Here is a 189,853-nt window from a genome sequence, read left to right as displayed (position 1 = left end):
GGCTTGGCCCCTCCCGCGACCGGACTTTCACCGGCTAGAAAAAGAGTGCTTGGCTGGGCACGCTGCTTCCGATGTGACTTTCTTCGAAAGTCTGTAGCTCCTACACTGAATTTCTCCCTCCGCTGCTTCGCTTTTTTTAAACCCTAGTATTTTTAATACTACTCTGACTTTCTACGAAAGTCTCCAAACATTTATTTACGAAGTGATTTTATTCGAAAGCCTTTGTTTAGGCTATCCAAGCGACTTTCTCTCAAAGTCTTTGCTTCGCTAAACTTCTCGCTCCGCCCCTTCGCTTCGCGCTTTAATCTTGTCCGGATTCCAGTCTTCGCCGAAAATGCTTGCGTTGTCCCATCCTTTCGGGATTTCGGTTTGGCAGAGGGTCCAGGCGGCGCGGTCGGCGGAGTGCTTGGCGGCTTCCTGGCCGTATTCGCGGTAATCGGCGGTGCGTTCGTTGTCGGCGTTATTCCAATTATGCCAGCCTGCCGGATGGATATGGTCGCCGATCCGGCAGTCGATCAGGCAGGTTTGCGCGTACGGGCGCCAGGGGCGGCCGAGGTAGACGGACGCGGCAGGTACGCCGGGATCGGCGGTCAGGTCGCAGCTGCGGAATACGTAGCCGTATTCCCGCTCCTGCGGTGTGGAAGCGGCGGTAATATAGCCGCTTCGCTTGCGGTCGGGAACTACGCTGTGCAGACGGCAGCGGTCGAAGACAGTGGTTGCTCCGCCGAAGATATAATCGACGGTGCCTTCGATCCGGCAGCGGTCGTACAGCTGGCGGTACTGCGCGTGATGTTCGCGGATCGGGATGCCGCCGAACGCGCCGCCGGTCTTGGTGGACGGCGGAAGCGGGCCGGTAAACAGCGTGTCCTGGTGCCCGCGCAGTATGCAGTTTCGGAACACGGCCCGGTCGCAGTGCGCGGCCAGCGCCACCGCCTGGCCAATCGACTCGCCCTGGCCGGCGTCGTTGACGATCGTCAGGTTCTCCAGTTCGAGATCGGCTCCGCCCAGGAACAAAGTCGGCGTCGCGAACGTGCCGATCTCTTCGCCGTCTGCGCCGCGTTCGCGCGCGCAGCGGTTCATGACGATCGTTACTGCTCCAATCCCGACCATCCGCAAATTTGAACGGTAGATTCGGACCTGCTCGCGGTAAGTGCCGGAAAGTATATACAGAGCGGCCGGTTTCTCCCGCAGGCCTTCCCGCTCCAGCGCATCCACAGCGGATTGGATCGTGACGTAATCGCAGCCGGGCTCAAGGCCGACCCGCTTTGCAACCGTCACGGCGAGAAAGGTTCCTGCGTCCGCTGCGCCGCTATGGACGCCTCTGCTCCGTTTTCCCGCTGATCTTCCCGCGGCTCCGCAAAGCCCCGCAGCTGCTCGTATGCCGCGCAGGCGAGCAGGAACGCGCCCAGTCCTTTCTGATCGTTGGTCACGATCGGTTCGCTGAGATAATACGCATAGCTGCCGTCGCGTTTGTCCGCGCCGCCGAGGCCGGCCACCTGGCAGTTCTTGTTCAGATTGAGCAGTCCTTCGCGCGTTTCCAGCACGAATTCGTCGATCAGCCCGCGGAATGCGCGGTCCAGCGTTTCGCCCCACTCGTCTTCCGGCAGCACGCCGAGCGAGATGCTTTTGGCGATGGCGTAGACGATCATGGACGAAGCCGAAGCTTCCAGGTAATTGCCTTTGCGCTCGCCGCAGTCGACGACCTGATACCACACGCCGGACTCCGCATCCTGATAGTTTCTCAGCGCCGCCAGCGTTTCCGCGAGCATGCGGCGCAGTTCCGGCGCGTCTTCATGCTCCTGCGGCAGCGCCGCCAGCAGCTCCAGCACATCGGCCAGCGCCATCACGAACCAACCGAGCGAACGTCCCCAGTAATGCTCCGACAGCCCGGTGGCCGGGTCGCACCACGGCTGGACTTTACGCTCGTCCCAGGCGTGATGCAGCAGTCCTGTATCCGAATCGCGGGTATGCCGCTCGCACAGTTGAAACTGCCGGATTACGTCTTCGACGCCTTCCCCGTTCCGGTAAATGAGCTGATACTGGAGATAGAACGGCGCTCCCATATACAGCCCGTCCAGCCAGATCTGGTACGGGTAAATCTGTTTGTGCCAGAACGCGCCTTCCGATGTGCGGGGGTGGCGGTCCAGCTGGCTGCGCAGCAGATCGGCCGCCAGGCGGTACTTGTTGTCTCCCGTTTGCTCGTGCAGCAGGAACAGCAGTTTGCCGTTGTTGATATGATCGATATTGTATTCCTCCGGCTCATAACCGATAATACCGCCGCCGTCTTGGATGAAGCGGTCCATCTGCCGGCGGATATAGCGCAGGTAACGATCATCTCCGCTGCGCCGCCACAGCGCCTCGAAGCCTTTGAGCACCACGCCGTAATCGTAAGACCATTTGCCGCCGTAGCCTTTGTCTTCGCATAGAAGCGGCGTGCGCCGCATGATCGATTCAGCCATGCGTTCGCTCCAGTTTAACGTTGTCATTTCGACCTCCCGTGTGACCATTTTTGCGACATCCAGGGTTAAAAGAACTCTGTCGATTTACGATTGATTCGCTTTGTACGCCGCTTCGTATTCGGAGATGATGCTGTCGCCGCCGGATTTGCGCCAGTTCTTGACCGCCGATTTGAAGCCCGCTTCGTCGATCTCGCCCAGGATATACTTATAGGTGGCGTCGACGACAATTTTTTGCAGCTCCGAGCCCTGGGTATTGTACGTTTCCGATTCCAGCGAGTAAGCCGGATTAAGCACCGCATAGTTGGCGTTCTCGGCAATCAGCTTGTCGGATTCCTGCTTCAGCGGGTCGGCGTCGTGGATCGGATAGCCGCTTTCTTTCGGACGGCTGGCCGCGAACGGCTGCACTTCCTGCTGCCAGAGATCGGTGTTGGTAATCGTGGCCGCGTCCTGGTCGTCGACCGTGTAGTGCGTGCCTTCGATGCCGTAAGTCATCAGCGCATACGCATCTTCGTCCATCAGGTCGTTGACGAATTTCAGCACCCGCTTGAGTTCGGCTTCGTCTTTCACTTCGGATCTCGGAAAAGCCAGCAGTCCGCCGATCCCGTTGTTGGCCGCCCAGATGGCGCGTTCGCTTTCGTCGCCGTTTTGCGTAATATCGTTGACCAGCGCAAGTTCCATGTTATCCTGGATGCCTTTGGCCATATTGAGGAGATTTTTGCTGTCGAAGATCGCGCCTACATAGATGCCGGCTTTGCCCTGCGCGAATTTCTGCTGCTGGTCCGTTTTGGCGGTGACGGCGAAGTCTTTGTTGATATAGCCGTTCTCGTACAGTTCCTTCATATAATTCATGGTGGAGATATACGAATCGGTCATAAACTCGGGCGTCATCTTGCCGTCGTCGCTTACCGCCCAGTTGTTCGGGGTGCCGAAGTACGAACTCAGCGTTTTGAACGCGCCGTAGATCAGATCGCTGCGGTCCACGAAGCCGGTCGTATCCCGCTTGCCGTTGCCGTCCGGATCGTCTTCGGTAAACGCCCGCGCCACTTCCATGAGTTCGTCCGTCGTATGCGGCGTTTCGAGCCCCAGCTTGTCGAGCCAGTCTTTACGGATCGTTATGCCGTTGCGGGCCAGGTCTTTTTGAAAAGGAACGCCGTACAGCTTGCCGTCGATCGAAGCCGATCTGCGGGTGTCTTCGGAAATCTTCGCCAGGTTCGGATAATCGTTCAGATACGGTTCCACTTCCCAGAACAGTCCGGACTTGAGCGAGTTGCGTACCGACGAGTTGTCGAGCAGCGTCAGCGTGACGATATCGGCGAGCGAATCGGACGCCAGCGCCGTGTTGATCCGTTCTTCTTTGGACGCGTCCGGAATCCAGGAGAACTGGATATCGGCGTTGGTTTTCTCTTCGAGTTTGTTCAGTACGGTATCGGTCGGCGGTGACGCGGTGTGCAGAATATTCAGCCAGGTAATATTGGCTTTGGCGTTCTCGTCGTACGGCTGATCCGAAGCGGCCTGCTTGCCGCTGTTGCCGCAGGCGCCCAGCAGCAGGAACGTGGTGCAGAGCAGAGCGGCCGCGGCTTTACGGGCGTTTCTCGAAACCGATTGGTTCATGTGATTACCCCTTTTCTATTCGTAATGGGCGAAGCTCGATACAATGCCAAACGCTCAATACACGCCGTCTTCCCCGAATTTCTTGGCGAGCCGGTTGGACAGCATGACCAGGATCAGCCCAACCACGCCTTTAAACAGGCCGACCGTGGTACTGTAGCTGAGCTGGCCGTTCTTGAGCCCGGCGGTATAGATATAGGTATCGAAAATCTCCGCGACTTCGCGGTTCAAGGAATTGAGCAGCAGATACATATGCTCGAAGCCCAGGTCCAGCGTGCTGCCGATCTTCAGGATCAGCAGCGTAATAATGACCGGGCGGATCGCCGGCAGCGTCACGTGCCAGGTCTTGCGCAGCCGGCTCGCTCCGTCCATCTCGGCCGCTTCGTACAGCTGGGTATCGACGACCGTGATCGCGGCCAGGTAGATGATGGTGGACCAGCCGAGTTCTTTCCAGATAATCTGCCCGATATAGACGGTGCGCAGCCACTCCGACGAAGTGAGGAAGCCGATCTTGGACAGTCCCAGCGCCGCCAGCAGCTCGTTGACCACGCCCCCGTCGACCGTCAGGAAGACGTAGGTGATCGATACGATAATGACCCAAGACATGAAATGCGGAATATAAATGAGGGTCTGGATCGAATTTTTGAAAAACTTGTGCCGCACTTCGTTCAGCATCAGCGCAAGGATGATCGGCAGCGGGAAAAAGAACACGATATTCATCCCGAACAGGATCAGCGTATTGCGCAGCAGCATAAAAAAAGTCGGCTCCGTGAACAATCGGACGAAATGCTTGAGCCCGACCCACGGACTGCCCATGATGCCCTGGTACGGCTGATAATCCTGGAACGCGATCACCAGTCCGCCCATCGGAAAATACTTGAATACGACGAAGTACAAAAAGCCCGGCAGGATCATTAAATAAAGCAGCTTGTGTTTGCGTATCCCGTGGCGCCGCTTGCGCACCGCCTGACGATCGAGCTTCACCAGATACGCGTCGGACACGTTCACCGGCTTGGCCATCCTGGACCACCCCCGCTCTCCCTATGAATTCCGATTACGTTCCCAGCGTAACCGCGAGGCGGCATTCCGTATATAATCATCACATGATAACGCTTGCAAAACCGCGTTGTTACGGCGGTTTCACGCTTCGAACCGCGTCTGATGATTACCGCCTCAGCTGATGATTATCCCGTAAACCGCCTCTTCGGCAGCCATCATCTCAGCCGGGGATTATATACGGAACGAGCAGCCGCTGGTATCGTGAAAGTAGAGCCCCGCGCGCCCCGGAACGCTTTTCAAACGGGATGCGCACAGCCTATTTTCTCAAGGAGGTCCAGAACTATGGTCCAGGTCACGGAACGTTCACCCGCCCGCCGCAGGCAGTCCGCAGGCAGCCTCGTGTTCAATATCGTCAACTATTCACTGCTGACCCTGATCGCGCTGATCTGCGTGGTTCCGTTCGTCAACGTTATCGCCAGCTCGTTCGCTTCGACCCAGGAAGTCGTTTCCAAGAGTTTTATCCTTTTCCCGAGCACCTTCTCGCTGGACGCTTACCGCTACATTCTGTCCACGCCGACGATCTTCAAAGGACTGGGCGTATCGGTTGGCGTCACGCTCATGGGCACGTTCGTCAGCATGGCGCTCACTTCGCTGATGGCGTACGGGCTGTCGCGCAAATATTTGTACGGGCGCAACTTCATCAACTTTATCGTGGTGTTCTCGATGCTGTTCAGCGGCGGGATGATCCCGACGTTCCTTGTGGTCAAAAGCGTCGGCCTGATCGATTCCTACTGGTCGCTGATCCTGCCGGTAGCCGTAAACGCGTTCAACCTCATTATTATGCGCAACTTCTTCCAGGCGCTGCCCGACGAGCTGGAGGAATCGGCCAAGATCGACGGCAGCAACGACCTGGGCATCTTTTTCAAAATTATGCTGCCGCTCGCGCTGCCTTCGATCGCGACCATCTCGCTGTTCTACGCCGTTACCTACTGGAACACGTATATGACCGCGATCCTGTATCTGAACGACTCCGTCAAATGGCCGATCCAGGTGCTGCTGCGTCAGATCGTCATCGTCTCGAGCGGCATGCAGGCGGAAGGCACCTCGGTCGACGTCATCCCGCCGGCCCAGACGATCAAGATGGCCGTTATCGTCGTCGCCACCGTCCCGATGCTGATCGCGTATCCGTTCGTGCAGAAGCACTTTACCAAAGGCGCGCTGCTGGGAGCGGTCAAAGGCTGAACGTTCGAATCCGTTTTCGAAAAAGCGGTTTGCCGCTCCGCTTCCGGTCCGCAGAAAGCCCCGTTCTCCGCTCGTTTGCGGAAGACGGGGCTTTCTGCCGCCTTATTTCGATCCGCGAACCGCGGGCCTCTTATTACATCTGCTGACGCAGCTTGCGGTACACGCCCGGCGTCACCTGCTCTTTTTTGCGGAAGGAACGGATAAAGTTTTGCGGGTTATGGTACTGCAGGCGTTCGGCGATTTCTTTGACGGTCTGGTCGGTCTCGGTCAGCCACTTTTTTGCCATCTCCAGCCGATAGCCCATCAGATAGTCGCTGAACGTCACGCCGAATTCTTTTTTGAAAATGCTGCTCAGATAATTCGGATTGTAGTGCAAACGCTCGCCGATCGACTCCAGCGACAGCTCGCGGTCGTATTCGCTGCGCACGATCTCGGCGACGGTCTGCGACAAACAGCGGAACTGCTGGTTGGTCTTCTCTTTCATGCTGCGCACCATCGGGAAAATGACCTGTTCCACCAGAATCCGCTCCACTTCCTCGGGATTGCGGATGCCGAGCAGACGATGGTACAGTTCGTGATTGTGCGCTGTCAGCAGCACTTCGATGCCGAGCATCTGCTCCAGCTGGATCAAATTGTTCACCAGACGAATCAGCATGACTTCCAGATTCATCGAACTGCGGCTTTTCTTCATAAACTCGGCCAGCAGCGGATACAGCGCGGCCGACACCTGCTCTTCGTCGCCCAGCCTTATGGCATCGAACAGCCGGGATTCCAGTTCCGCCGGATAGCGAAGCGTGAGCGCGCCCGAGACCACGTCCGCGATGTCCTCGTAGAAAATAATCGATTCTTTGCCGAGATTCAGCCGCTGATGCAGCGCCTGCTTGCCCATTTCGCACGCTTCCTTGCTTTTGAGCAGTTCGGAGTAGCCGGGGCTGAGCCCGACGCTGACGGACAGCTGCAGGTATTCTTTGACCGTACGGATCATGGTTTTGGCGTATTCCAGCGTTTGCCTGCGGATCTCCGGCTCGTCGGCCGCGCTGTCGAACGTCAGGATGACGGCCTGCGTATCGTCGTTCAGGATCACGGGCAGCATGCGCCGCTTCGCCGGCACGATCTCTTCGGCGATCTTGTTCACGGCGAGCAGCAGCACGTCGCGGTCGGCCGGCTCCCGCTTGCCCACATTGTCGAGCTGGACGAGCATCGTGACATAATGCTGCGGCTGCCGGTCCGAATAGCCGAGCCGTTCGAGCTGCCGCCCCAGCTCCGAGGCCGAGATCCGGTTGCGGAACAGATTGAGCACGAACTGCGTTTCCAACTGCGGCTGCTCCGCTTCGATCAGGCTTTCCAGGCTGCGCTTTTCGCTCAGGATGCGGTTGATCGACGAGAGAATCCATTCGATCTCGTTCTTGGCGTTCAGCGAGGCGGAAGCCGGCAGGCTGCGGGTGATCTGGCGGATCGGCTTGGTAAAATGGGCGGCGGTCACGTACGCGACGATGCCGATCAGCAGAATCAGCGCCAGTTCCATCGCAACCAGGCCGAACCGCGTCGTGTTCAAAGCGCCGGCGATCTCCCGCTGGTCCAGCACCGTAAAGTACGTCCAGTTGTTATAGGCCGACCGCGAATAGATCAGCTGCACGCCGGAGCGGCCTTCCGGCCGGACCGTAATCATCCCTGCGCTTCGCCCGTCGCCCGCCGACTCCACCGCCTGCTTGAGCTGCGCCGCGCTCAGCAGCGCGCTTCCGGCCTGCGTGTCGTACATCAGATCGCCCTGCTTGTTGGCGATAAACACGCGGGTCCGGCCGTCGCTGCGGATCGTCCGGTCCAGCGTGCCGAGCGAAATATCCGACAGCGCGATCGCCTGCTTGCGCGAAGAAAAAGCCGGCAGCGTGTTGACGAAGCGGATGCCGTTGTCCGTTTTGATCCAGAACAGCCCTTTGTCCTGGCCTTCGACATACTGCTTATGCAGACTTTCGCGCTCGTCGTCGCTCAAGTAAGACAGCGTTCCGCTTGCGATCCGCCAGTTCTGATTCAGGCTGATCAGGGTATATTCGGCGCCTTCGAGCCCCATCGTCGCGATATAATTCAGCTGCGAATTAACGTCCCGGTAGGCGACAAAGTCCCGCTCGGTAATCGGATGGTTCACTACGTCGGTAAAAGAGCTGGTCGTGCTGTATGTATTGAAAGCGTATTCAATAGTGCGTATTTTCTGCTCCAGGTTATTCTTGATCTGGGTGATATAATTCTGCTTCTCGCCCGATACGCTGCCGATTACGGAGTGCACGGTTTGAACATAGATGTAGACCCCGAAACTGACGGCCAGCCCCATGCCCAGCAGCAGGATCGGGATAAACGTTTTGTAAAACATCTTTCCTTTTCTCATTATGCTCCTCCAGCCCATATGTCTTTACGGCTCATTATAACGCTTTCGGAGTCTTTCTGTTAAGACTTGTTTTCAAATTATCCACATAAAGTAAATAAATTTACAGGACGGATTCGGGGATGTCGGAGCTCGCGGAACCCGGCTGGCGCAAAATAAAAAGCTTTAGTCTTCATCCGGGATGAAGACCAAAGCCGCGGAATTGACCCGGTAATGCAGCCGGTCTTCGCCCGGGCCGTCGTAGAGCAGATAGCCGAGCCGGATGCCGGTCAGGCGGCTGATCAGCGCGGTCCGCACTTCCCCGCCGTTCAGGTCGGCTTCGCGGCGCACCAGGCGGGTACGGGCAATGCGCGAGAAAGCGGGCCAGCCGTCTCCGGCATCGTACTTGTCCGCGGAATCGAACAGCGTATCGCCGCTCAACCGGTCCGTATAGATCCCGGAGCGCTGTTCGTTCCACAGGGCATTGTCGTAAGCGGGCTCCATCTCGCCCCCGAACATCGCCGCAAATTCGGTTTCGGTCAGTTCGCGGCGCAGCCGCTCCCGGTCCGCGTCGGTATCCCAGTGCCGGCCGAGAAACTGCTCCCGGCCAGAGTGCTGCCGGTACAGGCGGTAATGGCCGTAGCTGCGCTTGTAGTAATCCTGATGTTCGTCTTCCGCCGGATAGAACGGGCCCGCGTCGACGATCTCCGTGACGATCTTTTGCTTGAAGCGCCCGCTGCGTTCCAACTCCCGTCTGGAAGCTTCCGCTTCCCGCCGCTGACGCTCGTTATGCACGAAGATCGCCGGCCGGTAAGAAGCGCCGCGGTCCCGGAACTGCCCTTCCGCGTCGGTCGGGTCGATCTGGCGCCAGAACAGTTCGAGCAGCCGGCTGTACGGGAACACGGACGGATCGAATGTAATCCGCACCGCTTCCGCGTGCCCCGTCGTCTCGCGGCCCACTTCTTCGTAAGTCGGATTCTCGGTATGTCCGCCGGTATAGCCCGACACGATCGAGAGAATGCCCGGCAGTTCGTCGAACGGGGACACCATGCACCAGAAGCAGCCTCCGGCGAACGTCGCCGTCTCGAAAGCCGGACCGGGAGACGGCTGACGCGAAGAAGCTTCCGCATCCGGTTTGGGCGCGCGGATTGCGGTATCGGAAGACGGGGGCATACCCGCACCGGACTGCGCGCGATCACGGCCGTGTCCTATTTTCCCGACCTTTATTTTCTTGAATAAGTCTCTGCCGATCCGCATCCGGTTCCTCCTTGTGCTGCTTGTTCGATCCCTGCGCTTCGTTATCTCCCTATTTAACCGATTACGACGCATTTGGCGTCTTCGCCGTGTCCGATCCGCCCCGATTTGACGATCGGAATGCCTCGCTCGCGGGTCAGTTCCAGCAGATAGTCCCGCACGATTTCGAACTCGCCGCTGCTTTCCAGCTCCGTGAAAGTGCCGAGCAGCAGCCCGGAGCAGCGTTCCAGCACCCCGGTCTGCGCAAGCTGCGCCAGCAGCGAAACGATCCGGTTCGCGCGGCCGCCCAGCGACTCCAGTAGCAGCACTTTGCCGGCTGCGTCCGGCCAGTAAGGCGTGCCCGCAAGCTTGAGAAAGCAGCGCAGATTGCCGCCGATCACATCGCCGTCCAGGTCTTCGCCCCGGAGAAATTCGAAATCGAAATTGTACAGATCCGGCAGCCCTTCGAAGAAGGTCCGGTAAAATTCCTCCCGCTGCCTCTCGCCGTAAGAGCCGTCCAGGTTCATGGCGCGATAATGATAGGTGCGGATTCGGCTGCGCAGCGACACCGCGTTCAGCACCGCCGACAGATCGCTGAGCCCAAACAGCGGCTTGGACGATGAAGCGATCGCCGCATAGTCGAGCAGCGGCAGAATCTGGTTCGCCGAGTCTCCGCCCGAAATATCGAAGATCGCCCGAATAGCGGGATCGGCAAACAAACGATTCAATTCGCCGGCTCTTTCCCGCGGCGTTCCGCTGAACGGGCCGGTTTGACACATCAGCGTGCGGGCTTCCGCCACGTTCAGCCCGAAGCCGCGCAGATGTCCGGACAGCGCGTCGATCCGGGAACGGTCCTGCGGCGGGACTCCGTCCGAACAGGCGATCAGGGCGACGGAATCGCCCGGTTGGAAAATGAATGTATTCATGGGGCCCCTCCTTTTTCTTTATTATGGCATACTCTGCTCCGATTTCGTATGATCGTGCGATAGCCGATGTTTTCTATTATGAATTTTTCATTATATTAATTTATTTTTATATATGGTTTATTGAGGCTGTCCGCTTAAAATACGCCGCAAAAAAAAGCTTCGATGCCGCCTTCTGGCGGACACCGAAGCTCCAATCGAACGAATCTTACATACTGCTTTCCGCGCGGCGCGTCTGCAGCGGAGTATGGTGGATCTTGCTCACCTGTTCCGGCGGGAGCGGACGGCTGTAGTAGAAGCCCTGCACATTGTAGCATTGAAGCTCCTGCAGCAGCGCAACCTGCTCTTTCGTCTCGACGCCTTCCGCGATGATCTTGAGTCCCAGCTGCTTGGCCATCGAGATAATCATCTCGGCGATCGCTTTGCTGTCTTTGTCCGTCGTGATCTTGTTGATGAACGAACGGTCGATCTTCAGGCAGTTGATCGGCAGGCTGTGCAGATAACTGAGCGAGCTGTAGCCGGTGCCGAAGTCGTCCATCGAAACGGAAATGCCCGCTCCTTTGAGCTTGTCCAGAATTTCGATAACGTGCTCTTCGTTGTGCATCATGGCGCTTTCCGTAATTTCCAGTTCCAGCAGCGCGGGATCGAACCCGGTTTCTTCGAGGGTCTGGATAATCGATTCGTAAATATCCGGCTTCATCAGATGCACCTGCGAGATATTGACCGCCATCGGCAGCGGACGGCCGCCGTCTTCGTCCTGCCACCGTTTGGCCTGCAAGCACGCGGTGCGCAGCACCCACTGCTCGACCTGGACGATCATGCCCGTCTTCTCCGCCAGCGGGATAAACTTGAGCGGCGAAATCTCGCCGTGCGCCGGATGATTCCAGCGGATCAGCGCCTCGTACCCGATGCGTTCTCCGCTGCGGATATCGAATTTGGGCTGGTACAGCAGCCGCAGCTGATCCAGCTCGATCGCGTGTTCCAGATCCTGCTCCAGCTGGATCTCCTCCATGCTGGTGCGGTCGCTGGCCGCGTCGTAGAAGCGGTACTGCGAGCTGCCGTTCTGCTTGGCGTCGTACATGGCGGCGTCGGCGTGCTTGGTCAGCAGGTCGCTCGACAGCCCGTCTTCGGGAAAGCGCGCCACGCCCACGGAAGCCGAGAGCTTCACCGTATGCTTGTCGATCGGAAAAGGATGCGTAAAGCGTTCCACGATCCGTCCGGCCAGTTCTTCCACATCCGGTTTATGATGCACGCCCGGCAGGATAACCGTAAATTCGTCGCCGCCCATCCGCGCAAGGAACGAGGTCGGCGGCAGACATTCCTTGATCATGCGTCCCGCCTGCTTGATGACCAGATCGCCGAACGCATGGCCGAAAAAGTCGTTGACGCGCTTGAAGCGGTCCATATCGACGAACAGCAGCGTGAACGGCTCCGGTTTCTTGTCCCCGTAATTGGCGAACCGTTCCAGCGTGACTTCGAACGAACGGCGGTTGGCCAGTCCGGTCAGCTCGTCGTGATAAGCCAGATGGCGGATCGTTTCCTGGTCGCGTTTGCGCTTGGTGATATTCTTGGCGATGCTGTAAGCGCCGACGACCCGGCGGTTAACCACGATCGGCAGCGAAGTCAGCCCGTAGGATACGGTCAGACCGTCGGGGCTTTTGATATCGAGTTCGGTGACGCTCGGTCTGCCTTCCAGCACGATACGGATATGCTCGCTCACGATGCGCCGCTGCTCTCCGGAAAACAGATCGCCGAAGCGCGAGCCGATGATTTTTTTGCCGAATTTCTTCGCGATATTCTCCGCCTGCACGTTCATGCCCGTCACGACCCCGCGCGTATCGAATTCCAGCACGCCGTCCGGATTGTGTTCGTACAGCGAAATATAGTGCTGCTCGCGCTCCTGCATCTTGCGGCTTTGCAGCTTGTCGCGCACATGCACGAAATTGTCGGGCACCGCGATCATGCCGGCCACGATAAGCAGCATCGCGATATACGGAATCAGATACGCATAGCCTCTTCCGATCTCGCCCACGGCGTCGTACAGTTCAAGCGGCATCACGGACAGCACGCACAGGATCGGAATGCCGAACAGCGCAAGACCGCACAGAACAAGGCCCGGGATCGTCATTTTCGAATGCAGCCCCTGTTCGCGATTGCGGTTGGACAGCGCGAACAGGCGGATCAGGGCGAAGCCGGCACAAAAAACAAGCGCGGTCGTCATCAGCACCAGTTCCGGGTTCCAGACGACCTGATCGCGGAACAGGAACACAATATTGGCGTAATCGAAGATCAGAACGGTGAACGAAACGGCAAAGCCGGCCAGGAAAAACTTCGTCGGATCGTTCCACGGAACAACGGCGTAATGCAGCGATACGTAGATGGCGGCAAAACACCCGGCTACCATCAGAATCAGATAAATCGCATAGTAATCGTTGTTCACCGGAATCTCCAGCGAAAGCGGAGCCAGAATATGGTCGGCGGCGAAAGCGATCGTGCCGATCAGCACGACGATCCGCTGCCTGCGCTTGACGCGATCGGTGCGCAGCGACGATTCGGACCACGAAGCGCCGTATAGAATCGCCGCGCAGCCCAGAATCGCCCCCAGCAGCGCTATCGCCAGATAGATGCCGTTTAAAGAAAGTATTTCTAAGATGTCCTTCATTGTTTTCTCTCCCGCCTGTATATCCTGGGATTGAAACGCGCGTTTGCCGCGCCGCTTCAAACCGACTCGATTATGCTTGCCGCTTTTTACAAATTCAGCCGCTATTTTTTAGTTAGTCTTCATTTTGGTCAATCTTTATTCTAGCAGGTGTAAGCCTTTCTTCATACAAGTTACCCAGCAATATGAGACCTGAAACTCATTTTATTTGCGCAAAAAAAGCATGAAAAAGCAAGTTAAATCCTGCTCATCCATGCTATTTACAATTAAAGTTTTTATTTGCCAGAAGTGTTTTCTAACAACCGAGACTTTTATACCGGTCGCTTGGCGTCAGTCCGTGCGGCCGGCAAACACGGCGGCCAGCTCCGCTTGCGTACGCGCCCAGAGCTGCGTATCCGGCGCGTCCGACAGCGACAGCCGGGTGCCTTCGGCCAGTTCTTCCGCGCGGCGCAGCAGCGCTTCCGTCTTCTGACGCAGCTTGTCCGCAAGCTGCCGGCCGTAGGCCGCTTCGAATTCCGGCAAACGGCCTTCCGTCACGCTCTGCAGCGCTTCGCGGAAAGAAACCAGCGCCGCTTCCCGTACCCGGTCTCTTCCTTTTTGCTCGAAGAAAGCTTTCGGGTTCTTGAACATCGGCCACAAGGAATTCCAGTCCACCGCTCCGCCGAGCTGCACCTCGGACACTTCGGGCGTTTGCCAGGTTCCGGCGTCTTCCCGCTCCAGCGCGTCGAACGGAGCGCCGAGCTCCGCCAGCGCGCTCAGCAGCCCGTTTACTTCTTCCGTCAGCATTCGTTCGCCGGCGCGTTCGATCCGAAGACCGGTGGCCAGCAGTTCGTTCTCGGTCTCGCGCGCGATCATGCGGGACAGCTCGCGCCCGCAGGCCAGGAAAGAAGCTTTGAGGTCGCCGCCGCCCGTATGCAGCAGCGCCGGATTGAAACTTTCCGCAAACCAGACGCTGAAGCGAAGCTCGATCCGCTGCCGCACATGGAACAGCAGCTCGCGGATCTCGCGAATCAGTTCCGGCATCTTGTCGGCTCCGCCCGCTTCGCGCAGCAGACCGGCGGCTTTCGCCAGCGAACGTTCGAGTTCTTCCCGGCGCAGGGCGCGCGCTTCTTCGCCCCGGTCGGCTTCCTCGATCCATTCGCGCAGACGCTGCGCCGCCGCCTCGATCTCGCGGTCGGCCGACTGGGCGGCAAGCCCGGCCAGCTCCTCGGCCGCGAAGTGCATCAGTTCGCGCTCGAAATCCGCGAACCGGTCGAGTCCCGCCGCAATCGGCGCCGGGCCTCCGTTATGGAGAGCGGCGGCGGAACCGGCCGGGTTCGAACCAGCCGGCGCGACGGCTGCGCCGCCGGACAAAGCGGCCTGCCGCTTGTCCCGCAGCGCCTGGAGACTGGACACGGGATAAATACGCGGATTCAGGATGCCTTCGCCGCGCAGCCGCTCTTCCAGATGCCCGGTTACGCCGCCGCATTCTTCCGGCGAATCGGCCAGATCGGCGGCATTGACGATAAAGAACGTCTTGTCGACCGTATCGCTGCCTTTGACGCGGCCGAGCTGCGCCAGAAACTGGCGGTCGGCGCGCGAAAACGCGTGATTGTAATACGTCACGAACACCAGCGCGTCGGCGTTCTTCATATAATCGAACGTGACGCCCGTATGCCGGGCGTGCACGGAATCCGCTCCCGGCGTATCGACCAGCACGATCCCCTGCCGCGTCAGCGGCGAATCGATATACAGGTCGATCCGTTTGACGAAGCAGGCTCGGGTCTCGTCCGCGGCGTACAGCCGGAACTCGTCCGGCCCGGCTGTCAGCTCCGCGCCGAGCAGCGGTTCGGCGCCGTCGTATCCGGCGTCCGCCGCGCGCAGAAAGCCGTAATGCGCGCGGCCGGACGGGTGCACGCGCTCGGGCGTGAGCGCGCGGACTTCTTCCCGCCAGCGGCCGGACGCCGGATCGCCCAGGCCCAGCAGTTCGCAGGCGTCGGCCAGATCGCCGAGCAGCTCTTCCCTCGTCTTCATGACGACGAGGGCCTGGCCGTGCGCGGCGCCGCCTTCGGGCGCCATGATGCGGCTGATCGCCGCGGTCGTCGGATGCGGCGACACCGGCAGGTAATGATCGCCAAGCAGAGCGTTGGCGAACGAAGACTTGCCTGCGCTGAACGCGCCGAACAGCGCCAGCGTAAAGCGCCCGCCGCGCAGCGAGGCTTCGCGCCCGCGCATCGCGCGCACGGCGGAGCCGAACGCCGGCAGCGGCGCAAGCAGCGCGGCGGCGGCCTGCAGCCGGTCCGCCGCCGCGTGCAGAATGCGCAGCCGCCCGGTATCGGCGGCCGGGGCGGCTTCGCCGGCGAGTTCCGCCGGCGCTTCGGCGCTGCCGCTTTCCGGCGCGTCGACGCCGGAAGAATGCCCGGCGGCCGCCAAGCCGCCTTCGCCGCGCGGCGCGCCCGCAGCGGCAGCGGCTGCATCGGCCGCGCCGGCATTCCGCGGCGATTCGGACGCCGCCGGGACGCCGCTTCGCCCGGCGCTGTCCGCTTCGCCCGATTCTGCCCGGCTGCTTCGCGGCGTTTCCGCCGCCGAAATACCGGCAGCCGGCACTTCGCCTCCGGCGTCCGCCGAATACGCCTCTTCCCCGGCGTACAGTTCCGGCAGCCGCAGCTCCGGCAGAGTATCCGCCGGGCCGGCCGCTTCTCTCAGCCGGGCTTCGCGCAGGTCCAGTTCTTCGCGCACTTCGCGCCGGATGCGCGCTTTGGAAGCCAGCGCTTCCGCGGAGCCGATCTCGCGCTCCAACTGCTCCAGCCGCTGCGCGCCTTCCGGTGAGCGGCGCTCAAGCAGGCGGTCGGCGAATTCCAGCGCCGCCCGGCGAAAGCGCGCCAGCGCGTCGGCGCGCAGATCGCCGGAGAAGTTCATGACATATTCCGGCGACAGCCGCGCGCCTTCTTTCAAGCGCGACGAGATCCAGCCGCTTTCCACGCGCGGCAGCGCCTGCTCCAGCTCCCGTTCCGCCGAGGCGTCCCAGCCGCCCAGTTCTCGCCCGAACGCGCGCAGCCGTTCGCGCACATGCACGTCGAGCCCGGCTTCGACCCGCTCGGCGAAATCGCCCGTTACCGTTTCGAGCCGACCGGAACGCTCCTGTTCGGTTTTGCGCTTCGAACCGAACAGCCCGCCGGCTTTAAAGCCCGGCGCCGATGCTTCCAGATAGCCGGCGACGAGATCGCGCAGGGAAGCCGGCATGATCGGAGCGTTGTCCAGCGTTCGATTCAGATCGGACGCCAGCGCTTCGCGCATGATCGCGCCACGGTCGGCGATCTCGCTCCGCTCCCGCTGAAGCGCTTGCAAACTGTCTTCCGCGCCGTGCTCCAGCGCTTCTTCTTCCTCGGACATCGGCGCGGCTTCCGCCGGACGATCCTCCCGTTCGCGCGCGATATGCCGATCGATCAGGTCGGACGCCGCCAGCCGGATGCCGCGCTCCAGCAGTTCTTCCCGGTCGCCCAGCAGGCTGCCGATCAGATTCGTGAGCCGGTTCCAGCCGCCGAGCGGATGCCGCGGATATTTGACGGACAGATACAGTACGCCCGCCGCCCCGATGCGCCAGTCGGCGAAGGTGCGCTCCACGCTTTCCCGATAATCCGCAAAAGACAGTTCTTCTTCGCGATGCTTGTCCACCTGATTGATAATCAGATACAGCGGCTTGCCCAGGTCCGACAAACTTTTGGCGAATGCCAGATTGGTCTCGGATTGAACGTGGTTGTAATCCATCACATAGAACACGATATCCGCCAGATGCAGCGCCGCGTCCGTCGCCGAAGCGTGCGCCGCGTCCGTCGAATCGACGCCCGGCGTATCGAGAAACGCGCCTCCGCCGTCCAGCAGGGGAATTTCGTCCCAGATCTCCACCGTCGCGTACGCTTCGCCGTCTTTGCAGTACACGGCCAGCGTTTCCTGCATGTCTTCCGGATCGAGCACGATCTTGCGTCCGTCCGTATGCGAGGGCGCTTCCGCGGTTCCCGCTTCTTCGTTCGCATGCAGCGTGATTTCCGCGCGCCGCTCTCCGCTGCGGATCACAGCGGCGTTTGCCGTCGTCGGCAGCGGTCCCGACGGCAGGATCGGTCCGCCGCAGAGCGCGTTGATCAGACTCGATTTGCCCGCCGAAAAGTGTCCGAGGAACGCGAGCGTCAATTCCCGGTCGCGCCATTTCTGTTCCAGTTGGCCGATCTTGGCCACGTTTTCCGGATCTCCATATGAAATTAGAGCGGCATTCAGCCGCTCCAATGTCGTGTGCAGATCCCGGGGTGTCATCGTCGTTTCCGCCATATGCTCCTCCAGGTTCGATGCCGATTTATGCTGTCCGCCGCGGCCGAGCTTCGGCCCGGCGGCAGACGATTAAACGGATGGAATAAAGATTTCGAAGATTTTGCCGTGCTGCAGAATCGTAATTCCGCGTTTTTTGTCCCGCATAACCACGACTTCCGGCTTTACTCGCATTTGCTCGATATACTCTTCCGGAATATCGCTGACGGAGCCGACGGTTACGCCTTCGACTTCGGTGTCTTCGTTTTCGGGAATATCGCTGATCAGTACCTGCTCGAAAATATCCGAAAATTTTTCAAACTCGTTGGTGTATACCGTTACGCATCTCATGTTTTCCATTCTGTCCATCCTCTTTTTCATTGAATTTTCAAGCCGCCTCGCGGCGATTCGGCTTTTATCCCGATTTGCGGCTTCTGCGCACCGTCGACGTCTTCATTCTTTTTTTGCCTTCTTTGCAGACGTCGAGCAGCGGACAAACCTGGCAGTTCGGGGACTGCGCCTTGCAGTGATACCGGCCGAAGAAAATCAGACGGTGATGCGTGATCGTCCATTCTTCCTTCGGCACTTTTTTCATCAGCTTTTTCTCGACTTCGAGTACGGAATCGGTTTCCGCAGCCAGCGACAGCCGCTTCGATACCCGCTCCACATGGGTATCGACCGCGATCGCGGGCACGTCGAATGCGTTCGACACGACCACATTCGCCGTTTTGCGTCCGACGCCGGGCAGTTTGACCAGCTCGTCGTGCGCGCTCGGGATCTCGCCTCCGTACTGCTCGAGCAGCAGATGGCAAAGATTTTGAATATGCTTCGCCTTGTTGCGGTACAGTCCGATTCGCCGGATATCCTGTTCCAGTTCCTCGCGCGAAACGGCAACGTAATCGGCCGGCGCATGATACTTTTGAAACAGGTCCTGCGTGACTTTATTGACCGTGGCATCCGTACACTGGGCCGACAGCAGAACCGCAATCGTCAGCTCGAACGCGCTGCGGTGATTCAGTTCGCAGTGCGCGTCCGGGTACATGCCGGCAATCGTATCCAGAATATGTCTGACTTTCGGATTCGTCATGGCTCCAATCCTTTTCCGCGCTTCCGAGGGAGAGAACAAAGTTCCGATTCCAAAGACAAACCGGCCGGCGCGAACGGTAGCGTTCGCGCCGAGCCGGCCTGGCCGTACCTGGCAGCCTGTGGAGACGGATCTATGGTTTCTCGAGCTCGTATACGACGTTGTTGTTCAAATACAATACAATTTTATCATCTCCGGCGAGCGATTGCACGTTGATATTCGTCGTTCCTTGATGAATCCAGGCTTCCGGAGACACCTGGAACATATAATTTTCCGACGAACCCGCCGCGCGCTTGACGTAGAGCGTTTGCGAAGAAGCATCGTATTTCCAGAAATTCCGGCTCAGCGTCGTAAATAAAGTCAGGGAAGCGCCGCCGTCCGGCTGCACGACCGCCTGGACGTGGTCGCCGGCTCTCAGGACGGAGAACCCGGACAGGGTTGAACCGTTTTGGACCACGTTCAGCGCCGCGTTCGCGCCGGAATACATGCGGGTCGCTCCCGCGGACGTTTGGATCGTGACTGTTTTGCCGGTCGTATCGACATTCAGGACCGTTCCCTTCACGCTGTCGGACAGCCGGACTTTCGATGCGTCGGCTCCGCCAAACGTAACGTCGACCAGATTGCCGACTGCAAGTCCCGCGTATCCGATCGCCGCTCCCTGCGCGTTGACGATCGCGGAATTCTCGACGTACAGGCTGGACGAGGTTCCGTTCAGCTCCACCGTCAAACGATTGGTCGACGGAGACAGATTCGTCACTTTGAACTGCTTCGTGGTTTGCACCGCCACCGATTGCAGCAGCATGCGGTCCGTGTACAGCGAAGCCGTTACCCGATCGCCGGCTTTGACGTCGGACAAAACGGCGGTATTGATGCCGTACACCTGGACGTACACTCCGGTATAGCTGAACGGCAGTTTGACGAGCGAACCGTCGTCCAGCTTCAATGTCAGCACCGAAGTCGCGTTGTTGATCGAATCGACCGTGCCTTCGTATTTGTAGACGACTTCGAGCGACAGCAGCCGGCTGCCCACGCCCGTCAGGTTGACCTGACGGCCTTTGATCAGCTGCGACTCCAGGCCTTTAAGCGTCGTCGATGCCGCATTGTAGACAAGGCGGGTACTGCCGTCGACGGTGAACGCGTACGGTTTGCCGCTCGCGTCGATCACGGCCAGCACGCCGGTCGCCGCGTCGTAAGAGCTGACCGTCACATGGGACAGCTGGGTCGCTTCGCGGTTCTTGACGACGATTCGCGTAACTTCGCCGCTTGCGTTCAGCGTCAGTTCCACCCGGTCGCCCTGGGCTTTGTCCGCAATCAGATCGGACAGCGCCGCGTTCTTGCCCGCCACCACGACGATCGCTTTATCCGACAGCAGCTTGACCTCCAGCGCGCCCGAATCGGTCTTGTACGTAACGGTGGAGCCGTCGGCCGCTTTTTGATACAGCGAAGCCGTGATCGTGCGCTCTACGCTCTCCGTCACTTCGATCGTGCGGACCGTATTGTTTTCAATCGTATAACGGACTTTGCTGCCCGCTTTGAGATCCGCCGCCGACAGGATTTCGCTCTGATATCGGATGATCGAGGAGGAATCGAGCTTGTACTGTTCGCTTTGTCCCGTCGATCCGACGAATGTCACGGTGCCGGAAGCCGCGTCCGTGCCCGTTACCGTTCCGGTGTCGGTCTTGCTCACGTTGCCGGACATGACCTGAACGGCCAGGATCTTATGCTGGCCCGAATACGTTTCTCGCAGCAGCGACAGCCGGCTTCCGGCCGCAAGCTTCAGGGGGTCGATTGTACCGCCGTTTTGGTCCGTGAACGAAACCGATGCGTCGTACGCGTACGGGTCGTAGCCGTTGTCGGTCGCCAGCCACAGCGTGTTTCCGCCCGTCGTGCGCGCAAATTCCCCGCCGATCGTTTCGACCTGCGCCTGCGGATCGACGATTTCGATATAGCCGGCTCTGCCGCCCGCTCCCGCCGCCATCACTTTGGTATACAGCTTGAGCTCCGAAGCCGAGGTTCTTTTGTCGGAAGCGGAAGTAAAGTATCCCGTCCCCGCGTCGAGCGAGTAAGACAGGCTGCGCCCGTCCGCGTACAGCGTAACGGAGTTCGGCGTCAGCGCCGTTACGATCCCGGTCGCCGCTCCGTCGTATGCAGGCGTGATATAGCTTTCGGCCTGGCTGAAAAAGGTCGCCATCTGGGCGCGCGTTACAAGACCGACGGGATTGAACTTGTTGTTCGCCATCCCGTGAGCGATTCCGAGCTTGACCGCCGTGCTGACATAGCCCAGATTGCTTTTGGAGATCGAATCATTATCCGCAAAAGACGTGGCCGACGAGCTCAGCAGCGCTTCGCTTTCTTTGCCGATCGCCCGCACGATCAGCTTGGTCACCCATTCGCGGCTCGCCGGCTGCGCGCCCCACGATTTGCCGTCGACGTCGCTCTCCTCCGTGGATTTGATCAGTCCTTTATCCAGCGCCAGATCGACATACGGTTTAAAATAAGCGCTGACGGTCAACCCGTCCGGCAGAACGGCCGTATCGGCGCTGCCTAATTCTTTCTCCGCGCCGCTGAACCGGATCGCCATCGTGATCGCTTCCTGGCGGGTGATATTGTCCGAGGGTTTGAATTTGCCGCTTTGCCCCAGCACGATTCCCTGCGAAGCCAGCTTATAGATATGTTTCTCCGCCCAGTGGCCGGCAGCCACGTCGCCGAACGCCGAAGCGCCGGCTGCCGTTACAGCCGCCGTTGTCGTTCCCGCCGGTTCGGCCGCCAGAGCAAACGAGCCCCCGCTCGCGCCCATGACAACGGCCAGCACGGCCGGCACCACCGGATTCACCTTGCGTTTATCGGATTGGCCGGACGACTGCCGACGGTTGGTTTTGAACTTCTTCATGCTTTTTCCCCTTCCCCACATTAAACAGCGATTTAGCTTAAAACAATAAATTCGCCGCCGGCGTATAACTTTCCTGCCGGCGGCGAATGTATGAAAGAATTGTAATGTTTGATGCGTATGCTGCTTACAGTCCGAGATATTCGAGCAGTCCTTTGGCCAGCGCTTCCGCGACTTTCTGCTGGAAAGCGTCCGTTCTGATCTGCGCCGCTTCCGCCGCGTTGCTGACGAATCCGACTTCGACCAGCGAGGCCGGCATCGTCGTTTCGCGAATCACGTGGAAGTTGCCGTACTGGACTTTGCGGTCTTTGAAGCCGGTCGCCGCTACCAGATACTTATGCAGCGTGGTCGCCAGCGATTTGCTGTCGGCGCGCTGATAATACGTTTCGGTGCCGCTCGCCGAAGACGATCCGCTGTTGTGGTGAATCGACAGGAATACGTCGGCTTTGACGTTCTCGGCGACTTTTACCCGCTCCTTGAGTTCGAGGAACGTGTCGTCGCTGCGCGTCATCACCACGTCGATCTTCGAATTCTGCTTGAGGATTTTTTCCAGTTTGAGCGCGATAGCCAGATTGACGTCTTTTTCCCTTACGCCCGTCGGGCCGACTGCGCCCGGGTCCTGGTCGCCGTGTCCGGCGTCGATCACGATTACTTTCTTGCCGTTGCCGCCCACGCTGGTGTTCGGCGTTCCCGCCACTTTGTCCAGCGCGACGAAGATAGCCGTGCCTTCGGTCGTCAGCTTGTACGCATTCGCGCTCTTGAGGTCGATCACGACACGCACCGTCGAAGGCGAACTGCTGTACAGCGAGTAACGAACCTGCGAAACGTTCGCCGCATCCGTTACTTTAAGCGTCGAAACGTCGCCCAGCTTCATGCCGCCGCCGAAAGCCGCGCCGAACTTGGCATTCGGCAGATCGACGACGATACGGTCGCTGCCCGTCAGCACCGAATCCTGCGGCGTTACGGCTTTGCTCAGCGAGATCATCAGACGATTGTCGCTGAAGCTGATTGCGTTCACTTCCGCCGCGCCCGAAGCGGGATCGGCCGGAGTCGTCGTAACCGGCGTGGTCGTGCCCGGCACCGTTACCCCGACCGAACCCCCGCCCGCTCCGGCCGCAGAAGTCAAATACACGGTTTTGGCCGCGTTGTTCCACTTGATCTGAAGGCCCATCTGCGTACTCACGAACCGCAGCGGCACATAGGTCGTCGAATTCTGGACGATCGCCGGTTGGTCGAGCGTCACGGATTGAGCGTTTACCTGAGCCGTTTTCTGGTTAATGGTGAGTACGGTTTGACCCGCTTCTCCGATAATCGCGACCTGCTGCGCTTTCTGATCCCAGATCACCTGGTAGCCGAGTTCTTCGGACAAAACCCGAATCGGGACCATTGTCGATCCGCCGACCAGAACTGCTTCCGCGTTCGTCAGCTGCCGGTTGTCAAGATACACTTTGGTTCCCGAGGATGCCGCTTGTCCCGTATGCGGGAGCAAGAACATCAGCATCAGGACCGCCATCATTGCCGCTAAACCGTACTTTTTCATTGTCCACCTCTACCATTTTTCGCTTTTTTCGCCGGAATACCCGCTTGTCTCGTTTAAAAATAGAGACAAACGGCTACGATCCTACTCGCGCTTGCTCCCAAACGCCTTTTGGACCGCTTCCGAACCCTTGCCATCCCGACAGTTGCTCACGTTACCTTAGACGCGGACTTTTTTGGAAAGTTGCGGCGTTTTTTTTCGCATGTCCGAAATTCGGAGTTTTCCCTTTATTTCATATCGGCGTGGAGGCCTTGCAGAGATTAGCTTTCTCACAAAAAAGCCTTCTTCGCGGAGCGGCTTTTTTTAATTTTTATATGAACCTTCTCAACGCCTTAAAGCCCGCAGCGGAAGCTGCGGGCTTTCGAATGTGCGGAAGTCTCCTGCCCTACTTGGTCAGGCGTAAACCCGCTCGCTGCGTTTGGCTTCGAAGGCGGAGATCGCGTCTTCGTGCTGGAGCGTCAGGCCGATGTCGTCCAGGCCTTGCAGCAGGAACTGGCGGCGGTGTTCGTCCAGGTCGAAATCGATCTTGAGGTCGAATTCGTCGGTGAGCGTTTTGTCTTCAAGGTTTACATTCAGGCGGTAGCCTTCGTGCTCGGCGGTGCGGCTGAACAGATCTTGAACCTGCTCTTCGGACAACTTGATCGGCAGGATGCCGTTTTTGAAACAGTTGTTGTAGAAAATATCGGCGAACGAAGGCGCGATGACGCAGCGGAATCCGTAGTCCATGATCGCCCACGGCGCGTGTTCGCGGGACGAACCGCAGCCGAAGTTGGCGCGGGAGATCAGCACTTCCGCTCCCTGATAGCGCGGTTTGTTCATTTCGAACGAAGGGATTTCGCTGCCCGCTTCGTCGAAGCGCCATTCGAAGAACAGGAACTGGCCGAAGCCGGTCCGTTCGATCCGTTTCAGAAACTGCTTGGGGATGATCGCGTCCGTATCGACATTGACCCGGTCCACCGGAGCGACGAGCCCGTTTAATTGTTTGAATGCTTCCATAGATTAGTCTCCTCTTTTCGGGAATAGTCGGGTCAGCTGACGACTTCGGTCTTGAACGTCCAGTCGCGAACATCGGTAAATCGTCCGCGGATCGCGGCTGCGGCGGCCATAGCCGGCGAGACCAGATGGGTGCGTCCTCCGCGGCCCTGGCGGCCTTCGAAGTTGCGGTTCGACGTCGATGCGCAGCGCTGTCCCGGCTGCAGCACGTCCGGGTTCATCGCCAGGCACATGCTGCATCCCGCCTCGCGCCATTCGAAACCGGCTTCGCGGAATACGACGTCCAATCCTTCCTGTTCGGCCTGCAGCTTGACGCGGCCCGATCCCGGAACGACGATCGCGGTCACGTTCGCCGATACCTGATAGCCTTTGGCCACTTCGGCCGCGGCGCGCAGATCTTCGATCCGTCCGTTGGTACAGGAACCGATAAAGACGTAGTCGACCGGAATGTCGGACATTCTCGTGCCCGGCGCCAGATCCATATACTCCAGCGCTTTCTCGGCCGCGCGGCGTTCGTTCTCCGTCGTAAAGTTGGCCGGGTTCGGCACGACGGAATCGATATCCGTGCCCATGCCCGGGCTGGTGCCCCAGGTGACCTGCGGAATCAGCGAGTCGACGTCGAATTCGACGACGCGGTCGTACCCGGCGCCTTCGTCGGTAACGAGATTTTTCCAATCGGCCACCGCCGCTTCGAATGCCGCGCCCTGCGGCGCGTGTTCGCGGCCCTTGATGTAAGCGAACGTCGTTTCGTCCGGCGCGATCAGTCCCGCTCTCGCTCCGCCTTCGATCGACATATTGCAGACCGTCATGCGTTCTTCCATCGTCAGCTCGCGGATCGACTCGCCCGTGTACTCCAATACGTAGCCGGTCGCGAAGTCGGTGCCGTATTTGGCGATGACGCCCAGAATCATGTCCTTGGCGGTTACGCCCGGTTTGCGTTTGCCGACGAAGCGGACTTCCATCGTTTTGGACTTGCCCTGCTGGAGACACTGGGTCGCCAGCACGTGCTCCACTTCGCTCGTGCCGATCCCGAACGACAGCGCGCCGAACGCGCCGTGCGTGGAGGTATGGCTGTCGCCGCAGACGATCGTTTTGCCCGGATGGGTCAAGCCCAGTTCCGGTCCCATAACGTGCACGACGCCCTGGTCGATCGTGTCGAGGTCGAACAGCTTGACGCCGAAGTCTTTGCAGTTCTGCGTCAGCGTATCGATCTGCTGTTTGGAGATCGGGTCTTTGATATTGAAGCGGTCGGTCGTCGGCACGTTGTGGTCCATCGTGGCGAACGTGCGGTCCGGACGGCGGACCTGGCGGCCGCCGAGGCGCAGACCTTCGAACGCCTGCGGCGAAGTCACTTCGTGCACCAGGTGCAGGTCGATATAGATGATGCTCGGTTCGCCTTCTTTTTGATAGATGACGTGATTGTCCCAGATTTTCTCGTACAATGTCTTTTTGCTCATGTTTGTTCCCCCCGCGCTGGATTGGTACCGACCCGGACGCCTGCGCGCCGCCGGCTTTTTAGATTGGATTAAATATAACATGGTCATGACTCATTGTTCCAAGATATAATAACTATAATCGCGATAGGTTGTGCCTATAAAGTTAACGGTGCAGCAAAAAGCAATCCGAAACAATCGACGGAAGGAAGACCCATCATGGAACTTAGACAACTGCAATACGCGCTGATGATCGCCGCCGAACGCAATTTCTCGCGGGCCGCGGAGAAGCTCCATATTGCCCAGCCGTCGCTCAGCCAACAGCTTTCCAAGCTGGAAAAAGAGCTGGGCGTGCTGCTGTTCCAGCGCAATACGAGTACCGTCGAGCTGACGCACGCCGGCATGGAATTCATGAAGCGGGCGCAGCGGATCGTGGACGAAATGGAAATTCTGCGCGTCGAAATGGAAGACATCTCGCAGCTGCGCAAAGGACGGATTACCGTGGGCAGCATGCCGATCACCGGCTCGCATCTGCTGCCGCATGTGCTGCCCGCGTTCCGCACGGACTATCCCGGCATCGACGTGACGCTGCTAGAAGACACCTCTCACAATCTGGAACGGCTGACGGCGAGCGGCAAATCGGATATCAGCCTGCTGTCGCTCCCGCTAAACGAGCCGACGCTCGATTACGAGCCGATCGCCGACGAGCCGATCGATCTCGCCGTTCCGCCCGGCCACCGCCTCGCGCTGAGATCGGGCTCTTATCCGCTGGCCGGGGTCAGCATGCGCGAGCTGGAGCACGAGCCGTTTATTATTCTCAAGCAGGGGCAGGGGTTCCGCAAGATCGTACTGGATCTGTGCCGGGAAGCGGGCTACGAACCTCATGTGGTATTCGAAAGCAGCAATATGGAGACGCTTCAGTCTCTGGTGGCCGCGGGCATGGGCGTGACGCTCGTCCCCCGCTTCGTCGCCCGGGCCAAGCGCAGCGAGCTGCTTCCCGTTTATCTGCCGCTGGCCGATCCGGTGCCGAGCCGCACGCTTGTAATCGCCTACCGGCGCGGACGCTCGCTGTCCAAAGCGGCCGAAGCGTTCACCGATACGCTGCGTCGCACGATGGAGCAGCGGCTTTCGCTTCCTTGAGGCATCTTGCCTAACGGCGGCCTGCGTGCTATTCTAGGAAAAACCAAACGTTACACCGCAATGACGGGACCAGTACGAACGTATTCGCCTTTACAGAGAGTAAATTCCAATCGGACGAAAATTTCAACCTTTGAACAGAGTTAGTCTTCTATCGGAACGCAGTTCGCACTTTATCCGGTGCTTCTCTGCGTTCCCGAGCCGAAGATTCTAACCTCATCGGTTTCAATCTTCGTCTTTGGCTGAAAGAATTTACGGTGCGGATCGTTCCGAAACCTACCCCCGAGCGCTCCGGGCGAACAAGTCCGGACGGTCTCCCTCCGTTAACGGGGAAGCGAGCCGGACGGCGCAAGCCGTCAAACAAGGTGGTACCGCGGAAGCGCATTTCACAGCTTTCGTCCTTCGCGCAGATTATTTCTGCGCCCGGACGAAAGCTTTTTATGCTGCGCCGCTTGTTCTTCCCGGCTGACAGCGACACACGGAAAGAAGGAACGCATTATGCAAAAACGCATCGTAGTCAAAATCGGCAGCAGCTCGCTGACCGGCCCGCGCGGCGGACTGGACCATGCGGCGGTCGCCTACTTCGCGGGCGAGCTGGCGCAGCTCGCGGAGCGCGGCTATCATCCGCTACTGGTGACCTCGGGCGCCGTCGCCGCGGGATTTCGGGCGATCGGCTACAGGGAACGGCCCAAAAAGCTGCACGAAAAGCAGGCTTCGGCGGCCGTCGGACAGGCGCTGCTGATGAGAGCCTATCAGGAAGCGCTGGCGAAATACGACCGGGTCGCGGCGCAGATCCTGCTGACGCGGACGGACTTCCACAGCCGCAAACGCATCGGCAGCGCGGTCATGACGATCGAGGAACTGCTGGAGCGCGGCATTCTGCCGATCTTCAACGAGAACGATACGGTCTCGGTCGACGAACTTAAATTCGGCGACAACGATACGCTGTCCGCGCTTGTCGCGAATCTGGTCAAAGCGGACCGGCTGGTGATCCTGACCGATATGGACGGTCTGTACAGCGCGGACCCGCGGCACGATCCGGACGCGTTCAAATACGAAACGGTAGACGAGATCGACGACGAGATTTACCGGATGGCCGGCGGCGCCGGCTCGGGCGTCGGCACGGGCGGCATGCGCTCCAAGCTCGACGCGGCGCGCATCGCAACAAGAGGCGGCGTGCCGGTCTTTATCGGCCGTGCGGGCGAAAGCGGCGATCTGGCCGCGGCGGCCCAAGGCGCGGGACGCGGCACGCACTTTACGACGACGCTCTCGTCGATGCCGGTCAAAAAGCAGTGGCTCGGCTATCTGTCGCGCCCGCTCGGCGCGCTGATTGTCGATGCCGGCGCGCAGCGGGCGCTGACCGGAGAAGGACGCAGCCTGCTGCCGGTCGGCATCACCGGCGTCGAAGGACAGTTCCACGCCGGCGACGTGGTGGAGGTGCTGGGTCCGGACGGCGGTATCGTCGGCCGAGGCGTCGTCAATTACGACATGGAAGATTTGCAGAGCGTCTGCGGCTTGTCCGGCCCCGAAGTGCTGGACAAGCTCCAGGGACTGCACCGGCTGGAAGCCATCCACCGGGACGAATGGATTTCGCTGGGCCGATAACCCCGCACAGCGGGGATATATGAAGATCGATAAGGAGGAAAAGGATATGAGCGAACTGCGCATTAACGAAACATCGGCCGATCACTCGACTGAACGCCAAACCAGCGAGGTGCGAAGCAAAGCGCTGCTGGCGCAAACGGCCGCCCGCAAGCTGGCGTCGGTCTCCACGGACAAGAAAAACGCGGCGCTGCTGAAAATGGCCGACGTGCTCGTATCGGAGCGGGATTCGCTGATCGAAGCGAACCGCGAAGATCTGGAACGCGGACGCTCGCAGGGCACAAGCGAATCGCTGCTCGATCGCCTGATGCTGAGCGGGGAGCGGATCGCTTCGATCGCGGACGCGCTCAGACTGGTCGCGGATCTTCCCGACCCGACGGGACGGACGCTGGAGCGGTTCGAACGCCCGAACGGACTGCGTATCGAGAAGATCAGCGTGCCGCTCGGCGTGATCGGCATCGTATACGAAGCGCGCCCGAACGTCACGGTCGACGCGGCGGCGCTCTGCCTCAAGACCGGCAACGCCGTAGTGCTGCGCGGCGGCTCGGCCGCCCTTTCCACCAACCGGCGGATCGCGCAGGTGCTGCGCGAAGCTCTGGCCGGCACGGAGGTGCCGCCCGATGCGCTCCAGCTGATCGAAGACGCTTCGCGCTCTTCCGTCGACGAGATGCTGAAGCTGAACGGGCTGTTGGATGTGATTATTCCGCGCGGCGGACGCTCGCTGATCCAAAATGTCGTGCTGAATTCGACCGTGCCGGTCATCGAAACGGGCGCCGGCGTCTGCCATACGTATATCGACGAATCGGCGCGGCCGGACATGGCCGCTTCGATCGCGCTGAATGCGAAAGTGCAGCGTCCTTCGGTGTGCAACTCGATGGAAACGCTGATCGTGCACGCCGATTACGCGCGGCGCGAACTGCGCGGCCTCGCGGACGCGCTGCTGGAGCGCGGCGTCGAGCTGCGGGGAGACGAGCAAACGCGCAGTCTGGTTGCGGAAGCCAAGCCGGCGTCGGAAGAAGACTACGCCACGGAGTACAACGACTATATTTTGAATATCCGCATTGTGAACGATCTGGACGAAGCGCTGGCGCATGTCTCCCGATACGGCACCAAACATTCCGAAGCTATCGTCACCGAAAGCGACGTGAACGCGGTCCGCTTTCTGAACGAGATCGACGCCGCCGCCGTTTACCACAACGCCTCCACCCGCTTTACGGACGGCTTCGAATTCGGCTTCGGCGCGGAGATCGGCATCAGCACGCAGAAGCTGCACGCCCGCGGCCCGATGGGACTGCCGGCGCTCACTTCGTCCAAATATGTGGTGCGGGGAACCGGACAGATCCGGCCTTGAGTTTCGGATAAACGATTTATCCAGTCTCTATGCAGTCCCTATTCTTTTATTTCGCTTATCGGAAAGGATGAATTTCAACATGACCCAGACCCGCATGCTGATCGAAGACCGCATTTGCTTCTACGGGGCCGGTTCGATGGCCGAAGCCGTCGCCCGCGGCCTGATCGCCCGGGCGGTGATTGCGCCCACGCAAATTACGTTCCTGAACCGGAGCGACAGCGGACGGCTTGAAGACCTCAAGCAGCGCTACGGAACCGCCGCCACAAACGATCCCTCCGAGAAGCTCGACGCGCTGCGCTCCTCGCCGATCGTCATTCTGGCGATGAAGCCCAAAGACGCGGCCGAAGCGCTGAATCAGCTCGGCGCGCTGATCGGTCCACGCACGCTGGTCGTCTCGATGATCGCGGGCTTGTCGATCGCCACGATGCGCAAACTGCTCGGCCGCGAAGATCAGCCGATCGTGCGCACGATGCCGAATACGTCGAGCACGATCGGGCTGGGCGTTACCGGCCTTTCTTATTCCGAAGGCCTGTCCGACGAGCATCGCCGCACGGCCCGTTTGCTGTTCGAAGCAGTCGGCACGATCGTTGAAACGGACGAAGATAAGATCGATCCCCTGACGGGCATCTCCGGCAGCGGCCCGGCTTACGTCTATTATCTTATGGAAGCGCTGATCGAAGCGGCCGAGCTTGGAGGACTGACGCGCGAGCAGGCGCGCGAGATGACGGTCCAGACCGTGCTCGGCGCGGCCCAGATGGTCCGCCAAACCGGCGAAGAACCGGCCGAACTGCGGCGCAAAGTCACCTCGCCCAACGGAGCCACCCAGGCCGCGATCGCCAAGCTCGACGAGAGCGACTTCCGCGGAGCGGTGATCCGCGCCGCGCAGCGCTGCTCCGAACGCTCCGCGGAAATGGGCCGGGAGCTTGAAGACAAGCTCGGAAATTAAAGCAGAACCGGGATTCGCCGCGCGCAGCGGCCCGATCCGCCGCCGCTCTTTTTTACGCTTCGTCTAAAAAACCGCCCGCTCCGGAGATCGCTCTCCGGCCTGCGGGCGGTTTTTTGCCGTTCTTTTTGTCGCTTATGCGTTCTTCCGGCTTCGAATCAGCACAATGCCGCCGATCATCAGCAGAACCGGGACAATCGCCGGTTCGGCGTAATCGTAGATCACCCGAAGCTGCGCCAGTTTCCAGTGCATAAAAGCTTCCATCAGCACCAGCACCACGCGGTCGAAGATATAGTACACACCCAGCAGTACCAGGGCAATGCCGATCCAGCGGCGGTTCAACAGCAGGCTCTGGATCAGCGGTTTGTCAAACAGCGGCTCGCGCCCGTACCGTCCGATCTGCTGCAAAGCGTCGAAGAACGAATAGAACCAGATCAGCGGAACCAGGAATAGGAACAGCGAAAATCCCAGCACATCCAGCACGTAAATACTGCCGAAGAACAGCAGCATGAACTGCGCGCCGCGCTGCATCAATCCCATGTACATTTGACCGGCGCCCGGCACGACGGAAAGCACGAGCGCCAGCGTCCGGCTTTTATGCCCGCCTTCGCGGTCCATGTCCCATTGTTCGACCAGCGAGAAGTCCCGCACTTTTTCGCCGCGGCTTTTGCGCTCGGCCAACTGCACCGCGTCGAACATCCCATAGATCCAAACGATCGGCAGCACGCCCATGAACAGCAGAAACGCATGATTGTGCGTAATGCCGGTCAGGAACACAAGCGCGGTCGCCAGGCCGAAGAACGCCACCAGGAACGATACGCCCCGCTGAAGCAGCCCCATGTACAGATGGCCGAGTCCCGGCACAAAGCTCAGGATCACCGTATAGAAGCGCTCCGAATCGGAAAAAGACTCCGCGCCGCTCAGCATGCGCCCTTCGCCGATCGGCGGATAGGGCGGCCGGTCGGATTCTTCCGCTGCGAATTCCATATGCGCGTCCCGATCTTCGTCTCCCGCTTCGTTCCCGCGTTCGCGGTCGGGGTAAGACCGGTAATCGCGGCCGAGGCCGTAGTCCTCCGGCGGCACGTTGGAGGCCGGAGGACTGTTCAGCAGCACGATGACGATATCCAACATGCTGATGCACCAGACGATAAACACGCCGGCCAATCCCACCAGAATCCACTCGTTGTCGCCGGAGAGCACCGACAGCGCTATGCTCCCCAGCATTCCTGTACCGATCAGCAGGAAGTAAATAAAGATCCGGCCTTTGTTGCCCCAGTACAAATGTCCGAGCCCCGGGATGATATTCAGCAGCAGCGCCGCCACTTTACTTCGTTGTTGATTCATGCTCGTCTCCTTTCGCTTTCAACCCGCTCAGCCAGGACGAAGCACTCTCAGCCAGCTTTTCGGTATACGATACTTTGCCCGCTTCGCCCGCCGCGTGTCCAGCGCCTTCGCTCAAGCGATCGAACGCGCCGGTAAAGGTCAGCAGCAGCGCGGCGGCGGCGGCCATCGTGTAGAGCACGATCGGCTCGGTCCATTTTCCGCCGAAACGCCCCCGCTGCTCCCTCGTTTCTTCCGGAATGGCGTCCATGATCCGTTCGCTGAACGAATCTTCCGCCCGTAGCTCCGGCAGCAGCGCCCCGCAGCGTTCCAGCGCCGACAGATAGTGCCCGAATACGTCTTCGTCCCCGCTTTGCAGCAGCCGTTCCAATTGTTCCCGCTTCGCCTCCGGCAGCGTGCCGCGGATATAAGCTTCCCACGGTACCCGCAAGTCTTCTCTCCGATCGTTCACAGCCATTCCTCCTCCCGCCAGTGCTGCCGAATCCACATTCGGGCTCGGTATAATTTCGATTCGACGGTCTTGACCGTCACATGCAGCTCCGCCGAAATTTGTTCGTAGTTCTTGCCTTGAAAATAAAAAGCTTCGATTACCTCGCGGTGTCCGCCCGGCATCTCCATCATGCGCCGCTTGATCTCTTCCGCTCGCTCCTGCCGCAGTATCCGGGTCAGGGGAGCTTCTTCGCCCGAAGGCGCTTGAAGCAGCGCCGGTTCGGAATCGTACAGATCTTCGCGGCGGCGGTTCTGCTTGCGCTTGAAGTCGATCGCCTTGTTCAGCGCAATGCGGGAGATCCACGTCTTAAATCCCTGGGAACGGTAATCGGGGAGCGATTTATGAATCTGGATAAACACTTCCTGCGCTGCGTCTTCGGCATCCTTCTCGCTGCGCAGTACCGAGAAAGCAATCCGGAATACCGGCTGCCGATACGCATCGACCAGTTCGCGGAACGCGTCCCGGTCGCCGCGCAGAATGCGGCGAATCAATTCCTGTTCGTCAATCGGTGTCTCCCCCTTTCCCGCCTGTATAGACGCGCCTGCCGGATCAACCCCTGCACATAAGCGGCACAAAATTCGATTTTTGTTCGGTCCGCCGCTTTTATTGTACACATCCGCCCCGTCCCACAGCGTTAGAGCGCGCAAAAAAGACCGAAATCGCGGCGGCGATTTCGGTCTTCGACGGTTGGTCTTTAACGATTGCGATGATACTGCGGCCGGCTCCGCCCGTTTACTGCTGCCCGGATACCGACTTGTACCATTCATTGACTTCCTGCGTGATTTGTTCGCCCCCGTTGGCTTTCCAATTGGCGACGAACTCGTCGAACGCGTCGATCGGCAGCTGGCCGTAAATGATCTTGTTGAACGTCTCCATCTCCGACTGCCGCAGCAGATTCCACTTCGAGATCATGGTCGGCGTCGCCGCTCCCGTAAAGTAGTTTTGTCTGCGCACGTCCTGCTGGGACATAACCACTTTTGCCGCGTGCCAGTTCTCCGGCTTGCGGAACTCGGCCATCTGGCGCTCGAACGGCGTTGCCGGCTCTTCGCCGTCCGCCAGCTTGACCAGCGTTTTCATATACAGATCCGGAATGCGCGCCGGACCCGTCAGGAACGGGAACTCGTTGGAGAATTCCTTGATCTTGTCTTTGTCGCTGGTCGGTTTGCCGTCGATCGTATCCCAGTCGTAGCCTTTGGCGAAGCCGTATTCGTAGTCGCTTCCTTCGGCCGGGTTCGCCAGGTTGTCCAGCAGGTAGTTGTAATACAGGAAAATGGCTTCCGGATGCTCGGCGTCTTTGTTGATCATAATACTCGAGTTGACGCCGGAATTCTGCCACTTCGTGCCGATCAGCCCGTCCGGTCCTTCCGGTACCGGGTAAGCTTTGATCTTGGAGCCGGGAACCGTGCTCAGCAGATCGGGAGCCGGCCAGTCCGGTACCCAGTTGGCGCCGGGCAGAATGCCCGCCGTGCCTTTGGTCCAGCTCTCCGCCGCTTTCGATTCGCTCCACAGCGCGGAATCGGCGTGGATATAGCCTTTGTCCATCCATTCCCGCAGCTTGGCGAGCGCTTGCTTGGAACCGGGATTGATCGAGCCGTATTCCAGATTGCCGTCCGCGTCTTTGTTCCACTGCTCTTCGATCGTGCCGTACGCCCCGAACAGCCAGTCGAGCGAACCCATCCAGGTGTTGGTGTTGCTTTTGAGCGAGATGGCCAGCGGATATACTTTGTCGGGCGACAGCCCGTCCGGGTTTTCGTTTTTGAACTTGTCCATGATATTTTCCAGATCGGCGATCGTTTTCGGCGCTTGCAGATTCAGCTTCTCCATCCAGTCCTCGCGCAGCCACAGCTCGGTATCGTCGTTGTCCGTGTATTCGAGAATCGGCATATTGTATTTCTTGCCGTCCTTGGTAAACGGATACCACAGCTCGGGATGCTCGGCGGCATGGTCTTTGAGAATCCGGTTGGCGTATTTGTCGAACAGCTCGTCAATCGGCATAAACTGTCCGGATTCGATCAGCTGGTTCGTGAGCACGGCGTTGGTCGGCACCGGCACGAAATCGGGCAGTTTTTCCCCGGAAGCGACAGCGAGCTGCAATTTTTGTTTGTACTGGTCGTCGTTGGCCGGGTACCAGGTATCTTTGTGTTTGAGGCCCAGCGTATCCAGCATCCAGCGGTCGTGCACGTTGTTTTCTTTCGTATCGCCCTGAACGTATTTTTTGGGCATCAGCACGGTGCTGATCTCGATCGGCGGGTCGTATTTGCCGGCGGCGAACGCCGCTTCGGCCGCAGACGATCCGACGTCCGCGCTGTCCGCGCTTTTTCCGTCCGACGCTCCGCTGCAGGCCGTTACGGCAAGCAGTCCGGCTGCCGCAAGGAGTTTCCAGGTACTGCGTGATTTTTTCATTGCTCGATCCCCCCGTTTACTTGTCGACCTCTCTTACACTGGTTACTGTACCAACTTTTGCGGGAAGGCATCTATATGAGTTTGTTAGGCCCGATAGGACTTTGTCACGCTATTTCCCTCCGTCCCTGTATTCCTGCGGCGTCATGCCGAAATGGCGTTTGAACACTTTGATAAAATAAGCCGGGTCCATATACCCGATCTCCAACCCGACTTCGTACACTTTTTTATCCGTCGACTTCAGTTTCTGGCAGGCCCGCTCCATCCGCAAATTGACCACGTAATCGCTGATGCCTTCGCCCGTCTCGATCTTGTAGATCTTGGACAAATGCGTCGGGTGCAGATTCACATGATCGGCCAGCGCGCGCAGCGAGACGTCCAGATGCAGATTTTTGTCGGCAAAAGCCTGGACTTTGCGCACATAAGACGAGCGATTGTCGCGCACTTCGTTCGACGTGCCTTCTTTGAGCCGATGCAGCGCTTCGATCGACCATTTCCGCAGCCTGGCGATCGAAGCGAAAGCTTCTCCGCGCTGAAGAGGCTCGATCCCGCTTCCGAGCAGACTTTCCAGCTTATGTCCGCCGCGGTGCGCGAGATTGGTATAGGAAGCGGCGATCAGGAACCCGGCTTCCATGCAGTGTTCCCAGGATTCCGACCAGCTGTCGTCCAGCTCGTCGCAGACCTTCCGCAGCTTTTCTTCCGCCTCGTCCCAGCGCCCCGCTTCCAGCAGCGTTTCCAGCGAAGGCGACAAATACAGCGAACGCAGCGCGCCCTGCTCGGCCGGGCCGGCCGGCTCGCTCAGGCGCATCACGAACTCCCGCTCGTCTCCGACGATCTGGCGGAAATACGCGATCGCCCGTCCGAACGCATCCGGCAGCTCCTCGGGAAATCCGAACGGCTCGGTCATCACGATCGACAGCGAGCCTTTGAGGAACTGTTTGACTTTGACCTGGAGCTGAATCGCCAGCTTCTCCAGCAGAACCTCGCGTCCCTGCGGCGCGCAGGGCTTGAATTGAAGCAGAAACGCCAGGTAACCGTGCTCTTCTTTGACGCCCCAGACCTCCAGGAATTCGCCCATCACTTCTTCGGCCATATTGATAATCGCGTATTCGATCAGCGGCTGTCCGTTGTTGCGGTATTTGCCGAATTCTTCTTCCATCCGCACAAGCAGCAGCGCGCAGGCACCGACTTTGAACGGCAGCCCGTAGTTGTCCAGCCGGCGCGCCCATTCCTCGGCGGACATGCGCTGGCCGTCCAGCGCGTCCAGCAGCAGCCGTCCTCTGAGCAGCGGCAGATTCTCCCGCAGCGTATGGCTTGTCCGCTCCAGCGAACCGACCATTTCCCACTCCGCGTTCAACTGCCGGATCGCCGAACCGACCGCGTCCAGCAGCTCGCCGTCGGTCGGCGGTTTGAGCAGATAATCGACCGCGTTATGGCGGATCGCCTGCTTGGCAAACTCGAAGTCCGAATGTCCCGACAGCATAATACATTTGATCTTGCGGTCGCGGACTTGAATTTGTTCGATCAATTCGATTCCGCTCATCTCGGGCATCAGGATGTCCGAAATCACGATATCGATCGGATGGTTGTCGATCAGCTCCAGCGCTTCGTGCGCGGAATAAGCTTTGTGTACCTGCCCGATGCCGAGCGTATGCCAAGGTTTGTTCATCGCCAGGTTGTCGACCCAGTGGATTTCGTCGTCGACGATCATTAACTGCATATTCATTCGCTCCTTTTCCGGTTCAATGGCGTAAAGCCCGCATTTCCAGATACGTTTCTTCTTCGACCGCCTGCTCGTTTTGCGTATTTTCCGGGCTCTCCCAGAAAATCTCGGTACGGAAGCCGCCCGCCGGCGATGGGCCGAAGCGCAGCCCCGACCGGGTTCCGAACTGATGGACGATACGCTGATGCGTATTCCAGAGTCCGCAGCCCATTTCTTCCCGCAGCTCTTCCGTCATTTTTAGATTCAGCGCGGCATACTGCTCCGGCGTCATTCCCGGTCCGTCGTCGTCGATACGGATCAGGCAAAAACCGTTTTCCGCTTCGCCGGTAATCCGGATTTCGCCCGCCGTATACGTTTTGGCGACGCCGTGGATCACCGCGTTTTCAACGACCGGCTGCAGCATCAATCTCGGAATCTCCGCTTCCAGCAGCGGCTCCGGCAGTTCGATCCGGTAATCGATCCTCCCGTTCCTCAGCTTCTGGATACCGAGATAGTTGACGAGCAGCTTCACTTCTTCTTTGAGCGGGGCGATTTCTTTTTCCATCCGGGTCGTATAGCGGTAATACGCGCTCAAGTTGAACGCCATCGATACTACGGCTTCTTCGTCTTTCATCTGCGCCATATTGATAATGTAGCCGAGGCAGTTGTACAGAAAATGCGGATTGATCTGGGCTTGCAGCTGTTTGAGCGTCGCTTCGCGCGCGCGAAGCTTCTCGTTGAATACATTTTCGATCAGCTCTTGAATCCGGCGCGACATTTCGTTGAAGCTGTCGAATACGAACGAGAACTCGTTTCGGCTTCGCGCGTGCAGCCGTACCGAATAATCGCCGCTTTGCACCCGCAGCAGCCCGTCCATCAGCTTGCGGATCGGACGCTGGACGTTGCGGTACAGCAGAATCGAAGCCGAAATGCCCAGCACGAACAGCAGCGCGATCGACAAATAAAACAAATTGCGGCTGAACGCGATCGGACCCAGCACCTGGCCGAGCGGAACGAAGTCGATCAGTTGACCGTCGAGATACGAAGAAGCGGCCGAACTGACCAGGTAATCCTGTCCACGGAGCGCGACGACCCGCTGGGCGGTCCGTTCGAGCGGCCGGGCGTCGAGTTCCCCAATCAGCTCGTCCGTCAGTTCCCGGTCCGCGCTGCGGTTCAAGATCGGCAGTTCGTCTTTGCGATAATAAAAAGGATCTCCCTGTCCGTCCGCTTTGTACGTGTCGAGCATATTGCGGATATTGTCCGTGCTGAAGCTCGCTTCCACCACCGCGCTGCTGCCCGTCAGCACGCCCGGCAGGCCGAGCGAATCGGCATAGAGCCAGTGAAACGAAGAAGCGCCGCCGTTTGCCGCGTCTTCGCTTCGGCCGTCGTCGTAGTTCCACTGGCCGGTCATATTGCGTTTGAGATAGCCTTCGTCGTATTCGCCGCTGTGCGCATAGTTCGAGATTACCTCCCGATTCTGCTGCGAATACAAGGCGTACCGGGCGGGCCAAATATCCGATACGCCGGATTGCAGCACCATTTTCTCCCGCACCGCGTAGCGGGTCTGCATCCGGTCGTAGCGGTCGCCCCACAGATTCAATCCGTTGAAGTCCTGCACATTGGGATCTCTGGAGAAGGCCAGGCTGAAGTCCATCATCTGGCTGATTCTGGAGTCGATCTGTCCCGACAGAAACGTCAGCTGCCGGGCGCTCGACGTTTGCAGTTCGCGGCTTACGACATGGAAAGTGGCATCGTTCGAATACGTATACGCGAGCACGATCGGCAGAAACAAGATCGCGATCAAACTGTTCATTTTGGCGAATAGGCTGAACCGTCCGCGGGTCTTTCCCCGGCTTCCGGCTGTTACGGCTGTTGGCTGCATACGCTGCTCCCTCCGGATCGGCGTCCTAATAAAACCATATCGATCCTAACATTGTTATATATCAGCCCGCAGGGGCCCTTGATACTATTTATATATAGCAGAGAAGTTAGAGAGACACCACACACTTTGAAACGGGGGAACGCAATGGAAGCGAATATCAACGAGCGGGCGGCCGACACGGCGGCGCGGCGCAAACGCAGAAAAAAAGGCGGCAAACAGCCGTGGATTCTGCATCTTATGGTGCTTCCGGCAGCCGTACTGGTCTTTATTTTCTCCTATATTCCCATGACCGGCATCGTAATGGCTTTCCAGGATTACAAGCCCGCGCTCGGATTTGCCGAATCGCCGTGGGCCGGCCTGAAGCATTTCCAATACATGTGGGAAAACGACTACTTCCTCAAGATTACCGGCAACACGCTGTTTTTTGCCTGTACAAAGATCGTCATGAACCTGATCGTGCCGTTCGTGTTCGCGCTGCTGCTGAACGAAGTGCGAAAAATGGCGCTGAAACGCTCGATCCAAACGCTTGTTTATCTGCCGCACTTCCTGTCCTGGGTCACGCTGTCCGGCATCCTGATCGATATGCTGGCGCAGACCGGCCTGATCAACCAGTTTCTCGTGCACCTGTTCGGAATCAAACCGATCTTTTTCCTGGGCGACGGCGGCTGGTTCCGGTTCACGATTATTTTCAGCGACGTGTGGAAAGAATTCGGCTTCAATACGATCATTTTTCTGGCCGCTTTGTCGGGTATCAATCCCGCGCTGTACGAAGCGGCGGAAGTCGACGGAGCGACGCGCTGGAAGCAGACGCTGCATATCACGATGCCTTCGCTTGTGCCGATCACGATCGTAATCGCGACGCTTGCGCTGGGCAATGTGCTCAACGCCAACTTCGACCAGATCTTCAATCTATACAGTCCGCTGATCTATCAGCAGGGCGACATCATCGACACATTCGTTTATCGGGAAGGTCTGCTCAGCGGACAGTTCAGTTTCGCCACGGCGGTGAATTTGTTCAAGTCGTTGATCAGCCTGATCCTGATCGCCGTTTCGTACCGCCTGGCGTACCGGTTCGCCGGATACCGCATATTTTAGAAAGGAGACCGCCCCATGTATCACAAAACGCTGCCTTATCGCATTTTCTCGGTGTGCAACAATATCTTCCTGACCCTCGTCTCCATCGCCTGCCTGCTGCCGCTGCTGCATCTGCTGATGGTCTCGCTCAGTTCGACCGCTCCCGCCAACGCGGGGCTGGTCACGTTCTGGCCGATCGGCTTTACGTTCGAAGCTTATGCCAAAACGTTCGACAACGCCAATTTCCTTTCCTCGCTCTGGGTATCGGTGCAGCGTACGGTGCTCGGCACGGCGCTGGCGCTGGTCGTCAATACGACCGCCGCTTATGCGCTGTCCAAAGAAACCCGCGTCTTCGGCGCGCGCAATCTGTATCTGTGGTATTTCGTGGTCACGATGCTGTTCAGCGGCGGATTGATTCCGGGCTATATCCTGATCCTCAAACTGGGACTGATGAACTCGCTCTGGGCGCTCATCCTGCCGGGGCTGGTCGCCGTGTTCAATATCATTTTGCTGCTCAACTTCTTCCGGGGCGTTCCGAAAGATCTGGAGGAAGCCGCGTTTATCGACGGAGCCGGCCATCTGCGCACGTTCTTCAATGTCTATCTGCCGCTGTCGCTGCCGGTAATCGCGACGGTCTCGCTGTTTATGATGGTCGGGCACTGGAACGCTTACTTCGACGGGATTATCTACATCCGCGATTCGGAAAAACTGCCGCTGGCGAGCTTTATGCAAACGATCATCGTGCAGGCGGATATGTCGAAGCTCGATCCGGAAGCGGTCGCCAATCTGTCCCAGCGCACGATCCGCGCGTCGCAAATCTTCATCAGCGCGCTGCCGATCCTGCTGGTGTATCCGTTCTTGCAGCGGTATTTTGTGACGGGGATTGTGGTGGGAGCCGTTAAAGAATAAAAATCAAAGAAAAAGACGCTCTCCAAATTTACGGAGAGCGTCTTTCTTATCGTTGTCCGCGGAACTTCTGAGAATAAGCGCGGACGTCTTCGGGCGTACGGACGCGGTTGCGGCTCCATTCGAGCAGGATACGGTCGATGTAGCGGAAATGAAGCTTACCCGCGAACACGGCTTCTTTCAGAGCCAGTTGGATCAGCTCTTCGGGATAGCGGTCCTGGTCGATCCAGACGGAGATAGTTTCGCATTCCATCGGCGACAGCGGACGGGCGAATTCCTGTTCGAACAAACGGAACAGGTTGTCGACCGTTTCCGCTTCTTCCTCGCGGACGGCCGGGCGTTCGGCCCGGCGCTGGCTGCGGCGCTCTTCCGCCAGGCAGCCGCCCAATCTCTCGTACAGGCCGGCGAGATTGTAGCGTTCGTAGCGGATGCCGGACGGCGTATCCTCGTCTTCGTGAATCGCGAGGAAGCCGTCCTTGATCAGCCGCTGAAGCTTCGAGGCGAGTTCGCCCGGCTCCAGTCCGGTACGTTCCTGAAGTTCTTCGAGCGTCGGGAAATCGTTCAGTTCGGCTTGACGGTAAGCGATGAGCTGGATCAGCAGCATCGTTTCCTCCAGGCTGAGGTCCAGCTTGCGGTAAAAACGCAGCAGGGCGTGAGGAAGATGAACCTGCGGCGATTCCATCGCATGGGAGACTCCCATGGCCCAGGTCTTCCAGGCTTCGTCGTTCACCCGCTTGTTCCTCCTTCCGCCTGCGATATCGGCTCTGCGCAGCATGCGTAAAGCGCCTTACGGATAAAGACGGTACAGCATGCGCGGGAACGGAATCGTCTCGCGAACATGATCGAGGCCGCAGATCCAGGCTACGGTGCGTTCCAGGCCGAGGCCGAAGCCGGAGTGCGGAACGGTACCGTACTTGCGCAGGTCCATATACCATTTATACGCGTCGGAAGTCAGGTTGTGCTGCTCGAAGCGTTCTTCCATCAGCTTCGGATCGTCGATGCGCTGCGAGCCGCCGATAATTTCGCCGTAACCTTCCGGCGCGATCATATCCGCGCACAGCACGACTTCCGGACGATTCGGATCGGGCTTCATATAGAAAGCTTTGATCTCCGCCGGATAGTGCGTGATGAAGACCGGTTTGTCGTAATGATTCGCGATCGCCGTTTCGTGCGGCGCGCCGAAGTCTTCGCCCCACGGCACCTCGAAGCCGTTCTCGTTCAGGAATTTGATCGCTTCGTCGTAGGTGATGCGCGGGAACGAGCCCGTAATCTGCTCCAGCTTCGTTACGTCGCGCTCCAGCGTTTCCAGCTCGGCTTTGCAGTTCGCAAGAACGGACTGCACCACATGGCTGACGAACTGCTCTTGAATTTCCAGACTTTCTTCCAGCTCGACAAACGCCATTTCCGGCTCGATCATCCAGAACTCGATCAGGTGGCGGCGGGTCTTGGACTTCTCGGCGCGGAACGTCGGTCCGAACGAGTACACTTTGCCCAGCGCCATCGCCGAAGCTTCCATGTACAGCTGTCCGCTCTGCGTAAGGTACGCGTCTTCGTCGAAGTATTTGATATGGAACAGTTCGGTCGTGCCTTCGGCCGACGACGGCGTCAGGATCGGCGGGTCCATCAGCGTAAAGCCGCGGGTATCGAAGAATTCGCGTACCGCGCGGACGATCTGGGCGCGAACGACCATCACCGCGCGCTGTTTCGTCGAACGCAGCCACAGATGACGATGGTCCATCAGGAAGTCGACCCCGTGCTCTTTCGGCGTAATCGGGTAGTCTTCGGTGATATGCAGCACTTCGATGCCCGTTACGGTCATTTCGTAGCCGGATTTGCTGCGCGGCTCCTCGCGGATAACGCCGGTGACGTAGAGCGAGCTTTCCTGCGTCAGGCTTTTGGCGTCGTTCCAGATTTCTTCCGATACTTCGTTTTTGACGACGACTCCCTGGATATAGCCGGTACCGTCGCGAAGCTGCAGAAATTGAATCTTGCCGCTCGAGCGTTTGTTGTTCACCCAGCAGCCGATCCGGACGGTTTCGCCGACGTGGCCGCTGACGCCGCGGATGTCTGTTTTGATGGACATGACAGTCATTCCTCTCCGTATGTTAAACTTGGTCGATTAATCTTGGTTCGATTCCACGATCCGGTACGTATCGCGCGCGATGACGAGTTCTTCGTTCGTCGGCACGACCAGCACGTCCACTTTGGAGTTCGGCGTGGAGATGCGGCGCGGATCGCCGGAGCGGATCTTGTTCAGTTCTTCGTCGATCTCGATGCCGAGGTACGACAGATTTTCGCAAACGGCTTTGCGCACGATCGCGGAGTTTTCGCCCACGCCCGCCGTGAATACCAGCACGTCGACGCCGTTCATGGCCGCCGCGTACGAACCGATATATTTGCGCAGACGGTATTCGTACATTTCGAACGCCAGCGTCGCGTTCGCTTCGCCTTTTTCCCAGCCGTCCGTAATATCGCGCATATCGCTGCTCACGCCCGAGATGGCCAGCAGGCCGCTGTGCTTGTTCAGCATGGAGTTCATTTCGCCGACGCTAAGCTCTTCTTTGTTCATGACGTAAGGCACGATCGCCGGGTCGAGGTCGCCGGAACGGGTCCCCATCATCAGGCCTTCGAGCGGGGTCATGCCCATCGACGTATCGACGGATACGCCGCCCTGGATAGCCGTCAGGCTGCCGCCGTTGCCGATATGCGCGGTGATGATCTTGAGGTCTTCGATCGGTTTGCCGAGGAATTCGGCCGCAGCCAGGCTGACGTAATAGTGCGATGTGCCGTGGAAACCGTAGCGGCGCACTTTGTATTTGTTGTACAGCACGCGCGGAATCGCGTACAAGTACGATCTTTCCGGCATGGTCTGGTGGAACGCGGTGTCGAATACGACAACCTGCGGCACGCCCGGCATGTTGATCTCGGACGCTTCGATGCCCATGATCGCGGCCGGATTGTGCAGCGGAGCCAGATCGATCAGCGCGCGGATATTTTTCTTCGCTTCTTTGTCCACCAGCGCGGATTCGTTGAAGAATTCGCCGCCGTGCACGACGCGGTGTCCGACCGCGTTGATTTCTTCGACGCTTTCGAGCACGCCGTGCGTTTTGTCGGTCAGCTTGTCGATAACTTTGCGGATCGCGGTGTTATGCTCCAGAATTTCGCTGACTTCCACCACTTCTTCTTTGCCGGCCGCCTTGTGGGTCAGAATGGAGGAATCCATCCCGATGCGTTCCACCAGGCCTTTGGCCAGCACCGATTCGTCGGTCATGTCGTACAGCTGATATTTAAGCGAGGAGCTCCCCGAGTTGATTACGAGTACTTTCACAGTCTGTCACCGTCCTTGTCGTACTTGAAAAAGCCTTCGCCGGTCTTCGTGCCGAGATGTCCCGCGCGCACCATCTTCTTGAGGATGATCGCCGGACGGTATTTGAGATCGCCGTATTCGCGGAACATGCCGTCGAGCGCGGCCAGCACCGAATCCAGACCGAAACGGTCGCACATTTCGAGCGGTCCGCGGTTGAACTGGTAGCCGATTCTCATCGCGTCGTCGATATCTTCGGCGGAAGCGACGCCTTCTTCAAGCACGTGCAGCGCCTCGTTGATCAGCGTGCAAATCAGGCGGGTGGACACGAAGCCCGGGGACTCGTACACCATGACGCCTTTTTTGTCGAGCGTTTCTTCGACGAAATATTTCGTCGATTCGAACGTCGTGTCCGACGTTTTCAGACCGCGGATGATTTCGACCAGATTGATCGACGCCACCGGGTAAATAAAGTGCATGCCAATAACGCGCTCCGGATGCAGGGTGGAGCTGCCGACCTCCGTCAGGCTGAGCGCCGAGGTGTTGCTGGCGAGAATAATATGAGCCGGACAGACCTGGTCGAGCTGGGCGAAGATCGCTTTTTTCGCTTCAAGGTCTTCCGTAATCGTCTCGATGACCATATCGCAGCTGCCGAGATCCGCCAGGTGCGTCACTTTTTGAATGCGCGACAGCGTCAGCTTTTTCTCCGCGGGCGTGATCCCCCACTTTTCAAGCTTCTTGTCCAGGCTGGTCTCGATCATGCCGTACGAATAGTCCAGCTTCGCGCTGTCTTTCTCCACGAGCAGCACATCGAGTCCGCGGGACGCGAGCATCTCCGCGATCCCCTGTCCCATTACCCCGCCGCCGACGACGCCTATTTTTTTGAAATTCATCTCTATATTCATCCTTTCTGGTCTCTCCTGCAAGATTGTCCACTCCTACAGCCGACAAGAGCATCTTGCAATCCCAACATCTAATCATATCTTAGCATATCCGAAATGTAAAAAAGAAATTACCGCTTAAAAAGTTTCGGAGCGCTTCCGATTTATGTGAATGCAAGCGGACAGTTTGTGCTCGGAGGACATATACTTCTATCATAAGCCTTCGGGCTTGCACAATGGTAAAAAAGTTGCGGATATTTTGTGAAGTCGGGACAGAAAAAGGCCCGGTAAAAGGAAACGAAATCCGGCTACACAGGCCGGATTCGGACGGAGCGAATACGCTCAAAAAAAGTCGAAAAACATAAAAGCGCGAGAGCCGCCGGTGCGGTTCTCGCGCTTTGGAATCATTCGATCGAACGACGGTCAGGCGGGCAGCTGCGCCAGTTCGCGAAACTGCGCCCGGAATTGATCGCCGGACAGCACTTCCTCGCGCAGCAGGATATCGAGCGAACCTTCGAACACCTGGCGGTAGCGGTCCAGCTCCCGGCGGGTGTCTTCGGTCAGCGCGCGCAGAATCTTGTCGTTGTGCTTCATCAATTCTTCCTGGGTCAGCATCTTCAGGCTGACGATGCCGAGATCGGTCAACCCGGAGACGATCATGTTCTCGACCAGATCGAGCGCCTGCTCGAAGTCCCCGCGCGATCCCGTGCTGCGTCCGCCGTAATACAGTTCTTCGGCGGCGGAGCCGGCCAGCGCGATCATGATCTGCTCTTCCAGGAACTGCTTCGTATACAGATACTGCTCTTTCTGCGGGTTGTGGCGCACATAGCCGAGCGCCTGTCCGCGCGGGCTGAGCGCCACCTGGCTGACGCTGCCCGGACGCAGCGTTTCGGCCATAATCGCATGGCCCAGCTCGTGGATCGCCACGCGGCGCTTCTCGTCGGCGCTCGATTCGCGGTCGGTCTTCTCCCCGAGCATGACTTTATCGATGGCGCGCGACAAATGCTGCTGGCCGATCTGCGCCTGCTGCTCGCGCATCGCGTAAATCGCCGCTTCGTTCATCACGCTCTCCAGCTGCGCACCGGAGAAGCCGTACGCTTCTTCCGCGATGCGATCCAGATCGGCTTCCTGCGAGACCGGACGGCTTTTCGCGTGCAGTTCGAGAATATGCTTGCGGCCTTTCTTGTCCGGCAGGTCGACCTGGATATGACGGTCGAACCGGCCCGGGCGCAGCAGGGCGCTGTCGAGCATTTCTTTGCGGTTGGTCGCCGCAATCAGCAGAATGCGCGGTTCTTCGTTATTGTAGATGCCGTCCATTTCAGTCAGCAGCTGGTTCAGCGTCTGGTCGTACTCGCGCTGCTGGCCGCCTTCGCGCTTGCCGCCGATCACGTCGATTTCGTCGATAAAAATAATCGCGCTCTGCTTTTTCTCCTGCGCGGCGCGATTGCGCGCGTCGCGGAACAAATCGCGGATGCGTCCGGCGCCGACGCCGACGTACATTTCGACGAAGTCGCTGCCCGACGCGGCCACAAACACGGAATCCGTATAATGCGCGGCGGCTTTGGCCATCAGCGTTTTGCCCGTTCCCGGAGGCCCGGTCAGCAGAATGCCCTTCAGCGGACGGATGCCCAGCTGCTTGATTTCTTCGTGCTTGATCAGGAAATCGAGCGCTTCGCGCAGTTCCTGCTTGGAGTTGTCCTGTCCGCCGATCTGCTCGAACGTGAATTTCTCCGGCTTCTGCTTCTTGCGCTTGCGGTCCTGGGCCGCGCCGACGGCCAGCCCGCCGCGCATCTGAAGCACGGTAAAAATGCCGACGCCGATCAGTCCGAGAATTGCGATCGGCATCACATTGACACCGATAAGGGCCAGGAACAGTACAGACGCGATTGCAATTCCGATCAAGATTTCTTTGCTCCATCTAGGCATTGGTTTGTCCTCCCGTTCCCTGCGACGCGGTCAGCGGCAGAATCACGTATTTGTTGGCCTGCTTGTCCGCGGAGGAACTCAGAACCACATAAATATAATGATCGTCCATATCGCTCGAAATGGTATAAGCGACATTTTCGTCTTGAATTTTGGACAGCGTGTTCGGAATCAGCGTGTAGCGTTTATTGGCCATTGCTTCCGCGACGGAGAACGAAGCCTCTTTCCAGAGCGCGTCGATTTCGGGAGTGGAATGGTCGGCGATATCGAATACGACGGTTCTGTTCTTGAGCAGCTTGCCTTCTTCTTTGCGAAGCTGGGCGACCATTCCGCGCAAATCGACATTCGATTCCAGATCGAGTTTCAATACCGCTTGCTTCTGGGTAATATCCACTTGAGCGCTGGTCACGCCCGGATACTGGCTCAGCATGCGTTCGATCGGACGTTCGAGTGCGGTCTGACGGTACAGAAACCAGCCCCCGAACAACAAAAGCAGGGACACCGCGGCGGTGACGGCAATGGGCAGAATCCGGATCTTCAATGGGCATTTCTCCTCTTCGTGCTGTGTGGTCGATCATGGGAGAGTATCTGACATCCATAAGAAAGAACTCAAAAGAATTCACGCCTTTTTTGAAGCATTTGGAACAAATGCTTATTTGGCGTTTTTTTGCATTTTCGCCTGACTCAAGCTTTCTTCTATCCAATTTAACGCTTCGTTGAGAATAAGTATATCACACCCTTTTCCCATTTTCTAATCCGGCTTTGCTTTCAAACATGCTTGCTTGGCACGATTCGGACCGGGAAAAGCCTCCCTCTGCGCGAAAAATCCGTTCCTATTCTTGCCGTCCGGATCGCAAAAAAGAACGGCTTTCCCATCGCAAAAGCGACGGAAAACCGTTCTTTTTTGAAATCCGTAATCGCTCTACCATTTCGGCAGATCGAAAGCCTCTCCGATCGCGCTGCCGTCTTTCATGCTGTAGAAGCGGTAATAATGCGTGTCCTGCTGTTCGTAAAATACCTGCCAGACATGCCGATTGTCGTAAAATCCCGGCAGCATGCGAATAATCTTCGCTTCGGGCAGTTCCGTTTCGACGCGCCGCTCCATATCGCTCCGTGCAATCGTTCCGGCCAGGGGCAGCACATGCGCCTTGCTCCCGCCCTGCGCCGGCTGTCCTTCGGCTGTATACGGCAGCCAGACGTACATTTCTTCGCCGGCCGCATTCTTGCCCAATACGACCCAGTAGATCGAGTCTTTGCCCCAGACCCACTTGTCCGCCCGCTCCACTTCGGTCAGATTCTGCTGCGAACGCGCCGAAGCGATTGCCGCGTCTTTTTCGCTGTTTCTGCCCTGCAGCGAAAGCGTGTAGTACAGATAAGCGCCGAGCAGCAGGATCAAGGCGATCACTACGATCAGCAGGATTGTTTTTTTGCGCTTGCTCACGTTCGCTTTCCTCCCGATCTTCCGGTTATCGGGCCAGCAGCCCTTCGAACGCGGACTGCGCCTCGAACCGGATTCTTTCTTCGTCGAGCGTCAGGCACTCGCGGTTCTTGACGACCTGCACCCCGTCCACCCACACGTGGCGCACATCCTGCGCCGCGGCCGAATACACGATATGCGATACATAATCCGTACGCGGCAGGAAATGCGCCTGCTCGGCGTCGAGCGCGATAAAGTCCGCTTTCATGCCTGCCGCCAGCGTGCCGAGGTTGTCGATATACAGCGACTGCGCGCCGTACAGCGTGCCCATCCGCAGCGCTTCGAGCGCCGGGACGGCCGTCGGATCGCCCGATACGCCTTTGTGAATCAAAGCGGCCAGCCGCATCTCCTCGAACATATCCAGGTTGTTGTTGCTGGCCGGTCCGTCCGTTCCCAGCGACACGACGACGCCCGCGCGCAGCAGTTCCGGCACCCGGGCCACGCCGCTCGCCAATTTGAGGTTGCTGCCCGGGTTGTGCGATACCGCTACGCGGTTAGCCGCCAGCAGTTCGATTTCTTCGTCCGTCAGATGTACGCCGTGCGCCACCATCGACGGACGGGAGAAAAAGCCGAGCTTTTCCAGATGGGCGACCGGACGCAGACCGTAGTCGTCGACGTTCTGCTGCACTTCCGCCGCCGTTTCCGACATATGCGTATGCAGCGGCAGATCCAGATCGTGCGCCGCCTGTACAAAGCGCTCGATATAATCCGGCGGACAGGTGTACGGCGCATGCGGCGACATCATGACCGTAATCCGGCCGTCGGCTCCGCCGTGCCAGTCTTTCGCGAAGCGGATCGCTTCCGCCAGCTTATGCTCCTGCTCCTCGGCCGAGCACAGCCCGATTACGCCGCGGGTCAGCGAAGCGCGGATGCCCGACTCCTGCACGGCCTGCGCCACGCGGTCCATATGGTCGTACATATCGAGGAACGTCGTCGTTCCGCCTTTGAGCATCTCCATAATGGACAGCGAACTGCCCCAGTAGACGTCGCCTGACGTAAACTTGGCTTCCATCGGCCACATTTTTTCCTGCAGCCAGGATTGGAGCACCATATCGTCGCCGTAGCCGCGCAGCAGGGACATGGCGGTATGACCGTGGCTGTTGACGAGACCCGGCATAAACAGCAGTCCTTTGCCGTCCACGGACGGCAGATCGCGCGCGTCTTCCGGTTCTTCTTCGCCGATGTAGGCGATTACGCCGTCTTCGACCACCATGCAGCCGCGGACGACGCCGCCGGCTTCCGCAGTGGCGAATACGCCGTTTCTAACGATCCACTTTTTCGGGCTGTTTGTCGTTGTCATGGACTTCCGTTTCCTTTCCGTTATCAAGATAGTAAGCCAGGCTGAGCAGATCGGTCGTAAAGTCGGCCGCGTGAATCCGCACCTGCTGCGGAACGCGCAGCACGGTCGGCGCAAAGTTCAGGATCGCTTCGATCCCGGCGTCGACGAGCTGGTCGGCGACCCGCTGCGCTTCCGAATCCGGAACGGTGATAATGCCGACACGGATACTTTTGTCGATTACGGTTTCTTTCAATTCTTCGATCGGCTGCACGGTCAGCATGTTGATCTTGGTTCCGATCTTCGGCGTATACGAGTCGAACACGGCTACGATCTTCATGCTTTCCTTGAGATACATATTGTAGTTGGACAGCGCGTGTCCCAGATTGCCGGCGCCGATGAGAGCGACGTTGATCTGGCGGTCCAGCTTCAGGATATGGCGAATCTTCTCGATCAGGTAAGACACGTCGTAACCGATGCCTTTGCGTCCGAAATCGCCGAAGTAGGCCAGATCCTTCCGGATTTGAGCCGGATTAAGATCGAGCTTCAGCCCGAGTTCCTGCGAGGATACGGTCATCACTTCGCGCTTGTGCAGTTCGGTCAGGTGGCGCAGGTAAACGGGAAGTCTGCGAACGACGGCTTCCGAAATTTTTTCCGCTTTCATTACAAGGTCCCTCCCAGGGAAAAAAATTAATCCGTCTTCTCCTCCGGCCCCAGCCATTCGGCGACTCTCGGAACGATTTGTTCCAAAGCCATATGCTCCATTTTCGGACCCGGCAGGGAATATAAAAAGTATTTGCCGTAATACGATTCGATGACGCGCGTATCGTACACGATCACGATGCCCCGGTCGCGGCGCGTCCGCACCAGCCGGCCGAAGCCCTGCTTGAAGCGGATCACGGCCTGCGGCACGGACAATTTCATAAACGGGTTGAGATTCTGGCGCTTGAGCAGTTCGCTTTTGGCTTCCAGCAGCGGATGGCTCGGCGGCTGGAACGGCAGCCGGACGATCGCCAGGCACGTCAGCGCGTCTCCCGGAATATCGACGCCTTCCCAGAAGCTGCTCGTCCCGAGCAGCACCGAACGCGGACTGTCCTGGAAGCGCCGGGTCAACCGGCTGCGGCTGCCGCTGTCCACGCCCTGCCCGATCAGCGAAATGCCCGAAGCGGCCAGCATTTCTTTGAGCGGGTCGTAGACCTGGCGCAGCATCCGGTACGAAGTGAACAGCACGAGCATCCGCCCCTGCGTCGCTTCGGCCGTGCTCGCCAGCGAGTCGGTCAGCGCCGCCAGGAAGCGGGCGTCGGCCGTTTGGCCTTTGACGCTCGGAAAATCTCTCGGAACGATCAGCAGCGCCTGCTCTCTATAATTGAACGGCGAAGGAAGCACTTCCGTCAGCAGTCTTTTTTGCGACGCCGCGTCCCTCAGGCCGAGCTGGTCGATCATATAATCGAACTTCTTGTCCACCGCCAGCGTGGCCGACGTGAGCACGATACTTTTCTTTTTGTCGAAAAAGTGCTGCTGAAGCTGCCCGCTGACGTCGATCGGCACCGCGTACAGCTGAATGGACTTGCTTTTGAACTGCGTGCTGCCTTCCAGCCAGTATACCGTGCTTCCGTCGTCGAGCCGCATAAAGAAGCGCAGCGATTCCCGCGCTTCGGACAGGTCCTTGATCAGCCCGGCGATATCGGTCGCGATGCCTTCGGCCGTATAATCGCCGCTGTCTTCCTTGACGGAAGCCGCCATCCGTTCGGCGCGGCGAATCACTTCGCCGAGACCGACATAGATCTGGTTCTCCACGCCGGACAGCGTATCCCAGCCGCCCGGATACTCGCCCGCCGTCAGGCGCAGCGTGTGCTGTCCGGCTTCCGGGGCCGAAGCGTCCGTCCGGTCGGGCAGCAGCGTATACAGCAGCTCGGTCAGCTTGTCCCAGCTTTCCTTGGCGTCGATCAGCTCCGGCACGATCTCGTCGATCGCCCGCACCCAGTCGCCCGCTTTCTCGCCGCCCGCGCGGCTCAGCAGCTGGCGCAGCGCCGGCAGTTGGCCGTTCTTGCCGTCTTTGTACAGCCGGGTCATCGCATGGACGAACGAAAAGTAGTTCAGGCGCAGGCCCAGATGCTTGCCCGCCACGTCTTCCAGATGATGCGCTTCGTCGATGACGAGCCGTTCGTAGGCCGGCAGCAGCTGATCGTCGGCCTTGACGTCGGAGAACAGCTTGGAGTGGTTGGTAACCACCACGTCGGCCATCGTCGCTTCGTGCTTGGCGCGATAATAATAACAGCTGCGGAACCAGGGGCAGGCGCGTCCCAGGCACGAATCGGTTTCGCTCGCGATCGTGTCCCAGAAATCCTGGCCGCGCCCGATGCCGAGATTCAGTTCCTCGTCGTCGCCGCTTTCCGTTTTCGTCAGCCAGACCACGAGCTGGGCGGCGGTCAGCGCGTCGTCCGCCGGGTGGGCGAATTCGCGCCGTTCTATTTTCTGTTCCAGCTTGCGCAGACACAAATAATGCCGCCGTCCTTTGAATACGGAGGCGCGAAATTCGAACGGCACGACCCGGCTGAGCAGCGGAACGTCGCGTTCGCGCAGCTGTTCCTGCAAGTTGATCGTGTGCGTGCTGACCATGACTTTGCGGTCGTGCTTGACGCTTTCGTAAATGGCCGGGATCAGGTAGCCGAGCGATTTGCCCGTGCCGGTCCCCGCTTCGATCAGCAGATGCTTGTCGGCGCTGAACGCTTCTTCGACTTTGGCGAACATCATATTTTGCGCTTCGCGTTCTTCGTAACCGGGCAGCTCGGCGCGCAGATTGTCCTGCACCTGCTGCAGAAAATCTTCGAACGGCACGTTCTCCAGCGGATTGCCGTCGCGGATTTCCCGGGCCGGCGGAACCTCGCTCCATTCGCCGGTTTTCAGCGCGAACTGCCGGTAATATTTGAACTCGCCGCTTTCGTGCAGCGGTTCGAGTTCTTTTTCCTCGACCAGCGTATGAAAAAACCAGCCCAGATCGTCGTCGCCCGCCAGCAGCTCGGCCACGCGCTGAAGCGTGACCAGCGGCAGCGAGCGCGCTTCTTCCAGGCAGTGCAAAAACACATGCGCCGTCGCCAGCGCGTCGCTATCCGCCTGATGCGGCCGCTCGTGCTCGATCCCGAACTGCGCCGCCACCGCGCCGAGCTGGTAGCCGGTGATCGACGGGTACAAAATGCGCAGCAGATCGATGGTATCGAGAATGCGGCCGGTAAACGGCAGATAGCCCGTCTGATCGAGCGCCCGCTGCAAAAAGCCGAAATCGAACGCCACATTGTGTCCGATCAGGACGGCGTCGTCCAGCAGCGGGATCATGCCGATAATCGCTTCGTCCAATACCGGAGCCTGCTCCAGCTGCTCCGCGACGATTCCCGTCAGTTCAGAAATGAACGGAGGCAGCGGAACGCCGGGATTGACCAGCGATTGATACGTTTCCACGATCTCCAGATCGTGGTCGATAACGCTCAGTCCGATCTGGATGATGGCATCGGAGGACTGAGTGCCCGTCGTTTCAAAATCCAGTACGGCAAATTTCATGGGATCGGTAAATCCTTTCAGTCAGATTCTTTACCAGCATAACAGAGAAACGGCGGTTTGGGAAACCGTTCACGACTTCGCGGGCGATAAAAAAAGCGAGGCCTTCGCGCCGCTGACTGCGGCGGAAGGCACATCGCTCCCGGAGGGTCCGGATCTTGATCGGGGCGCCGCGAATCTGCGCGGCCGCCAAATACTTCGCCTGCCGGAACGCAGAAAATTAACGGATCGTCGCGTGAACTTCCTTGGCTGCCGTCTCGATCGCGCGGTTGCCTTCGTCCACGAACACGACGGTCGGCTTGTGCAGATGCGCTTCTTCGTTCGAAAGCGAAGCGTACGAGATAATGATGACCGTATCGCCCGGCTGAACGCGGCGCGCCGCCGCGCCGTTCAGGCAGATTACGCCGCTGCCGCGCAGACCCGGAATCACGTACGTTTCCAGGCGTTCGCCGTTATTGTTGTCGACGATTTGGACTTTCTCGTTCTCCAGCAGGTCGGCGGCGTCCATCAGGTCTTCGTCGATCGTGATGCTGCCGACGTAGTTCAGGTTCGCTTCCGTGACGGTCGCGCGGTGAATCTTGGATTTCATCATCGTTCTATACATGCAAAGGGGCCTCCTTGAGATTCAAAATCGCGTTGTCGATCAGTCTTGTCGAACCGAACTTGACGGCCAGCGCCAGAATGACGGAACCGCCGGAATCGCGAAGATCGGACAGATCCCGCTTCGGATCGAGCGGCTGCAGTTCCGGGAACGTCAGCAGTTCCACATAGTCGATCTGTGCGAGCGGCGATGCCTGGATACTGCCGGTTACGCCTGCAACGATCTGCTCCGGCGTAACCTCCGCTTCGGATTCGATTCGCGCCGACGCTTCGCGCAGCGAACGCGATAGCACGAGCGCCTCGCGGCGCTGTTCTTCGCTCAGATATACGTTGCGGGAGCTGAGCGCCAGTCCGTCGGCTTCGCGCACGATCGGGCACGGCACGATCCGCACATCCATGTTGAGATCGGACACCATTTTTTGCAGCACCGCCACCTGCTGGGCATCTTTGGCGCCGAAGTAGGCTTTATCCGGCTTGACGATGTTGAACAGCTTGGAGACAACCGTCGCCACGCCGTCGAAATGTCCGGGACGCGAAGCGCCGCAGAGCCGTTCGGTCACGCCGGTTACGGCAACGGTCGTTCTGCGCTGTGCGGGATACATTTCTTGCGCCGAAGGCAGGAAGACCACATCGACGCCTTCGCGCGCCGCAAGCTCCAGATCCGCTTCCTCGCTGCGCGGATAACGTTCCAGATCTTCGTTCGGTCCGAACTGGATCGGATTGACGAAAATGCTCAGCGCCGTAATTCCGTTTTCCCGCCGCGCCCGGCGCAGCAGGCTGGCATGGCCTTCGTGCAGATAACCCATCGTCGGCACGAAGCCGACTTCGTTTCCGGATTCGCCGCCGGCGCGTTCGGCGCGCAGCCGTTCAATCAAGCCGCGGACTTCGGCGATCGTACGCGCAATTTGGGGAGACGCGTTCATCCGCGCGCACCCACTTTTTCTTTATCGGCCGCCGCATCCGGCGATTGTACCGTCGTTTGCGGCTCCGTCCGCTCCGAAGATTCTTCGGTTTTGCCTCCGCCGTACAGCGAGTCCAGCGATTCGGTCACGCCGGCATCGGCGCGGAATACATGCTGCTCGGCCGGGAAAGCGCCGCTTTTGACTTCGCTCACGTAATCCTCGATACCGCCGCGGATCTGCGCGCCGACGTCGGCGAACGTTTTGACGAATTTCTTCTCCATATAAGGCGAAGCGTATTTGACCACGTCGTGGAACACCAGCACCTGTCCGTCGCATTCCCGGCCGGCGCCGATGCCGATTGTCGGGATCGACAGTTCGCGCGTGATGGCCGCCGCCGTTTCTTCGGCCACCAGCTCCAGCACGACCGCGAACGCGCCGGCCGCTTCGAGCGCTTTGGCTTCTTCCATCAGCCGCTTGGCATCCGCTTCGTCTTTGCCCTGCACGCGGTAGCCGCCGATCGTATTGACCGACTGCGGCGTCAGGCCGATATGTCCCAGCACCGGCACGCCGGCCTGCACGATCGACTTGACCGCCGCCGCGATCTCCAGGCCGCCTTCCATCTTGACCGCGTGCGCGCGGCCTTCCTGCATCAGCCGGCGCACGCCTTTGAGCGTTTCGTCCGTGCCGCCGTGATACGTCATAAACGGCATGTCGGCGACGATAAACGTATTCTGCGCGCCGCGCGCGGTCGCTCTTGTATGATAAACCATGTCGTCCAGCGTAACGGGAATCGTCGAATCGTAACCGAGGACGACGTTGCCCAGCGAATCGCCGACCAGGATCAGATCGACGCCCGCTTCCTCCGCCAGTTTCGCGGACGGATAATCGTAAGCGGTAATCATCGTCAGACGCTCGCTTTGCTGTTTCATTTTCCGGATTTTCACAACGTTCAACGCTTTTTTTGCTGCCATTTTTAATCAGGCTCCTTTTGTGGATAGTCGAGGTTGTTTGCAAAGGATTTACAAATCCGTCCAACGCAAAAAACCTTTTAGCTGTCACCAAAAGGGCCGAAAAGTTCAGAAGAAACGCGCTCGAATATTCGCTTCTCCCTTCTGTCTCGGTCCTCATACGGCTCAGAGCAGAACTGCAGGGCCTTGCTTCAGTCCGGAACGGATCGTCCGGCTGCCTGTTCTTGATGCTTGCCCGGCTTTGCGCCGGCTTTCGGTTTGCTGCACGTTTGCTGTTTGCGGCAGTGCGGTTCGCCGTCGTTCGCCGATACCGCCTCCACACCGCAAGTATAACAAAGTTTCAAAAATAAATCATCTTTCTTTTGGATCGTCCCCGGACGCCCTGCCCGGATACAGCTCGATATCGCCGGAATAGACCGGCAGTACCTCGCCGTCCTCCGTCTCAAGCCGAAGTTCTCCTTGTTCCCCGAGTCCCGCGGCCCGTCCGCGGCGTTCGCCGCGCGCGTCGCGGACGACGATCTCGCGGCCCAGCGTCACGCTGAGCGATTCCCACAGCAGTCGAATCGGTTGAAAACCGTGCTCGGCATGCAGCGACAGCAGCGATTCGAACTCGTTCATCACGGCGGCGATCAGCGCCGAACGGTCGACTTCCTTTCCGGATTCGCGGCGCAGCGAAGTGACCTTTTGACGCAGTTCTTCCGGGTAATCGGCTTCTTCCAGATTGGCGTCGATTCCGATTCCCATGATACAGTGCCGCACCCGGCCGTCTTCGACGACGGCTTCCAGCAGAATGCCGCACAGCTTGCGGCCGTCCGCCAGCAGGTCGTTCGGCCATTTGATGCCGGCCTGCACGCCGGTCTCGGCGCGGATGGCGCGGCACACGGCCACGGCCGCCAGCAGCGTCAGCTGCGGCACGGCGGTCAGCGGCCCTTCCGGGCGCAGCACCGCGCTCATCCAGACGCCGCGTCCGGGCGGCGAATGCCAAACGCGGCCCTGCCGGCCGCGGCCGCTCGTCTGCTCCTCGGCGACGACGAGCGTGCCTTCCGGCGCCCCGGCGCGCGCCAGGTTCTCCGCTTCGGTCTGCGTGGAGTCCGTCCGCGCCAGCACGGTCAGACTGCGGCCGAAGCGCCGCGTTCGCAGCGAAGCTTCGATCCGGCGCGCGTCCAGCGCCGCGGCGGAAGCCGCTAGGCGATAGCCGAGCTTGGGCGCGGCGTCGAATACGTATCCGGCGTCCTTGAGGCGCCGGATTTGTTTCCATACCGCCGTGCGGCTCACGCCGAGCCGGCGGCTGATCTCTTCGCCGGACAGATATTGTCCGGCGGCGGCTTCGAACATGTCCAACAGCCGGTCGCGGCTGCCGGCCGCTTCTTCGCGCGGAACTTCGCGATCGCTCATTGCGGCTTCGCCTCCTTCGGCCGATTCGGCGGCGCGGAATCGGCGGCGGTGCCCGGCTCGCTTTCAAGCCGGGCGATCTCTTGCAGCAGCGCGGCCCGCTCGTTGGCCGCGCGGCCCAGGGCGGCGGCTTCGAGCAGCCGCCGGATCAGCGCGCCGAGCCACGGGCCGGGCGCGCGGCTTAAATGCTCGGCGATCTCCGTGCCGCCGAGCGCCAGCTCCCGCGGCGATTCCGCGGGTATCGCCGCAAGCCAGCCGGCCGCCTGCGAGCGCGCGGCGGCCCGTTCTTCGTCCGCTCCGTCCGCCGCGGAGCGGTAAAGCAGCCAGCTTTCGGCCGCGGTCCGGCCGAAATCGAGCACCGCGCGCACGAACGCGAGCCTCCGCTCGGCTTGCGCGCCGCCGGCTTCATCCTCCGGTGCGGCGCCTGGCCGCACCGCCTGCGGCCCGCGGTTTGCGCCGGAATCGGCCGCTCCGCCGCCGATTTTCTCCTCCGGCGGGCTGCTGCGCCGCCCAGCCTGCGGCGCTGCGCTTTGCTCCGCCGCGGCCGCCTCGCCGCTTTCCGCGTCTCCCCCGGCTTTGCCGTTGCCGCCGCTTTCCGCTTCCTCCGCGCCCATCCGCGCGTCGATCCGCAGCACCGCCGCGGCGGCTTTGGCGAAGCCGCCGGAGAACGTCCAGCTCTTCAGCGTCCGCTCCGCTTCTTCGCCGGTCACGCCCAGCCGCGCCAGCAGCGCGGCCCAGCGCAGCTCGGCCGGCTGCGCCGGCACTTCGCCGAGCGAAGCGAAGCCCCGCTCCTGCGCCTCCGCCAACCGCTCCGGCGGCAGCGGAATCTTCGCTTCCGCCAGCAGCGCGCTGCGCTCAAGCAGCCGGAGTCCTTCCTCCGGCCGGGGGCCGCCGAGCATTTTCTCCAGCTCGGCGCGAATGCGCTCCGCGGCGATATGGACCATATTGCCGCGCAGTTCGAGCAGCGCTTCCCAGGTGTCCGGCTCAAGCCCGAAGCCGAACACGGAAGCGAAGCGCACGCCGCGCAGCATGCGCAGCGCGTCTTCGCGGAACCGCTCGCGCGCGTCGCCCACGCAGCGAATAATTCCGCGCGCGAGATCTCCGCGCCCGTCGTACGGATCGATATATCGCCCGTCGAGGCCGCGGGCGATCGCGTTCATCGTAAAGTCGCGCCGGCGCAGGTCCTCTTCCAGCGACCGCACGAAGACGACCTCCTCGGGCCGACGGAAGTCTTTGTACTCCGACTCCGTCCGGAAGGTCGTCACTTCAAACGGTCTTTTCTCCAGCACGACCGTCACGGTGCCGTGCTCGATCCCGGTCGGCACCGTGCGTTCGAACAGCGCGGTCACTTCTTCCGGACGCGCCGAAGTCGCGATATCCATATCGTTGACCGGCCGGCCGATCAGCTCGTCGCGGACGCATCCGCCCACCCAGCAGGCTTCGTGCCCCGCTTGTTCGAGCGTACGCAGAATCTCCGCGCTCAATCGCACTTCTTCCGGGTGTGCATGTTTCCACTGCGTCAAGGATTTCAACTCCGTTTCCGTCGTCGCGCGCAGGATGCGCGTTCAGCCCTGCGCAATCGCGCACGGCTGCTTGCGTCCCAGCACGCGGTAATAAATTTCTTCGTATTCCCGGGTAATCTTTTTGTCGCAGAATTTCGTATGCGCCCGCTCCAGGCAGGCTTCGCGCATCCGCGCCCGCTTGCTTCCGTCGCGCAGCAGCTCCGCCGCATAGCGCGCCATCGCTTCCGTATCGCCGATCGGGGCCAGATAGCCCGTGACGCCGTGCTCCACCAGCTCCGGAATACCGCCCGCTTCCGAACCGACCGTCGGCACGCCGCACGCCATCGCTTCCAGCGCGACCAGGCCGAAGCTTTCTTTTTCAGACGGCAGCAGCAGAATATCCGCCAGCGAAATCACCTGCGCGATCTCGTCTTGTTTGCCGAGAAAATGAATCTTGTCTTCCAGTCCCAGCTCCCTGATCTTGCTCTGCACCTTCGGCATATCCGGCCCCTCGCCGACCAGCAGCAGCTTCGCCGGCATCTCCCGGTTCACGCGGTGAAACACGTCGATCACGTCGGGCACCCGTTTGACCGGCCGAAAGTTCGAGATATGCATCAGGATCTTCTCGTCCGGCGCCGCGAAGTCGCCGCGAAGTCCGGCGACTTCGCGCGGATAATACACCCTTTTGTCGATAAAGTTGTACGTCAGGTCGATATCGCGGGTGATGTCCAGCGCTTCGCGCGTTTGACGGATCAGGTCCGCCGACACCGCCGTCACCGCGTCGCTGCGGTTGATGGCAAGACCGATCAGGTCTTTAAGCGTCACGTCCTGCCCCAGCACCGTAATATCGGTCCCGTGCAGCGTGGTCACGATCTTCAAATCTTCGCCGACCATTTGCTTCGCCAGATACGCGCAGACCGCGTGCGGCACCGCGTAGTGGACGTGCAGAATATCGAGCTTTTCGCGTTTGACCACCTGCGCCATTTTGGAAGCGAGCGACAGATCGTACGGCGGATAGCGGAACACGTAATAGTCGCTGACTTCCACTTCGTGATAATGAATATTTTTATGAAAGGCACCCAGCCGGAAAGGAATGCTGTGCGTAATAAAATGGACTTCATGTCCTTTTTCCGCCAGCAGCTTGCCCAGTTCCGTCGCCACGACTCCCGATCCGCCGAGGGAGGGGTAGCAGGTGATGCCGATTTTGAGTGTGTCGTTCATTAAGCCCGGAACTCCTTTCTCGCTGCGATCCCTTTTTGACGTTCGAACCTAACTTGAGCGCGTTTTAAAACAGATTAACCGCGTACGGCAGACGGGACGCAAAGCCTTCCGCGTAGCCGACGCCCCTTTTTTGTCCGAGCAGCGAATCGCGCGCTTTCACCCGTTCCACATACTGCGCGGTCAGCGGCGTCGCCACGGCATCCAATCCCTGCTTCGGTCCCGTAAACTGCGATTCGTAGCAGCGCAGCGCGGTTTCCTTCGCCTCGTATACGTCCGTCACGTCGACCATCAGGTCGGAGCGCCCCGGATCGTTAATGAAGTAAAAATACAGCTGGCCCACCGTTACCGGCGCAAGCTCGGGCATATACCGGCGCAGCTTGGCGTTGAACACCGCTTCCTCGACCAGTCCGCTGCAGGCGATATGGTCGGGATGACGGTCTTCCCAGTAGGGAGCGAAAACGATTTTCGGCGCCCGGCGCCGAACCTCGGCCGCGATCGCCCGGATATGCTCGTCGGTGCGCGCAAGTCCGCGGTCCGGCAGGCCGAGATTGCCGCGCGCGGAGAGGCCGAGCACGGCGGACGCCGCCTCGGCTTCTTGTTTGCGCAGCTCCACCGTGCCGTTGGACGACATCTCCGCGAACGTCAGATCGCAGATGCCGACGCGATAACCCGCGCGCGTATGCTTGACGATCGTCCCGCCCATCCCGATCTCCGCGTCGTCGGCGTGGGCGCCGAACACGAGAATATCGAGCGTCTGGCCGCGATCACTCATTGCCTTCGATTCCCGGTTTGTATTTGTGCACCAGCTCGCGCCAGCCGAAATCGCCGCGCATCAGCGCTTTGACGAGAATTTCGGCGGTCGCCACGTTGGTCGCCACCGGAATGCCCTGCACGTCGCAGATGCGAAGCAGCGCGGTAATATCCGGCTCGTGCGGCTGGGCCATCAGCGGGTCGCGCAGGAAAATAATCAGATCCAGCTCGTTTTCCGCCACCAGCGCGCCGATCTGCTGGTCGCCGCCGAGCGGTCCGGACAGAAAGCGGTGAATGTTCAGACTCGTCGCTTCCATGATGCGCTGCCCCGTCGTGCCCGTGGAATACAGCCGGCAGCCTTCGAAAGCCTGCTCGTAAGCGGTCACGAAATTGACCATCTCGTCTTTTTTGCGGTCGTGCGCGATAAATGCGATCTTCATCGAATTCCCTCTTTCCGATTTATCGATAAACTGCGGGCTTGTCTCGCTTGGCAAGCCGCTGCGCCTACATCAAATGCTCGAAACCGTAGATCATGCCGCTATATTCCATCACTTTTTTGATCCCGATATTGACGCCCGGCATATAGCCCGCGCGCTCGTAGGAGTCGTGGCGGATCTTGAGGCTCTGCCCGTAGCCGCCGAATACCACTTCCTGCTGCGCGAACACGCCCGGCAGACGCAGGCTGTGGATGCGGAAACCTTCGTATTCGCCGCCTCTTGCGCCCGGCAGAATCTCTTCTTCGTTCGGGTTGCCCTGCTTGATCTTCTCGCGTCCTTTGGCGATCAGCTCCGCCGTTTTGATTGCGGTGCCCGAAGGCGCGTCGAGCTTCTGGTCGCCGTGAGTCTCGATAATCTCCACGTGGGGCAGGTACTCGGCCGCTTTGGCCGCGAACTGCATCATCAGGATCGCGCCGATCGAGAAGTTCGGCGCGATCAGCCCGCCGATCCCCGCTTCGCGGCACAGTCCGTCCAATTCTTCGATCTGCTGCGGCGTAAAGCCGGTCGCGCCCACTACGGGGCGAACGCCGTGCTTGATCGCCGTTACGGTATTGCCGTAGACGACGGACGGGACGGTGAAGTCCACCAGCACGTCCGGTTGGCTCTGCGCAAGCGCCGCGTCCAGATCGTCCGCCGTGACGATGCCGCACGCTTTGCCGCCGGCTAATTCGCCCGCGTCGCTGCCCGCGCCCGAACGGTCCACCGCGGCGACCAGTTCGAGACTTTCGTCCGCCAGCACCATTTTGACGACTTCGCGTCCCATCCGTCCGCCGGCTCCGGCAACGGCCACTTTGATTGTTTCGCTCATGCTTGTTCTCCCTCCCGCGCTCCGTCTTCGGCGTCGATGCGCGTCCAGCGGTCTTTGTCGCGCGTCGCAAATTTATGCATCACCCGGTCGTGCGCTTCGGTCAGATCGATATTCAGCGAATTGGCGAAGCAGAGCGTGATAAACAAAATATCGCCCAGCTCCAATTCGATCGAATTGTCGTCCTCGCTGTTCTTTTTCGGCTTCTCGCCGAAGCTGTGGTTCACTTCCCGCGCCAGCTCGCCGACCTCTTCGCTCATGCGGGCCAGCATCGACAGCGGACTGAAATATCCTTCCTTGAACTGCGAGATGTAGCGGTCGACTTCGCGCTGCATCTCCGCCAGGCTCTTCTCCATAACGGGTCCGCCTCCTTTGCGGTGTAAGGTCTGATTCACTCTTTCATATGTTATCGCAAAGGGAATTTGAAAACAAACCTTTTATTGCCGTCTTATCGGTTCGCCGATCTTGCGCCGCGCCCCGCCGCGCGAACGGCGATCCAGGCGGCCAGCACGCTGGCGGCGGTCAAAGCGAACGTAAAATTGCGCACCTGATTCAGCCGTTCCATGTGCTGCAGCGACAGGTACGGATAGATGCCGTATGTATAATCCATCGTATCGTTCGCAAACGTCCAGATCGCCGCCGGAATCAGCCAGAGCGTGCCCAGCGTGAAAAAGCGCACGTACAGCAGCGCTTCGACCGCCATAATGCCGTGCGACGCGATCAGCATCCAGCTCAAGCCTTCGATCGGCTGGCCGAGCGCCGCGTCCCAGACAATGATCGAGATCGCCCAGACGCCGTATTTGACCGAGGTGACCACCGCCAGCGCTTCGATTAGATGCTTCACGCCGCGCATCAAGCGCGAAGACGGAGGAAAGAGCAGGCCGAGCAGCGCCAGCGTAAAAAACAAACTGCCGGTCGGGCTGTCGGGCACAAATACGATCTGCCACGCGGGATGCGTATCCCAGATATCGATCAGCTGGCCTCCGTACCAGTAGTACCCATATACCGTGCCGATCAAATTGCAGACGAACAGCAGCCAGAGTATTCTGCGATCGGTCAGCAGCGCGCGACTCCAAATCCATGAAAGCGACATCGTTTTCCTCCCGGATATCAAGTTAAGCTTGTTTCGAACGTCTTATCCCATAAAAAGCCTGACCGCACAGGGCGGTCAGGCTTTTTATGAACCCGCTTTTATTTTAACTTTCACGTCTCCAAGTTGGCAAGCATTAAGATGCGGTCGTAGGTTCCGTCCCGCGTTCCAAAGTTTTCAATTCGCTGGTCAAAGCCAGAAAGGCCAATTCGTCTCCTCTGGCAAGCGCCGCGTCGATATCCTGCTGCAGCGTTTCACAGCGCCGTTTGCGCAGTGCTTCGTCCCAAACCATCTCGGCGGCCAGACCCAACATCACTTCGTAAGCAGCTTTCATCTTGTCCAAAGGACGCACCTCCCGAGTTATCGTTGTACAACCGGCATGCTTTTGTTTCGACGACTGTTTGATAAAGAAATTCCGGAACCGGGTTTCCCCTGAACCCCTGCTGGTTTGTCTGTGAGCGCCCTCATGATTGTCCGGCTCAAAAAGCTTCCGGCAAAGCCGAGGGCTTCTCCTTTCTCTGCTTTTAACCAGAAACAGTCACCGTGCACCAAAAAAAGGCATAAAACAAATAATTTTTATTCAGCGAGCACTTCCCGGCGCCGGATAACGCGAAAAAGCCTTCCGCCGCGGCGGAAGGCCCGATATGAGGTTGAAATCGCGAATTTTCGTTGTTACAGCGTTCGCCGATCGCCCGAAGGTTCTTCCAGCAGATGCTTCGTGCAGTTGTAAAGCAGCGGCTCCCAGAGCTCGCCTTCTTTCTCCAGCACGGTCAGCGCCAGATTGCCGATTCGTTCGGTATAGCGGCCTTCGTACAGCGCCAGGTACAGCTGCGCGAGCAGTCCGCCGTGGCTGATTACGAGCACGTTGCGATCCGGATGCTTGGTTTCGATATCGTCCATAAACGCCAGCGCCCGCTCTTCGAGCGCTTCAAGCTTCTCCTGGCCGATATCGAGCGAATTCCAATCGGTTCCGAAGCGTTCTTCGCGTTCGGCCTGCGTCATGCCTTCCACCTGCCCGAATCCCCGCTCCGCCAGCCGCTCGTCGGCTTCAAGCAGCGGAATATCGAGCGCCGACGCGATAATCTGCGCAGTCTCCCGCGCGCGCAGAAGGCCGCTGGAGATTGCGAAGTCCCAGCGGTAAGGCTCGCCTTTCAAGCGCTTCGCCAGCCGGTGCGCCTGTCTGCGTCCTTCTTCGTTCAACGGTATATCGCTGCGTCCCTGAATGCGGCCCGCGGCGTTCCAGTCGGTAAGCCCGTGTCTGATCAGTCCGATTAACATCCGAATCCATTCAGCTCCTCTGCGTGTGTTCTTTATTTGCGCATTGTGGCGATGCGAGTCAGCGACAGCAGCGCGAGGCCCATTCCGGTCAGCGACAGGAACATCCAGTACTGCGGGTGGGTCGGTCCGATCTGAGCGACCAGAGGTTCGACGATCCCGCGTCCCGACGCCGGTTCTTCGTCCGCCGCGATCGTATCGGAAGTTCCGGCTTCGACCGTCAGCGGCTGAACGATCACGCCCGCGGGCACGGAACCCGCCGCGGACTGTTCCCGATCGGGAATGCCCCATCCGGCCAGATAAATGAAGCTGACGAGAAAAACGGCCAGCAGCGCGGCGATCCAGACCGCGGCGCGGCTGCGGAACCGGTGCTGCGAAGCATAAGTCTTCGCTTCTCCGGGCAGCAGCCACGGCGACTCGGCGTAAATCCGGTCCATGACCTTGCGGTTCATGCGTTCCGCGTCCAGATCGGGCGCGTCCAGGCTCGCTTCTCTGAGCAGCTTGTCCAGATCCGGCAGCTCTTCCGCTCCGAACGTTTCGATCTCCCGTTCTTCCGGGCGAAATCCGGGGTCTTTGGCGTCTTGCTGCCGCTGCGCATGCGGACTCCAGCGAAAACCGCTGCGGTTTCCGCCTTCTTCTCTACCCTTCATTCGGTCTCATCCCCTTGTAAACCTCTTCTTCGTAGACCGGGCCGTAATAATAGGGTTCCAATTGGTTTTTGATGCTCAGCCGCGCCCGGAACAGCAGCGATTTGACCGAGCTGATGCTCTGCCCCAGAATCGTGGCGATTTCCTGGTAATCCATCTGGTCGTATTCGCGCAGAATCAGCGCCGCGCGCTGTTTCTCCGGCAGATTGTCGATCGCCGAGCGCACCATGCCGACCTGTTCGCTGCGCAGCAGCGCCTGTTCGGGCGCCGCGTCCGTCGACGAATCCATCACCAGCTCGCCGTCTTCCAGCGGAACGCTCGCCGCGCGGTGCCTGCGCAGTTCGCTGAGCGCGGTATTTCTTGCAATCGTATACAGCCACGTGGAGAAAGAAGCTTCCACCTCGCGAAACGATTGAAGACTTTTGAATGCTTTATAAAAAGTTTCGGAACTGACGTCTTCGGCGATATGACCGAGGCCCGCGCCCTTCAACATGTAGTACGTAAATGCCAGGATTTTGCGCTGGTAGCGCCGCATGAGAACCGAGTAAAGTTCGACATTCCCCGCCTTAATCTCCCGAATCAACTGGGAATCTTCCATCGAAAACGTGCCCCTCCCTCGCTCGCCGCAAAAAATCTACAGCCCATTTTATCATAAAGCGCGCGCTTTGCCAAAAAAGATGAAAGCGTGCTGTCGACCCATAGACGCGCGAGGCCGCGATAAAGTTGCAGCGGGCGGCAAAATTTTCTATCTTTATTGTATCTTTACCCGCTTTTCGCTTTCGTTACCGCGGCTTGGACGTTTATTGCCGGACCGGCCAGACATTCCGGTCTTCTCCGTCGAGCACCGCCTCCACGTTTTCTCCGTCCAGCACGGCCGCATAACCTTTGGGCAGCGACAGCATTTTCAGCACGCCCGGTCGAAGTTCGAGCAGCTGGAAGATATAGTACAGCTTCAGCTCGCCTTGCTCGGGCTTTCCCTCCGCCGGCCCCAGATACCAGCCGGAGCGGCTGTCCTCCCGGTGATCGGTGCGCTCCAGGTAGACGCGCCCGGCTTCGAGCGCCCGCTGTGAAGCGATCAGGGTGTCTTGAAACAGCGCCGTTTCTCCCGAGGCGCCCGTCAGCTTCAGCACCTGATTCTGGGAAAGCTGGACGGATAGCGTCTCGGACAAGTCGTCGCTCGTGCGGGAGAACGGGTCCGTGCCGTAATCCGGCGCGAGAATCTCCACTGCCGCATCGTCCAGCTCGTGCACGAACAGGATACTCCAGCCGACCTGGATTTTCATGCCGTTTTCCAGAAATCCCGCTTCGGCTTCCGTCCGTTCGAACAGATCCAGCAGGAACTCTCCCTGCGCTTCGAGCGCCGAGTCGCATTTCAAAAAGAAATCGCGGCTTCCGATCCGTTTGGTTTTCGTAATCTGCATATTCGATCGACTCCTTCGGCATAATCTGCGAGCGCGCATCGGGCAAAACGTTCAGGAGAGCTCCCCGCCTTCTGTCCGTTCCCGCTCTTTTACATACTCCCGGTAGCCCCAGAACGCTTCTTCGCGCCCTCCCCCTTCAAGCAGCGTCGATACGGCGTAAGACAGAATATCCACCCACTGCGCCATGAGTCGGAGCTGTTCGTCGGAGATCAGGTCGCTCTTGCGCAGCATGCCGTCCGGCTCGACGGCCCAGGCGCGCGCGTACTGGCAGATGCTCCATAATCCCGATACGATCGTGCGGTCCAGCGCTTCTTTCTCCAGCTCTTCCGAGAGCGTATCGACGATTTGCATCAGCTCGCGGAAATTTTCTTCGATCAATATTCCTTGAAAAGGACGCAGCATGCCGAGAAACCCGCGCTGCATCCCTACATGCTCCGGATCGTCGTGCATAAAAGCGTGGATGCGCAGCTTTTCGATCGCTTGTTCTTTATCCATGTTCATTCCTCCGTCCAAGCTGTTGTCAGGGGTTCTCTGCCGCCGGTATCCGGCGCCGAACGGCGCCTGAACACAAACGCCCTGCCGTCCGCGTTCAGCACCTGAACGCCGCCGATCTCGACAAGCGGCTCCTCCCAGTGCACGTGTCCGCAGCAGACGAGCGCGCAGGTCCGCGCCGCTTCCAGTATTCCGCGCACCCGGGAATCTCCCCGACACCCGGCTTCGGGCGCATCCGGCCCCTGGTGCAGCAGCAGGATTTCCGGCTCTGTCCGAAGCAGTCGTTCCAGCTGCTCCATAAATTCTCGCTCCGGCATACGATTCGGCCTTCCCGGACGCCCGGTGATGCCGCCCAGACCGGCCAGCTCGACGCCGGCGAACGTCTTGACGCCCGGCGCGGCGAAAAAAGCGGTCCGGTCCGCTTCGGCAAGTTCATTTGCGCTCTGCGGCGCGAAGCGGTCGTGATTGCCCGCCACCCCCGCCACCCAACCGAAGCTGCGGCCCAAAGAACGCCAGACCGGCAGCGGATCGCCGCTCGATCCCCGCACGGCGGGGTCCGCGTACAAATCGCCGCACAGCAGAGCAAGCACGCGCCGGGGATCGATCTCCGGCAGCTCGACCTCCAGCAGCAGTTCCAGACGCGCGGAAAGTTCTTCTCCGAGCAGGACCGGCGCTTGTGCGGCGGTCATCGCTCCCTGCAGGTCCGACGCGACGATCAGGCCGTCCAGACTGTCCGGCAGGCCGGCGACTTCCCCGATATGCACCGGCAGAAGCGCGGGCTCCGCGCCGCCGCCCGGAGCGGCCGACCAGTAAGGCACGTTATCCGCCGGCTGCGGGGAAATTGAAACGATTCTCATGCTCATCCCTCTCTTCCCGGTCCGGTCGCGGAATGCAATCTATTGCCGCCGCAGCGGCCGCCGCATATTCCGGGCGCATGTCACGAGCCGCCGTTGGTCTGTTTTGAACAAGACAATCGATTCGGTTCCGCGTATTCGAACATTTTCCGGTAAAACAAATCGGGATCATGCAGCGCGGACAGCCGCCGCTCCGCTTCCGACAATGCGTTCCAGAACGATTCGGAGTAGTCGATCCGGTCGCCTTTCTCTTCTGTGTCGCGCCGCTTCGACAGCTCCGCGATCAAACGCGAGTCCTCGTCCAGTCCGAGCGCCGCGAACATCCCGGCCAGCAGTCCCGGTCCGCGGCCCGAGCGGCTTCTGAGCGCGCCGAGCAGGCCGTTCATTTGCAGTTCGGTATCGAAGTCGATCGCGGCCAGCAGATTGCGAATTTGCAGCGGAATCCGTCTCCAGTCCTTTTCGATGCGCTCCGGACTGCCTTCCTCGTACATCACGCGCGTCAGATGCTGGACCAGCGCTTCGCCGGAATAGATTTTTTCCGCGGGCAGCAGGAAATTCCATTCTTCGCCCGGATGCTCCAGCTCGGCGGTCGGATGCGGATACAAACAAGCCGCCGCGCCCAGCTCCAGCAGTTCGGGCTCCAGTTCGCCGTTTTCTTCGTCTTCCGTCCGCGCGATCCGACCGCGCACAAAGATTTCGGCGGTCGGATTCGGCTGCGCGAACACTTCGCGCTCCCGGGCGCTTTCGTCCGCGGCGTCGATCATCGCGTCCAGCAGCCGGTTGAGCGCGTCGCTGCCGGCATAAGGCAGACACTCCGGCTCCCCGCACGAAAATTTCAGGTAGCGCATCGTCCGGATAAAAGCGGCGATCTCGGACTGCGACACCTCGATCGTTTTTTTGCCGCCGTCGCTGCGTTCGTTATAGGGTTTGGGCTTGTACATAAACTTCGTTCCCCTTTCCGGATCAGAACGGCTGCTGTCCTTTGAACGGGGCAAAGCGCGAGAACTCCGCTCCCCGGCTTTGCAGGCTGCCCAGCGCTTCCTGCAGCCGATCGAATTCCAGCAGCGATTCTTCCGCCGCATCTTCGGCGCGATCCATCTCGTTTGTATCGACGGCAAAGAAATAAGCCTGATACCGGCCGCCGCGTTTTCGTAACGCATACTGGACAATCCGTTCGCCCGATTTGCATTTCGCGCAGGCTTCGACTTGTTCGTACCCCCGGGTTTTTCCGCGTTCGATGTGTTCGATCCATTCCCCGAAAGCGGGGTTCATCGAAAGTTTTCCGGCAGCGACGATTCCAATCTGTCCCGCAGGCGCTTGGCCAGCTCCCGGTAGCGGACTCCTTCTTCGGAATCCGCATAGTCTTCGGGATGCGCCTGAAGCCAGTAATCCCCGTCGGCCAGATCGTACATATCCAGCAGCGTGATCTCCGCGCAGGCCGGGTGCTCCAGCACGTCGAACATGATCTCCGGTCCGTCGTCCCAGTTGTACGCGTTGACGAAAGCATGCAGCAGCACGGACGAATCCAGGTTACGCAGGCCTTCGCGCAGCTTTTGTCCGTTTTCTTCGTACAGCAGCGCGTTCAGCGTTTGTTCTTCCTCGCTTGTCAGCGTCAGCCGCACCGCGCCGTGCGTATCCAGCAGCAGATCGGCCAGCGTCCGGTCCGCGCGGGCCGCATTCCACGGCGTCGAGCGAATGCCGGCCGGCGAATCGATCTGGGCGCCGTATTTCAGCAGCAGCTTGACCGAACCCACCTGATGGAATTTGATCGCTTTGAGCAGCGCCGTCTCGCCCAGCTTGTCCGTCACTTCCAGCTCCGCGCCGCGCTCCAGCAGAATCTCGATCGCTTCCGTCGGCAGCTTGTACGTCATAAACAGCATCAGCGGCGTGCGGCCGCGCTCGTCTTTTTCGTTGACGTCCAGTTCGCCGGCGGCGGTACGGACGGCGTGCACGTTTTTGGTTCTGGCGATTTCCGCCCAGTTCATCATCGTGTGATCCCCTTTGCAGCTTGATTCGTATTCGTTCGGTTTATCGTTCGTCCTTATGCGTCTGCATGAAAAGTCTTATTCTACAGTATCCTATGCCGGCTCCGACAGTTCAAGTCGGAATTAGCCATTGCAGCGAGCGGTATTCCTGCTGCGTCAGCTTCCGGCGGCCCGCCTCCAGCGCGCCGAGCAGTTCCCCGCGCTCGGCTTCCGAGGGGAAATCCGCATAACTGCGGTTCGGCTGCTTGATCCAGCCGGACAGCTGACGGCGCACCAGGCTCTCTTCGTCCTCGTCGTCCGCTGACGGCAGGCGGCGCAGCAGCACAAGCAGCTGCTTCCATCGGCCCAGCCGGGGCAGGAGACGCAGCGCATTGCGCCTTACATGCGGATTCGCTTCGTCCGACAGAATCTCCAGCAGTTCCTCCGCCGTAATCCAGTGCGGATGCCGCAGCAGCGCTTCCGCCGCGGCGCGCGAAACGCCGGGCTGCGGACTGCGCAGCTCAAGCGCGATCCGCCGCGCGTACTCGTCAGCGCCGAGCAGGGTCCAGGCGCGCAGCACGGCTTTGCGCACCGCCGGCCGCAAATGGCCGGCGTAATCGAGCAGCACCTCGGCGTCGGCTGCCGAACCCGTCTCCCCCAGACCCGCTACAGCCTGCGGCAGCCTCCGCTCGTCCCCGTTCCAGATCGCGTCGAGATACAGCAGCGCATAATCGTTCCCGCCGGGATCGAGCCGGTCCAACTGCCGGCGCGCGGTCTCCCGCACCGCCGGACTGCGGTCCAGCAGCGCGGCTTGCAGAACCGTTTCGGCGAGGCCGGCGTCGTGCCCGGGCAGCTCATCCAGCGCTTCGCGGCGCACGGCCGGCAGCGGATCGCGCAGCATGGTTTCCAAAGCGGCGGTTCGCTCGCTTCCGAACAGCCGTTTCGCGGCCAGACGGGCCGCCCACAGGCGCAGCCAAGGATCGGCTGCCGACAGCGCGCGGCCGAGCACTTCCGCGGGAGAAGCCGCTTCCGCTTCCAGCGCGCAGCGGAACGCGAAGCGCCGCTCCGGCGCCCGCGGCGAGCCCATCGCCCGGTTCAGCGCCGGCGCGCACTCCGCGCGCCGCAGCAGCACGGCCACGGCTTCGACGAAAGGGCCGAACGAATCGCGGCTGCATTGAAGCAGGCGCAAAACCAATTCGGTCGAAGCCAGCCAGTCGTCCGCGAATTCCGGCAGGAGCCTGCTTTCGAGCGAACGCTGCGACTGCCGGCGGATCTGGCGCACCCAGTCGTTCATGCGCAGCAGCAGAAACGGCAGCCCTTTTCCTCCGGGGAGGCTTCCCAGACGCAGCACCGCCTGTTCGCGCACGAAGCCGCTCCGGTGAAAGCTCGCCAGCGCAAGGCGCGTAAAGCCCGCGCCGTCCAGCGCGGACAAAACCGCTGCCTGCGCTTCCCGCCAGGGCGGCGTATCGACCTGCCACAGCCGGCCGCTTCCCAAGCGCGATTGTTCGTCGAGCCGGACCAGCCCATCCGGCGGACAGCTTTCGAGCAGCCGTCCCAGCGCCGATTCGGCGGCCGCCGCGATATCCGGCTCTTCGTCGTACAGAAACGGCAGCAGCGCAGCGGCGGCTTCGCATTGGTCCGAACGGCCAATTTGACCCAGCAGCCGGACAGCTTGCGCCGTATCGCCGGACTTTTTTCGCTCAAGCAGCTCTTCCATATTTCGTTTGACGGAGTCCGAAAGTCGTTCCATGCCGGTTACTCGCTCCTTTCGCTCTCGATCAGGTCTTGATAGATCAGCCTGCGGCGGCGGGGCAGCTTCGCCTCGGCGTGATAATGTCCGAAGAACCAGCGGCCGTAATCCAGTTTGTCTTCGATCGACTGAAAATAATCGTGCATCTCGTCGGGCTTCGCTTCGGTGCCGAGATTTGTGCCGATCCAGTCCAGCGCCGAACGCGAGCAGGTATGGGTCAGCGCAAAATCCGTTTTCCAGCAGCTCGAAATTCTCGTGATTCCCGTCGATAAACAATGTGGTGAACGGCTTGGTCCGATCCAGCCACTTCAGCCAGAACCGGTCTTCGGCATCCCCGTTCCAGAGCAGACCGAAATCGCCGGCGACGATCACGAAATCTTTTTTGCCCAGCTTCTTCTGCGCGGGAAACACCCGGCTGTTCAGCCGGCTGCCGATTCGACCCGCGCCGTGCACATCGCCCGTTATGTAAATCATGGAATTCCCTCCGCGCCCTGCAGTTTCTCGCTATCTTTCCAGTATACCCTTCGGGGCGCGCAAAACAAAAGGCGGCGGAACCGGAAGCCTCCGGTTATCCGCCGCCTGCCGCCCGTCAACCGGCGGTGCGCTACATCCATGTCGTTTGCAGCATATGCTCTTCGAGCCGTTCGACCAGCCGCTTCCGCGACTTGATGCGCTGCTCGTCGATCAGATACGCTTCGAGCACCTCGCCGCCCGCGGGGCCGAATTTGATAAAATACCGATGCAGCAAAAAGCAGCCGGCCGGATCGCCTTCCGGTTCCCAGCGGACATACAGCTCGTACCCGAGCTGCCGGTGAACCGCGCTGAACAGGATCGAGCCGTAGAACCAGTCCAGCGTTTCGGGGGAAGGGTCCAGCTCGTACAGCCCGTTCACTTCAAGCTTCCAGCCGGATGCGACGCGCAAAGGCTGCAGCATCGGCTTGGCGTCGGCCATATTCTCCCCTCCTTCGCTTGTTCCGCGGATCTTCGCCGTACGGAAAAAGCCGGCTCCGGATAAGAAGCGGCCTGCCGCGCGTCGCAGTTCGCGAAACAAAACGGTCTCTGTCTACTGATTCTTTACCCATTCGGAACGTCCTGATTTGCGGTTGGAAGCAATTTTTCGTCAAAAAACGAGGATTTAAGCGGATCGCGGCAAATTCCGATCCTTTGCGCCGCCTGTTTGAAAAAGCGCAAAAAAAAGACCGCTCACTGTGAGCGGCCCGTACACTACGTAAAGTGCACTAAGTTAATAGGAGTGGAGAGAAACCATACTGTACTTTTATTATATGAATCCGCTTCCATTTTGTCAACGCTTTCTTTTCCTTTTTTGTCGGAAAATTTTCTATTGCTCCGCATGTAATGCGTACGCCGATAACAAAGGACGCAGGCCGGAGCCGTGCGTCCTTCTCGCGCTTTTATCGCACGTTCATGTGTAAACGGTAAATTCCAGACTGCCGAGCGCTTCGCGCGCCCGTTCCATATGCACGCCGTCGCGAAACGACAGCCGCATCAGTCCCGGTACATCCTCGCGGCTCTCGATAATCTGCAGGTTGCTCAAGTTGATGCCGCGCGAACCGAGCTCGGTCGTGATTCGCCCGATGATGCCCGGATGGTCGGGCACGTCGAGATACAGGTCGTACGTCCGCGCGATTGCGCCTTTGCGCCGTTCCGGCAGCTCGCTGCGGAATTCGCCGGCGTCGTGGAACCGTCTGGCGATTCCTTCGCCGTCTTCCCGCTCCAACTGGCCGATAAAGCCTTCGACCTGGGAATTCCAGTCGCGTAGAAGCTTTAAAAGGATGAAGCGGTTGTTCAGCAAAATATCGCGCCAGACCACGGGGTCGCTCGACGCGATCCGGGTGATATCGCGGAAGCCGCCGGCCGCCAGCGTCCGGTACAGGGAGTTGTTTTCGTCGTAGCCGCTGATCTGATTGACGAGCGCCACGGCAATGATATGCGGCAGATGGCTGATCGCGCCGACGATCTCGTCGTGCTGATCCGGCTCCATGCAAATGACTTTCGCCCGCGTGAGCGCCAGCAGTCTCGTCAGCGCGTCGATCGCGTCCGGATCGGTTTCCGGCGGCGGAGTCAGCACGTAATACGCGTTCTCGAACAGCAGCGACGTCGCCGCCTGCACGCCCGAACGCTCCGAACCGGCCATCGGGTGTCCGCCGATAAAGCAGGCTTTTCCCCAGTCCAGCTCGCGCGCCCGCGCCGCAATCGACGCTTTGGTGCTGCCTACGTCCGTTACGATACAGCCGTTTTTTAACGGTAGCGCGTTAATTTTCTCCAAATACGTTTCGAGCAGTCCGACAGGGGTGCTCAAAAAAATAAAATCGGCGTCCGCCGCGGCTTCTTCCAGCGACAGGGTCGCGGAATCCACAACGCCGAGCTGTACGCTGAGGTCGGCCAGATCCTGCCGGTGGGAGTAGCCCACCAGCTCGATTTCCGGTTTGCCCCGGAAGCACAGCGCCAGCGAGCCGCCGATCAGTCCTGCGCCGATAACGGCAATTTTCATAAGAGGTCAGCCTCGCTTCGTCAGGTGTGGGTTGTCGAGTCGTTACGGGAAACGGCCGCCGGTTCAGACGGTCGCGCCCCGCTCGCTCAGCGTTTCTTCGAAAATGCGGATAAAAATCTCGTTCTCGCGCGGAGAACCGACGGTGACCCGCAGATAAGTCGGATAACGCTTGAACCCCGAACGGGCGATGACGCCTTTGCGCAGCATGCGCTGGAACAGGTCCGCCGCGGACTGCCGGGTATCCACCATGATAAAGTTGCCGTTGGCCGGGAAACTTTCCAGGCCGAGACGGCCGAATTCGCGTTCCAGATATTGAATGCCTTCCGCGTTCTTCTCCCGGCAGGACTGGACGAAAGATTGATCCGCCAGCGCGGCTTTGGCCGCGGCCTGCGCGATTCTCGTGGTGTTAAACGGCTCGCGCACCTGGTTGATCGAACGGATCACTTCGGCGCTGCCGACTCCGTAGCCGATACGCAGCGCGGCGAGGCCGTAAATTTTGGAAAAGGTGCGCAGCACGACCACGTTCGGATAGTCGGCGAGCAGTGTCAGACCGTCCGGGTAGCCGGAATCGGTGACGTATTCGAAATACGCTTCGTCGAGCACGACCATAACGGAAGAAGGCACACGGTCCAAGAAGCTTCGCAGCTCGCCGCGGTTTACAATCGTGCCGGTCGGATTGTTCGGGTTGCAGATCCAGACGATCTTGGTCCGGTCGCTTACCGCCGCCAGCATGGCGTCGAGATCGTGCTTGCCGTCCTTGAGCGGAACTTCGATGCTGACCGCCTGCTCGATATCCGCATTGCTTTTGTACACGGAGAACGTGCAGTCGGCCATGATCGTTTCGTCGCCTTCCATCAGGAACGCGCGGGCGATCAGGGCGATCACTTCGTCCGAGCCGCAACCGAAAATAATCCGGTCGGGCTGCACGGACAGATGTTCCGCCAGTGCGGCCGTCAGCTCGACGGACGCCCCGTCCGGATATAAATAAAATTTGGATAATTCGCTTTCGATCGCGTCTCTTACCCGCGGGGAAAATCCATACGGATTTTCGTTCGAGGCCAGTTTGACGACTTCGTCCAGGCCGTATTCTTTTTGAACTTCTTCGATCGGTTTGCCGGGCTGGTAAACCGGAAGATCGACGATATGCGGTTTAGGCTGCATGGAATCCCCCTACTTTCCTGATTTGGCGTGTTGCAGCGCGACAGTGTCGGGCGGCGTCACGCTCAAAAAGTTATGCTTTTAATTCTGCCACAAATTCGCGAATTTGCAAGAGCGCATTCTCGCGTTTGGCGGCATTCATCAGGTCGGGGATGCAGGATTCGATTTTTCGCACGATCGCGCTGCCCACCACGACGCCGTCGCAGCGCTCGGAGAAACGCAGCACCTGCTCCCGGCTGGAGATGCCGAAACCGACCGCCACCGGCAGGGTCGTGCGGGATTTGACGTCTTCGATAAAAGCGTCAACGCCTTCGTGGAACGAAGCGCGCTCGCCCGTCACGCCGAGGGAAGAAACGCAGTAAACGAAGCCGCGGCCGTTTTGCAAAATTTTCTCGATCCGTTCGCTGGACGTCGGCGCGACGAGCGGAATCAGCGCGATATTCGCCCGGTCCGCGCGTTCCAGCATCTCGGAAGCTTCTTCGTGCGGCAGATCGGGAATAATCAGGCCGCTGATCCCGTGCTCCGCCGCCAGTTCGAAGAAAGATTCCAGGCCCGTTTGCAGCACCGGATTATAGTAAGTGAACAGTACGAACGGCATTGTCACGCCGCGCTCGCGGGCTTTTTGTGCTACTTCCAGACAGGTGCGGACCGTAATCAGCTGCTGAAGCGCCCGCGAAGACGCGCGCTGGATCACCGGACCGTCGGCGAGCGGATCGGAGTACGGCACGCCGAGCTCCAGCACGTCCGCGCCCGCTGCTTCCAGGTGCTGCACGATTTCGATGGTCGTTTCGATATCGGGATCGCCCACGGTCAGAAAAGGAATCAGCGCCGTGCCGTTTTGTTCGCGGATGCGGCGGAACGTCTCCGCCAGCAGGTCGGCCCGCTCGCCGCTGCCCGACGCGGAGCCTCCAGCCGAAAGTCCGCCGGCGGCGGCATGGCTCATCCGGGTCCGATTGTTCGTGATCTGCTGCGAATTCATTGCGCTTCTCCTCCTTCGTTCTCGTAGGCCATAATCGATTCGACGTCTTTGTCGCCGCGTCCGGACAAACAAACGACCAGCAGTTTATCTTTGCCGAGTTCCGGCGCGATCTTGCCGGCCTGCGCCAGCGCATGCGCCGATTCCAGCGCCGGAATAATGCCTTCCGTGCGGCAGAGCAGTTTGAGCGCCGCCAGCGCTTCGTCGTCGGTAATCGGCACGTATTTGGCCCGGCCGACGTCTTTCAGATACGAATGCTCCGGACCCACGCCGGGATAATCGAGTCCCGCCGAGATGGAGTGCGCCGGCTGCACCTGGCCGTATTCGTCCTGGAGCAGATAACTCATCGAGCCCTGGAATACGCCTTTGGTGCCCAGGCTCATCGTCGCCGCGTGCAGCGGCGTATCGATGCCTTTGCCGGCCGCTTCCACGCCGACAAACTCCACGCCTTTGTCGCGCACGAACGGATAGAACATGCCGATCGCATTGCTGCCGCCGCCGACGGCGGCCACGATCGTATCCGGCAGCCTTCCTTCGCTCTCCAGAATCTGGCGCCGCGTTTCGTCGCCGATCACCCGCTGGAAGTTGCGTACGATCAACGGATACGGATGCGGGCCGACGGCCGAACCGAGAATATAGAACGTATCGTGGACGTGGCTGACCCAATAGCGCAGCGCTTCGTTGCCTGCGTCTTTGAGCGTTTTGGTGCCGGACAGCACGGGCACGACTTCCGCTCCGAGCAGACGCATGCGGAATACGTTAAGCTGCTGGCGGTGCATGTCTTCTTCGCCCATGAATACTTTGCATTCCAGACCGAGCAGCGCCGCGACGGTCGCCGTCGCCACGCCGTGCTGGCCGGCGCCGGTTTCGGCAATCACTTTCTTTTTGCCCATGCGTACGGCGAGCAGCCCCTGTCCGAGCGCGTTGTTGATCTTGTGCGCGCCGGTATGGTTCAGGTCTTCGCGCTTCAGATAAATCTTTGCGCCGCCGAAATGCTCCGTCAGCCGCTGCGCGTAATACAGCGGCGTTTCCCGGCCGGAATACTGCTTCAGCAGATCGTTCAGTTCGGCGTTGAACTCTTCGTCCTCCGCGTATTTCAAATAAGATTGTTCCAGTTCGATCAAAGCGTTCATCAGCGTTTCGGGCACGAAGCGTCCTCCGAAATCGCCGTAGCGTCCTTTTGCGTCCGGTACCTGCTGAATCATGAGATAGCCACCCTTTCCACGAATGAAATGATTTTTGCGATATCTTTGTGTCCGTCCGTTTCCACGCCGCTCGATACGTCCACGCCGCCCGGCGCGTAATCGCGCACCAGTTCTCCCGCGTTGTCCGGCGTCAGACCGCCTGCCACAAACAGCGGCAGTCCGTGCGCGGCGGCCGACTTTTTATACAAAGGAATCAGTTCCCAGTTGAAGGTGCGTCCCGATCCTCCGCCATGCAGCGGATCGTAGGTGTCCACCAGCAGCGCGTCGACGGCGCCCGCGTAAGCCGAAGCCGCTTCTTCGGCGCGTCGGGCGGCTTCTTCCCGGACAAGAGCGGCATGTTGTTGGAGCGCCGCATCGCTTTTGACCGACAGCGCTTTGAATACCTGCACGCCGAACGTTTCGCGCACTTCGCGGCAGTACTCGGGCGTTTCCGCGCCGTGCAGCTGCACCACGTCGAGTTTCACGATTTCCAGCGTCCGGCGAAGCTCGGGCAGCGCCGGATCGACGAATACGCCCGCGATTTTCGGCCGGGTCCGCTCGGATGCGGCCGCCGGACTTCCCTTTTCCGCCGTATCTTCCGCCGCCGGCGCGCCGAACGCTTCGCTCAGCATAGCCGCCGCCGCTTCCGGTTCCACCCGGCGTTTGCTCGGCGCGAACACGATCCCGATATAATCGACCGGCAGACCTGCCACAGATTTTAACACTTCAGCGGACTGAATTCCACAGATTTTGATCAGCGTGCGGCGGAGCGGCTCCTCCGTTTTTCCCGGCCGCGGCGGCCGCGAATCGGCCTCGCGAATCTCGTCCGGCCTCATAACGAAGCTCCGCCGCGGCGCGAAGCGGAACGGGGTTGAGCCGCTTCGGGCAGCGCCGGTCCCATCAGTTCTTCCACGGCCCGCCGCACATCCGGACGGCGCATGAACGTTTCGCCGATCAGCACGCCCCGCGCTCCGTTCTCGCCTACGTAAGCGATATCCTCGGCTGTGCGGATGGCGCTTTCGCTGATAAGCAGCGCGTCTGCCGGCACGAGGGCCGACAGTTCGGCCGTTACTTCCAGACTCGTCTCGAACGTATGCAGATTGCGGTTGTTGACGCCGATCAATCCGCGGTCGGTTACTTCTAGCACCGCTTCCAGCTCCTGCGCGTTATGCACTTCGATCAGCGTATCGAGGCCGAGCGCTTCCGCCGCCGCTTTCAGCTCGCGCAGCCGGGCGGCCGGCAGGATCGCCGCGATCAGCAGCACCGCATCCGCGCCGATCAGCCGGGCTTCGTAAATTTGGCTTTCGTCGATCACGAAATCTTTGCGCAGAATCGGCAGCTTCACCGCGGCGCGAATCTGCGTCAGATATTCCGGGCTGCCCTGGAAATAATCCCGGTCGGTCAGTACGGACAGGCAGTCCGCTCCGCCTTGTTCGTACGCGAACGCAAGCTGCACCGGATGAAAATCTTCCCGGATCAGCCCTTTGGACGGCGACGCCTTTTTGACTTCGGCGATCAGCGCCATGTCCGGACGGTTGGGACTGCGCAGCGCGCGTTCGAATCCGAGCGTATCCGGCATGCCCGATATCGTCCGTTCGGCTTCTTTTATGGACAAAGAGCGCTTGAGCGCTTCGACTTCTTTTTTCTTCGTTTCGACGATTCGATCAAGATACATAGCTGCATTCCCCCGTTATCCGTATCAACTGCTCCAACTTGTCCGACGCCAACCCCGAATCCACGATATCCGCCGCCATCCGTACGCCGTCAACCAGACTGCCGGCCCGGCCGGCGGTATAAATGCACGCTCCCGCGTTGGCGAGCACGATATCGCGGCGGGCGCCGCGCTTGCCGCTCAGCACTTCGCGCACGATCCGCGCGTTGTCCGCCGCGTCCCCGCCCAGGATATCCTCCAGCGCATGGCGCGACAATCCCAGTTCTTCCGGCGTGATCTCGTACGTGCGGACGACGCCGTCTTTCAATTCCGACACGCGGGTCGGGCCCGAGACGCTGATTTCGTCCAGGCCGTCGAGCCCCGCGACGACGAGCGCGCGGCGCGTACCCAGATTGCCAAGCACCGAGGCGATCTGTTCGGTGCGGCCGGCGTCGTACAGACCGAGCAGCTGCCGGTCGGCGCCGGCCGGATTGGTCAGCGGGCCCAGCAGGTTGAATACCGTGCGCACGCCCAGTTCGCGGCGCGGGGCCGCCGCGTGCTTCATCGACGGATGGTAGGTCTGCGCGAACAGGAAGCAGATGCCGATCCGATCCAGGCAGTCGGCGGCCTGAGCGCCGTTCAAGCCGATATTGACGCCGAGCGCTTCCAGCACGTCTGCGCTGCCGGCCCGGCCGCTTGCCGAGCGGTTGCCGTGCTTGGCGACGCGCACCGAAGCGGAAGCGGCGATCAGCGCCGAAGCGGTCGAGATATTGAACTTGTGGATGCCCGATCCGCCGGTTCCGCAGGTGTCGAGCAGATCTTCGCGGCGCGTTCCGACGCGGCCCGCAAAGCCTCTCATCGCTTCCGCGAAGCCGGTGATTTCTTCCGTCGTTTCGCCTTTCATGCGCAGCGCCAGCAGAAATCCGCCGATCTGCGCCGGAGTCGCCGCTCCGCCCATGATGCCTTCCATCGCCAGACGGGCCTGCTCGCGCGACAGCGAATGTCCTTCGGCGGCCCTTGCCAGCCCTTCTTTTACAAAGTCGCCCGCCGGAGTCTGTACGGCCTGGAATTCTGCAGCCTGGATGGGTTCGTTGGTTTGCATATCGATCTCTCCTTCGAGGGGATTTGTTCAATCGGGAGCCTCGAGGCCGTTCCCGCCGGAATCCGCCGCTGCGCGGATACAAAAAGACCTCCGCTGTGCAGCAGAGGCCTGTAGGATGCGACCGGCGGTTCCGCCTGTGGACGGGAACGCCGGAATTCGCTTCCGGGGGATCGCATTCGTTTATGTACAGCCGAAACCGGAAAGCTCTTCGCCTTCTTCTCGAAGCGATTCGGATCGCCGCAACTCCCGGCGTCCTCCTGTTATCCAATAATGGAAAAGGAGAAACCGGGGAACCGTCGATCGGAAGCCGCACTTTCCGAAGCGTTCCGTTTCTTTCGCTATACGTTCACTCAGCTCAGCCTGACTCTGCTCATCTGGCGGCTCTGCGGCCGCCCGGCCCCTGCGGGCCTCACGATTCTTCACCATTACCCGGAAACACTCCTGTTCCCGGCGCAAAAGCGCGAATCCGTTTGGTTTTCAATTACTATACCCGATTCCAGGCCCGATAGCAAGCGCGCGACTTTACTTTGCCAGATCCGGGCGCAGCACGACCGCGCCGCGCTGATACACATGCTGGATCTCGCGCTGCCCTTTACCCGTATTCACCTGAATCATCAAGCGAATGCAGCGCGGCAGGCTGCCTTCGACCGGAATTTCCATCGCGCACATCAGCGGCACGAAGTCCCAGCCCGGCTGCTTGCGGATCGCCACCGCCGGAAAAGCGGCGTCCAGATCGTGCGTCACCGTGATCCAGACGTTGCTGACAAGTTCGGGATCGACAGCGTTGCGCCGGATCATCTCCGCCGCCAGTTCTTCGGTCGCCACGTAAATTTCTTCCCTGTCGTTTTGCTCCACCGTCGTCGCTCCGCGAATACCTCGATTGTAGATCACGATGGTTCCTCCTTCTCTTTCAGCCGTTCGATGATGTCCCGAACGACGTCCGCTTCCACGTCGTCCGCTATTTCCACGCGGCCGAGTCCGGTCGGCACGATATAGACCATCCTGCCTTCCCGAAATTTTTTATCATGCTGCATAGCGGCCATCAACGCCCCGGTGTCCAGGTCTTCCGGCAGCGTGACGGGCAGTTCGAGCGCCCGCAGCATGAGCATCGTTTCGGCATACAGCCCGGTTTCCCCGCCGCGTTCTTCGCCGAGCAGCGCCGCGGCGGCCATGCCGACGGCGATGGCTTCGCCGTGCAGGAACCGTCCGTAACCCGCTACGGCTTCGATCGCATGACCCAGCGTATGCCCAAGGTTCAGGATCGCCCGCAGATCGTTCTCGCGCTCGTCGCGCGAGACGATCTGCGCTTTGATCGCGCAGCCCCGTTCCAATCCGTAGATCAACGCTTCCGGCTCGAGATTCAGCAGGCGCGGCGCAGCGTCCCAGCACCATTGGGCAAACTCGCGGTCCCAGATCAGGCCGTGCTTGACCATCTCCGACAGCCCGGCGCGTACTTCCCGCGGAGGCAGCGTCGCAAGCGTGCCGACGTCGTAAAGGACAAGCTCGGGCTGATGGAACACGCCGATCATATTTTTGGCGAGCGGGTGATTGACCGCCACTTTGCCGCCGACGCTGCTGTCGTGCGCCAGAATGGTCGTCGGCACCTGCACGAAGCGGATGCCGCGCATATACGTCCCGGCGACAAAGCCGGCCAGATCGCCGACCACGCCGCCGCCGAGCGCCAGGATCGCCGACGAACGGTCCAAACCGGCTTCGATCGCCCGCGTAATCAGCGATTCGTAGACGTCCAGCGATTTGGATTTCTCGCCCGCGGCCACCACGGCGCTGACTACGCGGTACCCTCCGGAGCGGAGCGCCTGCTCCAGGCGCTCCAGATACAGCGGCGCCGTATTGTCGTCGCTCACGATCATCAGCGGGCTTTTGTCCGGCACGCCGGCGTCCCGAAGATGCTTCGCCGCTTCGTCCAGCAGCCCTTCGCCGATCAGGATCGGATACGAGCGTTCGCCGAGTTCCACCGTCAGCGTTCGAACTTCGCCCGTCATATCAGTAGTTCTCCAGCTGGCGTTTGTAGCTGTCGTAATTCGCGCGGATCTCTTCCATCGAATCGCCGCCGAATTTCTCCAGGAAAGCTTTTGCCACTTCCCAGGCGACTACGCTTTCCAGCACGACGCTGGCCGCCGGAACGGCGCAGGCGTCGGAACGCTCCACCTGGGCGTTGAACGCTTCTTTTGTATCGATATCCACGCTGCGCAGCGGCTTGTAGAGCGTCGGGATCGGCTTCATCACGCCGCGCACGACGATCGGCATGCCGTTGGTCACGCCGCCTTCGAAGCCGCCGAGGCGATTGGAGGCGCGGGTATACCCCTGCCCTTCCGCATGCAGAATCTCGTCATGCACCTGCGATCCTCGCAGCTGTCCGGCTTCGAAGCCGATGCCGATCTCCACGCCTTTGAACGCGTTGATCGACATGACCGCCTGCGCGATCTTTCCGTCGAGTTTGCGGTCGTACTGCACATAGCTGCCCAGACCGACGGGAAGCCCTTCGACGATACATTCCACGATGCCGCCGACGGAGTCGCCGTCTTTTTTGATCTGGTCGATATAGGCTTCCATCTTCTTCTCGGTTTCTTCGTCCGCCACGCGCACCGAAGAAGCCTCCGTGCGCGCAACCAGTTCATCCAGCGGCAGGTCGTTTGCGGGCGCCGCAATCTCGCCGATGCGCAGCACCTGGCCGCCGATGCGGACGCCGAAGTTTTCGAGGAACTGGCGGGCCAGCGCGCCGACGGCGACGCGGACGGCCGTTTCGCGGGCGCTCGAGCGTTCGAGCACGTTGCGCAGGTCCGTCTGGTTATATTTCAATCCGCCGTTCAGGTCGGCGTGGCCGGGACGCGGACGGTGGATGCGCCGCTTCTCTTCGTCCGTGCCTTCGATCGGCTCGACGTTCATGATCTTGGTCCAGTGCTTCCAGTCGTTGTTGGCGACGACAAGCGCAATCGGCGCGCCCGTGGTCTGCCCGTGGCGAACGCCGCCGACGATATCGGCGCGATCCTGCTCGATCTGCATGCGCCGGCCGCGGCCGTATCCTTTTTGTCTGCGCAGCAGCTGGAAATTCAAAGCCTCGAAATCGATCCGCAGATTGCTGGGCATCCCCTCGACGATCGCGGTCAGCTGCGGACCGTGGGTCTCCCCGGCGGTCAAGTAACGTAAACTCATGATGCGTTCCCCCTTTAAACTTTTAAACTGTAAACGGCTAAAATCCGTAAATGTCTTCGCCCATTATACCATCTGCTTGCTGCTTCTCCAAGCCGCCTTCTTATTTTGGTTCGGGTCTCCGTTTTCTTGCCCTGTTTTACGTCCGCGCAAAAAGCCGCCGTCTCCGCAGGAATGCGGACGACGGCGGCTTTTGCGAATCGGCAGATTCGGATTTGTTTCAGGCTTTGCGATAGAAAAAGGTGTCGCACGGCTCCAGGCCGTACTGCCCCGGAGAAAAGATCTGCTCGGTGCTCCCGACGAACAGGATGCCGCCTTTGCGCAGGCTTGCCGCAAACTTGTGGTACAGCGCCGACTTGGCTTCTTCAGTAAAGTAGATCATGACGTTCCGGCACACGATCAGATCGTAGCCGTCTTCGAACTTGTCCGTCAGCAGGTTCAGTTTGTGGAAATTGACCGCCCTCTTGAGCTTGTCGTCCACTTTGTACATCAGGCCGTCGGCTTTGAAATACTTCTCCGCCACCTGCGGCGGCACGTCCTTGAGCGAGCGCTCCAGGTACTGGCCCTGTTTGGCTTTCGCCAGCGCGCCTTCGTCCAGATCGGCCGCGTTCAGCTTGGAGTCGCCGAGAATGCCGTGACCGTCGAGAATCATGGCGATCGTATACGGTTCTTCGCCCGTCGAGCAGGCCGCGCTCCATACTTTCAGGCCTTTTTTGCCGCCGGAACGCAGTTCCGGAACAATGCTGTCGCGCAGCACTTCCCAGCGGTTCGGGTTGCGCCAGAATTCCGATACGTTGATCGTCATCCGGTCGAGGAATTCGTAAAACAGGTTTTTGTCTTTTTTCATCGCTTCGAAAAATTGCGCAAACGTGTTGTAGCCGTGTTTGCTGCGCAGCGTCGTCAAACGGCGCTTCATCTGCGCTTCCTTATATTGGGCCAGATCGATTCCCGTACTTGCATTTACACTTTTGATAAACCCGCTGTAATCCGGGTCGCTTCCCGGAGCCGAAACTTCTTCGCGCCCCGCGCCGCTTCTGGTCAGATCCACCTCGTCACCGCCTTATCGTAATCAAGCTGTTCCGCTTCGGTGAAAAAATTGGCGATTTCGCGCTGAGCGCTTTCCGGACCGTCCGACCCGTGAATCAGATTAAACGGCGTGTGCGCCGCGAAATCTCCTCGGATCGTACCCGGAAGCGCCTCGTTCACTCTGGTTTTGCCCATCAGGGTGCGGGACAGCGCGATCACGTCGTCGCCTTCCCAGACCATCGCGAAGACCGGTCCCGACGTAATAAAGTCGACCAGTTCCCCGAAAAAAGGTTTGCCTTCGTGCTCGGCGTAATGGCGTTTGGCTTGTTCTTCGGAAATCCGCATAAACTTGCCGCCCACCAGCTTGAACCCTTTGTCTTCGAATCGGCTGACGATCCGTCCGATCAATCCGCGCTGCACTCCATCGGGTTTTACCATCAGAAAAGTACGTTCCATCGCAATCTCCCACTTTCGGCTATGATTTATTATCGGCTAAGGCGTTCGTTTTTGAGAGGGTCAAACGTCGAGCTGCAATAAATGAGGCGCTTCCGGCTTGTTTCCGGTCAATACATTCGTCTCGAAACGAAATGGGCGATGTCGCGCAGATGGCGGCGGGCCCGGATATCGGGCAGCCTGTCCAGCGCGGCCAGCGCTTTTTGCGTGTAGCGTTCGGCCAGTTCTTCGGCGCGCGCGATTCCCGCGCTGCCGGTAATCATTCCGACCGCGCGGCTGACGTCCGTACGTCCGTCCGCGGCATGGATGCGCGAAATTTCTTCCAGCAGCGGACCGCGAAGGGCTTCGTCCTGCAGGGCGTACAGCACGGGGATCGTGATATTGCCCTGGCGGATATCGCTGCCCGGAGGCTTGCCGATCTGCTTCTCCGTTCCGCACAGATCAAGCAGATCGTCGCGGATCTGAAACGCCATGCCCACGTTGTACCCGTAGTTGTACAGCTCGCGCGCCGCGGAAGCCGAAGCTCCCGCCGCCAGCGCGCCGAGCTGACAGCTGACCGCGATCAGCAGCGCCGTTTTGCGGCGGATGCGCAGCATATAGCGGCGAATGCTTTGACCCGCGTTGAAAAAGTCGCGGATCTGCTCCATTTCGCCGATCGACATCTCGACCATAGCTTTCGCCAGAATGCGATGAATCTGCGGATTTTCCAGCACCGTGATCATTTCCAGCGCTTTGGCATAAATGTAATCGCCCGTATACATGGCGATGCGGTTGTCCCACTGCGCTTTGACCGTCAGCTGGCCGCGGCGCGTCTGCGCGTTGTCGATCACGTCGTCGTGCACCAGCGAAGCCATATGGATCAGCTCCAGCGGCACGGCGACGCTCTGCAGGCGCTCCAGTTCATATGTACCGAACTTGCCTCCCAGCAGAACGAACGCCGGGCGCAGCCGCTTGCCTCCCGCTTTGAGCAGATGCATCGCCGCTTCGCCGAGCGCTTCGCTTTCGTTTTCGATGCTGGCGTACAGCGAACGTTCGACGGCGTCCATGTCTTTTTTTAACGTTCCGAAGATCTCCATTCGTTTCATTCGTTCACCCGTATCTGCGTAGTGTCGGTCCAAATCTGTATCTCCGCGTCCCGCGGCAGCAGTCCCATCTCCCGGGCGTAACGGAAGTACAGGCCGAGGCCTTCCAGCCGTTCCCGGGTCAAATCGTAATTCAGGTTTTCGAAATACTCTTTCCAATAAGACAGCTTTCCGCCCAGTTCGGCTTCGGCTTTGCGGGCCACGGGCAGCAGGTCTTCCAGGCTGCGCCGCTTGCTCGCCGACAGCGCTTCCGACAATTCGCCGATCCGCTCCGGATAACGGCTCGCCGCGTCCTTCGATACGGCCCAGATCGCAAAAGTCATGCTTTTGCCCGTCCAGCGCTTCCATTCTTCGCCGAGATCGGTGACGACATAGCCGGCATCCGCCCAATCCGCGCGGATCGCGTGATCGCCGATCAGCAGAGCGGCGTCCGCCCGCTCCAGCATCGGTTCGAGCTCCGGTTCGCACGTGACGTACTCCGGCTTGGCGCCGTAGGCTTTTTCCGCGATGATCTTCAGCAGGTTGATCGAGGTCGCGGAGGTGTTGGTCAGCGCGATCTTTCCCCGTATCGCTTCCGCAAACGGCATTTTCGAAAAGCACAGAATCGACTTGACCGGACCGTCGGCGCTGACCGACAGATCCGGCAGCAGCAGAAAGCGATCCGAAGCTGTGCCGTAAGCGAACGAGGAAACCGGACTCATGTCCAGCTCCCCGCTTAGCAGCAGGCGGTTCAATACGGCCGGCACTTCGGTCGTCGTCCGCGCGTCAAAGCTCAGCGCCGACGGGTCGAAGTAATGGTAGACCGGCCAAACGTTGGTGTAGAGGATGCGCCCAAGGCGCAGCGGTTCGCTCTCCCTCACGTTTCCTCCCCCCATCTTTTAAACAAATTATGCTCGATTCCAATCGTGTCCAGCACCTTGCCGGCCAGGAAGTTCACTAGATCGTCGAGCGTTTGCGGACGCTGATAAAAAGCCGGCATGGCCGGCACCAGCTTCACGCCCAGACGCGACAGCTTCAGCATGTTCTCCAGATGGATCGCATGCAGCGGCGTTTCCCGCGGCACGAGCACCAGCGGACGCCCTTCCTTGAGCATCACGTCGGCGGCCCGGGTCATCAGGTTGTCCGACGAGCCGTGAGCGATCGCAGATAACGTCCCCATGGAACAAGGCGCGACGATCATGCCTTCCGCCCGGAACGAACCGCTGGCGATCGACGCGCCGATATCGGCGACCGGATGATAAACAAGCCGTCCGGTCCGGCCGCCGAAAAAGCGGTCCAGTTCGGCTTCCCGGTTCGAAGCGTCGACGCCCATTTCTTCTTTCAGCACCCGCCATCCGGCGTTCGATACGACCAGATGAACGGTAAAGCCCGACTGCAGCAAGACTTCCGCCAGCCGGACACCGTAAACGCTGCCGCTGGCCCCGGTGATGCCGAGTACCCAGTGTCTGCCGGCGCCCGCGAGTTCGTTTACCAATATTTCACCGCCAAATCGATCAGGGTAAAAACAAATACAATGCCGCTGAGCGTACTGTTCATCGTGAAGAACGCCGTTTGTACGCGGCTCAGGTCGCTCGGCTTGACGAGCATATGCTGATAGAACAGAATCGAGCAGGCGATCACGACGCCGGCGGCGTACCACCAGCCGAGCGGCGTCACGAACGCCAACGCGATAAAACCGATCGCCGTCACGACGTGGAAGTAGCGGGCGATCTTGAGCGCTCCTTCAAGACCGAACCGGCTCGGGATGGAATAAATACCTTCCCGGCGGTCGAAGTCGATATCGTCGCAGGCGTAGATCACGTCGAAGCCCGCGGTCCAGAACGCGATCGTCAGATAGAATACGAGCGACGACCAGCTGAAGCTGTGCGTCACGGCGGCCCAGCCGCCGAGCGGCGCCAGCGCAAGCGTAAGTCCCAGCACGACGTGGCACAGCCAGGTGAAGCGCTTCGTATATGAATAGAACACGATCATAAAGGCCGCGATCGGGAACAGCCGCAGCGCGAACGAAGACAATTCGAACGTCGCCCACAGGAACAGCGCGAACGAAATCGCGACAAACACGGCGACTTCGCCCGACTTCAGCAGCCCGGCCGGAATGGCGCGTTTGGCCGTACGCGGATTTTTGGCGTCGATATAGCGGTCGGCCAGACGGTTGACGCCCATCGCGGCGCTGCGCGCGCCGAACATCGCCAGCAGAATCCATCCCGCCTGCGCCCAGGAGGGCAGATGACCGTTGATGACGACGGAGCCGAGCAGCATGCCCATAAAGGCGAACGGCAACGCGAATAAAGTATGTTCAATCTTGATCATTTCCAGGTAGACGCCGATTTTCCTAAACATTTTATTTCTCCTTCGTTCCGATATGCAGCGCGGCGACCCCGCCGGTCAGCGGATAATCCTCGACCCGCTGAAGACCCACCTCGCGAAAAATATTCGCCAGTTCTTTGCGGCCGGGGAACGGCTTCAGCGATTCCGGCAGCCATTTGTACTGCTCGTAGCTTTTGGCGAATACTTTGCCGAACACCGGCAGCACCCGATCGAAGTAAAAGTAATACAGGCCTTTGAACGGCTGGGCGGTCGGCTTGGAGACTTCCAGGCAGACGACCATGCCGCCGGGCTTGACGACGCGGCGCATTTCCTTGAGCACCTGCACCAGATCCGGCACATTGCGCAGGCCGAAGCCGATCGTCGCGTAGTCGAAGGAATTGTCGGCAAACGGCAGTTCCATCGCATTGCCCTGAACCAGCGTAATGTCTTTCCCGTGCGGCGCGCGGGATACTTTCTCCCGGCCCACGTCCAGCATGGCTTCGCTGAAATCCAGTCCCGTAATCGGGCCGCCCTTGCTCGCTTCCGCCAGGCTGATCGTCCAATCGCAGGTGCCGCAGCACAGATCGATCGCGCTGTCGCCCGGCGAGACCGCCATTTTGCGCATGGCGAATTTGCGCCACGATTTATGGCGGTTAAAGCTTATGATATTGTTCATCCGGTCGTATTTCGGCGCAATCTGCTGAAAGACGTCGTGAACGAACTCCTCTTTCGGTTTGGTCGAATCCGCCATTATTCTTTCACCTCGCCTTTCGCTTCGTCCGCCCCGCCGGCCGACGCCGCAAACCGCTCCGTCAGAAGACGCAGCGCTTGAACGTCGATCCCGCCGGGCAGTTCCGAGACCGCGGCTTCGAAGTCCGCGGCCGTCCGCCGCAGCTGCCTCGAGAGCCGCTCGCGCAGCGCTTCCGCGTCTTCCGGCGATCCCGCGGCGCTGCCGCCGCGGAAAGTAAGCCCCTCGTAAGCCTGCCGGTCGCCGGCCGCCTGCAGTTCCTCGGCCGCCGCTTCATGCAGCGAGACCAGCGTAAGCAGTCTGTTCCAGTGCGGCAGCAGCGGCCCGTCCAGCAGACCGTCGAAGCCCTCGAACAGCCGGGCTTTGAGCCCGGCCATTTCGTTCAGATAATCGTCCAGGCCGAGCTGCGGCTCCCGCTGCATGCGCAGGTAAAGCTCCATCTTGCGGCGGTTGACGTCGGCAATCGCCCGGCTGAGCTCGGCCACCATGCCGATCTCGCCCGCTCCGGCCAGCAGTTCGTAGAAACGGCTGCTGTAATAATCGCCCGCCAGGACTTTCAGCTGTCTGGAACGCATTGCGCGCTCTTCTTCGCTGTCGTCCCCCGGCGCGACCCGGTCGTGAATATCGAGCCCGACCTGCAGCAGCGCGGTTACGGTTCCGTACACTTCGCTCTTGGCCGCCGCGGGGGAAGCTTCGAGAAAGGCGTGCAGAAGACGCAGCCGGGCGTCAGGCAGAGCCGGGATGTCCGTATGGTTCTGAATCATGTCATACCCGATATACTTCTCGGTTTTCTCCGGTACGCAGTAGGGTTTCATCAATAAGCCTCCGACCTTTTCCAACGTTCAACGCTAATTTTGTCACAATCTTTTCTATTATAGCATAAGCTTTTCGCAAGAACTACGAAAGGCGTACGCTCACAAATCCCCGTCTATTCTTTCGGAAACGCGGTTCAGACGTCCGTATCGATGCTTCCGTGCTTGGTAAAAACGGTCGCTTTGCCGCGCACTTTGATCGCCGACGTATGGTCGGTGAACTGCGCAATCAGCACTTCGCCTTTGTCGAGCTTTTCCGTATGATGAAACCGGGTATCCTGCCCCCGGGTCAAACCGATGACGTGTACGCCGTTTTCGTGCGCTTTGACTACAATGTAATCCGCTTTTTCCGATTGTTCCATATTCATGCCGCTCCCTTCTTCGATCGTTCTCTGGTCTATTTATGATGGCAAATGCCGGGAGCGCTTGTCAACCGGCGGGCTTGAGCAAAAAAAAGAAAAGCCGTGAATGAATATTCACGGGCTTTTCCCCAGCGTTCCGGTATCCAGCGGGCCGAAACGTTCGAAAATCTTCAATCCCCGAAAGGATTATGTAGATTTTATTTAATTCCGTCTTTGAGGGCTTTGCCCGGTTTGAAAGCAGGAATCTTGCTAGCCGGGATTTCGATCTCGTCGCCGGTTTGCGGGTTGCGTCCTTTACGGGCGGAACGTTCGCGAATCTCGAAGTTTCCGAATCCGACGAGCTGGACTTTTTCACCGTTCTGAAGAGCGGTGGAGATTGCTTCGAAAACGGCGTCAACCGCTTTGGTCGCTTCTTTCTTGCCAAGCTCCGATGCGTCGGCAACCTGGTTGATCAGATCAGATTTGTTCATGCGTTTCACCTCCCGTTACAATCATACCCGGCACTCGTCCGAGTGCCCGCCGATACGGCGTATTTGGTCTTTCCGATTACCCTGAAAACCAACCGCAGCGCGGAGTAAAGGCCGGAAGTCTCAAACTGCCCAGAACTTGCGTTCCTAAAAGGCAACACACATATAGTAATACACCGGCCTTATAATTTCAAGCGTTTCGTAAGCAAGTCGGCAGATTTAACATGCGGCTCAGAAATTGAAGCCGAAAAAATCGTCTTCTTCCTGCGGCTTACGCTCCAGCTGCAGCCGGACCGCCCGTTTGAGCGGGTCTTCCGGAACCTCCGCCGATACGCTGCCGCAGACCCGGGCCTGGCAGGCCAGACGCGTTCCGCCGTTTATCGAGGCGCCCAGTTTGCGCCGCTCGCCTTCGGCGGGCGGAAGTACGCCGGGCGGATCGGACACGATCTGCAGCTTGCACATCAAACAGCCCATCTTCCCTTCGCAGCGCACCGGCAGATGCACCTTCGCCCGGCGCGCGGCCGCCAGCAGAGTCGTCCCGGCCTGCACTTCGACCGTAATTCCCGCCGGCAGAAACAGTACGGTGTGTTTGCCCGTTACCGGCGCATTCGCCCGATCCGTATTCATAGCAAGCGACGCCCCTTCCGATTCCGTCCGTTTCCGGACCGAAAATGCCGGAAACCGCGTTTTACGTATGCCACTGCTCCCACGTTTCCTGGGACATCATTTCCATCTCGGTTTTGGGTCCGCGTCCCATCAGCGCTTCGACAGCCGTTTTGGGATCGAGACCTTCGAACAAAACGTGATACAGCTGTTCCGCGATCGGCATCTGGACTTTGTACTTTTGCGAAATGCTGTGCGCGGCTTCTGTCGTGCGAATGCCTTCCACGACCATGCCCATCGATTCGAGCACCTCTTCGAGCGGCTTGCCCTGACCCAGCATATAGCCCGCGCGCCAGTTCCGGCTGTGCTTGCTTGTGGCCGTGACGACCAGATCGCCTACGCCGGCCAGGCCCGCGAAAGTAAGCGGATTCGCGCCCATTTCCGTGCCGACGCGGGTAATCTCCGCCAGCCCCCGGGTGAGCAGCGCCGCTTTGGCGTTGTCGCCGTTCTCCAGACCGTCCGACAATCCCGCGCCGAGCGCAATAATATTTTTGAACGCGCCGGCCAGTTCCGCTCCCAGTACGTCCCGGTTCGTATAAACGCGGAAATAAGCGTTCATCAGCAGATTCTGCGCACGCTGCGCTTCGTCTTCTTCCGCCGAGGCGACGACGATCGTCGTCGGACGCCGGCGCGCCACTTCTTCCGCGTGGCTCGGACCGCAGATAACGCCGATCTTCCGCTCTTCGCAGCCCAGTTCCTCCGCGATCACGGTCGACATCCGCTTCAGCGATTCCAGTTCCATGCCTTTGGTTGCGTGCACGCAGAGCATGTCTGCGTGCCAAAAAGGCTTGAGCGTCCGCGCCACTTCGCGCATTGCTTTGGACGGCGAAGCGATCACGACCGCTTCCGCGCCCCGCACCGCTTCTTCCATATCCGTTGTAGCGCGAAGCCCCTGCGGAAGCTTCACCCCGGGCAGAAAACGTGAATTTTCGCGCTGCTCGTTGATCTCCCGCACCTGCTCTTCTCCGCGCGCCCACATCCAAACGTCGTGGCCGTTGTCGGCCAGCACCATCGCCAGGGCCGTTCCCCAGCTGCCGGCTACGAGTACGCATACTTTTTTAGCCAAGGCTGCGCTCCTTCCCGCCGGACTTGGAGCCCAGCTTGTTCTCGGTTCCGTTTTTCAGCTTGACCAGATTGCCGCGGTGTCTCCATACGGCCAGCGCCCAGATCAGGATGCCGACGATCAGCACCGCGTTCGAATAATCATGCCAGCCCGCAAGCCGGTACACGACCAGAAAAACGGGCGTCAGCGTCACAAACAGCAGCGAGCCGAGCGAAACGTAGCGCGTCAGCACGATCGACAGGATCGCAATCGCGCCTGCGCAAAGAGCCGGGGGAAAACACAGCGTCGACAGCATGCCGATCGTCGTCGCAATACCTTTGCCGCCTCTAAAATGGAAATACAGCGGCCAGTTATGGCCGACGACCGCGGCCAGACCGGCAAGCGCCGGCGTCCACTCGTAATCCGGCGCCAGCCAGCGTCCGAGCCAGACGGCCAGGATGCCTTTGCAGATATCGAGCGCAAGTACCAGAATGGCCGGTCCTTTGCCCAGCACCCGCAGCGTATTGGTCGCCCCCGCGTTGCCGCTGCCGTGCTGGCGAATATCGATGCCTTTAAACAGCCGCGCAAACAGCACGCTGAAGCTGACCGAGCCGAGCAGATAGGCGGCTGCGATCGCGATTACCGATAATATCATGGTTCGCTCCCCTTCGCGAAAATGGACTTTTCGGTTGCTTATCCTTCTTTATCTTCGGATTTGCGTCTGGTGAAGATGCGGATCGGCGTCCCTTCGAAGTCGAAAGCGGCCCGGATCTTGTTCTCCAAATAACGCTCGTAAGAAAAGTGCATCAGTTCCGGCGCGTTGACGAATACAACGATCGTTGGAGGCTTGACGGCGACCTGGGTCGCATAGTTGATCCGCATGCGGCGGCCTTTGTCCGTCGGCGGCGGATTGATCGCGACGGCGTCGGAGATGACGTCGTTGAGCAGCCCGGTAGGGATGCGGCGGGAGTGCTGTTCCGCGGCCCGGTCGACGACCGGAAGCAGCTTGTGCACGCGCTGACCCGTCAACGCCGACAAGAACACCACCGGCGCATACGTCATAAACAGAAAATGATTGCGGATGCTTTGCTCGAAATGATGCATCGTTTTGTCGTCTTTTTCGACGACGTCCCATTTGTTCACGACAAAGACCGAAGCCTTGCCGGCTTCGAGCGCATAACCCGCGATATGTTTGTCCTGCTCGATGATGCCTTCTTCGCCGTTGATCACGACGGCAACGACGTCCGCGCGCTCGATCGCGCGCATGGCGCGCATCACGCTGTACTTCTCCAGGTTCTCGTACACTTTACCGCGTTTGCGCATGCCGGCCGTATCGATCAGCACATAGCGCTGTCCGTCGCGCTCGAATTCCGTATCGATCGCGTCGCGCGTCGTGCCGGCCACATCGCTGACAATGACGCGCTGCTCGCCAAGCAGCGCATTGACGAGCGAGGACTTGCCGACATTCGGCCGTCCGATCAGAGCGACGCGAATCACATCTTCGTCGTATTCTTCTTCTTCGGTATCCGGCAGGTTCTCCACGATCGCGTCAAGCAGATCGCCCACGCCGCTGCCGTGCGCGCCCGATACACCGATCGGATCGCCGAGCCCCAGATTGTAGAACTCGTACGTATCGTCCATCCGGCTCATATTGTCGACTTTGTTGACTGCCAGCACAATTGGCTTTTTGGACCGGTACAACAGCTCGGCCACTTCCGAATCCGACTGGGTAAGTCCCGCTTTCGCGTCGCACATCAGAACGATGACATCCGCTTCCTCGATCGCCAGCTCCGCCTGGGCTTTGATCGATTTGAGAATCTGGTCTTCGTTAAGCTCGATTCCCCCGGTATCGATAATACTGAACGACCTGCCGTTCCATTCGCCGACACCGTAGATCCGGTCGCGCGTGACGCCCGGCTTGTCTTCGACGATAGAGAGGCGGTCGCCGATAATGCGATTGAAGATCGTGGATTTGCCGACGTTCGGCCGTCCGACGATCGCCACTACCGCTCTTGCCATGAGTATTCCTCCTTAATGACTTGCCCGAACTTTCCGTTTACATAACAAGAAACGGATGCACCAGTCCCCCAGGGAGCGGCGCCCGTTTCTCGTCGGCATATAAAGACGCCGGTCTGCTGAGCCGATCCATCCTTATACTGCACAAACGGCGAACCCGCAGCGGGTTCGCCGTTTGCTCGAAACTATTACCTTGTCAACCCTTAATCAGAGGTTTACGTTCAACTGAAACGCACACGTTTTAGGTGCGATTCAGGGAGGCGTAACCTTACTTTTAGCGTTGACAAGGTACTATGCTATGCGTTCATAAAATGCGCGAGATTACTCTTCGGATTGACCCAGTTTTTCTTTGAGCGCGCTCAGGTCGCCGAAACGTTCGCCCAGCGATACGTTCATGCCCTGATTGCTCAGCGAAACGTTAGGATTGTCGATTTTCTCGACGCGAGGACCTTTATCGCCGCGACCGCCTTTGTTCGATCTTTCCGGTCTGTCGGTTCTTTCCGGTCTTTCGGCGCGAGCTTCGCCCACAGGAGCTTCTTCGGTTTCTTTGATGCTCAGGCTGATGCGTTTTTCCGAAGGATTAACGTCCAGTACTTTAACTTGAACGGTTTGTCCTTCTTGAAGAACTTCCTGAGGCGTACCGATGTGCTTGTGCGAAATTTGCGAGATGTGAACCAGGCCTTCTACGCCAGGAGCGATTTCCACGAATGCGCCGAAAGGCACGAGACGTTTGACTTCGCCGCTGATGACATCACCTTGGCTGAACTTCTCGGAAGCCGATTCCCAAGGTCCCGGAGTCGCCGCTTTGATGCTCAGGCTGATTTTGCCTTTTTCCGGATCCACTTTGAGGACTTTAACCTTAACGGTTTCGCCTTCGGATACCGCATCGGCAGGCTTGTCGACATGATGCCAAGCCATTTCGGAAACGTGAACCAGGCCGTCAACGCCGCCTACGTCCACGAATGCGCCGAATTGGGTCAGACGCTGCACTTTGCCTTCGATGACTTGTCCTTCTTGAAGATCGGCCATCACCTGCTGCTTGTTGGCTTCGAATTCTTCTTCCAGAACGTCCTTCGCGGACAGAATGACTTTGTTGTTTTCACGATCGAGTTCTTTGACGCGAACGCGGATTGTGCGGCCTTTGTAGTCTTTGAAGTCTTCGACGAAATGACGCTCGACCATCGAGGCAGGGATGAATGCGCGAACGCCTACGTCAGCCACGATGCCGCCTTTTACGACGTCCGTGATCTTGACTTCGAAGATTTCTTTGCTCGCGAATTTCTCTTCGAGCTGATCCCAGGCTTTGTCGCCGTCGATCGCTTTTTTGGACAGGATAAGCTGTTCTTTATTGTCGTTGATGCTGACAACTTTGGCCGTTACTTCTTGGCCGACAGCCGCATCTTCGTCCAATTCGCGCGACGAGATTGTACCGTCATATTTATAACCGATGCTGACGTACGCCTGGTCATCGTCCAATTTGACGATTGTACCTGTAACCGTGTCGCCCTTTTTGACAGCGACGGCTTGGTCCAGCTGATCCTGCGTAACCGTTTCTTCGTTTACTTCCTGGCTTACTACTTCTTCTTGATTTTCATTTCTTGTCTCTTCCGACATGTTCAATACCCTCCTCGATTCAAAACCCTCATATTTAAACCCGCTTAGCGCAGGGTTCAAAACTGTTTCCGTTTGATTCATTCCGAACTTCGCGCCTCAGTTAACCCGGGCGAGAATCCGCTCGGCCTCGCTTGCGATCGCGTCCGCCACTTCTTCGATGGACATCAGCGTCGTATCGAGGACAATGGCGTCTTCCGCGCATACAAGCGGAGACACTTCGCGATTGCGGTCCAATTCGTCCCGTTCCGCGATCTCGCGTTCAAGCTGTTGCAGCGTGATGGCTTCCGATTCCGGCAGTTCGCGGAATCTGCGCAGCGCGCGCTCTTCGACGGTTGCCGTCATAAAGATCTTGACTTCGGCATCGGGAAGCACGGTGGTTCCGATATCGCGTCCGTCCATCACGACGCCTTTGCGTAAAGCCATTTGCCGCTGTGCGGCGGATAGTTCCGCACGCAGCCCCTCGATTTGCGCATATCGGGAAACCGTCCGGCTGACGGCAAGCGACCGGATTTCGTCGGTCACGTCACGGCCGGAAAGCCGTACTCTCTGCCCGTCTTCTCCCGGAACGAGTTCCACGTCCAGCAAACCCATGCGTTCGAGAACCGCGGCTTCGTCGTCCGCTTCTATGCCCGCGTTCAGCATATCCCACGTTACGGCCCGGTACATAGCGCCGGTATCGACATAAACATAGGACAGGCGCTTGGCCACCTTGCGCGCAACCGTACTTTTCCCCGCTCCCGCGGGTCCGTCGATTGCGATGTTGATTCTGAACTCCCGTTCCCCGTTCAAACTGGACAAGGGGGCATTCCTCCTCGAAACCGCCCGCCGAGTAGAAAGTCGGACAGGCTTGTCAATCAATAAAAAAGCAGGCTGGGCCTGCGATAATAAAATTATAACATAACGAAAGCCGATTTGCAAAACGTCAACGAATGAAAGCGCAAAAAAACCTCACCTTCATCCGCGAAACGTTCGGAACCTAGCGGTTGCGAAAGTCCAGCTGCCGTTCGAAGCAGTAGCGGATCAATTTTTGCCGTTCCGTGTCGGCCACGCGCGTAAAACGTATGCTGACCGTATTGCGGCCGCTGCCCGGTTCCTTGATCCGCAGCACTTCCCCGGCAAAAGCAACGTGGTCGACGCTTCCGCTTTTGTAAGCCAGCAGAATCCAGCCGCTGATCTCCTGGTTGACCTGGACCGGATGTCCGGCATCCGCCACGAACGACAATCCTCCGCCGCTGAGATCCGACGTGAGCGCCGTAAAATGGAACTCCGGCGCCTGCAGGGCGATTTCGACCCGGGCGGGAACGCGCAGATAGTGCCGGCGCTGCACTTTGGAAATGTCTTCCGGCAGCGGCTTGCTGATTCTCATCAGCGGAACCGAATCGTCCTGATAGCCCAGCACGTGCGAAGTGAAATAGTATTTGATGCCGTCTTCCGTCATATGGTAGACCGAAAGTTCTTCGCCGAGGCGAAGTCTGCTCATCCGGCCGGCGCGGATCGGAAGCTCGACGAGCATGGCGTTTTCTTCGATTTCGGAAATGCGGGAACGGTGTTCGTTCTCCTCGTTGGCTTCCATGGATACGGGCAGCATAAACAGCATTTCATTGGTTTTCGGATACATCTTGTGATCGCCCGCCTTCAATTAGACCTTTAATCCCGAACGCGCGGAAGAAGTCCGGGCGGACGCATTCCCCGGTTCGGTTTTCCCAGTATAGCACGAAGCCGGAAGGTTGTGAGCTTGCCGCGGCGAAAATGAACACAAAAAAAGGTCCGGAGCCCGGACCTTTCGATTGCGCGCGGCGGAGCGAAACTCAGGCTTCTTTTTTCTCCCGCGCGGCGGCGGGAGGAACGGCGGCTCCGCCGGATACGATGCCGTCCCGGTGATCGTCTTTTCGCAAAAAACGGAAAGGCGAGCGGTTGTTGGCTTTGACCACTTTGTCCATGCCGCCGTACCACATCAGGACCATGAACGGAATGATGTACCACAGCCAGTAATGGCCGGACGTATTGAGGATCGTATCGTAGATGCCGTGCCACATAAACGGCAGCAGCAGCGACAGGGCGAGGAATTTCCGGGTCTGCGCGGAGCCGGCGAATTTGGCGCGTCCCATATAATAGCCCATTACGACGCCGAACATCGCATGTCCCGATACCGGCAGCAGTCCGCGGATCAGCAGCGCCCCGAAAGAAGCTTTCAGCGTAAATGCGTAGAGAATGTTTTCGAACGTGGCGAAGCCGAGCGATACGGCCACCGCGTACAAAATGCCGTCGTACGGTTCGTCGAACTCGGTATGGTTATAGATGAAGTGCAGCAGCACAAACCATTTGAACGCTTCTTCGACGGCGGACGAAATGCCGAAAGCAAACAGATAGGGGTTGTCCCCGAACGCCTGCATCAGCCCCTGCTGCACGATGGTAATCGGCAGCACGATCAAGAAGCCGAGCAGAAAAACGCGCACCACCAAATGCAGCGGCTCCGCGTCGTATTTGTCTTTCAGATAGAAATAAAAGAGCAGCGCCACTCCCGGCGTGACGGCGGCTACAAGCACAGATAAAGCGAGCAAAGCGTTCCCCCTTTCCCGCATGCCTGCGGCGAAGTCCCCGTGTCAGGCAAAAGGCGTGACCAAACGGAAACGGCCGCCCCGGGTACGAGGCGGCGTCGTTTCCGCCGATGTCAGGCCCGGCGGTCGAAATGCGTGCAGATTTGGGCAACGGCGCGGTCCGCCATCACTTTCTTGCCGTATTCTTCAAGCATCGCCGTCGTTGCGGAGGAAGCTCTGCCGAATTCGGCCAGAACGGCAATCAGCGCGTCGTGCAGCGAATCGTCGAGTTCTTCGGCGGCGAAATGCAGAACCCAAGCATCCTTGTAGTGATACAGGGTGCCCGCTTCCGTTACGCGCTCGCGCAGCAGGTGCGCCGCTTCGATCAACGGTTCGATATCGTGGAAGGAGTAAACGATCGTGTCGCTCGTCTCCATGGTCACTTCCATCTCGTAAACTTCATCCGGCACTTCTTCTTCGCCCGTTTCCGAATGAAGCGGATCGTATTTGCCCTTGGTGACGATAACGACCATGCCTTGCGCGGGAAGAGCAAACACTTCCACCGCCAGGGGGCCGGTCGCGTCGAAACCGAGTTCGGTGTACGCCTGGTCCATCATCTCTGTGAAAAGTTCATGGACTCTCGGAATCTCCTGCCACATATCTTCCCGCTGAATTCCGCGTTCGTTCAAATCGTCGGATGTAAGGTAGATACGAATTTTATCTTGGCCTAAGCGTTCAATTTTCACGACAGGACCCTCCTTTTGGAGTCGATTTTTAGAAAGGGCATCCTAAAAGTGGCTGTTGTTTTATTATTATATAACCACATATTAATGTTATCACTTCTTTTCTTCAATTGCACCCCCCGAAATCGAAGCGTGCACAATCCGTTTCAGCGCTCCGGGAAAAGGTTACAATCCCGTTATGTGCCGCAAATGGAAAGCGAATTATGCTAGAATCGTTTCAGGCATTACATAAGCCACATCGTAAGAGCCACACCGTAAGGCACAAATGCACTGCAGAAAGCGAGATGGACAAATGTTTAAAAAGACGGCCCTGTTCTGGCTGGCGGCCGCTCTTGTGCTGGGCGCATGCGGCAGCAAAGCCGAGGAGTCGGAAGCCCCTGCGAAGGATCCGGCGCCGGCAAGCTCCCAGGCGGAAACGCCGAACGATCAAGCGGATCCAGCTCCGGCTTCGACCGACAAAGCGGGTACGGCGGCGGACGAAACGACTCCGGCGGACGACGAAGAAGCGGCAGCCGTCGATTCTCCGGACGCGCAGGCGGCGGACGAAACCGGCGGCGACCAAACGGAGGGCGAAGAAGCCGGAACGTCGGCGGATACGGCCAAAGGAGATTCCGAAGATTCGGACCAAACGGCCGCGGCGGAAGAAGTCCCGATTCTGTATCACATGAACGGCAACTACGATATCGTGCCGAACGACGAATCGAAGGCGCCGAAAAAAGTTGTGCTGCTCACGTTCGACGACGGCCCGAAAGAAGCGAAGATGATCAACAGCATGTTCGACACGCTCGACAAGCACAATGCCAAAGCGATCTTTTTCGTCAACGGCTACCGCGTCAAAGCTCATCCCGAACTGCTGAAGCTGATCCAGGAACGCGGCGGAATCGTCGGCAACCACAGCTACGATCACATCCTGCTTAACAAACAGGATAACGCCACGATCAAAAAACAGATGGAAGACGTGCAGACGATCGTCGAAGAAACGATCGGCGAAAAGCCGAAGTTTTTCCGCGCTCCTAACGCGGCAGGCAACGACTACGTGCACCAGATCGCCAAAGAAAACGATATGCTTTACATGACCTGGTCCGTCGGCTCGCTCGACTGGGTGAACCTGAACGATCCGCAGGCGGTTATCGACAACATCTTCGACCAGCTCCACTCGGGCAGCAACATTCTGATGCACGAACTGCCGTGGACGGTCGAAACGCTTGACAATCTGCTGACCAAGCTCGAAGCCAAAGGCTACAGTTTCGTCGATCCTCGCAGCATCGACACGACCAAGCAGCCTTGATCCGGGCTTCCAACAGTCAATAAAGACGAGAAAGCCGTTCCTCTCCGGAGGAACGGCTTTTTTCGATGTTTGCATTTCAAGTTTTGTTTACAGCGCTGCGCCGCGAAACTCCCGGCTCGCGCGGGTCAATTCTCCAGTTTGGGCGCGCTGCGCAGCGTCAGCAGATGCGTTTCCGCCGGCGAACCGAGACGCAGCGGAAAATGGCTGGTGCCGATGCCCCTCGTAATGCGCAGACCGGTCATGCCTCCGTCTTCGGAATCGATAAAGTGCGTGCCGTCCAGATAAGTTTTGTAGAACGGCTTCGACGCGGCCGGACCGAGCACCGGCAGGCTGATCTGTCCGCCGTGCGTATGGCCGGCAAACGCGTAGTTCGCCGAAACCCGGCGCAGCGCGACGACCCATTTGGGATCGTGCATCAGCACGAGCACGCAGTCGTCCCTGCGAATGCGGGGGTCTCCCCGCCACAGCCCGGCCGGGCCGAGATCGTCGATCCCCGCCAACCAGATCGTCTTCCCGCCGCGGTGCAGCGGAACGTTCTTGCTGCCGAGCGGCTTGACGCCGCTTTCTTCCAGGATGCGGTCCAGCTTTTCCATATTCGGCATATACGCCTCGTAATCGTGGTTGCCGTACACGGCGTACGCCGGCCCGATCTTGCGCAGCATTTTCATGTTGGCGCGCGTGCGTTCTTCCGGCACGCCGCGGTCGGTCAGATCGCCGGCGATCCACACCAGGTCCGCCCTGCCCTGCAGCGCCGCGATTTCCGCTTCGGGCAGCGTCCGGCGATGAATATCGGCGATAAAGTACACCCGGTAGCCGTCGAATTCCGGCGGCAGTCCGGGAATATGCACATCTTCGTGCTCGACGCGGAACGCCATCGCTTCTTTTACCATATGTACGCCGAGTCCCGCCGCAGCACCCGCTGCGGCGGCCAGCGCCTGCTTCCAACCGATCTTTATTGCCATGGCCATTTCACTCCCGTCGCCTGGGTTCCCCACCACAGCAGCGTTCCCAATAAAATCAAAAATAACAATACAAGAGTCTCGTAAAACCATTTGGCGCCCCGGATGCGGCTGGACGGATATACCGTGCTGCGCGGCGGCAGGTCTTCCTGCTCCTCCTCTTCCGGCTGCTTTGCGCGGGGCGCTTCGAGCGCAGGGGCCGAAACGGCGGAGTAAGCGGCGGCCGCGCGCGGCGGCAGAGGCGGCTCCGGCTCGGGCGCCGTCCGGTTCTCCGGTACGGACAGCCGCATAACGGTCGTATCCGTCAGTCTTATCTGGTTCTCATGCCATTCCTGTTTGAACGTAGGGCGCTTGCGGCGCTTCTTCCTGGTACTGGGATGCCGGTCCATGCGGCTTAAACGTTCGCTCATTGTTCCCTCCGTTTGATCATGATGCCCGAGATAAAATCAATTAGAAAATGACAGACGATCGGCGCCCACAGCGTGCCGGACTGAACGTAAATCCAGCCCAGCCCGTAGCTGCTCGCAAATACCCAGGCGGTCGGCAGCCAGTGGCGCAAATAACGGATATGGATCGCCGCAAATAAAATACTTGTCCAGTAAGGTCCCAGATGAAACTGTACCGCGCCGCGAAACAAAAGTTCTTCGCAGATCGACACGAGCGCCGCAATAACGAAAATATGCCACAGCGGCCGCGACCGGAACAGCAGCGCGTTGATGCCCCCGTCATCCATATCTTCGTCCCGTCCGTAGATCGTCATTAGAAAATCGATAAAAAACATCGCGACGGCCAATCCGATTCCCCAGTACAGAAAACGGACATCGTGCGGAAAAGCCAGCAGATCGAGCGGATTCCTTCCCTGCAGCAAAATCCAGACGACGCCGGCAATCAGCGTCAGCCCCTGCGTCAGATACAAATTAACGAGCAGCAGCCGGTCTGTCAGTTGGACGTTTTGCCGCCGCTTTTTGTTTGCGTTTTTGTTTGTCATGGACCTATTCCTCGACATGCAATTTAGAAAGCGAAATGTCATTCAAATGATAGCGAAAATACGGGCGCGAATCAACCTCCGGCCCTTTTCGGACGTAATGGAGCCCTTTTTGTCACGCCGCTTCCAGCCTTGTTCTTTTCCTCTCAAAAAACGTACGCATATCCACCTATCGGGCAAAAACGATCGGAAATCAAAAGGATTTTGCCGGATTGCGCGGTTTGTATCGATTCGATTCAGGAATAAATCCGAATTTCGTTTACCCGTTGACACCCTGTGTAACCTTATGTTAAAGTATGAAAAATTAAACCTGAGCGAAACGCTTTGAAGGAGAACGGACGAAGCGCGCATATTCAGAGAGCCGGTGTTTGGTGCGAACCGGTTATGCGTCCGCGTCCTTGAGCGCTCCCGAGCGTCTGCCCGAATCCGCCTCCCGGCGGCGTAGGCGCAGCCGGTGTCACGCCGTTACCGTGAAGGGTCGGTTTGTCCGACCCGCTAAGGCCGTCGCCCGCAAGGGTACGGCGAATTAGGGTGGCACCGCGAGACTCTCGTCCCTTTACCGCGCCAGCGGTATGAGGACGGGAGTCTTTTTTGCTGGAACGATTTGCGCGTCCCGCCCTTTTTGCTACAGACCGGTTCTTTGTTACGACAGCGCGTCTTTCCATTATCGCAATATCGCATTTAAGCAATTTTGCCCGAGGCGTTTTGTAGAAAACGGTTTTTCGGATCACCGCGACCGGCGGCGTTCCTGGAACATAATTGGCTTGCAGCGTACAGAATAAGGGAGGAAAAAAGACGATGTTTAAAGTATTGGTATCCGACCCGATCAGCGATCTGGGCATTCAACAGCTGGTGGAAGCGGCAGATGTGCAGGTAGACAAAAAAACGGGCCTTTCCGAAGCCGAATTGATTGAAATCATCGACGATTACGACGCGCTGCTCGTGCGCAGCCAGACCAAGGTGACCGAAGCGATCATGAACGCGGGCGGACGGCTCAAAGTGGTCGGGCGCGCCGGAGTCGGCGTCGACAATATCGATCTGCCGGCGGCGACCGGCCGCGGCATCATCGTCATCAACGCGCCGGACGGCAATACGATCACGACGTGCGAGCACGCGTTTGCGATGATGATGGCGCTGGCTCGTCATATCCCGCAGGCTTACGCCAAAACGGTCGGCGGACAATGGGACCGCAAATTCCTCGGCGTCGAACTGCGCAACAAAAAGCTGGGCGTGCTCGGCATGGGCCGCATCGGCAGCGAAGTCGCCAAGCGCGCCAAAGCGTTCGGTATGGATATCCTCGGTTACGATCCGTTCCTGACCCAGGAGCGCGCCGACAAAATGGGCGTTACGCTCGCTTCCGTCGACGATATCGTCAAGCAGGCGGACTTCATCACCGTGCACACGCCGCTGACGCCGGAAACGAAGCATATGATCTCCGCTCCGCAGTTCGCCGTCATGAAAAAAGGCATGAGAATCGTCAACTGTGCCCGCGGCGGAGTGGTGGACGAAGCCGCTCTCGTCGAAGCGATCGATCAGGGAATTGTCGCAGGCGCCGCGTTCGACGTGTTCGAGCAGGAGCCGCCGGCCCCGGACCACCCGTTCCTGAACAACCCGAAAATCATCGTGACTCCGCACCTGGGCGCTTCGACCGTCGAGGCGCAGGAGAACGTCGCGATCGACGTATCGGAGCAGGTGCTGCATATTCTGCGCGACGAGCCGTTCAAGAACGCGGTCAATATGCCTCCTGTCGCCAGCAGCGTCATGAACAAGCTCCAGCCGTACTTCTCGATCGGCGAGAAGCTCGGCAGCTTCGCTTCGCAGCTGACTTCGGCCGCGGTCAAAGCGATCCGGATCGATTACGCCGGCGAGCTGTCGGAAGTCGATACCCAGCCGCTGACGCGCTATATCGTCAAAGGCGTGCTGTCCCGCCATCTCGGCGGCGAAGTCAATATCGTCAACTCGCTGCACCTGACCAAGATCCGCGATCTGGACGTGCAGGTAAGCAGTTCGTCGGCGGAAAAAGGCTTTACGAACCTGATCACGGTAACGGTCGTCGAGCAAAGCGGAACGGAGCGCACGGTCGCCGGCACCCTGCTGTACGGTTACGGCGAGCGGATCGTGCGCGTCAACCAGTTCCCGATCGACTCCGCTCCGGAGCACCATCAGATCCTGATCTCGCACAACGACCAGCCGGGCATCATCGGCAACGTCGGCACCCTGCTCGGCCGCAACGAAGTCAATATCGCGACGATGCAGGTGGGACGCAAAGTGCTCGGCGGCGAAGCCGTCATGCTGCTGAGCGTCGACAAAGAAGTGCCGAAGAACGTGCTGACGGAACTCGTCGCGCTGCCTGCGATCAATTCGGCGCAGGAGATCGTGCTGTAACCGTTCGATAAGCGTTTTTCGCAAAAGTAAAACAAGGCTCGCTCCGCAAACCGGGGCGAGCCTTTCTTGTATGCCGCATTTCAATGCGCGCTTTCCCGTTCGCGCTTCCGGCTCAGGATTCCTCGGGGTCTTCCCAGCCGCGCGTGCGCCCGATCGCATTCTGCCAGCGGCGGTAGGTGCGTTCGCGAAGACCCGCTTTCATCTGCGGGCGAAAATGCGCCGCAGGCGGATTGAACGAGCGGAACTGCTCGCGCTCCCACAGCCCGCACTGCAAGCCGGCCAGCATGGCCGCGCCGAGCGCGGTCGTCTCGGCCTGCTCGGTGCGGACCACTTCCAGACCGAGAATATCGGCCTGGAACTGCATCAGGATATTGTTTTTGACCGCGCCGCCGTCCACCCGCAGTTCTTTGAGCGGAATGCCCGAGTCTTTCTCCATCGCGTTCGTCACATCGCGCGTTTGCAGCGCCAGCGATTCCAGCGTGGCGCGCGCGATATGGCCCGGCTGCGTGCCTCGGGTCAGGCCGAACACCGCTCCGCGCGCATACATATCCCAGTACGGCGCGCCGAGACCCGTAAAAGCGGGCACGATGACCACGCCGCCGGAGTCTTCCACCTCGGACGCCAGACGTTCCGATTCGTCGGGATCTTCGATCAGGTTCAGTCCGTCCTTCAGCCATTCCACCGCCGCGCCGGCCACGAATACGCTGCCTTCGAGCGCATAGTGCAGCTCGTCCCGCCAGCCCCAGGCGATGGTGGACAGCAGTCCGTGATCGGAATCCACCCGGTCCGTTCCGGTATTCAGCAGGATGAAGCAGCCCGTGCCGTATGTATTCTTGGCATGGCCCGCTTCGACGCACGCGTGGCCGAACAGCGCCGCCTGCTGATCGCCCAGCACCGAAGAGATCGGTATGGATGCGCCATCAAACCACTGCGGCAGCGTGCGTCCGAAGTCGGCGCCGGACATCAGCACGTCCGGCAGCATCGACGCCGGGATATTCAGTTCCTGCAGCAGCTTCGCATCCCACTCCAGCTTCCCGATATCGAACAGCATGGTGCGCGAAGCGTTGGTCACGTCGGTCACGTGCGAAGCGCCTCCGGTCAGCTTCCAGATCAGCCAGCTGTCGACCGTGCCGGCTAGCAGTTCGCCGGCTTCGGCCCGCGCCCTGGCGCCGGGAACATGCTCCAGCATCCAGGAAATCTTCGTCGCCGAAAAGTAAGCGTCGACCACAAGTCCCGTAGTCTCGCGAATATACGGCTCCAGGCCGCGTTTCTTCAAGTCTTCGCACAGCGCCGCGGTGCGCCGGTCCTGCCACACGATCGCCGGACCGATCGGCGTTCCGGTCCCGCGGTCCCAGACAAGCGTCGTCTCGCGCTGGTTCGTAATGCCGATCGCCGCAATCTCGGACGGCGAGATTCCGGCCGAAGCGATCGCTTCGCGGGCCGCATCGAGCTGGCTGCTCCAAATTTCTTCCGCGTTGTGTTCGACCCGTCCCGGACTCGGGAAGTGCTGGGTGAACGTCCGCTGGCCGGCGGCCACGGGACGCGCATTTTCATCGAACACGATCGCGCGCGAACTCGTCGTTCCCTGGTCCAGGGCCAGGATATAAGTGCCGCTCATAGTGGTCTCCCCTTCCAAATTCCTGTGCTTTTTTAACCGAATGCCGGGAAGCCTGAAACAAGCCCGCGGCCTGCTTCCCGCCGATCTCGGCGTCCGGGAGCAAAAAAACATGCCGGATGGACGTTCGGCATGTTTGGGCATCGCCGCGCGGCCGAAGCCGCGCAGCTCTTATACGCTTTTTCTATGCTTTGGCAGAACGACGCGAAATTTGGTGCCTTCGCCCAGAACGCTTTCCACCTGGATGGTTCCGCCGTGCGCTTCGACGATATTGCGTACGATCGCAAGTCCCAGGCCCGTGCCGCTCGAAGCCGCGCGCGTTCTGGCTTTGTCCGCTTTATAGAAGCGGTCGAAGATATACGGCAGGTCTTCGGCCGGAATGCCCTGGCCTTCGTCCGTGACGTAGATCGTCAGCGCTTCGCGCTCGGCGGTCGTCGGCTTGACCGCGATCGTAACGCCCCGCCCCGGCGGCGTATGGCGAAAAGCGTTGTCCAGCAGATTGGTTACCACCTGCTCGAGGCGGTCTTCGTCCGCCTGTTCCAGCAGCAGTTCGCCCTCCGCGCGTTCCAGCCGGAAATCCAGCTCGCCGTCTTTGGCCCGGACGGCAAATTTGCGGTACACGCGCTCGACCAGTTCGCCCGCGTCCACCCGGTTCCGCAAAATATCCGTATGGCCCGCTTCCATGCGCGCCAGGTCCAGCAGATCTTTGACAAGGCGTCCCATGCGCAGCGACTCGTCGTGGATCACGTTCAGCAGCTCGTCTCGCTCTTCCGGCGAATCCGCGAATCCGTCCAGCAGCGCTTCGCTGTAGCCCTGCATCATCGACAGCGGCGTGCGGATCTCGTGCGAAACGTTGGCGACGAAATCTTTGCGCATTTTCTCCATATTGACCGCTTCGGTCACGTCGCGCAGTACCGCCACCGCTCCCCGCATCTCGCCTTCCAGAAACAGCGGCGCCATATTGACCGCCCACACGCTATGGCGTACCAGCACGTTGGCGCTGCGGTCTTCGAGCGTCCGCGTAACTTCTTCGAACAAAGGCGACAGCGGCTGCGGAATTTCCGCCCGCGCCGCTTCCGCCGATTCGTCTTCTTCGTCTTCCCAGCCGATTTCTTTCCAGTCCTGCAGCAGGCGTTCGCCGCCCGGATTGGTGAGCTGGACCGCGCCGCCCGGACCGAACGTAATCATCGCGTCGCTCATGCTGCGCAGCACGCCGGCCAGCTGTTCTTTTTCGATATTCAGGTCCCGGATATTTTCTTCTAGCCGGGCCGTCATCAGATTGAACGTGCCGGCCAGTTCGCCGATTTCGTCGTGCGCTTCGACATGCACGCGCGCCGCGTAATCGCCCCGGCGCACGGAATCGGTCGCGTCGATCAGCTGGCGCATCGGCTGCGTGATTTTTTTGAGGAGAAACAGAGCAAACACGGTCGTCATCGAAAAGCCGATAACGCCGACGTAGATCAGCATCCGCTTGACGGCGGCCGAATTGGCGAAGGCGATATCGACGTAAGGCAGCAGGAAAAAGCCGAGGGTCAGCAGCACGCAGGCGACAAGCCCGATAATCGTCAGCCACAGCTTGCCGACCAGCGTCTGCCACAGTTTGCGGACCTGCTCCATTTTACTTCGGAACCTCGAGCTTGTAGCCGACGCCCCATACGGTCGTAATCATGGACGCCGAATCGGGCGATACTTTGTTCAGCTTCTCGCGCAGCCGTTTGACATGGGTATCCACCGTGCGCAGATCGCCGAAGAACTCGTAGTTCCACACGTCTTTGAGCAGTTCCTCGCGCGAAAACACTTTATCCGGCGATACCGCCAGATAGTGCAGCAGCTCGTACTCCTTCGGCGTCAGGCTCACTTCGTGTCCGCCCGCCAGCACCCGGTGCGCGTCGTGTTCGATCGTCAGGTGCGGGAATACGATATTGTTGCTCGTGCCGCTTTCTTTGGTCAGATAAGCGGTCGCCGAAGAACGGCGCAGAATCGCTTTGACCCGATAAATGACCTCGCGCGGGCTGAACGGTTTGACGACGTAATCGTCCGCGCCCACTTCGAACCCCTGCACCCGGTTCACTTCTTCGCCTTTGGCGGTCAGCATCAGCACGGGAGTCGACTTGACCTGCCGCAGCCGCGCGCACACTTCGACGCCGTCGATACCGGGCAGCATCACGTCGAGGATCACAAGCGTGTAATCGCCTTCCGTCGCTTTTTGCAGAGCGGTTTCCCCGTCCTCGGCTTCTTCGATTTCATAGCCTTCTTTTTCCAGATACATACGGAGCAGACGCCGGATTCTTTCCTCGTCGTCCACTACGAGAATTCGCTCTTTTTGATCAGCCACGCTGCAACAACCCTTTCCTCTACGATATGCCGCCGGATCGCGGGCCGGATCTCTGTGGGGCTTCGGTTCGGCGCATCGCAAACACGACCGATCAAGATCCATCCTATCCGCAATACAGCTCGCTCGGCCGTTAAGCCGGTTTGGGACGTGCCGGACGACCCGCCCTATTCGTTCTTGTTCTCCGCAAGCTGTTTGAGTTCGTTTACTTCGCTCTTGGTCAGATGGCGGTAAAGACCGCGCTTCAGGTTCTGCAAATACAGATTGCCCATCGAGATCCGTTTAAGACGCTTGACCGGATGCGAGATGGCATCGAACATGCGCCGGACCTGGCGGTTCTTGCCTTCGTAAATGGTAATACGGATCGTCGCCTGCTTCTTCTCCTGATCCACATCGTAATATTCGAGCTCCGCGGGCGCGGTCATGCCGTCGTCGAGCTGAATGCCCCGTCTGAGTTTCTCCAGGGAATCGCCGTGCGGGATGCCTTCCACGGTCGCCAGATACGTCTTCGGCACGTGGTGACTCGGGTGCGTCAGTCTCTGGGCGAGCTCGCCGTCGTTGGTCAGCAGCAGCAGACCTTCCGAATCGTAGTCGAGCCGGCCGACCGGGTACACGCGTTCCTTGATTCCTTTGATATAATCGGTTACGACCTTGCGGCCTTCCGGATCGGTTGCGCTCGTAATAACGCCTTTCGGTTTGTTAAACATCAGGTACAGCTTCTGCTGCGCCTTGATCGCCCGGCCGCCGACGGTAATCTCGTCGGCATCGGGATCGGCTTTGGTTCCCAGCGTCGTCACGACTTCGCCGTTCACCTCGACCTTGCCCGCCAGAATGAGCTCCTCGCATTTGCGTCTCGAAGCCACACCCGCCTGGGCCAAAATTTTCTGTAATCGTTCCATAGTCATCCAGTCACCTCACCTTCCATCATACTCATAGACACGTAAAATCACAAGCGCAACCGTCCGATACGAACGCGGATTTCATCAAAAGAAAACCCTTCCCCGTAGGAAAGGGTCTTCGCCCGTTACGACTCTTCGCCGAATTCCGTTTCCGGAAAACCGGCGTCCGCGTCGTCGGCGGCCAAGCCGTCGTCTTCGCCGGAAGAATCCGCCGATGACGACCGCGGATCGCCGAACAGCAGCCGCTCTTCGTCCTCGGACGCGATCATCGCTTCGAACGCCGAAGCGTCGGGCAGTTCTTCCAGACCGCCGAGCCCGAAGTAATCGAGGAAGGCTTTGGTCGTGCCGTACAGAATCGGGCGGCCGATCGCGTCGGCGCGGCCCGTTTCGACGATCAGATTCTTGTTGCCCAGCGTATGGATCGCCCGTTCCGACTTCACGCCGCGGATCTCTTCGATCTCAATGCGCGTAATCGGCTGGCGGTACGCCACGATCGCCAGCGTTTCCAGCGCCGCCTGCGACAGGGTCGCTCTCGACGGCGAGTAAGCCAGACGCTCGAAATATTCCGAATGCTCGGGCAGCGTCGCCAGATGGTATGCGCCGGCCAGCTTGGTCACGCGCACGCCGCGGCCCGATTTGCGCAGATCGCGCTGCAGGCTTTCGACCGCTTTTTGCGCTTCGCCCGGCTTGCATTCCGTGATCTCGGCGATCTGCCGCACATTCAATCCTTCGTCTCCCGCCAGAAACAGGAGTCCTTCAATAATCGACTTCAACGTCTGCAAATCCATTTGACGCCGTTTCCCCTCTCCACTCCATTACGATGTCGTCGAACAGCCGATCCTGATAGCAGCTCACCTGCTTCATCTTCATCAGTTCGAGTACGGCGAGGAACGTTACGACGATCTCCTGTCTGTACATCCGTTCGTTCAGCACACTCGAAAAAAGAATTCTGCCGCCGGGGCCGGCGCTTCTCAGCGCTCCTTCCAGCTCCCGAATCCGGTCCCTGACGGAAATCTCGTCGCGTCGGATCCGGGTGACGACGGGCTTGCGGTCCGCGCGCATCAGCGCGCGCTGGAGCGCGGACACCAGATCGGCCACATGCAGCCCTTCCAGCGGATTGCCTTCGTCTTCGGGCAGGAACGGGGCGAGATCGTCCGGTTCCCGAATATAGATGCGTCCGCGTTCGTGCTCTTTCTCGTGCAGCAGCCCGGCGATACTCTTATACTTGCGATACTCGGTCAGCCTGCGAATCAGGTCGTCCCGCGGATCGGCTTCTTCCTCTTCGTAGAAATCGTACTCGTCCATATCCAGGATCGGAGGTTTGGGCAGCAGCAGCTTGCTCTTGATCGACAGCAGCGTAGCCGCCATCACGAGGAATTCGCTCGTTACTTCCAGCTCGAGCTCCTGCATGGTGCGCAGGTAATCCAGATACTGCTCCGTGATCGTACTGATCGGGATCTGTTGAATATCGATCTCCGATTTGTCGATCAGGTGCAGCAGCAGATCGAGCGGCCCTTCGAACGTTTCCAGTTTGTAAAGTACAGTCAAGCCGTTTCCCCTCCGCCCGTATTGCGAACGGTCAGCCTTTGAATTGACGGCTCAGGCTGGCCATTTCAAGCGCTGCCAGCGCCGAATCCCAGCCTTTGTTGCCGGCTTTGGTTCCCGCGCGCTCGATCGCCTGTTCGATATTTTCGGTGGTGACGAGGCCGAAGATCGTCGGAACGCCCGTTTTCAAATTGATCGCGGATACGCCCTTCGCCACTTCGTTGCAAACATAATCGTAATGGGTCGTCGAACCGCGAATCACCGTGCCCAGCGTAATCACGGCGTCGTACTTGCCGCTTTCGGCCATCTTCTGCGCGATCAGCGGAATCTCGAACGCGCCCGGAACCCAGGCTACGTCCACGTCGTCGTCTTCGGCGCCGTGGCGCTTCAGCGCGTCCAGCGCGCCCGACAGCAGCTTCGACGTGATAAACTCGTTGAATCTGCCGACCACGATCCCGAACTTATATCCCTGCGATACCAAGTGTCCTTCGAATACATTTGCCATTTGTCATCAACCATCCTTTGTCTATTGTATACCAGATTGACCGGTTTGTAGAATGCGTTTTGCAAATTTCTTCATTTATAAAAGCGGAATCGTACTTACAGCCGGGTGTTATCCTCCGGCACGGCCGGCGCTTCGTTCTGCTCCAGCGGGTCGAGCCCGCTGTCTTCCGCCTTGCTTTGCGCCGCCTCTTGGCCTGCGCCGCCGAAATCCAGCAGATGGCCGAGCTTGCTCTGCTTCGTATGGAGATAACCGGAATTGTCGTCGCTTTCCGGCATCTGGATCGGCACGCGTTCCACGATGCCGAGACCGTGTCCCTGCAAGCCTTTGATCTTGCGCGGATTGTTGGTCAAGAGGCGGATTTGCCGTACGCCCAGATCGCTCAGGATCTGCGCGCCGATGCCGTACTCGCGCAGATCGGCCGCGAAGCCGAGCGCAAGATTCGCGTCCACCGTGTCCATGCCCTGCTCCTGCAGCCGATACGCTTTGAGCTTGTTGATCAAGCCGATTCCGCGGCCTTCCTGGCGCATATACAGCAGTACGCCGGCGCCTTCCGCTTCGATCTGCCGCAGCGCCGCGTCGAGCTGCGGTCCGCAGTCGCAGCGGTGCGAATGGAACACGTCGCCGGTCAGGCACTCGGAGTGCACGCGCACCAGTACCGGCTTTTCCGGGTCGATCTCGCCTTTGACCAGCGCCACATGTTCTTTGTCGTCGACTTTGTTGCTGTAGGCGACAGCCCGAAATTCGCCGAAATCCGTCGGCAGACGCACTTCGACTTCGCGCCGGACCAGCTGCTCGCGCTCGCTGCGGTACTGGATCAGATCCTTGATGCTGATCAGCTTCAGGTTCCATTTCTTCGCCAGCTCGATCAGATCCGGCAGGCGCGCCATCGTACCGTCCTCCTTGATAACCTCGCAGATCACGCCGGCCGGCTCGGCCCCGCTCAGGCGGGCCAGATCGACCGCCGCTTCGGTATGTCCCGCGCGCCGCAGCACGCCGCCGTCTTTGGCGATCAGCGGAAACATATGCCCCGGCCGCCGAAAATGATCCGCCGTCGCGTCGCGGTCGACGATCGCTCCGGCCGTTGCCGCACGCTCGTGCGCGGAGATTCCGGTCGTCGTCGAAACGTGGTCGACGGAAACCGTAAACGCCGTGCCGTGAAAATCGGTGTTGCGCGCCGTCATCGGTTCCAGCTCAAGCGCCTCGGCGCGCTGCTTCGTGATGGGCAGGCAGACGAGTCCGCGCCCCTGCGTAATCATAAAATTGAGGACTTCCGGCGTTATCCGGTCGGCCAGCGCCACGAAATCCCCTTCGTTTTCCCGGTCTTCGTCGTCGACGACCAGCACGATCTTGCCGGCTTTGAGTTCCGCCAGCGCGTCGTCGATCTCGTCGAACGCAAATCGCTCGTCCATTTCTTCCCCTCTTTTCGTTAGGCTTGTCGCTTGCATCCGTTCAGGCAAACCCGTGCCGCGACAAAAAGCTTTCGTCGATCGCCGAGAACGTTTTGGCCTGCGCCGCGTCCCGTTTGTCGAAGCCGAGCAGGTGCTCCACGTATTTGCCCAGGATATCGCATTCGATATTGACCGAACCGCCCGCCTTTTTGTGCTTCAGCGCCGTCCGGTCCAGCGTGTGCGGAATAATCGATACGCCGAACACTCCGTTCCCCGCATGCGTCACCGTCAGGCTGACGCCGTCGACGGCGATCGAACCTTTGCCGATCACGTACCGCATCATATGCGGGTCGTCCGCTTCGAACGTAAAGACCACCGCGTTCTGGTCGCGCTCGACCGATACGATCGAAGCGGTTCCGTCCGCGTGTCCCTGCACGATATGGCCGCCGAACCTTCCGTTTGCCGCCAGCGCCCGTTCCAGATTGACAGGACTTCCGCTGCCGAGACCGCTCAGATTGCTGCTGCGGTACGTTTGCGGCATCACGTCGACGGTAAAAGAATCGCGTTCGAAGCTCGTTACCGTCAGGCAGACGCCGTTAACCGCGATACTGTCGCCGATCGCGACGTTTTCCAGCACTTTCTTCGCGCCGAGCGTCAGCACCATCGCTTCCCCGCGCCGCTCGGCGCGCCGCAGACTGCCTATTTCCTCGATCAGACCGGTAAACATAGGCTTGTTCTCCTTTCTATGATTGGTTGTGTATAAAACGGCCGAATCATTCCGATACGGCCGCATGCTTCTACCGTCCCGGTATTCTCTGCTTCGGTACATGCCGGCTACAGCCGCACGCAAAAAGCCCCGCGCTCGGACAAAAGTCCGAAAGCGGGGCCTGGGATTGAAAACGAAAATACGCGTATTTGCCGAAAATTCGGTTCGCAAACAAACGTCCGGCGAATCCATGGATTCGCGGCCGCAGGCATGACAAATACAACGGTTCCTTTTTCTCTTTCTCCCATCCAGACTGTAACTGTCGGTCCCGGAATCGCACCGGGTCAGCCGAATCGCTTCGTCAACGAAGCGATTCGGGTCACGGACTTCGGCTTATCGATCGCAAGATCGGACGCCGTCACCGCCGGTGGGGAATTGCACCCCGCCCCGAAAGAGTATGATGTTGAGTACCCGGTAAGTGGCCGGAGTACGGTATTGGTTATGATGGTAGCACGGTTGAAAAAGAAAAGCAACGCGCGTGCAAAAATGCGCCCGGGCATCTCCCGATGCTCATCTCAAGGTTTACGCTTGCGCTTTTTGCCGGCGGACCAGAAGCCCCACGCACAGATGGCCATAACGAGAAACGGATACATCGCCGTCCCGTTCGGCCACGGCAGAACCAGCAGCATCAGCAGGGCGAGCGCGAAAATAACGGCGTAGCCGATTTGGAGAACGCGTCCCATCGAATCAAACTCCTTTGTCGATTACTTGCCCAATCCCTTAAAGATCAAGTAAAGATCAAGCTCCTTTTACTATATCGCATATTCTTCGAAAACGGTTAATTTCGCGGCAGGCTACGCTGCCGGCATAGTAAAAAGCAAGAAAAACAGCCCCTGCGAAAAAATCCGCAGAGGCTGTTCGATCGTCCAAAGCCGCAGGAATTACTCCGTTACGACTTTGACTTCTTTCATTTTGTCGCCCGGTCTGACCGAGTCGATCAGTTCCATGCCTTTGGTCACTTTGCCGAAAACGGTGTGTACGCCGTCCAGGTGAGGCTGAGGACCGTAGCAGATAAAGAACTGGCTGCCGCCGGTGTTCTTGCCCGCGTGCGCCATCGACAGAACGCCTTTGGCGTGCTTGGTTACGTTGGTCGACGTCTCGCAGTCGATCTGCCAGCCCGGGCCGCCTGTGCCGGTGCCGTTCGGACAGCCGCCTTGAGCCACGAAGCCCGGAATTACGCGGTGGAACGACAGGCCGTTGTAGAATCCGGAATTAGCCAGCTTCTCGAAGTTGGCTACCGTGTTCGGCGCTTCTTCCGGCAAAAATTCGATTTCGACGTTGCCGCCGTTTTCGAGTTCGATATATCCTTTTTTCATGAGGGTCATCTCCCTTGATCTGAAGTTCGTTCGTCATGCGGTCAAGCCCGCCGGGTCGCCGGCATCGCGCCAGACCGCCTTATACAGTGTACTCGAAAGTTCCGGACAAAGCAAAGGGACGGCTCAGCCGTCCCTTAAATGCTGCGCTCTTGTCGCGGAGCTTAATCGATTATTTATTTCGCTTCTACGCCCTGCTTGGCCAGGCGGGCCGGGATCACGTCGTTGTCCGTGAGGTTGTCCAGGCTTTCGCGGCGGACGACCAGGTCGCTTGCGCCGTCTTTGACGAAGACGACGGCCGGGCGGCGGATGCGGTTGTAGTTGCTCGCCATCGCGTAGTTGTACGCGCCGGTGCAGGCTACGGCCAGCAGGTCGCCTGTATGGGTCTTCGGCAGCTCGACGTCCCAGATCAGCATATCGCCGCTTTCGCAGCACTTGCCGGCGATCGAAACGGTTTCTTCGTTGGCATCGCCCGCGCGGTTGGCCAGCATCGCTTCGTACTTGGATTCGTACAGCGCCGGGCGCGGATTGTCGGTCATGCCGCCGTCGACGGCGACGTATTTACGGACGCCCGGGATGTCTTTGCTCGTGCCGACGGTGTACAGCGTGGTGCCGGCGTCGCCGACGATGCTGCGGCCCGGTTCGACCCAGATCTGCGGCAGCTGCGAGCCCATGCCAGCGAAGAATTTCTTCACCGCGTCGGTGATCGCTTTGACGTAATCGGCAACCGCCAGCGGCGTATCGCCGTCGATATAGCGGATGCCGAAGCCGCCGCCCAGATTGACCACTTTGAATTCGACGCCGAGCTGCTCCCGGACGCCGCGCGCAAAGCCCGCTACGCGCTCGACCGCCATCTCGAAACCGTCGGTTTCGAAGATCTGCGAACCGATATGCGAATGCACGCCGAGCAGTTCCAGATGCGGCAGCGAGGACGCTTTTTGCACCGCTTCGAGCGCGGTGCCGTTCTGGATATCGAAGCCGAACTTCGAATCGGTCTGGCCGGTGGAAATATATTCGTGCGTGTGCGCTTCGACGCCCGGCGTCACCCGCAGCAGAATACCGACTTTGACGCCGCGCTCGGCGGCGATCGCTTCCAGCATGTCCAGCTCGATAAAGTTGTCCGCCACGAAGCAGCCGATCTGCGCGTCCAACGCCATTTCGATTTCCTGCGGCGTTTTGTTGTTGCCGTGGAAATGGATGCGCTGCGCCGGGAAGCCGGCTTTGAGCGCGGTATGCAGTTCGCCGTCGGATACGACGTCGAGCGACAGTCCTTCTTCGTCGGCGATGCGGCACATCGCCAGCGTGCTGAACGCTTTGCTGGCGTAAGCGACCTGGAACGTCAGGCCCGAGGCTTCGAATGCCTGACGGTATTCGCGGGCGCGGCGGCGGATCAGTTCTTCGTCCATAATATACAGCGGAGTGCCGTACGTCTGTTTGAGCTCGACGACGTCGCAGCCTCCGATTTCCAAATGCCCTGCGGCATTGACTTTGCTGGTTCCGTGCAGATACATGTAGATTCTCCTCCGATGGGTTCCGGCCTGCGTACGAAAAAAGGGAGCCTGCGGCCGGGATTTGTTCCCAGTATAGCAGACCCCCGAATCTGCGCTGAATGGATTAATGCGCAGTTGTTTTGTGTTTTTGTTCCCTATCCGTTTCCAACGCTTACATCTTGGGAATAATGCTCAGTACGAGCCCGAGGAATTTCTCTTTGACGAGATCCGCCGTTTCCATGACTTCGGCGTGGGACAGCGGCTGGTCGAGAATGCCGGCGGCCATGTTCGTAATGCAGGAAATGCCGAGTACTTCGAGACCCGCGTGGCGCGCCACGATCGTCTCCGACACGGTGGACATGCCGACCGCGTCCGCGCCGAGCGTACGCAGCATGCGAATTTCCGCCGGCGTTTCGTAAGACGGTCCGAGCAGGCCGGCGTATACGCCTTCCCGGAACGTAAAGCCCTGCCCTTCGGCCGCTTCCTTCGCCGCCGCGCGCAGCCTGCGGCTGTACGCTTCGGACATATCCGGGAAGCGCACGCCGAGATCGGCGTCGTTCGGCCCGATTAGCGGGCTGGTTCCGGTCAGGTTGAGATGATCCGACAGCAGCATCAGATCGCCCGGTTTGAACGACGTGTTGACGCCGCCGGCCGCGTTGGTGACGAGCAGGCCGGATACGCCGAGATTTTTCATCACGCGAACCGGGAACGCTGTCACTTCCGGACCGTAGCCTTCGTACATATGGAAGCGGCCTTTCATCATGACCACGGGGCGGCCTTCGATCGTGCCGATCAGCAGCTCGCCTTCGTGGCCTTCGACGGTGGAGACGGGGAAATGCGGAATGTCTTCGTACGGGATCGAGACGGCGTCCTGGATCAGGTCGGCCAGAATGCCCAGACCCGAACCGAGGATCAGGCCGATCTCCGGCTTGAGCCGCGTTTGCGAACGGATATAATCCGCCGCTTCCCGGATGCTTCCTGCGCTTGTATTGGGTGTCGTCATATGTGCTGCACGCTCCGTTTTCATAATATATAATAATTCTGCCGCGAACGCCGAACGGCGCCCGCTCACGGGCTTCAAGCCCGGGGATGGTGCATTTCGTACACTTCTTTCATATTGCGCTTCGTCACATGGGTATAGATCTGGGTCGTGGAAATATCGGAGTGCCCGAGCATTTCCTGCACCGAACGCAGATCCGCGCCGTTTTCCAGCAAGTGGGCCGCAAAAGAATGGCGCAGCGTATGCGGCGTAATATCGGCTTGGATCCCCGCCGCGGCCGCATACTTTTTAATGATTTTCCAGAAGCCCTGACGGGTAAGCCGGGTGCCGAGCTGGTTGAGGAACAGCGCATATTCTTCTTCGCGCTTGGTCAGCTGCCCGCGCATGGGACCGAGATAGAACCGCACCGACTCCGCCGTCATCCGGCCGATCGGCACGATGCGTTCCTTGCCCGCCGCCCCGCAGCGCAGAAACCGAAGTTCCAGGTCGATATCGCCGAGATCCAGCGCAATCAGCTCGGACACCCGGATCCCGGTCGCATACAGCACTTCCAGCATCGCTTTGTCGCGCGCTCCCTGGGCGTTCGACGTATCGGGCGCGTTCAGCAGCCGCTCCACTTCTTCGACGCTCAGCACTACCGGCAGCTTTTTTTCCGGTTTGGGCGTTTCCAGATCGAGCGAAGGGTCCTGCGTCACGACCGACTCCCGAATCAGGTAATGGAAAAAAGAACGGATCGAAACGGAGGCGCGGACAACCGTCGACGGAGCTTTGCCGGCGCGTTTCATCTCGTTCAAATAAGCGGCGATATGCGATTTGCGGATTTGACCGGCTTCCGTTACGCCGCGCGATTCCGCAAAGTCGAGAAACTGCGTCAAATCTCGCCGGTACGAATCGGCCGTGCTTGCGGAACGCCCTTTTTCCTCCGCCATATACGCTATAAACGCCTTAAGCTGCGTTCTCACAGGTGATGGACCTCCTCCAAACGTTCCCCGGGAAAAAGGTTTCTCGTCTCCCCGGGCCGGGCTGCGGATCAGCCGCTTTGACTAAAGATTCCACGGCTCCGGCCATTCTCCTGCTTTCTGCGGAAATCCGGCAAAAAGCCCCGCGCGGATCGTCTTGATCCGCCGGGGCCGGCTCATTGTCAACGTGCAATCCGCCGCCTAAGCGCCGCCGTCTTCCTTTGCTCTGCAGCGGTGACAGATTCCTTGAAAGTCGAGTCTATGGTCCAGAACCGTAAAACGATATTCGTTTTCCAGTCTTTCTTCGAGCGGCAGCAGCCAATCTTCGCGAATCTCATCCATGCTGCCGCACTGTACGCAGATCAGGTGGTGGTGATGGTGTTTGTTCGATTCTCCCCTGAGATCGTAACGGGACACGCCGTCGCCGAAATTCAGCTTCTCCACCACGTGCATTTCGCTCAGCAGTTCCAGCGTCCGGTACACGGTCGCAAGACCGATCTCGGGCGCTTTTTCCTTGACGAGCATAAACACGTCTTCCGCGCTCAGATGGTCTTCTTCGTTTTCCAGCAAAACGCGAACGGTGGCTTCCCGCTGGGGCGTCAACTTGTATCCTTTGGACTGCAGCTGCTGTTTAATCGTATCAATCCGCGCTTCCATGCTTCTCCTCCCCCTCGGAGCCTGTCCGTTCCTGCCGGCCGTTCTCCTGTCAAACTCACGTTCCCTATTATAGAAGTACCGGGGCTTTAAAGTCAAACGTCAAAGGGGCCATTTTCCGGTCAGCTGCCGGATCTGCCAGGCGTAGACGGCCATCAGCGTTTTGGCGTCGCTGATGCGGCCGGCCCGGATATGCTCGAACGCTTCGTCCAGCGTAATCTCGGTCAGTTCCAGGAACTCGTCGTCGTCGGGATTCAGCGTGCCTTCGGTCAGATTTTCCGCGGCGTAGAAGTGAATGATTTCGTCCGCGAAGCCCGGCGACGTGTAAAAAGAAGACAGGTGAATCAGCTCCGGCGCCTGGTAGCCGGTTTCTTCTTCCAACTCGCGGGCGGCCGCTTCGCGCGGGTCTTCGCCCGGCTCCAGCTTGCCCGCCGGAATCTCGATCTCGGTCCGGCCCAGCGGCTGGCGGAACTGCTCGACGACGAGCAGCTTGTCGCCGCGCAGCGCCAGCACGGCGACCGCGCCCGGATGCCGGACGATCTCGCGTTTGGCCTGCGAACCGTCGGACAGTTCGACCGTATCGAGCTGCACTTTAATGATTTTTCCGTCGAAGATCGGCTGACTGCCGAGCGTTTTCTCCCACAGCTTTTCTTTGCCTGCTTCCATGTTCATCTCCGCCTCTCTGATTATGACGACAGGTGCGGCCGCTTAACGGCGGCCGGGCCCGCGGATTTACCCGCGAACCGACTGCCGCACGATTTCCACGATAAACTCGGCCAGCTTGGCCAGATCGTCGACGCGGATGCGCTCTTCGGTCGTATGGATATTCTCGTACCCGACCGACAGATTGACCGTAGGCACGCCGAAGCCGTTGAACACGTTGGCATCGCTCCCGCCGCCCGACTGGAAGGTGCGTCCGCTGAGCCCCAGCCCGGAAGCCGCCTTTTTCGCCAGCCGCACGACCTCGGAATCGTCGGTATGGTTGAACGACGGATAAGCGATCCGGCTTTGGAACACCGGCTTCGCGCCGTATTCGGCGCAGGCCGCTTCGAGCGCTTCTTTCATCGACGCGATCTGCGCTTCGACTTTCTCCATCACGACGCTGCGCGCTTCGGCTTCCAGCTTGACGTGGTCCGTGACCACGTTGGTTGCGCCGCCGCCGGCGAAGCTGCCGATATTCGCCGTCGTGTCTTTGTCGATGCGCCCGAGCTTCATGCGCGCGATGGCTTTGCCGGCGACCTGGATCGCGCTGATGCCGTCTTCCGGGTTGACGCCGGCGTGCGCCGACTTGCCGTGGATCTCCATCGAGATCTTGGCCTGCGTCGGCGCGGATACCGCGATCGCGCCGATCTCGCCATTGGAATCGACGGCGTAGCCCAACTCGGCGTCGAGCAGCGAAGCGTCCATCGCGCGCGCGCCCATCAGGCCGGATTCTTCGCCCGCGGTAATAACGAACTGGATTTGTCCGTGCGGAATCTCCGTCTCGCGCAGCACCCGGATCAATTCGAACAGCGCGGCTACGCCCGCTTTGTCGTCGGCGCCGAGAATCGTATCGCCCGCGCTGGTAATCCAGCCGTCTTCGCCGATAACCGGATCGACGCCGCGTCCCGGCAGCACCGTGTCCATATGGCAGGTGAAGAACAATTTCGGCGCATCGGTATTGCCTACAGCCGGAAGCAGAGCGATCAAATTGCCCGCTCCGTGTCCGGAACGGGACGCGGAATCGTCCTCTGTGACTTCCAGGCCGTGCAGTTTGAATTTGTTGGTCAGAACGTCGGCGATCAGCCGTTCGTTTTTGGTTTCGCTGTCGATCCGGACCAGCTCCAGGAATTCGTGGATCAATCTTTGTTTGTCGATCATCAAAGCTTCCCTCCGCTTTCGCAATAAGCTAAAATAAGAACGGGTTTGTTGTTCAGGGGTAGGAAAAGTCCTATTCGCTGAAGAAGCTTAATGGCTGCGTGAGAAATTCGTTAGCGTAGGCTTTCGATGTGTCTTTCTTCGAAAGCCTTTAGGTCGCGTGTTGAAATCGGGAAGAGACTGATTAGATTTGAAAGTGGAATCTTCCCGATTTCAAAGGCGAACGCTAACGCTCCTACACCAAATTTCTCCCTCCGCTTATTCGCTTCGCTTTGAACCAGACCTTCTCGACACGTTGAACGGGTTTCCGTTCTTTTCTCTTCTCTATCTTACTAAGAATTTCGTAAAAAACCAAAATCGGCATTTTCGGTGTGCGTCGGGATTCGTTTTGCGCCGCCATTCGCCCGTTCTTTTTTCAGGCTGGGTGTTGCGCAGGGTACGCCGGGAAAAGAACGTCCATTATCGACGAAAAGAGGGTCTATCATTTATGCAGAATAAGAAGTGGTTCAAGGTGTTTATCTATGTCATGCTGATCGCCATGGTCGGCTCCGTACTGCTCGGGCTGGTGGAAGTGTTCCGCTAGGATCGATCGGGTTGCAGCGCGTGAGGCGGGCCGTGTACGGTTTGACGTTTCCCGCGCCGGAGACCGTCCTTGTTCATCGTTTCGGTGATAAGGGCGGTCTTTTTGATGTTTTATAGGGCGTGTACGCAAACTCCGAAGGACGCAGATTTAGCTGAATTTTCGTTCTCATCAAGGAACTTTTCCGAAGGCGTGCCGGGGCACGTCAAGGGAACGTGACGCCGAGGAGGGCGAAAAGGCAGCTAAAGATGCACGTCGCTGAGTTTGCGTACACGGCCTAAAGGAGGAACGCTGCCGGTTGAACAGGATTTACATCCAGCGGCTGCCGTGTTCGGACACGAAAACGATGTCGGCGCGGTAATGGTCGAGATGGCCGTCGTCGATCATTTTCCGGAAAGCGGGGTCGCCTTCGGCGGCTTTTCGGGCCATTGTGGCGCACAACGCTTCCAGACGCAGCAAAACGGTTTCGATCGTGTTTCCCGCTGCCGGGATTCCGTACGCTTCGAAAAAACGCTGGATGCGGCTGCGGATCGGGGATTCGTCGCGAGCGGGAACGTAGTGCACAAGACCGCCGGCTTCGTCCACGTAAAAACGGCTTAACGGAGCGCAGGTGTACAGCGCGTAAGCGATATCCCAGATCTTCGGACCGGGCGCGGCCATATCGAAGTCGATGATGCCGACCGACATTTCGCGACGGAAAACGATATTGTAGACGGCAAAATCGTTATGGCAGACGACTTCCATAGGCTGCGGCGTGCCGTCCAGCGGCAGCCAGCTCTCGTCGAACGGAAAATCGCTTACGGCGTCGTGGTAGGCGCGGAGCATACGGGCGATCGCTTCCAGCGCTTCTTCTTTCCACATGTAGGTCTTCAACGGATAATTGCCGGCTTCGCCTTCGATAAAAGACAACACTTCTCTCCCCTGCTCGTCGATCCCCAGGTACCTCGGCGCAAAGTCGCAGCCTTTTATTTCCAAATGATTCAACAGCTCATGGATTCTCCCGCTATCCGGCTTTATTTCTCTTCGGACGGTACCGCCTTGTTTGAACACGTCCGAAACGTTGCCGCCGGAAAGTTTTTCTTCGTTTGTTCGCTTGCTCATCCCGCGTCCTCCCGTTCCGTTTGCTTCTGGGTCCAGTGTAGCACAGCCGAGTCGGCGGACGACAAAAATCCCGGCCGCGAACGGCCGGGACGGATTGAACGAATCGAGGCGCCGCGAAGGAGCAGACGACCGAAAAGAAGCAGCGGTCCGCTTTCTTCGCGCTCAATACAATTTCGTATCGAGCGTATAGCCTTCCAGGTTTTCTTTGACCCGCTGGAGGAAGCGGCCGCAGATCAGGCCGTCCAGGATGCGGTGGTCGAGCGACAGGCAGAAGTTCGCCATCGAGCGCACGCCGACCATGTCGTTGATGACGACCGGGCGCTTGACGATGGATTCGAACGTCAGCTGGGCCGCCTGCGGATAGTTGATAATCGGCTGCGACAGGATGGAGCCGAACGAGCCGGTGTTGTTGACGGTAAACGTCCCGCCCTGCATATCGTCGAGCTTGAGCGTGCGCTCTCTCGTGCGGCGGGCCAGATCGTCGATCTCCATCGCGAGACCGGCGATATTTTTCTGATCGGCCTTCTTGATGACCGGCGTCAGCACGGAATCTTCGGTGCCGACGGCAAGCGAGATATTGATATCGCGCTTGACGATAATCTTGTCGACCGCCCAGACGGAGTTCATGATCGGATAGTCTTTAATGGCGTTGACGACCGCTTTGATCACGAACGCCGGATACGTCAGGTTGACGCCTTCTTTGTTTTTGAACTCGTCTTTGTATTTGTTGCGCAGTTTGACCAGATTGGTCATATCGACTTCGATCATCATCCAGCCGTGCGGAATCTCGGCCACGCTCTGGCGCATACGCGTCGCGATCGTATTGCGGATCGGCGTGATATCGATATACGTCTCGTTGCTGCCGCGTCCGCCTTCTTCGATCTCGATCTTCGGCAGCGGCGGATTCTCGCTGAGATGCAGGCCGGAGTGCCGCACTTCGTTCTGCGGCGAAGACGGCGGCTGCGCCGCGAATACCGCGGGCTGCGGCGCGGACGATTGCGCCGCCGCGGACGCGCCTCCGTGCTCCAGATACCGGAGCACGTCTTTGCGCGTTACCCGGCCGCCCATTCCGCTGCCGGGGATTACGGCCGGGTCGAGGCCGTGCTGCGCCGCCAGCGCCTGCACCGCCGGCGAGTAGCGGGCGCGCATCGCGCCCGCTTCCCCGGCCGCGGCGCCCTGCGGCGCGGCTCCTGCGCGCGCGGGAGCAGCCGGGCGCGGGCTTGCGGCGGCCGGCGCAGGGGCCGGCGGAACCGTCGGCTGCGGCGCCTGCGCAGCCGGAGCGTCCTTCGCGGCGGGCGCGGCTTCGCCGCCCGAGCCTGCCGTCAGGATGCGGCAGATGATTTCGCCGACGGCGATCTCCTGGCCTTCCCCGGCCAGCAGTTCGCCCATGACGCCTTCTTCGGTCGAAGGAATCTCGGCGTTGACTTTATCGGTAATGACTTCGCAGATCGGCTCGTACATATCCACGGATTCGCCCGGCTGCTTCAGCCACTTGGCGATCGTCGCGGAGACGAGCGACTCGGCGAGCTGGGGCATGATAATGTCTTTTGGCTGATTGTGCTCTGTGCTCATTGCGTTCACTCCTCTTCTAGTACAGCGCCAGTTCCCGCATCGCGTCCAGCAGCTTGTCTTTGCTGAGCATGAAGAATTTCTCCTGCGGCGGGTTGATCGGCATGGCCGGAGCGTCCGGACCGCACAGGCGGCGGATCGGAGCGTCCAGCTCGTACAGGCATTCCTCGGCGATGATCGCGGCGACTTCCGCCCCCACGCCGCCGGTCTTGTTGTCTTCGTGCACGATCAGGACTTTGCCCGTGCGGCGGACCGCTTCCACGATCGCTTCGCGGTCGAGCGGCTGGATCGTGCGCAGATCGAGAATATGGCTCGTGATGCCTTCTTTGTCCAGCTCCTCGGCCGCCTGCATGGCGAAATGCAGCGGCAGGCTGTAGCTGATGACGGTGATGTCGTCGCCTTCGCGCAGCAGATTCGCTTTGCCGATCGGGACCACGTAGTCGTCTTCCGGCACGTCTTCCTTGATCAGCTTATAACATTTTTTATTTTCGAAAAAGAGTACCGGATCGGGGTCGCGAATCGCGGCTTTGAGCAGTCCCTTCGCGTCGTAAGCCGAGTAAGGCGCGACGATCTTGAGTCCCGGCGTGCCGAAAAAGATCGATTCCGGGCACTGGGAGTGGTACAGCCCGCCGAAAATGCCGCCGCCGATCGGCGCGCGCACGACGATCGGGCAGTCCCAGTCGTTGTTCGAACGGTAGCGGATCTTGGCCGCTTCGCTGATGATCTGGTTGGTGGCCGGCAGCATGAAGTCCGAATACTGCATTTCCGCGATCGGCTTCATGCCGACCATCGCCGCCCCGATCGCCACGCCGGCAATCGCCGATTCCGCCAGCGGCGTATCGATCACGCGGTCTTCGCCGAATTGATCCTGGAGTCCCTTGGTCGTCGTGAATACGCCGCCTTTGACGCCCACATCCTCGCCGAGCACGAACACGGACGAGTCCTGCTCCATTTCTTCTTTCATCGCCAGCCGGATCGCGTCGATATATTCCATCATCGGCATATCAGTCGTTTCCCCCTTGTCCGTTTCCGTCGCCCGCGTACACATGCAGCAGCGTGTCTTCCGCGCGCGGATACGGCGCTTTGTCCGCATATTCGGTCGCTTCTTTCAGTTCCTGCGCGACTTCTTTCAAATACGCTTCTTCCTGCTCTTCGCTCCACAGTCCCGCTTCGACCAGATACTGCTTGTAGCGCGGAACGCCGTCTTTTTTCCAGTTGGCGTCCACTTCTTCTTTGGTCCGGTAAGCCAGATCGTTGTCGGACGTGGAGTGCGGCGACAAGCGGTACATCATCGCTTCGATCAGCGTCGGGCCTTCGCCGCTTACGCCGCGCAGGCGCGCTTCGCTAACGGCGCGGAACATCTCCAGCGCGTCGTTGCCGTCCACCCGCAGTCCCGGGAAGCCGTAGCCCAGCGCACGGTCGCTTACTTTGCCGGCGAGCTGCTTGGCGATCGGCACGGATATGGCGTACTGGTTGTTTTCGCACATCAGGATGACCGGCAGCTTCTGCACGCCCGCGAAGTTCGCGCCTTCGTGGAAGTCTCCCTGGTTGCTCGATCCTTCGCCGAACGTCACGAACGACACGGCTTCTTCGCGGCGCATCTTGGAAGCCAGCGCGGCGCCGACCGCATGCGGAACCTGCGTCGTTACCGGGCTCGAACCCGTCAGAACCCGCAGCTTCTTGCTGCCGAAGTGGCCCGGCATCTGGCGGCCGCCGCTGTTCGGGTCTTCCGCTTTGGCGAACGCGGACAGCATCAGCTCGCGCGTCGTCATGCCGACGGCCAGCATAAATCCGTAGTCGCGGTAATAAGGCAGGAAATAGTCTTTCTGCGTATCCAGCGCGAAAGCCGCGGCGACCTGCGCCGTCTCCTGTCCTACGCCGGATACGTGGAAATTGATCTTGCCCGCGCGCTGGAGCAGCAGGCAGCGCTCGTCGAATTTACGCGCGAGCAGCATACATTTATACATCTCGACGGCGCGATTGTCGTCCAGACCGACCGTCCGGTGCAGACTCTGCGGCGCAGCGGTTGCTTTTTGGTTCATTACGGGAACCTCCTTCAATGTCGTAAACGAATAAACAGCGTTCGATAGCCTGTTTCGCGGCTCAAAAACGTCACCTAACACAACGTCTTAAAACCTGGTACTAATTCTAAACCCGACCCTATTATAATCCTTTTCCCCCCGAAAAGAAAAGCGCGGCTTTAACGCGGCGGAGCAGCCGGCCCTTCGAAACTTTTCGAAACCGGGATTCAGGGCGGCAAAAGCGGAAAATCCGGCGCAAAGAGCGCTTTGAACAAGGTTGCTTTTTGTTTTATTGTCCCTTTTTCCGCGCCGCGACGCAAATTCGGGCAGCCGGACCGCCCTGCCGCACGACTGAAACCAAAGCCCAAACGTCGGGCGGTTCAACGCAAAAATCCCAAAACAACGCCAAAAAACCCGCTTCGCCAAAGCGCGAAGCGGGTTGGTTTTTATGGGTTTGCAAAAGCTCGAACCGTAAATCCCCGGTATGCGCCGCGCAAAACACCGCGTCTTCGCAATCCGTTTACACGTTGATCGCGCTGCCGTCGATCGCCAGCATCGCTTCGCCCAGCGCTTCGGACAGCGTCGGGTGGGCGTGCACCGACCCGCCGACTTCCCAAGGCGTCGCGTCGAGCACGGCGGCGAGCGCGGCTTCGGCGATCAGTTCGGTCGCGTGCGGACCGATAATCTGCACGCCGACCAGATCGCCGGTTTCCGTGTCCGCGACCACTTTGGCGAAGCCGTCCGCATGGCCTTCGACCAGCGCTTTGCCAATCGCGGAAAACGGCACTTTGGCCGACTTGACGCTGCGTCCCAGCTCGCGCGCGCGGCTTTCGGTCAGGCCGACGCTCGCGACTTCCGGCTGCGAATAGACGCAGCGCGGAATAAACGCTTCATCGTAGGCGTGCGGCTGCTCTCCCGCCAGGTGCATCGCCGCGGCGATGCCTTCGTGGCTGGCCGCGTGCGCGAGCTGCAAACCGCCGATGCAGTCGCCGATGGCATAAATATGCGACTCGCCCGTCTGGAAGTTCCGATTGACCTGGATGCTGCCTTTGACGACGCGGATATCCGTATTTTCCAGCCCGATGCCTTCCACATTCGCCGCGCGGCCTACCGAGACCAGCATCTGCGCGGCGCTCAGCCGCAGTTCTTCCCCTTTGTGCAGCGCGGCAATTGAGATCCCGTCGCCGCTTTTCTCGAGCGAATCCGTTCGCAGCTCGACTCCGGTCAGGATCTTAACGCCGCGGCGTTCCAGCAGCTTCGCCAATTCCCGCGCCGTTTCTTCGTCTTCGCCCGGCAGGATCTGTCCGGCCAGCTCGGCGATCGTGACCTCGACGCCGAAGTCGCGCAGCATGGACGCCCATTCGATCCCGATCACGCCGCCGCCGACGATCAGGATCGATTCCGGCAGTCGATCCAGATCGACGGCTTCGTCGCTGCTGAGAATATGCCGGCCGTCCGGCTCCAGGCCCGGCAGCACGCGCGGACGCGAGCCGGTCGCGATAATCAGGTTGTCGGGCACGACCGTTTCCATCTCGCCATCGGGCAGTTCGACCGCCACCGCTCCGCTGCGCGGCGAGAAGATCGACGGCCCGATAATCCGCCCGCCGCCTTCGATCACGCGGATTTTATTTTTGCGCATCAGATACTGCACGCCCTGATGCAGCTTGTCGACCACCGCCTGCTTGCGCTCCTGCACTTTCGGGAACAGCAGCCGGCTTTCGCCCGCTTCGATTCCGTAAGCTTCGGCGTTTTGCAGCAGCGAATAGACTTCCGCGCTCCGCAGCAGGGATTTGGTCGGGATGCAGCCTTTGTGCAGACAGGTGCCGCCCAGCTTCCCGCGCTCGATAATAATCACGTTTTTGCCGAGCTGCGCCGCTTTGATCGCGGCTACGTAGCCGCCCGTTCCTCCGCCGAGTACGGCGACATCGCATGTAATGGTCATAGCTTTCATTTCCCCCGTCGTTGGAATTTGGTCCCGATCTATTCGTACAGCGCGTCGCGCAGCTTGGTCGACATCGTCGGCTTCTGCCCATTTGCTTTGAGCAGCGCTTCGCGCAGCCTTTTGCTTCGCGCTTTCTCTTCTTCCAGCTCGCGCAGCAGTCCTTCGATCCAGTCCGCTTCTTCGGCCGTGACCGCGCCCCGTTCGCGCAGAGCTTCCAGCCGCCGCAGACCGCCCGCCTGTTCTTCGCTCATTCGACTCATCCTTCCGCCTTTCGCTTCGCGCCGCCGGCTTGTTCGATTCCCAATCCGGTCGGCGCGCTGTTATTAGCATATCACGAATACGTGCGTTTTTCGCGCGTCCGCCTTCACGCTTCTCAAACCGCCGCGGTTTCGGCATTTGGCAAACGGCGGGTACAAGTATATTGACGCTCTAATCGAAGGCATCGCTTCCGGGCAGCTCGTTCCCGGACAGCCGCTGCCCTCGGTGCGCAATCTGGCGGCCGATCCGGGCATCAACCTGCATACCGTCAACAAAGCTTACCAGATGCTGAAGCAGGAAGGCTTTCTGGAAATCCACCGCAAAAAGGCGTAACCGTGCAGCCCGGCGCGATGCCGGAGGCCGATTATCGCGGCCTGCGCCGTTCTCGTCGCCGTCAATTGGGACCGCATTCCGAATCCGCTGCCGGTACACTTCAATGCTTCCGGCCTGCCGGACCGTTACGCGTCCAGGTCGTTTGGCAGCGTGTATACGCTGACGCTCGTTCAGATCCTGCTTACCGCCCTGATGGCCGATATTCATATCTTGCTCGGCCGCATGCGCCGGAATCTCGATCCGGCCGATCCCGCAGAATCGCTGCGCAAGCAAAACCGGATGCGCTCCGCCAATGCTTACGTGCTGTTTTTCCTGTCGCTGATCCTGGTCGTTTTCCTCGGCTTCGGCTGGACGTTCAACTTTGCCCGTCCGCTGAGCTGGCTGTACATCGCGCTGATCCTGCTCGCTCCGGCCGCCGCGATCGCGGTCGCCGCGACCTCTTTGCTCTGATCGTTCCAAAAAACGCCTTATGCGCCCAAACAAACTCTATCCACAAAAACAGGAACTTGTGTTCCTGTTTTTGTGCTTGACTCTCTCTTCCCCCGATGATAGGTTGTTTTTAGAACGCGCGCTTCATTTGGATAAGATTTTCCATTCACCATTTGCGGGAGGGATCGGCATGACGGAGATCAAACTGAGCATCGGGTATGAAGATTACGAGAACGGCAAAAAAATGGACGAGGCGCTGGAGGAATTGGCCGGCAGACCGGAAGCGGCGGAGCTGACGGACTTGATTATCGGGGACTGGGGCGGAGCTTACGAGAATTCGTCGGAGCTCATCGTCGAAGCGCTTGTACGGCTCAAAGACCGTTTTCCCGCGCTGAAAAGTTTGTTTATCGGCGATATGGGCTTTGAGGAATGCGAAGTATCGTGGATTATGCAGTCCAACCTGAATCCGCTGTTCGGGGCTTTTCCCGATCTGACTTCGCTGACCGTTAAAGGCAGCACCGACCTGGAATTGGGCGAAATCGAACATGCGCGGCTGGAAGAATTGACGATTATCTGCGGCGGACTCGGCAGCAGGGTACTGGCTTCGATCGCGGAAGCGAAACTGCCGGCGCTGAAAAAGCTCGAATTGTACATAGGCATCGAAGATTACGGATTCGACGGCACGACGGAAGACGTGCTGGCCGTCGCCAAGCCGGGACTGTTCCCGAATCTGACCTATCTCGGTCTCAAAGACAGCGAGATCCAGGACGAGATCGCGGAAGCGATCGCGGAGTCGGATATTCTGGACCGGCTGGACACGCTCGACCTGTCGGAAGGCACGCTCAGCGACGCAGGCGCGCAGGCGCTGCTCGACAGCGCCAAAGTGCGCGCGCTGAACGTCCTGGATCTGCACTATCATTATATGTCCGCGGATATGACACGCCGGATTCAGTCGGAACTGCCGAACGCGAATGTCGACGAGCGTCAGGAAGCGGACGTCTACAACGGCGAAGAATACCGCTCCCCGATGCTGACGGAATGAACCCGGATCGGACGATCCCTTCCGGCCTCGGAGCCGCCGGAAGGAATCCCGAACAGGCGGAACCGGCTGTCGCCGGCGCGGGTCCGGCTTCTTCTCCGGCCTGGCCGGACGCGGCTCATACCCCGCTGCTGCTGATCGCCCACGCCGAAGGCGAACGCACGGACGGAATGAAGCAGGCGCGCCGGGCGCTCGGCCTGAAAGCGCCGATCGTGGTTCCTTACGAGCGGCTGCTCGCCGGCGTATCGCTGCCGGACGCGGCCGCCGAAGCCGGACTGCCGGCGGGCAGCGTCCCGTTTATCCGGCTCGACGCGCCGGGCGAGCATTTCCCGGTGGAGCGCGCGCTGATTGCGCTCGGATCGCCGGAGCGCGACGACGGCGATTCCCTGCTGCCGCTGCGCGGGCGGCCCGATCCGTACCGGCTTTCCCTGCGCGCTTCGCTGGCGCTGGAAGAACGTCCCATGCGGCTGATGCATCCGTCGCAGTGGTTCCGCGGCTTCTGCCGCCTGCTGGCGCGCATTCGGGCGGAAGCCGCGGCGGCCTGGCCGCAGGCCTTGTTCTGGAACGATCCGGCCGAAATCGCCGTCATGTTCGACAAGCGCGCCGCGCACCGGCGGCTGCGCGAAGCCGGCGTCGGCGTGCCGGCGCTGCTGGCCGAGCCGGAAAGTCTCGGCGGCTACGAAGCCGTGCGCGAAGCGATGGCGAAGCGGCGCATGTTCCGCGTCTTTCTCAAGCTGGCGTTCGGCTCGGGTGCTTCCGGCGTAATCGCTTATCAGGTCAATCCGCGCACCGGCGCGGAGATCGCCGCAACGACGCTGGCCGTCGAAACGTATATCCAGCGGCCCGGAATCTTCTACAATACCGGGTCCGTGCGCACGCTGACCGATTCCGAGAGCATCCGGAAGCTGATCGGCTACCTGTGCGGGCACGGCATCCACGCCGAGCGCTGGATTCCCAAAGCTTCCCTGCACGGCAGGGCGCTCGATCTGCGCCAGCTCGTCGCTTTCGGCGCAGCCGGGCATTCGGTGATCCGCGCCGGCGAGACGCCGATTACCAATCTGCATCTGCGCAGCCGCCGCCTGTCCCCCGCCGAATCGGGTCTGCCGCAAGAGACGCTGGAAGCCGCGCGCGGCGAAGCGCTCGCCGCGATGCGGACATTCCCGCGTTCCGCTTCCGCCGGGATCGACGTGCTGACCGACCGCGTCAGCGGCAGGGCGTATGTCGCCGACGTCAATCCGTTCGGCGACCTGCTGCGCCGGACGCAGTTCGAAGGCCTGGACCCGTACGCCTGGGAGAACAAGCGCTGGCTGGAAGCCGGAGCCAAGCAAACCGATCACGCCGGAAATACCGGTTCTGCCGAGCATGTCGAGCATGTCCAGCATGTCCAGCATGTCGATCCGGCCGTTTCAAGGAGGACCCTGCACACATGAACCAACCTGCCGATCAAACAAAATCGCCGATCGACATGAACGCCGTCGTCGGCACGCACGATATTCTGATGATTACGCTCGATACTCTGCGCTACGACGCCGCCGTGCTGGAACAGGAGCAGGGCGGCTGCCCCAATCTGTGCGGAACCGGCCCGTGGGAGAAACGGCATACGCCCGGCAGCTTTACCTATGCGGCGCATCACGCATTCTTCGGCGGCTTCCTGCCGACGCCGGCCGATACCGATAAAGCGTCGCATGTCAGACTGTTCCATTCGCGCGGAACGGGACTCAAGACGCATCCGCATACCTGGCTGTTCGATACGCCGGATATCGTGTCGGGGCTTGCGGCCGAAGGCTACCGGACGCTCTGCATCGGCGGCGTCATCTTTTTCACCAAAAAAGTGCCGCTCGCCCGCGTGCTGCCCGGTTACTTCCAGCGCAGCTTCTGGCGCATGAATTTCGGCGTGACGAATCCGCAGTCCACGAAGAATCAGGTCGACCGCGCGCTGAAGCTGCTGGCCGAGATTCCGCCGGACGAGCGCTTTTTTCTGTTTATCAACGTATCGGCCATCCACGGTCCGAATCATATGTTCCTGCCGGGCGCCAAGCGCGATTCCGTGGATACCCAGCGGGCGGCGCTGCGCTACGCCGACGCCGAACTGGGCCGGCTGTTCGAAGCGGTACGCGCACGCGGAAACCCGGCTTTTTGCATGGCGTTCTCCGATCACGGCACCGCTTACGGCGAAGACGGTTACGAAGGCCACCGGCTGGCGCACGACACCGTGTGGAACGTGCCTTACCGCGAATTTAGCTTATAATACCTTTAGCTTTGACAAAGTTATCGTCCATTATCGTTGAAAGGAGTCGATTCGCCATGACCGAGACGACCGTTTACGACGCGGAGCGGGTTCAGGCCTGGAAACGGGAACTGGCCGCCGCTCCTTACCGTTCTTATCTGTATTCGTATCCGCACAAGACCGCTTACCGGACGTTCGACCGGCCCAAACGGCTGGAAGATCTGTGGAAGAATGAACCGGCGGAAACGTTTTTCCTCTATATGCACATTCCGTTCTGCGGCGCGCGCTGCGGCTTCTGCAATCTGTTCACGCTGCCGGACAAGCGCGAAGACGTGCATGAACGCTATGTCGACGCGCTGGAGCGCCAGGCGCGGCAGTGGGCGAAGTTCGCGGTCAAGCCGTTCGCCCGCTTCGCGATCGGCGGCGGCACTCCCACCCTGCTGCGCGCCGATCAGCTGTCGCGGCTGTTCGATATCGCCGAGAATATCATGGGACTGAACCCGGACCTCGCGTCCATCTCGGTCGAGACCTCGCCCGAAACGATCGACCGCGGCCGCTTGAACGTGCTCAAAGAACGCGGCGTCGACCGGGTCAGCATGGGCATTCAAAGTTTTATCGAAGCCGAAGCGTCCGCGATCTACCGGCCGCAGAAGCCGGACGAAGTGCGGCGGGCTCTGGGGCTGCTGACGGAATACGATTTCCCGCTGCTCAATCTGGACCTGATCTACGGCCTGCCCGGCCAAACGCTGGATTCCTGGCTGTATTCGCTGGACGAAGCGCTGTCCTGGGAGCCGGGCGAGATCTTTCTGTACCCGCTGTATACGCGCGAGCATACGATCCTCAAACCCGGCGATATCGCAAGCCGGGGCGAAGACATCCGCATGTTGTTCTATCTCGCCGCGTGCGAGCGGCTCGAAGCCCGCGGCTACGAGCAGTTCTCGATGCGCCGCTTCGCCCGGCGCGCCCCGGAATCCGCGGCGGTCAAGCGTCCGCTTGACTACGGCTGCCAGGAAGAAGGCATGATGGGTCTCGGCTGCGGCGCGCGTTCCTATACGCAGCATGTGCACTATGCCTCCCGCTACGGCGTCAGCCGACGGGCTACGGAAAGCATTATTGCGGATTACGTAGCCGCCGAAGATTACGGCGGTGCCGATTACGGCTTCGAACTCTCCGCGGACGAGCTTCGCCGCCGTTTCGTGCTCAAAGGCCTCCTGCACAGCGAAGGGCTGACGCTGAGCGAATACCGCGGACGCTTCGGTACGGACGCGTTCGACGATCTGCCGGAACTGAATCTGCTGACCGAATCGGGACTCGCCGCGCCGGACGGCGGCGTGCTGCGCATGGGCCGCGAAGGACTCGGCTATTCCGACGCCATCGGCGACTGGCTGATCTCCGATCCGGTGCGCGGCCTGATGCGCGAGTTCGTGCTGCCATGAACGTCACCCTTTACTTTCGCGGCAGCCTGTCGTCGTGCAACTACGCCTGCCCCTACTGCCCGTTCAGCAAAACGCGCGACAGCGCCGAGACGCTGGAGAAAGACCGGCTTCAAGTCGAACGCTTCGTGCAGTGGGCCGGGGAGCAGGAACAGGCCGGTCACCGGCTGTCGATCTTTTTTAACCCTTACGGCGAAGGACTGGTGCACCGCTGGTACCGCGAAGCGATGATCGCTCTGTCTCGGATGACGCATGTGCACAAAGTCGCGATCCAGACCAATCTGTCGGCAAAGCTGGACTGGACGGACGGATTGAATGCGGAGAAAGTCTCGTTCTGGGCGACGTACCATCCGGGCGAAACGACCGAAGATCGCTTCCTCGCCCGCTGCTCCGAGCTGCATCGGCGCGGCATTCCGTTCAGCGTGGGCAGCGTCGGGGTGCGCAGCGCGTTCGGGGCGATTGCCTCGCTGCGCCGCTCGCTGCCGCCCGATGTGTATCTCTGGATCAACGCGTTCAAAGACCGGGGAAACGATTATTACAGCGCCGAAGAAATCGCGCAGCTGCGGGAAATCGATCCGCTGTTCGCGCTCAATCTGCCGGATTACGACAGCCTCGGCCGTACGTGCCTGACAGGCGAAAGCGTCTTTTTCGTGCAGGGCTCGGGCCGGGTCAAACGCTGCTACAGCGACCGCCGCGTCATCGGCCACCTGTACCGCGACGGCATCGAAGGACTGTCCGCCGAACGGCCCTGCGGCATGAAGCGGTGCGGCTGCTATATCGGGTATATCCATATGCCGGAACTGGAATTGGAACGGTATTACGGCAAAGGGCTGCTGGAGCGGCGCAGACTGGCGCAGACCGCTTTTGAAGCGGATCTGCCGTTCGAGCCGGCCGCAACCTAAAACTCAAGCAAATCCCTCGGGAAAGGAGAATGGAACGTGTCGGATACACTTTCTGATCGGAATATTCCCGTCTCCGCTCCGGCCCGCACGCTCTGGCTGACCGGTCTGCCGTCTTCGGGCAAAACGACGACGGCGATCGCGCTGGTGAAAGCGCTGAAAGCGGCCGGCGTACCGGCCGAGAATCTGGACGGCGACGAGCTGCGCCGGCAGATCGGGGGCGGACTCGGTTTCAGCCGCGAAGACCGGATGGAAAACGTACGGCGCGCGGTGTATGTCAGCGGCCTGCTGAACAAGCACGGCGTTACGGCGGTTGTGTCGCTGATCAGCCCTTATGCGGAAATGCGGGATTACGCGCGTTCCATGTTGCCGGGCTTTACGGAGATTTATATCGATTGTCCGCTGGAAGAATGCGAACGGCGCGACGTCAAAGGACTGTACGCCCTCGCCCGCCGCGGCGAGATCCATTCGTTTACCGGCATCTCGGACGTGTACGAACCGCCGGAAGTTCCCGAGCTGACACTGGATACGCAGCGTGCTTCGGTAGAGGAGAACGTAGCGGCCGTACTGGGACTGGTCGGCTGCTCCGTTCCAAATTCTTCTTTTTAATGGAACGCTTCGCCCGCCCCCCGAACGCCTTTTTTCCCAATCGAATGCAGGAAACCGGACAATCCGCTGTCCGGTTTCTTTGTTTATGCTGATACTCGAAAACGCTTATGTGGAAACCATTTTATATGAAGGAGATCTTCCATGCCCGAACCGCTCAAAAATATATATACCGAAGCATTCCTGACCGGCTTTGCCGCTAAACTCCGCGCCGTCCATCCGCCGTTTCCCGCGGAACGCTTCGCCCTGCTTGTGATGGACGACGGCTGGGACAGACTCGAACTCAAAGGCCGAATCCGCCGCATCTCGCAAACGCTGGGCGTTCTGCTGCCGGGCGACTTCGGCGAAGCGCTCCGCATCCTGCAACGGCTCGACGCGACCTGCATGGGATTCCCTTATTTGTTCCTGCCGGATTTCGTCGAAACGCACGGATTGACCGAAGCGGACTTCGACCGGTCGCTGGACGCGCTGGAACGTTTCACTTCCGGATCTTCCTCCGAGTTTGCGATTCGCGCTTTTTTGCTGCACAGTCCCGAGCGGACCCTGCTTCGCATAAAGGAATGGGCGCGCAGCGGCAGCGAGCATGTGCGCCGGCTGTCCAGCGAAGGCTGCCGCCCGCGCCTGCCCTGGGGCCAGTCTTTGCCGCTGTTCAAGCGCGATCCGGGCCCGGTCGTCGAAATTCTGGAGCTGCTCAAAGCCGACCCGTCCCTGTACGTCCGCAAAAGCGTCGCCAACAACCTGAACGATATCTCCAAAGACCACCCCGCGCTCGTCGCCGAACTGGCGCGCCGCTGGTACGGCGACAATCCTTCGACCGACTGGATCGTGCGCCGCGGCTGCCGCGGATTGGTGCGGCGCTCCGATCCGGCGGTGCTGGCGCTGTTCGGCTATGCGGAGCACGCGGACGCGCAGGACGAGCCGCTGGTGCAAAGCGCTTCGCTTACCGTTTCCCCTTCTTCCGTTTCGATCGGCGGGCAGGCGGAGCTGCTTTACCGGATTGTGCTGCGAGACGGAGAACCGCGCCGCATCCGCATCGAATACGCCGTCGATTTTGTCAAAGCGTCCGGACGCGCTTCGCGTAAAACCTTCCTGCTGTCGGACCGGATAGGGAATGACGGGCGGGCGCCGGCCGGTAAGCGCGTGCACAAGTTCGCCGACCTGACGACCCGCCGCCACTACGCCGGACCCCACCGCATCGTGCTGCTGGTCAACGGCGTCGAAGCGGCGGAGACGACGCTGATTCTTGTCCCGCGGCTCACGTCCTCATCCTCTTAAACGCACGCCGCGCAAAAAAGGCGGTCCGGCATACAGCCGGACCGCCCGTTCGTATAAGTTGGAGTCGATTCTGAGTTGATGGTGTAGTGGGATTTGCTGCTGCGTCGATTAGCCCAGTGTGAGCTTCAGCGGTTCTTCCTGACGGGGAGCGTGCTCATCCTGTTCTTTGCCGGCTTTCGAGCCGTACAGGATAAAGTTCACTTCCTCCAGTATATCGGAGAACTGCGGAACCGTTTGATTGCTTTCCATGTTCGTTTTCCTCACCTTGCTTCAGTCTGTTGGGTTAAGCCTACTGTATATTTAACCGGCGGACGAAAATTGAATCATTTCGGCGCCGGCCATCCGGCACGTTTGGCAGACTTGAAAGCTGCCGTCTTTACTATTATCGGCGGCAGGGTCGGATTCCATAATATCCATTTATTTCTTTTTTGGATGGGGAGACGAGTTTTTCGCTCTTTTTTGCGCGGCCGCTTTTCGGCGGCGCTTTCCTTCCTTTTTCATTTCCCGCTTCAAATACAGCTCCATCGTATTTTCGGGATTCTCCGCCGCAAACGACATAAATCTTTTCAGATGCTCGTTGTACTTGTCTTTACCGAAGATTCGACCGTTTTCGCTCAGGAAGGATTCCAGCATGCGATGCGAATCGCCCGCATTTTTCAAACTTTCGAATTCGGCCAGCACGGCCAGAATGCGCGACGCGATCTGCTCGGACTGACTTTTCATCCGCTCGTCGTCGAGGCGCGAATCGTTCGGGTAAGCGTTCGACAGAATCAGAAATGTTCCGTCGAGCGCGTACAGCACCAGCAGATCGACGATATCGACCGTGTCCAGACTGACGCGAATCGTCCATTCCAGCGACGCCCGGTCCGGATGCGTAAAGATGTTCAGGAATCCGTAAATATCGTTCAGCTCAAACGAAATATGCTCGTACGCATACTTCATCACGCCCAGATTGCTGCCCATCACTTCCTGCGCCGCGTCCGTCGCGATCGTTTCCGGCGCCGCTTTGTATTGAAACAGCCGCGCCGCGTGTTCGAAAGCGACACGGACCTGCACCGGCGTTTCCACAATCAGTCCGCCTTCGCGCAGCAGCACCGCCGCACATAGCGAATTGCGCATTCTTTGCAGCAGCGCGTTGGCATAGAAATCTTCTTCTTCCTCCGCGAAATCGCGCAGGATCTCGATCAGCTCATGCATATACCCGAGCGTTTCTTCGCGCACCGAACCCGCATGCTCCGGCGGCTCTGTATATTCCGGGCTTTCAAGTTCCGTCTCCGCTCCGGCTTCGGGCGGCAAAGATTCGCCTGCGGACGGAAGTTCGTTATTGTTAAGACGAAGATCGTTTTGTTCGTTTGTCATGAACCTCTCCTTTCCCGGCTGCTCAAAGTCTTCATTCCTTTGCTCGGCCGGGCTGTTTCCGCATCCGCCTCGGTCAAACCGAGTGAACCCGCATGTCCGTTTTCCGTTTCGACGATCCGCAGCTGTTCGCGTTCGCCCGGCATGCGTTTTCCGAAATCACGGACGCCTTTTTCCACAAAGCGCGCAAACGAATCGTCGTACCCGTATTCTTCCCGATACAATTTCGCATGGCTTTCGATTACCCGATCCAGATCTTCCGGCCTGTACGTTCTGATCATTGAATCATCCTCCCGCCTTGTCTTTTAAATTGTACCGGGGCCCGCCCCCTATTTTCAACTTGTTCGCATTTTGTAGGGAAGGATAATAAAGGAATCAGGCACTTATCAAAGCTATACGCACTAAATCGAATTACAGGACGGAAAGACCGTTCTTAGGAGCAGTCAGATTGTCGAGAAACAAACGGCAAGAAAAATACAAATAGCTGCGTATAGGCCCTTATTCCGGCTTAATCTTACGTTTTCGAGAAAATAGCTGCGCTCATACAATTATTTCGAGCTTTTCCGCTTCGATTCGGCCTTTGGCTCCCGAATAGCTGCACCTGCGTCGCTATTTGAAGAAATCGAAGAGTTTCGCCTCAAATAAATGTACCTGTGCCGCTATTTTTCGTTGGGAATCCTAACCGGCTTTTTCGACAGCCCGGCCGCTTTTAAAAGAGGTCTTTTGGCCGTTCCCGTTCCCGCCGTTCCCGCCGTTCTTCCCATTCTTCCGCCGTCAGCGCGTGCAGCACATGATCTTCCCACGCGCCGTTGATCTTCAAATAACGCTCGGCCAATCCTTCGCGGCGAAAGCCGGCTTTCTCCAGCACCCGCATCGACGGCGTATTGCGCGGCATCACGCCGGCCTGCACGCGGTGCAGCCGATGCTTGACGAACGCCTGCTCCAGCGCGCCGGCCACCGCTTCCGTCATATAGCCTTTTCCATTATGATCCCGATCCAGAAAATAGCCCATGCTGGCGTTCTGAAACGGTCCCCGCGCAACGGCTGTCAGCGCGACCCGCCCCAGCAGCCGGCCCGTCTCTTGCAGCCGCACCGCGTAAATATAAGCCTGATCGCGCTGTCGTCCCTGTATCCCCTGCAGAATCTCCGTCCGCTGTCCCGGCAGCGTCAAATAACTGTCCGAACGCAGCGGTTCCAGCGGCTGCAAAAACTCTCGATTCGTCAGTCTGAGCTCCAGCAGTTCTTCCGCATCCTCGACCTCAAACGGCCTAAGCTCAAGCCTTTCCGTAAACATCCCGTTTCCTCCCCGCGCTAAACTGATGACTTGTCTCAAGCAAATAAACGGTTACGCCCGTCTGAATTGCCCCGGATCTGCTTTTATTATACACAAGGAGTTCTTTGCCCCGCACATTCTCCCGGACCGATCGATTTACCGAGTCGCCACGAAAAAAAGCCCCGCGGCGCGCGAGGCTTCTCCTGTTCCGGCCTGTTCGATCCCCCCCTGCGCCGCTTCGGACTTTATGAACGCTTGCTCACTCTTCTTCGCCGGGCAGCTTCTCGCCTTTGTTTTTCCGTTCGCGAAAAGTCTTGTACAGATTCGCAACGGAGTCCGGCGTAACGTCGATGCCGCGCTCGTACGCGTATTTCACCGAATAGCCGAGCGCCAGCGTCACCGATCCCGCTACGCCGGCAGCCGCCACCGTCCCCGCTCCGGGAAACATTTTGACGATCTGCGAAAAAATCGTTTTGCCCAGATTGCCGACGATCGCGGTAATGACGATTTCTTTGGCCGCTTCTTTGCTGATCGGGCGCTCGTACAGCGTCGCCAGCCGGGTCAGCAGACCGATCTGGAGCGCGGTCAGCGGCACGATATCCGCGCCTGGCAGCGGAACGGCGCCAATTGCGCCCGCCGACGTCGCGGCCCCGATGATCCATTTATTTGCGGTTGAAGATTTTTCTTTTATGGTGCGGGCGAACAAAATGTCCTTGCTCTTTTTTTTTAACATCTCCAGGATCGCGTCTCTGAGCGTATCGATATTCTCGCCGGTGCGCGACGAAATCGGAATCACGTCGTACTTATGTCCCGTTTCTTTTCGCACGCGCGCGATCAGCCGGTCCACTTCGTCCGCGGCGTCGATCTTGTTCAGTACGATCAGGATATTGGGGTTGGCGCTTTCCACGATACGAAACGATTTCTGCTCGCTTTCCGAAAATACGGTACCGGCCGCGTTCAGGAAAAACAGGACCACGTCCGTTTTGCGAAAATAATCCAGCGTCGCCGCCGAGTTTTCCGTGTTCACATCGTTCAATCCGGGCGTATCGATAAAAAAGATTTTGTCTTTGTACGGGTGCGGATGAATTTTCGTTGTCTCGCCCGGTTCCGCGCCGACGCCCGCCACTTCTTCGCCCACGATCCGGTTGATCGTCGACGATTTGCCGGCATTGACGTCCCCGATCAGCGCGATCAGGATCTTTTCTTTCAGCTGTGCGTTGATCGCGGCCATCTCCTGATCGAACGCCTGGTCGGCCGCCTCGCGAATCTGCTGCTTCATCGTTTCTTTTTGCGCCTGCGTATAGCCGGATTCCATCTCCCACCGTCTCCTTTCGTTTCGATCCCGCTCAGCCGCCGAAGACCTCGCTTACCGGCGTATCGCCGGCAACCAGGTCGTACGCTCTGCGGTAGGTGATCCGGTTCTCCAACGCCGCCGAGATCGCGGCCGCCACATCTTCGCGCGAAATCGAACCCCGCTCCAGATTCTCCTGCGCTTCCACCCGTCCCGTGCCCGGATCGTTGGTCAGGCCGCCCGGACGCAGAATGGTATAGTCCAGCCCCGTCGATTCCAGCATCCGGTCCGCATAATGTTTCGCCGCGTAATACGGTTTGATCGCGTCCGCCCAGTTCTCCCGGTTATGCGCCTGCATCGCGCTGACCATCACATAGCGCTTGATTCCGGCCAGGGAGGCCGCTTCCATCGTTTTGACCGCGCCGTCGAGATCGATCAGCAGCGTCTTGTCCGCCCCGGTGCTTCCGCCCGAACCGGCCGTAAATACGATCGCGTCGCTGCCTCTCATCGCTTCGGCCAGCGTTTCCACCCGATCTTCCAGATTGGCGAATACCGTTTCTACGCCTGCTTGATGCAGCTCTTCTTCCTGCTCGTGCTTGCGCACCATCGCTCTGACTTCGTGCACGCCTTCGCTCTTGAGCAGCCGGACCAGCCGGCTTCCCACCTGTCCGTTCGCTCCGATGACCAGTACGTTCAATTTCGTCTCCTCCTTTGGAATAGCCGGGCAGCGCTCCGAATGCTACCGTATGCTGAACACGATCTCCGACACTTTACTCAGATTGACATTGATGTCGCGTCCTTCGCTTTCGAACGTCATATGCTCGCCGACCGTCGGTTTTTCCCCGCGGAAAGCCGGCGTAATATACGCGTCTTTGAATTCCTTTACCGCAATCTCCATCTCGGCATGCGTCAGTTCTTCGCTCGAATCGAATACATACTGCCTCTCGACGCCGTTATCGTATAAAATATGGATATAAATGGTTCGCATAGTAGGTTCTCTTCCTTTCGATACTTTCGCTAAAATACGCCCGCTGCCGGGACTGCCGATTGCGTTCCGACGCTGAGAAAAAAGTCGAACGTCTCTTTCTATCTTTACCCGCAAACGACCAGGCTGCCACTTGTATACCGGGACTCATCGTTGTAAAAAGCGCAGAAAGCAAAAAAGCCCCGTATGCTGCGCCGAGACTTCTTTGTTTTTTAGCTTGTTTCTACTTCGCCGAAAGCTCGTCTTCCGTTACCCACATATGGTTCTTGACCGTCTCTCCGCCGGTTGTCGGCGTGTAGTCCAGCATATAGATCACGCCCTGCTCCGCCGTATCGATCGTCGCTTCGGCGCCCCTCATGCCTTCCATATGATCCGCTTCGATGATCGCTTTGTCGCCCGGCTTGAGCGGCTCGCTGCCGGCGTTTTTCAGCTCTTCGTGAATGATCCATTCATGATCCGTTACCGGATCTCCCCCGGTGGTCGGCGTATAGGACAGCGAATAAATCGTGGTATCGTAAGCGCCGGTTACGGTTCCTGTCGCGCCGTCCATGCCTTCCATATGTTCGCCTCGGATCGTGACTTCGGTGCCTACCGGGTATTTGGGATTTGCGGCGTCTTGCAGTCCTTCCGGCATCTCGCCCGACGAACCGTGGTTCATCCCGGCCATATCGCCCTGGCTGGAACCGGTCTCGCTTCCGCTTCCCGCCTGCCGCGACTCGTTCGAACCGGACGAGCAGCCGGCCAGCAGCGCAAGCGAAGCCGCGGCGGAGACGAAAAGAAGCATCATTTTTTTCTGCATGGTTATTCCTCCCGTTGTATGGTCTTGGCGGTTACTCTTATGTATATACTATACCTATGTAGGGTATATTACAAACGGGTAAATGTGACGGGTATCGAAACTTACATAGAGAATTTGCGATAAAAATACCGCCGTTGATCGGGGTATGTACAAGAACCCGATCAACGGCGGCTTTTGTTGGCAGGAGACTTAAATCTTGATCGCTTCCCGAAGCTCTCAGCTCACCTTATGCTCGATCCGCAGTTTATCCGCGATCATCGCGATAAACTCCGAATTGGTCGGCTTGGACTTGGTGATGTTCACGGTGTAGCCGAACAGATCGCTGATGTTCTGCACCGAGCCGCGGGCCCAGGCCAGTTCGATCGCGTGACGGATGGCGCGTTCGACGCGAGAAGGCGTCGTGGCGTATTTCTCGGCGATCGACGGGTACAGCGTCTTGGTGATGGAGCCCAGGATCTCGATATTGTGGTATACCATCGTAATCGCTTCGCGCAGATACTTGTAGCCGCGCACGTGCACGGGGATTCCGATCTCGTTGATGATCGACGTGATGCTGGCGTCGAGCGTCTTGCCTTTGGACAGCGAGCCGATACTCGGCTTCGGCGGCGCGGCGGATGCCGGCGGCGTAATCGGCGAAGACGGGATATTGAGCATTTGGCGCACCCGGTTCACCAGCACCTCGATATCGAACGGCTTCAGAATATAATAGGCCGCTCCCAGTTCAACCGCGCGCTGCGTAATATTCTCCTGGCCGAACGCGGTCAGCATGATGACTTTGGGACGCGGATTGAGCTGCAGCCCCTGCAGTTTCTCCAATACGCCCAGGCCGTCCAGATGCGGCATGATGATGTCCAGGATCAGAATATCCGGCGCGCGTTCGGCATTCTGCAGCAGTCCAAGCACTTCTTCGCCGTTATAAGCGACGCCGGTTACGGTCATTCCCTCCTGAGCGGAAATGTGCTCCTGGAGCATGTGAACGAAATCCCGGTTGTCGTCCGCGAGCATAACTTCGATGTTTGGCAAAGCTTGTTCCTCCTTCTTATCCGGCCGATCGGCCGAATCCTCTGTATTCCACAGAAACGTTCTTTCTTTTTATCTTCACTATACTTAAAAATTCGACACCTTTCGAAGCTTTCCTGCCGGATGTGCCAAATCTTCGCTTATTTCTAGTATATCGGGTTACGCCGTAAATTCAAACAAAAAATCCCAAAACCGTAAATCGGCATCTTTGCCGAATCCGCTTTCGAACGGACGGAGGCAATCTGCCTGCGCAGAGTTCCGGAGGCGCCGCAGTAGACGCCCCGGAGCTTGGCAACGGGTTTCGGGATCTTTTGGGCTTAAAAAGCTCAGGAAGCTCGCTCGCTTTTGCGTTCTTCCGCGAGTTTGAGCATTTCCTGCGCGTGATGCAGCGTTTTCTCCGTAATTTCGACACCGCCGAGCATCCGGGCCAGTTCGGTTACTCGCCCTTCCTCGGTCAGCGATTCCACCTGGGTCATCGTACGCTCGCCTTCGACCTTTTTTTCGATCAGGTACTGATGATCCGCCATGCACGCCACCTGCGGCAGGTGGGTGATCGAGAAGACCTGGCAGTCCGCCGACAGCTTGACCAGCTTCTCGGCGATCGACTGCGCCGCCCGGCCGCTGACGCCCGTATCGACTTCGTCGAAGATCAGGACGGGTACGCGGTCGTGGCGGGCGAAAATACTTTTGAGCGCCAGCATGATCCGAGACAGCTCGCCGCCCGACGCGATCTTGCCGAGCGGCCGCAGCGGTTCGCCGGGGTTCGGCGAGATCAGGAATTCCGCGCTGTCGACGCCCTGGCGGGTCAACCGTACGCGGCGTCCTTCGAACTCGAAACCGCGCGCGTCCTGGATCGGCTCCAGCCGCACTTCGAGCGAAGTGCGCTGCATTTGCAGATCCTTCAATTCGCTCTCGATCTGGCGGGCCAGATCGCGCGAGCAATCGCGGCGCAGCGAACTGAGCTCGCGGGCGAGACGCAGCGTTTTCTCCAGCTGCTTGTCCCGCTCGGCGGTCAGCGACTCCATCCGCTCGTCTTTGTTCTCGATCATATCCGTTTCGCGGTGGATGCGGTCGTAGTACTCCAGAATCTGCTCCACGCTGTCGCCGTATTTGCGGCGCAGGCTCGACAGCAGAGTCAGGCGCTCCTCGACTTCTTCCAGGCGTCCCGGATTGAATTCGATATTCTCGCGGTAATCCCGGAGCTGGAACGCGGCGTCTTCAAGCTGGTAGAAAGCGCTGCGAAGCTGCTCCAGAATCGGCTGCATCGCTTTGGAATCGTAGTTCTCGATGTCTTCCAGACTGGAGATCGCCGAGTTGATCGCTTCGATACCGCGGTCTCCGTACAACAGGTTGTACCCTTCCGATACGGATTCCATCAGCTTCTCGCTGTGCGCAAGCTTGGAGCGTTCGTCCGCCAGCTCGACGTCTTCGCCGACCTTGAGATTCGCCGCCTGGATCTCCTCCAGTTGAAAACGGTACATATCGAGCATCTGCAGCGACTTCTGGCTGGTTTCCCGCAGCTCGCGCAGTTCGCGCTCCAGGCGCGCCAGCGCCGAGTATTCCTGCTGGTAAGCCGCTTTGACCGGCCCGATCGTGTCGCCGCCGTAGGAATCGAGCAGACCCAGATGGCTTTCCGGGCGCAGCAGCGATTGGTGCTCGTGCTGTCCGTGGATATTGACCAGCTGTTCGCCGACTTCGCGCAGCATCGTCAGATTGACAAGCTGCCCGTTGATGCGCGACGTGCTTTTGCCCTGCGCGTTGACTTCCCGACGGATGACCAGATGCTCTTCGGGCGATGCGGTGATCCCGAGCTGCTCCAGCGTTTTCCACACGGGATGCTCCTCGGGCAGTTCGAATAGCGCTTCCATTTCCGCTTTGTCCGCACCGTAGCGGATCAAGTCGGACGACCCCCGTCCGCCGGCGATCAGGCCAAGCGCGTCGATAATGATCGACTTGCCGGCGCCGGTTTCCCCGGTCAGCACATGGAATCCTTGATAAAAATGAACGTCGACGGCTTCGACGACGGCGAGATTGCGAATGGACAATGCAACTAGCATGCACTCACCTCGATAAAGTTTAGGAAATGAATCCCATAATTTGGCCGATCACGGTCTGGCTATTCTCCGGTTCGCGGCAGATCAGCAGGATCGTGTCGTCGCCCGAGATCGTTCCCATGATTTCCGACCATTCCATATTGTCCAGCAGGGCGGCGATGGAATTCGCGGTGCCCGGCAGGCATTTCATCACGACCAGATTCCCTGAATGATCGATATGGACAAAGTTGTCCACCAGCGCGCGCTTGAGCTTGGAAACCGGGTTGTAGCGCTGGTCGGTCGGCAGCGAATATTTGTAGCGGCCGTCGTCCAGCGGCACTTTGATCAGCAGCAGTTCCTTGATATCGCGCGACACCGTGGCCTGCGTGACCTGAAATCCGGACGCGCGCAGCGCGGTTACGAGTTCGTCCTGCGTTTCGATATCTCGGTTCGAGATAATCTCGCGGATTTTGATATGACGTTGTCCTTTCATCAGACTCCCCCTCTGTACCGATGTGAGAAATTCACCTATTCAACGCAAAGAAACTCACCGTTCGGCGGATGAGTTTCTTTGAAAGGTTCGCGCGGCTTCGGCCGCGGTGGCGGACGCAAGCTCCCGGATCTCGTCCGCGCTTGCCCGCGCCGCTTCGACTTCCGGAAGACGCAGATACGCCAGAAATTCGACGTTTCCTTCCCCGCCGGTAATCGGCGAGAACGTCAGTCCGCCGATCTCGAAGCCCAGTTCGACGGCAAAGCCGAGCACTTCCTTGAGCACGTCCTCATGCACTTTGCGATCGCGGACGACGCCGGATTTGCCCACATTTTCGCGTCCGGCTTCGAACTGCGGCTTGATCAACGCGGCCACTTCGGCCGGACGGCGCAGCAGCTGGAGCAGAGGCGGCAGAATCAGGCGCAGCGAAATAAACGAAACGTCGATGCTGGCAAAATCCGGCTCCGGTCCCGTCAATTCTTCCGGCGTCGTATACCGGAAATTGGTGCGCTCCATCACGCAGACCCGCTCGTCGTTACGCAGCGACCAATCGAGCTGGTTGTAGCCGACGTCGATCGCATAGACGTACGAAGCCCCGTTTTGCAGCGCGCAGTCGGTAAAGCCTCCGGTCGACGAACCGATATCGAGCATCACCCGCTCGTTCATCCCGATGCCGAACGTTTTGAGCGCTTTTTCAAGTTTGAGTCCGCCCCGGCTGACGTACGGATGCACATTCCCTTTGACGTGCAGGGAAGCTTCGCGAGGCACTTTCATGCCCGGTTTTTCGATCCGTTCGTTGTCGGCGAAGACGAGACCGGCCATAACGGCCGCTTTCGCTTTCTCGCGGCTTTCGTAATACGCCTGCTCGACGAGCAGAACGTCGATTCTTTCTTTTTGCACCGCCATAATCAGGCTCTCTTTCTATCGTAAAATGAGCGCGCCCGCCGCGTAAAGTCCGCCGCCCGTTCGGACGGCGAACCCTTCGCGCAATCGCCCGATCCGAGTTCCGTCCTCAGGACGGAAGACCGGTTTTGAGCGAAAGGCGGCTGCGGGACACGGTCTCGCGAATCAGCTCGGCGGCATGCTCGGCCGTCAGGCCGGCTTCCTGCTGCTGTTCCTTGATGCTGCCGTGTTCGATAAAGCAGTCCGGCACGCCCAGGATGCGCACTTCGGCGTGATCGATCCCGCGCGAAGCGTAGAATTCCAGCACCGCTCCGCCGAGGCCGCCGGCCTGCGACGCTTCCTCCAGCACCAGCAGCTTCACGCCGCGTTCGGCCAGATCGGTCAGCATCTCTTCGTCGAGCGGCTTCAGGAAGCGCGCGTTGACGACGCCGGCCTGGATGCCGGAAGACTTGAGCAGATCGGCTGCGGCCAACGCGGTCTGCACCATCGGACCGACGGCCAGAATCGCGCAGCTTTCGCCGTCGCGCAGACTTTCCCAGCTGCCGATCGGAATCGGAACCAATGTCTCGTCCAGCGGAACGCCGAGGCCGTTGACGCGCGGATAGCGCACGCCGATCGGTCCTTTATCGTAATCGAGTCCGGTCTTCATCATATGACGCAGCTCGTTCTCGTCTTTGGGCATCATCAGCACCATATTCGGAATATGCCGCAGGAAAGCGATATCGTATACGCCCTGATGCGTTTCGCCGTCGGCGCCGACAAAACCGGCCCGGTCGATCGCAAACATGACGTTGGCGTTATGCCGGCAGATATCGTGCACGATCTGGTCATAGGCGCGCTGCATAAAGGTCGAATATACGGCGAACACCGGCTTCATCCCTTCGAGCGCCATCGCGGCGCAGAGCGTCGCGGCATGCTGCTCGGCGATGCCGACGTCGATCATCCGTTTCGGGAATTTCGCCGCGAACTCCATCAGCCCGGAACCGCCCGGCATGGCCGGCGTTACGGCGACGATGCGCTCGTCCTGCTCCGCAAGTTCGATCAGCGTGCTGCCGAACACTTCGGTGTACATCGGGTTGCCCGCCGATTTGAGCGTTTTGCCGGATTCGATCTTGTACGGCGAAATGCCGTGCCATTTGTGCGAATCGGCTTCCGCCGGCTGATAACCTTTGCCTTTGGTCGTGACCACGTGCACCAGCACCGGGCCGTCGATATTGTCGGATTGCTTGAACGTATCGATCAGGGTCGGCAGATCGTGCCCGTCGATCGGGCCGATGTATTTGAAGCCCAGTTCTTCGAACAGCACGCCCGGCACCATCATATACTTCAGGCTGTCTTTGACTTTCTCGGCCGTGCGCGCAAGTTTCCCGCCGATCGCCGGGATCTTCTTCAGCAGCGAATCGATGTCTTCTTTGGCCCGCAAATAATGCTTGTCCGCGCGCGCCCGGCTCAAGTAGTTGTGCATGGCGCCGACGTTCGGCGCGATGGACATTTCGTTGTCGTTCAGGATCACGAGCAGGTTTTTCTTTTCGTGGCCGATATGGTTCAGCGCTTCGAACGCCATGCCGCCGGTCAGCGCGCCGTCGCCGATAATCGCCACTACTTTGTTGTCTTCGCCTTTGAGATCGCGCGCCATCGCCATGCCCATCGCCGCGGACAGCGACGTGCTGCTGTGGCCCGCTTCCCAGACGTCGTGCTCGCTTTCCGTCCGTTTGACGAATCCGCACAGCCCTTTGTATTTGCGCAGGCTGTCGAAGCGGTCCTGCCGTCCGGTCAATACCTTATGCACGTAGGCCTGGTGACCCACGTCGAAAATAAATTTGTCTTTGGGACTCTCGTAGCAGTAATGCAGCGCCAGCGTCAGTTCGACTACGCCCAGGTTGGAAGCCAGATGGCCCCCGGTTACCGACAGCTTTTCAATCAAAAACTGGCGAATTTCCTGGGCGAGAGGCGCCAACTGATCGGCCTGCAGCTTCTTCAGATCGCCGGGTTGAGTGATTTGTGGAAGCAGCATATGTCTATCCCCCCGCTTTCCTTCATTATTCCTGATATCGGTTGCTGGTTAAGCGCGAATAATTTCGAATAAGGCGTATGCGCGGACACGGAGTCCGTAACGATTCGGCGTATGCGCATAAGCCGTAATTACCGGTATTATATCGCTTTTCGGAACACAAAGCCAATTTCAGGCTCCGGATTCTTTCTCGCTTGCCCCCCGAAATCTCCTGATCTTCAATACCCGAGCAAGCGACCGACGAAACCGAAAGGCCGGGCGGGAAAAAGGATCAGCGATCCCGGTCCACCAGATAATCGGCGATTGCCAGCAGCCGTTCGGTATGCAGCAGTCCGGCGCCCGTTACGGCCGCTTTGGCTTCGGCGCTGAGCCGCCGGACTTCTTCGCGGGATTGCTCGATGCCGAGGAAATACGGATACGTTACTTTTTGCATTTTGACGTCGCTCTGCGTTTTCTTGCCGAGCTTGCTTTCGTCGCCGACCAGATCGAGAATATCGTCCTGGATCTGAAACGCAAGACCTACGCCGCGGCCGAACGTCCGCAGCGCTTCGAGCTGCTCCGCCGACGCGCCGGCCGTACGGCCGCCCGCCATCAGCGAGAACATGATCAGGTCGCTCGTCTTGTGCAGATGGATATATTCCAGCCGCTCCAGATCCGTGATTCCCTGCTCGCCTTCCATATCCGCGACCTGTCCGCCGACCATGCCGCGCGGACCGGCGTATTCGGACAGATCCGATACGATGGCAAGCGCGGCGTCGGCCGGCAGCAGGCCGTCTTTGGCCAGCGAAGCAACCACGTAAAAAGCGTGCGTCAGCAGGCCGTCGCCCGCCAGAATCGCCATCGCTTCGCCGTACACTTTATGGTTCGTCGGTTTGCCGCGGCGCAGATCGTCGTCGTCCATCGCCGGCAGATCGTCGTGGATCAGCGAATACGTGTGCACCATCTCCACCGCGGCCGCAACGCGGATCGCCGCTTCCCGGCTGCCGCCGAGACTTTCGCCGGCCGCGACGACAAGCAGAGGCCGCAGCCGTTTGCCGCCCGCGTTCAGCGAATAATTCATCGACTCCAGCAGAGCGAGCGGCATATTCCAGTCTTCCGGAAAAACTTTTGCGAAGCAGGCTTCGAGTTCGGCCGAGACTTCGCGGATGTAAGAGTCAAGCGAAGAAGCGCTGCTCAAAAGATCTCCCCGCTTTCCGCTTCGCCGGCGAAGTTCCGGCGCCGAAGCTGTCCGTCTTCCTCGACGATCGTTTCGATCTTGCGCTCCACCTGCTCCAATTTTTGGCCGCACAGCTGGGACAGCCGCATGCCGCGCTGGAACAGATCGATCGCTTTCTCCAGCGGCACGTCGCCCTGCTCCAGTTCGCCGACGATGATTTCCAGCTGGTCCATCGCCTGCTCGAAATTGAGTTCGGCGCCCGCGGGCGCTTCGCTTGCCGGCATTCCCTCGTTATTGTCCACTTCGTTCGGCCTCCTCCGTCGTTTGAATCACCCGGCAGTCCAGGCTTCCGTCGTTTACTTTCACAATAATCCGTTCGCCTTCCTGCACTTCGCTTACGGATTTGATCAGTTTCTGTTCGTCTTCGTCGTAGACGAGGCTGTAGCCGCGCGACATGACTTTGAGCGGGCTCAGCGCGTCGAGCTGGCGCATGCCGCCGAGCAGCCGCTGCCGCCGGTCTTTGACGGCGGCGGCCGCGGCGCCGCGCAGGCGCCCGTCCAGCGCGCCGAGCTGGCGCGAAGCCAGCTGCAATTGCGCGCCGGGGTAGAAGCGCGACAGCCTGCCGTGCAGGCGCGCGTGCTTGTCGCTTCCCGCGGCGAGGCGGGCGTGCGTCCGCGCCGTCAAGCGGCGCGTCAGCCCGTCGAGCCGCTGCGCGTGCGGCACCAGCGCGCGCTCCGGCTGGCGCAGCACCGCGGAGCGCTGCAGGCGCGCGAGACGCTCGCGCTCCTGCGCGGCGCGGCGCAGCAGGGCGCCGCGCAGGCGCTGCTGCAGCTGCGAGACGCGCTGCTGCAGTTCGCGCCGGTCCGGCACCGCCAGCTCCGCGGCGGCGGTAGGCGTCGCCGCCCGGAGATCGGCGGCGAAATCGGCGATAGTGAAGTCGGTCTCGTGCCCGACGGCCGAGATCACGGGAATCGCCGAATCGTAGATCGCGCGGGCCACGATCTCCTCGTTGAAAGCCCACAGCTCTTCGAGCGAGCCCCCGCCGCGCCCGATAATCAGCACCTCGGCTTCGCCCAGCCGATTGAGAATCCGGATGCCGCGCACGATCGACGCGGCGGCTTCTTTGCCCTGCACCAGCGCCGGGTACAGCATAACCGGAATACCGGGAAAGCGCCGGCCCAGCGTCGTCAGAATATCGCGCACGGCCGCGCCCGTCGGCGACGTAATCACCCCGATCGCCCGCGGCAGGCTCGGAATCTTCCGCTTGCCGCTTTCGTCAAACAGCCCTTCGCTTTCCAGCTTCTTTTTGAGCTGCTCGTACGCCAGATACAAGCTGCCGACGCCGTCGGGCTGCATCTGGGTCAAATAAAGTTGGTACTGCCCGTCGCGTTCGAACACGGATACGCTGCCCTGCGCGATGACCCGCGTGCCTTCGCGCGGGATAAACGGCAGCCGTTTGTTATGCGAGGCGAACATGATCGCCCGTACGCGGCTGCCGGTGTCTTTGAGCGTAAAGTACATATGGCCGCTCGAATGATGCGTAAAGTTCGAAATCTCGCCGCGCACCCAGACTTCCGGCAGCAGCGGGTCCGATTCGAACTTCTGGCGGATATACCGGTTCAGCTCCTGGATCGACAGAATGCGCTGCTCCATGTCTCGGACTCCCGCTTAAGACAGGCCGTGCGCGCGTTTTGCCGCAACCAGCGTGTTTTTCATCAGCATGGTGATGGTCATCGGACCGACGCCGCCCGGAACCGGGGTGATCGGACCGGATACGGAGCTTGCCGATTCGAAGTCCACGTCGCCCGCCAGCTTGCCCGTTTCCAGACGGTTGATACCCACATCGATCACAACGGCGCCCGGTTTGATATAGGAAGCGTCAACGAAGTTGGCGCGTCCCACGGCTACGACCAGAATGTCAGCCTGGCGCGTCAGTTCTTTCATATTCGACGTGCGCGAATGGCACATGGTTACGGTTGCGTTCTCGCGCTGGAGCAGCAGGGCGACCGGCTTGCCGACGATATTGCTGCGGCCGATCACGACGGCGTGCTTGCCGGAGATTTCGAGGCCGGTATGCTTGATCAGCTCGATCACGCCCGCCGGCGTACACGGCAGCAGGCTGTCGTCGCCGATAACGAGGTTGCCCACGTTAACGGGATGGAAACCGTCCACGTCTTTTTCCGGCGCGATCGCGTTGATAACGGCTTTCTCTTCGATATGGCCCGGCAGCGGAAGCTGCACGAGAATGCCGTTGATATTATCTTGTTCGTTCAGCTTGTGCACCAGCGCCAGCAGTTCTTCCTGCGGCGTGTCCGCTTCGAGGCGGTGGACTTCCGAGTAAAAACCGAGGTCTTCGCAGGCTTTGGCTTTGTTGCGCACATAGACCTGGGAAGCCGGATCTTCCCCGACGAGCACGACGGCAAGCCCGGGCACGCAGCCTTGGGCGGCGAGAGCTTCGACCTCGGTTTTCAGGTTCTGGCGAATATCGTCCGATACTTGTTTTCCGCTGATGATTTGGGCTGTCGTCATGATTTTATCTCTCCTTTGAATCGGTGGGTTTTGTGGTGGGGTGCTGCGGGGAAAGTTCGCTTCGGTCGCTTGTTGCATTCGGGAAAATGGATTGGAATTTATATAAGGAATTTTCCCGAATGCAAAGGCGAACACTTCGTTCCTACGCTGAACTTTCCCCTCCGCCAGGCACTTTGGCGCGGGGCGGACAGGCTAAAGTCATTTTTTTGTGTGGTTGTGGTTGCAAAAAACTGCCGCTCGCTTATTTGCCGCTCGTTGTTTTCTTGCTTTAATTCAATTTCTTTTTCAGTTCGTCGGCGTCCTGGATCATTTTGCCGAGTACGCCGTTGACGAATTTACCGGATTCGTCGGTACCGAAGTGTTTGGACAATTCGATCGCTTCGTTGACGGCGACTTTGGCCGGGACGTCTTCGGCGAAGATCATTTCGTAGGCGGCCAGGCGCAGGATCTGACGGTCCACGCGCGACAGGCGGCTGATCTGCCAGCCTTTAAGGTAGGCGCCGAGCAGGTCGTCGATCGCCGTCTTATGAGTCCAGACTCCGTTAACCAGTCCGAGCACGTATTCGGCCAGGCGGTCGGCGTCTTCCAGCTTGACTTCGCCTTCGTTTTCGTCTCCCGCTTCGGAGATCAGCATCGATACCGCGTCGAATGCGGCTACCTCGTTCATTTCCATCTGGTACAAGCTTTGTACCGCAAGTTCTCTTCCCAATCGTCTTTTCATGGGTACCTCCCGAATTTCTGTTCTTCATTTGTTTTCCGATCGTTCCCGATCGAAGGCTGTCAAAGGTCTTAAACGTGCAAAAACCTGTGAAACGCTTCTCGCGCGGACGTTCCGAGAAAGCTGCGTTTCCCGCCAAAATCGGATCGTTCGGCTTCAGGCCGCTTCGCCCCGCATTCCGGTGAGATAACCCCGCCTGTCTTAATTACAAGACGGACGCAAGCAGTTCTTCATGTCCGGCGTAAAAACGTCTCACAGGCTTTCGCTCGATCCCGCGTCCAAACCGATGCCCGCGGCATTAAGCCGCAGACCGGTATTCGTCGCTTGACCGCGTCTTGCTTGGTCGAATTTCGTTCGTTCCAAATTCCGCCGCGCCGCTTACCGGAACGGCCTCCAGCGCTCGCCCAGCCGCTCGCGGATCTCCCTCCACGGCAGCAGCGGCTCGGCGCGCAGGTCTTTCCGGCGGCCGATCCAGTAGCCGAGCAGCGTCAGCAGCGCGACGAAAGCCGCGTGCCAGAAGCCGACCAGCAGGTACAGCAGACCGAAAAACAATCCCCAGGCCGTCCAGATCAGCCGGCCGCCGTACACGGTCCGGATTTCATCCCATTTCATCGGCGGCCTCCCCTATTCCACGCGGCTTTTGAAAGCCGGGGCCTGCGCAACACCCGAGATGTATACGGAAACGGATGCCACGGGAACGCCGGTGATTTCCTGCACAAAGCTTTTGACGCCGCGCTGCACTTCTTCCGTCAGCTGCGGAATCGCGTGTTCGCCGTCGATCACCGCGCGAATCTGCACTTCGAGACCCGGTTCGGTCATGCGGATACGCGTACGCGGATCTTTGACGCCCCGCACGCGCGAAGCGGCTTTCAGGCACAGGTTCTCGATCGTTTCGACGGAAATCTGAATATCGCCCAGATCGGTCCGCTGGTCGACCAAATGCAGATGGCTGCGGCTGGTCCTCAGCGACACGTACAGCAGGCGCAGGCTGATCAGAATCAGCACGGAGGCCGCCGCGATCAGCGCGGTCAGCATATTCAGGTCGAGCCGGAAATCGACCGGCATCCGGATCGAGCGGCTGAGCAGGAGGATGGCAAGAATGCTCAGAATCAAAATGCTTAAGCTGTAAATAAACAGCAGCAGTCGGTCTACAATTTTTGCCACGAACGGCCAAGCCCCCTTATTACGGTGATAAACGAGATTCGTTTCGTACGTCCGGAGCGGCCGGAATTCTGCTGGCCGGGCTCCTTAAACGGTAGGAAACCCCGACTTTGCGGGTCGGGGGTCTGGAAGAAAACGTTATTTCACCCGGGTGCCCGGCTCGGGCTCTTCGATGCGGGCTTCCGAAGCGCGGAATTGAACGTCGTGCACATGCACGTTCACTTCCACGACGGAGAGTCCCGTCATCATCTCGATCGAGCGCTTGACGTTGCGCTGAACCGCGCCCGCCACTTCCGGCAGACGCGTGCCGTATTCGACGATCACGGATACGTCCACCGCCGCTTCGCGCTGTCCGACCTCGACCTTCACGCCTTTGGACAGATTCTTGCGTCCAAGCAGCTCGGCGATGCCGCCGGCGAACCCGCCGCTCATGCCCGCGATGCCGTCCACTTCGATCGTGGCCAGTCCGGCGATCACTTCGATCACTTCGGGCGCGATCTGAATCTCGCCGATCTCCGTGCGTTCAAATTCTGTAGGTAAGCTGCTCATCGTGATTACCACCGTCCGCCTTATGGATTATTTACTCCTAATATATCATCTGCCGCCCGCCTTGACAAACGCCGTTCGCTTCTTTCAGACCTCGTTTTCCTCAAGGAATTTGATGTCGAAATCGCCGCGTACGAACGTTTCGTGGTTCAGCAGACGCTGGTGGAACGGAATCGTCGTGGCAATGCCTTCGACCGCGAATTCGGCCAGCGCGCGCTTCATCTTGGCGATCGCTTCGGCGCGCGTCGGCGCCCACACGATCAGCTTGGCGATCATCGAATCGTAGAACGGCGGAATGCTGTAGCCCTGGTAAGCCGCGCTGTCCACCCGCACGCCCGGCCCGCCCGGCGGCAGATAGAAGCCGATCTTGCCCGGAGCCGGCATAAAGTTACGATCCGGGTCCTCCGCATTGATCCGGCATTCGATCGACCAGCCGTTGATCTTGACTTCTTCCTGGGTGAACGAAAGCGGATTGCCTTCGGCGACCGAGATCATCTCCTGGATCAGATCGATGTTCGTCACCATTTCCGTAACCGGATGCTCGACCTGGATGCGCGTGTTCATCTCCATAAAGTAGAAACTGCCGTCCGGGCTGAGCAGGAACTCGAGCGTTCCCGCGCCGGAATAGTCGACCGCGTGGGCAGCCCGCACGGCGGCCTGTCCCATCGCTTCGCGAATTTCTTCCGACAGGATGGAGCACGGCGCTTCTTCGATCAGCTTCTGCCGGCGGCGCTGCACCGAACAGTCGCGTTCGCCCAGATGCACGGCATTGCCGTGTTTGTCCGCGATAATCTGGATCTCGACATGCTTCATGCCGGTCAGGAATTTCTCCAGGTAAACGCCGGCGTTGCCGAACGCTTTCTCCGCTTCCTGCTGGGCGGCGACGATCTGCTGGCGCAGCTCTTCTTCGTCTTCGGCCAGACGGATGCCTTTGCCTCCGCCGCCGGCCGTCGCTTTGATAATAATAGGGTAACCGATGCCGCGCGCGATCTCGACCGCCTGCTCCAGATCTTCGACCAGTCCGTCGGAGCCCGGAATAACCGGCACGCCCGCCTGCTGCATCGTCGATTTGGCTACCGCTTTGTCGCCCATCTTCGTAATGGCTTCCGGCGAAGGACCGATAAACGCGATATTGCACGAGCCGCAGATCTCCGCGAAGTCCGCGTTCTCGGCCAGGAAGCCGTAGCCCGGGTGCACCGCGTCGCATTCGGTCAGCGTCGCGATGCTCATCAGGTTGGTAAAGTTCAGGTAGCTGTCCTTGGACGCGGTCGGCCCGATGCAGTACGCTTCGTCGGCCAGACGCACATGCAGGGAATCCCGGTCCGCTTCCGAATAGACCGCCACCGTGGAGATGCCGAGTTCGCGGCACGCGCGAATAATCCGCACAGCGATCTCGCCGCGGTTGGCGATCAGGATTTTATTGAATTTTGTCGTCTCCAAACCCAAACGTCCTCCCTCCGCTGCCGCCTCGCTCATTCCGCTTTAACCAGGAACAGCGGCTGTCCGTATTCGACCAGTTGGCCGTTTTCCGCCAGTACTTCGACGATCTCGCCTTTCACTTCGGCCAGCAGCTCGTTCATCAGCTTCATGGCTTCGATGATGCACACGACCGTTTTTTCGTTGACCCGGCTGCCCGAGTTCACATAAACGTCGGCGTCCGGCGAAGGCGACGAGTAGAACGTTCCGACCATCGGGGAGACGATTTTATGTAAAGATTCGTCGGGTGCCGAAGTTGGGGCCGCCGCCGCGGGAGCCGCGCTGTGCGATGCAGCCGGCGTCTGGGCCTGCGGCTGCTGGAGAATCACGGGAGCCTGCAAAGCCGAAGCGTCGATGCGGCCGCCTTTGCGGATCACGACTTTCGCTCCCTCTTCTTCCAGTTCCAGTTCCTGAACCGACGTGCGGTCCAACAATTCAATAAGTTCTTTGATTTCGCTTATTTTAAACATCCAGGCACGCTCCTTAACATTTTCGGGCTTGTGCGGTATCCGGGCAGGCTCTGCCGTTTGAAAACGTACGCAAGCCGCTCGCTAACGTTATGTATTATATCACAACCCGGTAAAATAAAAAGGGCGGTCTCCGGATGGGCTTATTCGCCCGCCCGGAGCCGTCCTCGGCTTTTTTTACACGGAAATTAACGGCGGTCCTGAGGCCCGCCGACGAACGCCTGCTCCTGCGTATCGAGATTGTACGCCGTATGCAGCGCGGCGACGATCTCTTTGACTTTTTCGCCTTCGATCACGCACGAGACTTTGATTTCCGACGTGCTGACCATCTTGATGCTGACGCCCAGCGAAGCGATCACGCCGAACATTTCCGCCGCCACGCCCGGATGGCTGACCATGCCGGCGCCGACGATCGACACTTTGACCAGCCCCGACTCGGATGTCAGTTCGCGGTAAGGCACGGTTTCTTTGGCGCTTTCGATCACCTGCAGCGCTCGCTCGGCTTCGGAACCGTTCACCGTGAACGAGAAGTCGGCTTTGCCGTCCTGCGCGCCGCTTTGCACGATAATATCGACGTCGACGCGTTCTTTCGCCAGCGCGCCGAAGATGCCGGCCAGCACGCCCGGCACGTCCGCCACCCCGAGTATGCTGATCCGCGCCACATTTTTGTCGTAAGCGATCCCGCTTACCACCACTCCCTGTTCCATGTTCGACTCCTCCTCCACTACGGTTCCTTCATTATAATTAAAGCTCGAACGCACGACCAGACGAACGTTGTTGTGCTTGGCGTATTCCACGGCTCGCGGATGCAGCACCGCCGCGCCCAGATTCGCCAGCTCCAGCATTTCGTCGTACGAAATGGACGGCAGCTTGCGCGCGCATTTGACGATCCTCGGATCGGTCGAATAGATGCCGTCGACATCCGTATAAATTTCGCAGGCGTCGGCTTTGATCGCGGCGGCCAGCGCTACGGCCGTCGTGTCCGAACCGCCGCGGCCCAGCGTCGTGATCTCGCCGTCTTCGCTCATCCCCTGGAAACCGGCTACGATCACGATCTTGCCCGCGTCCAGCGCGCGCAGCACGCGATCCGGGCGAATATTCACGATTCGCGCGCTTCCATGGTTGGCTTCCGTTTCGAAGCCGGCCTGCCAGCCGGTAAAGGAAACGGCTTCATGGCCGATGGCCTGGATCGCGATAGACAAAAGCGAGATCGAAATCTGCTCGCCTGTCGTCATCAGCATATCCATTTCCCGCGCGGGCAGATTGTCGCTCAGACGCTTGGCCGTATCGATCAGGTCGTCCGTCGTATCGCCCATCGCCGATACGACCACGACGCATTGATGGCCTTCTTCTTTTTTCTCCGCAACGCGCTTGGCTACCCGCTGCATCCGCTCGGTGTCGCCGACGGAACTTCCGCCGAATTTCATAACGAACAATGACAAAGCGTGTTCACTCCCCCGTATGATTTTGAAGCTTCTTTCCCGCCTGCGCAGGCTGCCGCCCATTCTTGCGCCGGGCAGACAGTGATTTTATCGCTTTAAATCAGTATAATACGAATTTGCGTCTTTGTTCCATCGTTTTCATGAAAGTTCTCAAGAAAAAATCCTCCGCCGCCGAAGCGATGGAGGATTTCGGAAGACGGAGCAGGACGCGGGACGCGCCGCCCGCCGGGATTACATGAGCGATTTGTGTCGGACAGGCTGCTATGCGCGGGAAATGTATTTGCCTTCGCGGGTATCGATCAGCAGAACGTCGCCTTCGTTGATAAACAGCGGCACCTGAACGTTGTGGCCCGTTTCGAGCTTTGCGTTCTTGGTCGCGCCGGTCGCCGTGTTGCCTTTGATGCCCGGCTCCGTTTCAACGACTTTCAGTTCGACGCTGGTCGGCAGGTTGATCCCGAGAATCTCACCCTGGTAGCTGGTGATATGCACATTCATGTTCTCGCGCAGGAACTTGAGTTCCCACTCCAGCTGATCGCTGGTCAGCGTGAACTGATCGTACGTTTCGTTATCCATAAACGTATGATCTTGAGCGCTTGCGTACAGATACTGTACGCCGCGGTTTTCGATCTGCGCGCGGCCGATCGATTCGCCGGCGCGGAACGTGCGCTCGACAGTGTTGCCGTTGCGCAGGTTTTTGAGTTTGGAGCGGACGAACGCCGCGCCTTTACCCGGTTTAACGTGCTGGAACTCGATAACGGTGAAGATATCGCCGTCTACTTCTACGGTCAGGCCTGTTTTAAAATCGTTAACGGAAATCATGGAACGATCCCTCCTTGGAATGGTTGCGTTGCTGATGTAAATTCTGTGATTGCCTTATGCCATCGGCAGAAGGGTAAGTTCTTTCGGCGAAGACGTGATAATCTCGATGCCCGTCTCGGTAATGACGATATCGTCTTCGATCCGCACGCCGCCGAATCCCGGAATATAAATACCCGGTTCGACCGTCACGACCATGCCCGGTTTCAGGATATCGTCGCTCAGCTTCGACAACCGCGGACTCTCGTGCACTTCCATGCCGAGTCCGTGTCCCGTGCTGTGACCGTAATTATCGCCGTATCCGTAAGATACGATAATATCGCGGGTCAAAGCGTCGGCTTCGCGTCCGGTCATGCCCGGACGGATCTTGTCGAGCGCGTTAAGCTGCGCTTCGAGCACGATGCCGTACACCTCGCGGTGTTTGCCGCTCGCTTCGCCGAGCACGACGGTGCGGGTGACGTCCGAGCAGTAGCCGTTCAAGAGCGCGCCGAAGTCGAATGTGATAAACTCGTTGCCCTGCAGCGCGCGAGAGCTGGCCACGCCGTGCGGCAGCGCCGAACGTTCGCCGGAAGCGACGATCGTGTCGAACGAAGACGAAGTCGCTCCATTTTCGCGCATAAACATCTCCATTTGCAAATCGAGTTCGCGTTCGGTAACGCCCGCACGAATCTTCGTCAAAATATGACTGAAGGTCCGGTCGGCCAGAACCGCGGCTTCGCGCATGATGGAAAGCTCGCCCTCGTCCTTGAAGATGCGCAGGCCTTCCACAAGACCCGACACCGGAACGAGTTCGACGCCTTTGAGCGCTTCGCCGTAGCTTTGATACGTCGCAAAAGTCACATGCTCCTGCTCAAAACCGAGCTTGCCGGCGGAGCCGAGCAGTTCTTTTACCGTTTCCATCACTTTCGGCGCGTGTTCGACCACTTTGAAATCTTTGGCCTGCTGCGGCGCCTGCGTCATATAGCGGAAATCGGTCAGCAAATAGCTGCCGCTTTCGGTGATGAGCACGTAGCCTGCGGAACCGGTAAACCCGGTCAGGTAGCGACGGTTGATGTCGCTGGCCACAAACATTGCGCTCAGGCCTTTTTCGGCCATGGCTTCGCGCAATTTGTTTACACGCTGCTGCATATTTTCTCCTCATTTCCCGGTGAACCTGTTGAGTTCGTATTTTCCAGAGCTTCAAGCGAAATGACCACAGTACATTCTATCATATGCCCGCACCTTCTGAGAAGCCTTTTTGCGCGTCGAGACCCCCGCTTCCCCTGTCGCGCGCACGCTGGTATTTGCCGGTAAAATCCGATACAATGAAAAAAATGACTTTTAGCCGCGAACCGCGCCGTTTCGTGCGATCAACGACTATTTGAAAACGTTTAGGAAGGTGAAGGTTTTGTCTGAAAAATCCGCTCCCGTCGCCTACGGCGGACAGGCCGTAATCGAAGGGGTTATGTTCGGCGGCAAGCACGTCAACGTAACCGCCGTTCGCCGCAAGACCGGAGAGATCACGTTTCTCGAAGTCCCGCGGGAGGAGAAAAGCTGGGTGCGCAAACTGCGCAAAGTTCCGCTGCTGCGCGGAATCGTCAGCCTGATCGATTCCAGCGTCAAAGGCTCCAAGCATCTGAATTATTCGTTCGACGCGTACGCCGACGACGAAATGACCCCGGAAGAACGCGAAGAACTCAAAGCCAAGAACAAAAAAGGCGAAGCCAAGCTCAGCCTGGGCGCCATTATCGGCGTGACGGCTGCCGCCATCGTTTCGTTCCTCCTCGGCAAGATCGTGCTGACGCTCGTTCCGGTCTTCGTCGAAAGCTTTCTGTTCGAAGGCGTATTCGCCCACCAGTTCTATCACACCCTGGTCGAAGGCGGAATCAAACTGCTTCTGCTGTTGGGCTATCTGTACGCAATCTCGCTTACCCCTATTGTCAAGCGTTTGTTCCAGTATCACGGAGCGGAGCATAAGGTTATCAGCGCGTTCGAAGCCGGCGAAGAGCTGACTCCCGCCAACGTGCAGAAGTACACCCGGCTGCATTACCGCTGCGGCAGCAGCTTCATTATGCTGACGGTCATCATCGGCGTACTGATCTATTCCTTGTTCACCTGGGATTCGCTGCTCGAACGCATCGTACAGCGCCTGCTGCTGCTGCCGGTCGTTATGGGCGTATCGTTCGAATTCCTGAAATTCACGAATATGCTGCGGGACGTTCCGGTTCTGCGCTACCTCGGTTATCCGGGATTGTGGCTGCAGCTGCTGACAACCAAAGAACCGACGAACGAACAGGTCGAAGTCTCGATCGCGTCGTTCAACCGGATGCGCGAACTGGATGCCATTTACGAGAAACAAGGCGTGCCCGCTTCGATGCCGGACGCCATACTCGATCCTTTGGAGGGTTGATCAGCAATGAAAAGAAAGGGAGTCGTAAGTTTCTGGATCATCCTTGTACTCGCTGCAATCGGTCTCTATCGCCTGTTCTCCGAGCCTTCTGTCAGTTGGATCCTTCCGCTGGCGATTGTCGCTGTCGTCGCAGCGCTGTATTTCCTGCTTCCGAAAGCCCGGCGCGCCGGCGGAAGTTACGGCGGCCGCGGAAATCAGCCCAAAGTCAAACCGTCTGCGCGCACGCAGGAGAAGCTGGCGCGCATGTCCTCGGGTTCTTCCAAGCCGACTCCCGCGCGCGCCGGCAAAACGCCGCCTCCGAAGAAGCGGAAAAGTTATCCGTTCCAAGTGATCGAAGGACGCAAAGGCAAAGACGAGGAAGACGTCCCGAAATTCCACTAAGAAGCTGAAAAAAAGTCCCGATCGCTCTTTGAGCGCGGGACTTTTTTCGTTTCGCCCTGCTTTTGAAACCAGGCTCAGTTCGCCCAGTAATCCTGCAGGGTGCTCTGCACTTTCTTGCCGTTGCTCAGCAGGAACTGCGCACGGAAGAAAATATTGCCGTCCACGTTCGTCCGGCCGATGGTATAAGCCAGATGGTCGGTCAGTTCGCCGGCATTGGCCCAGCCGGTTTCGCTGGTGCCGACTTTATAAGCGGCTTCGCCGATGTAGAGATCGACATTGGTGCCGTCCACGGTATCCGCCCACCAGTCGACGAGCGTTTTGTAATTGGCGGCGGTGTTCTGGTTGCTCCAGTAGATCTGCGGAGCGACGTAATCGATCCACTCGTTCTTGATCCAGGTGCGCGCGTCGGCAAAAGTCGTATCGTAAGCGGTCACGCCGGCTTTGCTGTTGGAGCCGAGCGAATCGGTCGAACCGTTGCGCCATACGCCGAACGGGCTGACGCCGTATTTGACAGCCGGTTTCACGGCATGAATCGATTGCCCCAGGTTTTGAACGAAGCTGTTGATATTCGCTCTGCGCCAGTCGCCTTTATTTTTGTACAAAGCCGCGTTGTACAGCTTGAACGCCGCTTCGTCGCCGAACGGCTTGGACGACGTTTCGCCGTACGGATAGAAATAATCGTCCAGGTGCACGCCGTCGATATCGTAGTTGTTGACCACTTCCATCACCTGGCTGACGACGGATTGGCGCGCCGCCGGGATGCCCGGGTTGATAAACAGCTTGCCGTCGAAGTTCACGATCCAATCCGGGTGCGCTTTGGCGACATGGTTTGATGTCAAGCCCGAAGTCGAAGTGCTGGTGTTGGCGCGGAAAGGATTGAACCAGGCGTGGAACTCCATGCCGCGCTTATGCGATTCTTCGATCATGAAAGCCAGCGGATCGTAACCCGGGTCTTTGCCCGGGGTGCCGGTCAGCACGCCGGACCACGGCACGAGCGAAGATTTGTACAGCGCGTCCGCGCTCGGGCGAACCTGTACGAATACGGCGTTGATGCCGGTCTGCTGAAGCTGGTCGAGCATGGTCGTGAACTGCGCTTTTTGCTTGGCCGAATCTTTCGACGAAGGCCAGTCCAGACTCGATACGGTCGCCACCCAGGCTCCGCGCAGCGCGGTCAGGTTTCCGCCTTTGTCCGGTACGCCCGGCAGCGGTACGCCGACCGCTCCGTCCGGAGTCGTCAGATTGATAATGCGCGACGACTGGTCCCAGTTCACGGTAAGACCCAGCCCTTCGCTGATAAAGCGCAGCGGAACCATGATCCGCCCTTTCAGCATCGTAACCGGCGCGCCCAGATCGACCGGGTTGCCGTTGACATAAGCCGTTTTGGAGCCCAGCGGAAGAGACAGCAGCGTGCCGCCTTCGTTGATCGAGACCGTCTTGTCGGTCTTCGACCAGCCGATTTCCGCGCCGAGATTCTCGCTGACCAGCCGGATCGGCACCAGCGTCGTATCGGACAATATATAAGGGTCGACATCTCCCTGAATACGCTGCCCGTCCAGGTACACCTGGATTACGGTTGCAGCGTCCGCTCTGCCGCTTCCTCCAAGCCCTGCCGGTAAGAGCAGCAGCAGAGTAAGTAATAGAAACAATCCTTGACGCCATTTCATTTCGTTTTGTCCCTCTTTTCCCCAATTTGTTTCGTACGCTCGCACCCGAACGACGGATCGATCGGAATCCCGCTCCGTCCGCCCGCACACAAACGCCGGCTCGCCCGCTCCACCTCCCTCTAAGGGCTTATACGCAAACAAGCTGCCGATGTAGCGCTGATAGCCGCAGAAAATTCCGACAAAAAAGCATCTGCGCCGTTTCGGCCACAGATGCTTCCGCTAAATTTCGCTCGTCCACTCGCTCTGGATGACTTTGAGTTCCGCCAGCCGCTTGGGATCGCGAGCGAAAAATTCAACCAGCGACTCGATGCGCGTAATCGAATCCCAGCTCAAATGGTGTTCGATGCCTTCCACGTCTTTGTAGATATGACTTTCCTCGACTCCGATCAAACGCAAAAACTCTTCCAGCAGCTGATGCCGATCGACCAGCCGTTTGCCGATTTTTTTGCCTTTGCTCGTCAGGATGAGTCCGCGATATTTCTCGTAGACCAGATACTCGTCCTTGTCGAGTTTTTGGATCATTTTGGTGACCGACGAAGGATGGACCTCCAGCCCTTCCGCAATATCCGATACGCGGGCGTAGCCTTTTTCTTCGATCAATAGGTAGATGCGCTCCAAATAGTCTTCCATACTGGGCGTTGGCATCCGCTTCCCTCTTTTCCTTGGCTCGAAACCGCTGGCCGCGATTCCATCCGATAATAACGCGCAGACCGTTTTTTCTTATCCGAAAAGGCCGATGCCGCGCTCTTGTCCGAACGTTCCGCACGCGGGCGGACGCCCGTTTATGTACAGGCCCGCTCAAAAACGGCTCTTACTATGATACCTTTATTCAAGGTCCATTGGCAAGTTCGGCACGCAAAAAACAAAAAGAGAGCATACCCTAAACGGTATACCCTCTGCGCGCCGCCAGCGTCAGCAGCAGCATTAGAATCAGCAGCAGCACGATCGTCGCGCCCGGCGCAAAATTCCAGACTCCGGCGATGACCAGACCCGCGATGACCGCGATCTCCGCCACCGCCACGGACAGCATGATCGACATCCGGAAGCTTTTGGCCAGGAACAGGCTGCACGCCACCGGAATCGTGAGCAGCGCCGAGACGAGCAGCGCGCCGACGATCTTGATCGCCGTGCTGATCACAAGCGCCGCCAGCACCGTAATCAGCATATTGAGCAGCTTGACCGGCAGGCCGCTGACCGCCGCCGCGTCTTCTTCGAACGTCAGCAGGAACAGCTCTTTGTAGAAAAAAACGACGACCGCCACGACCAGCACCGTAACGCCGCCCACCAGGTACAGATCGGTCGTGCCGAGCGTATAGATACTGCCGAACAGGTAGCTGGTCACATCCGTGTTATAGCCCTGCCCCAGCGTAAACAGAAACGAAGCCATCGCCACGCCGCCGGACATAATGACCGCGATGGACAGCTCCGCATAGCCTTTGTACGCCCGCCGCAGCTTCTCGATCCCGAACGACGAGATCACCGCAAACAGCAGGCCGACAACCAGCGGATACACATTGATCAAAAAGCCGAGCGCGACGCCCGCGATCGTGACGTGCGCCAGCGTATCGCCGATCATCGACAGCCGCCGCAGCACGAGAAACATGCCGATCAGCGGCGCCGTCAGACCGATCAGCAGCCCGCCGAGCAGCGCTCGCTGAAAAAAGTCGCTGAACAAAATCTCCAAGTTACCGTCTCCTACCCTTCATTCCGCCGAGTGAACGAGCGGCATCGAATGCTGAAGATCCGTCTGGCCGCAGTTCAGGTCGTCATGCGAATGCCGCACAAAAAATTTGATCTTGCCGTTTTGCTGCCGCGGTTCTTTGCCCAGATAGTCTTCGATCCGGTCGATATCGTGCGAGACCATCAGGAACGTAATATTATGGTGCTGGTGCATATGCCGAATCAGCTCGAAAAAGCCGTCCTGCGTTTCCGCGTCGATGCCGACCGTCGGCTCGTCGAGAATCAGCAGTTCCGGGCGGTTGATCATGGCGCGCGCGAGAAACACCCGCTGCTGCTGTCCGCCCGACAGCCGTCCGATGCGCTTGTCGGCGATGTCTTCGATCCGCATCACCTGCAGCGCGTCGTCGAGTTTGCTTTTCGCTTCGCGGCCGAGCCGCCGGAACAGACTTTTGTTCGTAAACAGTCCCGACGTCACCACTTCGCGCACCGTCGCCGGAAACAGCATATTCAGCGCGTTTTTCTGCGGCACGTAACCGATCCGCTCCCAGTCGCGGAACCGCTTGATCGGTTGGCCGAACAGCGTAATCTCCCCGCTCGTCGGCGGCATCAGCCCGACCAGCATCTTGAGCAGCGTCGTTTTGCCCGCTCCGTTGGAGCCGACGATGCCGACGAAGTCGCGCTCTTTGAAGCTGAAGCTCAAATTTTGCAGCACATGCTGGTCTTTATAGGAAAAGGACACGTCCCGAAGCTCGATCATCGGCTGGTGGCAGTCGTTTGCCGGCATAACGGACATTCCGATCCTCCCCTTTCTGTCGCATTCTTTCCGGATAGCTGATCTATTCCGTCTTTCTTATTGTAAGGCGAGCAGCAGATTTTGCAAATTTTTTTGCATCAGGCTGAAATAATCGTCGCCGGTTTTCGCCTGGGCCTCCGTCAATCCTTCCACCGGGTTGAGTACGAGCGTTTCGACTCCGGCTTCGCCCGCCAGCGTTTTGGCCAGTTTGTCCGAGACCAGTTCCTCGAAGAAAATATAGCGGATGCCTTCTTCCTTCACCAGCTTCGCCAGATTCAGCATATCCTGCGCGCGCGGCTCGGCGTCGGGCGACAGGCCCATGATCGCGTGCTGATCCAGTCCGTAGTCGCGCGCCAGATAACCGAACGCCTGGTGCGAAACGACGATTTCTTTATTCGGCACGGCGGACAATTTGTCGGTAAATTCCTTGTCCAGCCGCTCCAGTTTGTCGGCCAGCGCCGTGTAGCGTTCCTCGTAACCGGCTTTGTGCTCCGGATCGGCTTCGACCAGGCTGTCTCGGATATTGCCCGCCATAATCAGCGCCGATTTGGGACTGACCCAGGTGTGCGGATCGATATGCTTGGTGTCGGTCGATTCGTCCGCATGCTCCTCGCCGGCATGTTCGTCTTCCGCATGTTCGTCTTCGTCATGTTCGGTCGTCGTACCGTGATTGTGACCGTCGTCTTCGTCCGTCGTGATCAGATCGACGCCTTCGCTCACTTCCACCGCTTTGACTTTGGAGTCGGAATCCAATCCTTTGAGGAAATCGGGCACCCAGCCTTCCAGGCCTGCTCCGTTATAGAAAAAAAGCTGCGCTTTCGACGTATTCACGATATCCTGGCCGCGCGGCGTCCAGTCGTGCGGCTCCACGCCCGTCGGCAGCAGATTGATTACATTGGCGTCGTCTCCGCCGATTGCGGAAGCAAACTCGTAAATCGGATAAAAAGTAGTAACTACGTTCACTTTGCCTTCGACGATCGTTCCGTTTGCTCCGCGTCCGCAGGCGGACAGCACAAGCAGCGCCGTCAAAGCCAGCACGGCGGCGATCCGGCGCAGGTTTACTTTCGAATTGTTCATTTGTTTCGACACTCCGTTTCTATGGAAATCGCGGCTCCCCGCTTTTGATACAGCCGTCTTTTCGATTAATCGTAACCTTACCGATTATAGAAGTCCGCTATTTCTTTGTCAACCTTTATCGGTATATTTACGATTTAATAGGAGGCACGCGAAAAAGCCGGCGTTTTCCTCAAAGGGAAAACGCCGGCTTCGACAGGCCTTGAAATCGCCGTCGGTTCAGGCTTACTTCACGATCGCCCCGTTCGGCATCGAATCCGGCACCGTCGCCAGCGTCAGCTGATCGCCGTGCGAAGCGGCGAGGATCATGCCGCGCGATTCTTCGCCGCGCAGTTTCACCGGCTTCAGGTTGGTGACGCAGATGACTTTGCGCCCGATCAGTTCTTCCGGCGTGTAGAACTTGGCGATGCCGGATACGACCTGGCGCTGTTCGAAGCCCAGATCGAGCTGGAGCTTCAGCAGCTTGTCGGCTTTCTTCACCGGCTCGCAGGCAATAACCTGCGCGACCCGCAGCTCGACTTTGCCGAAGTCGTCGATCGTAATCTCTTCTTTGAGCTCCGGCGCTTCTACGGAAGAGGATACTTCGTTGGCAGGCTTTGCCGCTTCTTCCGCGGCTTTGACCGGCGTTCCGCCGCTCATCGACTCGACGATGCTGAGGACTTCGGCTTCCACGTCGAGACGCGGGAAGATCGGGTCGCCTTTGTGCAGCGGCGTGCCTTCGGCCACGACGCCGAACGCTTTGGCGGAATCCCAGGCTCTCCAGTCCGCCGCTTCGTCGCCGGCGATGCCGAGCTGCGTCCAGATCAGCTTCGGCGCGCGCGTCAGAAACGGCTGGAGCAGGATCGAAGATATGCGCAGGCTTTCCGTCAGATGCAGCATGATCGATTCCAGCTCTTCTTTGCGGCTTTCGTCTTTCGCCACGACCCAAGGCTGCGTTTCGTCGATATATTTGTTCGTCCGGCTGACGAACTGGCTGATCGCCGTCAGCGCGACGGAGAACTCCATACCGTCCATTGCCGCTTCGACTTTGCTTACCGCCGAAGCCGCCGCTTCTTCCAGCGCGCCGTCGAACGGCGTCACCTGTCCGCGGTAAGCCGGTACTTTGCCGCCGACGTACTTGTCGACCATCGCCACGGTCCGGTTCAGCAGGTTGCCCAGATCGTTCGCCAGATCGGAATTGATCCGCTCTACGAAGCTTTCCGGCGTGAACTGCCCGTCGGAACCGAACGGCACTTCGCGCAGGACGTAATAGCGCAGCGCGTCCAGGCCGTAGCGGTCGATCAGCTTCACCGGATCGATTACATTGCCTTTGGACTTGGACATTTTGCCTTCGCGGGTCAGGAACCAGCCGTGCCCGAATACTTTTTTCGGCAGCGGCAGATCCAGCGCCATCAGCATGATCGGCCAGTAGATCGTATGGAAGCGCAGGATATCTTTGCCGACCAGGTGCACGTCCGCCGGCCAGAACTTTTCGAACAGCGACGGATCGTCCGAGCCGTAGCCGAGCGCCGTGATATAGTTGGACAGCGCGTCGATCCAGACGTAGACCACGTGCTTCGGATCGCTTTTGACCGGCACGCCCCATTTGAACGTGGTCCGCGATACGGCCAGATCTTCCAGTCCGGGCTTGATAAAGTTGTTGACCATTTCGTTCTTGCGCGATTCCGGCTGAATGAATTCCGGATTGTCTTCGTAGTATTTCAGCAGGCGGTCGGCGTATTTGCTCATCCGGAAAAAGTAACACTCTTCTTTGACCAGCTCGACCGGATGACCGCTTTCCGGACTTTTGCCGCCCGTTACTTTGCCGCTGCCGTCTCTTACGACGTCGGCAAGCTGCGATTCCGTGTAGTACGTTTCGTCCGGAATGCTGTACCAGCCTTCGTATTCGCCTTTATAGATATCGCCCTGCTTCAACAGCTGTTCGAAAATATCCTGCACGACTTTGATATGACGCTCTTCCGTCGTGCGGATAAAGTCGTCGTACGAAATATCGAGCTTGTCCCACAGACTGCGGATGCCTTCGACGATGCCGTCGATAAACTGGAGCGGCGTTTGTCCCGCTTCGGCCGCTTTCTGCTCGATCTTCTGGCCGTGTTCGTCCGTTCCCGTCAGGAAACGCACATCGTAGCCGCGCAGCCGCTTATAGCGCGACATCGCGTCCGCCGCCACCGTGGTATACGTGTGTCCGATATGCAGCTTGCCGCTCGGATAATAAATCGGCGTTGTGATATAAAAGCTTTTCTTGTCCGTCATGATCTTCTCCCCTTGTCGAATGACTTTGCGCGGCACGCCGCGAATATGGAGCGGAAGGCGCAAAAAGGCTCCCGCCCCTGTATGGGACGAGAGCCGGAAGCTCGCGCGGTACCACCCACATTCCTTCCGTTCTCGCGAAGCGGAAGCTCTGCCGGTCGCAATCGACCGTCCATTAACGCTGGAACACGCCCTGCGCTTACCCGCTGCTGACGCGCGGCTCGCGCAAAGTTCCTCCCGGACCATCTTCAAGGCTGTGCCAGACCGGTTTGCAGCGTATTACCCGGTTCTCTGCGACTGGCTTCTTCCTCTACTCATCCGTTCCTCGGACCTCGCTGTATATCGATACATCACAAAATATACCGAAAAAAAGCCCGCGGTGTCAAGCCTTACGCTTGGCTTCCGCGGGTTTCCGCTGCCTGATCGGCATTTTGTTCGCTGCCGATTCCGCCGGCGCTGCGGCGCGGCGGCACCGGATCGTAACCGCCCGCATGCAGCGGATGGCATTTGGAGATTCGCCTGGCCGCCAGCCACGAGCCTTTGAGCGCGCCGTGCACTTCGATCGCTTCCAGCGCATAGGCCGAACAAGTCGGCACAAACCGGCAGCTTGGCGGCGTCAGCGGCGAGATAAACCTGCGGTAAAACCGGATCGGCCCCTGGACGGCTCGCCGCGCGATTTTCATTGCGCCTCCCGCTTTCCGGAGACCGCTTTGGACCGCTGCTCCTCCGCGATCTGTCCGGCTTCTTCCCGGCAGTCTTTGCAGTAGCCGAATACTTCGAACTTATGCTTGACTACCTGGAAGTCGTCCGGCGATTCCGTCAGCTGCATCGGGCAGAACGTAATCGGATACGTTTTCTCGCACTGCAAACAGATCATATGATGGTGGTGGTGATCTTCGTTGCAGTGCAGCTTGAATTTGACGCCTTCTTCGAATACGATCTGTTCCAGCACGCCGAGTTCCTGCATCACGCGCAGATTGCGGTACACCGTATCGAAGCTCAACCCTTTGTATTTTTGCCCCATATAATCATAAACGTCCTTGGCGGACAAATAGCCGGGCGCTTCGGCAAACAACCGGGCCAGCGTTTTGCGCTGATCGGTGATCCGCAGTCCCTGTTCCGCCATAATCTCGATGATACGTTCCATTGAAAGCATCGGACAGCCCTCCCGCCATCACCGGCCTATTCCTTGACGGCATATTGTTTATTCGTAATACCCTTCATTAATAATGCCTCAAAACGTTCCGCGAGTCAATGAACGCCGACGTGCGCCGCAATCCAAAAAGCCCGGCCCCGCAAAATGCGGAGCCGGGCCGGGCGATCGAGTCGACATCCAAAAATCAATACTTACGATTTGGGAGTCGGCATTTGCGTGAAGATCAGGTTGACCGGCAGGTTGCTGCCCGGAGCCGGCGTGAATTCCAGCACCAGACTTTCCTCGAACGCGCCTGTCCGGTATACGACGCCGGCTTCGTCCGCCGAGTTCAGCGAAGCGCCCGGCAGTCCCAGACTCTGGCTGGAGAGCTCGACCAATTTGCCGTTTACCGTGATCCAACCGGTATATTTGCCTCCGCGCGGATTGAACGTAATCAGCGTGTTCGGCATGACCGTGTTCAGATTGATTCTGTACAGAACCCCGAAGTTGCCCGCGTTCGACTGCGGCGTGCCGAGGTCGGCGTCGTAACCGTCGGTATTCTTGTCGTCGTTGTTATCGCCGAGCACAAGCTTCGAAGAGTCCGAAGTTCCGCCAACCGGCTCGAATACGTCGATGATTTTTGTCGCGTACGGATACGTGCCGCGGTTATGAACGCCGTCGCGCGCCGCAACCGGCAGCGTCTTCGCCGCTTCGTACGGATCGACATCCGCGCCGATCATCAGCGTGCTGTACGTGATCGGCTGGGACGCCGTCACATCGGCCAACAAAGAAATAACGGTCTTGTTCGCCATCGGAATCGCGTTCAGCTCGTTCAGGATGATCTTGCTTTCGCCCGGCTGAAGCGTAATCGTCGATTTGACGCTGCTGTTGGCCATCGACTGGTGATAGCGCTGAATCGATACTTTGCCGGCCGCCGTCGCGTACGGGCTCGGTCCGCCAAAGCCGCTGTCCAGCGTTTGGATTGTAGCCGGCGTCGTGTTGTTGTTGGTCGCCACGACGTACATGATCACCCGCTGATTCGTGTAGTTGGCGTGGTGAATCATAAAGCGTGTTTTGCCGGCAATCGTGTCTTCGTACATTTTACCGGTAGCGAATACCGATTCCGGGCTGTTGCTGCGGTACAGCGTAATGTCTTCGGACGAATCGTTGCGCGAAACTTTGCGGAACGTCGGAACGAGACTGCCGTCGAATTGGAACTTGTTGCCGATCGGCACGAACAGAGCGTTGTACTCGTCCTGCGTATACAGCTGCTCGTTGGTAATCGTAATTTGCTTGGTAACCGTATTGGTCGCGCCGTCCGCATCGGTCACGGTCAACGTGATCGTTTGCGGTCCGGCTGTGAAATAAGCGCCTTTCTGGTTGTCCCAGGTGCGGCTGTTGGCTTCGGGCAGCGTGCCGTCCGGATCGTAACTCTGATCGGTATACGTAACCGGCTCGCCTTTACGGTACGTGTCTTTATCCGTTTGGAACAAGGCGACCGGCGGAACGTTCGGCGCTTCGACGGTAACCGTCTGCGTATACGGATCGCTCCACTGTCCTTTTTCATCCTGGACGCTGTACGTTACGGTATAAGTGCCCGGTTCCGCGAAGACGTCTTCGCGTCCTTCCCAGCGCTCGTCGACAATCGCATAACCGCTCGGCGACGACGATTTGGCCGTATAAGTCACCTGTGTTTCGCCGGCGATAATTTTGCTCGGCGACACGATGAACGTTGCCGTCGGCTTGCTGGACAGCGTCAGCGTGATCGTTTTGGCCGTGTAATCGTTTTTGTACGGAATTTTAAGCGCCTGCGTGATCGAAGTCAGCGGCACCATAAACGTATTGTTTTGCTGGAACGAAGCGCCTTTCATCTTGGTCGCGACTCCGTTGACCGTATATGAGTCCGAGCCGGTCTTAAAGCGCAGCTCGTCCGTGCCTTTCGTAATGATCGTTTCTTTCGTTTTGGCGTCGTAGGTAAACTTGAGGCCGACACGATTGACGAACGAACGGATCGCGATGTAGGATACGCCGTTCTTGACCGTCATCGGTTGCGCGGCCGTGTAGGTCTGACCGTCCTGGTACATCTTGTCCCCGTTCATGACCAGAATCAGCTTATCGGTTCCCGCGGTGGAAGCGGCCAGATCCGATACCGGAGGCGCAGTCGGCGTCGTTGTTGCCGGCGGCGTCGTTGTCGACGGGCTGTCGCTCAGCGTCAGCGTAATCGTTTTGGCCGTATAATCGATTTGGTACGGAATCTTGAGCGCTTGCGTAATCGAAGTCAGCGGCACCATAAAAGTGTTTTTTTGCTGGAACGAAGCACCTTTCATTTGAGTCGCCACTCCGTTAACCGTATACGTGCTTGTGCCGTTTTTGAAGCGCAGCTCGTCCGTGCCTTTTTGAATAATCGTTTCCTGCGTTTTGGCATCGTATGTAAGTTGGAGACCTACACGATTCACAAACGAACGGACCGCAATATAGGACACGCCGTTCTTGACCGTCATCGGTTGGGCAGCTGTATAGGTCTGACCGTTCTGGTACATCTTATCGCCGTTCATGACCAGAACCAGTTTGTTGGTTCCCGTCGTCGACGCGGCAAGATTCGAAACAGGCGAAGCCGCGGATGTCGAAGTCGACGGCGCTGCCGAAGGCGTCACGGAAGACGGCGCTGCGGACGATTCGTCCGGCGTCGCAGGATTTGCAGGCGTTTCGCTGTCCGCGGCATTCGGATCGGACGATTCGGCAGCTTCCGCGTCGGTATTGGCAGGCTGAACCGTTTCCGCTGCGGCAGCCGGATTCGTTTCGGCCGCTGCGGCATTCGTCGAATCGGTCGGAGCGGCCAACCGATCGGCATATTCTTTGGAAGCTTCGTCCTGCGCCGATTCCTGCGGCAGAGAAGAAGCGGCGTCCGTCGATACGGATGTTTGCGTTTGTTGTGGTGAAGCTGCCGATGCGGCCGGCAGTACGGCTGCAGCCTGTACAACGGCAAGCAGCGCAATGATGGATATCTTTTTCAGATTCATTCTACGACTCCCTTTGTTCCTGATTTGATTGTTCCCTCGCTGAGCACATACTATTAGACGCGCAGTTCCTGTAAAAGTTTCTGCACATTCATAAAAAAACCGCCCCTCCCTGTCGGGAAGGCCGGCGGTCCAATCTTTCTTTTATTCAATTAATTTAAATGTGCATATTCTCAATTTGAACCAATACGGCCGCAAAACCTTATACGGTCTGCATGTTGCGCCCTTCTTCAATCAGCTTGTAAGCACGCTGTACTTCGTCGTCCGCCGGCGAAGGCACGCCTTCGAGCGGATATTCGCGGCCGAGTTCTTTCCATTTATAAATGCCCATCTGGTGATAGGGAAGAATTTCGAATTTCTCGACGCCCTGCAGTGTGGCGATAAAGCACCCCAGCCCGCGCAGATCGTCTTCCTGATCGTGAATGCCCGGTACGTATACGTGGCGAATCCACATTTTCTTGCCGTGTTCGGACAGCCATTTGGCGGTGCGCAGTGTTTGTTCGTTGCTTACGCCGGTCAGCACTTTATGCTTGGCGTTGTCGATATGCTTGATATCGAGCAGCACCAGATCGGTTACATCCATCAGATCGTGCAGCTTTTCCGCGTTGTTGAAGCCGTTGCTGTCGAGCGTCGTATGCAGATTCCACCGTTTCTTGACTTCGCGGAAGATTTCGGCCACGAAACCCGCTTGCAGAGTCGGTTCGCCGCCCGAAATCGTCAGCCCGCCGCCGGAAGAGCGATAGTAGTTCAGATAAGGTTCGATCTCCGCCAGCACTTCGTCCACGGTCATTTCTTTGCCGCCGTCGAAGTTCCAGGTATCGGGGTTATGGCAGTACTGGCATTTCATCAGACAGCCTTGCAAAAAAAGAACGAAGCGGATTCCCGGACCGTCCACGGTCCCGAAAGTTTCCAGCGAATGTACGCGTCCTTTGTGACTCATCTCTCGTCACCCTTTCAATAATGACGGCGCTCGCGTGCCGCGAGCGCCGTATGTTTGATTATTTATAGAACAGTGGGTTAGGTCCGAAGAATTGGGCTTCGGCCTGCTGTCTTACATGTTCGAGTGGAACGTACGGTTGATAACGTCCAGCTGTTGTTCGCGGCTCAGCTTGATGAAGTTAACGGCATAACCCGATACGCGGATCGTCAGCTGCGGATAGTTTTCCGGATGATCCATCGCGTCGATCAGCTGTTCGCGGTCGAACACGTTGACGTTCAAGTGGTGCGCATGGCTGCCGAAGTATCCGTCCAGCATCGCAACCAGGTTCGATTTGCGTGTTTCTTCTTCTTTGCCCAGTGCTTTCGGCACGATCGAGAACGTGTTCGAAATACCGTCGAGGCTGTGTTCGTAAGGCAGTTTGGCAACGGAGCTCAGGGAAGCCAGCGCGCCTTTTTTGTCGCGGCCGTGCATCGGGTTCGCACCCGGTGCGAAAGGTTCGCCCGCTTTGCGTCCGTCCGGAGTCGTACCGGTTTTCTTACCATATACGACGTTGGAAGTGATTGTCAATACCGATTGAGTCGGTACGGAATCGCGGTACGTTTTGTGTTTGCGGATCATGCCCATGAATTTCTCGACCAGGCCGACCGCAATTTGGTCGACGCGATCGTCGTTGTTGCCGTAGCAAGGGAATTCGCCTTCGATTTCGAAGTCGACCGCAATGCCTCTTTCGTCGCGGATCGGTTTAACTTTGGCGTATTTGATCGCGCTCAGCGAGTCGGCGGCTACCGACAGACCGGCGATGCCGCAGGCCATCGTGCGCAGGATGTCGCGGTCGTGCAGCGCCATCTCGATGCGTTCGTAGCTGTATTTGTCGTGCATATAGTGAATGATGTTCAGCGCATCCAGGTATACTTTGGACAGCCATTCCATCATCGGTTCGTAGCGGGTCATCAACTCGTCGTAGTCGAGATATTCGGAAGTGATCGCCGGGAATTCCGGACCGACCTGCTCGCCGGATTTCTCGTCTTTACCGCCGTTGATCGCGTACAGCATCGTTTTGGCCAGGTTGGCGCGGGCGCCGAAGAACTGCATTTGTTTACCGATGCGCATTGCGGATACGCAGCATGCGATACCGTAATCGTCGCCGTAGATCGGACGCATCAGATCGTCGTTTTCATACTGGATCGAACTGGTTTCGATCGAGACTTTGGCACAGTACTTTTTGAAGCTTTCCGGCATTTGTTCCGACCACAGAACGGTCAGGTTCGGTTCCGGCGCGGGTCCCAGGTTGTACAGGGTATGCAGGAAGCGGAAGCTGCTCTTCGTTACGCGAGTCGCTCCGTCCACCGCCATGCCGCCGATCGATTCCGTTACCCATGTAGGGTCGCCGCTGAACAGTTCGTTGTAATCCGGCGTGCGCAGGAATTTGACGATGCGCAGTTTCATAACGAAATGGTCGACCAGTTCTTGAGCCGTTTCTTCGGTCAGCGTACCTTCTTGCAGGTCGCGCTGTACGTAGATGTCGAGGAACGACGATACGCGTCCGAGCGACATTGCCGCGCCGTTTTGTTCTTTGACGGCTGCCAGGTAACCGAAGTATACCCATTGGAACGCTTCTTTCGCGTTTTGCGCCGGTTTGGAAATATCCATGCCGTGCATATTGGCCATTTTCTTCAATTCGCCCAGTGCGCGGAACTGTTCGGAGATTTCTTCGCGCTGACGAATCGTGGCTTCGTCCATGCCGTCGCCGATCGTTTCGGCGTGTTCCCGTTGTTTTTGTTTCATCAGGAAGTCTACGCCGTACAGCGCTACGCGGCGGTAGTCGCCGATGATGCGACCGCGGCCGTAAGCGTCCGGCAGACCCGTTACGATACCCGATTTGCGGGCCGCTCTGATCTCAGGCGTGTAAGCGTCGAATACGCCCTGGTTGTGCGTTTTGCGAATGTTGGTGAATGTTTCGATGATCGAATCCGGTACTTCGAATCCGTAAGCTTTACATGCGTCGATCACCATGCGGATACCGCCGTAAGGCTGAATCGCGCGTTTGAAAGGAGCGTCGGTTTGTACGCCGACGATTTGTTCTTTATCTTTATCCAGGTAACCTGCGCCGTGGGAAGTGATCGATCCCGGCGTGTTGACGTCTACGTCCCACACGCCGCCTCTTTCTCTTTCTTCCTTCGACAGCTGGGATACGATTTTCCAAAGGTCGTTTGTATTTTGCGTAGGGCCGGCCAGGAATTCTTCGTTGCCTGTGTAAGGCGCGATGTTTTCATCGATGAAGTTTTTCGTGTCGACGTGATTTGTCCATTTTCCCGCTTTAAAACCTCTCCATGCTTCTCCGTTTGCGCCTTTGATTTCTTTTTCGATAACCGACATTTGTGATTACCTCCATTTGTATGTTTTACTCGAGGCTGCGGATTCAGAGAGGCTGTCCGCATCCTCTTAGTCGATCCCTGTATAGTGGAAGGCTTTAAGCGACCAACCAAGTGAAAAATATCACATTTATCGTTAGGTCAATGCCAATTGGTGCAGCGGTCCGACCCTCGATGTGTTTGGGATCTTTCATGTCCTTATTATGCCTCGATCGCCGCTCAGTTACTGTGAGGTTTATCACACTTATCGGCTTTTAGGCTCTTTTTTTATGATTTATATCACTTTTAGAGCCGTTTTCAGAATAACACATCTTTTCATGACTGTTTTTCATTTCTTACAAGCAAGCTGCCGATCGTATTTGACGGGCAAAAAGAAACGCGCCCTGCGGATTCGGGCGCGTTTCTTCTATATAATAATGAATCGGAGTGGTGGGTTTGTTCAATCGGCGGGTTTACTCTTCGAATCTGCCGTAGAAGGCATCGCGGTAAACGTCGGCCAGTTCGGTCACGAGCGGCAGTTTAGGGTTGGCTGTCGTGCACTGATCTTCAAATGCGCGGTCAGCCAGGTAATCGACGCGCGATTCGAACTGTTTCGCGTCGAAGCCCAGTTCCTGGAACGTTTCCGGGATGCCCAGTTTGCGGTTCATGTCGCGGATCGCGTTAACCAGGCTCTTCACGCCTTCTTCCGTCGTTCTGGCCGGCAGGCCCAGGATGCGGGCGATTTCGGCGTAGCGTTCGTCGGCGATAAAGTGCGAGTATTTCGGGAACGAAGCGAACTTCGTCGGTTTCTTCGCATTGTAGCGGATTACGTGCGGCATCAAGATCGCGTTGGTACGGCCGTGAGCGGTGTGGTACTCGCCGCCCCATTTGTGCGCAAGGCTGTGGTTGATGCCCAGGAACGCGTTGGCGAACGCCATGCCTGCAAGCGTCGAAGCGTTGTGCATTTTTTCACGGGCCAGTTTATCGCCGGTCAGCGCGGATTTCTCCAGGTTGGCGAAGACCAGTTGGATCGCTTTGATCGCCAGGCCGTCCGTGTAGTCGCTCGCCATAACCGATACGTAAGCTTCGATCGCGTGGGTCAGCACGTCCATGCCGGTGTCGGCTACCGCTACTTTAGGCAGCGAGTATACGAATTCCGGATCGACGATCGCCACGTCCGGCGTCAGCTCGTAATCGGCCAGCGGATATTTGGTATTGCCGTTTTCCTTGTCGGTGATAACCGCGAACGAAGTGACTTCCGAACCTGTACCCGAAGTTGTCGGGATGGCGACGAATTTCGCTCTTTTGCCCAGACGAGGGTATTTGTAGATCCGTTTGCGGATATCCATGAATTTTTGTTTCAGGTTGTTGAAGTCGGTATCCGGATATTCGTAGAACAGCCACATGCCTTTCGCGGCGTCCATCGGCGATCCTCCGCCCAGCGCGATGATGCAGTCCGGCTGGAAGCGTTCCATCATGGCGCGTCCGCGTTCGACGGTCGTTGTCGACGGATCGGGTTCCACTTCGGAGAAGACTTCGATCGCGACGGGAGCCTGGCGCTGGCGCAGATAGTGCTGAACTCTTTCGACGTAACCGAGCTGTACCATCATCGGGTCGGTAATGATTGCGACGCGGGTGATATCCGGCATTTTGGCCAGGTACTGCGTTGCGTTTTTCTCGAAATAGATCTTGTCCGGCACTTTGAACCATTGCATATTCACGGTACGGCGAGCCACCCTTTTCACATTGATCAGGTTTACTGCGGTTACGTTCGACGAAGTCGAGTTGCGGCCGTAAGATCCGCAGCCCAGTGTCAGCGACGGCAGGTTCGTGTTGTAGATATCGCCGATGGCGCCGTGCGTCGAAGGCGAGTTCACGATAATCCGGCCGGTTTGCAGGCGGTTGGCGAAGCGTTGAATCACCGCATCGTCGTTCGAGTGGATCGCCGACGAGTGTCCCATGCCGCCGAATTCGACGATTTCCGCTGCGCGGGCGATGCCTTCGTCGGCTGTTTTCACTTTGTAGCAGGCCAGAAGCGGGCTGAGTTTTTCGGCGGACAGCGGGAACTTGGTGCCTACGCCTTCGATTTCGGCAACCAGGATCTTGGTCGTTGCCGGTACGGTGATGCCGGCCATTTCCGCGATCTTCACAGCCGATTGTCCGACGATCGCCGGGTTGACCGCGCATTTTTCCACGTTCATCGCGCTTGGCGTCAGCTTGGCAATTTCATCTTTATTCAGGAAGTAACATCCGTTTGCAATCATTTTCTTTTTGACCCGATCAAAAATCGGTTCTTCGATGATAACCGCCTGCTCGGATGCGCAGATCATGCCGTTGTCGAACGATTTGGACAGGATCAGGTCGGTTACGGCCTGGTCGATATCCGCCGTTTTCTCGATAAAGGCCGGTACGTTGCCGGGGCCTACGCCGAGAGCCGGTTTGCCGCAGCTGTATGCCGCGCGGACCATTGCTCCGCCGCCGGTTGCCAGGATCAGCGCTACGTCGGGATGGTTCATCAGGATGTTCGTTTTGTCCATCGAAGGTTTGTCGATCCATTGAATGCAGCCTTCAGGAGCGCCGGCTTTGACAGCCGCTTCGTGCAAAATTCTTGCCGCTTCCGAACTACAGTATTGCGCCGAAGGGTGGAAACCGAATATAATAGGGTTACGTGTTTTAATCGAAATCAGTGCTTTGAACATAGTTGTGGAAGTCGGGTTGGTTACCGGCGTGATCCCCATCACGATACCGACCGGTTCCGCAATCTTCTGGAAGCTGTCATACTCATTGTCTTCAATAACGCCTACCGTTTTATCATTCTTGATGCTGTGATAGATGTATTCCGTTGCGAAGAGATTTTTTGTAATCTTGTCTTCGTACACGCCGCGTTTGGTTTCTTCAATCGCGATCTTGGCGAGATACATGTGCTTGTCCAGGCCGGCCAGGGCCATCGCTTGCACAACGGTATCGATTTGTTGTTGGTCCATTTGCATGAACGCTTCCTGCGCTTTTTTCGCGTTATCGATCAGCTTTTGAATGTCTTGTTCGGCGGTTGGTTCAACAGTACGGGCGGCTTCATTTTTCACTGCCATTTCCCTCATCCTCCTCAAGATGTTTGCGTTGTTTTCTCTACGCCACAAATCATAGCACACCTTTTCCGGCTTGGGAAGTGAAAATTTTCACAAAATAAATTCCGGATGTTTTTTCGCTTTTCGATTTCCCCGTTTTCGTTTTTATCTTCATTAATGGCCTGTCTTTCTCCGCTAAAATGCCGCCGCGAACTTTTTTCCCTTTTCCCGTTTTTTCCCTGCTTCAGCTTTGCGCCGCCCTTTTCCCGATGCCCGCTTTGGCGTTTTTGGCGTCGTGCAACTTCCCCCCAGTCCCCCTGTTTTACGCTGCCGATTTTTTGATTGCCGCATGCAGTGCTTCTTAAAAAAACCGCAGTTTGCGGAACTTAAAAATTTATTCAAAAATTTTCGCAATATCAATTGACAAAAACTCTCTTATCCTTCATGATGAGTTTATAAAGTGAAAAAAGTCACAATGTTTGCAGATTCGCCACTTTTTTTATCGGCGGACTCCCCAAAAACTTGAAATATTCAGTTATAATTAATTTAAATTTGATTAACGAAAATGAGTTGTAAATTTGCAGTGCGCGTTTGCGAAAAAGGAGATGCTAACTATGAGCCAGTACCATCAAGCCACCGATCATCGGGGAAACACCGGCTGCTTTTCCGATCAGAATATGAAGCGTCTGGAAGTCGTGATGAAAGACCGTCACATTCCGGAGGGCTCGCATTTGTTCTGGGAAGGAGATCTGGCCGACAAACTGTATTATATCAAGCGCGGCCGGGTTAAACTGACGAAATCGACGGATGAAGGCAAAGAGCTCATTTTGTACATGTACCAGTCGGACGACATGGTCGGACAGGCGGATCCTTTTTTCAGCACCAAGCACAGCTTCACGGCCGAGGTGATCGAAGACACCGAAGTGGGCGTTATCGAACACAAGGACCTGGAAGTACTGATCTGCCAGCACTGCGATTTCGCAATCGACTTTATGAAGTGGATGGGCATCCATCACCGGTTGACCCAGACTAAATTCCGCGACCTGATGATGTACGGCAAACCGGGCGCGCTCTGCTCCACCCTGATTCGCCTGGGCAATACTTACGGCGAGAAGCACGGCGACACAACGCTGATCAACAAAAAGATCACGCACACCGACCTGTCGAACATGATCGGCGCAACGCGCGAAAGCGTCAACCGCATGCTCAGCGACCTGCGCAAAAAAGGAGCGGTCGAATACGAGAACGGGATGATCGTGATTACCGACCTCGGCATGCTCCAGGAAGTCTGCCACTGCGAATTGTGCCCGAACGAAATCTGCCGGATCTGACGATCCGGCGGATTTTTTTGCTTCTATTCGGTTTTCGTTTCGCGGTCAGAATCGTTCCAGCGCCAGCTCCACATAATCCCCGGGCTGCAGCGGCATATCGAAGCCCGCTTCCTGATTGAGTTCCTTGCCGTTGACTTTGAGCACCCAGCGTTCTCGGGGCTTGGTCATATAGCTGTCTTTCGACTTCGCGTCCACCCGCACCTGACTGATCGCGCGGTCGTTCTCGGACATGGTGACCAGACCGCTTTCTTTGAGCACATTGCGAACGGTCGTGCCTTCCGTATAAGCGTGCGCGTACGAGCCGCCCAGCGCCGGATTCAATTCGCCGCCGCTGATCAGCAGCGTATTCTGCGGCTCGTCGGAGCTTCCGGGAGCTTCGATCGCCAGCAGAATCTCGTCGCCCGGCTGAATGCGGGAGCTGAAGTCGCTTTCTTCGACTTCTTTGCCGTTGCGCTTGACCGACCAGACCAGCTCGGAATGAAGCTCGGTATCGTCGACGGCCGCAATGCGTCCTTCGTTGTCGAACCGCACGATTTCGCTGCGCTCCAGCGCGTCCCGAACCGTATCTTCGGGCCGATAGGTGCTGACCAGCGAACGGTTCTCGTTCGGCATATAGATTCCGCCGTCGACCACAAGCCGGAAATTGTTGCTTTCATCCGAATCGGCCGCCGTATTCGCTCCGGGCGCAGGCTGGCGCAGCAGCAGGATCGCGCCCGCAATCGCCGCAACCAGCAGGATCGCCGCCGCGTACAGCAGGATCCGCCGGTCCGGCAGTCTGATTGTTTTTCGCATCCGTTTTCCTTCCTCCCAGGCGAGGATCTGCGCCCGCTTCCGCCGAACGCGGCTGGCCGGACGCTTGCTGTAACCTCATTAAGTCTCATTGTAGCAAAAGCAAGCCTACTTTCTCAAACCGGAAATACCGACGCAAAAAAAGAACCCTTTCTCAACGAAAGGGTTCCTGCGGCAAAAGATCAATCGACCCAACATTCCGCCCATTCCTGAATCTGCTGCATGACCGGCTGAAGCGCGCGGCCCTTCTCCGTCAGTTCGTATTCGATACGCACGGGAGTTTCCGGGTATACATGGCGCACCAGTATGCCTTCGCTCTCCAGATCCTTCATCCGTTCCGACAGCATCTTGTCGCTCATCATCGGAATCTGATTGGAAATGTCTTTAAAGCGTTTCGGCCCGCTCATCAACGTCTGAATAATCAGACCGTTCCAGCGTTTGCCCAGAAACGAAAATGCGCTCTCGAAACGGGGGCAAAGCTTCACGGGGATTTCGTTTTTTTGCTCTATCATAGATGATCACCTCTTAGAAGATTCCCTCTGAAGAGAAACTTACATTTTGTTAGTTTATTTCATATTAACATACTTCCAAGAAAAAGAAAATGCTTTTACGAATTATTTTTCGAAGCCAGAAAGGCTTTGAGCTTCTCCAGATCCTTGTCGATCACCGTCTCCAGCGATCGGTTGTAGATCACGGCTGCCGGATGATACAGCGGAAAAATCGAATAACTCTTCTCGCCGAACGTATAACCGGAACTCGAATCCGTCGAATCTTCAAGCTGCAGGATCGGCCCTTCGATCACTCTGCCGTGCAGGGAAGAAATCGTCTCGTGGCTGCCGATCAGCCGATGCAGCCCGATATTGCCGAGCGGAACGATAACCTTCGGCCTTACTGCCGCGATCTCGGCATCCAGTATCGCGGCATGCGCCAGCACTTCGTTCTTGGTCGGCGTACGGTTCGAACGGCTGATGCGCGGCGCCGGCGTTCCCTGCGTGCCGGCCACCACCTTGTCCTTGAAGGGGCGGCTGCGCACGGCGCTGGTGATATAGATATCCCGGCGCGTCAGCCCAAGCTTCTCCAGATAGGCTTCAAGCACCTTGCCCGCCTGCCCGGTAAAAGGCCGGCCTTCCACAATCTCCGTCGCGCCCGGCGCTTCGCCGACAAACATGATCGTTGCGGGAATCGCGCCCTGGCCGAGCAAAAATCCTTCCAGATCTCTTCCTTCCGACCTGTGCAGACACTCTTTGATGACTTCTTCAGCCACCGGAGCGCTGCCGAATTCCACCTCCATCGCCATCCCCCTTTCTTGGGGCGTATTTTTCAAATTCGTGCTTTCGGAATTTGAAAATCCGACCCTTACCGCTCCTTGTACGGGAGCGGTATTGGAACTATTTTACCCCAAAAAGCATAAAGCGCCAACAAAAAGAAAGCGGGGTACGTTAATTTTGTTAACGCTTTCTTTTTAAACGAACAAAAGCCGCGTTCTCGCGGGAGAGCGAAAACGCGGCTTTTCCGATGGATCAAAGTCCGGCCGGCGGCGCCGGCCGGGCGTTCGTCGTACGAGTCAGACGAGTTCCGGAGCGGTGAGCGGACGGAGCGGACGCGCGTTGCCGTAAACCGGCTTGGCCGCCCTCGACGGATACGCCCAGCGCACCGAGTTGGAAATCACGCGGATGATATCCGGGTTGTAGTAGGTCGGATACGTCTCGTGGCCCGGGCGGAAATAGAAGATCTTGCCGGAACCGCGGCGGAACGTGCAGCCGCTGCGGAACACTTCGCCGCCCGAGAAGTTGCTGATAAAAACGATCTCGTCCGGCGTCGGGATGTCGAAGAATTCTCCGTACATCTCTTCGTGCTCCAGGATAATGTTCTCGCCGATTCCTTCGACGATCGGGTGCGACGGGTTGACCGCCCACATGATCTCCTGCTCGCCTTCTTCGCGCCATTTGAGGTCGCAGCCCGTACCCATCAGTTTTTTGAACGGTTTCGAGAAGTGGCCCGAGTGGAGAACGATCAGTCCCATGCCTTCGCGGACGCGCTGCGCCACCGCTTCGGCAATCGAATCGTCCACGAGTTCGTGCGCCATATGACCCCACCAGATCATGACGTCGGTGTTATCCAGTACGTCGCGAGTCAGGCCGTGATCGTCTTCTTCGAGCGTGCAGGTGCGAATGGCAAATCCTTCGGGCGCCAGCGCCCGTTCGAGCTGTTTATGAATTCCGTCCGGATAAACGGCTTTGACTGCTTCTTCTCTGCGTTCATGCACGAATTCGTTCCAGATGGTTACGTTGATCATCGGTTTATATCCCCTTATTTGGCTGAGTAAATAATTAGGCCGGTTGGTTGGTTATACCCACCACATTTCTCCGGCGGGTTCTTCGATAATGATCTGCTGAAGATTGCGGACGGCTTTGCTGAATCCTTCGTCGACGGACATCAATCCGTCTTCGTGTTCGATGCTGACGACGTAATCGTAATCCTGCAGTCTCAGCTCGCTGATCATATCGGACCAGATCTTCATCTCGTGGCCGTAGCCGACGCTGCGGAAGTTCCAGGCCCGGTCCTGCATCAGCGTGTAGGACTGCATATCGGTCAGGCCGTGCATATTGACGTTATTCTGGTCGATCGTGATGTCCTTGGCATGGAAATGGTGGATGGCTCCGGCGCGTCCGAGAATGCGGATCGCCTGTACCGGATCGATGCCCTGCCACCACATATGGCTCGGGTCGAGATTGACGCCGACCGCTTCGCAGGTCGCTTCGCGCAGACGCAGCAGCGTCGCCGGCGTGTGCGCCGAGAAACCGCCGTGCAGCTCGATGCCGACTTTGACGCCGTGATCGGCCGCGAAGTTTCCGGCTTCTTTCCAATACGGAATGACTTTGTTCTCCCACTGCCACTTCAAGATATCCTGGTAATCGTTCGGCCACGGAGCGACCGGCCAGTTCGGATACTTTGCATCCTCGTGGTCGCCCGGACAGCCGGAGAATGTATTGACGACAGGCACTTCCAGCCGCTGCGCCAGTTCGACCGTACGCAGGAACACGTCGTGATCGGCTTTGGCCAGCGCTTTTTGCGGGTGCAGCGGGTTGCCGTGGCAGCTCAGCGCGCTGATGATGAGTCCGCGCGAGTCCACCGCTTTTTTGAACGCGTCAAGCTTCGACTTGTCGGCCAGCAGTTCTTCCGGGTTGCAGTGCACATTGCCCGGATTGCCGCCTGTGCCGATCTCTACCGCCTTGAGCCCTTTTTCCGCAACGTAATCGAGCGATTCTTCGAATCCCCGTTCGTTGAACAGTACCATGAATACTCCAAGCTTCACTAACCGAACCTCCCTGGTTATTATATCCGTATTTTTAGATAAATCTGAATAGGAAAGAGGTGCGAAAAACCCCCATTTTTCGACGAAATTAGCGACTAGCGGATGGTACCATTCTTAGGTCGTGTTTGAAAACTCAACGACGTGCATCTTTTACCGCCTTTTCGCCCTCCAATGAACCGAACCGTACCTAAAGCGTGTACGCTTCATTCAACGAATGAACCGTACCAGAAGCGTACACGCTTCATTCGCCGACGGCGTCACTTTCTCTTGACGTGCCCCGGCACGACTGCGAAAAAGTTCCTTGTTGAGAACGAAAATTCGGCAAAATCTGCTTCCTTCGGAGTTTTCAAACACGCCCTAGTCGAAGTAAACCGCTTTGCCCGTTTTCGCGGATTCGTAGATCGCTTCGAGAATCTGCGTCACGACAAGAGCTTGTTCCGGTTTGACAAGCGGCTCTTTGTCTTCGAGGATCGCTTCGAGCCACTGTCTGGCTTCGCGGTCTTCGGCGTTCTCGGAACCGCCGTCGTAGAACGCGACGCCGCCGGAGCCGAAGTCGACTTTGGTTTCGATCAGACGGCTGCGGTCCTCGCCGTTGATGTGCAGGCCGTCCGCCATGTCGGCGCCGCCTTCGGTGCCGCAGAGCAGCGTCTGGGCTTCGCCGAATTTACGCACGTTGAGCGCCCAGCTGGATTCGAGCACGATCGTCGCGCCGTTCTCCATCTTGATGAAGCCGAACGCGGAGTCTTCGACTTTGAACTGCTCCGGGTCCCACGGGCCGAACGCGTTGGCGGCGTTCTCGCGGTCGCCCAGCTTGTGGAACGTCGAGCCCATAACGCTCTTCGGTTTGTAATTATCCATCAGCCAGAGAGTCAGGTCAAGCGCATGGGTGCCGATATCGATCAGCGGGCCCCCGCCCTGCTTTTCTTCGTCGAGGAATACGCCCCAGGTCGGCACGGCGCGGCGGCGCAGCGCGATCGCTTTGCCGAAGTAAATATCTCCGAGCTCGCCTTTTTCACACATGTCTTTCAGGTGCAGGCTGTCGTCGCGGAACCGGTTCTGGTAAGCGATCGACAATTTTTTGCCCGTGCGCTCCGCCGCTTCGATCATGCTGCGGGCTTCTTCGGTCGTTTTGGCCATCGGCTTTTCGCACAGCACGTGCTTGCCGGCTTCCAGCGCCGCGATCGCGATTTCCGCGTGCGAATCGTTCGGCGTACAGACGTGGATGACTTCGATGCTTTCGTCTTTCAGCAGTTCTTTGTAATCCGTATAGACTTTTGCGCCTTCGGCTCCGTACTGCTCGGACGCCTCACGGGCGCGGGACTCCACAAGATCGCAGAATGCGACAAGTACGGCTTTATCCTGTTTGGACAGAGCGGGGAGGTGCTTGCCGTTGGCAATTCCTCCGCACCCGATTACGGCGACGTTTAGCGTGTTGGACATTCTTATTTGTCTCCTTCTGCTGCATATTTTTCGATCCATTGCATGCTGGTGGCGATACTTTCCAGCGGCTTGCCGCCGGCGCAGTAATCCTGTTCGACGACGATCCACTCGACTCCGGCTTCGACCGCGGCGTCCGCAATCGCTTTGAGGTCCACTTCGCCCACGCCCAGCTCGGCGGTAATCGCTTTGCCGTCCGCGTCGCGCGTCATGTCCTTGAGGTGGATGATCGGCAGGCGTCCGGTATACTTCCGAATGTATTCGACCGGATCGTAACCGCCGTAGTAGACCCAGCAGGTATCCATTTCGACTTGAAGGTCTTCGGCCGGAACGGCGTCGTACATCGCGTCGAATACCGGCTTGCCGTCCACTTGTTCCGTCATTTCGAAATCGTGGTTATGATAGAGCAGCACGGCGCCCTGTTCGCGGGCGCGGCGGCCGAGTTCTTGGAGGTTGGCGAAAACTTCTTCCCAGTTGCGGTCTTCTTCCTGCATATAGGGCACGATCAGCTTATCGTTGCCGATCTGCTTGTTGTACGCGATCTCTTCGTCGAGGTGTTCCAGCAGCTGCTTGTAACCCGTGTGCGTGCCGAGCGCTTTGAGGCCCAGTTCGTCCAGGAGCGATTTCACTTCTTCGGCCGGTCGACCGAAGAACGTATGAAACTCGACGCCTTTGTAGCCCAGCCCGGCTACTTTTTCGAGCGTGCCGCGGAAATCTTTCTCCATCTCTTCGCGTACGGTATACAGCTGCAGTCCTACTTTTGCCATTATGCGCTCCACCTTTTCTGCAAATTATAATTTAAGCGAATCGTGTCTTGCGGCGGGAACCTTGTACGAGCTGTCGAGCGTGATATGCCGGCTGTCGGCCGACGACCGCATAAACGCGTGCATCGTTTCGAGCACATGGTAAGCCAGTTCGCCGCTTGCGCGGTGCCGCCGTTCTTCGCGGATACACTTCACCATGTCCTCGACGCCGAGACCGCGTTCGTTGCGCGCGCTCTCGAACACCGGATCGACTTTCTCCCAATTGTCCGAGCCGGCGCGCCGCAGACGCACGTCGCCGCCGAAAAAGTTCGGATCGGGCAGCGACAGCGTGCCGGCCGTGCCGTAGATTTCCATTCGCGGCAGTTCGGTCGCGCCCCGCACGTCGAAGCTCATAATCATCGTGACGATCGGACCGCCGGCGAAATCGAGCGTGCCGGCCAGGTGGGTCGGCGTCTGGACGGAGATCGGCGTGCCCGCTTTGGGACCCGAACCGATAAACCGGTCGGGAATCTGGATGCCCGTCGACGCGCTGACCCGGTGAATCGGGCCGAGCAGATTGACGAGCGCCGTCAGATAATACGGTCCCATGTCGAACATCGGGCCGCCGCCGTAAGCGTAGAAGAATTCGGGATCGGTATGCCAGCCTTCCGGCCCGCCGCCCAGCATGAACGCCGTTCCGGCGACCGGCCGGCCGATCAATCCTTCTTCGATCGCCCGCCGGGCGGTGGTGACGCCCGCGCCCAGGAACGTATCCGGCGCGCAGCCGACCCGCAGATTCCGCTTCTTCGCTTCGTCCAACACGAGATGGGCGTCTTCCAGCGAGACCGCAAGAGGCTTCTCGCCGTAAACGTGCTTGCCCGCTTCGATCGCGGCCAGAGCGACCGCGGCGTGGCTGGCGGGAATCGTCAAATTGATCACAAGCTCGATCGATTCGTCGGCCAGCAGTTCTTCCACCGTGCAAGCGGTTGCAACGCCGAACTCGGCAGCCCTCTCCCGCGCCTTCTCGGGCACGCGGTCCGCAACCGCTGTCACTTCGATCCATTCGCTGGCACCGAGGTTCTGCAAATAAATGGCGCTGATGTTGCCGCATCCGATGATTCCGGTCTTCATGCGTTTCAAGGAACATCACTCCCTGCCATAGGTTGTCGAACTTCGACCGGCCTGAATGTTCTCGGTTCCGGTTATAATGGTTGCTTCGAATTCATGGTATTGCAAATCGTTTTGTATTAAAATGAAGAATATAATCGAAACATGAACAATCTGGTCATTATTTTATTTTTCTTTTCAAGGAGCCGCCGACATGCAGACGACCGAACCTTCCTGCCAGGTTTTCACCGCAGGATTTTCCTTCCATCGATCACCTTTTCACCAGCGGACCGACCGCCTCGGCAGCTACCTGTTTCGCCTGCAAACGGAAGGCACGTCCGAAGCGCTCATCGACGGACGCATCCAGCGCATCGAAGCCGGGGACCTGCTGCTTTACGGGCCGGCCGAAGCTTACGAGTTGAAGATTTTCCCGCCATCGCGTTCGGAAAGCGACGAACGTCCGATGGAAAGCGGCGATTATCATATCTTTTTCGGGGGAGCCTGGATCGACCGCTGGTGGAACGAGCGCCGGCGGCCGACCAAGCTCAGCATTCCGCTCAGCGAAGGGCTGCTCGGCTTGTTCCGCCAGATCGTGATCGAGCAGCGCCGAATTTCCAATCCCGATCCGCGCATTTCGGATTATTATCTGCGGATTCTGTGTCTGGAGACCGACCGCCTGCTCAGCGAGCAGCCGATTTCTTCCGGCAAAACGTTTCTCGCCCACCGCATCAAACAGTATATCGAGGAAAACGCGTCTTCGCTGTTCAAGCTGGAGGACGTGGCCGCCTACGTCGATACGAGCGTTTCGCGCTGCGTGCATCTTTTTAAAGAAACGTTCGATATGAGCATTATGCAGTACGCGCTCGAAGTCCGGCTCGATATGGCGAAGGAACGCATCGTGTTCAGCCCGATGCCGCTTGAGCAGGTCGCCGAGACGTCCGGTTTCGCCAATTATACGTATTTCCACCGGGTGTTCCGCAGCAAATTCGGCATGTCGCCGAAAGAGTTCCGGCATACGCGGCAGGAGAAGATGTAGCGTCGCGGCGGGCCGATTGCTTTTTTCCGTTCAAAAAGAAAACCCGCGCAAGCGCCGATGTCCGGCGTTCGTGCGGGTTTTTGCTTATTTGCGGCGCTTGGCTTTCTCCCGTTCTTCGATCGCTTCGGCCACGACCATGCCCAGATCTTCGTTGCCGAACATCGACAGCACGCCGAGCAGCGTATCATCGGTGATATCGCCGGCTTCTTCTTTGGAGACGACCAGCTTGAGCACCCGCTCCAGGCGCTCGTTGGCAAGCTGTTCGGGATACGCGCTGGCGTACAGTTCCGCGGGGTCGAGATCGTTGTTGACGCACCACTGCGCATACACGAGAATCATCATGTCTTCTTCCTGCCGGTAGACCTCCACGATCTTCTCCTGCGTTTCCTTCTCGATCTCGCGGCGTCCTTCGGCGCTCTCGTAGCGGTCGTAATCCGCGTCCCGGTTGTCATCGTAATCGCTCATCGTTGCCTTCCTCCTTTCTTTCTTCAAAAACTTTTTTCAAAAAGATCGGGCGGCCCTTTCCGCCAGCTCGTGCGATCC

At 58.8% G+C, this 189,853-nt stretch carries 181 protein-coding genes, 2 pseudogenes and 1 riboswitch (1 of these 184 running past the window's edge); of the genes and pseudogenes, 24 read left to right on the top strand and 159 right to left on the bottom strand.

The genetic code is table 11. From position 1 onward, the window contains the following. Positions 1-267: 267 nt before the first annotated feature. The 4 genes from QWJ34_RS07875 to QWJ34_RS07860 are packed head-to-tail and all read right to left on the bottom strand — an operon-like array spanning position 268 to position 4,982. The gene (locus QWJ34_RS07875; RefSeq protein ID WP_302726682.1) at positions 268-1,278 is read right to left on the bottom strand and encodes a pectinesterase family protein; all 1,011 of its coding nucleotides are present in this window, start codon (positions 1,276-1,278) and stop codon (positions 268-270) included. Then, a complete protein-coding gene (locus QWJ34_RS07870; RefSeq protein WP_302726680.1) occupies positions 1,275-2,486 on the bottom strand; it encodes a glycoside hydrolase family 88/105 protein in 1,212 nt (403 codons plus the stop codon). Before QWJ34_RS07870 ends, QWJ34_RS07875 begins: the two co-directional genes overlap by 4 nt. 57 nt (positions 2,487-2,543) lie before the next feature. Continuing rightward, on the bottom strand, positions 2,544-4,070 hold the full coding sequence (locus QWJ34_RS07865) for an extracellular solute-binding protein (RefSeq protein WP_302726678.1): 1,527 nt from the start codon (positions 4,068-4,070) through the stop codon (positions 2,544-2,546). Positions 4,071-4,124: 54 nt separating this feature from the next. Further along, the gene (locus tag QWJ34_RS07860; protein ID WP_302726738.1) at positions 4,125-4,982 is read right to left on the bottom strand and encodes an ABC transporter permease; all 858 of its coding nucleotides are present in this window, start codon (positions 4,980-4,982) and stop codon (positions 4,125-4,127) included. Positions 4,983-5,408: 426 nt separating this feature from the next. Between QWJ34_RS07860 and QWJ34_RS07855 the strand changes: the two genes are divergently transcribed. Then, on the top strand, positions 5,409-6,308 hold the full coding sequence (locus QWJ34_RS07855; protein ID WP_302726677.1) for a carbohydrate ABC transporter permease: 900 nt from the start codon (positions 5,409-5,411) through the stop codon (positions 6,306-6,308). Between the two features lie 133 nt (positions 6,309-6,441). Here the strand turns inward: QWJ34_RS07855 and QWJ34_RS07850 are convergent, their stop codons facing one another. The 11 genes from QWJ34_RS07850 to leuC all read right to left on the bottom strand — a co-directional run bounded on the left by QWJ34_RS07850 (position 6,442) and on the right by leuC (position 25,715). Then, complete coding sequence (locus QWJ34_RS07850) at positions 6,442-8,688, bottom strand: AraC family transcriptional regulator (RefSeq protein ID WP_302726675.1); 2,247 nt, start codon at positions 8,686-8,688, stop codon at positions 6,442-6,444. A 162-nt stretch (positions 8,689-8,850) separates the two neighbouring features. Next, positions 8,851-9,921, bottom strand: a complete 1,071-nt coding sequence (gene msrA / locus QWJ34_RS07845; protein ID WP_302726673.1) for a peptide-methionine (S)-S-oxide reductase MsrA — start codon at positions 9,919-9,921, stop codon at positions 8,851-8,853. Positions 9,922-9,974: 53 nt separating this feature from the next. Next, entirely contained in the window at positions 9,975-10,823 is an 849-nt protein-coding gene (locus QWJ34_RS07840) for a S66 peptidase family protein (protein ID WP_302726671.1), read from the bottom strand. A gap of 205 nt (positions 10,824-11,028) precedes the next feature. Next, on the bottom strand, positions 11,029-13,482 hold the full coding sequence (locus QWJ34_RS07835) for an EAL domain-containing protein (RefSeq protein WP_302726669.1): 2,454 nt from the start codon (positions 13,480-13,482) through the stop codon (positions 11,029-11,031). Between the two features lie 327 nt (positions 13,483-13,809). Beyond that, on the bottom strand, positions 13,810-17,781 hold the full coding sequence (locus QWJ34_RS07830; protein ID WP_302726667.1) for a dynamin family protein: 3,972 nt from the start codon (positions 17,779-17,781) through the stop codon (positions 13,810-13,812). Positions 17,782-17,850: 69 nt separating this feature from the next. Then, the gene (locus tag QWJ34_RS07825) at positions 17,851-18,108 is read right to left on the bottom strand and encodes an NAD/NADP transhydrogenase alpha subunit (protein WP_302726736.1); all 258 of its coding nucleotides are present in this window, start codon (positions 18,106-18,108) and stop codon (positions 17,851-17,853) included. Positions 18,109-18,172: 64 nt separating this feature from the next. After that, positions 18,173-18,844: an endonuclease III gene (gene nth / locus QWJ34_RS07820; protein ID WP_302726666.1), complete on the bottom strand. Its 672-nt coding sequence runs from the start codon at positions 18,842-18,844 to the stop codon at positions 18,173-18,175. Positions 18,845-18,974: 130 nt separating this feature from the next. Beyond that, positions 18,975-21,731, bottom strand: coding sequence for an S-layer homology domain-containing protein (locus tag QWJ34_RS07815; RefSeq protein WP_302726664.1), 2,757 nt, complete (start codon positions 21,729-21,731; stop codon positions 18,975-18,977). A gap of 124 nt (positions 21,732-21,855) precedes the next feature. Then, the gene (locus QWJ34_RS07810; protein ID WP_302726662.1) at positions 21,856-23,268 is read right to left on the bottom strand and encodes an N-acetylmuramoyl-L-alanine amidase family protein; all 1,413 of its coding nucleotides are present in this window, start codon (positions 23,266-23,268) and stop codon (positions 21,856-21,858) included. 390 nt (positions 23,269-23,658) lie between these two features. After that, positions 23,659-24,261, bottom strand: a complete 603-nt coding sequence (gene leuD, locus QWJ34_RS07805) for a 3-isopropylmalate dehydratase small subunit (protein WP_302726661.1) — start codon at positions 24,259-24,261, stop codon at positions 23,659-23,661. 32 nt (positions 24,262-24,293) lie between these two features. Then, positions 24,294-25,715 carry a 3-isopropylmalate dehydratase large subunit gene (gene leuC / locus QWJ34_RS07800; protein WP_302726660.1) on the bottom strand — a complete coding sequence of 474 codons (1,422 nt, stop codon included), beginning with the start codon at positions 25,713-25,715 and terminating at the stop codon, positions 24,294-24,296. Positions 25,716-25,910: 195 nt separating this feature from the next. Here leuC and QWJ34_RS07795 point away from each other — a divergent pair, with 195 nt between their 5' ends. From QWJ34_RS07795 to proC, 4 genes are all read left to right on the top strand, one after another. Further along, a complete protein-coding gene (locus QWJ34_RS07795; protein ID WP_302726659.1) occupies positions 25,911-26,831 on the top strand; it encodes a LysR family transcriptional regulator in 921 nt (306 codons plus the stop codon). Positions 26,832-27,326: 495 nt separating this feature from the next. Beyond that, the gene (gene proB / locus QWJ34_RS07790; protein ID WP_302726658.1) at positions 27,327-28,433 is read left to right on the top strand and encodes a glutamate 5-kinase; all 1,107 of its coding nucleotides are present in this window, start codon (positions 27,327-27,329) and stop codon (positions 28,431-28,433) included. A gap of 46 nt (positions 28,434-28,479) precedes the next feature. Then, positions 28,480-29,781, top strand: coding sequence for a glutamate-5-semialdehyde dehydrogenase (locus QWJ34_RS07785; RefSeq protein ID WP_302726656.1), 1,302 nt, complete (start codon positions 28,480-28,482; stop codon positions 29,779-29,781). A 79-nt stretch (positions 29,782-29,860) separates the two neighbouring features. After that, complete coding sequence (gene proC / locus QWJ34_RS07780) at positions 29,861-30,727, top strand: pyrroline-5-carboxylate reductase (protein WP_302726654.1); 867 nt, start codon at positions 29,861-29,863, stop codon at positions 30,725-30,727. 132 nt (positions 30,728-30,859) lie between these two features. Here proC and QWJ34_RS07775 read toward each other — a convergent pair whose 3' ends face one another. From QWJ34_RS07775 to QWJ34_RS07750, 6 genes are all read right to left on the bottom strand, one after another. Beyond that, entirely contained in the window at positions 30,860-32,068 is a 1,209-nt protein-coding gene (locus QWJ34_RS07775; protein ID WP_302726652.1) for a hypothetical protein, read from the bottom strand. After that, positions 32,049-32,516 carry a hypothetical protein gene (locus QWJ34_RS07770; protein WP_302726650.1) on the bottom strand — a complete coding sequence of 156 codons (468 nt, stop codon included), beginning with the start codon at positions 32,514-32,516 and terminating at the stop codon, positions 32,049-32,051. Before QWJ34_RS07770 ends, QWJ34_RS07775 begins: the two co-directional genes overlap by 20 nt. Then, positions 32,513-33,046, bottom strand: coding sequence for an RNA polymerase sigma factor (locus QWJ34_RS07765; RefSeq protein WP_302726649.1), 534 nt, complete (start codon positions 33,044-33,046; stop codon positions 32,513-32,515). Before QWJ34_RS07765 ends, QWJ34_RS07770 begins: the two co-directional genes overlap by 4 nt. A gap of 241 nt (positions 33,047-33,287) precedes the next feature. Continuing rightward, positions 33,288-34,958 carry a type 2 periplasmic-binding domain-containing protein gene (locus QWJ34_RS07760; RefSeq protein ID WP_302726648.1) on the bottom strand — a complete coding sequence of 557 codons (1,671 nt, stop codon included), beginning with the start codon at positions 34,956-34,958 and terminating at the stop codon, positions 33,288-33,290. Between the two features lie 109 nt (positions 34,959-35,067). Continuing rightward, complete coding sequence (locus QWJ34_RS07755) at positions 35,068-36,675, bottom strand: response regulator transcription factor (RefSeq protein ID WP_302726647.1); 1,608 nt, start codon at positions 36,673-36,675, stop codon at positions 35,068-35,070. Between the two features lie 22 nt (positions 36,676-36,697). Then, on the bottom strand, positions 36,698-38,539 hold the full coding sequence (locus tag QWJ34_RS07750) for a sensor histidine kinase (protein ID WP_302726645.1): 1,842 nt from the start codon (positions 38,537-38,539) through the stop codon (positions 36,698-36,700). Positions 38,540-38,683: 144 nt separating this feature from the next. On the opposite strand from QWJ34_RS07750, the gene QWJ34_RS07745 reads away from it, so the two are divergent. Then, the gene (locus tag QWJ34_RS07745; RefSeq protein ID WP_302726643.1) at positions 38,684-39,634 is read left to right on the top strand and encodes an ABC transporter permease; all 951 of its coding nucleotides are present in this window, start codon (positions 38,684-38,686) and stop codon (positions 39,632-39,634) included. A 15-nt stretch (positions 39,635-39,649) separates the two neighbouring features. Next, on the top strand, positions 39,650-40,522 hold the full coding sequence (locus QWJ34_RS07740; protein ID WP_302726642.1) for a carbohydrate ABC transporter permease: 873 nt from the start codon (positions 39,650-39,652) through the stop codon (positions 40,520-40,522). A 46-nt stretch (positions 40,523-40,568) separates the two neighbouring features. On the opposite strand, the gene QWJ34_RS07735 is transcribed toward QWJ34_RS07740, so the two are convergent. The 64 genes and pseudogenes from QWJ34_RS07735 to QWJ34_RS07420 form a co-directional block, all read right to left on the bottom strand. Next, complete coding sequence (locus QWJ34_RS07735; RefSeq protein ID WP_302726641.1) at positions 40,569-41,249, bottom strand: DnaD domain-containing protein; 681 nt, start codon at positions 41,247-41,249, stop codon at positions 40,569-40,571. Positions 41,250-41,306: 57 nt separating this feature from the next. Then, positions 41,307-42,602 (bottom strand): asparagine--tRNA ligase, encoded by a 1,296-nt coding sequence (gene asnS / locus QWJ34_RS07730; RefSeq protein ID WP_302726639.1) that lies wholly within the window; start codon positions 42,600-42,602, stop codon positions 41,307-41,309. A 36-nt stretch (positions 42,603-42,638) separates the two neighbouring features. After that, positions 42,639-43,847, bottom strand: coding sequence for an acetate/propionate family kinase (locus QWJ34_RS07725; protein ID WP_302726637.1), 1,209 nt, complete (start codon positions 43,845-43,847; stop codon positions 42,639-42,641). After that, positions 43,844-44,716: a 3-hydroxyacyl-CoA dehydrogenase family protein gene (locus QWJ34_RS07720; RefSeq protein WP_302726635.1), complete on the bottom strand. Its 873-nt coding sequence runs from the start codon at positions 44,714-44,716 to the stop codon at positions 43,844-43,846. The genes QWJ34_RS07725 and QWJ34_RS07720 overlap by 4 nt, the downstream gene beginning before the upstream one ends. Positions 44,717-45,127: 411 nt before the next feature. Next, entirely contained in the window at positions 45,128-46,630 is a 1,503-nt protein-coding gene (locus tag QWJ34_RS07715) for an AAA family ATPase (protein ID WP_302726633.1), read from the bottom strand. Next, positions 46,623-47,168, bottom strand: coding sequence for a heavy-metal-associated domain-containing protein (locus QWJ34_RS07710; RefSeq protein WP_302726631.1), 546 nt, complete (start codon positions 47,166-47,168; stop codon positions 46,623-46,625). The genes QWJ34_RS07715 and QWJ34_RS07710 overlap by 8 nt, the downstream gene beginning before the upstream one ends. A 381-nt stretch (positions 47,169-47,549) precedes the next feature. Next, positions 47,550-48,068 (bottom strand): cell wall elongation regulator TseB-like domain-containing protein, encoded by a 519-nt coding sequence (locus QWJ34_RS07705; protein WP_302726629.1) that lies wholly within the window; start codon positions 48,066-48,068, stop codon positions 47,550-47,552. 25 nt (positions 48,069-48,093) lie between these two features. Then, positions 48,094-49,404 (bottom strand): amidohydrolase, encoded by a 1,311-nt coding sequence (locus QWJ34_RS07700; RefSeq protein WP_302726627.1) that lies wholly within the window; start codon positions 49,402-49,404, stop codon positions 48,094-48,096. Next, positions 49,367-50,044: a redox-sensing transcriptional repressor Rex gene (locus QWJ34_RS07695; protein WP_302726625.1), complete on the bottom strand. Its 678-nt coding sequence runs from the start codon at positions 50,042-50,044 to the stop codon at positions 49,367-49,369. Before QWJ34_RS07695 ends, QWJ34_RS07700 begins: the two co-directional genes overlap by 38 nt. A gap of 26 nt (positions 50,045-50,070) precedes the next feature. Further along, positions 50,071-52,935: an ATP-dependent DNA helicase DinG gene (gene dinG, locus QWJ34_RS07690; protein WP_302726623.1), complete on the bottom strand. Its 2,865-nt coding sequence runs from the start codon at positions 52,933-52,935 to the stop codon at positions 50,071-50,073. 217 nt (positions 52,936-53,152) lie between these two features. Then, on the bottom strand, positions 53,153-53,536 hold the full coding sequence (gene panD, locus QWJ34_RS07685; RefSeq protein WP_302726621.1) for an aspartate 1-decarboxylase: 384 nt from the start codon (positions 53,534-53,536) through the stop codon (positions 53,153-53,155). Next, positions 53,529-54,455, bottom strand: a complete 927-nt coding sequence (panC, locus tag QWJ34_RS07680) for a pantoate--beta-alanine ligase (protein ID WP_302726619.1) — start codon at positions 54,453-54,455, stop codon at positions 53,529-53,531. Before panC ends, panD begins: the two co-directional genes overlap by 8 nt. Continuing rightward, complete coding sequence (panB, locus tag QWJ34_RS07675; RefSeq protein ID WP_302726617.1) at positions 54,452-55,405, bottom strand: 3-methyl-2-oxobutanoate hydroxymethyltransferase; 954 nt, start codon at positions 55,403-55,405, stop codon at positions 54,452-54,454. Before panB ends, panC begins: the two co-directional genes overlap by 4 nt. Positions 55,406-55,753: 348 nt before the next feature. After that, positions 55,754-56,797 carry a biotin--[acetyl-CoA-carboxylase] ligase gene (locus QWJ34_RS07670; protein ID WP_302726615.1) on the bottom strand — a complete coding sequence of 348 codons (1,044 nt, stop codon included), beginning with the start codon at positions 56,795-56,797 and terminating at the stop codon, positions 55,754-55,756. Continuing rightward, a complete protein-coding gene (locus tag QWJ34_RS07665; protein ID WP_302726613.1) occupies positions 56,794-58,317 on the bottom strand; it encodes a CCA tRNA nucleotidyltransferase in 1,524 nt (507 codons plus the stop codon). The genes QWJ34_RS07670 and QWJ34_RS07665 overlap by 4 nt, the downstream gene beginning before the upstream one ends. A gap of 42 nt (positions 58,318-58,359) precedes the next feature. Continuing rightward, entirely contained in the window at positions 58,360-59,517 is a 1,158-nt protein-coding gene (gene bshA, locus QWJ34_RS07660) for an N-acetyl-alpha-D-glucosaminyl L-malate synthase BshA (protein ID WP_302726611.1), read from the bottom strand. A gap of 64 nt (positions 59,518-59,581) precedes the next feature. Continuing rightward, a complete protein-coding gene (gene bshB1 / locus QWJ34_RS07655; protein ID WP_302726610.1) occupies positions 59,582-60,289 on the bottom strand; it encodes a bacillithiol biosynthesis deacetylase BshB1 in 708 nt (235 codons plus the stop codon). After that, positions 60,282-60,707 carry a methylglyoxal synthase gene (mgsA, locus tag QWJ34_RS07650; RefSeq protein WP_302726609.1) on the bottom strand — a complete coding sequence of 142 codons (426 nt, stop codon included), beginning with the start codon at positions 60,705-60,707 and terminating at the stop codon, positions 60,282-60,284. Before mgsA ends, bshB1 begins: the two co-directional genes overlap by 8 nt. 64 nt (positions 60,708-60,771) lie before the next feature. Beyond that, positions 60,772-61,572, bottom strand: a complete 801-nt coding sequence (gene dapB / locus QWJ34_RS07645) for a 4-hydroxy-tetrahydrodipicolinate reductase (RefSeq protein ID WP_302726607.1) — start codon at positions 61,570-61,572, stop codon at positions 60,772-60,774. Then, positions 61,569-61,925, bottom strand: coding sequence for a nucleotide pyrophosphohydrolase (locus tag QWJ34_RS07640; RefSeq protein WP_302726605.1), 357 nt, complete (start codon positions 61,923-61,925; stop codon positions 61,569-61,571). Before QWJ34_RS07640 ends, dapB begins: the two co-directional genes overlap by 4 nt. Before the next feature lie 92 nt (positions 61,926-62,017). Next, positions 62,018-62,662 (bottom strand): DUF1405 domain-containing protein, encoded by a 645-nt coding sequence (locus tag QWJ34_RS07635; protein WP_302726603.1) that lies wholly within the window; start codon positions 62,660-62,662, stop codon positions 62,018-62,020. Positions 62,663-62,795: 133 nt separating this feature from the next. Continuing rightward, positions 62,796-63,002, bottom strand: coding sequence for an IDEAL domain-containing protein (locus QWJ34_RS07630; protein ID WP_302726601.1), 207 nt, complete (start codon positions 63,000-63,002; stop codon positions 62,796-62,798). Between the two features lie 329 nt (positions 63,003-63,331). Continuing rightward, positions 63,332-63,937, bottom strand: coding sequence for a histidine phosphatase family protein (locus QWJ34_RS07625; RefSeq protein ID WP_302726599.1), 606 nt, complete (start codon positions 63,935-63,937; stop codon positions 63,332-63,334). Positions 63,938-63,969: 32 nt separating this feature from the next. Then, positions 63,970-64,584, bottom strand: coding sequence for an anti-sigma factor (locus tag QWJ34_RS07620; RefSeq protein ID WP_302726597.1), 615 nt, complete (start codon positions 64,582-64,584; stop codon positions 63,970-63,972). Beyond that, on the bottom strand, positions 64,574-65,179 hold the full coding sequence (locus QWJ34_RS07615; protein WP_302726596.1) for an RNA polymerase sigma factor: 606 nt from the start codon (positions 65,177-65,179) through the stop codon (positions 64,574-64,576). Before QWJ34_RS07615 ends, QWJ34_RS07620 begins: the two co-directional genes overlap by 11 nt. A 202-nt stretch (positions 65,180-65,381) precedes the next feature. Beyond that, complete coding sequence (locus QWJ34_RS07610; protein WP_302726595.1) at positions 65,382-66,002, bottom strand: immunity protein Imm33 domain-containing protein; 621 nt, start codon at positions 66,000-66,002, stop codon at positions 65,382-65,384. Positions 66,003-66,053: 51 nt separating this feature from the next. Next, positions 66,054-66,497, bottom strand: a complete 444-nt coding sequence (locus QWJ34_RS07605) for a hypothetical protein (protein WP_302726593.1) — start codon at positions 66,495-66,497, stop codon at positions 66,054-66,056. A gap of 2 nt (positions 66,498-66,499) precedes the next feature. Beyond that, a complete protein-coding gene (locus QWJ34_RS07600) occupies positions 66,500-67,351 on the bottom strand; it encodes a metallophosphoesterase family protein (protein WP_302726591.1) in 852 nt (283 codons plus the stop codon). Positions 67,352-67,431: 80 nt separating this feature from the next. Next, the gene (locus QWJ34_RS07595; protein ID WP_302726590.1) at positions 67,432-68,289 is read right to left on the bottom strand and encodes a hypothetical protein; all 858 of its coding nucleotides are present in this window, start codon (positions 68,287-68,289) and stop codon (positions 67,432-67,434) included. 22 nt (positions 68,290-68,311) lie between these two features. Continuing rightward, positions 68,312-68,620 carry a hypothetical protein gene (locus tag QWJ34_RS07590; protein ID WP_302726588.1) on the bottom strand — a complete coding sequence of 103 codons (309 nt, stop codon included), beginning with the start codon at positions 68,618-68,620 and terminating at the stop codon, positions 68,312-68,314. Next, positions 68,617-69,336, bottom strand: coding sequence for a DUF4274 domain-containing protein (locus QWJ34_RS07585; protein WP_302726586.1), 720 nt, complete (start codon positions 69,334-69,336; stop codon positions 68,617-68,619). The genes QWJ34_RS07590 and QWJ34_RS07585 overlap by 4 nt, the downstream gene beginning before the upstream one ends. A gap of 109 nt (positions 69,337-69,445) precedes the next feature. Beyond that, on the bottom strand, positions 69,446-71,062 hold the full coding sequence (locus tag QWJ34_RS07580; RefSeq protein WP_302726744.1) for a hypothetical protein: 1,617 nt from the start codon (positions 71,060-71,062) through the stop codon (positions 69,446-69,448). 5 nt (positions 71,063-71,067) lie between these two features. Beyond that, positions 71,068-71,208 (bottom strand): hypothetical protein, encoded by a 141-nt coding sequence (locus QWJ34_RS07575; protein ID WP_302726742.1) that lies wholly within the window; start codon positions 71,206-71,208, stop codon positions 71,068-71,070. 136 nt (positions 71,209-71,344) lie between these two features. Beyond that, positions 71,345-71,536, bottom strand: a pseudogene (locus QWJ34_RS07570) (metallophosphoesterase); the annotation flags it as partial. Between the two features lie 130 nt (positions 71,537-71,666). Next, positions 71,667-72,014: a hypothetical protein gene (locus QWJ34_RS07565; protein WP_302726584.1), complete on the bottom strand. Its 348-nt coding sequence runs from the start codon at positions 72,012-72,014 to the stop codon at positions 71,667-71,669. Positions 72,015-72,485: 471 nt separating this feature from the next. Further along, positions 72,486-73,574, bottom strand: a complete 1,089-nt coding sequence (locus tag QWJ34_RS07560; protein WP_302726582.1) for a prephenate dehydrogenase — start codon at positions 73,572-73,574, stop codon at positions 72,486-72,488. Between the two features lie 63 nt (positions 73,575-73,637). Then, a complete protein-coding gene (gene hisC / locus QWJ34_RS07555; RefSeq protein WP_302726581.1) occupies positions 73,638-74,735 on the bottom strand; it encodes a histidinol-phosphate transaminase in 1,098 nt (365 codons plus the stop codon). Between the two features lie 70 nt (positions 74,736-74,805). Then, on the bottom strand, positions 74,806-75,711 hold the full coding sequence (gene trpA, locus QWJ34_RS07550) for a tryptophan synthase subunit alpha (RefSeq protein WP_302726580.1): 906 nt from the start codon (positions 75,709-75,711) through the stop codon (positions 74,806-74,808). Further along, positions 75,708-76,910 (bottom strand): tryptophan synthase subunit beta, encoded by a 1,203-nt coding sequence (gene trpB, locus QWJ34_RS07545; RefSeq protein ID WP_302726734.1) that lies wholly within the window; start codon positions 76,908-76,910, stop codon positions 75,708-75,710. Before trpB ends, trpA begins: the two co-directional genes overlap by 4 nt. Beyond that, entirely contained in the window at positions 76,910-77,605 is a 696-nt protein-coding gene (locus QWJ34_RS07540; protein ID WP_302726578.1) for a phosphoribosylanthranilate isomerase, read from the bottom strand. The genes trpB and QWJ34_RS07540 overlap by 1 nt, the downstream gene beginning before the upstream one ends. Positions 77,606-77,724: 119 nt before the next feature. Next, positions 77,725-78,567, bottom strand: coding sequence for an indole-3-glycerol phosphate synthase TrpC (gene trpC / locus QWJ34_RS07535; RefSeq protein WP_302726576.1), 843 nt, complete (start codon positions 78,565-78,567; stop codon positions 77,725-77,727). Continuing rightward, positions 78,557-79,645 (bottom strand): anthranilate phosphoribosyltransferase, encoded by a 1,089-nt coding sequence (trpD, locus tag QWJ34_RS07530; RefSeq protein WP_302726574.1) that lies wholly within the window; start codon positions 79,643-79,645, stop codon positions 78,557-78,559. The genes trpC and trpD overlap by 11 nt, the downstream gene beginning before the upstream one ends. Positions 79,646-80,167: 522 nt before the next feature. After that, a complete protein-coding gene (gene aroH / locus QWJ34_RS07525; protein WP_302726732.1) occupies positions 80,168-80,533 on the bottom strand; it encodes a chorismate mutase in 366 nt (121 codons plus the stop codon). Continuing rightward, positions 80,533-81,648 (bottom strand): 3-dehydroquinate synthase, encoded by a 1,116-nt coding sequence (gene aroB, locus QWJ34_RS07520; RefSeq protein ID WP_302726572.1) that lies wholly within the window; start codon positions 81,646-81,648, stop codon positions 80,533-80,535. Before aroB ends, aroH begins: the two co-directional genes overlap by 1 nt. A gap of 1 nt (position 81,649) precedes the next feature. Next, positions 81,650-82,819, bottom strand: coding sequence for a chorismate synthase (gene aroC / locus QWJ34_RS07515; RefSeq protein WP_302726570.1), 1,170 nt, complete (start codon positions 82,817-82,819; stop codon positions 81,650-81,652). A gap of 217 nt (positions 82,820-83,036) precedes the next feature. After that, complete coding sequence (locus QWJ34_RS07510) at positions 83,037-83,864, bottom strand: CheR family methyltransferase (RefSeq protein WP_302726569.1); 828 nt, start codon at positions 83,862-83,864, stop codon at positions 83,037-83,039. Continuing rightward, positions 83,855-84,298, bottom strand: a complete 444-nt coding sequence (gene ndk / locus QWJ34_RS07505) for a nucleoside-diphosphate kinase (RefSeq protein WP_302726567.1) — start codon at positions 84,296-84,298, stop codon at positions 83,855-83,857. Before ndk ends, QWJ34_RS07510 begins: the two co-directional genes overlap by 10 nt. A gap of 107 nt (positions 84,299-84,405) precedes the next feature. Continuing rightward, positions 84,406-85,380, bottom strand: coding sequence for a polyprenyl synthetase family protein (locus tag QWJ34_RS07500; protein WP_302726565.1), 975 nt, complete (start codon positions 85,378-85,380; stop codon positions 84,406-84,408). Continuing rightward, positions 85,377-86,252 carry a menaquinone biosynthesis protein gene (locus tag QWJ34_RS07495; protein WP_302726563.1) on the bottom strand — a complete coding sequence of 292 codons (876 nt, stop codon included), beginning with the start codon at positions 86,250-86,252 and terminating at the stop codon, positions 85,377-85,379. Before QWJ34_RS07495 ends, QWJ34_RS07500 begins: the two co-directional genes overlap by 4 nt. Beyond that, on the bottom strand, positions 86,234-86,851 hold the full coding sequence (locus QWJ34_RS07490) for a UbiX family flavin prenyltransferase (protein WP_302726561.1): 618 nt from the start codon (positions 86,849-86,851) through the stop codon (positions 86,234-86,236). Before QWJ34_RS07490 ends, QWJ34_RS07495 begins: the two co-directional genes overlap by 19 nt. Beyond that, complete coding sequence (locus QWJ34_RS07485) at positions 86,845-87,717, bottom strand: UbiA-like polyprenyltransferase (RefSeq protein ID WP_302726559.1); 873 nt, start codon at positions 87,715-87,717, stop codon at positions 86,845-86,847. Before QWJ34_RS07485 ends, QWJ34_RS07490 begins: the two co-directional genes overlap by 7 nt. 1 nt (position 87,718) lies before the next feature. After that, positions 87,719-88,435, bottom strand: coding sequence for a demethylmenaquinone methyltransferase (locus QWJ34_RS07480; protein ID WP_302726557.1), 717 nt, complete (start codon positions 88,433-88,435; stop codon positions 87,719-87,721). Further along, the gene (locus tag QWJ34_RS07475; RefSeq protein ID WP_302726555.1) at positions 88,435-89,247 is read right to left on the bottom strand and encodes a heptaprenyl diphosphate synthase component 1; all 813 of its coding nucleotides are present in this window, start codon (positions 89,245-89,247) and stop codon (positions 88,435-88,437) included. The genes QWJ34_RS07480 and QWJ34_RS07475 overlap by 1 nt, the downstream gene beginning before the upstream one ends. Before the next feature lie 134 nt (positions 89,248-89,381). Next, positions 89,382-89,606 carry a trp RNA-binding attenuation protein MtrB gene (mtrB, locus tag QWJ34_RS07470; protein WP_302726730.1) on the bottom strand — a complete coding sequence of 75 codons (225 nt, stop codon included), beginning with the start codon at positions 89,604-89,606 and terminating at the stop codon, positions 89,382-89,384. A gap of 197 nt (positions 89,607-89,803) precedes the next feature. Continuing rightward, on the bottom strand, positions 89,804-90,076 hold the full coding sequence (locus QWJ34_RS07465) for an HU family DNA-binding protein (protein WP_302726553.1): 273 nt from the start codon (positions 90,074-90,076) through the stop codon (positions 89,804-89,806). A 228-nt stretch (positions 90,077-90,304) separates the two neighbouring features. Further along, on the bottom strand, positions 90,305-90,700 hold the full coding sequence (locus QWJ34_RS07460; protein WP_302726552.1) for a 2Fe-2S iron-sulfur cluster-binding protein: 396 nt from the start codon (positions 90,698-90,700) through the stop codon (positions 90,305-90,307). Positions 90,701-90,761: 61 nt separating this feature from the next. Continuing rightward, entirely contained in the window at positions 90,762-91,802 is a 1,041-nt protein-coding gene (locus tag QWJ34_RS07455) for an NAD(P)H-dependent glycerol-3-phosphate dehydrogenase (RefSeq protein ID WP_302726550.1), read from the bottom strand. After that, on the bottom strand, positions 91,795-92,433 hold the full coding sequence (gene plsY / locus QWJ34_RS07450; RefSeq protein ID WP_302726548.1) for a glycerol-3-phosphate 1-O-acyltransferase PlsY: 639 nt from the start codon (positions 92,431-92,433) through the stop codon (positions 91,795-91,797). Before plsY ends, QWJ34_RS07455 begins: the two co-directional genes overlap by 8 nt. A 38-nt stretch (positions 92,434-92,471) precedes the next feature. Further along, positions 92,472-93,797, bottom strand: a complete 1,326-nt coding sequence (gene der, locus QWJ34_RS07445; RefSeq protein WP_302726546.1) for a ribosome biogenesis GTPase Der — start codon at positions 93,795-93,797, stop codon at positions 92,472-92,474. A 318-nt stretch (positions 93,798-94,115) separates the two neighbouring features. Continuing rightward, positions 94,116-95,408: a 30S ribosomal protein S1 gene (gene rpsA / locus QWJ34_RS07440; RefSeq protein ID WP_302726544.1), complete on the bottom strand. Its 1,293-nt coding sequence runs from the start codon at positions 95,406-95,408 to the stop codon at positions 94,116-94,118. A gap of 96 nt (positions 95,409-95,504) precedes the next feature. Further along, the gene (cmk, locus tag QWJ34_RS07435) at positions 95,505-96,206 is read right to left on the bottom strand and encodes a (d)CMP kinase (protein WP_302726541.1); all 702 of its coding nucleotides are present in this window, start codon (positions 96,204-96,206) and stop codon (positions 95,505-95,507) included. Between the two features lie 178 nt (positions 96,207-96,384). Then, complete coding sequence (locus tag QWJ34_RS07430; RefSeq protein ID WP_302726539.1) at positions 96,385-97,026, bottom strand: flagellar brake protein; 642 nt, start codon at positions 97,024-97,026, stop codon at positions 96,385-96,387. Positions 97,027-97,216: 190 nt separating this feature from the next. After that, a complete protein-coding gene (gene prsW, locus QWJ34_RS07425; RefSeq protein WP_302726537.1) occupies positions 97,217-97,969 on the bottom strand; it encodes a glutamic-type intramembrane protease PrsW in 753 nt (250 codons plus the stop codon). Between the two features lie 110 nt (positions 97,970-98,079). Then, positions 98,080-98,691 carry a genetic competence negative regulator gene (locus tag QWJ34_RS07420; RefSeq protein WP_302726535.1) on the bottom strand — a complete coding sequence of 204 codons (612 nt, stop codon included), beginning with the start codon at positions 98,689-98,691 and terminating at the stop codon, positions 98,080-98,082. Positions 98,692-98,980: 289 nt separating this feature from the next. On the opposite strand from QWJ34_RS07420, the gene QWJ34_RS07415 reads away from it, so the two are divergent. Then, the gene (locus tag QWJ34_RS07415) at positions 98,981-99,976 is read left to right on the top strand and encodes a polysaccharide deacetylase family protein (RefSeq protein ID WP_302726533.1); all 996 of its coding nucleotides are present in this window, start codon (positions 98,981-98,983) and stop codon (positions 99,974-99,976) included. A 125-nt stretch (positions 99,977-100,101) separates the two neighbouring features. Here the strand turns inward: QWJ34_RS07415 and QWJ34_RS07410 are convergent, their stop codons facing one another. Genes QWJ34_RS07410 through QWJ34_RS07400 form a run of 3 tightly spaced genes read right to left on the bottom strand, consistent with a single transcriptional unit; the run spans position 100,102 to position 101,923 of the window. Next, positions 100,102-100,938, bottom strand: a complete 837-nt coding sequence (locus tag QWJ34_RS07410; RefSeq protein WP_302726531.1) for a metallophosphoesterase — start codon at positions 100,936-100,938, stop codon at positions 100,102-100,104. After that, complete coding sequence (locus tag QWJ34_RS07405) at positions 100,929-101,345, bottom strand: hypothetical protein (RefSeq protein WP_302726529.1); 417 nt, start codon at positions 101,343-101,345, stop codon at positions 100,929-100,931. Before QWJ34_RS07405 ends, QWJ34_RS07410 begins: the two co-directional genes overlap by 10 nt. After that, positions 101,342-101,923: a CPBP family intramembrane glutamic endopeptidase gene (locus QWJ34_RS07400; RefSeq protein ID WP_302726527.1), complete on the bottom strand. Its 582-nt coding sequence runs from the start codon at positions 101,921-101,923 to the stop codon at positions 101,342-101,344. The genes QWJ34_RS07405 and QWJ34_RS07400 overlap by 4 nt, the downstream gene beginning before the upstream one ends. Before the next feature lie 795 nt (positions 101,924-102,718). Between QWJ34_RS07400 and serA the strand changes: the two genes are divergently transcribed. Next, complete coding sequence (gene serA, locus QWJ34_RS07395; protein ID WP_302726525.1) at positions 102,719-104,305, top strand: phosphoglycerate dehydrogenase; 1,587 nt, start codon at positions 102,719-102,721, stop codon at positions 104,303-104,305. A gap of 112 nt (positions 104,306-104,417) precedes the next feature. On the opposite strand, the gene glpK is transcribed toward serA, so the two are convergent. The 17 genes from glpK to QWJ34_RS07310 all read right to left on the bottom strand — a co-directional run bounded on the left by glpK (position 104,418) and on the right by QWJ34_RS07310 (position 120,631). Next, positions 104,418-105,923 carry a glycerol kinase GlpK gene (gene glpK, locus QWJ34_RS07390; protein WP_302726523.1) on the bottom strand — a complete coding sequence of 502 codons (1,506 nt, stop codon included), beginning with the start codon at positions 105,921-105,923 and terminating at the stop codon, positions 104,418-104,420. Between the two features lie 168 nt (positions 105,924-106,091). Beyond that, complete coding sequence (locus QWJ34_RS07385; RefSeq protein WP_302726521.1) at positions 106,092-107,537, bottom strand: HAMP domain-containing sensor histidine kinase; 1,446 nt, start codon at positions 107,535-107,537, stop codon at positions 106,092-106,094. Between the two features lies 1 nt (position 107,538). Continuing rightward, positions 107,539-108,255 carry a response regulator transcription factor gene (locus QWJ34_RS07380; RefSeq protein WP_302726519.1) on the bottom strand — a complete coding sequence of 239 codons (717 nt, stop codon included), beginning with the start codon at positions 108,253-108,255 and terminating at the stop codon, positions 107,539-107,541. Positions 108,256-108,419: 164 nt separating this feature from the next. Continuing rightward, positions 108,420-109,151, bottom strand: a complete 732-nt coding sequence (locus QWJ34_RS07375) for a pseudouridine synthase (RefSeq protein ID WP_302726728.1) — start codon at positions 109,149-109,151, stop codon at positions 108,420-108,422. Positions 109,152-109,276: 125 nt separating this feature from the next. Next, positions 109,277-109,939, bottom strand: coding sequence for an SMC-Scp complex subunit ScpB (gene scpB / locus QWJ34_RS07370; protein ID WP_302726517.1), 663 nt, complete (start codon positions 109,937-109,939; stop codon positions 109,277-109,279). Then, positions 109,908-110,699 (bottom strand): segregation and condensation protein A, encoded by a 792-nt coding sequence (locus QWJ34_RS07365; protein ID WP_302726515.1) that lies wholly within the window; start codon positions 110,697-110,699, stop codon positions 109,908-109,910. Before QWJ34_RS07365 ends, scpB begins: the two co-directional genes overlap by 32 nt. Before the next feature lie 31 nt (positions 110,700-110,730). Beyond that, entirely contained in the window at positions 110,731-111,201 is a 471-nt protein-coding gene (ribH, locus tag QWJ34_RS07360) for a 6,7-dimethyl-8-ribityllumazine synthase (RefSeq protein WP_302726513.1), read from the bottom strand. Between the two features lie 95 nt (positions 111,202-111,296). Continuing rightward, the gene (locus QWJ34_RS07355) at positions 111,297-112,610 is read right to left on the bottom strand and encodes a bifunctional 3,4-dihydroxy-2-butanone-4-phosphate synthase/GTP cyclohydrolase II (protein ID WP_302726512.1); all 1,314 of its coding nucleotides are present in this window, start codon (positions 112,608-112,610) and stop codon (positions 111,297-111,299) included. A 40-nt stretch (positions 112,611-112,650) separates the two neighbouring features. Then, entirely contained in the window at positions 112,651-113,316 is a 666-nt protein-coding gene (gene ribE, locus QWJ34_RS07350; protein WP_302726511.1) for a riboflavin synthase, read from the bottom strand. A 271-nt stretch (positions 113,317-113,587) separates the two neighbouring features. Further along, positions 113,588-113,754, bottom strand: a riboswitch (FMN riboswitch). Between the two features lie 116 nt (positions 113,755-113,870). After that, on the bottom strand, positions 113,871-114,038 hold the full coding sequence (locus tag QWJ34_RS07345) for a hypothetical protein (RefSeq protein ID WP_302726509.1): 168 nt from the start codon (positions 114,036-114,038) through the stop codon (positions 113,871-113,873). A 198-nt stretch (positions 114,039-114,236) separates the two neighbouring features. Next, on the bottom strand, positions 114,237-114,671 hold the full coding sequence (locus QWJ34_RS07340; RefSeq protein ID WP_302726508.1) for a peptidylprolyl isomerase: 435 nt from the start codon (positions 114,669-114,671) through the stop codon (positions 114,237-114,239). Positions 114,672-114,844: 173 nt separating this feature from the next. Further along, positions 114,845-116,179, bottom strand: a complete 1,335-nt coding sequence (lysA, locus tag QWJ34_RS07335) for a diaminopimelate decarboxylase (RefSeq protein WP_302726506.1) — start codon at positions 116,177-116,179, stop codon at positions 114,845-114,847. A gap of 151 nt (positions 116,180-116,330) precedes the next feature. Continuing rightward, positions 116,331-117,161 (bottom strand): purine-nucleoside phosphorylase, encoded by an 831-nt coding sequence (locus tag QWJ34_RS07330; protein ID WP_302726504.1) that lies wholly within the window; start codon positions 117,159-117,161, stop codon positions 116,331-116,333. A gap of 74 nt (positions 117,162-117,235) precedes the next feature. Next, positions 117,236-118,120 (bottom strand): site-specific tyrosine recombinase XerD, encoded by an 885-nt coding sequence (xerD, locus tag QWJ34_RS07325; protein ID WP_302726503.1) that lies wholly within the window; start codon positions 118,118-118,120, stop codon positions 117,236-117,238. A 198-nt stretch (positions 118,121-118,318) separates the two neighbouring features. Then, entirely contained in the window at positions 118,319-118,774 is a 456-nt protein-coding gene (gene fur / locus QWJ34_RS07320) for a ferric iron uptake transcriptional regulator (RefSeq protein ID WP_302726501.1), read from the bottom strand. 99 nt (positions 118,775-118,873) lie between these two features. After that, on the bottom strand, positions 118,874-119,437 hold the full coding sequence (locus tag QWJ34_RS07315; protein ID WP_302726726.1) for an NUDIX domain-containing protein: 564 nt from the start codon (positions 119,435-119,437) through the stop codon (positions 118,874-118,876). Between the two features lie 66 nt (positions 119,438-119,503). Further along, complete coding sequence (locus tag QWJ34_RS07310; RefSeq protein WP_302726499.1) at positions 119,504-120,631, bottom strand: M20/M25/M40 family metallo-hydrolase; 1,128 nt, start codon at positions 120,629-120,631, stop codon at positions 119,504-119,506. A gap of 484 nt (positions 120,632-121,115) precedes the next feature. Between QWJ34_RS07310 and prli42 the strand changes: the two genes are divergently transcribed. Beyond that, positions 121,116-121,211 (top strand): stressosome-associated protein Prli42, encoded by a 96-nt coding sequence (gene prli42, locus QWJ34_RS07305; protein WP_302726498.1) that lies wholly within the window; start codon positions 121,116-121,118, stop codon positions 121,209-121,211. Positions 121,212-121,517: 306 nt separating this feature from the next. Here the strand turns inward: prli42 and QWJ34_RS07300 are convergent, their stop codons facing one another. The 6 genes from QWJ34_RS07300 to QWJ34_RS07275 all read right to left on the bottom strand — a co-directional run bounded on the left by QWJ34_RS07300 (position 121,518) and on the right by QWJ34_RS07275 (position 128,092). Next, entirely contained in the window at positions 121,518-122,309 is a 792-nt protein-coding gene (locus QWJ34_RS07300; protein WP_302726496.1) for a phosphotransferase, read from the bottom strand. Between the two features lie 162 nt (positions 122,310-122,471). Continuing rightward, complete coding sequence (locus tag QWJ34_RS07295) at positions 122,472-123,881, bottom strand: dihydrolipoamide acetyltransferase family protein (RefSeq protein ID WP_302726494.1); 1,410 nt, start codon at positions 123,879-123,881, stop codon at positions 122,472-122,474. A 16-nt stretch (positions 123,882-123,897) separates the two neighbouring features. Further along, positions 123,898-124,881: an alpha-ketoacid dehydrogenase subunit beta gene (locus QWJ34_RS07290; protein WP_302726493.1), complete on the bottom strand. Its 984-nt coding sequence runs from the start codon at positions 124,879-124,881 to the stop codon at positions 123,898-123,900. A gap of 1 nt (position 124,882) precedes the next feature. After that, positions 124,883-125,920, bottom strand: coding sequence for a thiamine pyrophosphate-dependent dehydrogenase E1 component subunit alpha (locus QWJ34_RS07285; RefSeq protein ID WP_302726492.1), 1,038 nt, complete (start codon positions 125,918-125,920; stop codon positions 124,883-124,885). A gap of 499 nt (positions 125,921-126,419) precedes the next feature. After that, the gene (gene lpdA / locus QWJ34_RS07280) at positions 126,420-127,841 is read right to left on the bottom strand and encodes a dihydrolipoyl dehydrogenase (RefSeq protein ID WP_302726491.1); all 1,422 of its coding nucleotides are present in this window, start codon (positions 127,839-127,841) and stop codon (positions 126,420-126,422) included. 38 nt (positions 127,842-127,879) lie between these two features. Next, positions 127,880-128,092 carry a hypothetical protein gene (locus tag QWJ34_RS07275; protein WP_302726490.1) on the bottom strand — a complete coding sequence of 71 codons (213 nt, stop codon included), beginning with the start codon at positions 128,090-128,092 and terminating at the stop codon, positions 127,880-127,882. Positions 128,093-128,237: 145 nt separating this feature from the next. On the opposite strand from QWJ34_RS07275, the gene QWJ34_RS07270 reads away from it, so the two are divergent. The 10 genes and pseudogenes from QWJ34_RS07270 (at position 128,238) to QWJ34_RS07230 (ending at position 136,340) form a co-directional block, all read left to right on the top strand. After that, positions 128,238-128,432, top strand: a complete 195-nt coding sequence (locus tag QWJ34_RS07270; protein WP_483314249.1) for a GntR family transcriptional regulator — start codon at positions 128,238-128,240, stop codon at positions 128,430-128,432. A gap of 30 nt (positions 128,433-128,462) precedes the next feature. After that, positions 128,463-128,546 (top strand): annotated as a pseudogene (locus QWJ34_RS27085) (DUF1648 domain-containing protein); the annotation flags it as partial. 36 nt (positions 128,547-128,582) lie between these two features. Next, positions 128,583-128,882 carry a hypothetical protein gene (locus QWJ34_RS07265; RefSeq protein ID WP_302726740.1) on the top strand — a complete coding sequence of 100 codons (300 nt, stop codon included), beginning with the start codon at positions 128,583-128,585 and terminating at the stop codon, positions 128,880-128,882. 169 nt (positions 128,883-129,051) lie between these two features. Beyond that, entirely contained in the window at positions 129,052-129,903 is an 852-nt protein-coding gene (locus QWJ34_RS07260; protein WP_302726489.1) for an STM4015 family protein, read from the top strand. Continuing rightward, complete coding sequence (locus QWJ34_RS07255; RefSeq protein WP_302726488.1) at positions 129,900-131,330, top strand: STM4014 family protein; 1,431 nt, start codon at positions 129,900-129,902, stop codon at positions 131,328-131,330. The genes QWJ34_RS07260 and QWJ34_RS07255 overlap by 4 nt, the downstream gene beginning before the upstream one ends. Continuing rightward, the gene (locus tag QWJ34_RS07250) at positions 131,327-132,148 is read left to right on the top strand and encodes an STM4013/SEN3800 family hydrolase (RefSeq protein WP_302726487.1); all 822 of its coding nucleotides are present in this window, start codon (positions 131,327-131,329) and stop codon (positions 132,146-132,148) included. Before QWJ34_RS07255 ends, QWJ34_RS07250 begins: the two co-directional genes overlap by 4 nt. A 56-nt stretch (positions 132,149-132,204) precedes the next feature. Next, a complete protein-coding gene (locus QWJ34_RS07245; RefSeq protein ID WP_302726485.1) occupies positions 132,205-133,563 on the top strand; it encodes an STM4012 family radical SAM protein in 1,359 nt (452 codons plus the stop codon). Further along, positions 133,560-134,462 carry an STM4011 family radical SAM protein gene (locus QWJ34_RS07240; protein ID WP_302726483.1) on the top strand — a complete coding sequence of 301 codons (903 nt, stop codon included), beginning with the start codon at positions 133,560-133,562 and terminating at the stop codon, positions 134,460-134,462. The genes QWJ34_RS07245 and QWJ34_RS07240 overlap by 4 nt, the downstream gene beginning before the upstream one ends. Before the next feature lie 36 nt (positions 134,463-134,498). Continuing rightward, complete coding sequence (cysC, locus tag QWJ34_RS07235; RefSeq protein ID WP_302726481.1) at positions 134,499-135,068, top strand: adenylyl-sulfate kinase; 570 nt, start codon at positions 134,499-134,501, stop codon at positions 135,066-135,068. A gap of 141 nt (positions 135,069-135,209) precedes the next feature. Beyond that, entirely contained in the window at positions 135,210-136,340 is a 1,131-nt protein-coding gene (locus tag QWJ34_RS07230) for a DNA alkylation repair protein (RefSeq protein ID WP_302726479.1), read from the top strand. Between the two features lie 108 nt (positions 136,341-136,448). Here the strand turns inward: QWJ34_RS07230 and QWJ34_RS07225 are convergent, their stop codons facing one another. The 26 genes from QWJ34_RS07225 to QWJ34_RS07100 form a co-directional block, all read right to left on the bottom strand. After that, entirely contained in the window at positions 136,449-136,589 is a 141-nt protein-coding gene (locus QWJ34_RS07225; RefSeq protein ID WP_302726477.1) for a hypothetical protein, read from the bottom strand. A gap of 168 nt (positions 136,590-136,757) precedes the next feature. Then, on the bottom strand, positions 136,758-137,699 hold the full coding sequence (locus QWJ34_RS07220; RefSeq protein WP_302726475.1) for a hypothetical protein: 942 nt from the start codon (positions 137,697-137,699) through the stop codon (positions 136,758-136,760). Further along, entirely contained in the window at positions 137,696-137,977 is a 282-nt protein-coding gene (locus QWJ34_RS07215) for a hypothetical protein (protein WP_302726473.1), read from the bottom strand. Before QWJ34_RS07215 ends, QWJ34_RS07220 begins: the two co-directional genes overlap by 4 nt. Before the next feature lie 428 nt (positions 137,978-138,405). Beyond that, complete coding sequence (locus tag QWJ34_RS07210; protein WP_302726471.1) at positions 138,406-138,990, bottom strand: GNAT family N-acetyltransferase; 585 nt, start codon at positions 138,988-138,990, stop codon at positions 138,406-138,408. A gap of 238 nt (positions 138,991-139,228) precedes the next feature. Next, the gene (locus QWJ34_RS07205) at positions 139,229-140,284 is read right to left on the bottom strand and encodes a GTPase (RefSeq protein WP_302726469.1); all 1,056 of its coding nucleotides are present in this window, start codon (positions 140,282-140,284) and stop codon (positions 139,229-139,231) included. A gap of 31 nt (positions 140,285-140,315) precedes the next feature. Further along, positions 140,316-140,957 carry an SDR family oxidoreductase gene (locus tag QWJ34_RS07200; protein WP_302726467.1) on the bottom strand — a complete coding sequence of 214 codons (642 nt, stop codon included), beginning with the start codon at positions 140,955-140,957 and terminating at the stop codon, positions 140,316-140,318. Between the two features lie 42 nt (positions 140,958-140,999). Then, the gene (locus QWJ34_RS07195; protein ID WP_302726466.1) at positions 141,000-141,248 is read right to left on the bottom strand and encodes a hypothetical protein; all 249 of its coding nucleotides are present in this window, start codon (positions 141,246-141,248) and stop codon (positions 141,000-141,002) included. Between the two features lie 220 nt (positions 141,249-141,468). Then, positions 141,469-142,044 (bottom strand): YdhK family protein, encoded by a 576-nt coding sequence (locus QWJ34_RS07190; protein WP_302726464.1) that lies wholly within the window; start codon positions 142,042-142,044, stop codon positions 141,469-141,471. A 216-nt stretch (positions 142,045-142,260) separates the two neighbouring features. Next, the gene (gene spo0A / locus QWJ34_RS07185) at positions 142,261-143,067 is read right to left on the bottom strand and encodes a sporulation transcription factor Spo0A (RefSeq protein ID WP_302726462.1); all 807 of its coding nucleotides are present in this window, start codon (positions 143,065-143,067) and stop codon (positions 142,261-142,263) included. Between the two features lie 323 nt (positions 143,068-143,390). Beyond that, a complete protein-coding gene (gene recN / locus QWJ34_RS07180; protein ID WP_302726460.1) occupies positions 143,391-145,121 on the bottom strand; it encodes a DNA repair protein RecN in 1,731 nt (576 codons plus the stop codon). Positions 145,122-145,140: 19 nt separating this feature from the next. After that, on the bottom strand, positions 145,141-145,590 hold the full coding sequence (gene ahrC, locus QWJ34_RS07175; RefSeq protein WP_302726458.1) for a transcriptional regulator AhrC/ArgR: 450 nt from the start codon (positions 145,588-145,590) through the stop codon (positions 145,141-145,143). Between the two features lie 54 nt (positions 145,591-145,644). Further along, entirely contained in the window at positions 145,645-146,493 is an 849-nt protein-coding gene (locus tag QWJ34_RS07170; protein ID WP_302726457.1) for a TlyA family RNA methyltransferase, read from the bottom strand. A gap of 106 nt (positions 146,494-146,599) precedes the next feature. Next, positions 146,600-148,504 (bottom strand): 1-deoxy-D-xylulose-5-phosphate synthase, encoded by a 1,905-nt coding sequence (gene dxs, locus QWJ34_RS07165; RefSeq protein ID WP_302726456.1) that lies wholly within the window; start codon positions 148,502-148,504, stop codon positions 146,600-146,602. Positions 148,505-148,772: 268 nt separating this feature from the next. Then, positions 148,773-149,678, bottom strand: a complete 906-nt coding sequence (locus tag QWJ34_RS07160) for a polyprenyl synthetase family protein (RefSeq protein ID WP_483314248.1) — start codon at positions 149,676-149,678, stop codon at positions 148,773-148,775. Next, positions 149,675-149,941 carry an exodeoxyribonuclease VII small subunit gene (gene xseB, locus QWJ34_RS07155; RefSeq protein WP_302726724.1) on the bottom strand — a complete coding sequence of 89 codons (267 nt, stop codon included), beginning with the start codon at positions 149,939-149,941 and terminating at the stop codon, positions 149,675-149,677. The genes QWJ34_RS07160 and xseB overlap by 4 nt, the downstream gene beginning before the upstream one ends. 7 nt (positions 149,942-149,948) lie before the next feature. Then, positions 149,949-151,310, bottom strand: coding sequence for an exodeoxyribonuclease VII large subunit (xseA, locus tag QWJ34_RS07150; RefSeq protein ID WP_302726454.1), 1,362 nt, complete (start codon positions 151,308-151,310; stop codon positions 149,949-149,951). Positions 151,311-151,325: 15 nt separating this feature from the next. Then, entirely contained in the window at positions 151,326-152,186 is an 861-nt protein-coding gene (gene folD / locus QWJ34_RS07145) for a bifunctional methylenetetrahydrofolate dehydrogenase/methenyltetrahydrofolate cyclohydrolase FolD (protein WP_302726452.1), read from the bottom strand. 268 nt (positions 152,187-152,454) lie between these two features. Continuing rightward, positions 152,455-152,907, bottom strand: coding sequence for a transcription antitermination factor NusB (gene nusB / locus QWJ34_RS07140; protein WP_302726450.1), 453 nt, complete (start codon positions 152,905-152,907; stop codon positions 152,455-152,457). Positions 152,908-153,282: 375 nt separating this feature from the next. Continuing rightward, positions 153,283-153,516, bottom strand: coding sequence for a DUF2273 domain-containing protein (locus QWJ34_RS07135; protein ID WP_302726448.1), 234 nt, complete (start codon positions 153,514-153,516; stop codon positions 153,283-153,285). 12 nt (positions 153,517-153,528) lie between these two features. Next, a complete protein-coding gene (gene amaP, locus QWJ34_RS07130; protein ID WP_302726446.1) occupies positions 153,529-154,068 on the bottom strand; it encodes an alkaline shock response membrane anchor protein AmaP in 540 nt (179 codons plus the stop codon). Positions 154,069-154,203: 135 nt separating this feature from the next. Next, positions 154,204-154,614: an Asp23/Gls24 family envelope stress response protein gene (locus QWJ34_RS07125; RefSeq protein WP_302726444.1), complete on the bottom strand. Its 411-nt coding sequence runs from the start codon at positions 154,612-154,614 to the stop codon at positions 154,204-154,206. Between the two features lie 84 nt (positions 154,615-154,698). Next, complete coding sequence (gene accC / locus QWJ34_RS07120; RefSeq protein ID WP_302726442.1) at positions 154,699-156,087, bottom strand: acetyl-CoA carboxylase biotin carboxylase subunit; 1,389 nt, start codon at positions 156,085-156,087, stop codon at positions 154,699-154,701. Further along, positions 156,084-156,557 (bottom strand): acetyl-CoA carboxylase biotin carboxyl carrier protein, encoded by a 474-nt coding sequence (gene accB, locus QWJ34_RS07115; RefSeq protein WP_302726440.1) that lies wholly within the window; start codon positions 156,555-156,557, stop codon positions 156,084-156,086. The genes accC and accB overlap by 4 nt, the downstream gene beginning before the upstream one ends. Positions 156,558-156,742: 185 nt before the next feature. Continuing rightward, positions 156,743-157,996, bottom strand: coding sequence for an aspartate kinase (locus QWJ34_RS07110; protein WP_302726438.1), 1,254 nt, complete (start codon positions 157,994-157,996; stop codon positions 156,743-156,745). A 261-nt stretch (positions 157,997-158,257) separates the two neighbouring features. Beyond that, positions 158,258-158,815: an elongation factor P gene (gene efp, locus QWJ34_RS07105; RefSeq protein ID WP_302726436.1), complete on the bottom strand. Its 558-nt coding sequence runs from the start codon at positions 158,813-158,815 to the stop codon at positions 158,258-158,260. Positions 158,816-158,869: 54 nt separating this feature from the next. Next, positions 158,870-159,940 (bottom strand): M24 family metallopeptidase, encoded by a 1,071-nt coding sequence (locus QWJ34_RS07100; RefSeq protein WP_302726435.1) that lies wholly within the window; start codon positions 159,938-159,940, stop codon positions 158,870-158,872. Positions 159,941-160,199: 259 nt separating this feature from the next. Here QWJ34_RS07100 and QWJ34_RS07095 point away from each other — a divergent pair, with 259 nt between their 5' ends. Continuing rightward, on the top strand, positions 160,200-161,201 hold the full coding sequence (locus QWJ34_RS07095; protein WP_302726433.1) for a DUF1385 domain-containing protein: 1,002 nt from the start codon (positions 160,200-160,202) through the stop codon (positions 161,199-161,201). 6 nt (positions 161,202-161,207) lie between these two features. Beyond that, a complete protein-coding gene (locus QWJ34_RS07090; protein ID WP_302726431.1) occupies positions 161,208-161,582 on the top strand; it encodes a hypothetical protein in 375 nt (124 codons plus the stop codon). Positions 161,583-161,656: 74 nt separating this feature from the next. Here QWJ34_RS07090 and QWJ34_RS07085 read toward each other — a convergent pair whose 3' ends face one another. The 12 genes from QWJ34_RS07085 to adhE all read right to left on the bottom strand — a co-directional run bounded on the left by QWJ34_RS07085 (position 161,657) and on the right by adhE (position 179,575). Continuing rightward, complete coding sequence (locus QWJ34_RS07085; protein WP_302726429.1) at positions 161,657-163,246, bottom strand: family 10 glycosylhydrolase; 1,590 nt, start codon at positions 163,244-163,246, stop codon at positions 161,657-161,659. 219 nt (positions 163,247-163,465) lie between these two features. Further along, positions 163,466-163,891 carry a transcriptional regulator MntR gene (gene mntR, locus QWJ34_RS07080; protein ID WP_302726428.1) on the bottom strand — a complete coding sequence of 142 codons (426 nt, stop codon included), beginning with the start codon at positions 163,889-163,891 and terminating at the stop codon, positions 163,466-163,468. Positions 163,892-164,126: 235 nt separating this feature from the next. Next, the gene (locus QWJ34_RS07075; protein WP_302726426.1) at positions 164,127-164,930 is read right to left on the bottom strand and encodes a metal ABC transporter permease; all 804 of its coding nucleotides are present in this window, start codon (positions 164,928-164,930) and stop codon (positions 164,127-164,129) included. An 18-nt stretch (positions 164,931-164,948) separates the two neighbouring features. Next, positions 164,949-165,719, bottom strand: coding sequence for a metal ABC transporter ATP-binding protein (locus QWJ34_RS07070; RefSeq protein ID WP_302726424.1), 771 nt, complete (start codon positions 165,717-165,719; stop codon positions 164,949-164,951). A 57-nt stretch (positions 165,720-165,776) separates the two neighbouring features. Then, positions 165,777-166,796, bottom strand: coding sequence for a metal ABC transporter solute-binding protein, Zn/Mn family (locus QWJ34_RS07065; RefSeq protein ID WP_302726422.1), 1,020 nt, complete (start codon positions 166,794-166,796; stop codon positions 165,777-165,779). Positions 166,797-167,018: 222 nt separating this feature from the next. Then, complete coding sequence (gene metG, locus QWJ34_RS07060) at positions 167,019-169,046, bottom strand: methionine--tRNA ligase (protein WP_302726421.1); 2,028 nt, start codon at positions 169,044-169,046, stop codon at positions 167,019-167,021. A 386-nt stretch (positions 169,047-169,432) separates the two neighbouring features. After that, the gene (yidD, locus tag QWJ34_RS07055) at positions 169,433-169,726 is read right to left on the bottom strand and encodes a membrane protein insertion efficiency factor YidD (RefSeq protein ID WP_302726420.1); all 294 of its coding nucleotides are present in this window, start codon (positions 169,724-169,726) and stop codon (positions 169,433-169,435) included. Beyond that, the gene (locus QWJ34_RS07050; protein ID WP_302726418.1) at positions 169,723-170,199 is read right to left on the bottom strand and encodes a Fur family transcriptional regulator; all 477 of its coding nucleotides are present in this window, start codon (positions 170,197-170,199) and stop codon (positions 169,723-169,725) included. The genes yidD and QWJ34_RS07050 overlap by 4 nt, the downstream gene beginning before the upstream one ends. 191 nt (positions 170,200-170,390) lie before the next feature. Continuing rightward, positions 170,391-173,198: a copper amine oxidase N-terminal domain-containing protein gene (locus tag QWJ34_RS07045; protein WP_302726416.1), complete on the bottom strand. Its 2,808-nt coding sequence runs from the start codon at positions 173,196-173,198 to the stop codon at positions 170,391-170,393. Between the two features lie 199 nt (positions 173,199-173,397). After that, the gene (gene pflA, locus QWJ34_RS07040) at positions 173,398-174,135 is read right to left on the bottom strand and encodes a pyruvate formate-lyase-activating protein (RefSeq protein WP_302726414.1); all 738 of its coding nucleotides are present in this window, start codon (positions 174,133-174,135) and stop codon (positions 173,398-173,400) included. Between the two features lie 111 nt (positions 174,136-174,246). Beyond that, positions 174,247-176,511, bottom strand: coding sequence for a formate C-acetyltransferase (gene pflB / locus QWJ34_RS07035; RefSeq protein ID WP_302726412.1), 2,265 nt, complete (start codon positions 176,509-176,511; stop codon positions 174,247-174,249). Positions 176,512-176,959: 448 nt separating this feature from the next. After that, complete coding sequence (adhE, locus tag QWJ34_RS07030) at positions 176,960-179,575, bottom strand: bifunctional acetaldehyde-CoA/alcohol dehydrogenase (RefSeq protein WP_302726410.1); 2,616 nt, start codon at positions 179,573-179,575, stop codon at positions 176,960-176,962. Positions 179,576-180,165: 590 nt separating this feature from the next. On the opposite strand from adhE, the gene QWJ34_RS07025 reads away from it, so the two are divergent. Then, on the top strand, positions 180,166-180,882 hold the full coding sequence (locus tag QWJ34_RS07025; protein WP_302726409.1) for a Crp/Fnr family transcriptional regulator: 717 nt from the start codon (positions 180,166-180,168) through the stop codon (positions 180,880-180,882). Between the two features lie 45 nt (positions 180,883-180,927). On the opposite strand, the gene QWJ34_RS07020 is transcribed toward QWJ34_RS07025, so the two are convergent. The 8 genes from QWJ34_RS07020 to QWJ34_RS06985 form a co-directional block, all read right to left on the bottom strand. Continuing rightward, the gene (locus tag QWJ34_RS07020; protein WP_302726408.1) at positions 180,928-181,674 is read right to left on the bottom strand and encodes a hypothetical protein; all 747 of its coding nucleotides are present in this window, start codon (positions 181,672-181,674) and stop codon (positions 180,928-180,930) included. A gap of 179 nt (positions 181,675-181,853) precedes the next feature. After that, positions 181,854-182,183 carry a winged helix-turn-helix transcriptional regulator gene (locus QWJ34_RS07015; RefSeq protein ID WP_302726406.1) on the bottom strand — a complete coding sequence of 110 codons (330 nt, stop codon included), beginning with the start codon at positions 182,181-182,183 and terminating at the stop codon, positions 181,854-181,856. 95 nt (positions 182,184-182,278) lie between these two features. Beyond that, positions 182,279-182,962: a uracil-DNA glycosylase gene (locus tag QWJ34_RS07010; protein WP_302726405.1), complete on the bottom strand. Its 684-nt coding sequence runs from the start codon at positions 182,960-182,962 to the stop codon at positions 182,279-182,281. A gap of 273 nt (positions 182,963-183,235) precedes the next feature. Continuing rightward, a complete protein-coding gene (locus QWJ34_RS07005; RefSeq protein WP_302726404.1) occupies positions 183,236-183,967 on the bottom strand; it encodes a ThuA domain-containing protein in 732 nt (243 codons plus the stop codon). A gap of 51 nt (positions 183,968-184,018) precedes the next feature. Next, on the bottom strand, positions 184,019-184,987 hold the full coding sequence (locus tag QWJ34_RS07000; protein ID WP_302726402.1) for a sugar phosphate isomerase/epimerase family protein: 969 nt from the start codon (positions 184,985-184,987) through the stop codon (positions 184,019-184,021). Between the two features lie 357 nt (positions 184,988-185,344). Further along, complete coding sequence (locus QWJ34_RS06995; protein ID WP_302726400.1) at positions 185,345-186,427, bottom strand: Gfo/Idh/MocA family protein; 1,083 nt, start codon at positions 186,425-186,427, stop codon at positions 185,345-185,347. Between the two features lie 2 nt (positions 186,428-186,429). Beyond that, on the bottom strand, positions 186,430-187,191 hold the full coding sequence (locus QWJ34_RS06990; RefSeq protein ID WP_302726398.1) for a sugar phosphate isomerase/epimerase family protein: 762 nt from the start codon (positions 187,189-187,191) through the stop codon (positions 186,430-186,432). Between the two features lie 24 nt (positions 187,192-187,215). Then, positions 187,216-188,307, bottom strand: a complete 1,092-nt coding sequence (locus tag QWJ34_RS06985; RefSeq protein WP_302726397.1) for a Gfo/Idh/MocA family protein — start codon at positions 188,305-188,307, stop codon at positions 187,216-187,218. 181 nt (positions 188,308-188,488) lie between these two features. On the opposite strand from QWJ34_RS06985, the gene QWJ34_RS06980 reads away from it, so the two are divergent. Continuing rightward, on the top strand, positions 188,489-189,310 hold the full coding sequence (locus QWJ34_RS06980; protein WP_302726396.1) for an AraC family transcriptional regulator: 822 nt from the start codon (positions 188,489-188,491) through the stop codon (positions 189,308-189,310). An 84-nt stretch (positions 189,311-189,394) separates the two neighbouring features. On the opposite strand, the gene QWJ34_RS06975 is transcribed toward QWJ34_RS06980, so the two are convergent. Continuing rightward, positions 189,395-189,775, bottom strand: a complete 381-nt coding sequence (locus QWJ34_RS06975) for a hypothetical protein (protein WP_302726394.1) — start codon at positions 189,773-189,775, stop codon at positions 189,395-189,397. Positions 189,776-189,811: 36 nt separating this feature from the next. Further along, on the bottom strand, positions 189,812-189,853 hold the 3' portion of the coding sequence (locus QWJ34_RS06970; RefSeq protein WP_302726393.1) for a Gfo/Idh/MocA family protein. 930 nt of this gene lie beyond the right edge of the window; only the last 42 of its 972 coding nucleotides appear in the window; the start codon falls outside the window, past its right edge — the gene reads right to left on this strand; its stop codon occupies positions 189,812-189,814.

This window comes from Saccharibacillus sp. CPCC 101409 (assembly GCF_030518235.1).
In the GTDB taxonomy this organism is placed as follows: Bacteria; Bacillota; Bacilli; order Paenibacillales; family Paenibacillaceae; genus Saccharibacillus.
The sequence above is the reverse complement of the archived record's forward strand: the minus strand, read 5'-3'. Positions and strand labels throughout refer to the sequence as shown.

What these genes read in the sequence shown, in the direction of transcription:
- QWJ34_RS07485 (WP_302726559.1), bottom strand. Translation starts at nt 87,717, where the DNA reads ATGTTTAGGAAAATCGGCGTCTACCTGGAAATGATCAAGATTGAACAT.
- QWJ34_RS07220 (WP_302726475.1), bottom strand. Translation starts at nt 137,699, where the DNA reads ATGACAAACGAACAAAACGATCTTCGTCTTAACAATAACGAACTTCCG.
- QWJ34_RS07495 (WP_302726563.1), bottom strand. Translation starts at nt 86,252, where the DNA reads ATGGGGGGAGGAAACGTGAGGGAGAGCGAACCGCTGCGCCTTGGGCGC.
- QWJ34_RS07740 (WP_302726642.1), top strand. Translation starts at nt 39,650, where the DNA reads ATGTATCACAAAACGCTGCCTTATCGCATTTTCTCGGTGTGCAACAAT.
- QWJ34_RS07250 (WP_302726487.1), top strand. Translation starts at nt 131,327, where the DNA reads ATGAACCAACCTGCCGATCAAACAAAATCGCCGATCGACATGAACGCC.
- QWJ34_RS07500 (WP_302726565.1), bottom strand. Translation starts at nt 85,380, where the DNA reads ATGAAACGAATGGAGATCTTCGGAACGTTAAAAAAAGACATGGACGCC.
- QWJ34_RS07385 (WP_302726521.1), bottom strand. Translation starts at nt 107,537, where the DNA reads ATGGAGCAGGTCCGCAAACTGTGGCAGACGCTGGTCGGCAAGCTGTGG.
- efp (WP_302726436.1), bottom strand. Translation starts at nt 158,815, where the DNA reads ATGATTTCCGTTAACGATTTTAAAACAGGCCTGACCGTAGAAGTAGAC.
- QWJ34_RS07195 (WP_302726466.1), bottom strand. Translation starts at nt 141,248, where the DNA reads ATGCGAACCATTTATATCCATATTTTATACGATAACGGCGTCGAGAGG.
- QWJ34_RS07595 (WP_302726590.1), bottom strand. Translation starts at nt 68,289, where the DNA reads ATGTACAAGCCCAAACCCTATAACGAACGCAGCGACGGCGGCAAAAAA.
- QWJ34_RS07830 (WP_302726667.1), bottom strand. Translation starts at nt 17,781, where the DNA reads ATGGCGGAAACGACGATGACACCCCGGGATCTGCACACGACATTGGAG.
- QWJ34_RS07410 (WP_302726531.1), bottom strand. Translation starts at nt 100,938, where the DNA reads ATGGCAATAAAGATCGGTTGGAAGCAGGCGCTGGCCGCCGCAGCGGGT.
- QWJ34_RS07050 (WP_302726418.1), bottom strand. Translation starts at nt 170,199, where the DNA reads ATGCTTTCAATGGAACGTATCATCGAGATTATGGCGGAACAGGGACTG.
- QWJ34_RS07480 (WP_302726557.1), bottom strand. Translation starts at nt 88,435, where the DNA reads ATGGCGGATTCGACCAAACCGAAAGAGGAGTTCGTTCACGACGTCTTT.
- QWJ34_RS07275 (WP_302726490.1), bottom strand. Translation starts at nt 128,092, where the DNA reads ATGAGCGAAGAACAGGCGGGCGGTCTGCGGCGGCTGGAAGCTCTGCGC.
- pflB (WP_302726412.1), bottom strand. Translation starts at nt 176,511, where the DNA reads ATGTCGGTTATCGAAAAAGAAATCAAAGGCGCAAACGGAGAAGCATGG.
- QWJ34_RS07330 (WP_302726504.1), bottom strand. Translation starts at nt 117,161, where the DNA reads ATGACGACACCCAATACAAGCGCAGGAAGCATCCGGGAAGCGGCGGAT.
- QWJ34_RS07355 (WP_302726512.1), bottom strand. Translation starts at nt 112,610, where the DNA reads ATGGACGAGCGATTTGCGTTCGACGAGATCGACGACGCGCTGGCGGAA.
- QWJ34_RS07210 (WP_302726471.1), bottom strand. Translation starts at nt 138,990, where the DNA reads ATGTTTACGGAAAGGCTTGAGCTTAGGCCGTTTGAGGTCGAGGATGCG.
- QWJ34_RS07015 (WP_302726406.1), bottom strand. Translation starts at nt 182,183, where the DNA reads ATGATAGAGCAAAAAAACGAAATCCCCGTGAAGCTTTGCCCCCGTTTC.
- QWJ34_RS07375 (WP_302726728.1), bottom strand. Translation starts at nt 109,151, where the DNA reads ATGGAACGATTACAGAAAATTTTGGCCCAGGCGGGTGTGGCTTCGAGA.
- QWJ34_RS07585 (WP_302726586.1), bottom strand. Translation starts at nt 69,336, where the DNA reads ATGATGAACTGGGCGGAAATCGCCAGAACCAAAAACGTGCACGCCGTC.
- dxs (WP_302726456.1), bottom strand. Translation starts at nt 148,504, where the DNA reads ATGCTGCTTCCACAAATCACTCAACCCGGCGATCTGAAGAAGCTGCAG.
- QWJ34_RS06980 (WP_302726396.1), top strand. Translation starts at nt 188,489, where the DNA reads ATGCAGACGACCGAACCTTCCTGCCAGGTTTTCACCGCAGGATTTTCC.
- yidD (WP_302726420.1), bottom strand. Translation starts at nt 169,726, where the DNA reads ATGAAAATCGCGCGGCGAGCCGTCCAGGGGCCGATCCGGTTTTACCGC.
- QWJ34_RS07045 (WP_302726416.1), bottom strand. Translation starts at nt 173,198, where the DNA reads ATGAATCTGAAAAAGATATCCATCATTGCGCTGCTTGCCGTTGTACAG.
- QWJ34_RS06975 (WP_302726394.1), bottom strand. Translation starts at nt 189,775, where the DNA reads ATGAGCGATTACGATGACAACCGGGACGCGGATTACGACCGCTACGAG.
- QWJ34_RS07065 (WP_302726422.1), bottom strand. Translation starts at nt 166,796, where the DNA reads ATGAACAATTCGAAAGTAAACCTGCGCCGGATCGCCGCCGTGCTGGCT.
- QWJ34_RS07580 (WP_302726744.1), bottom strand. Translation starts at nt 71,062, where the DNA reads ATGGAACGACTTTCGGACTCCGTCAAACGAAATATGGAAGAGCTGCTT.
- QWJ34_RS07345 (WP_302726509.1), bottom strand. Translation starts at nt 114,038, where the DNA reads ATGGGACGCGTTCTCCAAATCGGCTACGCCGTTATTTTCGCGCTCGCC.
- QWJ34_RS07815 (WP_302726664.1), bottom strand. Translation starts at nt 21,731, where the DNA reads ATGAAGAAGTTCAAAACCAACCGTCGGCAGTCGTCCGGCCAATCCGAT.
- prli42 (WP_302726498.1), top strand. Translation starts at nt 121,116, where the DNA reads ATGCAGAATAAGAAGTGGTTCAAGGTGTTTATCTATGTCATGCTGATC.
- QWJ34_RS07135 (WP_302726448.1), bottom strand. Translation starts at nt 153,516, where the DNA reads ATGAAATGGGATGAAATCCGGACCGTGTACGGCGGCCGGCTGATCTGG.
- mgsA (WP_302726609.1), bottom strand. Translation starts at nt 60,707, where the DNA reads ATGAAGATCGCATTTATCGCGCACGACCGCAAAAAAGACGAGATGGTC.
- QWJ34_RS07720 (WP_302726635.1), bottom strand. Translation starts at nt 44,716, where the DNA reads ATGAATTTCAAAAAAATAGGCGTCGTCGGCGGCGGGGTAATGGGACAG.
- QWJ34_RS07855 (WP_302726677.1), top strand. Translation starts at nt 5,409, where the DNA reads ATGGTCCAGGTCACGGAACGTTCACCCGCCCGCCGCAGGCAGTCCGCA.
- serA (WP_302726525.1), top strand. Translation starts at nt 102,719, where the DNA reads ATGTTTAAAGTATTGGTATCCGACCCGATCAGCGATCTGGGCATTCAA.
- ribE (WP_302726511.1), bottom strand. Translation starts at nt 113,316, where the DNA reads ATGTTTACCGGTCTGATCGAGGAAATAGGCAGTCTGCGGCGCGCCGAG.
- lysA (WP_302726506.1), bottom strand. Translation starts at nt 116,179, where the DNA reads ATGTATCTGCACGGAACCAGCAAAGTCAATGCCGCAGGGCATTTGGAA.
- QWJ34_RS07670 (WP_302726615.1), bottom strand. Translation starts at nt 56,797, where the DNA reads ATGAGCGATCGCGAAGTTCCGCGCGAAGAAGCGGCCGGCAGCCGCGAC.
- leuC (WP_302726660.1), bottom strand. Translation starts at nt 25,715, where the DNA reads ATGAGCAAAAAGACATTGTACGAGAAAATCTGGGACAATCACGTCATC.
- trpA (WP_302726580.1), bottom strand. Translation starts at nt 75,711, where the DNA reads ATGAATTCGCAGCAGATCACGAACAATCGGACCCGGATGAGCCATGCC.
- bshB1 (WP_302726610.1), bottom strand. Translation starts at nt 60,289, where the DNA reads ATGAGTGATCGCGGCCAGACGCTCGATATTCTCGTGTTCGGCGCCCAC.
- panD (WP_302726621.1), bottom strand. Translation starts at nt 53,536, where the DNA reads ATGTATAGAACGATGATGAAATCCAAGATTCACCGCGCGACCGTCACG.
- QWJ34_RS07840 (WP_302726671.1), bottom strand. Translation starts at nt 10,823, where the DNA reads ATGAATACATTCATTTTCCAACCGGGCGATTCCGTCGCCCTGATCGCC.
- trpC (WP_302726576.1), bottom strand. Translation starts at nt 78,567, where the DNA reads ATGTATCTTGATCGAATCGTCGAAACGAAGAAAAAAGAAGTCGAAGCG.
- bshA (WP_302726611.1), bottom strand. Translation starts at nt 59,517, where the DNA reads ATGAACGACACACTCAAAATCGGCATCACCTGCTACCCCTCCCTCGGC.
- xseB (WP_302726724.1), bottom strand. Translation starts at nt 149,941, where the DNA reads ATGCCGGCAAGCGAAGCGCCCGCGGGCGCCGAACTCAATTTCGAGCAG.
- QWJ34_RS07255 (WP_302726488.1), top strand. Translation starts at nt 129,900, where the DNA reads ATGAACCCGGATCGGACGATCCCTTCCGGCCTCGGAGCCGCCGGAAGG.
- QWJ34_RS07870 (WP_302726680.1), bottom strand. Translation starts at nt 2,486, where the DNA reads ATGACAACGTTAAACTGGAGCGAACGCATGGCTGAATCGATCATGCGG.
- QWJ34_RS07825 (WP_302726736.1), bottom strand. Translation starts at nt 18,108, where the DNA reads ATGAGATGCGTAACGGTATACACCAACGAGTTTGAAAAATTTTCGGAT.
- QWJ34_RS07430 (WP_302726539.1), bottom strand. Translation starts at nt 97,026, where the DNA reads ATGTATCCGAAAACCAATGAAATGCTGTTTATGCTGCCCGTATCCATG.
- trpD (WP_302726574.1), bottom strand. Translation starts at nt 79,645, where the DNA reads ATGCAAACCAACGAACCCATCCAGGCTGCAGAATTCCAGGCCGTACAG.
- recN (WP_302726460.1), bottom strand. Translation starts at nt 145,121, where the DNA reads ATGCTAGTTGCATTGTCCATTCGCAATCTCGCCGTCGTCGAAGCCGTC.
- QWJ34_RS07295 (WP_302726494.1), bottom strand. Translation starts at nt 123,881, where the DNA reads ATGAGCACAGAGCACAATCAGCCAAAAGACATTATCATGCCCCAGCTC.
- QWJ34_RS07465 (WP_302726553.1), bottom strand. Translation starts at nt 90,076, where the DNA reads ATGAACAAATCTGATCTGATCAACCAGGTTGCCGACGCATCGGAGCTT.
- QWJ34_RS06990 (WP_302726398.1), bottom strand. Translation starts at nt 187,191, where the DNA reads ATGGCAAAAGTAGGACTGCAGCTGTATACCGTACGCGAAGAGATGGAG.
- ribH (WP_302726513.1), bottom strand. Translation starts at nt 111,201, where the DNA reads ATGGCAAATGTATTCGAAGGACACTTGGTATCGCAGGGATATAAGTTC.
- QWJ34_RS07560 (WP_302726582.1), bottom strand. Translation starts at nt 73,574, where the DNA reads ATGAAAATTGCCGTTATCGGCGCAGGACTGATCGGCGGCTCGCTGGCG.
- QWJ34_RS07590 (WP_302726588.1), bottom strand. Translation starts at nt 68,620, where the DNA reads ATGAACCCCGCTTTCGGGGAATGGATCGAACACATCGAACGCGGAAAA.
- mntR (WP_302726428.1), bottom strand. Translation starts at nt 163,891, where the DNA reads ATGCCAACGCCCAGTATGGAAGACTATTTGGAGCGCATCTACCTATTG.
- proC (WP_302726654.1), top strand. Translation starts at nt 29,861, where the DNA reads ATGACCCAGACCCGCATGCTGATCGAAGACCGCATTTGCTTCTACGGG.
- QWJ34_RS07230 (WP_302726479.1), top strand. Translation starts at nt 135,210, where the DNA reads ATGCCCGAACCGCTCAAAAATATATATACCGAAGCATTCCTGACCGGC.
- scpB (WP_302726517.1), bottom strand. Translation starts at nt 109,939, where the DNA reads ATGGATTTGCAGACGTTGAAGTCGATTATTGAAGGACTCCTGTTTCTG.
- ndk (WP_302726567.1), bottom strand. Translation starts at nt 84,298, where the DNA reads ATGGAACGTACTTTTCTGATGGTAAAACCCGATGGAGTGCAGCGCGGA.
- QWJ34_RS07600 (WP_302726591.1), bottom strand. Translation starts at nt 67,351, where the DNA reads ATGAGAATCGTTTCAATTTCCCCGCAGCCGGCGGATAACGTGCCTTAC.
- QWJ34_RS07475 (WP_302726555.1), bottom strand. Translation starts at nt 89,247, where the DNA reads ATGAAACCCTACTGCGTACCGGAGAAAACCGAGAAGTATATCGGGTAT.
- QWJ34_RS07285 (WP_302726492.1), bottom strand. Translation starts at nt 125,920, where the DNA reads ATGAACCAAAAAGCAACCGCTGCGCCGCAGAGTCTGCACCGGACGGTC.
- QWJ34_RS07300 (WP_302726496.1), bottom strand. Translation starts at nt 122,309, where the DNA reads ATGAGCAAGCGAACAAACGAAGAAAAACTTTCCGGCGGCAACGTTTCG.
- QWJ34_RS07715 (WP_302726633.1), bottom strand. Translation starts at nt 46,630, where the DNA reads ATGCCTAGATGGAGCAAAGAAATCTTGATCGGAATTGCAATCGCGTCT.
- hisC (WP_302726581.1), bottom strand. Translation starts at nt 74,735, where the DNA reads ATGCAGCCTAAACCGCATATCGTCGATCTTCCGGTTTACCAGCCCGGC.
- QWJ34_RS07215 (WP_302726473.1), bottom strand. Translation starts at nt 137,977, where the DNA reads ATGATCAGAACGTACAGGCCGGAAGATCTGGATCGGGTAATCGAAAGC.
- QWJ34_RS07415 (WP_302726533.1), top strand. Translation starts at nt 98,981, where the DNA reads ATGTTTAAAAAGACGGCCCTGTTCTGGCTGGCGGCCGCTCTTGTGCTG.
- xseA (WP_302726454.1), bottom strand. Translation starts at nt 151,310, where the DNA reads ATGGAGCAGCGCATTCTGTCGATCCAGGAGCTGAACCGGTATATCCGC.
- dinG (WP_302726623.1), bottom strand. Translation starts at nt 52,935, where the DNA reads ATGAAATTTGCCGTACTGGATTTTGAAACGACGGGCACTCAGTCCTCC.
- QWJ34_RS07615 (WP_302726596.1), bottom strand. Translation starts at nt 65,179, where the DNA reads ATGGAAGATTCCCAGTTGATTCGGGAGATTAAGGCGGGGAATGTCGAA.
- pflA (WP_302726414.1), bottom strand. Translation starts at nt 174,135, where the DNA reads ATGAGTCACAAAGGACGCGTACATTCGCTGGAAACTTTCGGGACCGTG.
- der (WP_302726546.1), bottom strand. Translation starts at nt 93,797, where the DNA reads ATGGCAAGAGCGGTAGTGGCGATCGTCGGACGGCCGAACGTCGGCAAA.
- QWJ34_RS07785 (WP_302726656.1), top strand. Translation starts at nt 28,480, where the DNA reads ATGAGCGAACTGCGCATTAACGAAACATCGGCCGATCACTCGACTGAA.
- QWJ34_RS07260 (WP_302726489.1), top strand. Translation starts at nt 129,052, where the DNA reads ATGACGGAGATCAAACTGAGCATCGGGTATGAAGATTACGAGAACGGC.
- plsY (WP_302726548.1), bottom strand. Translation starts at nt 92,433, where the DNA reads ATGATATTATCGGTAATCGCGATCGCAGCCGCCTATCTGCTCGGCTCG.
- QWJ34_RS07775 (WP_302726652.1), bottom strand. Translation starts at nt 32,068, where the DNA reads ATGAATCAACAACGAAGTAAAGTGGCGGCGCTGCTGCTGAATATCATC.
- QWJ34_RS07620 (WP_302726597.1), bottom strand. Translation starts at nt 64,584, where the DNA reads ATGAAGGGTAGAGAAGAAGGCGGAAACCGCAGCGGTTTTCGCTGGAGT.
- QWJ34_RS07125 (WP_302726444.1), bottom strand. Translation starts at nt 154,614, where the DNA reads ATGAGCAGCTTACCTACAGAATTTGAACGCACGGAGATCGGCGAGATT.
- QWJ34_RS07190 (WP_302726464.1), bottom strand. Translation starts at nt 142,044, where the DNA reads ATGCAGAAAAAAATGATGCTTCTTTTCGTCTCCGCCGCGGCTTCGCTT.
- QWJ34_RS07020 (WP_302726408.1), bottom strand. Translation starts at nt 181,674, where the DNA reads ATGCGAAAAACAATCAGACTGCCGGACCGGCGGATCCTGCTGTACGCG.
- QWJ34_RS07010 (WP_302726405.1), bottom strand. Translation starts at nt 182,962, where the DNA reads ATGGAGGTGGAATTCGGCAGCGCTCCGGTGGCTGAAGAAGTCATCAAA.
- aroB (WP_302726572.1), bottom strand. Translation starts at nt 81,648, where the DNA reads ATGACGGGCGAAGTTCGAACGCTGACGGTGGAACTCGGCGAACGCTCG.
- accC (WP_302726442.1), bottom strand. Translation starts at nt 156,087, where the DNA reads ATGAGCGAGGCGGCAGCGGAGGGAGGACGTTTGGGTTTGGAGACGACA.
- fur (WP_302726501.1), bottom strand. Translation starts at nt 118,774, where the DNA reads ATGGAAGCGCGGATTGATACGATTAAACAGCAGCTGCAGTCCAAAGGA.
- QWJ34_RS07795 (WP_302726659.1), top strand. Translation starts at nt 25,911, where the DNA reads ATGGAACTTAGACAACTGCAATACGCGCTGATGATCGCCGCCGAACGC.
- QWJ34_RS07070 (WP_302726424.1), bottom strand. Translation starts at nt 165,719, where the DNA reads ATGTCCGTTATGCCGGCAAACGACTGCCACCAGCCGATGATCGAGCTT.
- nusB (WP_302726450.1), bottom strand. Translation starts at nt 152,907, where the DNA reads ATGAAAAGACGATTGGGAAGAGAACTTGCGGTACAAAGCTTGTACCAG.
- aroC (WP_302726570.1), bottom strand. Translation starts at nt 82,819, where the DNA reads ATGAGTTTACGTTACTTGACCGCCGGGGAGACCCACGGTCCGCAGCTG.
- QWJ34_RS07750 (WP_302726645.1), bottom strand. Translation starts at nt 38,539, where the DNA reads ATGCAGCCAACAGCCGTAACAGCCGGAAGCCGGGGAAAGACCCGCGGA.
- QWJ34_RS07290 (WP_302726493.1), bottom strand. Translation starts at nt 124,881, where the DNA reads ATGCCGATGATGGAATATATCGACGCGATCCGGCTGGCGATGAAAGAA.
- ahrC (WP_302726458.1), bottom strand. Translation starts at nt 145,590, where the DNA reads ATGAAAGGACAACGTCATATCAAAATCCGCGAGATTATCTCGAACCGA.
- accB (WP_302726440.1), bottom strand. Translation starts at nt 156,557, where the DNA reads ATGTTTAAAATAAGCGAAATCAAAGAACTTATTGAATTGTTGGACCGC.
- panB (WP_302726617.1), bottom strand. Translation starts at nt 55,405, where the DNA reads ATGGCAGCAAAAAAAGCGTTGAACGTTGTGAAAATCCGGAAAATGAAA.
- panC (WP_302726619.1), bottom strand. Translation starts at nt 54,455, where the DNA reads ATGAACGCGTCTCCCCAAATTGCGCGTACGATCGCCGAAGTCCGCGGC.
- QWJ34_RS07695 (WP_302726625.1), bottom strand. Translation starts at nt 50,044, where the DNA reads ATGAAAGCGGAAAAAATTTCGGAAGCCGTCGTTCGCAGACTTCCCGTT.
- dapB (WP_302726607.1), bottom strand. Translation starts at nt 61,572, where the DNA reads ATGAGCGAAACAATCAAAGTGGCCGTTGCCGGAGCCGGCGGACGGATG.
- QWJ34_RS07085 (WP_302726429.1), bottom strand. Translation starts at nt 163,246, where the DNA reads ATGAAATGGCGTCAAGGATTGTTTCTATTACTTACTCTGCTGCTGCTC.
- QWJ34_RS07635 (WP_302726603.1), bottom strand. Translation starts at nt 62,662, where the DNA reads ATGTCGCTTTCATGGATTTGGAGTCGCGCGCTGCTGACCGATCGCAGA.
- QWJ34_RS07745 (WP_302726643.1), top strand. Translation starts at nt 38,684, where the DNA reads ATGGAAGCGAATATCAACGAGCGGGCGGCCGACACGGCGGCGCGGCGC.
- QWJ34_RS07460 (WP_302726552.1), bottom strand. Translation starts at nt 90,700, where the DNA reads ATGAATACGGATCGGGCGAATGCGCCGGTAACGGGCAAACACACCGTA.
- mtrB (WP_302726730.1), bottom strand. Translation starts at nt 89,606, where the DNA reads ATGGAACAATCGGAAAAAGCGGATTACATTGTAGTCAAAGCGCACGAA.
- QWJ34_RS07700 (WP_302726627.1), bottom strand. Translation starts at nt 49,404, where the DNA reads ATGACAACGACAAACAGCCCGAAAAAGTGGATCGTTAGAAACGGCGTA.
- QWJ34_RS07625 (WP_302726599.1), bottom strand. Translation starts at nt 63,937, where the DNA reads ATGTTAATCGGACTGATCAGACACGGGCTTACCGACTGGAACGCCGCG.
- proB (WP_302726658.1), top strand. Translation starts at nt 27,327, where the DNA reads ATGCAAAAACGCATCGTAGTCAAAATCGGCAGCAGCTCGCTGACCGGC.
- QWJ34_RS07640 (WP_302726605.1), bottom strand. Translation starts at nt 61,925, where the DNA reads ATGGAGAAGAGCCTGGCGGAGATGCAGCGCGAAGTCGACCGCTACATC.
- QWJ34_RS07605 (WP_302726593.1), bottom strand. Translation starts at nt 66,497, where the DNA reads ATGGATAAAGAACAAGCGATCGAAAAGCTGCGCATCCACGCTTTTATG.
- glpK (WP_302726523.1), bottom strand. Translation starts at nt 105,923, where the DNA reads ATGAGCGGCACTTATATCCTGGCCCTGGACCAGGGAACGACGAGTTCG.
- QWJ34_RS07565 (WP_302726584.1), bottom strand. Translation starts at nt 72,014, where the DNA reads ATGGCCGACGCCAAGCCGATGCTGCAGCCTTTGCGCGTCGCATCCGGC.
- QWJ34_RS07865 (WP_302726678.1), bottom strand. Translation starts at nt 4,070, where the DNA reads ATGAACCAATCGGTTTCGAGAAACGCCCGTAAAGCCGCGGCCGCTCTG.
- QWJ34_RS07610 (WP_302726595.1), bottom strand. Translation starts at nt 66,002, where the DNA reads ATGCAGATTACGAAAACCAAACGGATCGGAAGCCGCGATTTCTTTTTG.
- QWJ34_RS07025 (WP_302726409.1), top strand. Translation starts at nt 180,166, where the DNA reads ATGAGCCAGTACCATCAAGCCACCGATCATCGGGGAAACACCGGCTGC.
- QWJ34_RS07575 (WP_302726742.1), bottom strand. Translation starts at nt 71,208, where the DNA reads ATGCACGATTATTTTCAGTCGATCGAAGACAAACTGGATTACGGCCGC.
- leuD (WP_302726661.1), bottom strand. Translation starts at nt 24,261, where the DNA reads ATGGAAGCATTCAAACAATTAAACGGGCTCGTCGCTCCGGTGGACCGG.
- QWJ34_RS07170 (WP_302726457.1), bottom strand. Translation starts at nt 146,493, where the DNA reads ATGGCGGTGCAAAAAGAAAGAATCGACGTTCTGCTCGTCGAGCAGGCG.
- QWJ34_RS07860 (WP_302726738.1), bottom strand. Translation starts at nt 4,982, where the DNA reads ATGATCCTGCCGGGCTTTTTGTACTTCGTCGTATTCAAGTATTTTCCG.
- QWJ34_RS07240 (WP_302726483.1), top strand. Translation starts at nt 133,560, where the DNA reads ATGAACGTCACCCTTTACTTTCGCGGCAGCCTGTCGTCGTGCAACTAC.
- QWJ34_RS07225 (WP_302726477.1), bottom strand. Translation starts at nt 136,589, where the DNA reads ATGGAAAGCAATCAAACGGTTCCGCAGTTCTCCGATATACTGGAGGAA.
- QWJ34_RS07100 (WP_302726435.1), bottom strand. Translation starts at nt 159,940, where the DNA reads ATGCAGCAGCGTGTAAACAAATTGCGCGAAGCCATGGCCGAAAAAGGC.
- QWJ34_RS07850 (WP_302726675.1), bottom strand. Translation starts at nt 8,688, where the DNA reads ATGAGAAAAGGAAAGATGTTTTACAAAACGTTTATCCCGATCCTGCTG.
- msrA (WP_302726673.1), bottom strand. Translation starts at nt 9,921, where the DNA reads ATGCGGATCGGCAGAGACTTATTCAAGAAAATAAAGGTCGGGAAAATA.
- QWJ34_RS07005 (WP_302726404.1), bottom strand. Translation starts at nt 183,967, where the DNA reads ATGATCAACGTAACCATCTGGAACGAATTCGTGCATGAACGCAGAGAA.
- adhE (WP_302726410.1), bottom strand. Translation starts at nt 179,575, where the DNA reads ATGGCAGTGAAAAATGAAGCCGCCCGTACTGTTGAACCAACCGCCGAA.
- QWJ34_RS07205 (WP_302726469.1), bottom strand. Translation starts at nt 140,284, where the DNA reads ATGGAATCCGGCTATACGCAGGCGCAAAAAGAAACGATGAAGCAGCAG.
- QWJ34_RS07835 (WP_302726669.1), bottom strand. Translation starts at nt 13,482, where the DNA reads ATGAAGGACATCTTAGAAATACTTTCTTTAAACGGCATCTATCTGGCG.
- nth (WP_302726666.1), bottom strand. Translation starts at nt 18,844, where the DNA reads ATGACGAATCCGAAAGTCAGACATATTCTGGATACGATTGCCGGCATG.
- lpdA (WP_302726491.1), bottom strand. Translation starts at nt 127,841, where the DNA reads ATGACCATTACATGCGATGTCGCCGTACTCGGCGGAGGAACGGGCGGC.
- rpsA (WP_302726544.1), bottom strand. Translation starts at nt 95,408, where the DNA reads ATGTCGGAAGAGACAAGAAATGAAAATCAAGAAGAAGTAGTAAGCCAG.
- asnS (WP_302726639.1), bottom strand. Translation starts at nt 42,602, where the DNA reads ATGTCCATCAAAACAGACATCCGCGGCGTCAGCGGCCACGTCGGCGAA.
- QWJ34_RS07400 (WP_302726527.1), bottom strand. Translation starts at nt 101,923, where the DNA reads ATGACAAACAAAAACGCAAACAAAAAGCGGCGGCAAAACGTCCAACTG.
- QWJ34_RS06995 (WP_302726400.1), bottom strand. Translation starts at nt 186,427, where the DNA reads ATGTCCAACACGCTAAACGTCGCCGTAATCGGGTGCGGAGGAATTGCC.
- QWJ34_RS07090 (WP_302726431.1), top strand. Translation starts at nt 161,208, where the DNA reads ATGAAAAGAAAGGGAGTCGTAAGTTTCTGGATCATCCTTGTACTCGCT.
- folD (WP_302726452.1), bottom strand. Translation starts at nt 152,186, where the DNA reads ATGACGACAGCCCAAATCATCAGCGGAAAACAAGTATCGGACGATATT.
- QWJ34_RS07405 (WP_302726529.1), bottom strand. Translation starts at nt 101,345, where the DNA reads ATGAGCGAACGTTTAAGCCGCATGGACCGGCATCCCAGTACCAGGAAG.
- QWJ34_RS07810 (WP_302726662.1), bottom strand. Translation starts at nt 23,268, where the DNA reads ATGAAAAAGTACGGTTTAGCGGCAATGATGGCGGTCCTGATGCTGATG.
- metG (WP_302726421.1), bottom strand. Translation starts at nt 169,046, where the DNA reads ATGACGGACAAGAAAAGCTTTTATATCACAACGCCGATTTATTATCCG.
- QWJ34_RS07760 (WP_302726648.1), bottom strand. Translation starts at nt 34,958, where the DNA reads ATGAAAAAATCACGCAGTACCTGGAAACTCCTTGCGGCAGCCGGACTG.
- QWJ34_RS07340 (WP_302726508.1), bottom strand. Translation starts at nt 114,671, where the DNA reads ATGAAAAAAGGATATATCGAACTCGAAAACGGCGGCAACGTCGAAATC.
- QWJ34_RS07755 (WP_302726647.1), bottom strand. Translation starts at nt 36,675, where the DNA reads ATGCAGTTAATGATCGTCGACGACGAAATCCACTGGGTCGACAACCTG.
- QWJ34_RS07245 (WP_302726485.1), top strand. Translation starts at nt 132,205, where the DNA reads ATGACCGAGACGACCGTTTACGACGCGGAGCGGGTTCAGGCCTGGAAA.
- QWJ34_RS07315 (WP_302726726.1), bottom strand. Translation starts at nt 119,437, where the DNA reads ATGGAAGCAGGCAAAGAAAAGCTGTGGGAGAAAACGCTCGGCAGTCAG.
- QWJ34_RS07310 (WP_302726499.1), bottom strand. Translation starts at nt 120,631, where the DNA reads ATGATCGACAAACAAAGATTGATCCACGAATTCCTGGAGCTGGTCCGG.